Genomic DNA, 199,900 nt, shown 5'->3' with positions numbered 1-199,900 from the left:
GCCGCCGACCTGACCGACGGATTTGGAGGGAAATCGAATGCGTTTGATTAAAATTGACCAAACCAAAAAGTCTGAACTGCTCGCCACACAGGCCCGCGCCGAGCGGGACCGTCTCATGCGCGAGGAGTACGACCCCGCCGTGATGCAGCTCTTGCGCAAGCGGCGCGTTGTCGTGGCCGCCTCGGGCGACACGGCGGGCATCGATGCGCAGCTTGCGGCGTGGGATGCCTACGCCAATGCGCTGGAGGCTGTGCCGGATCAAGTAGGTTTTCCCCGTGACATCATTTGGCCGCAAGCGCCTGCCGAGCCATCTTTAGCTGGGGGCGCAGGCGCCTCTGGTGCGTCCGCCTCTGAACCTGCAACCAGTGAGGTCTAAGCAATGCCTGAACAGTTTCTGCATGGCGTGGAAGTCGTCGAGATTGATGGTGGTCCGCGCCCCATTCGTACCGTGAAAAGCTCCGTCATCGGCATTGTGGGCACGGCTCCGGACGCCGACGCCAGCGCCTTTCCTCTGAACACTCCGGTCCTTGTTGCGGGCAACCGCCGCGAGGCCGCCAAGCTGGATACCGTGGGCGATGGCGCGGGTACGCTGCCTGCCGCGCTGGACGGCATTCTGGATCAGTCCGGGGCCATGGTTGTCGTGGTGCGTGTGGATGAGGGCGCGGATGATACCGCGACCATGACCAACGTTGTCGGCGGCGTGGATGAGACATCCGGGCAGTACATGGGCGTGCAGGCCCTGCGCGCCAGCGCGTCTGTCCTTGGCTTTACCCCGCGCGTTCTGCTGGCTCCCGGCTTTACGCATCAGCGCGCCGAGGATGCGGACAATCCCGGCACCTTCCTCAAAAATCCCGTCGCCGCCGAACTGGAAGGCATTGCCGAGCGTTTGCGCGCTGTGGTCATCGTGGATGGCCCGAACACCAACGACACCGACGCCATCGCCGCCATGGGCGACTTTGGCACCGCCCGCGTGTTCATGGTGGACCCGTGGGTGAAGGTCTACCGCGACGGCGAATACGTTGCCGAGCCTGCATCCGCGCGTGTGGCCGGCATGATTGCCCGTTCCGACAACGACCGGGGCTTTTGGTGGTCGCCCTCCAACCAGCAGGTGATGGGCATTTCCGGCACCGCGCGCCCTGTGGACTTCACCCTGGGTGACGTCAACTGCCGCGCCAACATGCTGAATGAGAAGAACGTCGCCACCATCATCAACGAAGGCGGCTACCGCCTGTGGGGCAACCGCACTGGCTGCACCGACCCGAAGTGGTCCTTCCTGTCCGTGCGCCGCACGGCGGACATGATCAACGAGTCCATCCTTGCCGCGCACCTGTGGGCCGTGGACCGGAACATCACCAAAACTTACGTGGACGACGTGGTGGAAGGCGTGAACGCCTACCTGCGTCACCTCGAAGCCGTGGGCGCGATCCTTGGCGGCGAGTGCTGGGCGGACCCGGAACTGAATACGCCCGACCAAGTCCAGCAGGGCAAGGTCTATTTCGACTTTGACTTCACGCCCCCGTACCCGGCGGAGCACGTCACGTTCCGCAGCCACTTGGTCAATGACTACATCGAGGAGGTCTTCAAGTAATGCCCGCAGAGAACATCCTGAAAAACTTTGCCCTGTTCGTGGACGGACGCGGCTACGTTGGCGAATGCAAGGAACTCCAGCTCCCGGCGCTGAGTCTCGTGACCGAGGACTTCCGCGCGGGCGGTATGGATACGTCCATCGCCATTGATATGGGCATGGAAAAAATGGAGGCCACGTTCACGCTGTCCAAGCAGTGCGAGCATATCCTCGGCAGCTTTGGCGTCATTCAGAACAACGGCATTCAGCTTACGGCGCGCGGCGGTCTGCAAAGCCTCGACGGGGTGGTGACGCCCGTGGTGGTGAAGATGCGCGGCACCGTGACCAAGATCGAGGACGGCGCGTGGAAACCTGGCGAAGCGGCCTCGCTGTCCGTGACTGTGGCGCTGACCTATTTCAAACGCGAACAGGGCGGCAAAACGCTGCACGAAATCGACGCCCTGAACATGAAGCGCGTCATCGGCGGTACCGATCAACTCAAAGAACTGCGCGACGCCTGCGGCATCTAAAGGAGGACACAGTGGAACGGATTACGCTTGAGTACCCGGTTCAATACAAGGGCCAGAAGCTGGAGACGTTGAACATGCGTCGCCCCAAAGTGCGCGACCAGATCGCCGTCCAGAGCGCCGGGACCGACGTGGAGCAGGAGCTTCGTCTGTTCGCCAACCTGTGCGAGGTGTCGCCCGAGGTGCTCGAAGGGATGGACCTCAAGGACTACACCAAGCTTCAGGAGGTGTACCGTGATTTTTTGTCCTAACGCCGCGAGAGGCGCGGCGGTGCGTGCTGCTTCTTGCGCGCTACACGGGGTGGTCGTGCGCGGAGCTGACGGGCATGGCCGTGGAGGACATGCTTGATTGGATAGCTGAACTACCGCAGGAGAACGCGAGCTGATGCGCAAGAAAATGTCCGCCGTGGTCGAGATTGGCGCGGCGGTATCCGATTCCTTCCGCACGACGACCAAGGCCGTGAAGGGCGACTTCTCCGGCATTGGGGAGTCCATTCGTAGCGTGAAGGAGCAGCAGGACAAGCTGCAAAAGTTCAACCCGCAAGGGGTGCGCGAGGCGGGCCGCGAGTACCGGACATTGAAACGGGAGGCGGCCCGCCTCCGTCGTGAGTATGAGCGCTCCAAAAAGCCGACCAAGCGGGCACGGCAGCAGGTGGAGCGCGCCGAGAAAGCCGCGCGCAAGGCTGGCCGCGCCTATCAGTCCCAGCGCGAGAAGTTGAAGGGGCTGGAGAAGCAGCTTGAAGCCGTGGGCGTGGACACCAGCGCGGCGGCGCAGGAAACGAACCGCCTTGGCCGCGAAATGGACCGCCTGCAAACGAAGTACAAGCGGATGCAGGACGTGCAGGAGCGCGCCGCCCGTCTCAAGAGCATGATTGGGACCACGGCCCGCTATACCGCTGTGGTTGGCGGGACCATCGGCGTCGCTGGCGCGGCCATGACCATGACGAACCAGCTCACGGCCAAGCAGACTGCGCTTGCCAAGTCCCTCAACGTTAGCGCCGACACCTTCGCCGCGTGGGGCGGCATTGCCAAGGAAGCCGGGTTCGAGGCCGACCACGTCGGCGACCTTATGGAGGAGATGAACAACAAGCTCGGCGAATCCGCTGGGCTTGAGGAAATCACTCCTGTTAAGGAGTCCCTGCAAATCCTTGGCCTCGGCTTTGAGGATTTGCAGAACCTTGCGCCGGAGGAGCAGTTCCTGCGTCTTGCCGAAGCCATTAAGGGTGTGGACGACCACGCGCAGGCCGTGAGCGCCGCTGATATCCTGATGGGCGGCGAGGCGAATAAGTTCTTTGGCTATCTGCGCACCCGTGAGGAAAGCGTAGAGACGCTGCTTGCCCAGCAGCAGGCGTTGAACCAGCTTTCCGACGAGGGCCGCGCCGGGGCGGAGCAGTACAACCGCGCCTTTGGACGGCTGAGTACGGTGGTCGGCAGTACAGCGGGCGAGTTCGCGGGGCTGATCGGCGGCGCGCTTGCGCCGTTGGTGAACGGTATAGGCATCCGGATGGCGGCGTGGGTGCAGGACTTGCGCGACGGGTTGTTTGGCGTGGGCGATGCCGTGAGCATGGCCGGACGTGTGGCCGCGTGGGGGACGCTGACGGCGGCCATTGGCGGCGTAGCGTTTGTGGGCGCTAAGGCGGCGATGGGAATGGCGCGCCTTGGCCGTGGCATTGTCGGCACCGTGGGCGCGATGGGCAAGCTTGGCCGCGCGGCCAGCGGCAAGGGCGGCGGGCGCGGTGGAGCCATCCCCGTGCGCGTGGTGAACGGCGGTGGCGGTTATGGCTCCGATGATTTTGGCGGCTCGGGCAGCAAGGGTAAGGGGCGGCGCTCGCGCCGTTTGGGCAAGCTGGGCAGGCTGGGGAAACTTGGCAAGCTTGGACGCGTGGGGAAGCTCCTGCGCGGCGGCGGACGGCTCCTTGGAAAGTTCGCCAAGCCCCTCGGCGTGATGATGGCGGGCGCTGGCCTGTACAGCGCAGTGCGCTCCGGCGACAAGGAGGGCGTGGGCAAGAACCTTGGCAGCCTTGGCGGCTCCGCAGGGGGCGCGCTGGCCGGGGCCGCTATTGGTTCTGTGGTGCCGGTTGTCGGTACGGCTGTTGGTGGCCTGATCGGGGGGATCCTTGGCGGCTTTGGCGGCGAGGCGTTGGGCGGCAAAGTGGGCAGCATGCTGGCTGAGAAGGAGAAGAGCGCGGCCAGTGGTACGCGCGCCGCGTTGAACGTGCCGGAGTCCCTGCCCAAGGCGGGCGGTGCGGGCGTGGCTATGGAGGTCGGCGGCATCACCATCAATGCCGCGCCGGGGCAGGACGAGGAAGCCCTTGCGTCGGCGGTTATCCGGAAATTGAACGGCATGCAGCGCACCGCAAAGCGGCAGGCGCTGTATGATTGGTAGGCGATATGTCGGACATCATGATGAAGCTGGGGCGGTATGCCTTCGGACTGAATTCCGCCGCGTATGATCAGGTGCAGCGAAGCACCGCGTACCGCTGGGCCGCGCAGGAGCGGCACGGGCGCGAGGCGGCGCTTCAGTTCCTTGGGCCGGGTGAGGAATCCATCAGCCTGTCCGGCGTGGTGTATCCACATTTCCGGGGCGGACTGTCGCAAGTGGAGGACATGCGGCGCGAGGCGGGGCAGGGCAAGCCGCTGCTCTTGGTTGATGGCCTTGGCCGTATCCATGGCAGGTGGGTTGTGCTGAACGTGGACGAAACACGGGGCACCGCCTTTGCCGACGGCGTGCCGCGTAAGATCGAATTTACGTTGAAGCTCAAATATTACGGAGAGGCCGATGCGGTATCGCACCAAGGATGGTGACATGGTGGACGCCATTTGCCAGCGCCATTACGGGCGTACGGCGGGCGTGGTGGAATCGGTGCTAGAGGCGAATCCCGGCCTTGCTGATTTCGGCCCTGTGCTGGATGCGGGCGTGGTGATCGTCCTGCCGGAGTTGCCCGCGCCGGAGCCTGATGAAGGGGTGAGCCTGTGGGATTAGACCGCAAACTCTACGCGCCCGCCTTCCGCGTGGTGGCGAACGGGAGCGACATCACCAGCGCGATCCGCGAGCGGTTGGCGTCGCTCTCCATCACAGACGAAGCCGGGATGCAGTCCGACGCGCTGAGCATCACCCTTGCCGATACAGCGCCACACATCCGCCTTCCGGCCACGGGCGCGGAACTGCGTGTGTGGCTGGGGTACGGCGATCGCGCGCGGTATATGGGGCTGTATGTTGTGGATGGCCTCACCCTGTCTGGCCCACCGGGACAATTGGCCATCACGGCTAGCGGCGCACCGTTCGAGAAGAGCGGAACCTATTCGCAGCTCCAGACGCAGCGCACGCGCTCATGGACGCCGGGGACTGTGGGCGACGTGGTGCGGACCATAGCGGCGGAGCATGGCCTTGCCCCCGCCATTGCCGAAGACGTGGCGGGCGAGCCGCTGGGGCACCTTGATCAAATCGGGGAAAGCGACATGAATCTTCTTACACGCGTCGCCGCCGACATGGGTATGGTCGCCAAGGCCAACGGCGGAGCGCTGGTGTTCGTGAAGAAGGGCGAAGGCAAAACCGCCAGCGGCAAGCCCCTGCACACCGTCACGCTAACGCCTGAGGATGTGACCAACTGGAGCGTGGATATCACCGAGCGCGCTGCCTACCGCCGCGTCATAGCGACATGGCGCGACAAGGACGCCGCGCAGGACGTGGACGAAACCGTGGGCGAAGGCGAACCAGCCTTCCGCATACGCCACACCTACCCTTCCCGAAAGGCCGCAACCAAGGCCGCCCGCGCCAAGCTGGAAGCCTTCCAGAAAGGCAAGCAAACGGTAACCCTAACACTCCCCGGAAGGCCAGACCTGCAGGCAGAGTGTAAAATGGAACTGAGAGGCTTCCGCCACGGCATAGCCGGAACGTGGAGCGCCACCAAAGTCGCACATCGACTCGGTGGCGCTGGGTTTGTGTCGGAGGTGGAGGGGGAAGTTTGTGCGTAAACTCTTTACGCAAACTTTACGCATCGGTGCGTAAAATTCGGCCTAAAATTGCCTAATCTTTCCTAGTACGAAAAAAGGCCCGACAGGGATAAATCCTTGTCGGGCCTTGTATTCTCTGGAGCCAGCGATGTGAATTGAACACACGACCTGCTGATTACGAATCAGCTGCTCTACCGACTGAGCTACGCTGGCTAAGTGCGAGAACGGAAATAAAGCATGACCCTGTGGGGGTCAAGGGAAAAATTGGTGTTTGGTGAACTTTTTTGATTTTAGCCTACTTGGGTGGTTTCGGGAAGGGGTTTTGTTGGGGGAGGCGGTGGCGTTAGGTGGTGGCGGTGAGGGCTGTTGGGGGGAGGTTTGAGGCGGTGAGGGTGAGTGTAGAGTGTGCGGCGGTGAGGAGGTGGCAGTGGGTGTGCTTGGGGCGGAAGGTGAAGAGGTGCTCCAGCGGCAGGCTTGTGGCCGTGCACAGGGCGACGCGGATGACTCCGGCGTGCGTGACGGCGAAGGTGATTTCTTTGGCCTCTGCCAAGCGGAGGATGGTGGGGAGGCAGCGGGCGGCGAGGTCCTCGAAGCTCTCGCCCTGCGGGGGGCGGAAGCCTGCGATGTTGCGCCCCCGCGCGGCGTAGTCTGCGGGAAAGCGGGTGCGGATGTCGTCGAATGCAAGGCCATCCCACGTGCCGAGGTTGATTTCGGCGAGTTCGGGGATGGTGGTGATGGACAGGCCGCATGCGTCCGCCACAGCCTGCGCCGTGTGCTGCGTCCGCTGAAGTGGGCTGGCCGCGAGGGTGGCGATACTCCCCTGTGGGACATGCTGCGCCAGCCACTGCGCCTGACGTCTCCCGGCCTCAGACAGCGGGAGATTCGTTTGTCCAATGGCGCGTCCGCGAGCGTTTTGTGCTTCTCCATGGCGGCAGAGGATCAACATGATGATGCTCCATATGCCGCGGGCGCGGGGTGTGGCATTGGCCTTGGCGCGGTGGGCCGTGGCGCCGAAGGTGCCAGCAGGGCGCGGCCACAATGACGCAGTCTCACTGTGCTTCCCGTGTGTGCGTCGCGCACTGCCCCGCGCTGGGAGAGCGTCAGCATGCTGTTGTCCGGTTTGCGCCGTTCTTTCCCGCCACTTCGCCAAAGGGCTCCGCAACAGCGGAGGTGGCTCGTCCGTGTCTTTGCCTTGAAGTACGGCAGGTGACCATCATCATAGATCTCAAAAGCCTTCCAGCCTGCCGTGGTCCTTGCGGGGAGATGGAGCGCCTGCCCGTGTCGGCGACGAATCAGCATGTCGGTGCTTTACTCATGGCGTCCGCGAGCAGGTCCGGCAGGTGGGTGCGGGCTTCGGTTTCGTAGCGGGTTTGCAGGGCCTTGGCGCGGTCAAGGCGGCCCTTGATGGCTTTGACGGCGTCTGGGTCGTGCATCCATTGGCGCAGGCGCTGACCGTAGCGCTCTTCTAGCGCCACGATGTGGGTGCCCCGAACGTATTTGTCTGCGAGAAAGACCATTTCCCGTTCGCTGAGGGGGGCGTCGGGCGTGATGTCGGTGTCGCGGTGCGATGCCACGATGTCGGCGATGTCCGAAAAGCCGTAGCCTGCAAGCAGGCTGCCGCCTGTGGCCTCGTGGTTGCGGCTGCCCTTGGCGACATCATGCAGCAGGCCAGCGGCGCGGATGATGGCGGTGTCCAGCCGCAGGGCGGGATTCACGGTGGTGAGGCGCTCGGCAAGGATGCAGGCGGCATCGGCCACACAGCGGCAGTGCGCGCGGGTGTCCTCGGGCGTATCCGCGAGGTCCCACAGCGCCTGGCATTCCTCGGGAAGCGGCGTGTTGTGCAGGCGCAGGAGGTCCTTGGCGCGCTCGTACTCCGTGGGGATGTCCATATCATTAAGGATATGGCTGTCGGGCATGTCCTTGTCGCAGGCGTCGCTTTCAAAGCGGGCGAGGACGCCACGCATGCCGTCGTGCCCATCGTCGCCAAGAATTGCCGGGATGAGGCTGGCGTTGATGAGCGGCGGATGCCCGCGTTCGCCATTGAAGCGCGGGTAGATAATGGCGGGCTGGCGCTTGAGGAACGTGAGCATCAGCGAGCGGACCGTTGTGGAGCGCACAAGGGGGATGTCCACAGGCAAGAGGAAAAAGCCCTCCGCGTCGCGGGGCAGGGCCTGTACGCCTTGGCGGATGGAGGTGAACATGCCTTGTTTGTAGTCGGGATTCATCACGGCGCGGGCGCCGCAGCGCGCGGCTTCGGCGCTGACGTCCTCACTGCGGTGGCCGGTGACGACGGTGACGTCCATGGCGCCGCCATCGAGGAGGGTATGCACGCACCGCGAGAGCACGCTCTCGTCCCTAAGGGGCAGCAGCGCCTTGAGGCACCCCATACGCGAGGAGAGTCCCGCCGCGAGGACGATGCCGTGGAGCTTCATGCTAAGGCTCCTGAGCGGATGGCGATGAGTTCGGCAACGATGCTGACGGCGATCTCCTCGGGAGTCTGCGCGCCAATGCTGAGGCCGATGGGCGAGTGGCAGCGGTCGATATCCTGCTGGGTAAAGCCGTCGGCCAGCAGGGCGTCGTAGATGGCGTTTCGCTTGCGGGTGCTGCCTATCATGCCGATGTAGCGGGCCGGAGTGCGCAGGGCCTGCGCCAGCACGGTTTTGTCGTGAATATGCCCGCGCGTGACGATGACGATGTAGGCGTCCTCGTCCACATCTGCGCCGGTGAGGGCGGTGTCGAAGTCGGACAGGATGCGGAGTTCGTCGGCGTGGGGAAAGCGGAGGTCGCTGGCGAATTCCGGTCTGTCGTCAAGGACGATGGTGCGGAAGTCCACCATGGACGCCAGCTGCGCCGTGGGGCGGGAGACGTGCCCCGCGCCGTAGATGAACAGGCTGGGCATGGGGGAGAAGCTTTCGGCCACAAGGCGTGCGCCGTCCATGGTGTGGATAAGGGGCTTGCCCGAAGAAAGGGCCGTGGCGCAGAGGGATTTTGCGTCTTCTGGCTGGAGGCCGGACCATGCCGGGACGGGCTGGTTTGCCGTGAGGACGGCGCGGCTGCTGACGCGGGGCGAGGGGCCATCCTGCAGCAGGGTGAGCAGAACGGTTTTTTGGCCGTGGCGGAGCCTGTCGTCCAGCGTGGCATAGGCGGCGCTGGCCCAGCTGGTGGCGGGCAGATGCTCCAGCATAACGCGGACGTGCCCGCCGCAAATCATGTCCGCATTGGCGGCGAGTTCGTTGGAGAGGTCAAAGTCCTGAAAGGACGCCGCGCCCTCGCCAGCGGTAAACAGGTCTGCGGCAGCGCGCTGGACCAGTGCTTCCACAATGCCGCCGCCGACGCTGCCGTCAATGCAGCCGTCGCGGTGGATGGCCATCTTACTGCCGGATGAGCGGGGCGTTGAGCCGTCGTGGTCCACGATGGTGGCGAGGACAAGGTCGTGGCCGGATTCCAGTTGCTGGCGGATGCTGTGAACGAGTTTTTTCATGGGAGTGCAACCTCTTTATGGCGGTAGGCGATGGTCCGCTTTGCAAATGCTGTAGCGATGGTGCCATCCGACGCTTCGACACTGGCGCAGAGGCGCATGCCGCCTGCGTCCATGGCGGTGTTGATTGCGGGCAGGGCGCTGAGCGCCGTGGTGAGGGTGGAGCAGCGCGGCGGTACGGCGTGCTCCCCCGTGGTGTACAGATGAACGGCAAGGGTCGCCGAAGGCGGGTCGTAGGTGGCCGTAACGTCAAGGACGCCGGGCTGGGCGAGGGCCACGCGGTCGATGTCGCCCATGGTGAGGCGGGCATTGCCCGGAAGGGGAATGCCGCCGCCCAGGCGTCCTGAGAGGGCCTCTAGGCGCGGAAGCGGCGAGCCGCAGGGACAGACCCCCGGAGCGATGCGGGCGACGTCGCCGGTGCGGTAACGGATAAGCGGCATGGCGCGGCGCGAGAGCGTCGTCAGCACAAGCTCGCCGTCCACGCCGTCCGGGACGGGAGCGCCTGTGACGGGGTCCGTCACTTCGCAGAAGAGGTCCGGGGCGCGCAGGTGCATGCCGGTGCCCAGCAGGCAGTCCACCCCGCCGCCAAGGCAGGTTTCGGTCATGCCCCAGTGGCGGAAGGTGACGCAGCCGAGGGCTTCGGTGATGGCTGAAGCCACGGCGTCGTGCACGGTGTCCCAGCACAGCAGGGCGGCGCGTACGGGGGAATCCGTTTTCCACGCGCGAAGAAGCCGACCAAGAGCCAGCACATGCACCGGCGGCCCGACAAGGCACCGGACCTTGGCGTCCAGCACTGTGCGGCAGAGGTCTGGAATGTCCGTAGGGTCGGCGGCGGTATGCACGGCCCCGCCGCACCGCGTGACAGCGTCCGCAAGAATATGGCTGACGCCGCCCGGGCGTGACGCCGGAAGAATGGCCAGCACACTGTCGCCGGGCGCAATGAACTGCGCCATGCCGTGCCGGAAAAAGTCTGTGGTGCGCTCCAAATCTCCCGCCGTGAAGAACAGCCGCTTTGGGGGACCGCTGGACCCGGAACTGGAGAGCGTGACGGCGCGCGCGACGTCGTCCTGCGAGGAACACAGCAGGTCCTGCGGCCTTTCGCGCAGGATGTGCGGTTCCAGCCGGGGGACGCGCTCCATGTGCCCGGGGGCGCGCAGCGATTCCGGGGCGATATGCGCAAGCTGGCGGCGGTAGAAGGGGCTGTGCTCCCTAGCATGGGCAAGAGTGCGGCGCAGACGCTCCATCTGCCAGCGGCGAAGCTCATCCGGGGAGGGCGGCGGTCCATCTGCTGGCCGCCCGAGACGCTGGTTGACCCAGCGGTCAAGAGGCCGGAGTGGCATCGGTTGTCTCCCGGTAGAGGGTGGCGCCGTCATCGGCCGTCAGGTTGTAGGCGCAGAAGGGCACAAGGCGCCCGTCCGGTGCGGCGACATGAATGCAGCATCCGCGCAGGCGCTCAAGGTCAAGGGTCCACGCGTCCTGAAAGGCCATGCCCGAAACCGCCAGAATATGCGTTTTGGCGCGCTGGATAAAGGCGTCGAGGTCGTCCTGCGGTGCGTCGGGCTGGTCGGCGGCTGCGGCCTCCGGCGCGGCCCACTGACGTTTGACGAAGGCGCGGGAGTTTTCCGCACCTTCGGCGGCGGGCTGTGGCGTACAGCAGCAGGCCTCGCGCCCGGCAGACAAGCGTTTGAGGCTGCCGTCCTCCATGACAAGGTAGTTGCCGTGGAAGGAGCACCGCGCATGTTCGCAGCCGGGGGGGAGAAAATCGTCCACCTTCACAGCGCCGCTGGTTTGCGCCTCCAGCCCGGCCATGATTTCCGGCAGGGTGATGCGCATGCTGTCCGCGGGGTGTTGCGGGTAACGCCCAAAGTAGCTGACGGGCTGAAAGTGCACGCCACGCACGCCCGGCGAGAGCGAGGCCGCCAAGTGCAGAATTTCGCCGAGGTTATCGTCATTGACGCCGGGGACCACCGTGGGCACCAGCACAACGCCAATGCCCGCGCCGACAAGGTTGTCTATGGCGCGGAGCTTGGTTTCCACCAGCGCGCGGCCCCGGATGGTGCGGAAAATATCGTCCCGGGTGCCGTCGAATTGCAAAAAGGCGGAATCTACGCCGGCGTTAGCCAGTCGGTGGGCGAACTCCGGATGCCGAGCTATGCGCAGGCCATTGGTGTTGATTTGGATAAAGCCGAAGCCGCGGCGTTTGGCGAGGGCGGCAATTTCCGGCAGGTCGTCGCGTACGGCTGGTTCGCCGCCGGAGAGTTGCAGATTGCAGGTTGGGGCGGCGCTGTGCACCGTGGCAAGGAGAGTGTCCAACTCGGCAAGGGTCGGGTCCGGCCGTGTGGGACCGCCGGCTGAGGCAAAGCAAAATTCGCAGCCAAGGTCGCAGCGCCACGTGACTTCGACAAGGGTGGTGCAGGTGTGCTGGTTGTGGTCCGGGCACAGGCCGCAGTCAAAGGGGCAGCCCTTGGCGGCGTCGGTGGCGGTGACGGGCGGACAGGATGGCGTTTTGGGGCGCGACCACGCCTTGAACGCAGGCGTGCCGCGCCAGACCGGTGTGGAAAACTCCCCGTGCTCCGGACAGGTTTTGACAAGGCGCGTTTCGCCGTCCTGCGTGACGTTGCGCGCCGGGATGCGGCGCAGGCACACGGGGCAGACGCTGGCCGTCGCGGCGGTGAGGTCAAATTCACGAGGCATCGGCGTCATCCCGGCTGAGGGTGGGGTCGATGCCGTTGTCGGCAAGGATGCGCAGCACTTCGTCCGCGGCCTCGGCAAGCAGGGTTCCGCAGCGGTCCGGCGAGGGCGTGGGACAGTCCGTGCCCGCAATGTCGCCGCAGGTGATGCCGCCAAAGCGCTCTACCGCGCGGGCGGCAAACCAGTCCCGGAAGGTCTCCAGCAGCAGGGGCTGTTTGTCGTCCGGGGTTTCGGTGTCTTCGCCCTTGCCTGCGTACAGGGACAGGGCGCATGCGCCGCCGGTGAGGATGCCGCAGGTCCCGGCGCAGTCTCCGCCCCCGACGCACAGGCCGCTAACGGCGCGAAGCAGGTCGGGGTTATCGCGCTGCATGGTGTCGAGACACAGTTTGACCATGATTTGGGCGCAGCAGTAGCCCTGCCCGGTCAAGGTCATGATGTGCAGGGAAGTATCGGTCAGCATGGCATGTCTCCGCATGATGTTGGCGATGTCGCGATGAAAAGCATGTATCCGGGCGCGCCACAGCCGCCACCGGGCAGCGCCTGCGCCGGAAGCCCGGCAAAGATGAGCCGCGCCGCCAATTCCGCCAACTGGCGGGAGCGGTCTTGCTCCTGCGTGATGGCGTAGCCGAGGTGTGTGAGGCTGGCGCGTAGGGCTGCGGGGTCCAGAGCGTTGGTGGCGCAGGAGGGCGCGGCGTCTGTGTCCGTACACTGCGGCGCGGCGTCCGGGGCTGTGTGATGCGTTGTGGTGCTCGCGGACGGGCGGGCGCCCGGGCAGGATGGGGCGCGCCGCCGCTGCACAAGGTCCGCGATGATGAGGTGACCACCGGGCCTGAGAATATGGGCTATTTGGCGGAGCACGGTTTCCGGGTCCGGCATGAGGGAAAGAACGCATTCGCAGAAGACCGCGTCAAACCTGCCGTGGCGGTAGGGCAGGTGCATGGCGTCGGCGCAGACAAGGGCAGGGGCGCCTCCGCCGGCAGCGGAGGCGGGGTGTGCGCCGCTGCGCAGTTGCCGGAAGGAGAGGTCGCATCCGGTGGCGCGCAGGCCGTGGACGTCACGCAGGTGGCGTACTGTCGCGCCGAGGCCGCAGCCAATGTCGAGGACGCGCGCCCCGCGGGGCACTGCGGCAAGGCGTACGGCTGTGTCGGTAAGGGCAAGCCCGCCGGGGCGGAGGGTCTCTCCGGCAACGCGCCGCAAAATGGGCTGTTCCCAGAGGGGGCGGGCAGCGGTTTGCGTCACTTGTCCTCCAGCAGTCGCTCTACTTCGGCCATTTTGCCGAGGGCGATGTTTTCGGGAATGAGCACAAAGCCGCAGTCCGGGCAGGCCGGCAGTTCCACATTGAACCGGCTGTCCAGATACACAAGCTCCACGGGGCTGGGCGTGAGGTGCGCGCCGCAGTGGATGCACTCCCAGTTGGAAAAGTCGTCGTCCAGTATCTTTAATGTACTCACAGTGTGCCTCCGGCGATGCGCATGCGGTGGCTCCACAGATTGTGGACCACGGCGGTGTCGCCATCCATTTCGTATTCCACCCAATAGGTCACCACGGCAGGGCGGTGCGCGGCCAGCAGGCGTCCGTTTGTGGTATTGCGCAGGCCCTTGCCCGAGGCGTGCGCGGCAAACAGCGTTTTTTGCACGTCGGAGAGCAGGATGCGCCGCTCTTCCATGCGCTGTGCGGCCTCTTCCGTGAAGCGGACGGCAACGGACTCGTGGGCAGGGCGGGGCGCGGCGTCGGTGTCCCACAGCTCGCGGAGGAGGGATTCGCGCAGGCGGACGCGGTTTTCGCGGCGCGTGGAGTGGGTGGGCGCAGGGCGCGCCGCCGGGTCGTCGTCCCCGCCGGGGAGGAGAAGGTCAAAGACGTGCAGGCAGCGCTTTCCTGCCTTGGCCAGCAGGTCGCGGCACATGGCGCAGTAGGTGACGGCGTCGCCGTCAAGGCGCTGGGCGCGCTCCGCCGCGACGGTGGCGGCCAGCGGGGCGTTGGCATCGGCCAGCAGGCCGCCAAACCCGCAGCATTCCGTCAGCAGGCCCGAGAGTTTCGGCTGGGTTACGGTCACGCCAAGGCGCTCCAGAAGTTGCCGCACGCTTTCTTGCATGGCGCTGTTGTGCCGCGCGGTGCAGGGGTCGTGCAGGGCGAAGGTGCCCCGCGCAGGTGCGGGGAGGGCGTCTGGGCGCTCTGCCAGCACGTCCCACAGGGAGCGGATGTCCGCGCCGTCGAGGGCGGCTGTGAGCATGGCGGTGCAGGTGGGGCAGGCGGTGATGATGACCGGTTGCCCCAGTTCCTCCCACTGCCTGCGGATGGTGGCGATGACCTCGGCAAAGCGCTCCGGGCGTCCGCCCCATTCGGCGGGCGCGCCGCAACAGCGCAGCATAAGGCCCACGCCGCCGTCCAGCGTGTCCTGCAAGAGCCGGTAGGACTGGCGGACGGCATCCGGCATGGACGCGGTGAGCTGACAGCCCGGAAAATACAGAAACGCGCTGGTCTGCGTGCCGGGCTGGTGCGCGGTAAGGGCGCAGGATTCGCTGCCCGCAAAGTCCATGTCCCGCAGGGCGAATTCGTGGGCCGAGGGCGGCATTTTGTCGCGCTGGACCATGTCGCGCCGGGCGTCCAGACACAGGTCCGTCATGGAGAAGTCTTCGGGGCACAGTTCGGTACACAGGCCGCAGAGCATGCAGGAGTTGATGAGGGTGTTGGCCTGCCGCGTGCCCATGACGATGGAGGCGTTGTTGTAGACCTGCCGCGCGTAGACTTTGGGATAGCTGCCGAACTCGCGCAGGTAGGCGCAGTTTTTGACGCATTCCATACACTCGCATTGCAGGCAGCGGCGGGCCTCCTGCGTGGCGGCGTCCGCGCTGTAGCCTTTGGCCGGGACGGGGACGGCGGGCGCTGGCGCGACGCCCTCGGTGTTGGTGTACAGGGGCGAGGTATACGGGGCTTCGCGGTCGCGGCCTTCGCTGATGGAGGCCTTTTGCGCGGTGCGCTCAATGCTGAGGGCGGCCGTGCGCCCAATGGCGGCGAGGGCGGCGGCGGAGAGCGGCGCGCCGTTTTCATCCGGGCGCGTGGCCGCAAACAGGCCCGGCGTGGCCGTTGTCAGGGTCGCCGGGTCCGGCGCGGGGATGCCCAGACAGTCCGCCGGGCACACCAGCGGGTCTGCAAAAATAAAGTCCACATCGCCGGAGATGGCGGCCACGGTGTCCGGCGTTGGCTGCGCGCCCTTGTGGAAAGTCACGCCCATCTTGGCGAGGGTGGCGATTTCGCGGTGGAGGATGTCCGGGTCAATCTGCGGCAGGTGTGGATGCGCGGAGAGCATGTCGTCCGGGGACTGGCAGTGGATGACCACCGTAAAGCCCTTGCGCCCAAGGTCCCACGCGGCGGCAAGGCCGGGGAGCGTGGCCCCAAGGATGCCGACGCGCACACCGCGCGCTGGCATGGGCCGAAGCGGCGGCGACTTGCGCGCATTTTCGGCGCAGAAGCGTTCTAGCGCGCCCATTTCGATGCCGCCGCCAAGGGGGGCGCGCAAACAGGCGGCGCGGCAGGGGGCGCTGCATGTGCGGGCAAGAACGCCCGGCAGGGGCATGGTGCGGCAGAGGGCGGCCCATGCGGCGTCCACCTTGCCTGCGGCGATGTTGCCGCATACGGCGCGTGCATCCACATGCAGGGGGCACGCGGCGCGGCATTGGGGCGGCTCTTCCTGAATACAGCGTGCTTCCAAACGGCGCAGTTCGGCCTGATCCATAGTGCTGGTGCTCGAATAAATGCGGCCTGACCGCATGCCGCAGAGGGCGCGCGGTCAGGCCGGTTTGGGTGCTTAGTTGGCGTCAGAGGACGCGCCGAGTGCGGCGAGGACCTTTTCCGGACGTGCCGGGAGCTTGGTCACGCGGGCGCCGCATGCATTGTAGATGGCGTTGATGATGGCTGCGTGAGGTGTGGTCAGCGGCAGCTCGCCGACGCCGGAGGCGCCGTGGGGGCCTTCGGGACGGGCGGTTTCAACGTAGATGATCTCCATGTCGTCGGGGATCTGCTTGATGTAGGGGAAGCCTGCGCCCACCATGGTGGAGTGCTTCTTGATGTCCTCGTAGTCCTCATAAAGGGCGAGGCCAACACCCTGCGCCAGACCGCCGTACATCTGGCCGTCAACAACCAGCTGGTTGTTGATTTTGCCGACGTCGGCAACGGCCACAAGGCGTTCCACAGTGGTTTTGCCGGTGGCGATTTCCACCGCCACTTCGGCGAGGAACAGGCCGTACATGTAGCAGGCAAAGGGGCTACCCTGACCGTTTTCGTCGCAGTCGGTGGCCGGGGCGGTCCACTTGCCGTTGTAGCGCACGGCGATGTTTTCCTTCAGCATATCATCGTAGGTGCGGTAGGAGCCGTCACTCTTGCGCATGCCGCCAAGGAGCAGCTCGCACGCGGCCTTGATGGACCGGCCAACCACAACCTGCGAGCGGCTGCCGCCGGCGGGGCCGCCGTTGGGGCAGTAACGGGTGTCGTTCATGACCAGCTTAATCTGCTCCGGCGTCAGGCCGAGGGGACGCAGGGTTTCGTGGGCCGTGCCCAGAACGCCCATGTCCGCGCCCTGACCATGGTCGTGCCAGCAGGCGTAGACCGTGACGGTGCCGTCGGCGTTGAGTTCCACTTCGGATTCGGCGGTGTCCGGGCCGTCGAGGCCGGAGCCGTACACGCCAAGGGCGATGCCCACGCCGCGCTTCACGTCGTCCGTGGAGTTTGCGGCTGCGCGCTTTTTGGCTTCCTCGTACTTGGGACGCATCGCCTCGAAGATCTCAGGCAGGCTGAGGACTTCCGGCGTCTGGCCTGTGGGCGTGGTGGAGCCTTCGCGGTAGATGTTCTTGAACCGCAGTTCAAAGGGATCCATGCCCAGCTTTTCGGCCAGTTCGTCCATGAGCACTTCGGACGGGAACTCGCTTTCCGGCGCGCCGTAGCCGCGGAAGGCGGAGCCCCATGCGTGGTTGGTGCACACGGTGCGGCCTTCGCCGCGGATGGCCGGGATGTCGTAGCCCGCGCCGATGAACTGCGCGCCGCGCAGGGTCAGCAGGTCGCCGAACTCGGAGTAGGGGCCATGGTCGCAGGTCCAGTCCGTTTCCATGCCAAGGAGCTTGCCGTCCTTGGTGGCGGCCATGCGCACGTTGGTGAAGAAGGGCGAGCGCTTACCGGTGTAGGTCTGCTGCTGGTACCAGCTGTATTTCAGGAAGACCGGACGGCCGGTGGCAAGGCTGGCCGCACCAACGAGAGCCTCCATGGTGGGGCTGAACTTGTAGCCAAAGGTGCCGCCCGTGGGGTTCTGCACCATGATGAGCTTGGCCGGGTCCACGCCAAGGCCGGGGGCAATCATCAGACCGTGCAGGTGCAGGCCGATGGACTTGGAGTGGATGCACAGGTTGCCTTCGTCGTCGGTGTAGGCAAAGCCAACGTCCGGCTCGATGGGCATGTGCGGCTGACGGCCGACGTAGAAGTCGTCTTCCACGACAACGTCGGCCTTGTCGAAGATGGGCGTGGTTTCCTCGCCCTTGGCAATCTTCTGGGTGAAGTAGATGTTGGGGGTGCCGGGGTGGATTTCCAGCGCGTCCTCTTCCATGGCGGCGTAGGCGTTCATGTATTCGGGCAGCTGTTCCAGCTTCACCTTGACCTTTGCCGCGGCGGCCTGCGCGTTCTTTTCCGAGTCCGCACAGACGATGGCGATGGCGTCGCCGTACTGGAAGACCTTTTCATCGCAGAGGATGGGACGGTCCCAGCCGTCGCCCTTGTTGGACGGGAAGGTAATCAGGCCGGTGATGCGGTTTTTGCCCTGAATGTCCTTGTGGGTGACCACTTTGAATACGCCGGGCATCTTTTCGGCTTCGCTGGTGTCGATGGAGACAATCTTCGCGTGGGAGATTTCCGCCTGCACCAAGGCGCACTTGAGGGTGTTGTCGGGCATCTTTAGGCCAAGGTCCGCGCCGTAGTCCAGCGTGCCGGTCACCTTGGCGACGGCGGTGGGGCGGGGGTACTTGGAGCCCCAGATGCGGCCGTCCTCGGGCATCTTAAAGAGCAGGTCGTCCAGCTTCATGTCGCCACGCATAACGGCGGCGGCGTCCATAACCGCGTCCACCAGCTGCTTGTAGCCGGTGCAGCGGCAGGCGTTGCGGTGCTTCTGGAACCAGTCGCGGATGTCTTCGCGGCTGGGTGAGGGGTTGCCCATGATGAGGGCGTAGGTGGACACGATAAAGCCCGGAGTGCAGAAACCGCACTGCGCGCCGCCGTGTGCCATCCACGAAACCTGAATGGGGTGCAGCTGATTCGGGGTGCCGATGCCCTCCAGCGTGACGATTTGCGTGCTGTCGGCCACGCGTTTCATCTTCAGGGAGCAGGAGCGCTTGAGCTTGCCGTCCACAATGACGGTGCAGCTGCCGCACTGGCCGGTCCCGCAGCCAACCTTGACGCTTGTCAGGCCAAGGTTTTCGCGCAGGACGGTGGCGAGGGATGTATCGTTTTCAACGATGACCATCCGCTCTACGCCGTTGACGTTGAGGGTCCTTTTGATCATGAAATGATCCTCCTTCTGATTACTGCTGTTGCCTCATATGGAAAGGGTGTCCGTACAGGGCACCGGACCATCACTATTTGCCAAAGGAGCAGAGCGGATAACGGCAGGTTTCGCATCCTGCACAGAAGCCGCCATGTCCCAGTTCCACGATGTCCTCGCGGGTGGGCGTTTCGCCCGCCACAATGCGCGGGACGACGAGGTCGAAGATGCTGGCGCGGTAATACATTACGCAGCCGGGAAGCCCGACGATGGGCACGTCGCCAAGGTAGGCGAGCAGGAACATCACGCCGGGAAATGTGGGGGAGCCGTAGGTGACCACCTCCGCGCCCGTGGCGCGGATGCTGGCGGGGGTCTGGTCGTCGGGGTCCACGCTCATGCCGCCGGTAACCACCACCATCTGCGCTCCGGCGCGGACCTGAGCCAGAATGGCGTCGCGGGTCATGTCCGGGTCGTCGCTGACGAAGGTTTGGTCCATGACTTCGCTGTTGAGTGCGGCAAACTTTTTGCGGATGACGGGGCCGAATTTGTCCTTGATGCGCCCTGTGTAGACCTCGCTGCCGGTGGTGACCACGCCAACCTTGAGCTGGCGGAAGGGCTTCACGCTGACCACGGGGCCGGTTTCGGCGCAGATGGCTTCCACCTGTTCAATTTTCGCCTCGTCTATAACCAGCGGCACCACGCGGGTTCCGGCCACGGCGCGCGGGGCGCTGACCTGCAGGCCGTTGTGCATGGTGGCGAGGACGACTTCTTCGATGGAGTTGATGCGGCGCAGGGCATCCACATTGATGGACAAAAGTCCGGGGGCGGCGGTCATGTTGATGCGGCCTTCGCACACATCGGAGAGGGAAATGCCGGGACCTGCGGCGGCAGCGGCAATGCGGGCGGCGGCGTCGTCCTCATGGAGTTGACCGTCTTCAAGGGACAGCACGTAGACGTGCTCCTTGCCAATTTCGAGGAGTGTGGGGATGTCTTCCGGGCTTATGACGTGGCCCTTGCGGAAGGCGGGACCCTTAAATTCGCCGGGGACGATACGGGTCATGTCGTGGCAGAGGACACTGCCAATGGACTCGTGGACTGGGACGGCTTTCATCATTTCTGGTCGACTCCGAGATTTTTCGCTCGCAGTGCGCACCTGCGGGCGACCTGTCGCTATCTGTCGGAAAAAGGCCTTTTTTGTCCGCTGTTTCCATGTATTGGGAATTTTATATGTTCGGCAAAACATAATAAGTCAATCCCTTTCCCGAAAAAATCTGTGACATAGCGCTTGGGTAGGGTACGGATGAAATGCTAGAAATCCCCGGCAGTCCTGATTTATGACTTTTTTAGGGGGGAATTAAATTGTCGATGAAAATGCGGATGAAATTGTGGCTGGAGAAGGACGGCGAAATGGCCTTCGGTCCCGGACCGGCCGCTATCCTGCGCGAGGTGGAGCGCACGGGGTCGTTGGCCGGTGCGGCGCGGGCGCTTGGCATGTCGTACCGCACGGCGTGGGGACGGATGAAAAAGCTGGAAAATGCTCTTGGTACGGCGCTTGTCGCCAAAAAGGGCGGCAACAAGGCAGGCAGTACACTTACGGCGTACGGGCAGGTGCTTCTTGAGGCCTACGAGGCGTGGGAGGCTTCAGTTCGGGCCGAGGCCGCGAAAAAGGCCGAGGAGCTGTTCCCCTTCCCTGTAGAGGCGAAACGCTGAGGCAGGCGCACTCGCAAAGCTCTTTATGGTAAAGGGCCGGGCGGAAACTGAAGGGGAAATTGCCAAGGGGGCGAAGGCGCACGGTGCCTCTTCGCCCCCTTGGCCGTGAAGGAGGACGGTGGAAAGAAACTGGTCCAGCCAGTTGGCTACATGCTTTCGCAGCAGAAGCGGTCCCAGCCCATAAGGTCGGCGGCCGCGGCGATGGTGGTGCCAAAGAACAGCACGGGCTTATCGCCCAGGAAGGTATCTACAGTGCCGTTGACCAAAGTTGACCCCGTGACCAAGAGCAGGTCTGCCCACTGCATGGCGGCGTCCGTATCGTCCGGGCCAAGGACCGTCAGCCCACACTTGTGCGCGCCGATATTGTCCGGGTCGAGGTCCACAATGCGCATGGAAAAGCGCGGGGCGAGGGTTTCCAGCATTTTGGGCTGGTAGCCGATTTGCGTGATGCGGACGTGAGCGCCGTAGGTTTCCGTGATGTATTCGGCCAGCTTGGGCGCGCAGTGGCTGGGGCCTTTGTCGCGGCAGTGGATGGTGTGGTCCGTTTGGGCAAGGCGGCGCTGGACGGCATTGAGGGCGGCAACGAAGAGGGCGCGGCGGAAGTTGTTTTCAAGGGGCATCTCGCAGATGTCGCGCAGGGAGGCGTCAAAGTCGCCGTAGCGGTCCGTAAAGGCCTGCCCGCGCGCGTCGCCAAAGGCGGCTTCCATGAGCCGCTCCTTGCCGCGCTGGAGGGGAAAGTCGTCGCCCTCGGGGTCGCCGATGGCTTCCTCGACGCTGAGGGTGCGGGCGTGGACGCTGACGCGTTCGTCGAGGATGCCGTTTTTGTGCCAGATGTCGCGGGCCTTGGTGCGGACGGATTCCAGAATGGGAGTGTGCATGTGATGGGCCTCCTTACGCCGCGTTTAGACGGCGGACCATTTTTTGAGCAAGGTGAAGATGCCGACGGATGCCACGCCGATGATGACGGACAGGACGGCGGCGCGTTCGAATTCGCCGTTGTAGACGGCGTTGTAGATTTCAAGGGACAGCGTGTTGGTGCGGCCTATGACGTTGCCGCCGAGCATGAGGGTCATGCCCACTTCCCCAAGGGCGCGGCCAAGGGCGAGGAGCATCCCCGCCGCGATGCTCCGCTTGGCGCAGGGGATGAGCACGCGCAGAAAGATGGTATGCGGGGCCTTGCCCAGCACGGCGGCAACCTCCGCCAGCCGTGCGGCCTCCGCCGAACGTAGCGCCGCCTGAATAGGCTTTACCGCAAGGGGAAGCCCTGCCACAAACGCGGCCACAACAAGGCCGGGAAAACCAAAGATGACGCCCTCGCCCAGCATGCCGCCCAGCGGTCCGCTCCGGCCAAGGAGGAGGAGCAGCACAAACCCCGTGGCCACGGGCGGAAACACCAACGGCAGGGTGACGAGGGTATCCACAGCCTCACGCAGGGGGCCGCGCGCATGCGCCAGCCAGCAGGCCAGCGGCACACCAAGAATGAGCAGGAGGCACCCTGCCACGCCAATCACGCGCAGGGAGAGCGTGAGCGGGTGGATGGTGGCGGCGTCCGTGAGGATGTGCAGAACCGGCATGAATTTGCCCTACAGACCGTGGCTGGCGACAATGGCCCGTGCCTGCTCTGTTGCGAGGAAGGCGGCAAATTCCGCACACTGTTTGGGGTGCGGCGCGTCCTGCATGTGGGCGATGATAATGGCGATGGGGTCGTAGGTGGACTGGTCCAGTACGGTGTAGCCGCCAATGGCGTCGCCAAGGCGCCGCGCGTGGGTGAGGTTGATGAACGCGTAGTCCACCTCGCCGCTGGCGACGTAGGACGCGGCTTGCGGCACGGTGGAGACGATGAGCAATTTGCCGTCTACGGCGTCCGCGACGTTTGTATTGCGCAGGTACTGCGTGGCGGCGTTGCCGTAGATGGCGCGCACCGGGTCGGGAATGGCGATGCGGGTGACTGTGTCCGTCCGCAGGTCGTCAGGACCGGAGTAGGCGCCGCCCTTGGGGTAAGCCGCTACCAGACGCCCCATGCCTACGGGGGTGACGCCTGCAAAGCTTAGGTTGGCGGAATCCAGATACGCCTTGTCGCCAAGGACGAGGTCCACAGCGCCCGTCAGGCGCGCCTGCGCGGTGACGCGGGCCATGTTGCCGTAGATGCGGTCCACGGCGCAGCCTGTTGTGGCGGTGTAGGCGTCGGCAAGGTCGTCCACGAGGGAGCGGTAGCCCGCACCGGCGGCAAGGACCGTGGCGGCGTGGGCCAGAGCGGGAGAGGCGAGAAGCGCGGCGATGGTTACAGCGAAGAGGAAACGGCGCATTGCTGTGGCTCCTTGTGGGGCATGTCGGTACCGGGGATGGGGGCGCGGCGCGAGGTCTGGCGCGCCAGCCATTCGGGCGAGGCGTGCCCGTCCTCCACGGCGACGATGTGGTCCGCGAGGTAGAAGGCTTCGTCAAGGTCGTGGGTGACGTGCACCACCGGGATGTCGAGGTCCTTCTTGAGGGTTTTCAGCTCCCGGCGCAGGGCGTCGCGCGTGGCAACGTCCAGCGCGGAGAAAGGCTCGTCCAGAAGCAGCAGGGTGGGCTTTCGGGCCAGCGCCTGACAAAACGCCGCGCGCTGGCGCTCGCCGCCGGAGATCGTGGAGGGCTTGCTACTGGCGATATGCGTGATGCGAAAGCGCTCCAGCAGGTCATCCACACAGCTGTCATCCTCGGCGGCGAAGGCGACGTTCTTGCGCACCGTCAGGTGCGGAAAGAGGGTGTAATCCTGAAAAACAAGCCCCAGACCGCGTTTTTGCGGCGGCAGAAAGGCGCGGGCGGCGGTGTCGTTCCACACGGCGCCGTTGAGGGTGATGGAGCCGTGGTCCGGGCGGGCCAGTCCGGCGATAATGCGCACCAGCGTACTTTTGCCCGCACCAGAGGGACCGACAAGGGCCGTCAGGGTGCCGGGCGCGCAGGTGAGGCGCATCTCCAGCGTAAAGCTGGCCAGCGCCTTGGTGACGTTGACGCACAGGGTCATGAGTTCCTCCCGTTGACGCGGTTGATGGCGAGCAGCGCCACGAAGCTGACCGGAATAAGCGCCAGCGACATGTACATGGCGTCCGTGTAGCGCAGGGCTTCCACGGCCTCGTAGATGGCGATGGAGGCGACCTTGGTGGAGCCGGGGATGCTGCCGCCAACCATGAGGATAACGCCGAATTCGCCAAGGCTGTGGGCAAAGACCAGCATGGCCGCTGCCGCGATGCCGGGCAGGCTGTTAGGCAGCACCACACGCAGAAACGTTGCCGAAGGGGACAGGCCAAGGACGGCGGCGCTTTCCAGCAGGCGCACATCCAGCTTTTCAAAGGCGGCGCGCATGGGCTGGACGGCAAAGGGCAGGTTGTACACCAGCGACGCGATGACAATGCCGGTGAAGCTGAATACCAGCCTGTCGCCTGTGGCGGACTCCCAAAGGCCGCCCAGCGGTCCTTCGGGGCCCATAGCGATGAGCAGGGCAAAACCGAGGACCGTGGGCGGCAGGACCATGGGAAGTGAGACAACAGCGTCAATCAGACTTTTGCCGCGAAAGCGGCAAAAAGCGAGAATATAGGCGGCTGGCGCGGCCACAATGGGGATGAGCACCGTGGTGACCAGCGCCAGCTTGGCGGAAAGCAGAAGCGGAGTCAGGTCCATGCTATTTGTAACCGTACCTGCTCTTGATGGCCTGCACTTCGGGGCTGGCAAGGAACTCCACAAAGCGCTTTGCGGCGTCCTTGTGCTGGGCATTTTTCAGGATGCAGGCGGCCTGTACCACGCTCGGCGCGTTGTCCACGACAACGTAGGAGCCAGCGCGGCCCTGATCCGAGAACATGGACGAATAGGCGCAAAAGCCCGCGTCAGCCGCGCCGGTTTCGGCGTACTGAAACACCTGCGCAATGGTTTGGGCGTAGACAAGGCGCGGGGCCAGCGCGTCCCACAGCCCGGCGTCCTTGAGGGCGTTCATGGCGGAGGTGCCGTAGGGCGCGGTCTCAATATTGGCGATGGCGATTTTGCTCAGCTTCGGGTCGGTGACGGCCTTTTGCCACGTGGTGGCAGAGAAGTCGGCGGACTTGGACCAGAACACAATCTGGCCCTTGGCGTAGACAAAGGGCTTCTCGGCCTTGCCGGCGGCAAACAGCAGGTCCGGGCGGCGCTGGTCGGCGGCGAGGAAGACGTCAAAGGGCGCGCCGTGGGTAATCTGGCCATACAGTTTGCCGGTGGAGGTGTAGGTGGCCTGCACCTCAAGGCCGGTCTCCGCCTTGAAGGCGGGGATGATTTCCTGCATGGCGGGCATAAAGTTGGCGGCCTGCGCAACAAGCAGGTCCGCGGCCAGCGCCGACGAGGCCGGAAGGCTCAGTAGCGCGGCAAGGGCAAGGGCGAAAAGGCGTTTCACGGTGAATCTCCTGAAATGTAAAAGGATTCAGCGGTTGACAGAACCGTCAGCGCAAGGACAATACGGTCAGAACACGGAGAAGAACAACCCGGTCACGCGAATGCGTGAAAGCGTGACTGTGAAGGAGAAAACGGCATGACGCAGGATTCACCGCGCGGCACCAACGCGGACAGGCTGACGCCTTCGGACGTATTTGAAGTGCCCGAGGGCGTGGAGCATCTGGACGCAGGCGCATTGGCGCGGCTGGAGCAGGCCTTTCGCCGTTGGCGCGATGGCGCGCGGCGGGTGGACCACCAGCGTTCGCGCACGCGGGTGCTCTTGCTGTTTCTTGTTCTGCGCCACAGCGGTGCCAAGCTGGGCGAAGTGCTGGACCTTGATGAACGGGAACATGTGGACGGCGGGCGCGATATGGTCCTGCTGGGCAAGGGCGAAGGCCGGCGCGAGGTGCCTTTGCCGCGCGCTGTCTGCCGCGAAATTCGGGCCTTTATGGAAAGTCCGCTTGCCGCGGGGCTGGACGGGCAGGTGTTCCACTTGGACCCTGGCTACGTGCGCCGGATGTTCTATTCCCGCGCCGAGGACTGCGGCATACCCCGGCGGCTTGGCGCGCCCAGCGCCCTACGCCGGTCCCGCGCGGTGGAAATGCTGCGCAGCGGCGTGCCTCTTGGCGTGGTGCGCGAGGTGCTGGGGCAGTCGTCCGCAAACCTTGCTGAGGTGTACCAGCAATGGTCGCGGCAGGATGTGCGCAGTATTGTGCGGCGGCTTGCCATTGGCGATGGACCGGTGAAGTCCAGCGCGCGAAACTCCTTTGCAGGGCATGTACGGCACGTCCGGCGCGATGTGGTCATGGCGGAAGTGGAGCTGGAGACGGCTTCGGGCCAGCGGCTGTGTGCGGTCATCACGGTGGAGAGTTTGGACGCGCTGGGCATTGAGCCGGGCGTGGGCCTTGCCGCCACGGTGAAGGCGCCGCATGTGGAGGTGCGCCCCGCACCGGACGGGAGCGTGCAGAGTACGCGCAACTGCCTGCTGGCAACGGTGTCCAGCGTACGCTCCACCGATGTGCTGGCCGAGGTGTCGGGTGTGACGCCGGATGGCTTTGAGGTCTGCGCCCTTGTTTCCACCAGCTGCTTGAACGATGCGCCGCTGCGGCCTGGCGATACGGCGGAGTTTCGGTTTAAGGCGTTGTCCGTCGTGCTTGCCGCGCTGTAGCGTGGCGGCGGGGTGCGGCGGTCACCTCTGTTGTTGCGGCGGCGCGCGGGGCAGGCCGGGGCGCATGTGGCGCGCCGGGAGAACGAGGGGCGTCTGCCAGCGCAGCACCGTGAAGACCCCGCTCACGGGAAGCATCCTGGTACACAAACGAAGAAGGGCGGCGTCCCCTCCCTCTGCTTAGAATTCCTCAAAACGGGAGAATCAGCCCGCCACGTCGGTTGGTGGGTGCCTCTCGGAGAATGTGTTCGTCCTGCGGTTTTTCATACCGCAGTCATGGCGCGTCCGCGCCGAATTCTCTCTATAATCCGTATTGATATTTGATAGTGAACCGCGCAGTGACGGGCATGGTGCCGGTGGCGCTTGGGCGCGTGATGCGTCCGCTGGTGGCGCGGATGGCTTCGCGCGCGGCGGCGTCAAGGGCCGCGTCCCCGGAGGAGCGCACAAGGCGGATGGCTGTAAAGCTGCCGTCTGCCGCGATGGTCAGGGCAAAGCGCGCCTTGCCGATGAGGCGCTCGCGCGTTGCGCCAGCTGCGCGGAATTTGGCGTGTTCCACCTCTTTGCGCACGGTTTCGAGGTACTGCCGCAACAGGCGCTGTTGCCGCGCGCGGTCCGATTCCTCGCCGCCGTCGCCTTCGCCGGACGGTGCGGCCATGTGCTGGCTCAGGGACATGCCGCGCGGGGCCGCGGACGCGCTGACGTCAAGATTCACCGGAATGGCCGTCACCGCCGCGCCTGTGGACACTGTTGGCGCGTAGCCGCCGTGCAGAAGGAGAAAGTGGACGAATACCGACGCCGCGAGGCAGGCGGTCCAGAGGTTTTTGGACATTACGAGGCCGCGTCCTTGGCCGAGCCTGTGGCGATGACCATATTGTCCACACCACACCCGCGCGCCACGTCCATGGTGGCGATAAACGCGCCGACATTGGCCTGTGGCGAGGCCTTGAACAGCACCTGCGCCGGACGCTGGGCAGGCGGGGCCTGCATGGCGTCGCGCAGGATGAAGCCGAGGTCGTGCAGGGTGATGTGCTCGGCGTTGCAGGTGAGGGTGCCGTCGGCGGCGAGGGTGATTTCCAGCGACTGCCCCGTCACCGGGCGCGAGGTCTCGGCGGGCGGCAGGTCAACGTCCATGCCTTTGGCCGTGAAGACGGCGGACACCACAAAGAAAATGAGCAGGATGAACACCACGTCCAGAAGCGGCGTCATATCTGGCCGCGCCGGACGGACCGTGCGTTTGACCAGTTCAACCATTGCCGCGCTCCATGGCGTCGATAAGGGCATTGGCCGTGCGCTGCATGGCAAAGGCCGCCTTTTCCTGCTGACGGCGGAACCACGCATGGGCCAAGAGGGCCGGGATGGCGACGGCCAGCCCTGCGGCAGTGGTCAGCAGGGCCTGCCAAATGCCGCCGGTAAGAGTGGTGATGTCCACCGCATTGCCCGCCGAGGACAGGCGCGAAAAGGCGTCAATCATGCCCAGGACGGTGCCCAGAAGTCCCAGCAGCGGCGCGGCGCTGGCCGTGGTCGCCAGAAAGTCCAGCCGTCGCCCCAGCGTAAAGAGAATCCCCTCGCCGGCCCGTGTCGCGGCGGCTTCGCGCTGGTCGCGCCCTGTGCTGGTGAGGATGGAGCGAAACAGCGGCGCGTAGGCCGGCGCGGCTTCCTCGGCGCTGCGCAGGGCCGCGTCGGTGTTGCCGTCAGCGGCGGCTGCGGTGATGTCCTGCACGGCGTCGTCACCGGGAAAGCGTGACGTGGTGAAAAGGATGAGCCGTTCAATGATGACGGCAAGGGCGAGGACGGACAGGATGATGATGGGCCAGAGCATCACTCCGCCCTGTTCGAGGTAGGTCATTGCGCGGTGTCCTGTCGTATGGCTCCGAGCAGGCGGTCCAGTCCGGAGGCTTGGGGATTGCGGCCGATGGCAACGAGGAAGGAGGTGTCGTCAAATCCATCGCCCAGTGGGGTTATGTCGTAGCGGCCCGCCACATACTGCACCACAAGCGGCTCCTGCGCGTCCGAGCAGCGGACAATGCCCTTGATGCGGAAAATATCCGCCGGGCAGACGCTGAGAGCCTGCGTGAGTGCGGCGCGCGGCAGGGGCGCGTCGTAGGTGAACCGCGCGGCGCTGAAGCCTTCGTCCGCATGGGAGCCGTGGGAGTGCTCCGGGACAGAGGGCATCAGGCCGGGCGCGGCTTGGGTAGGGTCGTCATTGTAGAGCAGGCCGGGGTTCATCTGCGCGTGGGTGGTCTCCACCAGTGGCGCGCGGGAGTTGAGGTCCCGGATGCGCTGTTTCAGTGTGGCAAGGGCTTCCGTGCTGACAAGGTCGCACTTGTTCACAAGGATGATGTCCGCCGCGCGCACCTGATTGCGCGCGATGTCCGTATCGTCAAGAACGGCGGCATTAGCGGCGTCCACAAGGGTGGTGACGGAGTCGAACCGCACCAGATGGCGCAGCTGGCCGATTTCATCAAGTAAATTGAAGGGATTGGCGAGGCCTGTGGCCTCAAGGACGATGGTCTCGGGGCTGTAGCTGGCCATCAGGCGCTCAATGCCGCGGGCAAGGCTTCCGGCAAGGGTGCAGCATACGCAGCCTTCATCAAGCTCCACAATGGAGTCGTCGCCCTGCAGGAGCTTGCCATCTACGCCGGTTTCGCCAATTTCGTTCTGGATGATGGCGACCATCTCGTCACGCGCGGCGTGGTACTCCAGAAGCTGGTTCAAAAATGTCGTCTTGCCCGCGCCCAGAAAGCCGCTGAGCACGATGAGGCGGGGGCGCATGTCAAAGGCGGCGGCGTGCTCGCCCTGCGCGCCAAGGGCGGCGAGGTCGTGGGTGCGCCACCACAGGGCGGCGCGGATGTCCTCTGGCTGGTCGGCCCCGGCAAGGGCCGTGTTGTCTCCTCCGGGAAGGAGGACCGCCAATGCTTCGCTTGAGGGGCGGTCCCCCCATCCGAGGCTGTCGATGAGGGTGGAGGAGGCGACAGCCCGGAAAGATTCTTCCCGTCCGGGGATGCTGGGCGTCTGCGGCGCGGTGATGGTGCGTCCGTAGCGGCAGGGAGCCTCGCCAAGGCTCAGGGACATGGCCGCGCCCATGGCGGTGAACAGCGGCAGAGCCAACTGGCGCTCCGGCAGGTCCTCTTCGGCTTCGCCCGGGGCCACAAGCCAGCCGCCGTCTGGCAGGGGGACGCCGTCTTCACTGATGACGCGGCGGCGCTCGCTGGCGCTGAGGGCGAGGAGCAGGGCGCTTTCGTCATCCTTGAGCATGAGGGTGACGGCGCCGATGCGGAAGGCGCACAGCGCGTCCCCCCAGTTTTCAAAGGCGCGTACGCCGTCGTCGTAGCCCGGCTGGGCCGCGATGTAGGAGGCGACAAGGGCCATGGATTCCAAAATCTCTTCATCCTGCGCGGGGAAATAGTACAGATGCAACGTGGCCTGCGGGCCGCTGGGCGTGGCGGTCACGCCCGCTGTGGCAACGCCGTAGACGCCGGGGCGGGCGTCCAGCTTGCAGGTCCACGCCCGTCCGCCGCCGATGCATGGGGCCATGCCGCGCCAGCCGGTCAGGCGTTTAAAGGGGCGCTCCTGACAGGCCACAAGCAGACTGTTGACGATCATGCCGGGAAGGCTGGCGGCGCTGACAGTGCCGCGGGACGGGGGCAGGATGGAGGAAAGGTTCATGGTGCGTGTGCCTCGCGCTGGAAATATGGGCCCCGGCCCGCGTGTGCGGGCCGGGGAGGATGGGGACGAGCGGAGTCCCCACTAGGGTACTTGGCTAAACGCCAAAGGTTATCTTGTCACCGTTGCCGAGGTAGTCCTTGGACGCTGAGCGGAAGCGCGCAGTGCCGCGGACCACGGGGTATCCGGCCTCGATGAACTTTTTGGCGGTGAGGTGACCGGTGCAGTGGTTGCAACCAATGCGGTCAAAGCCCCAGTCGCCAAGGGAGATGACGAGGTCGTCGTATTTGGGGTCCCAGTCCTCGAAGGGCGAGATGTGCAGGCCGCCGTAGATGCCGTAGAACTTGTCCTTGTCGTACTTCAGCTGGGTGTAGGCGAAGTCCGCAAACTTGAGGATGCCCTGATGGCAGCAGCCGGAGATGAGCACAAGGCCCTTGCCCTTGACGTTGAACGCAAGGGAGGTCTCGCCAAACACGCGGTTGATGATGGGGACGTCGAACTTGAGGAGCGCCATGCCCGGCGTGATGTTCGTCACGGGCTGGTCGGCAATGTGCAGATTGCCGGTGTGGCCGCAGTCTTTGATGTACTGCAGGCCTTCCTCGTAGAAGCCGTCGTGCACGTAGAGTTCAATGTTCGGGTCGTACTTGGTGGTGACGGGCAGGCCCCAGAAGTGGTCCCAGTGCTCATGCGAGATGAACAGGCCCTCGATTTCACCGGCCTGCAAGAGCTTGTCGATGCCCTCGCGCTTAAAGGCGGCGTCCATCCAGGTGTAGGACCAGCCGGTATCCAGCAGGTACTTGTGGATGGTGCCGTCCATGGCTTCCACCTCGATGAGGCAGGAGTAGCCGCCGGCGTTTTCGGGGTGCAGGGTCAGGCCCTGCTGGATTTCCCACGCCTTTTCGAGGTCGTGCGGGAGCAGGTGCTTGATGGAATCAATACCTTCCTTATACGAGCCCTTGGCCGAGCCTTTGCCGTTGCCAAAGGGGGGCCAGTTCAGGGTGTACTGGTTCACCAGCAGGCCGCCGGCCTTATGGATGTCGCCGATGAGGTGGGCGTTGTTGAACCAGCTGGTCTCGGAGATATTGGTTACGCGCACGCTGCGGCATTCGCCGAAGTCCTGCATTTTGCGCTTGGGGTCGGGCATGCGGTCGTATGCGGAGGGGGTGTAGGAATACAGTCCCATTCCGGCAAAAGCGCCCACGCACAGGCCTGTGGCCGCGCCTTTCATGAAGTCGCGTCTGTTGACGCCGTTTTCGTTCTTGCTCATTGTCGTGCTCCTTTGGCCTTCGCGCCTACTTGATGATGGTGATGTTTTCGCCGACCCAAGGCAGGACGGTGATCATCAGCCAGTACAGCCCGACGCCGCAGGCGAGGCCCACGGCCAGACCCTTGGCCAGCGTGGACGTCCACTTCACGTCGCTGGCGACGATTTCCTCTTCTACTTCGCGCAGTTCGGCTTCGGTCTTGCGTTCGGCCTTCCAGCCGGGCCAGCCGTCCATGAACCACACGTTGATGAGGAAGATGTTGATGAGCCAGATCATCGGGATCATCGGGAACTGCTGCGGATGCGAGAAGCCCTTCTGCGTGCCGAGGAACAGGTGCGAGGTCTTGTAGTAGATAACGTAGACCACAACGGCCATCACGGCGGTGAGCAGGGTGCGCAGGCACACGTTCACCGGGCGGCTGAATTTGTTGGGCCAGTTGCCGCAATAGAAGTTGAGGTACAGGGTGGGCACCAGCCAGAAGATGGCCATTTCGCCCACATGCAGCCAGCGCCAGTCCGGTGCCATCAGGCGGCGGGTGCCGCGGATGGTCTCGCCCCAGACGAGGTCCTGCGCGTAGAAGAGGAAGTAGCACAGCGCCAGCGCCACGCCGATGATGCCGAAGAACGACGCCGTGCGGCGCAGCCAGTCCGTCTTGATGAGGTTGAAGGGATAGCGCTCCCAAATGGTTTCATACAGCCACACCACCACGGTGCAGCACATAATCCACGCAATGTGGAAGTTGCCGGACACGGTGTTGGCAAAGCTCTCCCAGTAGGGCGGGCAAATGGCGGTGAACTTCTGCCAGGGGTAGAAGAGAATCGCCATGTGCGAGTGCATGGTCAGGAAGTAGACAATCATGCTGAAGAAGAACGTCACCAGCACGATGGTGATGCCGCGCGCGGGCTGCTTCAGCTTGCCCCACGGGGCGTTTTCGCAGGCCACCACCCAACTGGGGGACAGCCACGAGGCGATGGCGGCAAACATCATAATGGCCTCGGCCGCGTACTCAATGGCGTAGAAGTCCGAAATGCCCATGTCGATGAGGCGGTCCGGGTCAAAGTAGGCGATGCCGAAGTTGCCGAGGATGTCGACGAAGAAGCCCTTAATCAGCAGCACCATGGCGGCCACGCTAAACAGCGTAAGCACGGAGCCTTTGATAAGCGGGTGCGTCTTTTCAAGCCATGAGCGCTTGAAGGGCCAATAGTCGAAAATGTAGGCCACCCAGATGAACAGGATGAGGAGCCAGCGGCACACCATGTAGCCCACGTACGGGGTGTACATGCGCATCATGCCGCGCGGGTCCTGGAATATCCACCAGGTCACGTAGAAGAACACGGCAATAAGCAGCGTGTTCACAAGGGCCGGGATGGGCCCGTTCCAGCGTTTGACCAGCTTGCGACTCTCCAGATAGCTGAAACTGCTGTGGTCCATGCTATTCTTTCTCCTTTGCCGAACGGTTGGACGGGGCGATGCCGTCACTGTGTTGCCGTTCGTCAGCTCTCGTTGATTGTGGTTCCGCGTCCGGAACCAGTTCACGCAATTGCCCGGGCGTGACCGTAGCCGGATCGATGCCCATCGCCATGGCGCGCATAAAGAGTTCCCGTTCGCTCAGGGGCTGTGGGGTGTCCTCGTCCTGCGCCGCGGCGAATCCACCAAGGATGCGGCTGAAGAATTCTCGTCGTTTCATGAAATCGTATGTGAATCGTCCGTGCGGCTAGTCCGCCAGCACAAGACGGCTGAATGTATCAATGCAGCTTTCCGCAAGGCTTGCGGCTTCCTTCATATTGCCGGTGCGGATGGCGTTGATGAGTTCCACATGGCTGGCGAACAGCGCGTCCACCACCACTTCCGACAGGCCCGTGCCGCCGATGGACAGCCCCTCGGCGGCGGTGGCCAGCTCGCGCAGGAGCAGGGTCAGAAAGTCGTTGCCCGTGGTCTCCGCCACAGAAAGGAAGAACCCGATGTACTGGCGCGCCACGTTTTCCATATCGCGGTTGACGATGGCGCGGCCAAGGCGCGCGGTGGCGTGCTCCAGCTTGTCGATGTCCGACGCGGTGTGGTGTGCGGCGGCGCGCCGGACCAAACCGGGAACAGTGACGGAGAAGGCCTCCAGCAGTTGCCCCGCCATACGCGAGTTTGCGCCGGTACGCAGGGCCTCCCAGCTCAGGCGGCCTTGGGGATTTTTGACGTAGCATCCACTGCGGCGGCGGATTTCCACGTAGCCCATGGTTTCAAGATTGCAGAGCGCCTCGCGGATGGTATTGCGGCTGGTGCCGAACAGTTCCGCAAGCCGTCGTTCTCCGGGGAGTCTGTCCCCTTTGGAAAAACGGTCGCTTTGAATCATGGCCGCGATTTTTTCGCAGACGGAGTTTTTTTGCGCGAGCTGCATAGTCTGGTCCAACCAGTTTAAGGTGAATCACCATGTGTAATGTGCACTGCTCACTGGATTATAAAGAGGCCACCAGTGCGGCAAGGATTTTGTGAAAAACATGGCACAAACTGGTTGGGCCAGTAGGCCTGTGGAAGTGGCGAGCGGCGCGGTGAAAAAGGCGAAAAGGCTGGAGTGACGGGGGTTTTGTGCGGGCAGGGCATGCGGGCGCTTCACGTCGGGCAGGTCAAAAAAACGCGGCGACCCGCGCAACAATGTGCAGGAATCGCCGCGTTATGCAGGCTCTGGATGGACCAGTTGGGCGGAACTGGTCAGGAGGTGGATAAACAGCGTTGCAGTTCGCGCTGGAAGTCCGTGAAAATGGGGCTGAACAGGGCGGGGGAGTCCTCGTCGTAGTTGCCGACTGTTGTGGAACAGAAGATGAGCACAAAGCAGATTTTGCCGTCCTTGAAAAAGGGCTGTGCGTAGTAGGAGCGGATGCCGCGGGGGATGAACAGCGCCCAGTCGATGGGCTTGATGCTGCGGGAGGTGTCGTTCACCACAAGGTGGGTGAGGCCGAATTGGACGATGTTTTCAGCTATGGACCCGGTGTAGGAGTGGGTGTCGTTTTCCCGCACGCCCTCAAAGGGAAGCCCCGCACCGGTCACCTGTATGGTGTCGTTGTCCGGAAAAATGCGCGAGAGCATCACCGCGTCCGTCCCCGTGCCCGAGGGCAGGTTGTGCAGGATGGCGGCCAGCAGGTCGCGCAGGCTGGTGCTGGCGTGCATGGCGCCGGCGATGTCCGGCACGGACAGGCCTGTTTGGGGCTCCGGCGTTTTGCGGTGGGCCACGGGGGCGGAGGCTGGGTTCAGGGCCAGCCACAGCAGGTTCTGCCCGTCGCGGGCAATGGCCCGGATACGCGCGTCGGCCACATGCACTGCGCCGGATTTGTCCGTGATGCTGACCTCGCCGTTCCAGCTGTCCGAAAAGATGAGGCTTTCGTAGGCCGCATGCAGGGTGGCGCTGGTTGTTGCGCCCAGCAGGGCTTTAACGTCCAGCGTGCGCAGTTCCTGCTCCGTGTAGCCGAGCATGGCGCGCGCGGCGGCGTTGGCCATGGCGACCCGGCGGTCATGGAAGCGCAGCAGGATGACGGGCGTGTCAAAAAGATCAATTTTGGTGGCTAGGCCGGGGCGTTCGGACAGGATATGAAGGCTGTTCATCTGCCGGGTGAAGTCCATCAGAAAGCCCACGGAACAGCACGAGAACACCGGGTCCGGCATGCCCGCCATCTTAATCCATTGGAGGGTGCCGTCGCTGTTGGTGATGCGGAAGATGCCGCTCATGGGGCGGCGGCTGCGGATGCTGTCGAAACACTCGCGAAAGCGGGGCCAGTCTTCGGTCAGGACCAGCTCGCGGGCAAAGGTCATGTTTTTGATGAGCAGGTCGGACTTTTCCGCCAGTCCGGGCAGGCGATGGGTATTGAGCAGGGTTATCTCGTTTTTAATGATGTCGATTCGCCAAAACAGGGCGGGCACGGCGTTGAGATAGGCGGGAAGCGTGTCCCGAAGCTGCTCTATGGCTTCGGACGGGGTTTGCCGTGAGGTCATGATGGTTTCCTTCGCTCTAGAAAATGCGTTGCTGTGCGGCGCTTCCGTCGTGGTGCCCCTGACGGCGCGGTCCGCGTGGCGCATCCGCCGGCAGGGCCGCGGTGCGCAGATGTCGCCGGGACGGCCATCGTCCGGGCGGGTGGTGGGGATAGACCGCTTCCTTCACGTGCGCAAGCAGGAGGAGGTGTGGTCCAACCAGCCGTGGACGCAAGCTTTACGGGGTCTCCACTGTGGCAGGGATACGCCATGGTGATTCCCCTGTCCAGTGGAGCAGGGGCCGCGCGGGAGGGGGTGGGCTATCTCCCGGTGGACTGAAAATGAGGAGAGATATGACTTGACGTCATGCGCTGTGTGCGTGAGAGTCCTGCCATGCCACTTGCCGATGTGAATCTGAATCTTCTTGTTTCCCTCAAGGCCCTGTTGGACGAGCGTCACGTCAGCCGTGCGGCGGCGCAGTGCAACGTCACCCAATCCGCCATGAGCAAAAACCTTGCGCGGCTGCGCGATATGTTTGGCGACCAGCTTCTGGTGCGCAGCGGCAACCGCCTTGTGCGCACGCCCCTTGCGGAGCGCATTCTGCCGCAGCTTGACAGCGTTCTGCGCGATGTGAGCGCTGTGGTGGAAGCTGGTGGATTTAATCCCGCCATCAGTCGCCGCAGCTTTACGGTGTCCATCACGGACTATCTGGCCCAGCATGCCTTTCCGCAGGCGCTGGCTACGGCTTTTTCCGAGGCTCCGGGCGTTTCCGTGGACCTGCGTATCTGGGACGTGAATGCCGAGGACGCCCTGCGCGACGGACGCGTGGATGTGGCCTCGTGCATGCTGTACGGGCAGACCGCGCCGGACATCGTTTACCACACCCATGGCGAGGACGGCTTCCAGTGCCTGATGCGCGAGGGACACCCCGCCGCAGATGGCGTGCTGACCCTTGCCGATTATATCTCCCAGCCGCATGTGGTCATCACTTCCGGCACGGACAAGCAGCGCGTTATCGACACGGCCCTTGCTCACACGGGCAAACGCCGCCGCGTCGCCCTGCGCGTGCCGCTTTATGCCGCCGCCATGCGCACCGTGGCCATGACGGACCTTCTTCTGACCCTGCCGGGGCACATTGCGCGGCATCTGGCCAGCCACCATGGGCTGGTGGTGCGGGATTTACCCTTCCCCTCGCCGCGTTTCAAGTATGGCCTCATGTGGCATCGCCGCACCGACGCGGACCCGGCCAATGTGTGGTTGCGCGGTCACCTGTGGCATAACTTGCAGGCCTTCGGCGTCATGCCCTGACGCGGCGGTATTCCTTTTGGGCATGAGAATCGTGCCTATTAATCATTTCCAAACATGTTTTCGGAGCGTTATCCCCCTCATCGGCGCAATGGCGCCAATCAGGAGGATTGTGAGAATATGTTTGAAACGCTTGCTACGCTGCTGACTGTGGCCTTTGTGGCCCAAATCAGCCCCGGACCGGACATGATGATGCTGGTGCGGCATTCCACGGGCGGAACGCGCGTTCCCGCCGTGGCATGCGCGCTGGGCGTGACCGCAGGATTCTGCGTGCACGTGAGTTTGTCCGTGCTGGGGCTGGCCGTGTTGTTGCAGCAGAATGTGATGGTGTTCAACGCAGTACGCTATGCCGGTGCGGCATACTTGCTGTGGATAGGCGTCAGTTGCTTGCGAAGCCGCTCCGGGCTGGACCTTTCCGGGACCGACGGGTGCGCGGCGGCCAGCTGGCGTATGGGCTTTCGTGACGGGCTGTTCTGCAACCTGCTGAACCCCAAGGTGACGCTGTTCGTCCTGAGTGTGTTTACGCAGGTGGTCAGCCCGGAGACGCCCATGCCGCAGAAGCTGGTCTGCGGCGCGGCCCTTGTGGCGGAGTGCTTCGCCGTGTGGCTGCTGTTTGTGCTTTTCCTGCACACTCCGGCCCTGCGGCGCATTCTGGAGCGCAGGCAGGGCGCGCTCAACGCCTTTGCCGGGGTGGTGCTGTGCGGCCTTGGCGGGGCGATTCTTATCGCCTAGTCCCCGCGCCACATAAGAGTCTTTTGAAAAAGGCGGTCTTCCTGAGGGAAGGCCGCCTTTTTGCGTGCTATGCGCCGTATTCGGCGTCCAGCAGGACGAGGGATTCGTCCGGGACGGTGATGGCGATGGGGTCGCCCACCGGGGGCGGCGTGGGCGCGAGAGGGAGCAGAACGCGTACCAGCGTTTGCGCCCTGGCTTCCAGCGTTATCTGGATGCTGTGGCCGAGGAAGGTTCGCTCGCGCACGGTGCCGGAAATGATGGATCCGCAGTCCGGGTGCTTCGCCATGGCGGCGTGGATGTCCTTTGACGTGGCGATACGCGCTCCCTCGGGCCGGATGAGCAGGTGTGTTGGCTCCTCAGCGGCCTGCGGCGCGCGCAGGGTGCCAAGGGCCGTCCGCACCGTGCGTCCTTCGGCCCCAAGCACGGGGTAGATATTACGAAAGCCCAGAAAGCGGGCCACGGTTTCGCTTGCCGGGCGGGTGTAGACATCCTCCGGCGCGCCCATTTGCAGCAGTTTGCCGTCGTCAAACACCGCCACCTTGTCCGCGATGGCAAAGGCTTCGGATTGGTCATGCGTCACAAAAATAGCCGTGACGCCGACGGTTTTAAGGATGTTTCGCAGGTCGCGGGCGAGGCGTTCGCGCAGGGCGCGGTCCAGGGCGGCCAGTGGTTCGTCCAGCATCAGCAGGCGCGGCTGGGGCGCAAGGCTACGCGCAAGGGCCACGCGCTGGCGCTCACCGCCGGACAGGTCCGCGATGTTGCTGTCCTCCCGTCCTTTAAGGCCCACCAGCTGGAGCATCTCCGTCACGCGCGCCGCGCGCTGCGAGGGGCTGTCGCCGCGCATGCGCAGGCCAAAGGCCACGTTCTGCGCCACATTCAGGTGCGGAAACAGCGCGTATTCCTGAAACATCATGCCGAATCCGCGCTGGTGGGGCGGGATGGCGTGCAGCGGCGCGCCGCCAAGATGCACCGCGCCGGAGTCCGCGCGCTCCAGCCCGGCAATGATGCGCAGCAGGGTGGTTTTGCCACAGCCGGATGGTCCCAAAAAGCACAGCACCTCGCCCTCATCAAGGCCGAAGGAGATGTCGCTGAGGGAGTAGCGCGCGTCGAAGCGCTTGGTGATGGCGGAAACGTGAAGTAAAGACATGCTAGAACTCCCCCCGGTCGCGGGGCGTGCATTTTTCAAGGATAAGGAAGCCGATGGCCGTCACCAGCATGAGCAGGGAACTCATGGCCATGGCTTGTGTGTAATTTACCGCGCCGGGCTGGCCCAAAAAGCGATAGATGGCCAGCGGCATGGTGGGCGTCTGCGGGCGCGCCACAAAGACCGTCGCCCCGAATTCCCCAAGGCTGATGGTAAAGGCGAATACGGCCGCCGCCGCCACGGTGCGGCTGATGATGGGCAGGTCGATGCACCGCCACACCCGCCAGGGCGACGCGCCAAGCAGGGCGGCGGATTCCCGCAGGTTATTCGGAATGGAGCGCATAACGGGCAGAACCGTGCGTACCACAAAAGGAAACGCCACAAGGCTGTGCGCCAGCGGCACCAGCAGTAGCGAGGACCGCAGGTCCAGCGGCGGTTCATCCAGCGCGATGATAAATCCAAAGCCCAGCGTCACCGCGGAGGTGGACAGCGGCAACATAAACAGCGGATCAAGTACCGCATTCAGCCGCCGCGAATCGCGCGACAGGCCATGCGCCGCGCACAGCCCAACCACCAGCGCAATGCCCAGCGTGGCAAGGCCATAGCCCACGGAGGTCGCAATCGCCTGCCCCGGCGGCACAAAGAAAATGGAGTCGCTGGTGGCGGTAAACAGGCGGGTGTAGGCGTCGAAACTCAGCCCCCGCGCCGAGCGCAGCGATTGCAGCACAAGGGCGGCCAGCGGCAATCCACTCAGCAGCGCGATGCCGCCGCAGACGCACCCGACCAGCACGCGTTGCCGGGAGCCAGCGCAGGTGCGCGGCGTGCGCCGGGCCGCGCTGGTGGAGCGCGGTGCGCGGCGTTGCAGGCGGGTATAGACCCACATCAGCGCAAAGGTGAACAGAATTTGAATCAGCGACAGCGCCGCCGCCATGGGCAGGTTGAAGACGTGCACCGCCTGCCGATAAATCGCCACCTCCAGCGTGGCAAAGTGCGGCCCGCCAAGGACGAGGATGACGCCAAAGGAGCAGAAGCAGAAGATAAATACCAGCACGCCCGCTGCCGTGAGCGCAGGCATAAGCAGCGGCAGCGTCACAGTGCGAAACGCCCGCAGGGGCGACGCGCCAAGCATCCGCGCGGCGTCCTCCAGCGCTGGGTCCAGCGTCTCCCAAAAGCCGCCCACAATGCGCAGGACCACGGTGAAATTATAAAACACGTGCGCCAGCAGGATAATCCAGATGGTGTTTTCCAGATGTATCGGCGGCGCGTTGAGGGAGAAAACGCGCATGAGGGCGCCATTGACAAGGCCGCAGGGGCCAAGCAGGGCGCTAAACGCCGCCGCCACAACAATGGTGGGCAGAACAAACGGAATGCCCGTCACCGTGCGCAGCAGGCGTTTGCCCGGAAAGGCATAGTGCGAAAAGACATACGCCGCAGGGATGCCCGCCAGCATGGTCAGCGCCGTGCTGGCTGCCGCCTGCCATGTGGTGAACCACAGCGTGCGCAGGTAGTAGTCCGAAGCCACAAGCCCACTCAGCCGCGCCGGGTCAAACGTTCCATCCGGAAAGAAGCTCAGGCCAAAGATGGAGAGCAGCGGATAGAAGTACAGCACGGCCAGAAAGAAAACCGGCACACTTATAATGATATGAACGGCGCGTAGGCGGATGACCGATGCCTCCGTTGGAGTGCGGTGAATGCGTGCAAGGGGCCGCCAGTGCGGAACAACCGCCATGACAGCCCCCACGCGTGAATGTGCTTGATGACTCGCCTTAGCGCAGGACGGTGGTGGTCCAGCGCTGGATGAAGCGCTCGCGCCCTTCGTCGATGGCCTTTGGGCTTAGCGTGGCCGGAGCGTCCAGCGTGGCGGCGTAGGCGCGGAAGACCTCGGGAAGTTCGGCCTTGGCGTTTGCCGGGTATACCCACATTTGCAGCGGAATATCCTGCTGGACTTCGGCGGAGAGCAGGAAGTCCACAAAGCGTTCGGCCAGTTCGCGCTGCTTCGTGCCCTTGAGGATGCCGGCGAACTCCACCTGACGGAAGCCGGACCCGGCCGTCAGCACGGCGGCGGTGGGGGCGTCGTCTGGCTTTTCCTCGGCGTAGTAGACCTCGGCCGCGGGGCTGGAGGCATAGCTGACCACAATGGGGCGCGTGCCGTCAGAGGCGGCGGAGAATTCGCCCCAGTAGGCGTTCTTCCAGCTATCGGTGATTTTGACGTCGTTCTGCGCGAGTTGCTGCCAAAATGCAAACGCGCCCTCTTCGCCAAAGTGCCCCACCGTTGCCAGCAGGAAGGACAGACCGGGAGATGACGTGGCGGGGTTCTGCACCACGGTCAGCCCCTTGTATTCCGGGCGCGTCAGGTCTTCCAGCGAGGTGGGGGCGGGCAGGCCCTTGGCCGCGAACCACGCCTTGTCGTAATTCAGGCACACATCGCCAAAGCTGACGGGCAGCAGCCTGTGGGCGCTGTCCAGCTTCAGGCTTTCCGGGATGTCCGCAAGAGCCGGGGCGTTGTAGGCTTCAAAGATGTCTGCGTCTATGGCGCGGCTCAGAAATGTGGTATCCACACCGATGAAGATGTCCGCCAGCGGATTGCCCTTGGCAAGGATGCACTGGTTCAGTCCCGCGCCTGCGCCGCTGGTTTTCAGGAACGCGACCTTGGCCCCGTGTTCCTCCTCAAAGCGCTGCACAAGCTCTTTGCTGATGCTGAAACTATCGTGGGACATGACTGTCAGCGTTGGCATTTCGGCTGGCTTGTCCTTGGCGGACTGCGCCGTGGTGGCGCTGTCGTCGCCGCACGCCGCAAGGGCGAGGGTCAGGCACAGGGCGGCGAGGGTGAGGAATCTGGACATGGTGGAGTCTCCTTTACTGGTGACGGAATTGGCCTGAGGCGGGGCCGGGCCTTCCCCGCCGCGCTTTTGAGCCGCGTTGCGCGAGCTTTCGGGCTACGCGCAAACTGGGCGAAAAGCCCCGGACGAAGCGCGCTGGCAGGGCGCGCGCAGTGGTCGTATGGTGCACGTACATCAATAGGAAAAGGGCGGTGTTGTCAACGTCCGTGCGTCAGACAACGGTTTCGCGATTTGCTTTTTTCCCGTATTCAGGTGAGAAACCCTTGACGAAAGCGCCCTAAAGATGGTTACACCCTCCGCCCCGGAGTCCGTGGTTTCGGCATAAATAAACGGTTCTTTCAACAATCACAAAGAAGAGATGAAGCGAAACACCCCTCAAAGACAAGCCATCGTTCAAGTGTTGAGTGCTGCCCGTCGTCCTCTGAAGCCGGAGGAGATACTCAGTCGCGCGCAGGCCATAGTCCCGCGTCTGGGCATTGCCACGGTCTACAGAAACCTTGCCAAACTCACCGAGCTTGGCGAAATTGATCAAATTCTCCTCCCCAACCAAAAGGCGCACTACGAGAAGCGCCGCCGCAAACGCCATCACTTTTTCCAGTGCCTCCGGTGCCACAGGGTTTTTGACCTGGAGCCCGCAGAGGAGGACTTCAGTGAGCTGTTGCCCACAGGCTTCACGCTGGAAGGATACGAAGTTGTTTTGCAAGGGATTTGCGAGGGTTGTCAGGATTCCGGAGACGACGCTCCGGCCTAGCCGCCGTTTCGTTCCGTCCTGCCGTCGCTCAGACAACACATCTCGTGCGGGTGGCGGCCTGCGTCTGCCGGGAAACCGGTGCGCCCTTAGCCCCGCCGCATCGGCGTAGACCGACGTTCCCCGGTCATCCCGCGCCCCGGTCATTCTTCAACCGTATCGCCCACGCCTCAGGCAGCCCCGTCGTGCCGTTTTGTGCGGCGGAGCAATATCAGCGTAACTCATGGAATCGACACTTCTTCTCGGCCTCGCCGCCGGGTATCATTATGGCGATGTGCGGCCCTTTGCCGCGTCTCTGGAGCAGTCCGGCTTTCGCGGCGACTGCGTTCTTTTTATTACGCCCACCACCCGCGGCGCAGATCGCATTGCCGCCCACGGCGTGACGACCGTGCCCTTTGAGCGGCCCGCCGAAAAGGCGCACATACCCTATAATGCGTGGCGGTACGTGCTCTATCGCGATTGGCTCGCAAACGCCCCGCTCCGTTACTCCCGCATTCTGCTCACAGACGTGCGCGACGTCATCTTTCAGGCCGACCCCATGGCCTACGCGTGGGGCCCCGGCGTCAACGTCACTCTTGAGGACGCCTGCACCAGCGTTGGCACCTGCCCCTACATGACCAAGTGGGTCACCGGGCATCTTGGCGACGCCGCGTGGCGCGCCATGGCACAGTGCCGCGTCTCCTGCTCCGGGACCACCGTGGCCGCGCATGGCCCCATGCTCGATTATCTGGACCGCATGATTGCCCATCTCAAGGGCTACGTGCCCCAGAAGGGTATGGCGGGCTACGATCAAGGCGTACACAATCATCTTCTGCACACCGGGCAACTGCCCGAGGTGACCTGCCACGACAACTCCGGCCCCATTCTCACCCTCGCCATGAAGCCCACCACCCCGGCCATCGACGCCGAAGAGCGCATTCTCAACGACAACGGCGACCCCGCCGTCATCGTCCATCAATACGACCGCAAACCCGACCTCTTCGCCACCCTGCGCCAGCGTTACGCCTAAGAGGCGGCGCTGTGGCCTGCCGTGTGGTTGCGCCATGCTGTTGTTACCTCCGGTGGGTTAAGGATTTCATCCTTAACGATCCTCTTATGGGGGATGGGAGTGGGGCGTGTGGCGCGGTGTTTGTGAGCGCCCTCCACGGCCTCGCCCTCCATATGGGGATCCATAAGGGAGTCAGTCCTTTATGCCGTCGGAGACAAAAACGCGAGGTGTTGACGCGCGGTAGGCTGTGGCGTGCCGTGTGGTAGCGCCCTGCTTGTGTTACCTCCGGTGGGTTAAGGATTTCATCCTTAACAATCCTCTCGTGGGGGGATGGGAGTGGGGCGTGTGGCGCGGTGTTTGTGACCGCCCTCCACGGCCTCGCCCTCCATATGGGGATCCATAAGGGAGTCACTCCCTTATGCCGTCGGAGACACAAAACGTGTGGCGTTGGCGCGCGGTAGGCTGTGTGCTGGGGGCTGGAAATGGGGTGTGTGGTCGTAGTTTTGGGGCGCGGGGATTTGGTGGTGTCAGGGTGCGGACAGCCGTATTGTCGGCTTGGTGACGCTTTCTGGTGGCGATTTTGGAAGGATTTTCGCGAAAAAATTAAAAAAGAGCCGCCCGGTCAAGGACGGGACCGGGCGGCATTCGGTAGGCATCACGCGCAGTACGGGGTGCGTGGTGTCTTTTTTCCCTCCGCGCCGGGAGTTTCACAAGGAGGAAAGCGCGGAGGCGCGGAGGGAAAGTGAACGATGTGGGCTAGGCGTGCAGTGCTCCGGAGCCGGCCGTGGTGGCCGGTGCGGGGATGAGTTCCACGCGTTCTGCGGCGGTGGCACCCTTGTCGCTGCGCAGGAAGCCCTTGCGGATGGTCTCCAGCAGGTCATTTTGCTGGTAGGGCATGGCGAGGTAGCCTTCGGCGCCCTTGAGGCCCTGCAGCATGGTGACCTTCTCTTGCCCGGCGAGAACAACCACGGCGGTGCGCGGTGCGCGCTGCTTCAGGTTTTCGAGGGAGCGGCGGGTGCAAAGGTTCGGCGTGGTGGAGTCGATAACCACGGCATCCAGATATTCCGGCATCTTGTCGAGTGCCTGGGAGCAGCTCTCGGCGGTCAGCACGTAGCAGCCTGCCTGGCGCAGAAGGGTGGAAGCCTTTTCACTGCTGTACGGATCTTCGATAACGAGAACGGAAAACATCGTTTGCATTTTGGTACCCTCCGGGGAGGTTTTGTGAAAAAATTAACGCTGTGTTGGACGTTTTGTATATCGTTTCAGAGCAAGCCTGTGGGGCGCAAAGACTGTCTTCTCCCTGACATAGAGCTTGCTTAAGAGAGTTTTGCAATGCAACTGCAGTGGACAGTGTGTGTTGTGCGTGATGTTGCATTGATGTAATTGAAAAAATTTTCAATGAACTTGCTTTCTCTTAAAGAGACTCATGCGTCAGTTTTGCGTTGGTGTCAAAAGTGTCGCGTTCATGACAATTCGTTATGCAGTCATGATAGCTTGGTATTTATATTTTGGAAAAGAGTAATGCGTAGAAGATTTAACGATGTACTGTGAAAGATAATATTGGGAAGAACTCAGTTGTGTGAAAGATGAAATTTGTGAGGACAACTGTGAATATGAATGGTGTCCAGTTTCTTAAAAATACGCGTTGTTGTGTTGTGTGTTGGATAAGCTTTTAAATAGCGAGACAAAAATAGTTGATGCATGGCTATAAAGTCCCATGCTGGTTTGGCGTTACAGGGAAATTTTTTGAAAATTCTTGTCTTTTTCGCGTGGCAGAGTGCGGCACGTCTTGCTTGCGAAGTTTTTCCCAATCGGATAAGAAGCTCCTCGCAACGAATCGAGGCGATGAGGGGAAAGTTGGGAATGCTGCCGGTACCCCCAGTCAGAAATCAGAGCAAATCTCTGTTCGGAACTGGAAAATCCGGCAAAATCGCCCAAAATCGGGATTGATAACTTGGGCATGGTTTGGCACCATCGGAACCCGTAGACTTGATCAGCATTTGACACCACATCCTGGTTGGCTGCCCGGAAACTGGCGCAAAGGCTGACACCCAATACGCGGGAAACCCGAGCCGAGGAAGGCATGACTATGATTACACACACGAGTCTGGCACCCATGAATATGCTGGAAGTTCTGGAAAGCCCCGAACATGCGGAATTCTCCGAGCTGTTTCGCGAACGGCGCTACCTGAAGAACAACATGATTCTCACCCCGTCCGAGGCCGGGAACCAGATCTTTGTGGTCAAGCGCGGCCGCGTGCGAGTGTTCCTCGCCGATGATGACAAGGAATTCAACCTTGCCATCTTGAAGGAAGGCGATGCGTACACCACGCATACCCGTGCCTGCCTGCAGGCCTTGACGGATACGACCATTCTCGTGTCCGAGATGCAGACGTTCGGGCGTCAGGCTGCGGATAGCCCGTGCTTCTCCATGGCGACCCTGACCCTCTTGGGCGAGCACCTGCACAACACGCTCAACATCATCAACCGCCTTGCCTTCAAGGACATCAAGATGCGCCTGTGCGACTTCCTGCTGCAGGAGGCCAATGACAGAGGCGAAGAAAACCGCGCTGGCGTGGTGGTCTCCACGGGGCTGTCCGTGAAGCAGATTGCCGATTTTGTCGGCTCCACGCGCCAAACCGTGTCCACCCTGCTTAATGAGATGCAGAAGGACGGCGTGCTCACCAGACTGAGCCGCGGCAAGTATGTGGTGCATGATGTGACATCGCTGGAAGCAGGAGCTTCGTCGCAGCAGCGCCCGTCAATGTTGCGCCAGCAATCCGCATAGGCTTTGCAGGCGTGAAGGCGCGAATTCACTGGTATCCGGGAGGATAAGACGTCGTAGAGACGACAAAATATTGCGAAGTGTCAGCCAGATTACGGTTTTTTACCTAGACGTAATGTAGGTTGCCCTTGTCTTTGTGCGTACCTTAAGGGGGGTATTTTGACATGGACACTGTGCAACCTATCTACTCGATTTCGTTTGCAGTCTGTCTTGGCGCTATCATCAGCCTGATAGCGCAGGTCGGCGCGTTGAAACGATACCGGAATGTCCTGCAACTCATCGCGCTGTCGTGCGTGGCTGAGGTTGGGGTCGCTCTGGTTGGTTTTGGCGCTGGGTCTTTTTCCGGCATTGCCGGTGGTGCGTTGCACCTGTTCTATCAACTTGCAACCCGTGCACTGGCGCTTGTAACCTTATATGCGCTGTCCCGCAGGGCTGGGTCCTTCTCGCTGGACCGGCTGCGCGGTGTGCACGCCAAAAGCCCGCTTATGGCTCTGGGCTTCGGCTTTGCCATGTTCGCCGCCCTCGGCTTTACGCCGTTTAAGGGTGCCGTGAGCAAGCTTGCCGTGGTCTATAGCGCCATTGAGACCGGGCACCTCGTCAGCGCAATTCTTGTGCTGGCTGGCAGCATTCTTGCTGTTTGGTACACTCTCAAAATCGTACAGGCCGTGTGCTTTGAGAAGAGCGGTGACTGGGACGCAGACGATGCGCCCGCGCCGCAGACCCCGTCGTGGGTGCCGTTTGCCGCCGGCGGCCTTGCCGTGTTGGTGGCGTACATGCACGCACTGCCCGATGGTATGATCCATATGGTGCAGGACTGGGTCGCTTCCGGCTACAACGTGCCGCACAACATGCCGCATTTTGAATCCCCGTGGCCCATGGCCGCCGTGGTTCCTTATGTCGGTGCTTTTGTGCTTTTGCTTGTCGCCCGCTTTGCTCCTCGCGAGATTGCGGGCGTTCGTGTACGTGAGGGTGGGGCTGTTCTTCTTTCCGTCATCACTTTGGTGATGGTGCTGGCTGCGGATGGTCTGGCTCCGCTGTCCAGCCTGTTCGCGACGATTATGGCGTTCATCGGTCTGGCGGTGACGGCATACTCTGTCGGGTACATGGATGAGACGAAGAACGGCGACCGCTATTGGTTCTTCCTGCTGCTTATGCAGGGCTCGCTGGTCGGGCTGTGTATGGCGGGGGACCTTGGCTCCGTGTACTGTTTCTGGGAGCTGATGACCTTTACGTCCTACTTCCTGGTCATCCATGCGCAGACTGATGCCGCCATCAAGGCCGGCTTCAAGTACTTCTTCATGTGTGCTTCCGGCGCGTACGTCATGCTCTTTGGCATGCTGCTTCTGCATGCGAACCTCGGCACCTTTGAGCTTGCGGCTTTGTCTGGGGCCGCCAGTTCCCTGACGCCGGGCGCCGCTGCGGGCATCCTGCTGGCGTGCTGCGTTGGATTTGCCGTTAAGGCCGGTCTGATGCCTATGCACAGCTGGCTTCCCGAAGCGCACCCCGTGGCTCCGTCGTCCATCTCCGCGCCGCTTTCCGGCATCCTGACCAAGACCGGCATCTACGGCATTGTGCTTGTCGGTTTCAGTATCATGGGTGCGGGAGTGATGCAGGGGCATGGCGGGGCGTTCCATGTGGGTTCGCTCCTGTCCTTCGTCGGTGCTGTGACCCTGCTGTACGCAGAGGTTATGGCGTACCGGCAGACCAATGTGAAACGCCTGCTGGCGTACTCCACCATGGCGCAGGTTGGTGAAATTACCATCACCCTCGGCATGGGCACGTACCTCAGCGTTGTGGGCGGTTTGGCGCATGTGTTCAACCACGCCATCATGAAGAACCTTCTCTTCCTGTGTATTGGCGTGATCATCATGCGTGCTGGAACCTACTCCATTGACAGACTCAAGGGCATGGGACGCGTAATGCCCGTGACCGGCGTGTGCTTTTTGATGGCCACGTTGTCGATATTGGGTCTTCCCCCCTTTGGAGGCTTTGCGAGTAAGTTCCTCATGGTCTACGCCGCGCTCGACGCCGGACATTGGATTCTGGCTGCGGCCATACTGGGCGGTGGGCTGATTGCCGTCCTGTATTACATGCGCCTGGTCCGCGTTTTGTTCTTTGAGCAGTATGAAGGCCCCGCGGTCAAGGAAGCCTCGGCGTTCTGCCTTGCTCCTATGGCTGTGCTGGCGTTCTTTACGCTCTACATGGGCATCAATCCGCAGGCTCTGCTTGGTTTTGTTGTCCCGGTGGCGGATTCTTTGGTTTCTGCCGGCAAGCTGGCTTCCCAGCCCATGCCGAACCTTGGAATCGCTTGGCCTGCCTTCGCGCTCATCCCCATGATCTGCGGCATCGTGCCGTATTTCCTGCGCAAAGACCCCCAAAAATGTGGATGGGCTTCCGTTGGCGTTTTGGCCGTCACCTTCTTTGTGGTGCTCCTGTACTGGGGCAGCCTTGACACCATCTCTCTGTGCTACGCCCTGCTTGTGGCGCTGATGGGCATTTTGAACACGGTGTACTCCGTGAGCTACATGGACCACAGCCATACGCAGTGGCGGTACTACAGCTTCCTGCTTCTGATGATTGGCGGACTTCTCGGCGTGGCCGGAAGCACCAATCTCTTCAGCTTCTTCCTCTTCTGGGAGGTTATGAGTAGCTGGACGCTGTACTTCGTTATCAGTCATGAAGAGACTCCCGATTCGCTCCGGGAGGGCTTTAAGTATTTCATCTTCAACGTGCTGGGCGCGACGTTCATGTTCTTTGGCATCGTCCTGCTCAGCTCCTCTGCCGGAACCTTTGAGATTGGCGAACTGGCCAAGTCCATCGGGCAGCTGCCCGGTTGGGTGGGCTTCACGTCCATTGGTCTCATCGCCCTTGGCTTTGCCATGAAGGCCGCCATGCTGCCGCTGCGCATCGACATCTGGATGCACCCATCCACGGCGCCGACGCCTGTCAGTGGCTACATCTCTTCCGTTCTCCTGAAGTCCGGTCCCTTTGGCCTGATGAAGCTCTTCTTCATCCTTGGCGGGGCAGGGTTCTTTGCCGGCAAGTCCGGCATCTGGGGACAGCCCGCCATCATGTACGTGCTGGCGTGGATTTCCGGCATCACGATCTTCTATGCAGCGGCCATGGCTGTCATTCAGTCCGGGCTGAAGCGGATGCTCATCTACTCCACGGTGTCCCAGCTTGGGTACATCCTGCTTGGCATCTGCGCCGGAACGTCCCTGACGGTCGCCGCCGGTCTGCTGCATTTCGTGAACCACATGTTCTTCAAGAACCTCGCCTTCCTGTGCGCAGGCGCCATTATGTACCGCACGCATGCCGACTCGCTCTCGCAGCTGTCGGGCATTGGCAAGAAAATGCCGGTGACGCTTGCGGTGTTCACCATTGCGGCGTTCTCCGCCGTTGGCGTACCGCCCTTTAACGGCTTCACCTCCAAGTGGATGCTCTACCACGGTCTCATGGCCGAGAATGAGATTCTGCTGGCGCTGTTGTCCCTGACGGGCAGTGTGCTGACGATGGCTTACTTCGTGAAGTTCCTGCATTCGGCCTTCTTCGGACAGCCGTCCGAGGATTTGGCTCACGTGACGGAAGTTGCGAGGCCCATGCGCGTACCCATGCTGATCCTTGCCGGCGGCTGTGTGCTGTTCGGCGTGTTCCCGGGTCTGCTGCTTGGTCCCATCAACTCCATCATTGCCGACACCGGCTTTGCGCCCCTCGACATCTCGCTGGGCGGCGTGGTTTCCGGTGCCGGGTCCTGGGATGCGTTCGCCACGGCTGTGCTGATGGCACTGGCCTATGGCTTCGCGCGGCTTATCCTGCGCTTTATGAGCAAGAACGAGAGAACCAGCGCCATCCATACCTGCGGTGTGGACGACCTGAGCTCCCGTCAACTGAACATTGGCGCTGACAACCTGTACGAGCCGGCCATCACCGTGCTGCGGCAGTGGATACGCATTCCCGCTTCACTCCTTGCAAACAGGAAGGGTTAGTCATGGAAAACATCTTCTCCTACGCCTTCCATATGCTGGTGTTCCCCGGCGGCGTTTTCGCCCTGTGCCTTGGGCTGCTGCTCAAGGGTATTGATAGGAAGGCTCTGGCGCGCTTGCAGCGGAGGGTTGGCCCTCCCATTGCGCAGCCGTTCTTCGATATCGTCAAGCTCGGCCGGAAGGAGACCATCCTTCCGGCCACGGGCCACACCCTGATGTTCCGCTTTGCGCCCATTCTTGGGTTCATGGGAATGATGGTTGCGGCCATGGTCATGCCGGTTCCCGGCGTGTGGAATGGAGCAGAGGGCCTCGGCGACATGCTGATGATGCTCTATCTGCTGCCCATGCCCGCGCTGGCGCTGATGCTGGCCGGTTCTTCGTCCAGTTCGCCTTATGGCGCCATTGGCGGCTCCCGCGAGATGATTCTCATGTTCGCGTACGAGATTCCGCTTTTGGTGGTTCTGCTGACCGTGGCCTTCAAGGTCGGTCTGGCAACGGGCGGCGTTGCGGAGTTCTCCTTCGCCAAGATTGTGGACTACCAGCTGCAGAACGGTTCGTTCCTGTTTGACTGGACCATGTTCCCGGCGTTTGTGGCTTTTCTGCTCTTCATCCCCGGCACCCTTGGTACGGTGCCCTTCGACCTCGCCGAGGCCGAGACGGAAGTGCTGGAAGGACCGCTGCTTGAGTACTCCGGCCCCAGCCTTGCCATGTTCCAGCTTGGCGGTGCGCTGAAGCTGGTGGTGGTTATGGCCCTTGGGGTGGTGCTGTTCTTCCCGGGCACCATTGCCGGCGGCTGGATTGTGAACCTGGTCTGGTTTGCGGTGAAGTGCATGCTGCTCATGCTGTTCTCCGTCACGCTGGTGCGGGCGTCCATGGGGCGTCTGCGCACGGACCAGACCTTTAAGTTCTACCTGAAATATCCCGCGACTCTCGCCTATGTCAGCCTCGGGTTAACCTACTTCATCAGATAGGCAGGTGAGTGACATGCAGATTGAAGAAAAACTGCAAAGCATGGCGGCTCGCTCGCCTTGGCTGTACCGCATTAATGCGGGTTCCTGTAACGGGTGCGACGTGGAGCTTGCGACCACGGCGCTTATTCCCCGCTACGACGTGGAGCGCCTGGGCTGCAAGTATTGCGGCAGTCCCAAGCATGCCGACATCGTGCTCATCACCGGTCCGGTGACGGCGCAGGTGAAGGACAAGGTGCTGCGCGTCTACAACGAGATTCCGGAGCCGAAGGTTACCGTGGCTGTGGGCATTTGCCCCGTGTCCGGCGGCGTGTTCCGCGAGAGCTATTCCATCCCCGGGCCGCTGGATTCCATCCTGCCCGTGGACGTGAATGTGCCGGGGTGTCCGCCCCGGCCGCAGGCCATCATTGAAGGCGTCGCCAAGGCCCTCGAACTCTGGAAGACCCGGATATAGGAGGTGCCGATATGCTGACCTTTCTGAAAGTACTGTGGAACAACCTCCTGCAGGGGCCGGCAACCGAGCCGTTCCCCTTTGGGGAGACGCATACGCCAAAACGCCTGCGCGGCCTTGTCCGCGTGGACGCGGACAAGTGCGCCTGTTGCAGCATGTGTATTAACGTCTGCGCCGGCGGCGCCATCCGGCAGGAGGAGCGCGAGGACGGTTCGGGCAAGGACTTCTACGTGTGGCACAACACCTGTACGTTCTGCGGCATGTGCGAGAAGTATTGCCCCACCGGAGCCATCAAGCTCTCCAATGACTGGTCCACCGCGCACTTTAATAGCGAGAAGTACTCCTTCCGCGAGCAGGTGTTCATTCCCTTCGAGAAGTGTGAGGAGTGCAATACGCGCATGCCCCGCGTGCCGTATGCCATGCTGGAAAAAATATACGGTGAACCCACAGACGACATTGTGCAGCTGTACACGCTTTGCCCCGAGTGCAGGCGTCAGAAGGCTGCGCAGCAGTTGGGAGCGTAACCAATGAAAGTAGAACGCAAAAAGTCCATCGAGGCCTTGGCGCAGAGCATTGCGCCAAGCCTTGAAGTCACATGGACCACTGACGACAAGAATAACGACTACGGCTGGGTGGAGCTGCCGAAGGCCGATGATCTTGTGCCGTTTGCCAAGGGGCTGGTTCCCCTTGAGGCGCGGATTATGACCATCACGGCCCATGCGCCGGAGAATCCCTCCGAAAAGGGGTTCTTTGAGGTGTGTTACCACTTCATCATCAAGGGCACCGCGCTGACCGTCCGCGTCATCCCCGAGGGCACCACGCCCACGGTGCCGTCCATCACGCCGTGGCACAAGGCCGCGGACTGGGCGGAGCGCGAAGTGCACGAGCTGTACTGCATTGAAGTGGCGAACCACCCCAATCCCAAACCGCTGTTCCTGAACAACGAGACGCAGCCGCTCGCTATGGAGCGCCTTGTCCCGCTGTCCACCATGGGCAACGGTGCCTGTACCAATACCCTTTGGGAAAAGATCATGGGCGATAAGTCCGGGGAGGCCGTACACTAATGGCGAATTACACCATTCCTGTCGGTCCGCTGCACGTTGCGCTGGAAGAGCCTATGTACTTCCAGGTGGACGTGGAGGGCGAGGTCGTCAAAAACATCGAGATGTACGCGGGCAACGCCCACCGCGGCATGGAAGCCCTCGCGCGGGAGCGCAACCTCTTCCAGAACGTGGTGCTTACCGAGCGCGTGTGCTCTCTGTGCTCCAACAACCATCCGCTGACCTACTGCATGTCCGTCGAGCACGTGGCAGGCATTGAGGTGCCGGAGCGCGGGCAGTACCTGCGCACCATCGCCGACGAGGTCAAGCGTATCTCCTCCCACATGTTCAACGTGGGCATCGGCATTCATGTGAACGGCTTTATGTCGCTGTTCATGCACGCCATGGAGCTGCGCGAGAAGATGCAGGACCTCAAGGAAACCGTGTGGGGCAACCGCATGGACATCTGCGCCAACATTATCGGCGGCGCGAAGTATGACCTTGACGACGAACTCATCGCGTACATGAAGCGGACCCTTGAAGAGCTGAAAAAGCCCTGCGAGGAGTTCCTGCATATCTACACCACGCACCCGCAGATTAAGGCCCGTACCGAGGGCGTCGGCATGTTCCCGTACGAGGACGCCGTCCGCTACGGTGCCAACGGCCCGGTGGCGCGTGCTTCCGGTCTGGACAACGACGTGCGTAAGGAATCCCCCTACGCCGCGTACGACCGCGTGAAGTTTGACGTTGTGCTGGAGGACGGATGCGACGTCCGCGCCCGCGCCGTTGTGCGCCTGCGCGAGATTTTCGAGTCCATCTCCATTCTGGAGCAGTGCCTGCGGGATATGCCCGAAGGTCCCATCGTCTGTGATCCGCTGCCCGAGATTCCCGAGGGCGAAGCCATTGCGCGCTCCGAAGCGCCGCGTGGCGAGCTGATCTACTACCTGCGGACCAACGGCACCCTGAAGCCGGAGCGCCTGAAGTGGCGTGTTCCCACCTATGTGAACTGGGAAGCACTGCGCGTGATGTTGAAGGACTGCAAGGTCGCCGACATCGCGCTCATCGTGAACAGCATCGACCCGTGCCTCTCCTGCACGGAACGATAGCCAGACCGGATCTGCCAAGGCCGGAGTAGAACGAAGCGCATATGCATGAACTTGCGATTGTGACCAGCATTCTAGAGATTGCAAAACAAGAGGCGTCGAAGTATGACGCGAAACGCATTACGCGGGTGCGCCTGAAAGTCGGGGAAATGTCCTGCCTGGAGGCGAGAACGCTCACGTCGTGCTTTGAGATTTGCGCAGAGGGGACTCCGGCCCAAGGGGCCGAGCTGATCGTCAACACGGTCCCCGTCACCTGGAAATGCAAAAACTGTCAAAACGAGTTCGAGGAGCCCGTCGATTACGCTTGCCCATCGTGCGGCAGCAAGACGCTCGATATGATGACTGGCCGCGAGCTTCTCGTCGAAAGTCTTGACGTTGAAACATGAATCGAGAGGTGCGGAACATGGATAAGCAGGAAAAGCAGCAATATATCATTCATGCGGACCCTTCAAAGTGCAAGGGATGCAAGAAATGCGAAATCGCCTGTGCGCAGGCGCATTATAATCTGACCAAGAAAGAGATCATCAAGAACCGCTCCAAGCTGGAGCCGCGCATCAAGGTCTACAAGGCCAACGATCTCAAGATGCCCATCCAGTGCAGGCACTGCCAGAACGCGCCGTGCTCCAAGGTGTGCCCCACCGGCGCCATTGTGCAGGACGGCAACATCGTGCGTGTGCGTCACCAGTACTGCGTTGGCTGCCGCATGTGCGTTATGGCATGCCCCTTCGGCGCCATCGTGGTGGCGGACAAGGACCCCGTGTTCGGCGATAATGCCCCCGTGCAGACCAGCCGCGCCGTGGCCCTCAAGTGCGACCAGTGCGAGGAGTGGCGCGCCGAGAATGGCAAGGACGTCAGCGCCTGTGTTGAGGCCTGCAAGTTCGGCGCGCTCCAGTTCCTGACCATTGAGGAATACCGCGCCATGAAGATGGCTGAGGCCGCGCAGAACATCGCTGCGGAAAACGGCCTGTGCGACTGCGCCGAAGAGGAGCAGAAGCAGGACGAGGAGCCCGCTGCCAAAGAGCAACCCCGCGTTCAGGCCTAAGAGCCAAATGACAGACCGCAGGCCGCTCCGCGAGGGCGCGCCGCGCGGCGCGGGCAGAGTGCACGGCCACCGCGCCACTCTCCGACGGGAGAGCCGCACCGCACGCCGCGCCGGCGTTGGCCGCCACAGCCGGGCCGCTTGCATTCCGCGCAGCCAGACAGGCCGCGTGGACGCGCAAATGATCCTCGCTCCCCTCCCACAATGGGAGCGACGACCATAGCGAGTACGCACGTAGTACTCACAGATTGGACATGACCCCCGCCTTTCATCCCACACCGGAAGGCGGGGGTCCCTGTGTCTGGCGGGCAGGATTGCCAACGCCCGCACAGGAAAAAAGGCCCGCAACACTGATGTTGCGGGCCTTTTTTCGTGGCAATGGACAGGGCGTGGAAGTGTCTACTCGACCTTCTTCCCGGTTTCTTCTTCGCGGATTTCCACGATGCCGGGACGCTGACCACGCAGATGCTTTTCGCGCTCAAGGCGGGCAATCTGGTAGTTGTCGGTGTTGTAGATGACGTCTTCCTTGCCGTTGTCGATAAGGACGAGATTGTACATGCGGATAACTCCTTCTGGATTCTGCCATCCGGGGAACGCGGACCGGTGGGCTGCGGCGTTGCCGTGCACCTTCCGGCGTGTTCACATTCCAGGCGACGGGTAGCAAGAATTAGTGTTCCTGCCGCTCAAGTCAAGCGCTTGTTGCACCATGGGGGCAAGGTTTTTCTGCGAAGGGGATGTTCAGCGCCCCGGCAGATGGCTCATGATGGGCGGAAGTGACGTGGAGAGTGTTCCTTTGGCTGTGAATCTGATAGTATTGCGTGTGGATTGTCATCGTTTGACAGGGCGCCCCGAGCGCCCGGCATGTGAGGGACGCATGAGACGCCGCAGTACACAGCCAGCTTGCACCGCACGCCCTGCCCAGCGGGGACGCGCCGCCACGGCCTCTGCGCGTGTGAGAGCGTCCGCACGCTGCGGGGGGCGGGCATGAGGCGTCGCGCTATCCCCATATTCCGCGCCGCGCTGCTTTTCCACCTGTTGGCGGGAGCCATCTTGATTGCCACGGTGGGGCTTGGCACCACAACGCAGGTGCGCCGCGTTGTTGAGGACTATCAGGACCGCCTCATCGACAGCCGCGTGCAGTATGTGCAGCACGCCATAGGCGCTTTTTTGATGCACAACTTTTCCGAGCTTCAAGGCCACGCCGCGTTTCCATTTCTGATTGAGGGGCTGGCTGCGCCGCAGCGCGACCAGCGCGTCGCCTTCCGGGAATTCCTTAATGAACTGTCATTGCTTGGCTACACGCCGCAGTTCGTCTTGCTGAGCCGAAGCGGGGCGGTTGCCCATGCTACGCGGGAGTGGCCCCGCTTTGATTACAGCCAGGACGAAAGCATCCGGCGCATCCTGCAAGGCATGGCGGATTCCGCCTTTTCTTTGAATTTCTTTCAGGATGATGCGTATTGGCGCATTGCTGTGCCTGTGTATTCCCTTGTGGGGGTAGAGGGCGTGCTGCTGACGGAGCTTCCATTTTCCGCGCTGGAGGACGAGGGAGGGCTGACGGACCTTGCGCAGGGCGTGTCGTTGCGGCTGGTGAAGGACGGCACGGTGCTTGCGCAGTATGGCCCACCGGGCGAAGGGCAGCCGCGTGTGGAGGTGCTGGAGAATATCCCGTCCGTGCAATTGCAGTTCTTTTGGGACAAGGCCGCCCTGCTGCACGAGCGGAACATCCTTGTGGCGCGCATTGTGGTGGGACCGGTTATTGTGATTATGGGCGTTTTGGCCCTTGTGCTGTTTTTGGTGCGCCGGGTGTTTACGTCGCCGCTGCGCGAGTTTCGCGTGGTGGCGCACTCCGTGGCCGAAGGCGGGAATGAAGTGCTGGTGCCGGAGCGGCAGATTACCGAGGAATTGGCCGTTCTCGCCCGCGATTTTAATACCATGACCGCCCGTGTGGCCGCGCGTGAAGATGCCCTGCAGCGTACGCGGGACGTGCTGGAGGTACGCGTGCGGGAGCGCACGCGCGAACTGCACTCCGCGCTGGAGTCCGTGAGTGAGCGGGAATCCGTGGTCCGCGCCATGAATGACGCCGCGCTGGACGCCATGGTCATGATAGATGCGAAGGGCGTCATACTGTTCTGGAACAAAGCGGCCGAGGAGCTGTTTGGCTACACGACGGAGGAAGCGCTTGGGCGGGATGTGCATGAGATTATCGCCCCTGCTGATGCGCGCGCCGAGGCCCGCGCAGGCATGGAGCAGTTTGCCCACAGCGGGACGGGCCGCGTTGTTGGTTCCGTGCTGGAGTTTGAAGCCATCCGTAAAGACGGCTCGCGCTTTTTGGTGGAGCGGGCGGTGGCGTCCTTTGAGCATCAGGGCGAGTGGTACGCCATTGGCAGCATTCGCGATGCATCCATGCGCCGCGAGACCGAGGAGGAGCTGCGCAGGTTGTCCCTTGTGGCGCGGCAGACGGATAACGCCGTTATCATCACAAATTCCCAAGGGCGTGTGGAATGGGTCAATGAAGCCTTTACCCGTATGACGGGCTATACCATTGAGGACATGGCGGGGAAAAAGCCCGGCAGTGTCCTGCAGGGGCCGGAGACGAACGAGGACACGGTCCGCTTCATGTCCCAGCGGCTCAAAAAGCGCAAGGGCTTCAAGACGGAGCTTATAAACTACACCAAAACGGGGCAGCGCATTTGGCTGGCCATAGAGGTGACCCCCGTGCGCAATGCCGAGGGCGCGGTAACGCATTTTATCGCGGTGGAAAGCGACGTGACCGAACGCAAGGCCATGGAGGCGGAACTTGTGCGTTCCAAGCTGGAAGCCGATGCCGCCAACGCCGCCAAAGGCGATTTTCTTGCCCGTATGAGTCATGAAATCCGCACGCCGCTCAATGCCGTCATCGGCCTTGGGCATTTGCTGCGCAAGTCGGACCTCAGCGGCACGCAGGCGGATTATGTGGAGAAAATCAGCGTTGCGGCGCAGTCGCTGTTAGGCGTCATTAACGACATTTTGGATTTTTCGCGCATTGAGTCTGGGCGGCTGGAGATTGAGACCGTTCCGTTTTCCGTGAGGACCATGGTCAAAAATGTGGTCAGCATCATGGGCCTGCTGGCTGAGGAAAAGGGGCTGGAGCTCCGCGTGCGGGTGGCGGAGGACGTGCCGGAGTGGCTGGAGGGCGATCCTTTGCGGCTTCGCCAAATCGTGACCAATTTCCTCAGCAATGCCATTAAGTTCACGGAGCGAGGCGAGGTGCGGCTCAGTGTGGGGCTTGTGCATACGACGTCCTCCCACGCCGTTGTGGAATTCGTTGTAGCCGACACAGGCATAGGCATGAGCAAGGAGCAACAGCGGCGGCTGTTCACGGCGTTTTGGCAGGCGGAGGCGTCCACCTCGCGCCGCTTTGGCGGGTCTGGCCTTGGGCTGGTCATTTCCAAGCACCTTGCGGAGCTTATGGACGGAACTATCACCGTGGAGTCCGCCGTGGACGAGGGGAGCACCTTTACCTTTACCGTGCGTCTGCCCATCAATGAAACGCAGGAGCAGCACATAGGCGACGAGGCGCTGGAGGGCAAGCGGGTGCTGGTGGTGGACAACAGCGAAACCTCGCGCGAGCTGCTGCTTGCCGTCGTGCAGAATCTGCATATGGCGCCGATGGTCGCCGATTCCGGCGCGTCGTGCCTTGCTTCGCTGCGGCAGGCGGCGGAGCAGGGCCAGCCTGTGGATGTGGTGGTCATGACGTGGCGCATGCCTGGGATGGACGGCGTGGAAACGGCCCGCGCCATTGCCGGGGACGCGACCATTTCGCCAAAGCCCGGCATTGTCCTCATGACGGCCTTTGGCAAGGAAAACCTGAAGAAGTACAGCGCCGGCGTCGCCATTGATGCGATTGTGGATAAGCCCGTGGACCCGGAGGAGCTTGCAGAGGCGCTGCGCGAGGTCTTTGCGCCGGGTGTTGGCCTTGGCACGCAGGTGCAGGCCCCGCCGCCATCCCCGCGCGACACACAGGCGCCACTCGAGGGCATCCATCTGCTGGTGGTGGAGGACAATAGCATTAACCAGCAGGTGGCGCAGGAAATATTGCAGGACATGGGCGCGGAGGTGACCCTTGCGGCCAACGGCAAGCTGGCGCTTGAGGAGCTGGAGAAGCAGACGTTTGATGGCGTGCTTATGGACATCCAGATGCCCGTCATGGACGGATACGAGGCCGCGCGGCATATCCTGGAGGATACACGCTTTTCGGAGCTTCCCATTGTGGCCATGACGGCGCACGCCATGGCGGGTGACCGCAAAACCAGCTTGGATGCCGGAATGAATGAGCACGTCACCAAGCCTATTGACCCGTCTGTGCTCCTTGAGGTGTTGGAGCGCATTCTCCTTGGGAAGGAGTCCACCGGGAAGGCTGGCGATTCCAGAGGGGCCGCTCCCGCGCCGTCTGTAGCGGCGCAAGAGGCGCGGCCTGAGGAACGGCCCGCACTGCCGAACCTTGTGGGGGTGGACGTGGTGAAAGCGCTGGGCGCTCTGGGCGGTAAGGTTGGGCTGCTCCGCTCGCTGCTTATGCAGTTTGGCGAGCAGTATGCCTTTGCGCATGAGGAGGTGCGGCGGCTGCTTGAGGCCGGGGACGCTGAACAGGCGCGGGTGTATGCGCATACGATGAAGGGCGTGTCCGCCAATTTGGGGATGGATTCCCTCAGCGCCGTCAGTAAGGAGCTGGAGGCCGCAATTGTGGCGTCTGGCACCGATGTGGCGCAGGACCTGATGGAACGCTTTGAGCGCGAGCTTTTTGCCGTTGTGCAGAGCCTGCACGTTCTTGAAAACACGCCAGAGGCCGGGAACGCCCCGCAGTCCGCTGCAGAACGCTTGGATGACGCCGCAATTCGCGCTACCCTGCGCGAATTGAACCGGGAGGTGAGCTCCCGCAGCTTTACGGCAGGCCGGGTGGCCGCGCGGCTTGTTTCGGCACTCGGGGACCAGACGGGCGCGCAGGATGCCGAAGCCATTGTAACGGCGCTGAAGGCCTTTGATTACGTCCGCGCCGCAGAAGTGCTGGCCGCTTTGGCCCAGCGGCTTGATGTGCCGCTGGTGGATGAAGATGACGACGCCCCGGAAGAACCATAAAAACACCCCGGAAGAGCTCTGACAAAGCCGGCATGGCTGGTGTGAGGTCTTGGGCGCGCCCTGATACAAGGAAAGGAGTTGACCGTGGACGAGATGATACGGCGGGTTGCCGACGAGGTGGCCCGCTGGCTGGGCGAGGCGCATGACCCCGCCCCGGCGCTGACCCATTACGCTGAGGTGACGCTGGGGACCAGCGAGGCCGCCGCCCTGCGCGGCGCCTTGGCCGACCCGGACCACCCCGAGAGGGAGGTCCTGCTGGAGCTTCTCTTTTTCCCCGACTACGCCCTGAAGGTGCAGGTTGAACCGCACGTGGCCGAGGGAGGCGCCACCGGGCTGGATGATGCCGTCACGCGCGAGGTACTCGCCCGCGTGCAGGAAGGGCGCTTTGTGCTTGCAGGTGGCGAGGTGCTGACCGTACCCCTGAGCGAAGAGGCCGTCTTTGGATTAGTGCGCCGCCTTCGCACAGGGGCGACGCCGCCACAGGATGTGCGCCGCGCCGCCTCGCAGCGGCTGGACGCGCAGATGGCCGTCCGGGCGGGGGTGCTGTTTCGCCATGCACGCCTTGAGTGGAGCTTGGAGCAGACGAACTTCGTTGTGGACGCTCTGCGCAATCTGCCGCAGGCGGGCGAGGAGATGCTGGATATGCTCGGCTGGACGGCGGCCTTCCTTGGCGCGCTGGGTGCTGGGCAGGACATCTTGGACGGCTTGCGCGTGCGGTGGCGGGAGGCCTACCGCAATTTGGGCCGTGCGGAGCGCTTTGCCAAGGCGCTTGCCTCGTCCAACTACGAGACCATGATTATGCAGGGCATCCGGGAGCCGCATTTTGATACCGAAACCCTGCGCGAGGATATGTACCGCGCGGATGAGTTGGCCCGCGCCGTGTTTCGGGAGTCTGTGGTGGAAGTGCAGGGCGAAGGCCTCCGCGATGTGGGCTCCATCGAAACCGCAGACGATATGCACCGCGTCTTGGGCCTGATGGGGATGTAGGCGCGACCGCTTTTGCCTCCCCGTGGCCGGACAGGCCGCAACGTTTTTGCGCCCCCGCATGATTGTGCGGGGGCGTTGTCTTTTGGGTTGGCGCGGTGGCTATGGGCAGTGTGGCTGGTAGGACTCTCCGGTGGCGCTTCCGTTTGCTGTTTTGCCCTGAACGGCGGCGTCTATGGCCCGGCGCAAGGTATTGGGGCGCAGCGGCTTGGCAACAAACCCGTTCATCCCCACATGAAGAAGGCGCTCCATGGTGCCCTTCATGTTGTTGGCGGTCATGGCAACAATGGGTGTTGGCGTGGTGGTCTTCGTTGCGTCCTCGTGCTGGCGGATGAGGGCCGTGGCCTCAATGCCGTCAAGCTCGGGCATTTGGATGTCCATGAACACAAGGTCGAAGGGTTCGCGTTTGAAGGCCTCCACAGCCTCGCTGCCATTGGGGGCGATGGTGACGGTGTGGCCAAAGTTTTCCAGCATGCTCCGGGCGACGTTTTGGTTGATTGGGGTATCCTCGGCCAGCAGGATGCGCAAGGCCGGAGTCGTGGCGCTTGTAGGCGGGCCTTCGCTACTGGGCAGGCCGTCCAGACAAGGGGGCGTGTCGTTTTCCACCCCAAAGGCGACGGCGAGCGCCTTCATGAGCACAAGCGTTTCTACGGGTTTGGGGATGCAGATAATGTTTTTCTTTTGCGCTGTGGCGTAGGCGACAAGCCGCCCTGTGGCGTTGAGCATGATGGCGCTGAGGTCTGGCTGGCCGGTTGCGCCGCGCACGTCTTCCGCCATGGCGATGCCGTCTAGCCGGGGCGGGCGGTGGTCCGTGATGAGTGCAACACGTTTGGGCGCTCTTTGTGTGATGATGGCGGCGGCCTCGTCGGCGGACTCCGCCAAGTGGACATCCACGTCCCAGAGCCGGAGCTTGGTATGCAGCAGCTGCCTGCTTGTGGGGTTGTCGTCCACCACAACGGCCAGTGTGTCCCGGAAGAGGGCAGGGGCAGGGTAGTCCGTTGCTTGCAGGGCGTCCTCTTCGGCAAAGTCCAGCAGGATATTGAAGGAAAACGTGCTGCCCTTGCCCTGTGTGCTGGTAACACCGATGCTACCGCCCATAAGTTTCGTCAGCTGGGCGGTAATGGCAAGCCCCAGTCCGGACCCGCCATAGTGGCGCGAGGTGGACGTATTCTCCTGCTCGAAGGATTCAAAAATATGGGCGATGCGGTCCGGGGCAATGCCAATGCCCGTATCCGACACCGAGACGTCGATCCGCAGCCGATCGTTGTGCATTGTGTGGCGGACGCGCAGGAGAATGTCGCCATGCGCGGTGAATTTGATGGCATTGCTGACAAGGTTCAGCAGAATCTGCCGCAGGCGTGTGTCGTCACCCACCACATGGTCCGGCACGTCGTGGGCGAAGTCGATGAGCAGTTCCACATCCTTGTCCGCCACCAGTGGCGCTTGGAGGGTGATGACCTCCTGCAGGCACTGCCGCAGGCTAAAGGGTTGCACGTCCAGCGTCAGCTTGCCCGCCTCCACCTTGGAAAAGTCCAGAATATCCCCCAGCAGATTCAGGAGCGTATTGCCGGAGTTGCGGATGGTGCGCACGAATTCATATTGGTGCGGCGTCAGGGACATTTGCATCAGCAGTTCCGCCATGCCGATGACCCCGTTGAGGGGGGTGCGGATTTCGTGGCTCATATTGGCGAGGAATCTGCTCTTGGCTTGACTGGCCTGTTCTGCGGCCTTTTCCGCCTCCTTCAGCCGGGTGACGTCCGTTTGCGTGCCCACGGCGCGCAGGGCTGTGCCGTCCTCCGCCCGGCTGACAATGCGCCCGCGCGAGAGCACCCAGCGGTAGCCGCCAAGGCTGGTGCGCATGCGGAATTCAAGATTCCAGATGCCGTCCTGCGAGGAGAGGAAAGTGTTGAGCTGTTTTTCAACAAACTCCCGGTCCTCGGGGTGAATGAGGCTCACTGCCGCTTCCGGCGTGGCAGGGAGTGAGCCGGGACCGTAGCCCAACATTCTGAACCAGCCCGGGCTGTAGTAGACCTCGCCCGTCTCAAGGTCCCAGTCCCAAATGCCATCGGCGTTGGCGTCCATGGCGAGGGCGAAGCGTTCCTGACTTTTGCGGAGGGCAAGCTCTGCTGCCTTGCGCGCTGTAATGTCCGTCTGTGTGCCCATAACGCGGTAGGGCGCGCCCTTCACGTCGCGGTCCGTACCAATGCCCTTGAGCTGTATCCACCGCGTGTTCTTGTCGCGGTCCAGCAGGGGGATTTCCAGTTCAAAGCCATTGGTTTCGTTGTGGGCCAGCTCCACAATGCTGGCGGAGAGGCGGGCGCGCTCCTCGGCGGGGATATGTGTCAGCCACTCCTTCATGGTCTGCGGCCCTTGCGGCGGCGTGTAGCCCAATATGCCCAGCGAGCGCCTGCTCAGGTACAAATCGTCCGTTGTGATGTTCCAGTCCCATATGCCCTCGGAGGCGGCGTTAATGGCGATGGAGTAGCGCTCCTCGCTCTTTTGCTGCGCCTCGCGTGCGTCGCTGTAGGCGCGCCCCGTGGCCAGCAGCATGGCTGCGTGCTCCAGCGTTTCTCCATCGTCGGGGCTCCACGGCGGGGGGCAGTGAGTGCTGTCCGCTGTGATGAAACCAAAGGAAAGCCCCCCCGCGTGTAGTGGTGCGGTGATGAGGGCGGCTGGGTTCCAGCCCGGCGGCAAAAGGCCGGTGCCCATAGGCCCCTGCGTGTCGCAGGGGAAGGCCCTAGGCTTTCCTGCCAGTGGCGCTTTGGTGAAGTCCTTGTAGCTGTGCACCGGAATGTTGCGGATGATATCCGCGATGGGGCGTACCCCTTCGGCCGTCCATTCCTGAGTGATGTCAAAGCGCGTTCCCTCGCGCGTGAAGACGAGCAGGCAGACCCTGTCCGCTCCCAAAAATTCTCCCAGCAGACCAAGGGCCTGCTCCTGCGCGCTTGGTCCCGGATTGGCGATGAAGGTGCTGGCAATGTCCGCAAGGGCTTTGTTTCGCTCGCGCACGCGTGTGGAGCGGGCCTTGATGGACTCGTTCTCCCGCCGCATCGCATGCAACCGCAGCATAAGCCACGTGATGCAGGCGCACAGGATAATCCCCGCGCCGACGGTGGTGAGCAGAAGAGGGTCCATCAGCATGTTTGCTCCACTTTGGTCAGAGATGCCAAGCAGTATACACCATGCGCCGCATCAATGTCATGAGTCTGTGAGTTTGTTTGCCGAATTTCGCTAGAGGGAACTTGATTTTCCTAAACACGTCTTGCGTTTTTTCGGGCGGATGACATACTAGCCGATAGTAGGTGTGCCCTCGCTGTCTTTTCGCGCGAAAAGACGGAGTGGCAAGAATTTTCGGAGATTACAGTGACATGTGTACGTGGCGGTGGACGCGGCCGCCCATGGCGGAGCTTCGGATGTGACGGCTTATCGATATGAGCGCGTCCGGCGCGACGCCCTCTGACGCCAAAAGGGAGGAACCAGCCCCGTGCGTATTCTCATAGCCGAAGATGAGACCATACCACGCAATGTGTTGCGCAAGACCCTTGAATCATGGGGGCATACCGTTATTGAGGCCGCCAACGGAAGGGAGGCGTACGACCTGTATGCCGGGGTGCAGACGCCGGTGGATATGCTGGTGACGGACTGGATGATGCCGGAAATGGATGGGCTGGAACTAGCGCGGCGCGTGCGCCGGGCCAGTAATGAGACGCTGTATACCTATATCATCCTGCTGACTGCGAAGTCGGACATTGACGACATGGTCAGAGGGTTCAGGGAGGGCGAAGTGGACGACTATGTGGTCAAGCCGTTTGATGCCTCGGAACTCGAAGTGCGGCTGCAAGTGGGTGAGCGGTTGTTGTCTCTGGAGCGGACGCAGAGGGAGATAAACCGCTCGTTGCAGGAGTCGCTGGACGAGCTGCACCGCACGCAGCAAAAGCTGGTGCAGTCCGAGAAAATGGCGTCCCTTGGTGGACTGGTGGCCGGAGTCGCCCATGAAATCAATACCCCAGTCGGCCTGGGGCTTACAGCGGCCTCGTTTCTGGGGCGCAAGGTGCACGACCTGCGCGGCATGCTGCAGGAGGAGGCGCTGACGCGGTCCAAGCTGGAGGCGTTTTTGGATAACGTTGATGAGGCGTCACAATCCATTCTGACCAACCTCGGCCGTGCTGGGGAACTCATTCAGGGCTTCAAGAAAGTGGCCGTGGACCAGACCACCGGCGAAAAGCGCGCCTTTGGCGTGGCGGAGTACATCAGCGAGGTGCTCCTGAGCCTGCGGCATGAGTACCGCCGCGGCGGGCATGAAGTGGTTGTGGACTGTCCGGATGATTTGACCATTGAAAGCTATCCCGGCGCGTTTGTGCAGGTGCTGACCAATCTGGTCATGAACTCCCTGATGCACGGCTTTGAGAACCGCGAGAACGGCCAGATTACGATTGCCGCCCGCGAGGACGGCGACGACGTTGTGGTGGAATACACCGATGATGGCGCGGGTATGGACGCCAAAACCCTGCGGAACATGTACGAGCCGTTTTTTACCACCAAGCGCGCCCGTGGCGGAACCGGGCTGGGCATGCAGATTGTCTTTAACCTTGTGACGCAGAAACTGGGTGGGGACATCCGGTGCGAGAGCAGCCCCGGCGAGGGGACCCGCTTTTTCATAACCGTACCAAAGCTGGTGGGGAAGTAGCATGGGCAGACAAGGCTGGCCGCCAGACGATGAGCCTCGCGACGAGCGCCCCTTTGCCTTTGCCAGTGAAGGGCAGCAGCCCGAGGCGGATTCCGGCGCATGGAAGCTGCTTGTCGTGGACGATGAGCGGGAAGTGCACGCGCTGACCCGCCTTGTGTTGGGCGATTTTCGGTTTTTGGGACACCGGCTTCAGTTTTTGCACGCCTATTCCGCGCAGGAGGCGCAGGACATCCTGCGGCGGCACGATGACATCGCGGCCATCCTGCTGGACGTCGTTATGGAGACCTCCACGGCGGGGCTGGACCTTGCGCGCTGGGTGCGTGAGGACCTGAAAAATACCCTCGTGCGTATTGTCCTGCGGACGGGACAGCCCGGCGAAGCCCCGGAAAAGGCCGTTATCGAGCAGTACGAAATCAACGACTATAAGTACAAAACCGAGCTGACCGACGACAGGCTGTTTACGTCGATAACCACAGCCGTACGGTCCTACAGGCATTTGCAGGATCTTGAGGACAGCCGCAGGGAGCTTGAAGTGGCGCGGGACAAGGCAGAGGTGGCAAACCTCGCCAAGGATCAATTCCTCGCCAATATGAGCCACGAACTGCGCACCCCCCTCAACGGCATCCTTGGGCTGACCAATCTTCTGCTGGACGCCTCCCTCACCGGGCAGAACCTTGAATACTGCAAGATGATCAAAAAGTCCGGCGAAGGGCTGCTTGCCATCATCAACAATGCTCTTGAGCTCTCCAGCCTGCGCGAGGGCAGCCTTGAGCTTAATGAGCGTCCGTTCAACCTGCGGGCGGAGCTGCGCAAGGTCATTGAGGTGATGGAAATTCAGGCCGGGTGGAAGGAACTGGAACTGCGCTGGAGCGTTGACCACATGGTGCCCGAGCGCCTGCTGGGTGACCCGGCGCGGCTGCGGCAGGTTGTGGTGAACCTGCTCGTCAATGCCATTCGGTACACGGACAAGGGCGCGGTGAGCCTTGCTGTGCAGGAACTCACGCCGGACCTTGCCGAAAGCCTTGAAGGCAAGGCCCCCATGCCGCGCTGCGCGGACGGGGTGGCGCTGTTTTTTGTGGTGAGTGATACGGGGGTGGGTATTCCTGCGGATAAGCGCGAGCATATTTTTGAGCCCTTCGCGCTTGCCGAGGACTACATGACCAAGCGTTTATCCGGGGCGGGGCTTGGCCTTGCCATCACGCGGGACATTATCCAGCGGATGAACGGCGGGATTTGGGTCGAAAGCGACGAGCACAGTGGCAGCCAGTTCTATTTTTCCCTGTGCCTTCGCAGAACCGAGTAACGCAGACCGTGGGGTACGTTGCGTATGAGCCAAAGCAGGCAGAATGATCTCTTTGCTGCCGAGCATGAAGAAGAGCATGCGGTCCATGAGCCGGATTGGAAGCTCATGATCGTTGATGATGAAGAGGAAGTGCACACCGTCACGCGGATGGTGGTCCGGGACTTCACCTTCGATGGCCGCGGGTTTGAATGCATCAGTGCCTACACCGCCCGGGAAGGGCGGGAGCTGATCCGCCAGCATCCGGATACCGCGCTCATCTTGCTCGACGTCGTTATGGAGACGAATCAGGCGGGGCTTGAATACGTCAAATTCATCCGTGAGGAGTTGGACAACCAACTCGTGCGCATCATCCTGCGCACCGGGCAGCCGGGACACGCTCCGGAGCGGCAGGTCGTGGTGCAGTACGACATCAACGACTACAAGCAAAAGACGGAGCTCACGGAAGAGCGGCTGTATACGACCATCATCGGCGCGGTGCGGTCCTACAAGGACCTTGTGACCATTGAGCGCAGCATGCACGGGCTGGAGCGTGTTATTGAATCCTCGGGGCATCTTTTGGCGCAGCGGTCGTCGGACGAGTTCTGTCAGGAGTGGCTGCACGCGTTCAGGGACCTTGTGCGGCAGGAGTGCCGAAAGCATGCCCCGTGCGAGGCCGACGGCTTTGCCGTGATGGAACGTCATGGCGAAATGCCCATTGTGGCGGGCATCGGTCAATACCGCGAGCGCATTGGCCGTGATGCGCGCGAGATTGCGCCAGACGCCGTAAAGGCCATGCACAGCGCCACCCAAAATGGCGGTATCCAGCGCGACGGGCGGGCCTTTGCGGTGAGTTTTCAGGGAAAAAGCGACATCCCAAGCCATGTGTATTTGGAGTGCTGCCGTCCGCTGGAGGACCTTGAGCATCGGCTTCTGAGCATCCTTGGCACCAATGCGGGGATGGCCCTCGACAACCTCACCCTGAATCACGAACTGATCAACACCCAAAAAGAGCTTATTTTTACCCTTGGCGATGTGGTGGAGAGCCGCTCGCACGAAACGGCAAACCACGTGCGGCGCGTGGCGGAGTATTCATACTATCTCGCCATGGAATATGGCCTGGAGGAGCCCGAGGCCGGGCTGCTTCGCCTTGCCTCGCCAATGCACGACGTGGGGAAAATTGGCATTCCGGACTCCATCCTGCTCAAGCCGGGGCGGCTGACCAAGGAGGAGTTCGAGGTCATGAAGACCCACACCACCATCGGCTATAAAATCCTCAGCACCTCCGGACGCAAGATTATCCGTTCTGCGGCGGTGGTGGCCCTACAGCACCATGAGCGCTGGGATGGCGGGGGCTATCCCAATGGATTGCAGGGCGAGGAAATTCATATTTTTGGACGCATTACCGCGCTTGCGGATGTGTTCGACGCGTTGTCCTCACCCCGTGTGTACAAGGAAGCGTGGGAGACACAGCGCATTCTTGATCTGCTTCGCAAGGAGCGTGGCGGCTTATTTGAACCTGCACTTGTGGACCTTTTGCTGAGCAACCTTGATGCAATACACGCCATCCAAAAGGCCTATCCCGACGAAGGGTGAGGCCGGATTCTTTGCGCCGCACCGGGGCGGCCCACGCACCTGTATGGGGGCAAGGCTGTGTGCCGCCCTCGTCCTTGCGCTGGTGCTGTGCTGCGCTGTGGGCCGCGCGGCGTCGCAAGATGTGGAGGGCGCGGGAGGACCGCTCCGGGTGGTGTTTATGGATACCCGGCCCGTATACTTCCCGGGGCCGGATGGCGAGGCCCGCGGCATTGCCGTGGATTATTGGCAGATGCTGGCCGCACGCAGCGGCTTTGAGCTGACTTTTGCGTTTACGTCCATGGCCGAGGGACTCCGGCGCGTGGAGAATGGCGAAGCGGACATCCTTGCCGCGTATTTTCGCGTTCCGGGCATGGGGGAAAAGCTGGAGCCGGTTGGCCCGTATGCCCAGACCGGGCTGTACCTGTATTACGTCAAGGACGCCTTTGGGAATATGCCGCCCCAGCGCATCGCGGACCTCAATGGCTACGACATCGGCGTCATAGCCGGTAACGCCAACGAGGACATCATCCGCAGGGCGAACCTCGACAGCGACGTGACCGCCTTTAATGACTACCGCGAGCTGTGCCTTGCCCTTGCGGAGGGGCGGGTGGACGCCGCTGTGATGGCGCGCGAGGTGGCCTCGGCCTTTTTGGCGGAGGCAGGCGCGACCGGGCGTGTGAAGTTTGTCTCCCCGCCCGTGGTCAGCGGCAAGGTTTTCGCTGGCGTCAAAAAGGGCCGGACCGAGTTGGCAAGGCGGCTGAATGCCGCCATGGAGGCGGTGACGGATGAGGAAGTGGCCGCCGTCATCAGCGAATGGGTTGGGCATAACGCGGAGGCGCTTGTTGGCGAGCGCCAATTTGAGGAGCTGGGCGAGGTCAACGTGGCCCTGCCCGAGGCGTTGCCGCCGTATTCCATGAAGCGTGCGGGCAGAACGGCGCAAGGACTGCTGCCGGACCTGTGGCGGGCATGGAGTGTGCGCACGGGGGTGCCGGTCAACTTTGTCTATACCGAAGGCTGGGGCGAGACGGACCTGCGCGCGGGCACGGTGGATGTCATGCATATATTCCGGCAGGCGGACGAAGAGCCGTTGACCGGAGCCATGGATTTGCGGCTTCCGCTGTGCGTGGAGGAGAACTTTTTCTTTAGCCGCCAGCTCTACGGCGTCAAGACCATGGGGGACCTGCACGGGTTGCCTGTAGGATACTCTTGGCCTGTGCAAGAGGCCGTTGTGAGCGGACTTTCGCCGGAGATGCGCACCCTTTATCCGTCCATCAAGGAACTGGAAAAGGCGCTGACGCAGGATAATCTGTTGGCGTTTGTCCTGCCGGTGGAGACGGGCCTCAGCCTTTTGCGCGGTGCGGGGAAGCTGGAGGAGTTTAGTTACCATCAGGACCGCCCCCTATGGACGGGCGGCATCCATGCTGCCGTGCGCGGGGACGACGCGCTGCTCTTTCAGGCGCTGCGCGAGGGCATGGCGGCTATTGGGTCCGATGAACTGCGCTACATGCGCCGCAAATGGCACCCGAGGCAGAGCGTGGTGAGCGGCGGCTCCCTTTTGGTCGCGATGGACAGGTACAATCCACCCTTGAGCTTTGCCACGGACGACGGCCAGCCAGCGGGCTTGCTGGTGGACATCTGGCGGCTGTGGGCCGAGCGCAGCGGCCATGATGTCCGCTTCATCCTGAATGACCGGCACGACGTTATCCGCGATGTGCAGACCCGGATGGCCGACGTGGCCGCAGGGCTACCGAACGAGCCGGGCCAGTCGCAAAAGCTGGCCTTTGCCTCGCCCGTGTATGGCGAACAGTGGGCGCTGTTTTACCGTTCTGACAAATATGCCCCGCAGGCCCTGGACGACATGCTGGGGACAACCGCCGCCGTGGTGGACGACCCCGACGTTATCAAGGCGCTGGAGTGGGAAGCCCCGTACATCCGTCAGGTGCTGTTTCAGGACGTGCAGGGCGCGGTGGAAGCCGCCCTTGCTGATGGATTGGACGCCGTGGTCGGCCCGACCTTGGAGGTCCGCAAGGCGCTTTTGAAGCATGATTCGCAGGCGCTGTTTCAGAAGCTGGCCACATGGGAACATACGGATGAATTGCGCCCCGGCGTCGCCAAGAACAGTTCCAGCCTGCTTGCCGCCGTCAACGAAGGCTTTGCCAATATTTCGGACAACGAACTGCTGGAGCTGGAAAAGCGTTGGATTACCAACCCTGAGGACTACGTATACAGGCCGCGGGCCAAGGTGTTTCGGCTGACGGCGTGGGAGCGCGGCTGGCTGGCGCGGCATCCGTCGGTGACCCTTGGCGTGCCCCGCGACTATCCGCCCTTTGTGCTGGAGGACGAATCCGGCCGGCCTACGGGCATGGCGGTGGAGGTGGTGCGGCGGGTGGCGCAGCGCGCGGGACTGAGCGTGCGCATCGTCATGGTGGATGGCTGGGATGAGCTGATGCGGCAGGTACGCGGCGGCGTTCTTGATGGCATAGCCTGCGACGTGCCGACCTATGAGCGCGGCCACGGGCTGACCTTCTCCAAGGACTATGTGAAGACGCCGTGGGTCATTGTTGCGCGCGATGACGCGGACTACATGTCCGGGCTGGAGGACCTCATTGGCCGCAAGGTGGCCGCTGTGCGCAATGGTGCGGCGCACGATATCCTTGCGCGGTATCCTGAGATTGACGTCTTGGCCGTGGATTCTCCCGAGGCGATGTGGGCGGCGGTATCCTTTGGTGAGGCCGATGCCTGCCTCAGTAATTTTGCCACGGCCAGCTACTCCATCAGACAGCAGGGCATCACCAACCTGCGCGTTGCCAGCGTGCTGCAGCATGAGCTGCGTCTTGCCGTTGGCGTGCGCGAGGATTGGCCGGAGCTTGCGGGTATTGTGAACAAGGCGCTGGACTCCATCCCCCACGCCGAGCGTGAAGCCATCTTCCGCCACTGGGTGGGCGTGAAGGTACAGACCGGCATGGCGATGGGGCAGGTGTGGCGCATTGCTTTGCAGGCTGGGGGCGGCGTGCTCGTCGTATTGGTCCTTATCCTGTACTGGAACCGCCGTCTCGCGCGCGAGGTGCGCGAACGGCAACGCGCCGAGGCGGACCTGATGCGCAGCTTTGGCTTTATGCAGGTACTCCTCGACTGCTTGCCGATTCCGGTTTTCTTCAAGAACGAGGCGGGACGTTATGTCACCGTTAACGCAGCGTTTCTCGAGCTTGTGGCTAAGGAGCGCGAGGATGTTCTTGGCCGCAAGGAAGGCGAATGTGTGCCCCGCGACTTTGCAGAGCAGGGCATGCATGCCGATGGCGCCATCTTTGCGGGAGAGCACGCGGGGTTGACCTATGAGGCGGAGTACCTGCGCGAGGACGGGGCGCGCTTCGTCTTTATTGTGTCGCGGTCCATGGTGGAGCAGATAGACGGCGAGGTGGGCGTTGTGGGGGTGATGCAGAATATCACCGAACGCAAGGACACCGAGGACGCGCTTATGCGCAGCCAGCAGCGCTTTAAGATGGCGATGTCCGCCACAAGCGATGGCCTGTGGGACTGGAAGGTCGGCGAGTCTGCGGTCTATTTCAGCCCCGGCTTCTTGCATATGTTTGGGTATGAGGAAGGCGAGCTGCCCGCCAGTGTCGAAACGTGGACGCGCCTGCTGCATCCCGAGGACCGCGAGCGGGTGCTGGAGTCCTACCGGCGTCAGCTTGAGCGGGTGGAGCCCTTCCGCAACGACTACCGCATGCTCCATAAGGATGGATCCGTGGTTTGGGTGATGGGCCGCGCGCAGATTGTGGACGAAACCGGCAGCGGCACCGCCACGCGTGTGGTCGGGACGCATACGGACATCACCCACCGCAAGACCATTGAGGCGGAACTGCAAATCGCCAAGGAAGCCGCCGAAGGCGCCAACCGGGCCAAGAGCCAGTTCCTTGCCAACATGAGCCACGAGATACGCACGCCTATGAACGGTGTGATCGGTATGTCCGAACTGCTCCTTGGCACCGAACTTAGCCATATGCAGCGCGGGTATGTGGACTCCATCCGCGTTTCGGGCGAGGCGCTCCTTACCGTTATCAACGACATTTTGGACTTTTCCAAGATAGAGGCGGGCAAGCTGGAAATCGACGTTGTGCCCTTCAGCCTGCGCGACTCCCTGTACAACGACCTGCAGACCCTTGGCCCCCGCGCGGCGGAAAAGGGGCTGGAACTGATGATGCACATCGCCCCCGAGGTGCCGGACAGCCTTATGGGCGATCCCAAGCGCCTGCGGCAAATCCTTATCAACCTTGTGGGCAACTCCCTCAAATTCACCGAAAGCGGCGAAATCGTCATCAGCGTCGATTTCCGCGGCTTTGTGGACGACAAGGTCGACGTGCACTTCAAGGTGTCGGACACCGGCATTGGCATCAATCACGAGGACCAGCGCCGCATCTTTGATTTGTTCGTGCAGGCCGATGGCACCATTACGCGGCGCTACGGCGGCACCGGACTGGGGCTGGCCATCTGTACCCAGCTTGTCAGTCTGATGGGCGGCGAAATTTCCGTACAGAGCGAGCCGGGCAAGGGCAGCACCTTTAGCTTCAACGTGCTTATGGAAGAGGCGGACGTTGTTGTGCCCAGCCGTGCGGCCATTCCGGACGTGAGCGTGCTGGAGGGCGTGCGGGTGCTCATCGTGGACGACAGCGAGATGAACCGCCGCATACTGGCCGAAAGCCTCAAGCAGTGGAAGATGGTGCCGGTGCAGGCGTCCAGCGTGTCCGAGGCCGTGGGGCTGATGGAGGGCGCCGTGGTGCGCGGTCAGCCCTATGAGCTTGCCCTTGTGGACCGCGTCATGCCCGAGGCCGATGGGCTGGCGCTGATGGATACCGTGCGGCGGCGGCCCGAGTTCGCGGGGATGAAGATTATTATGCTCACATCGTCCGCCACGCAGGAGGAGGAGCGCAGGGCCCGCGCCCTTGGTGCGGTGGCGTGCCTTGTGAAGCCGGTGGGCCCGGCGGAGCTGCTGCGCAGTGTGGCACAGGCCCTTGGGAGCTGGGAGAACGTTGGGCTGGCGCGGCAGGCCAAAAAGCCCGAAGAGCTTGTGGCCTCGCGTGAGCTGCGCGTGCTTCTGGCCGAGGATACGCCCATCAACCAGAACGTGGCCAAGGCCATGTTGGCGACCTTTGGGCACACAGTGGCCATTGCCAATAACGGCGTAGAGGCGCTCAGCGCGCTGGATGAAGAGGAGTTCGACGTTATCCTTATGGACGTGCAGATGCCGGAGATGGACGGCGTGGAGGCCACGCGCATCATCCGTGAGCGGGAGCGGGAAACCGGGGAGCATATCCCCATCATTGCCATGACGGCCCACGCGATGAAGGGCGACCGCGAGCGCTTTGAGGCCGCGGGGATGGATGGTTTTGTCCCTAAGCCCGTGACGCCGAAGGAGATGTTTGACGCTATGGAAATGGTCGCCGCCGGGGACTACGCGGGAGCAACGCCTGCCAGCGATGCGGCGCAGGAAGCGGAGAACGGTATGCATACAGACGCGCCGGAACAGGACGCGCCCATTTTGGACGCGCGCCGAATGAAGGAGAGCTTTGGCGGTGAGCAGGACTTCCTGCGCGAAAACGCCAAGATATTCATCGACGAAGTGCCCCAGCGTCTTGATGAGCTTGAGACGGCGCTTCGGGACGGCGACACCAAGACCCTTGGCGAACGCGCCCACGCCCTGAAGGGGACGGTGGGGTGCTTTACCATGGGCATGCCCTTTGAGGTGTCGCAGCAACTGGAGCAGGCCGGAAAGAACGGAGATATCGCGGAAATACCGCGCCTGCTTGGCGAGCTTCGGCGCGGGCTGGATGCCATGGTTCGGGAATTACAGGATATCTGATTTTTGGGTGTGTGGCGCCATCGTAAAAGCTGTTTTTCGGTGGAATGATGCGGTGAAATCATGCTATTTTGACACGTGGGGGAAGTAGCCATGGCACGAATACTGATCGCGGAAGACGACTATGTGGCGCAGTTGACCGTATCAAAGATGGTCACCAAGCTTGGGCACACGCCGTTTGTCAGCCCCAACGGGCGACATGCGTACGAGGCGCTCAAGGCCGCCAATAATTTTGATCTGCTCATCACGGACATCATGATGCCTGAAATGGACGGCCAACAGCTCATCAAAACCCTTCGTGGGGATAGCGAGTTCATGAAGTTGCCGGTCATCATCATGTCGGCTGTGGTGGGGGTGAAGGACATCAGTTCCCTGTTGGAGCTTGGGGCGACGTTCTTCCTTGCCAAGCCGATGCAGGAAGAGGAATTGGTGCATTACATTGACCGTTGTCTGGAGTGAAGGGCGCAGAGCAGGTGCGGCCCTGTGAAGCCCGGCCATATGGCCGGGGCCTGATGGGGCGATGAGGAGAGCGCCACGTACGGACGACGCGAAGAACCGGAGGAATGCATGAGAGCGCTTGTGGTCGAGGACGATTTCATTTCGCGGGAAGTCTTGCGCAAGAATCTGGCTCCGTTCTTCGAGATCAACATCGTGGTCAATGGAGAGGAAGCCGTTTCGGCGTTCAAGATTGCCCATGATGAGCACCGGCCCTATTCGCTTATCATTATGGACATCATGATGCCGGTTCTCGATGGTCTGAGCGCTGTGCGGCAGATTCGGGCCTATGAGGAAGAAAACGGCATCACCGAAGCGGCGCGGGTTATTATGGCCACGGCGCTGTCGGACCCGAAGACCGTTATGCAGTCCTTTGACGACTGCGGGGTCGAGGGCTACATCGTCAAACCCTATGACGGCGATAAGCTGCGTAAGGAACTGGAAAAGCTGGGCCTGATGATCGATTGATGCGCAACGGACCATCCTTCTGGGGGACGATATGAGTGAAAGCGATGAGATGGTCACAGAGTTTTACTCGCAGGTGAACGATGACTTCTATCCCCTCATCATGGAGGGGACGGACCTCTTGGGACAGGGTAAGGTACAGGAAGGCATCGAGGTTCTCGCGCGGCCGCTGCATACCATCAAGGGCGTAACCGGCTTCATGGGCGGGTTTGAGGTTGCGTCCACATTCACCCACAAGGTCGAGAGCTTTTTGAAGAAGCTCCAAAGCGGCGAGCTGGACCACAGCGACGACAACGTCACTGCGGCGCGGCAAGCCGTGACGCACGTCTTTCAGCTGCTGGACCAGATTCGTGAGCTGGGCGAGCCGGACAAGGACGAAATGGACGCCGTGCTCGCGCGCTTGGACGAAGCCGCAGGTGCAGGCGACGCCGGAGCGGGCGAGGATGCGGGCAGCATTGAGATAGAGCCGGGAGACGGCTTTATGCTGGTGCGTGTGGCTATGCCCCGCCTGCATTTGCAGCCCCACCGCGACGCCCTGCGGAAAACGCTGACGCAAATTGAGCAGGGGACCGCTGTGCGGGTGGACCTCTCCGGCGTGCGCTCGGTCAATTCCGCCACCTTTGAGCTGCTGGAGGAGATGGCCGCACGCCTTGACCTGCGCCTGACCGGTATGGGGCCTTCCTGCAAGGGAACCTTTTACGCATGGGGGTTTGATGGGTCGCTCCGCATGGCGTCCGAGGGACAGAGCCGTGATGCACAATGCGCCGAAGCAGGTGGACAAGGCTGATGAAGAGCAGCATTGAACAATGCATCGAAGCGCTGGAAGAGCGCATCCTCATTCTGGAGCAGGGGAAAACCTCGCCAGAGGCCTTGCACGACGCCCTTGTGCGCTTGGGCCTGACGAATGTGCGCTACCCCTCGGCCAACGTTGCAACGCTCATGGATATGCTCACCGACGGCATCGCTCCGGTAACGCCGGAGATGGTGACCGCGTTTTTGCAGATTGCCGACGGCCAGCGCCAGCTGTTGTACTCCATGGCAGGCATCGTGGAGGACCGTGCGGACAAAATTCGCGAACTGCGCGAGTCCGGCGAGTATGAGGAGCCACAGGAAGACGGCGAGGATGCCCCTGAAGGCGGCGCCACGGCCAAGGACGCCGCGCCAGACGCCCAAACCACGGCAGAGGACACCGAGGACGCGGACCGTCAAAGCCCGCCCGCAGACGCTCCGGGCGCGTCAAAGCCCAGCCCCAAAGCCCCTGCGCCCAAGGCGCCGCAAAAGGGCGGCTCCGAAATTTCCTCCATCCGCGTCAATACGGACAAGCTGGATACCCTCATTGACTACATCGGCAAGCTGATGACGCAATACGCCGTCATTGCCCAAAATCCCTCTTTGGACTCGAAAGCCGTTGCCGGAATGAAGGACCTTGAAGTCGTCATCAGCAACATCAAGGACGAGGTGGAGAAAATCCGCCTTGTGCCGCTGAAACAGATTTTTACCCCCATGCACCGCCTTGTGAGCAGTCTGTCCATGAAAATGGGTAAAAAGCTGCGCTTTGAGGTGGTGGGCGACGACCTGCAACTGGACAAGACCATTGTGGAGCATATCAACGAGCCGCTGGTCCATCTGCTGCGCAATGCCGTGGACCACGGCCTGGAGATGCCCGAAGAACGCGCGAAGGCCGGAAAGGAAGAGACCGCGCTCCTGCGTCTGTCGGCCCGGCGGCGGGGGAGCAAGGCGTTTATCATTGTTGAGGACGACGGCCGCGGCATCGACCCGGAAAAAATCCGCAAGAAGGCCGTGGAGCGTGGCTTGCTGTCGGATGAGGAGAAGCTCACCCCTGAGGAAGTGTACCGCTTTATCCTCAAGTCCGGTTTTTCCACGGCGGAGAAAGTCACGGACGTTTCCGGGCGTGGCGTGGGCATGGATGCTGTGGCCCATTCCATCGAAGACCGCCTCGGCGGCGAAATCTCCATCACCAGCGATTTTGGCAGCGGCTCAACCTTTACCCTTGCCATACCTTTGGAGCGCTCCCTGTCCGAGGGCATTGTGGACGCGCTTATCGTGAACCTTGGCACCGAGGTTTTTGTGGTGCCCAGCCAGCCTGTGCTGGAGGTCTACGCCGTGCGTCCGGGCGACATCACCACCATGCCCGGCGGCGACGAGACCGTGGACGTGCGCGGGGAGTTGTATCCGCTCTTTCGGCTGGACAGATATTTCGGTTTGCGCATGACCACGGAGAGCGATGGTGCGGAGCAGGCTGTTGTCATCAAGGTTGGCCGCCGCAGGGCTGCATTTCTCGTGGACGAGGTGTTGCGGCAGCAGCAGGTGGTGGTTGCCAGTTTCACCATTCCGGTCAAGGACATCTACAATGTACCCATCCTCGGCTACGGCATGATTGGCGAGCGCGATGCGCTGGTGCTGGATGTGGAAAGCCTGATGGACCACATGCACGCCTGAGCCTGACGCCCTACGGGGACAAGGGAGGAGACGATGGGATTCTTCAGTAACCTGAGCATCCGGTGGAAGGCGCTGCTGACGGCGCTTTTGGGTCCGTTCCTCATTGCCGCTGTGATGGCCGTCATCCAAATGCGGACCATTGAGGAGGGGACCCACGATGCCCTGCTTGAGAAAAGCCGCGCCATAGTGCTGATGGCCGAGGCGGGACGCGTGGAGATGGCGCAGAAGATTGAGCATGGTCTTCTGAAGCCCTTTGACGAAATTCCGCGCGAGCACCTGCTGGAGGCTGTTCCGGTTATTACCGCCATCCGCATGGCGGCGGGCAATGCCGAGGAGGCGGGCTATGATTTCCGCGTCCCCAAAATCTCCCCGCGTAATCCTAAGAACACCCCAACGGAATTGGAAGAGCGCGTGCTTGCAAAGCTCAAGGCTGAGAATCTTGATGAATACATTCTCGTGCAGGGCGACGCCATACGGTATTTTCGGCCCATTCGTCTGACCAAGGATTGCCTCTATTGCCACGGCGACCCCAAGGGCGCAAAGGATCCGGTAGGCGGCATTAAGGAAGGCTGGCGTGCGGGTGATATTCACGGCGCGTTTGAGATTGTGACGTCCCTTGATGCGGCCAACCGCGAGATTGCGCAGGCCGGGATGAGCGTGGTGACGTGGACTGGGCTGTTCCTTGCCGTTATCGCGGTTGCGGTGTGGTGGGCGTTGCGGTCCGGTGTCATCCGGCCCATATCGCAGATTCACGGTGTGGCGGGCGCCATGGCCGAGGGCGACTTTAGCCGCGACATCACCGTCACGGGCGGTGACGAAATCGGCACCATGGCTTCGGCATTCCGGACTATGATGGACAATTTGCGCCGCGTGGTGCGCGACGTCGGCGAGGCCTCGGACAGCGTGACCAACGGCAGTGGCGAACTCAGCTCCGCATCGCAGGATCTGGCCTCCGGCGCAACACGGCAGGCCGCCAGCGTGCAGGAAGTGTCCGCGTCCGTTGAGCAGATGACCGCGAATATTGAGCAAAACGCGGACAATGCCAACCAGATGGAGGGCATTGCCCTTGCCTCGGCGGAAAAGGCCAAGGAAGGCGGCGAGGCCGTGGCCGGAACCGTACAGGCCATGCGCAATATTGTGGAGAAGATTACCATCGTGGAGGAGATAGCGCGGCAGACCAATCTGCTCGCCCTCAATGCCGCCATCGAAGCGGCGCGCGCCGGGGAGCATGGCAAGGGCTTTGCCGTGGTCGCGGCGGAAGTGCGCAAGCTGGCCGAGCGCAGCGGCGAGGCCGCGCGGGAGATTAGCGAGATTTCCTCCTCCAGCGCCCATGTGGCGGAAAAGGCCGGGGAAATCCTCAAGGACCTTGTTCCCAGCATTACCAGCACTGCCGACCTTGTGCAGGAGATTTCCGCCGCCACGCGTGAGCAGCACACCGGCGCCCAGCAGATTAATACGGCCCTGCAGGAGCTTGACCAGGTGATTCAGGGCAATGCCGCGGCCTCGGAACAGGTGGCGTCCACCTCCGCCCAACTGTCCCGGCAGGCACATGAACTGAAGCGGGCCATGTCGTTTTTCCGAATGGATGAAGCCTCGGTTCTCCCGTCGTTGTCACGGCATGGTCATGGCGAGGGGGGCGGCGAATAGCGCCCCTGTGAACGTGACCCCGCCTCTGGTTGGGGAGGGGGACGGGCGAGAGCGCCCCGCATTGGCAACGGCCCAGCATCCGGCTAGCATCCGGCCAGTACCCGGTTAGAGACGGTGCAGAACGCAAGAAATAACGCGGCCCACACGGAATATCCGTGTGGGCCGCGTTGCCGTATTGTGGTGAATGCGCCGGGCGCCGCTTCGCTTACGGCAGAGCGTGCAGGGCGGAGAGGAGGCCTTCAACGTTATGGGAGAGCGTTTTCAGGCCGCGCTCAATGGCGTCTGTATCCTTCGCGATGGCGGCTTGTTCCACATCGTAGGCCGCAGTAAAGGCTTCCCCTTCGTCAAAGTAGCCGAGAGTTCCCTTAAACGCGTGCGCCTGTTCCGCCAACGCGGCAAAGTCGCCCGTGTCGAAGGTTTGCCGCAGGATGGCAAGGCGGCTTGGCACCTCCGCCATAAGGATGGCGATGTTTTCCTTGAGGAAGGCAGTATTGCTGCCAAAACTCATGGCTAGGCGTTCCCGGTCCAGCGGGTAGGGGGGCTGTTCCGGCGCGGAGTCGCCGTTATCTGAGTCGGCGGGTTCCTTTGCGGGGGTATTGCGCTCAATGGCCGAAAAGAGGTCCTGTGGGCGGACGGGCTTGGACACAAGGTCGTCCATGCCTGCATGAAGAATGCTCTGGCGGTCGTCCGGGGAGAGGTGGGCGGTCATGGCGATGATGGGGGTGCGGGGGCGCTCTTCTTTCTTTTCCAGCGCGCGGATGTGACCCGCCGCGTCCATGCCGTTCATGATGGGCATCTGCACATCCATAATGACGAGGTCGAACTCGTGGGTGGAGAAGAGGTCCACGGCGCGTTTGCCGTCGTGCGCGACGGTGGTCTTGTGCCCAAACTGTTCCAGCATATTCAGCGCCACGTTGCGGTTAATCTCCGTATCCTCCGCCAGCAGAATGCGGCGGGGGGTTTGTGTGCGAAGCAGATGCCCTGTGCTTTGGTCCTCGTCGTCCTTGGCGGGCAGCAGCTTGGAAAGCGTCGCGTGGATGGCTTTGATGAGGAGCGGCTTGTGCAACGTTGCCGCCACCTGCGGGTGGCGCTCGTTTTCGTCGTGGGCGTTTTCGCGTGATTGCAGAAGCACAACGGGGATGTCCGCTGTGTCCGCGTTGGCCTTGAGTGTGGAAATCAGCTCGCTGCCGGGCATGTCCGGCAGCGATTCGTCCACGATGATGACCTCCACGTTCAGCCCTTTGGTCTTGGCTTGCTCCAGGGCTGTGGTGGCGTCCTTGCCGGTGGCGGCCACCATGGGGAAGAGGCCCATTTGCTCAAGGCTGGCGCGCAGGAAGCGCAGGGAGGTCGGGTTGCCGTCCACGATGATGCAGCGCCGGCCACGCATGCCCGCCGTGGCGTCATGGATGCCGCCGGGAATGGGCACGGGCGATGCGTCGAAGCTGATGGTGAAAAAGAAGCTGCTCCCCACGCCGGGCGTGGTCTGCATGGACAGCGTGCCCCCCATCAGCCGCACCAGCCGCGAGGCCACAGTCAGGCCCATGCCCACGCCGCCTGAGTTGCGGGTGGCGGTCTGGTCGGCTTGCTCAAAGGCCTTGAACACCGCGGCTTGGCGTTCCTGCGGGATGCCGCGGCCCGTGTCGCTGACGGTGAAGGTGATTTCGTTTGGCGGGGTGTGCTCCGTGTTTTGCGCAATGTCCACACGCACCTCGCCTGCCTCGGTGAATTTGATGGCGTTGGAGACGAGGTTGGCCAGCACCTGCGTCAGCCGCTGCGCGTCGCCCAGCAGGGAGTCGTGGGCGTCTTCCGCAATAGTAATGATAAGGGTCAGCCCCTTGGTCTCCGCAAGGAAGGAATAGGGCTGGAGCGCCGCAACGACGGTATCGCGCAGGCTAAAGGGGCGCGCCGAGAGGTGGACGCGGCCTTCCTCTATTTGGGTGAACTCCAAAATGTCGTTGATGATGGACAGCAGTATTTCACCCGACTGCTTGATGCCCATAACATATTCATACTGGCGGCGGGAAAGCCCGGTCTGCGAAAGCAGGTCCGCCAGCCCCAGCACGCCGTTCATGGGCGTTCGAATCTCGTGGCTGATGTTGGACAGGAAAACGGATTTCGCCCGGTTGGCCGCGTCGGCTTCGTCCTTGGAGCGGCGCAGGTTGCGTTCCATGTTATGGGTCTCTGTGGTGTCGCGGACCATCATTTGGACGAGGTTGTACTCGGCAAGGCAGGTGCTGGTGTCCGCCGGGAAGGTGGAGCCGTCCTTGCGGATGAACGTCATATGCTGGGTCCATGTATGGCCATCCAGCACCGTTTGCATGGCCTCATTGAAGACGTGCGTATCGTCCGTGCCTAGAATCCGTCCGGGCGGCAGGCCGACAAGGTCTTCTTCCTCGTACTGGAGCAGTTGCAGGGCGCGCGGATTGGCCCCTTGCAGCATGCCGGACCCGTCAAAAAGGATGATGCCGATGGAGGCGCTTTCGTAAAGGGACTTGTAGCGCTTGCGGCTGTTCTCCAGTTGCTGCTGGTTCTTCTTTTGCAGCGATATGTCGCGGATGGTCAGGCTCAGGACGTCCTGATCCTCATAGTTGATGAAAAACGCCGTTACCTCTGCCGGGAACAGGATGCCGCTTTTGGCCCTGACAAGCGTTTCAAACGTTTGGGGCGAAGCCTCGTGCAGGCGCTGCCAGACGCTGGACCACGGCTCGTCGGCAAAGTCCGGGCAGATATCCTTGGGTGCAAGGGCCAGCAGTTCCCACCGGCTGTAGTCCAGCAGGGCAACGTTGGCGGTGTTGGAGTAGACAATGGCTCCGGCCTCGGTAATCCACAGTATGCCGTCCTTGGCGTTTTCCAGCGATATGCGTGCAAGGCGCAGGTCGCGTTCGGCCTTCTTTTGGGTGGTGACGTCCACGTGGATGCCCGTGGCGCGCAGCGGTTCCCCCTTTGGGGAGAGGTCCACAATCATCCCGCGCGACTGAATCCACCGTACGGAGCCGCCAACGGTCTTGATGCGGTAGGTGACGTCTATGGCGGTGTCCCCCGGTTGGCGGCCCTTTACGTGGTGCAGCACGTGTTTGCGGTCGTCCTCTGGCATGTGGGCGAGCCAGCTGCCAAGGTCGTGGGGCATGGTGGCTTCGTCGAAGCCCATTTTCTCCCAGAAGTCGTGGCTCATGTACGCCTGCTCGCTGACGAGGTCGATTTCCCAGAGGCCTTCGGCGGCGGCAAAGGTGGCGCGTTTGTACCGCTCGCGGCTTTCGTGCAGGTCGCGCTCGGCGTCGTTGCGGGCTTTGGCAATGGCGATAATTTCCGCCACCAGCTCCATCATGCCAGTCTCTTCGGTGTGCCATGGCATGTTCTTGCGGGAGGCATCAATGCACAGGCACCCCAGTGCGGGACCACTCAGCTTAATGGGCACATACAGCAGCGACTGGACACCAAAATCCGTGGCGAGCCGCGCCTGATGCTCAGGGCCGGTTTTCAGGCCCGTATTGTCGCGGATAAGGAGCGAGCGCCCGTCCTGAAGGGTCTTGAGGTACAGCGGAAACAGCGAAATATGCTTGCCGTCCACATGCTTTTTCAGGGGGGCGACGTCGGGGGCGCACCATTCGTGGCGCAGGGCAAGGCTTTCGCCGTCGGTCTTAAACTCCACAATGCGTGAGCGGTCGGCCTGCATGAACTGCCCAAGGATGGGCAGTATCTGCATGATGGCGGTTTCGTAGTCGTTTTCCACGAGCCGCATGGACACTTCCTTGATGAGCGAGTCCGTGGCGGCGCGGCGCGAGAGGGCATCGGCGGTTTGCTCATGGCGGGTTGCCTCGCGCGAGAGTTTGCGGTTCCAGTACAGGCTGAGGGCGAGCATGAGCAGAATGACGCCACCAAGGGACAGGCTGAGGGTGTCCGGACGCCATGTGGGAGTGCTGGCGGAAAGCCATTTTTGCTCCACGCTGCGCTGTTCCGCCTCGGAGATGGTGGTAATGGCCTTGCCCAGCACGGCGCGCAGTTCGGGCCAGTCCGGCCGCGTGCCAAAGCGGAAGTCCTGCGTATAGGGCGTTTTGAGGGCAATGTGCAGGTTGGGCGACCGGCGCAGGTCAAGGGCGTGGGTTACGCCGACAATGCTGCCGACATACGCATGGGCGGCTCCGGAGGCCACAAGATCAATGCCTGCCATGGGTGAGGTAACGTCGAGAAATTTGATTTTGGGATGCGCGGCCTTGAGCATATCCGTAAGGGCAGGGTCCCCGGTTGTGGCGACAAGGTGCCCTTCAAGGTCGCCAATGCTCTGCGGCGCGGGGGAGGACGTGTGTAAGACGCCAACAATGGGCAGGGAAAGGTAGGGCTGTGTGGGGATGAGGTTGCCGGACCCTGTGGCCGCGAGGTCCGGTGCGGTCAAAAGGTCCGCGCGGCCTTGATCAACGCTTCGCTCCGGCGCATCGCTGGGCACGGGCTGAAAGCGTATGCTGAGCCGCTGCGCGAGGATGTCGAGGATGTCCTTGGTGATGCCCTTGAATTCGCCGTCTATGTCAACAAATTCAAGGGGCGGGGTGTCGTTTCGTACCGCCACGCGCACCACGGGGTGCACGCCCAGCCATTTTTTTTCGAATTCGGTCAGGCCCAGCTGGTCGCCACGGTGGACGTAGTTGCGGGCGGCAGGCGAGGTTACCCAGCGCTGCTCCAGCTCACTGAGCTCGGCGGAGCTGATGTTCATAAAGCCCTTGCGCACAAGAGCGGAGAGCTCGGGAGTCCGCGACGGAATGGCCGGATGTAGCGTCAGGCGAAAGCTGCTGGAAGGAAAGGCTGTAAAGTCGCTGGTCAGCCCAAGGTTGGACAAGAGTTCTTCAATGATAATGCTGGGGCCGCAGACCGCGCCAAGGCGTCCTTCGTACGCGGCCAGAATCATGGCTTCCTGCGATGAGTAGGACACAAGGGGGACGCCGGGGAGGAGTTCCTTGAGGCGTCGCTGCGCGGCGGACGCGGTGCGCACGCCGACGCTGTGCTGGGCAAGGTCGTCCACATGGGCGTCCGGCCCGTGGGTTTTGGCCGTGTAGAGGCGGTAGCCAATGCTATAGACTGACGGGGCGTAGTCGAAGTCCGGCCAGATGTGCGGCTCCGCTGGCAGGGCGCCGTGCAGGTCGGCCCTGCCGCTTTGGATGGCGTCCACGGCGGCGGCAGGGGACGCGGGCAGAAAGCGCACCTCGCGCTGCACTTTGGTGCCCCACAGTTTCCAGAGATCGACAAAAAATCCCGACGCTTTGCCGCTGGCTCCAATGTAGGCCAGAGGCGGCGCATCGCTGTCGATGGCGATAACAAGGGGCTGGGATTCGCCCGCACGGCTTGGCAGCGGCAGGAGAATGACGCTGAAAAGCAGAGCTGCCAAGGCATATATCACGCGGGTCGTTTTCATAATTCGCCTGCGTTTGTGGGTGGTGGCGCGAAGCATAAGGCCCATGTGCCGCACTATATAGTGTTACATGAAGACATGTGGATGGGGCAAGAGACTTGCGGAAAAGGGCGGGGCACAAGGCCGCGAAAAGGAGTATGGATCAACGCTTGCTGGCGGGAAAAGAAAGGCGTAGGGTCTGCGCCGACCTCAGGGCGAGAGTGCGGGGCGGTGCCCAATGTTAAAATTAATCATTGCCAACGCAAATCCGTTTTGCTACAAACCCCCGTTCCGCGCAATAGCGCAAGGCCGTTGCCATCGGCACGGTCTCCCATCCAAAGCAGTATTTTTCCCGAACTAGGACAAAGAGATGCCCAAGAAAACCGCGCGCAACGAATCGTTGCGCAATATCGCCATCATTGCTCACGTTGACCACGGCAAAACGACGCTGGTCGACCAGATGTTTAAGCAGAGCGGAGTGTTCCGCGAGGGGCAAGACGTTGATGATCGTGTCATGGACTCCATGGATCTGGAGCGTGAGCGCGGCATTACCATCGCCGCGAAGAACTGTTCCATCCACTGGCGTGACAGGAAAATCAACATCATCGACACCCCCGGTCACGCCGACTTTGGTGGCGAGGTTGAACGCTCTTTGTCCATGTGCGACGGCGTTATCCTGTTGGTGGACGCCTCCGAAGGCCCGCTGCCGCAGACCCGCTTCGTGCTGGAAAAGGCGCTGAATGCCGGTCTGAAGCTGCTGGTTGTGGTCAATAAGATTGACCGTGCGGACGCCCGTCCCGACGAAGTGCTGAACGAGGTCTATGACCTGCTCATCGACCTTGGCGCAGATGACGACCAGCTGGAATTTCCGCTGTACTACGCCATCGGCCGCGACGGCATCGCCAAGAAGAACCTTGAGGACGAGGCCTCCAACCTGCACATCCTGCTGGATGCCGTGGTGGAGGAAGTCCCCGCGCCCAGCTACGACCCCGACGCACCCTTCCAGATGCTGGTGTCCGACCTCAGCTACTCCGACTATCTGGGCCGCCTTGCCATTGGCCGCGTAACCAACGGCACCGCCCATAGCAACGAGCAGCTGGTCTGCCTTGGTGAAAACGACTCCAAGAAGTCCCTGCGTGTGTCCCGCCTGCAGACCTACGGCGGTCTGAAGGTTGTGGATACCGACAGCGCCCAGCCCGGTGACATCATCGTGCTGTCCGGCATTGAGGACGTGACAATCGGCGACACTATCTGCACGGTGGACAACCCGCAGGCACTGCCCCGCATTACTGTGGACGAACCCACCGTCAGCATGCGCTTTGGCATCAATACCTCGCCGCTGGCCGGTCAGGAAGGCTCGCAGGTGACCTCCAGCAAGATTAAGGAGCGTCTGACCCGCGAAGCCCTCTCCAACGTGGCTATCCGCGTGGAAGAGACCGACGACCGCGACGCCTTCCTCGTGAAGGGCCGTGGCGAGTTCCAGATGGCCATCATCATCGAGACCATGCGCCGCGAAGGCTTTGAGCTGAACGTGGGCCGTCCCGAGGTTATCTACAAGCGCGACGAAAGCGGTAAGCTGCTGGAGCCCATTGAGCACCTGTACGTGGACTGCGACGAAGCCTCCATGGGCGTCGTTACCGAGAAGCTCGCCATGCGTAAGGGCCGCATGACCAATATGGTCAACAACGGCACCGGACGCGTGCGTATGGAATTCTCCATCCCCTCCCGTGGCCTCATCGGCTACCGCGACGAGTTCCTGACCGATACCAAGGGTACCGGCATCATGAACTCCTACCTTGAGGGCTATGGCGACCACCGCGGCGAGTTCCCCACGCGCTACTCCGGCTCCATCGTCTCCGACCGTGCGGGCAAGGCCGTGGCCTACGCCCTGTTCAACCTTGAGCCCCGCGGCAGCCTGTTCATCAATCCGGGCGACGCCGTGTACGAGGGCATGATCGTTGGCGAGCACAACCGCGAAAACGACATCGACGTGAACCCCACCAAGGGCAAGAAGCTCACCAACATGCGTGCGTCCGGCAAGGACGACGCCGTTGTGCTGACCAACGTGCTGCCCATGACGCTGGAGCGCGCCCTGCACTTCATCCGTGAGGACGAACTCGTCGAGATTACGCCGGAAGCCATCCGCCTGCGCAAGGTTGAACTTAACTCGCAGAAGCGTTATCAGATCGCGGGCCGCAAGAAGAAAGCCTAAAAATTTATCAAGTAACCCTTGCCAGAGTGCTTCGGAACGGAGGCGAGCCCGGTTTTTGAGCCGGACCCCTCGTGTCCGTGACGGCGCACTCTGGGCGTTGATTTCATGGGCGGGCCACGTCAAAAGACGGGGGCCCGCCTCTTTTTTGTCCGTGCTGCTCCAGTGGGGTGGCATGGGAAAGCGCAGCACCCCCGGTGGATATGTCTCCACCGGGGGTGCTGTTGTTGTATGTCGTGCGGTGTTGTGCCTTGTTGAGGTAGTGAGGCCCATAGTCCGCGTTGGCGGGGTGGCGGGGTGGCGGGAGCGTGAGGGGCCGCTTCGGGAGCTGGCGTGCTGGCTGCTAGGCGGCACCTGGCAGGGGGCGGAGAAGAATGAAGGCCGACGCGTAGGAGATACGCGTCGGCCTTGCATGGTTATGAGGGGGCGCTGTGGGGGACTGGTTGCGCAGGCTGTTAAGGCAGGGCTATCCAGTCCACGTAGGCCGTGGCGCTTGCGCCGGTGTTGTCGGTGTCCGTCATAATGGCCAGCGCTGCGGTGTGGGGCGGGTCTTCGCCAAAGGTGCGGCGGTAGTCCTCCACAATGTTCACGCGCTCCACTTGCCATGTTCCTGCCTGCGACGGGCCGCGCCGCAAGGGGATGATCATGGCTTGGTCCGTATAGGGGCTGACGAAAAAGTCCGGCGTATCCGTCACGCTGGCCCACACGTAGGTGAGGGTGGAGTGGGGCGGATAGTCGCCGGACACCAGTTTGGCAAGGGCGTACTTGAAGCGCGTCAGGCCTGTGGCGGCGTCCGGGTCGTAGGTGAAGACCACATACACGCGCAGGGGGTAGTCGTCTCCGGCTTTGGTGGTGCCGTCGGCCTCGGGGATGATGGTGTTGACCTTCCACCGCCACGCCAGCGTGGGATGCTCGTACACATCAAAGGGCGCGGTAGTGGTGATGCCGGAGGCACCGGCGCGGCTGGTGGCGCGCAGGGCCGTGCCGCCGTCCACAGGCGCAATGTCGTACGCCGTGGGCGTGTCGATGTTGTCAAAGGTCCGGTGGGTCCAGTTGTCAAGGGACGTAAAGTCGTCCCGCCACCAGTCGTCTGCGTGCGCTGAAAGTGGCACGGCGGCAACGAACAGGGTGAGGATGAGAAGAAGAAAGACATGTCGCATATCTGTACGTAGCACCATGAGGCGGTTTCGTCCAAGGGGGCGCTGCGGTCCGGGCATGTTGGTTCGCCAAAGTGTCGGGTGGCGGACGCTTGAAGGGCGCGATGAAGGTGGTTTCTACCTATTGGGAATGTTTCATTTTTTATCGTATCCGTGTAGTCTTGTTCGCAAGGGAGATGTTGTAGGTGGCGCGGCGGCGATTGGCCGCGCCGGAAGCCTTCGCATCGGGATGTTTGAAAAAGGGGAAACATATGGGGACCATTCTCGTTCTTGGCGGAACGGGCATGTTTGGTACCGCCCTCGCGGAATGTCTGCGAAAGACGGGGACCGACTATGTGCTGGGCGTGCCCACGCGGCAGACCCTGTGCGAAATGCAGGACCAAGGCCACCGCGCCGTGCTTGCCGACTTTGAGCGGCCGGAGACGTTGGAGTCGGCCCTGTGTGGCATTGAGGGGCTGTTTTTGCGTACACCGCTGGTTCCGGATATTGCCAACTGGACGGTCCGCGCCATTACGGCGGCGCGGCGGGCTGGAGTGCGGTTTATTGTGCGGGCCTCCGGCTGCGGTGTGGAGGCAGAGGGCAGCTGCGGCATGACCCGCCTGCATGGCGCGCTGGACGCCGCCGTGCGCGAGAGCGGCATTCCCTGTTGCCTTGTGCGTAGTGCGCCGCTGATGCAGGACTACGCCACGCATTATGCGCCCATGATTCGCGATACCGGGCGGATTTTCCTGCCCATGGGCATGGCCGCCACCGCGCTGGTGGATGCCCGCGACGTGGCCGAGGGGCTGTGCCGCATCCTTGCCACGCCCGAGGGCTTCCTTGGCCGCAGCTTCATGTTCACCGGCCCGTATGCACTGGATAATGTGGAGATAGCGGTCATCCTGTCGGAAATCGTGGGACGGCGCATCGCCTATGTTCCGGTGGACGACGCCACGGCGGAGTATGCCATGGTCCGCGCGGGCATGGCGCACTGGACCATTGACCTGCAACACGGCCTCAACGCCGCCATCCGCAGCGGCGCGGCCACGCAGGTGACGCCGGACCTTGCGGCCATACTGGACCGCCAGCCGGTGGATTTCAGAACCTTTGCCAATGCGTACCGCCAGGCGTGGGAGCCCGCCTACGCCTGACCCACGCGGCCCCGCGCCTCACCTTCTGCATGCTGTGCCCGCACCGCCACCCTGTGGCGGCGCGGGTGTTTTTGTCTGGTGGGGCCGTTTTGCGCTGATGTTGTGTTCTGAGGCAGGCCCCGACGCAAGTTCCTGCTCCACAAGGCATGGAAAACGGCGGGTCCCACGCGAGGCTCTGTGGCAGGGGGGCGCTCCTCTGGCCCAATGTGCGCGCCCTGCGCCGCGGCCCGGCCCTGCTGCGCGGCGGTAAAGATTGGTGTTGAGTGCCTGCGCCAGTCGTGGCAGTGTACCGCTCCCCGCGGGGGATGGGCAGGCGCGCTGTGCGTTCCCTTGCCCGCCCCGTCCCGCAGGGAAAAGACTGAACGACGTGGAGACGCCAATGCATGGAAATGACATATACCGCGACCTTCTCTCGCGCTTTGGGGTGGCGTACCGCCGCACCCGGCGCGATATCCCCTTGGCCGGCAGTCCGGAGCGCTGCGGTTGGCGCAGTGTTGTCGAGGGCGATGACGGCAGACTGTGGGTGCTGGAGCGCCTCAGTCCGGGCCAGCACGTCTGGCGCGAGTCCGTTGGTACGCTCCTCAGCGCCTTGACCCGCAGCGGCTGCGATGGCGCTGTGGCGTACCTGCCGTGCGGCGAGGGCTTTACCTGCGCCCACGGCGGTGAGCACTGGCAGCTTGCGCCCTTTGTCCCCGGCGACGAGTTGCCGCGTCCGGACTATATTCACGACGCGGAGCGCGGACAGGCCTTGGCGGCTTTTCTGGGGCGCCTTCGCCGCGCCGGGCAGCAGGTGACCCCGCCCCGCGAGGCCGCGCCTTTTTGCCTGCCGGAGTATATTCAGGACATTGTGCACACCGCGCGGCGCCTGCGCCCGGATGTGGCGGACGCCGTGGAACCGGTGGTGGCGGATATGGCCGTCATGGGGCTGGAATTCGCCGGCGCGCCCACAGCGCTGTGCCACGGCGACTATCATCCCCTCAATGTTATTTGGGCGGGGCAGGGTGTGCGCGCCGTTATCGACTGGGAGTTTACGGGCATCAAGCCCGACCTGTACGATGCGGCCAACTGTATTGGCTGTGTCGGCAGTGAGCACCCGGACTACCTTGTTCGCGGTCTGGTCCCCGCGTTTGTGACGGGCCTGCGCGAAGAGGGCGTTTTGCGGGCGGACAACGAGCGCTGGCTGCATCCTCTTGTTCTTGGTCTGCGCATGGCGTGGCTGTCCGAATGGCTGCGGCGGCGCGATGAGGAGATGCTGGACATGGAGCTGGAATATATGCGCATCCTCACCGCCTATGCGCCGCAGATACAGCGCGGCTGGGGCATCGCGAACCCGGCCTAGACGCGGGAACCAACACGATATGTATGCGCGCCGCGCCGCAATACCGCGCGGAAGGAAGTGACTGGATATGCAGGACGTTGACGCTCTTATTGTAGGAGCCGGGGCCTCGGGGCTGATGTGCGCCATTCGCGCCGGACGGCGCGGGCGGCGGGTTGCTGTGCTGGACAAGGGCGGCAAGACCGCCCGCAAGGTGCGCATTGCCGGTGGTGGCCGGTGTAATTTTACCAACCTCGACTGCGAGGCGCGGCACTACCTTGGCGAGAACCCGCACTTTTGCAAGTCTGCCCTTGCGCGCTTTTCGCCCTATGACATTCTGAGCCTGCTGGCCGAGAATGGCCTTGGGTATGAGGAAAAGGCCGAGGGGCAGCTGTTTTGCGAGCAGGGCGGCGCGGCTGTTGCGGGCGTGCTGGAGCGCCTCGCCGGTGAGGCCGGGGCGTCGGTTCGCCTTGGCATGGACGTGCAGACAGTGGAGCGCGAGGGCGACGGCTTTGTGGTGCGCACGGACCAAGGCGACATGCGCGCCCCAGCGGTTGTGGTGGCGACTGGCGGGCGCTCGTGGCCCGGCGTTGGCGCAACGACCTTTGGCTATGAGGTGGCGAAGCACTTTGGCCTGCGGGTTGTGCCGCCGCGTCCGGCGCTGACGCCGCTGGTGGTGCCTAACTGGCGCTACAGCGACCTCTCCGGCGTGGCCCTGCCCGCGCGGGTGACATGCGGGGACGCGAGCTTTGCCGATGACGTGCTGTTCACCCACAAGGGGCTGTCTGGCCCTGCCATTTTGCAGATTTCCAGCTACTGGCGCAAAGGCGAAGCCCTGAGCATTGACCTGCTACCGGGGCAGAGCATTGTGGACACCGTAGAACAGGCGCGCCATGAGCGGGGCAAGACCCTGCTGCGCAACGTTTTGGGCGCGCACTTTCCCGAGCGTTTGGCGCGGCGCGTTGCCGGCGCTGACGGCGATACGCAGGTGGCGGACCTGCGCCGCAAGGCCATGGACCGCCTTGCCGAGGCCGTGCACGCGTGGACGGTGCAGCCCTCGCGCGCCGAGGGCTGGGACAAGGCCGAGGTGACGGCGGGCGGCGTGGACACGGCGGCGCTGTCGTCCAAGACCATGGTGGCGCGCAGCGTTCCGGGCCTGTATTTTACGGGCGAGGTTGTGGACGTGACGGGCTGGCTTGGCGGGTACAACCTGCACTGGGCGTGGGCCAGCGGTTTTGCGGCCGGCGAGGCCGTTTAACAGCCTGCACGGCCGCGCGGCGTCAATGGCAAAGGGCGGGATGCTGTGAAGCATCCCGCCCTTTGTTGTGCCCTTTGGGCGAAAAGTGCGGCTGGCGGGCGCGGGCCCGGTCGACGCGGCTAGTCTTCCACGCGGCTGGTGCTGATGATGGTAATGGGGTCCACCGGCACGTCCTGATGGTAGCCGTAGTTCTTGGTGCGGACCTTGGCAATGGCATCAACGGCCTCCATGCCTTCCACAACCTGACCAAACGCGCAGTAGCCCCAACCGTCGGGGGTTTCATTGCGGTGGTTCAAAAAGCCGTTGTCCACAAGGTTCACAAAGAACTGCGCCGTGGCGCTGTGCGGGTCCATGGTGCGGGCCATGGCCACGGTGCCGCGCACGTTGGCAACGCCGTTGTTTGCTTCGTTCTGGATGGGGTCGTGGGTGGGCTTTTCGCGCATCATCATGTCCAGACCGCCGCCCTGCACCATAAAGTTGGGGATAACGCGGTGGAAGATGGTGCCGTTGTAGAATTCCTCATCCACGTAGGTCAGGAAGTTCTTTACGGTTTCGGGGGCCTTATCTTCGAACAGTTCAATGATGATATCGCCGTGGGGCGTCTCAATGCGCACTTTGGGATTGGACATATGTGGATTCTCCTTGGGAATGTGTGGTTGCCGGACTGCGGGGTCCGAGCCAAGGCCTATAGTGGAAAACGGCGTGGAGGTCATCCCCTGCGGTGGGTCCCCATCCTGAGATACTCCTCACGAAGCCTTGACGGCGGGGTGGTTTCGGCGAAATGCAGGTACAGAAGTTTGAGCATGTTTTTGAGGGCCGGGGCGTAGAGCCGCCGTTCGGCCACAAGTGTTGGTGCGGGAAAGGAAAAAAGCCACGACGCAAAGGCCTGCGCCCGGTGGCTTGCGCGGTGGGCGGCGTTGACGGCGCGCAGACCGCGTGCGCCGATGGCTTCGCGCCGCTGCTTGTCCGCAAGGGCGTCGTTGATGCGCGCCACAAGGCCGCGCACGTCGCCTAAGTCATAAAGAAGCAGGTGTTCGCCGTCGGTGAACAGGTCGTCCTGTCCGTGTCCGATGCGCGGGGTGAGCAGGCAACTGCCCGTGGCGAGGGCTTCAAAGACACGGAAATTCAGGTCGCCGCCCTCGCAGTAATTGAGCACCACTCTCGCCTTGGGGTACAGCTTGCGAAAGTCGCCGCGCTGGGCCACAAGCCCCGGAATGTGCATGGCGAGGCGGTCCAGAAACCGCTTGCGGCGGGGCGTGGTGCGCGCACTGACCGTGCCGATGAAGGCGACGTCCCACTCCTTGCGCGCCGCAGCGGGCTGGATGTCGTCAAAGGCGAAGTTGGGCAGCCACAGCACTTGCTGGGGGGTGAAGGCGCCTTCCAGAAAGGCGGGGATGACGTCGCGCAGGGCCACGGAGCACAGGTCAAAGCACTGGGCGTAGGCCGGGTACCAGCTGTGGATGTGCGCGTCGACGCAGTGAAATGCCGTCAGGCAGGGCCAGTCTTCCACGCTGTCGAGGGGCGGGCTTTGGCTCATGTCGCCGTAGACGGCGGCGTCTGGAACGCCGCCGCATGCCGCGCAGACTTCGTCAAAGGTGAGCAGGCGGCCTTGCGGCATGGGCACGCGCACCACGGCGTAGCCAAGGCGGGAAAGCGCCGCACTAAAAAAAGGATTGCCCATCCAGGCGATGATGGAGGTGCGCATTATCTCCGTACAATGCGCCCCCAGACTGCCCTGCGTCAAGTTTCGGCCCCATTTCGGACAAAACCCCGGCGGGTTGGGGCTATCGGCGTGGGTTGAGAACACGGCGTAAAGAGTATACACACACCGGGCGGGCGTCACATGGCGGCCCGAGTACCATAGCTCGAAGGAGTCTGACATGAGTGAACTGAAAGTGACGCCGGTTCAGCCCAAGCCGGAATTCGATGTGATGTATTTTCTTGAGGTCTGCGGAGAAACACGCCTGAGCCAGGAGCTGCTGGAGCAGCTGGAAGCCGCATGGAACGACTGGAAGGACCGCATGGCGGCCTTTAAGCTCGTGCCGTCCATGGCCAAGAATGACGACGGCTTTCTCTTCATCTACCTGAACGAGAGCGTCGAGGACGCCGTGGAGAAGGCGTGGCAGCAGTCCCCGGAAAACGGGATGTTCTTCCATAATCTTGCCATCACGCTGGTGATGTCTAGCGCCCAGAGCCTCGTTCCCGAACTGCTTGAAAGCTGTACGCCGCTTCCGCGTCCCATGTCCGAAGTGCTGGACTTCTTCGAGACCAGCGGGCTGGAGTGGAATGAGCAGATTGGCTCCCTGAACCGCCAGTACGCCGTGTACACGCCCATGCCGTACCGTGGCGGCTGTGAAATCTGCATGCAGAGCGACACCTGCCCCAACTCCACACTGCGGGGGAACGCCTAGCCATGTCCATGGACCCCCAGACCATGCGGGCGCATATCCGGACCGTCCTGCATCAGAAGCTGGACCAGAGTCCCGAGCGCAGAAAAGAGGCCCTGCAGGAATTCTTTGGCGTGACCATGGGGGCCGAAGTGGACCCCCGCGCTACGGAAAAACTGGCGGATTGCGTGCCGCCCATCCTGCCCGACCTCTACGAGAAGTGGATTGGCATGTTTATGGACCGTCTGTTCGAGACGGTGCCGCAGGACCACCTGGACATGCTGTGCGACGGCAAGGAAGAAAATAACGCCGCGCTGACCCTTATCTATTTGATGTTCCTTGAGTCCGAACGCATGGAAAAGCAGATTGATGAGGATTTGCGCTCCTACGGGCTGGAGCATACCGGCGACCACGACCTTGGCGACTTGGCCTCGTCGTACATCCGGGCAAAGATGACCCAGCTTGGCAAGTCCATCAAAGGGCTGGAGGAGTAATCCTCCGCTGCCTCCCCGTCTTGCAATGAGAACGGCCCGCTTCGCAGTCTGCGAGGCGGGCCGTATTGTATGTAGGGGGTAGAGTCAGCTGCAGCGCAGCGGTGTTACCACCTTCTGGGCTGGCGGGGTCGTGCTTCATTGATGCGCAGGGCGCGTCCACCAAGGGAGGCCTCCTGCAGGCTGTCGATGGCGGCCAGCGCTTCGTTGGCGCTCATCTCGACGAAACCGAAACCGCGAGAGCGCCCCGTGTCGCGGTCTTCGATAATCTTGACGGAGTGCACTTCGCCGTAACTTTCAAAAAGTTCACGGATTTCGTCCTCAGTGCTGCTCCAGGGCAGGTTCCCTACGTAAATCGACTTGACCATTTCCAAAACTCCTTAAAAAAATCGTGAAACACAACCCGCAGAACCCATGTCGAGGGTGGGTACAAAACTGCGAGACATTTAATAGTACTCCGCGTTATAGGGTATAAAGTCAAGTGGAAATGCATTTTTCAGTCGTTAGTGCATGATTTCCGGTTCTTTTGTTTGCTGAAATAGGTCCGTGGTTGGCGGATAAACACATATGGCTGGTGATATGCTTCGTTGTGTGGATGCTTCTTGGCGCTGTGGCGTGGTCTTGCTCGTTTGTGGAGTGGTTGCCCTGTTGTGTGTCGTGCTGACACATGCGGATGGCGTTGCTGATACAGACGCCGTGCCGCGCGTTGCATGCGTGGTGCGTGAGCGTATTCCCCATGATTCACGGGCCTTTACGCAGGGGCTGTTTTTCGCCGGCGACGCTCTGTATGAAACAACGGGGCGCTACGGGCGTTCCGGCCTGCGGCAGGTGGACGCGCGCAGTGGCCGTGTTGTGAAGGTGTGGCCCCTGAGCCCAACAGTGTTTGGCGAGGGCGCAACAGCGGCGGCGGAGCGCATTGTGATGCTGACGTGGAAGGCAGGGCGGGCACTGGTCTTCGACCCCGCCACGGAGCGCGTAACGGCGACGTTTGTCTACGACGGCGAGGGCTGGGGGCTGACGTGGGACGGGCAGCGGCTGTGGCAGAGTGACGGCTCGCAGTACCTGACCGTGCGCGACGCGCGCACCTTTGCCCCTGTGCGGCGTGTGGAAGTGACGGACGCAGGGCGGCCCGTGCGCGCCCTGAACGAGCTGGAGTGGGTGGACGGCGAGATATGGGCCAATGTGTGGCACAGCGACAGCATCGCCGTGATTGACCCTGCGGCAGGCGCTGTGACGCGGTGGGTGGATTGCGCATCCATTGCCAGACAGGAGCGCGCCCGTGGCGGCGGGGTGCTGAACGGCATTGCGTGGGACGCCGCGGGCGAGAGGTTGTATGTGACCGGGAAAAACTGGGGCAATATGTACGTGATAGACGCACAGTAGGTGTTGTGGGGCGGTCCTTCATGTCGTGACGGTTGGTCAGTGGCGCGCGAGGATGCAGTGTTGGCCGGAGTTTTGAGAAAATCAAGACGGCGTCATGTATTTTGCGTGGGAACTGCCTGGGGCTGTCTAGAAAAAGTCTTGATGAAAAGCATGGGCGCGTGTATATACTTGTCTGTAGAAGTGTTTGAACCTTGTATGGCGCTTTCCTGAAAGGGAGGAGGCATGGCACAGGTTGCGGCGCGGGTATCCCCCGAGCATGAACAGTGGCTCAAGGAATATTTCCGGACCAAGAGCGCTGGAGCGGAGTTCGTCGTCCCGTGGGCTGTGGATACCTTTTTCCGGTCCATCAATCAGGTGAAGGGCATGTTTTCCACACCGGAACTCATGACCATCCTTGAAGCGCACAAGGAAGTGAAACTCCTTCCGGACCAGTCCCGCCTTGCCTATCTGCAACTCCGGCTTCAGGACGCCTGCGACATCAGCCTGCTGCATACGAGGCACGGCGCCAGCAAGGCGAATCTGGAAGCCAAGCTCAAACGCCTTAATGACACACAGGCCGCATCGCTCATGATTTGGGCCGCAGCCTATTGGGTCAGCAAGCGCTGGAAGGAAGTGAACATGGAGGACTATGTTCGCGCCGTAAGCTGACAGCGCGCTTTTTTTCGCCCCCTTGCGCGCCAGAGCCGCCCGGAGCATTCCGGGCGGCTCTGGCGCGTTTTGCGTCCTGCCGCGCTGCCGCCCACATGGCTGGGAGGGTAAAGAACCGGGGGATGCCGCCGATAGGACAAATGTGGCGGTGTGGTGTGCGAGGGGTCTGTTGCCGTCCGCGCGCCAAGGACAGCAGCCTCAAGCGGGAGTACCCGAATGATGCAGCGATGTGGACTATTCATGATGACCGTGCTGGTTGTCGGCCTGCTTGCCGGGTGCCAGTCGCAGCTTCCTGTGGCGTCGTCCTATCCAATGGAGACGCAGCACAAGATGCAGGCGGCGCGGCACTGGGACATCTTGGCCGAGGACGTGGCAAAGCAGAGCAAAAAAGCGCTGGACGACCGCGTGGAACTGCGCCTGTTGGCCATTGATGTCATCCCCGACGCGCAGGGCCCGTTTGCGGAGGTGTTTCGCGAGCTGCTGCGCTCGCACCTTGTGCACGAGGGGCTGCAGGTGTCGGACAAGGATGAAGGCCAGCTGGAACTGCGCTTTAAGGTGCAGATGGTGAAGCACGGCAAGCGCTTTCAGCGTACGCCGCCGGGGCTTTTGTCGGTACTTGGCGCGGGCATTGCCGTCAGCCGCGACCTTGGCGCGGACGCTGTCTATGCGGCCAGCGTAGCGGGCATTTTGGCGGACGTGGCCATCGGCACCTTGCCGGGCTACAGCTCGCACGAGGTCATCATCACGTCCAGCATGGTCTGGCGCAACCGTTTCGTGACGCACTCGTCCAGCATTTATTACATTAACGACGGGGATAACCGCCACTATGGCAAGCCGATTCCGCCCGTTGGGGGCGACGGTCTTCCCGCCTACACCACCAAAAGTATGTCTGTGACCAATAACTAGCGAGGCAGTGAAAGTGTCCATCCGTTCTCTCGTGAAATCCGTTCTCCTGTTCCTGTTCTGCTGCGCCGCTGTGGGATGCACGGTGCGGGACACAAGCCAGCAGGGGGCCACCGGGCCCTACCGCCAGACCGTTGGCGGCTCCTTTGAGGGCGACGCCCTTGTCGCCGGCAGTTTTGTGGCCGCCGACGGGCTGGCCGCTAACCTGAAAAACCGCGTCCCCGAGGGCACGCGCATCCTTGCCGCCACTTTTGTGGACCGTGAGAATTTTGAATCGTCCTCGCCCTTTGGGCGGCTGGTGTCCTCGCAGGTGGTTTCGCGTCTTGTGCAGGCGGGGTATGATGTGATGGAAATCCGGCTGCGCAAGGAAATTGGCGTCCGCGCCGGCGAGGGCGAGTTTGCTCTCACCCGCGAGACCGCGCGCCTGATGCAGCAGAAGTTCGACGCCGAGGCCATCCTTGCCGGGTGCTATACCGTGGACGCGCACAATGTGTTTGTGGCCGCGCAGGTGGTGCGCCTTGATGACGGCGTTATTGTCTCCGCCTACGATTGGGCGCTGCCCAACCGCGGCGTGGTGTCGCGTCTGCTGTCGCCCAAGGCCCCGCAGGAAGACTTTGAGCGCTTGGTGCGGGCGCCCCTTGGCGAAGCGCGCCCCATGGCGCCCGTCAAGCGCGTAGCCGCCCCGGCTGCGCCCATGCGGCAGGAGAACATCACCGACGAGGCGCCTGCCAAGGCCGCCCCGGCCACGCCCAAGACGCAGGGCGAAATATTCCGTTTGTTCCCACCACAGCGCGTGCAGTAGCGCGGGCAGAAGGCAAAGAAAAAGCCCGGAGCGGTGTAGACCGTTCCGGGCTTTTTGTGTGTTGTGTCGGTGTGCGCCTTAGCTGGCCGCGCCGAGACCGCCATCAAAGGCGAGGTTGATGGTCTGGCTGACCTGTACAATAACCTGATTGTCCTTCTCCACGTAGCGGACGTTACGCTCCGGGTAGAGGGCCATGTCTTCGGCCACAAATTCCCAGCGCTGAACCTCGCGGGCTACTTCTTCATTCAGGACGGGAAAGACGGCGACTGTCACCCATTCGTTATCCATTGCAATCCTCCTAGATGCGCCATCTGGCTAGTTGCCTGCCGCGCCGCCAAGGGCGGGCGTCCACAGGTGGTAAAAGCCGGTGCGGGGCGTGGAGAGGACATCCGGCAGGACAAGGGTTGTCCCGCCCGTGAGGGGTCCAGACCACGAACCGGTGGCGGTGTTGTACAGGTTGTCATCAGGGAAGCGGGTGCGGCGGTAGACCACCACGCGCGCATCCTCAGAAAGTTCGGCAAGGTCGCGGGCCTTGGCAAGGGCGTCTTCGGTATATCCCGTGGCGTCCACCAGTCCCAGCCGTACGGCCTCGTTTGCCATGAGCACACGTGCATCGGCTACCGCGTCTAGCGCCTTCTGGTCAAGTCTTCTCCGCGCCTTCACCGCCTGAAGAAAGCGCGAATTCATGTCGTCTATCATGTTTTGCAGCAGCTTCCGCTCCTTTTCGGGGCTGGCGCGGAAGGGGGACCCCATGTCCTTAAGCTCTCCGGATTTGATGACCATGGTCGACACGCCCACCTTTTCCATCAGCCCGTGCAGCTTGGGAACGATGAGCACAGTGCCGATGGACCCCGTCACCGTGGTGGGGTGCGCCACAATGTGGTCCGCCGCAATGCTGACATAATAGCCGCCACTGGCCGCCACATTGTGCATCAGCGCCACCACGGGCCGCCCTGTGCGCTGCCGAAAGGCCATAACTTCATGATACAGCGTGTCCGACGCGACAACCGTGCCGCCCGGAGAGTCCACCATCAGCACCACGGCGCGGATGTCCGGGTCCGCCTCAGCCCGGCGCAGGTGCGAGACCACCTCTTGCACCAGGCTGGGCCGCGTGCTCAGCGATGGGCCAAATTCGCGCGGCGGCGCCGTGGAGATGGTCCCCGTGACGGGAATGACCAGCACTTTTTCCGGCGCAGTGCCGGAGATGACGCTTTCTGCCAGTGGCTGGCCCGACCCGTCGCCAAACAGGGAAATCTTGGGCGCGCAGGCGGCAAGGCTGATGACAGTGAAGAGCATGACGCAAAGACACAGACGACGGCGGAACATGGCGGCCTCCTTGAGGGTATGGCGCAATACAAGCAATGCAATGGAGACGCGAGGATAGCACAGGTGCAGGGAGGGGAACAGCGCAGGGCTGGAGGAAGGGGAAGAGGGCGGAGCCTTGCGGCGGAGAGTGCGCAGGCCGCGTAGTGGGCCGTTCGTGTGTGGGGATCGGAAGCGTTGGTGTTGGCGCAACGTGGCTACTCATTTTCGATCCCTCAGAAAATCGCTACATAGCCTCGCACACAAACAGCGCACAAAAAAACCGGCCGAAGGCAAAGCGCCTTCGGCCGGGTGTAGGGCAGGGTGGTGCGGACTAGTGGTCGCAGATATTCTGGCCCACGGTCAGCTTGCCGTCGAGGTAGGTCTTGACGATTTCCTCGGGGTCGCCGGGCTGTGCGCCGACAACGACCTTGATGCCGTTTTCGGTGAACAGGCTCTGGGCGCGTGCGCCCATGCCGCCGGCGATGATGACGTTGGCGCCCTTTTCGGCCAGCCAGCGGGGCAGGACGCCCGGCTCGTGCGGCGGAGGCGTGAGCAGTTCACCCTTGGTGATGGTTTTGCTCTTGTTGTCCACGTCCATCACGGCGAATTTGTCGCAGTGGCCGAAGTGCATGCACAGCTGGCCATTGGCCACGGGCACGGCAAAGCGGGTGGTGCCGTTGTCGCTGGCGAGAATGGCTTCCACGGGCTGGGTGGTGTCTGCCTGTTCCTGCAGCTTGCCGGCAAGGCCCAGCAGGGGCTTGATGATGTGGTTGAAGGCTTCGCCAACCGGGCTGTGATCGCCCAGCTTCAGCACGGGGAAGCCTTCGTCGCCGGCGCGGGCGACATCGGCGTTCATGGGAATGCTGCCGAGGAACGGCACGCCGGTCTGCTGGGCGAGTTCTTCGCCGCCGCCGGAACCGAACACATTTTCCACGTTGCCGCACTTGGAGCAGACAAAGCCGCTCATGTTTTCCACGATGCCGACGATTTCGTTGCCGACCTGATTGCAGAAGGTCACGGAGCGGCGCACGTCGTCAATGGCCACACCCTGCGGGGTGGTGACGATGACGGCCTTGGCGTCGGAGCCGAGCTCCTGCAGGGCGGAGAGGGGTTCGTCGCCGGTTCCGGGAGGGCAGTCTACGATCAGGAAGTCGAGGTCGCCCCACGTGACGTCGGAGATGAACTGGCGGATGAGGCCAATCTTCACCGGGCCACGCCAGATGACGGCGTCGTCCTTGGAGGGCAGCAGGAAGCCGAGGGACATAACGCCCAGATTCTGGCTCCAGGAGACAGGCTCCATGCAGTCGCGCTCCATGTGGGGCTTTTCGTCCTGCAGGGAGAGCAGGCGCGGGACGCTGGGGCCGTGGACGTCAACGTCCAGCAGGCCAACCTTCATGCCCGCCATGGACAGCGCCACGGCAATGTTGGTGGCGACGGTGGACTTGCCCACACCGCCCTTGCCGGACATGACGACAATCTTATTCTTGATCCGGCCCAGGGCTTTCTTGATTTTCTGGTCCTGAGGGTTCTCCTGGCAGGAGCCGCAGGATTCGCTGCCGCTGGAGCAGTTTCCGCATTCGCTCATAGTGTTCCTCCTAATCTATGCCTTATCGGCAAACAGGCGACGGGACACGTTGTCCCAGATAGTGCGCATGGTAAGGCCAAGGCCGTCGGGGTCGTACTCGACGATGCTTTTGCCGTGAATTTGCGCAGTTGTGACCACCTGGTCATACGGGAGCACGCCCGCGATTTCAACGTCGTACTCCTCACACCAGCATTTGATCTCTTCAACGATGGCGGCGTTGATGTCCGCCTTGTTGATGATGACCATCATGGGCACCTTGAAGTGCCGTGAAAGTTTATACACGCGCTTGAGGTCGTGCAGGGCGGAGAGCGTCGGCTCCGCAACGGCCAGCGTCAGGTCCGTGCCGCCAAGGGAGGCGATGACCGGGCAGCCCACACCGGGAGGGCCATCGGTCAGGATAAGTTCCGCGCTCAGCTTTTCCGCCGTGGCGCGGGCTTCCTTGCGCACGGTGGTGACCAGCTTGCCGGAGTTCTCCTCGCCTATGCCAAGGTTGGCGTGCACCATGTGCCCAAAGCGCGTTGTGGAGTCGTACCAGTAGCCGCACATGCGTTCCTGCATGGTGGCGGCCTGAACCGGGCAGACAAAGGCGCAGACGCCGCAGCCCTCGCAGTGTTCCTTCTGCACCGTGAAGTCTTCGGTAATGGCGTCGTAGCGGCAGTGCTCCGCGCACAGCCCGCACTGGGTGCAGGCGTCCGGGTCAATGGTCGCTATCTCGCCGCTGTAGAAGTCCACAGTGCGGCCCACGGTGGGGTCCAGGATGAGGTGCAGGTCCGCCGCGTCCACGTCGCAGTCCGCAAGGACTTTGTTGGGCGTCAGGGCGGCCAGCGCGGCCGTGACGGTGGTTTTGCCCGTGCCGCCCTTGCCGCTGATGACTACAAGTTCCTTCATGCCGCGCCCTCCTGTGCCGCCATGCTCTGGATATTCGCCCAGATGGCGGCGTAGGCCTGCGAGAAATCGGGCAGGGCTTCAATGTGCAGGCGTCCCTCGGAGTAGCAGTGCGCCGCCTCGGTGGAGTGGGGCAGGCTGCCCAGCAGGGGGATGCCTTCGCGTTCAAGGTATTTGTGTGTGCGGTCGTCGCCCATGCCGTCGCGGTTGATGACCACGCCAAAGGGGATGTTCATCTTGCGCAGCACGCCTACGGCCAGTTCAAGGTCATGCAGGCCAAAGGGCGTGGGTTCGGTGACCAGCACGGCAAGGTCGCTGCTGCCAAGGGACGCAATGACCGGGCAGCTGGTTCCGGGCGGGCTGTCGATAATGCGCACGTCCGCCTCGGGCGAGTCCTTTTTGACGGCCTGAATGAGCGGCGGAGCCATGGCTTCGCCGATGCGGAGTTCACCGCCGGTGACGATGAGCCCCTTGGCGCCGGAAACCGTGGCCGGGCCTTGCCTGACGATGCCGATTTCGCGCTCGCCCTCGGTGATGGCGTTTGCTGGGCATGCAAGGTTGCACAGGCCGCATCCGTGACAGAGTTCGGGAAAGACCATGACCGAACCGCCCATCATGATGAGCGCCTTAAAGCGGCAGAGGTCCACGCATTTGCGGCACTCCTCGCCGAGGCAGGCGTCCTCGTCCACGACGGGGACGGGCACGCTCTCGGTGCGGGTTTCGGTCCAATCCGGCTTGAGGAAAAGGTGCAGGTTGGGCTCCTCCACGTCGCAATCCAGCGCCGTGACATGGGTGCCCCGCGAGGCAAGCCATGCGGCGAGGTTTGCGGAGACTGTGGTTTTGCCCGTGCCGCCCTTTCCGCTGGCAACGGCTATATTCAGCATCGTGGTATCCATTCTCCCCGGCCTACCAGTGGCCTTCCTTGTCGGCGGCGTCGGCTGCGCTCAGCTTGCCGGACTTGAAGGCGTCCAGCGCTTCCTGCACGGTGCCCGCCGCGCCAAGGTAAATGTCAATCTTGCCCTTGTTCAGTGCAGTGAAGGCCTTGGGGCCAACGTGGCCGGTGATGACGGCCTGTGCGCCCGTGCGGGCCACATTCTGCGCGGCCTGAATGCCCGCGCCCTGCGCCAGGGTAAGGTTCTGCGTGTTGTCTGCGTAGTCGATGTCGCCGCTTTCGGTATCCACAAGGACGAATCCGGCGGCGCGGCCGAAGCGGGGGTCGATGGAGCTGTCCAGAGTCTGGCCCTGACTGGTGATGGCGATTTTCATCTATGCGCCTCCCTTTTTCGGAGTATTTCCCGTGCCTCGTCCGTGACCCATGCCGTGCCCCTGTCCGCAGCCCTGACGGCGTTCGCGGCAACCGGGAGCGATAAGGTCGCTCTCCATGCGGCCTCTGCCGCAGCGTCTGCCGCCGCATCCGGGCATGGCGAGATGTTCGAGACTATCGTCCAGCACGGCGCTGAGCACGTCTTCAATGGTGCCCCGCACCCATGGGCGAACGTCCAGCCCGGCCTGAAGCAGCATCCGGCGCGTACAGCCGGTGACGCCACCACAGACGAGGGAGTCCACCTTATAGGAGGTGAGGGCGCTTACAAGGCGCGCGGTATCGTTCTGGGCGATGTCGAAGCCCCCGGCGGGGGTCGCCGTGCCGTCCTCTACGCGGTAGAGGCGGAAGCTCGTTGTGTTTTCGAGCAGAGAGGCCAGCCGGTCTTCGAAGCATGCCAAACAGAGGTTCATGCGTGGTCCTCGGCAACGGGATTGTGGGCGTGGCGAAATGCCATGGCCCGTGTTCGGGAGGAGATGAGCATAGATGGTGCCAAAATGTGCTTTTGGTTGAAAAGTGTTGAAATTCAGCATGTTGCGCTATGTGCGCTGTGCCCCGTAATCGTAAAACAGGCGAAAAAAAAGCCCGCGCTATGGCGGGCAGGGCTTAAAATTCGCCCATATCCTGACAGCGGCGTATCATGCGCCGGAGTGTGTCCTTGGAGATTTCCAGCTCGCGGCAGGTCTTCATACGTTTGCCGCCGTTACGGGCCAGCGCGCGGGCCACGGCGCGGCATTTGATGCGCTCCAGCGACATGGGCTGGTCGTCACCGGCTGCGATGGGCGCGGCGTCCTCTTCGGGCTGGAGGTGCTCGGGCAGGTGCTCCACCTGCACAAAGCCGGAGGGGCAGAGGATGAACGCGAATTCAAGGACGTTTTCCAGCTCGCGAACGTTGCCGGGGAAGGGGTGGCGCATGAGGATGGACAGCACGTCCTCGGACACGCCTTCCACGTCCTTGCCCTGCAGGGCGTTGAGCTTGCGCACAAAGTAGTCCACCAGCAGGGGGATGTCCTCGCGGCGTTCGCGCAGGGCGGGCAGGTGCATCTGCGCGACGTTCAGGCGGTAATAGAGGTCTTGGCGGAAGGTGCCTTCATCCACGAGGGCCTGCAGGTCGCGGTTGGTGGCGGCGATGACGCGGACATCGGCCTTCACGGGCGTTTCGGACCCCAGCGGCTCAAAGACTTTTTCCTGCAAAACGCGCAGGAGCTTCACTTGCAGGTTCTGCGGCATATCGCCGATTTCGTCGAGGAACAGCGTGCCGCCGCGCGCGGTTTGAAAGCGTCCGGCCTTGTCGCGTTTGGCGTCGGTGAAGGCTCCGGCCTTGTAGCCAAACAGCTCCGACTCCAGCAGGGTGTCCGGCAGTGCGCCGCAGTTGACGGCGACAAAGGGCCCGCCCTTGCGGCTGCTGAGGTTGTGGATGGCGCGGGCGAACAGCTCCTTGCCGGTGCCGGACTCGCCAAGCAGCAGCACCGTGGCCTGACTTTTGGCGATGTGCGGCAATATGCGGAAGGTGCGCGACAGGGCCTCGGATTTGCCCACGATGTCCTCAAAGGTGTAGGACTCCTGCATTTCCTTGCGGATGAGGTGGATGTCCGTGAGGTCGCGGAAGGTCTCCACGCCGCCTACGACGTTGCCGTCGCAGTCGTACAGGGGCGAGGCGGAGATGGAGATGGGCACCTTCTCCCCGTCCGGGCGGACGATGAAGATGGACTTGTTGGAGATGGAGCCAGTTTCGCGCAGGCAGGTGCGCAGGGCGCAGTCGCCGTCGCAGATGCTGGAGTGGAAGACCTCCCAGCATTTTTGGCCGATGGCTTCCTCCGCGGGCACGCCCGTGATGCGCGAGGCCGCCTGATTAAAGGACGTAATGGTCCAGTCCAAGTCCACGGTGAACACACCGTCGGCAATGGAATTGAGGATGGCTTCTCCGGGGAGATTGTCCGGGAACGGCATTGGCTCCTGTCTCCTTACGTAGCCCGCTTGCCCACAGGGGGGAGAAGCGGACAAGGAGCATGCGCCGCGCGGCGCATGCTCCTTGATGATGTCGTCTTTGGCGCGGCGTTGTGCGCGGGGGACGGCGCAGCGGTGCTGGCCGTGCGGCGCGCTATTCGGCCTGCTTCTTTTCCTTCACCTTCTGGCGCAGCCATGCGTACCAGCCGTCGAGGCCTTCGCAGGTCTTGCAGGAGACGGGGTAGATGCTGATGTCCTTGTTCAGGCCGGTGGCGAAGCGGCGGGCCTTTTCCATGTCAAAGTCCACGTAGGGCAGCAGGTCGATCTTGTTCAGGACCATGACGGCGGATTCGGCAAAGAGCAGTGGGTACTTCTCCGGCTTGTCGTCGCCTTCGGTCACGGACAGCAGGGCGACCTTGAAGTCTTCGCCCACTTCAAATTCGGCAGGGCACACAAGGTTGCCCACGTTTTCCACGAACAGGATGTCCAGTCCCTCAAGGTCGATGGACTCAAGGGCTTCCAGAATCATGGAGCCGTCGAGGTGGCATGCGCCGTCGGTATTAATCTGCACGGCCTGCGCGCCAGTGGCGGCAACGCGCTTGGCGTCGTTGTCCGTGAGGATGTCGCCCTCGATGACGGCCATTTTGAACTCGTTGCGCAGGTCTTCCAGCGTACGCTCCAGCGTGGAGGTCTTGCCGGACCCGGGGGAGCTGATGAGGTTCAGCACCAGCACCTTGTTCTGCGCAAATCTCTTTCGCAACTGGGCGGAGATGCGGTCGTTTGCCTCAAGGATGTTTCGTACAACTGGGATTTCCATGTCCTGTCTCCTTGGAATCATGTTGCGGGTCCGCCTGTGGCGGAGTGGGCCTTATTCGGCCTCCATGTTGTCAAGGTAGAGTTCTTTGCCCTGCAGCACCTTGTGCCCTATTCCCTCGCCGCAGTCGGGGCAGGGGACGAACAGGGCGTCCGGCTCTTCCGGCGAGAAGCGAAGGCCGCACTCGCCGCATTCGAGGATGAGGGGGATGACCTCCATGTCCAGTTCTGCGCCTTCCAGCGGCGTACCGAGGGTGCACGCCTCAAAGGCGAAGTGCAACGACTCCGGCACAATGGCCGCCAGCTTGCCATGCTTTACCCGGACCCGCCGAAGCGTGGTCAGGCCGTGCTTTTCCATTTCCTCTTTAATGATGCTGATAAGGCTCTGGGCTATGGACATCTCGTGCATTGGCTTGCTCTCTTCGGGAAAGGCGGTTCTGGTCGAAAGTGGCCTTCGTTTGAACTCGGTTTCTTCATACATCTCCGCGCCGTGAATGAAAAGGCGTATTTCTGAGAATGGTGGGCACTTTGGCGGGAAGGCGCGTGAAATGGCGGGTTTCGGGGCGTTTGCGGGCGCATGTTTTGCCCTGCGAGGTGGGCGCAGAATTCGCCCGACGGGAGAGCCGCGCAACAAAAAACGCGGCGCCCGTGGGAGGTGCGCCGCGTTTTGAGGTCGTCATAGTGCGTGAGCGTACTAGCTGCAGCAGCTCCCGGAGGAGCCGCAACCGCCGCAGCCACCACCGCTGGTGCCGCAACCGCCGCCGCCAAGCTCCAGAGAAGACTCAATGGTGAAGCCGGTGTAGGTCAGGTCCACTTTGATGGGCTGGGCGCTGGCGAGCAGCTTGGATTCCACCACGAAGGTGAGGTCGTCGCCGAGGTCAAAGCTCTCATCGCCTTCACCGGGGGCGTCCAGTGCCAGAGACAGACGCGGTCCGGAGCAGCCGCCCGGAGCCAGGTACACGCGGATGGGAGAAACTTCCTTGTCGCTGAAGAAAGCCACCAGCTCCTTGCGGGCGGCTTCGGTGATTTCAATCATTGATTACTCCTATTCTATCGATTGGGTATCTGGATGGAGAGTAGTGCTCTGCCTGCTGATGTCAATAGTACGGATAGGAAAAACCTATCATAAGTCCGCCTCGGACTGCCCGGAAGCCGCGTGGTTGTGCGGCAGACGGATGATGAAGCGTGTGCCCTCGCCGGGGACGGAGTCCACTTCTATTTCGCCGCCGTGGTTTTGGGTGACGATGTAATACGCCACGGACATGCTGAGTCCTGTGCCCTGTCCGGGGTCGCGGGTGGTGTAGAACGGCTCGAAAATGCGGCTCTGCGTGCCTTCCGGCAGGCCGGGGCCGTTGTCCGTTACCTCGATGACGGCAAACTCGTCGGTTTCGGACAGGCGCAGGGTGAGGGTGGGCTGTGGCGTTTCCGGGTCGTCGTGCAGGGCCTGCGCGGCGTTGCGGAGAATGGAGAGCAGCACCTGCTGCATCTCCGCCGGAGCGCAAATGGCGTGCGGCGTTTCCGGTGGATATTCGCGCCGGATGGAGATGTTCATGAAGTCAAAGCCGCGCGAGCTGTCGTAATCCGTGGCCGCCAATTCGACGGCGTCGTCAATGAGGGCCGCAAGGTCGACCTCGCGCCTGCTGGTGCCGTGGCGGCTGTTGAATTCCAGCATGCTGGCCACGATGGATGCGGCGCGTTCGCCAGCCGTACGTATGCCCGACAGCATGCGGAAGATGCTGCGCTCTTCAAGGTAGGCGCGCACGGAATCGAGGGAGCAGGCGGTTTTTTCCGCGGCGACGGCATTGGCGGGAATATCCGGCGACAGGCGGCGCTCGATGTTTTGCACGCCTTGCAGAATGCCGCCGAGGGGATTGTTGATTTCATGGGCGAGGCCTGCGGCCAGCCCGCCGATGGAGAGCATTTTTTCGGTCTGCACCATCATATTTTCCATGCGGGTGCGCTCGGTGACGTCGTCCAGCCGGATGACCGCTCCGGGCACGTCGTGGGCGGCAAGGGGGTAGACCATCATGTCTTCAAAAACGCGGTGCCCGTCGTAGTAGCGCTCCAGCCGCAGGAGCTCCTGCGGGTGCGCTGAGGCGAGCGCCTCTTTGACCGTGGCGGTTTCCTTGTCGCCAAGGGGAAGCACCGTGGACAGCGGACTGCCTATGGCGTCCTGCGCGGCGATGCCGGTGCGCTGGGCCGCGGTGCTGTTCCACTGGGTTACGCGCAGGTCCGCGTCCACACCAATGAGCAGCGAGGGCATGGAATCCACAATGCTGACCAGCAGCGCGCGCAGGCGCGACATCTCCTGCTGCGTCCGCATGCGTTCGGTGGTGTCGAAGGTGAACAGGCAGACGAGTTTTTCGCCTTCCAGTTCCAGCAGGTGCGCCGTGGTGTCAATGCTCAGGAGTGTGCCGTCCGCGCGGCGCAGGGTGTCCTGAAACGAATCCGCCCCCTTTTCCACGAGTCCGGCAACAAAGCTCTTCCACCCGGATGAGGTCAGGGAGGGCGAGAGGTCGGTGATGAGGCTGTCCGTCAGTTCGGGCCGCGTTTTACCGTAGAGGGCGCAGGCTGCGTCGTTGACGTAGCTGATGCGCCCTTGGGTGGTCAGCCATGTGATGGCGACGGCGGCGTTGTCCACGGCAAACTGGGTGCGCAGCAGGGCGTCCTCGGCCTGTTTGCGGTCCGTGACATCGCGCGTGACGGCGTAGAGGCGTTGGCTGTCCTCGTCCACATAGGCGTTGGAGGACATCCACCGGGTGGAGCCGTCCTTGCACAGGTAGCGGCTCTCAAACCCGTAGATGCGGTTTGTTCCCTTCAGGTCATCCACGAGGGCGCGGGTGCGCACCCTGTCCTCCGGGTGGACATAGTCAAAGGGCGCAAAGGCCTTGAGTTCGTGCTCGTCCCAGCCAAGGGTGCTGGTCCACGCGGGATTGACGCGCAGCAGCTTGCCCGACAGGTCCGAGACGCTCAGCAGGTCCTGCGACGTATCAAAGATGCGGTCGCGGTCCATTTCCACTTCGCGGCGGTCGGAGATGTCCTCGTGGGTGATGGCGGCGAATTCGATGGAGTTGTCCTTGTCCCGCAGGGGGTAGGCGCGCGAGAGGATATGCCGCGTGCGCTGCTTGTGCCCGTCCTTTTCGGGGGTGAACTCGATGCTGGGCATAAAGACGGTTTCTCCGGCCAGTGCGCGGCGCAGGGCCTCCGCCAGACCGAGTTCCCGCGCGGTGGGGTCCGTGAGGATGGAGTAGTTGCCCGGAGCCTGTTCCGGCTCGTCTACATCCCACAGCGCGGCCCAGGCGCGGTTGGCGCGCAGCAGCACGCCGTTGGAGTCGTAGATTTCAATGGCAAAGGGGGACTGCTCCATGAGCATGGTGAAGCGCTGTTCACTGCGCTGCAACTCCGTGATGGTGCGCAGACGGGCGTCCAGCATGCCGTTGGCGGCAACGGCTATCTCGTGGAAATCCAGCAATGTGAGGCGCTTTGGGTCCACGTGAGTGAGGTGTTCTGCCGCGTCGTTAAAAAAGTCCGTAAACGAGGCGACATCGCGCCGGATGGAGGCCGTGAGGCGGCGGGAGAGAATCAGCCCCAAGAGGGTGACAAGGGCAAGAAGCCCGCCGATGATGCTGGCGTTGAACACCATGCGCGCGGCAAGCTCTTCTTTCTTTTGGATGACAAGGGCGTCGATGTCGTCGGTGAAGACGCCCGCGCCGACAAACCATTGCCATTCCGGAACGCCCTTGGCGTAGCTGATTTTTTGGGAGACGGGCAGATCGTCCGCCGCGGGCATGACGTATTCCACAAAGCCCCCGCCGCTTTTGGCCGTTGCGATAAGCTCGCGCACAATCTGTACGCCGTTCACATCCACAAGGTGGATCATGTTTTCGCCCGTGGAAGGGCCAAGGAGCACGGTGCCGTCCCATTTCCCGGCAAAAATGTAGCCGTAGTCCCCAAACCGGCGCGAGGCGAGGATGGAGAGCGCTTGGCGTTGGATGTCCGCCTCCATGTCCTCAATGTATTCGCCGGTGCCAATCACCCAGCCAAAGGGTGAAAAGTCGCGGATGTAGGAGAGTTTGCGTCCGGGCGTGTCCGAATCCGGTCGCGACCAGACGTACTCGTAGAATCCTGTTTGCCGCTGGGTGACGATGGAGATCATCTCTCGAATAACAAAGCGTCCGTCTTCGTCGCGCAGGTCGATGGCTGGCGTGCCCTCAAGGTCCGGGTGCATGGGGTTGAGCAGGATTTTTCCGTCCGGCCCAAGGATGAAGTAGTAGCCCTTGCCCTGATTGTAGCGCGAGGCGCGAAATGCCTCGATGATGCGGGCCTTGACCTCATCCTCCGGCAGGGTTTTGGAGAGCGTTTCATAGAGCTGGCCGGCCATCAGTCGGATGCTCTCTACGTGGTTGCGCAGGGCGGTCTTAAGGCGGGCGCGGGCGTTGACGCGGATTTGCCGGATGAAGTCAACGGCGTTTTCCACCTCGGTCCGGGCGATGCGCTTTTGCGTTTGGAGGTAGCGTTCCTGCAGGGCGGCGGAGTCGTTCGTAAACTGGAGGTAGTCCGTCACGCACCACACAGTGCCAAGCACAAGGATGCTCAGATAGGCAAGGAGCAGCACCCCTTGCAGGAAACGGCGGCTCATGGATGTTTTGAGCGGAGTCGTCGGCACGGATTCTCCCGGGGTTTGCGCTCCGCCCGTGGGTGAAGGGCACAGGGAGGAACGTATCTTCCAAGATGATATTTTTTGGGCGCAAGGTCAAAGCATCCGTGCGGTGAGTGGGCGCGGGCGCGGGCGGGGATGGCCGCGGATGGTGCGTGTGGTGGGCTGAAAAACGAACAGGGCGGCATTCCCGAAGGAACGCCGCCCTGTAAAGTGCGGTGCAATGGGGGCTAGCTGCAGCAGCTCCCGCTGGTTCCGCAACCGCTGCTGGAGCAGCCGCCGCTGGAGCAGCTACCGCCACTGATGGGCAGGTTGGAGTCGACAACAAAGCCCGTGTAGGACAGGTCGACTTTAACGGGAGCAGCGCTCGAAAGCAGCTGCTTGTCTATGACGAACTTGAGGCCGCCTTCAAAATCGAAGACCTCGTCGGATTCTTTTGGCTCATCCAGAGCCAATGACAGGCGTGGGCCAGCTCAACCACCGGGGGCGAGATAGACACGCACCGGGGTGATTTCCTTATCACTGAAGTAGGAAATCAGCTCCTGACGAGCCTTGTCTGAGAGTTCAAGCATTATTACCTCCAGAATTTGCTGATGCTGGAGAGGTAAGGTGGCTGGTGCTCTTTGTCAACTATATTGATAGGAATTATAGATTGCCATAGGTTTTGTCTATAGAATTCAGCCCCCGTCGCGGGCGGCGGCCCTGCGGTATTGCAATGCCGCTGGTGATGCCGTATCCTCCGTGAATCACGGTATAAAGGGCATCACGGCCCAACAGACACGCAACCGGATACGTCTGGAGACGCATAGCATGAGCAACAGCAAAGTGATTCTCAACGCCGAAGAGATAAGCCGCACCATGGAACGCCTTGCCATGGAGATTAACGAACGCCACGGCGACTGCAAGGACGTCGCCATCCTTGGCATTCAGCGCCGCGGCGTGGACCTTGCCGCGCGCCTGCGCGCAGCGCTGGAAAAGCGCCTTGGCCGCACCATCTCTTCCGGTCTTCTGGATATTAATCTGTACCGGGACGACTGGACGACCCTTGACGTGCAGCCCCAAATCAACAAGACCGAAATCCTGTTCGACATCGACGGCAAGGAAATCATCCTTGTGGACGACGTGCTGTTCACCGGGCGGACCATACGCTCCGCGCTGGAGGCCATTTTGGACTTTGGCCGCCCCAAGCAGGTGGAACTGATGGTTCTGGTGGACCGTGGTCACCGCGAGCTGCCCATTCAGGCCGATTACGTGGGCAAAGTGGTGGAAACCCGCCGCGGCGAGCACGTGGACGTCTATCTGGACGAACGCGATGGCAAGGAAATGGTGTGCCTCGTCGAGTAGGCGCGCATTTTCGCACCAGCGAACATGAAAAGGCCGGAGCATCCGTGTGGATGCTCCGGCCTTTTTTGCGTTTGGGACCGATGGGGGCTTAGGCGACGATTTCCGTGCCGATGCCTTCCTCGGTAAACAGCTCAAGGAGCACGGAGTTGGGCAGGCGGCCATCGATAATCTGCGCCTTGCCAACGCCGCCTTCCACGGCTTCGATGCAGCATTTGACCTTGGGAATCATGCCCCCCTGCACAGTGCCGTCCTCGATGAGGCCGAGGGCGTCCGCGCGGTTGACGGAGGAGATAAGGTTCTTGTCCGCATCAAGGATGCCCGCCACGTCCGTGAGCAGGACAAAGCGGCGCGCGCCCACCGCCGTTGCCACGGCAGAGGCCACGGTGTCGGCGTTGATGTTGTAGGTTTCGCCGGTTTCGTCCACGCCCACCGGCGCAATGACGGGGATGAAGCCGTCGCGCAGCAGCGAGTTGATCAGGGTGGGGTCAATGGCCGACACTTCGCCCACGTGCCCAAGGTCGATAATCTCGGGCGTGAGGTTGTCGCGGTCCACGGCGATTTCCAGCTTGGTGCAGGAGATGGTGCCGCCGTCCTTGCCGGAAAGGCCTACGGCCTTGCCGCCCGCAAGGTTCAGCAGGTTCACGATTTGTTTGTTCACCGTGCCGGCCAGGACCATTTCAACCACGTTCATGGTGGCGTCGTCCGTCACGCGCAGGCCTTCGCGGAATTCGCTGGGAATGCTGAGCTGGTCGAGCATCTGACCAATCTGCGGGCCGCCGCCATGGACGATGACCGGGTTGACCCCGATGTACTTGAGCAGGACCACGCACTTGGCAAAGGCCTGCTTGAGTTCCTCGTCCTTCATGGCGTGGCCGCCGTACTTGATGACGATGGTCTGACCGTAAAACTGCCTGATGTAGGGCAGCGATTCCAGCAGCACATCCGCTGTGTGCATGACGTCCTGATCCACTGTCGGCTCCTTGGTGGGCTGGGCCGGACCCCGCAGGGCCCGGCGATTTGGCTGAATTAGAGTATGTACCGGGAGAGGTCGCGGTCTTCCACCACGTCTTCAAGGTGCTGTCGAACGTACTCCCGGTCGATAACGATGTTCTGGCCGCTCTTGTCCGGGGCGTCGAAGGACAGGTCCTGCACCACGCGCTCAAGAATGGTGTACAGGCGGCGGGCACCGATGTTTTCGGACTCGGTGTTGATGCGCTCGGCGTAGGCGGCCAGCTCCTCGATGGCGTCGTCGGCGAACTCCAGCTTGAGGCCTTCGGTCTCCAAAAGCGCCTTGTACTGCGTGGTGAGGGCGTTCTTCGGCTCCTTGAGGATGCGCAGGAACTCGTCCTTGCCAAGGCTGGAAAGCTCCACCCGCAGGGGGAAGCGGCCCTGAAGCTCGGGGATAAGGTCCGAGGGCTTGGAGAGGTGGAACGCGCCGGCGGCGATGAACAGGATGTGGTCCGTGTGCACCATGCCGTATTTGGTGTTTACCACGCTGCCTTCAACGATGGGCAGCAGGTCGCGCTGCACGCCCTCGCGCGAGACGTCGGCGTTGCCGCCCTTGGCGGAGGAGGCGCAAATCTTGTCGATTTCGTCGATGAAGATGATGCCGCCCTGTTCCACGCGCTCGCGGGCGATGTCCGTCACGCGGTCGTGGTCGATGAGCTTTTCGCTTTCTTCCTGCAGCAGCACTTCGTACGCGTCGCGTACGTTCATGCGCTTGGGCTTCTTCTGCTGGGGCATGAAGCGGCCCATCATGTCGCGGATTTGGTTCTCCATGTCTTCCATGCCGGGCATGGACATGACGCCGATGTTCTGGCCGGAGGAGGACGCTACTTCCACTTCCACCTGCCTGTCGTCCAGCTTGCCCTGACGCCACAGCTTGCGCAGCTTGTCGCGCGTGGAGGAGCCGGACTCCTGCGTGGAGATCTGCCCGTCAGCGCCGGCGGCGTAGACCGGCGTGGCGGCGGAGGAGCCGGAACCGGCGGGAGAGTTGGGGAGCAAGAGGTCCAGCAGGCGCTCTTCGGCGTGTTTTTCGGCCTTCACGCGGACGCGTTCGCCTTCTTCCTTGTGGACGAGGTTGATGGAGATTTCCATCAGGTCGCGGACCATGGACTCCACGTCGCGGCCCACGTAGCCCACTTCCGTGAACTTGGAGGCCTCGACCTTGAAGAAGGGCGCGCCGGCCAGATTGGCGAGGCGGCGGGCGATTTCCGTCTTACCCACGCCGGTGGGGCCAATCATGATGATGTTCTTGGGCGCGATTTCGTCGCGCAGTTCCGGGGCCACCTGCTGTCTGCGCCAGCGGTTGCGCATGGCGATGGCCACCATACGTTTGGCGTCCTGCTGGCCGATGATGTAGCGGTCCAGTTCGGAAACAATCTCTCTGGGGGTCAAGGTATGCACTGTGTATGCTCCCTGCGGCAAAGCGGAGCCTGCCGCGTGAATGCTTATTTCTTCTGAGTTTCCACGATGATGTGGTCGTTGGTGTACACGCAGATTTCCGCGGCGATGCCAAGGGCCTTTTCGGCGATGACTTCGGCGGGCAGGTCCGTATTGCGCTTCATGGCGCGGGCGGCGGACAGCGCGTAGGGGCCACCGGAACCAATGGCAACCACGCCGTCGTCCGGCTCGATAACGTCGCCGGTGCCGGTGAGGATGAGGACGTTTTCGGCGTCTGCCACAATCATCATGGCTTCCAGCTTGCGCAGGTACTTGTCCATGCGCCATTCCTTGGCGAGCTCGACGCTGGCGCGCACGAGGTTGCCGCCGAATTCCTCCAGCTTGGCCTCAAAGCGTTCAAACAGCGTAAAGGCGTCGGCCGTGGAGCCGGCAAAACCGGCGATGACCTTGTCTTTATACAGGCGGCGCACCTTGCGCGCACCGTGCTTGAGGGCCACATTCTGGCCGAAGGTGACCTGTCCGTCTCCTGCGATGGCTACGCCGTTCTCATCCAGAACGGCAAGGATGGTAGTGCCTCGTATGTCCATTGAATCCTCGTTGTCGCGTTGTGGAGGCCGGGTATGGGCTCCACGTCATGTTTGACGTTGCTGTGGGCCGCGCGCCGCCGGAAACCGGGGTGAAATGGGGATGCGGGCTTTGCCGCACCCTCGCGGCCAGAGGGCTCAAGCGGGCGGACCGAAAAGCTCGGAGCCGCGGGCGAGCCACGTTTTTGCTGCGTTGTCGGAAAATATAACCATGGAAACGGCGTTGACCAGACCCTGCTCCAGAGTTTTTGCAAGGGTTTGCAGCGCGATGGGGGCGGCGCGTTCTGCGGGAAAGCCGTAAACGCCGCAGCTGATGGCGGGAAAGTCCACGCTCTGGGCGCCATGCTCGGCGGCAAGGCGGACGCTTTCGCGGTAGGCGGAGGCGAGGGTTTCGGGTTCGCCGTCCGCTCCGCCGCGCCAGATGGGGCCAACGGTATGCACGATGTGGCGCGCGGCAAGGGCAAAGCCCGGGGTAATGGCCGCTTGTCCGGGCGGCAGGGTGCCGCGCTCGGCAATGATGCGTTTACAGGCGCGGGGGAGGTCCGGTCCTGCGGCGCGGTGGATGGCGCCGTCCACGCCGCCGCCTCCGGCAAGGCGCGAGTTGGCGGCGTTGACAATGGCGTCCGAGGTGGACGCCGTAATATCGCCGGTGCGGATGGAGAGGGTGCCGGACCCGATGGTCCACGAGCCGAGGGTTGTGATCATGGTGCCTCCTGCGCGGGTTTGCCGTGGCGTGTGCGGCCCCTTCAGCCCTAGCGCGAAACATGAAAAAAGGCCATGCCGCGATGTGCGGCATGGCCTGAGGCGCTGTGGTGGACGGGACTACCAGAATTCGGCGCGCTCGGCGTAGACTTTCTTGAGCTGTTCGAAAAGCTCCTTGCGTGATTCGTCGTCGTTGACGAGGGATTCCGCCTTTTCCAGATGGAAGCGCGATTTCTTTTTATTCAGGCCGTAGATGGCGGAATAGGCGAGGTGCAGGTGCCCCTCGAAAAGGTTGCCGGATTCACCCAGCACGCGCCCAAGGTGGTAGTGGACCTCGCTATCCTCGGGCAAGTGGGCCAGCACGCGGCGGTACATGTCGATGGCGCGGCTGGTGTCGCCATTGTCCCCCAGCAGGCGGGCAAAGTAGAACAGCGCCATCAGGTCCTTGGAATTGAGGAGGACGGCCTTTTGCAGCAGGCTGGCGGCGAGCTTGGGGTCGCCCTTGAGGTAGTGGAAGCGTCCGGCCTCGCGCAGGACAAGGGGGTCGTTGGGCGCAAGGTCTACGGCGCTGGCGAATGCTTCGCGTGCGGGGCCGATTTTGTTCTCGCGCGAGTAGACGATGCCTTGGCCCATGGCGCTGAGCGCGCCGTTTTCGCCGCGCGGCGTCTCCAGCCGGCTGATGGCCAGCTGCGGGTCAAGGTAGCGGGCGGTGATGAGCGTTTTGATGCGCTGGAACTTGCTGTCGTCAAGCGGGCGGTTTTGGATGTCGCTTGGCATGGAGCCGATGCGGCTACTCAGGAAGGTGATGCGGTCCTCAACGGCGGGGTGGGTGCTGAGGTACTTGGGCAGGTTCCCCGCACCGGCCAGCCACGCCTTTTTCTTAATCTTCTTGAATGCCGACACCATGCCCGTGGGGTTGTAGCCTGCCGCGACAAGGTATTTCAGTCCGGACTGGTCAGCCTCGCGCTCGTCCACGCGGCTGTAGTTGAGCATGGTCTGTACGCCGCCAGCCAGCGAGCCGATGGCGAGAGCGTTGCCTGCGGCCGCGCCGCTGTCGCCGCCAGCGGCCGCGCCCATGAACATTCCGGCCAGCATTCCGGCCAGCATGCCAAGCTGCGTCACCTGCTGCTGTTTGATGCGTCCGGCGATGTGGCGGTGGGACACGTGCGCCAGTTCGTGCGCAATGACGCCCGCAAGCTCGGCCTCATGCTCAAAGTTGGTGATGAGGCCGGTGAAGACGTAGACGTATCCGGCGGGCGCGGCAAAGGCGTTGATGTGGTGGTTCAGCACCACGGAGGTCTTGAGCTCGAAGGGCATGTGCGGCACCTGCGCGTTGATGCGCTCCACAATGCCGCGGATATAGCCGGAGATTTCCGGATCCTCGATGATGGGCAGGCGTGCCCGCATGAGGGTATTGTACTTTTTGCCGAGTTCCTTTTCCTTTTCAATGGGAAAGTCGCCAAACAGGTCGGCGCGCGCTGGGCGCGGCGCGAGCAGTGGCCCGGCAGCAATAAACAGAGCGAGGAGCAGGCACAGTGCGTGACGCATCGGGGCAAGAAGGCCGGTGTGCGTTCGGGACATGGATGTTCCTTATACGGAAGGCCCGCGCGGGCGGGCGGTTGATGACGGAAACGGACAGCGCGAGCGTGCAGGGGCTTTCCCTGCCGCGCGGCGGGTCCGGCGTCGTCTGGTGACGGCGCTCACTTCGCGTTCCGTGATACCGCACCTTGGCCGGTTCGCCAAGGATGTGCAAGATGATGCCCTGCACGCGCCGGACGCTCAGATGCAAAAAAAGCGGGCCGAAGCAACTGCTTCGGCCCGCTGGAGAGACACTGAGCGCGATGAACTTATTTGTTCATCATGTCCAGGAACTGCTTGTTGTTCTTGGAGTTCTTCATGCGTTTGATGAGGAATTCCATGGAATCAATGGAGTTCATGGGCGCGAGGACTTTGCGGAGTATCCACACGCGGTTCAGCACATCGTCGGAGAGCAGGAGCTCTTCCTTACGGGTGCCGGAGCGGTTGATATCCAGTGCCGGGAAGACGCGCTTCTCGGACAGGTGGCGGTCGAGGTAGACCTCACAGTTGCCGGTGCCCTTGAACTCTTCGAAGATGACTTCGTCCATGCGGGAGCCGGTGTCGATGAGGGCGGTGGCGATGATGGTCAGGCTGCCGCCTTCCTCCACGTTGCGCGCCGCGCCGAAGAAGCGCTTGGGGCGCTGCAGGGCGTTGGCGTCCAGACCACCGGACAGCACGCGGCCGGACGACGGCGTCACGGCATTGTAGGCGCGGCCAAGGCGGGTGATGGAGTCCAGCAGGATAACCACGTCCTTGTTGCGTTCCACAAGGCGCTTGGCTTTTTCCATAACCATTTCGGCAACCTGCACGTGGCGCTGCGGCGGCTCGTCAAAGGTGGAGCTGACAACTTCCGCGTTAACGGTGCGCTCCATGTCCGTGACTTCCTCGGGGCGTTCGTCAATGAGCAGAACGATGGTGTAGGTATCCGGGAAGTTGGCTTTGATGGAGTTGGCAACCGTCTGCAGCAGCACGGTCTTACCCGTGCGGGGCGGAGCAACGAACAGCGCGCGCTGACCCTTGCCGATGGGGGCAAGCAGGTCGATGATGCGGGCAGAGAGGTTTTCTTTGCCGTTTTCAAGGCGGAAATGTTCGTCGGGATAGATGGGGGTGAGGTTGTCAAAGAGGATGAGACTTTTGGTGGCCTCGGGTTTCTCGAACCCGATTTCATTCACCCGCAGCAGGGCGAAGTAGCGTTCGCCTTCTTTTGGGGGGCGAATCTGGCCGGAGATGACGTCGCCCTTTCGCAGGCCGAATCGGCGGATCTGGGAAGGGGAGACATAGATATCGTCAGGGCCGGGCATGTAGCTGTACATGGGGGAGCGCAGGAAGCCGAAACCGTCGGGCAGGATTTCCAGAACGCCCTCACCAAAGATGGAGCCGTTTTGCGAGGCGCATGCCTTAAGCAGAGCAAAGATAAGCTCCTGCTTGCGCATGCCACTCGGGTTTTCGATTTCGTATTCCTTGGCGAGCTCCATCAGCTCGGACATGCTTTTGGCTTTCAGTTCGGATTGATGCATGACCTTCTCCGTGGCGCAGTATGGTACGCGGGGGGTACTAGCTTTGGTCGTGTAAGATACGTCTTTAGTGGGACGAGGCAAAAAACAGTAGCGGATATAGACTGAGCGACATTACTCGATACAGCCCGTACCGCAGTGGAGAACCCACAGAAAAATTCTAGCATAAGCCCATAGGACGGAGCCGGTAATGTATCGGCTCCGTTCCGCACGACAAGAATCCGGTGCGCGGAAAGTAATAGGCTTTACGAGCTAATTAATGAGAAATTAATGCAAGGGATGCTGCCGAAGTTTGCTTGGCAATGAAGAAAAAATAGTGCTCTTTTCACTAGAACAATTTTTAGCGCACCGGATGCGCAATGGCAAGGGATTTCTAGTCCTCTTCTTCCTTCTTTTCAAGAACGTCGGAGAAAAGCGCTTCGATTTCGGTACGGACGGTGTCCTGTTCCTTGTCCAGAGCGTGGGCGAGTTCAAGCGTCAACAGGCCCATGGCTTGCTCCAGCAGGCGGTGTTCGCCAAAGGAGAGTTCCTTGTCCTTACCGATGAGCAGCAGCTCTTTGAGGACGTAGGCGACATCGGCCAGGTCGCCACTTTTGAGGTTTTCGGAATATTCGCGGTAGCGGCGGTTCCAATTCTGTCCGGAGTATCCGGTGAAGTCGGAACGGTCCTTAAGCGAATCTATGATCGCATCCGCCTTTTCCTTGGACGAGACATGTCGCAGACCGACATTCTCCGCATTGAAGACCGGTACCATAAGCGTCACATTGTTGCTCAGGATACGGACGATGTAGAACTCGGCTTTTGCACCGCCGACTTCTTGTTCCTCAATACGTTCAACAACCCCAACACCTTGGGCGGGGTAGACGACAATTTCGTTTTCTGAAAACACGTTACCTTATCTCCATTACTCTCAGTGAAGCACGCAACCCGAGAAACGTATCTTAAAAGACTCTGTTAGTCTAGGTTTTCAGTATTCTCTGCGGTGGGTACTGCGTCAAAGCTGTTGATGTGCTGTATGGCGAGGGGCAGGCCCCGGCGCAGCAGAATGCCAATGCCTTTGATGGCGGCATCCACAACCGCTTGGGCGGTGTCCATTTCCTGCTCGGAAAATTCGCCAAGCACATAATCGCGCGTTCCGCCACGGACAGTGGGGCGTCCGACTCCAAGGCGAAGACGCAGAAATTCTCGCGTGCCCAGCTCGTCGACGATGGAGTTCAGGCCGTTGTGGCCGGCGGTTCCGCCACCCTTTTTCAGTTTCATCTTGCCAAGGGGCAGGTCCATATCGTCGTGGGCGACGATGATGTGTTCTGCCGCGATGGCATATTTGCCGCTAATGCGCTTTACGGCGATACCGCTCAGGTTCATATAGGTCAGCGGCTTGGCCACGACCCAATGCGCCTTGGACCGGATGATGGGGCAGTCCCATGCAAGGCAGTCATCCCAGTTGCCAACGCGCGGGCACTTTTCCGTGCCGCCCGCCTTTTCCAGAATGCGGTCCGCCAGCATGAAACCAAAGTTGTGGCGGGTGTTTTCGTAGTCGGGCCCGGGATTGCCGAGGCCAACGATGAGTCCTGCGAAATTTTTCATATGCACTACCAATATGCCTATCGAGGCGTCAGCGGCCACACAGGGGCTACACAACGACCTAAAGCGATGGAGCTATAACAACAAGGAGGCCGGCTGGCCAAGACGATAGGAGAAGGGAGGCACCGATGCTGCGCACCGGAAAAACGCAAGGCCCCAGGCGGGGCCTTGCGGAAACGGCGTGAGTTTATTCCTCGTCGCCCTCAGCGCTGTCATCAGCGCCCTTGAGAGCCAGGTGCAGGATGGCAAAGTTGTCATCGCTGAGAACCTTCACACCCTCGGGCAGGGCGATGGACTCAATCTGCATGGTCTCGTTGGGCTGGAGGTTGTTGATGTCAACATCAACAGCTTCCGGAATGGCGCCGGGCAGGCACTCAATCACGCAGGAAGCGCGGTACACTTCGAGCTTAGCGCCCATGGCCATGGCCGGAGCCTGACCAACGATGCGCAGGGGAACCCGCACACGGACGGGCTTGTCCATGTCTACGCCGTAGATGTCGACGTGGGTGATCTCCCGCTTGCAGGGATGCCAGATCAGCTCTTTGATCAGCGCCGGACGGGCGCCCTTGCCATCGATGTCGATGGAGAAGATCTGGGAGGTACCAACGATGGCGTTGGTCTTGTCCAGATCGATCTGAGGAACCTGGATGAGGATGTTTTCGTCCTTAGCGTAGAAAACGCCGGGCGTCATTTTTTTAGCGCGCAGGGCACGGCAGGAGCCCTTGCCGGTTTCCTCTCGCACGGCGGCTTTGAGCATAACCTGTTCAGACATGAGTATCTCCTTCAAGCTGTTCCCGCTCGGCTCCACGGCGGGCCCGGCGGTGGTCGTCAATAAAAAAAGAGTTAGACAAACAATACGCTCACGGAAGATTCCGTGTGGATGTTGTGGATTGCCTTGCCCAGCAGGCTGGCCAGCGACATTACCTGAATCTTGGAGCTCTGCTTGGCCTTTTCGCCAAGCGGAATGGAATTCGTAACGATGACCTTGGAGTAGGAGGACTTTTCAAGTCGCTCCACAGCCGGGCCGGACAGCACGGGATGCGTGGCGCAGGCCATCACTTCCTTGGCGCCATTTTCCATGAGCACTTCGGCACCGGCACAGATGGTGCCTGCGGTGTCGATCATATCATCAAGGACAATGGCGGTCTTGCCTTTCACGTCACCGATGACGTTCATGGCTTTGGCCTGGTTGGGGGCATCGCGGCGCTTGTCGATGATGGCGAGGCCGGCACCGAGTCGCTTGGCGTAGGCGCGTGCACGCTCAACACCGCCAGCGTCGGGAGAGACGATGACGAGGTCTTCGTCGTACTGGCGCAGGTAATCCAGAAGGGCCGGGGCGGCATACAGGTTATCCACGGGCAGGTTGAAGAAGCCCTGAATCTGTCCTGCGTGCAGGTCAACGGTAACGAGCCTGTCAATGCCGGCCACGGTAAGGAAATCAGACACGAGCTTGGCGGAGATGGGGGCGCGGGGAGCGACCTTGCGGTCCTGGCGAGCGTAGCCGTAGTAGGGCACGACGGCAGTCACACGGCCAACGCTGGCGCGCTTGAGTGCATCAAGGATGATACACAGTTCCATCAGGTGAAAGTTCACGGGGGCACAGGTCGGCTGGACCACGAAAACATCGGCGCCACGAACGTTGGAGCCGATTTCTACGCGGATTTCACCGTCGCTGAAAGTGTCGGTAAGACACGGGGTGAGTTCGCAGCCGAGGTGGTTGCAAATCTCGGAGGCAAGCTCGGGGTTGGCCGAGCCGGTCATGATCTTCAATTCGCCAATTGCCATCGTGATTGTTCCTTAAAAATAAAATATGGCTGGGGTGGAAGGACTTGAACCCTCGAATGACGGGACCAAAACCCGTTGCCTTATCCACCTTGGCGACACCCCAGCATCAAAAACTGTGAAAGAAAGCGGGAACCTGTTCCTGTCGGAACGTAAGAACCGCGCGCTCTGCATCCTGTCGGTTGCGAAAGAGGGCGCACAGACTGGAACCGCTGCCGCTCATAACTGCCCCTGCTGCCCCTTGGCGGAGCAGTGCTTCCTTGAGCTGGCGAAGCTTTGGGAAGGCCCCAAAGACCACGTGCTCAAAGCTGTTGTGGAGCAGGAACGCGGAGCAGGGGAAGCACTTACCCGCACTCGCTGCGCATGTCAAGCATTCGGGGCGTTTTTCGTTCTTCTGCGTGGCCGGATGTGCCGCGTCCCAAGCCGCGTACGCCCATGGTGTGGAGACGTGGATGTCGGGGCACAACACTACCAGAGTGAAACCGGCTAAATCAAGCTCGGCAGGCACAAGCTCTTCGCCAATGCCTGTGGCCCAGGCTGGGCCGCCTAGCAGAAAGAACGGAACGTCCGCCCCGATGCGCGTGGCAAGCGCCGAAAGGGCTGTGTGCTCCAGTGCCGCTTCGCCCGCGCTGTCATTCAGATAGCGCAGTATGGCGGCGGCGTCGGAACTTCCGCCGCCGAGTCCTGCACCGAAGGGGATGCGTTTGTCAAGGTGTACGCGAAGACTGGGGCGAAAACCCGTGGCCTCGGCAAACGCTTCATACGCCTTGATAATGATATTATCCGACCCTTCCAGCTCCGGGCGGGAGCAGGTAAGGCGCAGGCCGCTTCCCTCCGCAGGTGTAACGGTCAGCGTATCCGCCGGTTCGGCCAGTGGCACGAACAGGGTGTGCAGTTCGTGGTAGCCGTTTGGGCGCACGCCGGTGATATCGAGGTACAGGTTCACCTTGCACCCTGCCGTGAGGGTGCGCTGTTGTGGCAATGTGGATGTCATGACGCGGGATTCTTTCGTAAAAGCCACCGGGTTTCAAGTGGTTGTGTGCCCGGCAGGGCAAAAAAAGGGCCTCCCGTTTGGAAGGCCCTTATATGGTTAATGATATAGGCGGCTGTTACTCGTCGGGAAGGGTGAGCGTGCGGAACACACTCTGGCCCTGCCGCTGGATGAGCAGGAGCAGCACTCCTTTGTCCTTGGCGTCGCCTTCGAGGATGTCCTTAAAGTCGTCCACGGAGTTCACCAACTGCTGGTTGGCCTGCAGGATGACGTCGCCGGGGCGGATTTCGCTTTCCTGCGCCGGGGAGCCCTGTGCCACGCTGGTCACCAGCAGGCCCTGCGCCACGTCCATGCCAAGGGCGCGGGCTTCGCGCGGGTCCACAGGCCGCAGGGAGAGGCCAAGGGCCTCTGCGGGCTGCGTCTGCTCGGGGCGGCCCTGCTGGGCGAGCTTGTCTGTCTTGCGTTCGCCAAGGGTGACGCGAAGGGTCTTGTCGTCGCCGTTGCGCCAGACGGTGATCTTGGCCTTTTCGCCGGGGGCGATGCCCGCAATCTGGCGCAGCAGGTCGTTGGCGTCGTCCACGTCCTCGCCGTTGACGCCGATGATGACGTCGCCGGCCTTGATGCCGCCTTCGTCGGCGGGTTCACCGGGCAGGACCGAGGCGATAAGCGCGCCGCGCGGTTCGTCCATTTCCAGCGCCTTGGCGGTGTTGTCGTCAACGTTCTGGATGGTGACGCCCAGCCAGCCGCGGGAGACCTTCTTGTTCTCCTTCAGCTGGGTGATGACCTTGCGGGCCATGTCGGACGGGATGGCAAAGCCGATACCCTGACCCGAGGCGATGATGGCGGTATTGATGCCGATGACCTCGCCGTGGAGGTTCAGCAGGGGGCCGCCGGAGTTGCCGGGGTTGATGGAGGCATCGGTCTGGATGAAGTCGTCAAAGGGGCCGGAGTTCAGGAAGCGGCCCTTGGCGCTGACGATGCCCGCGGTGACGGTATGGTCAAGGCCGAAGGGGTTGCCGATGGCCATGACCCACTGGCCGACCTTGGTCTCGTCCGAGTCGCCGAAGGTGAGCACCGGCAGGTCGTGGTCGGCGTCAATCTTCAGCAGGGCGAGGTCCGTTTCCGGGTCGCGGCCGATGATGGTGGCGGGCAGGGGCTCGTCCACACCTTGCAGGTTCACCGAGATTTCGTCGGCGTTGGCGATGACGTGGTTGTTGGTGACGATGAACCCGTCCTTGGAAATGATGAAGCCGGAGCCGAGGGAGCGCTCCTTGCGGGGGCGCTGGTCCGGGCGCATGCGGAAAAACGGCTCGAACTGGTTAAAGAAATCCTCAAAGGGGTTGCCCCGCTGGTGAAAGCGGAAAAACTCCTTCATTTGGTTGTTGCCCCGCTCAACGATTTTGACGGTGCTTATGTTGACCACCGCACCACCTGCTTTCTCGGCAAGGGCCGTGAACTCGGGCAATGCAGCCATGGCAGCCTGCGACGTGACAAAGACGAGCAGGGCGGCGAGGGCGATCGTGCGTTTCATGCGGTGAGTGATATCCATTCTTTCCTCCGTTTCACGGTTCTGCTTGAGGCCCCTCCTCGGTCCTGAAGCAGGAGTCATTTCGATACTATAACCTCTTTTCATAGCATGTAAATACGAAAGGGCGGGATTTCCTCTGGTGCCTTGTATTACGGGGCTTTTGGCCTGTGTGGCGGGCTGTTGAAGAGCGTATTTTTCTGCGTTTTTTCTGTATCCGCAGGCAAATAGTTTCAGCCGTGTGACAGTTTTTTCACAGGGTGACGGGTTTCCTCCTGTTGATGTCTGGAATTTCAGACGCAGGTGTACTGTCATCTGGACGACGGTTTGGCCTGTCGGCCAGGTGACGTTGCGTGCAGTGGGTTCCCAGCTTTGCATGCAAAGTGTGCAGGGCAGTATGAAAAATCAGACACGATGGTTGATTGGTTAACCAATCACAAGAAATTGAAAAAAATAGGCGATATACGGATATGAATTGCAATTTCGTGTTACCGGGTGTAGTCGGCTACTAACAGGTTGGTATTGCGGTGGATTTGTCGCTGTGGCGGCATAATGTCGGCTGTGTGACGAACCAATCAGTCCACCGCAATCGGTAAGTGGAAGCTGGCACGGACTGTGCTCTGCGCGTTAGCGTTGTACGATCAGTTCGGTGAAAGAGGCCGTCGCGTGCGGGATTTCCTGTGCCTTGCATGCAGGCCTCGTGGCCGGAGCCGCTTCTAGGGCGGGTCCGGCCACTCACCCCCCTTTCTTTCTTTGGCAGCCGGGGCCCTGGCGTTTCGGCTGCCACCATGTTTCAGGCCACGCACAAAGGGGCTTGATGACACGGAGGGACTCCTGTGGCTGACGGAGTCCTCATGATGAGGCAGCCCCTCCCCCGCGGAGGGGCTGTTTTTGGAGTGGTTGAGGAGTGTGGACGCCGGAGCGATTCGGCAGGTCCGCAAACAGTAGCGCAAAGTTGAGAGGTTCTTTCATTGCACAAAAGATATGTACCCATAGCAGTGGTTGTGGCGGTGTGCATCGTCGTTGCCGCTGTGGGCTATCTGCTTCCCCAGGACTCTCCGGACGCCCCGACGCGGGTGGTGATGGAGAACAGCGGCGGGCGGGTGTTCTTTACCCATCAGCTGCATGCCGAGGACTTGGGACTGGCGTGTGAGGACTGTCACCATGACGGTCTGGTCGAGGAGGGCGCAAAGCCGCTGCCCTGCGCCACGTGCCACCCCAAGGAATTCAATGACGAGTTCCGCCTGAAGCATCAGAAATCCTTCCCTTCCAACGACTACTGCGAACGGTGCCACTACACCGAGCCGTCTGCCGATATGCCCGACGAGGACCGTCCGGACACAGACATGCTGCCCCTGACGGGCGATGCCTTCCACTGGCAGTGCATGGGATGTCACGAGTCCATGGGCGCCGGACCTTACGGCGACGAAAGCTGCACCGAGTGCCATGCGAAGTAGGAACGTCATGAAAAAGTACGACCTTTCATTGAATCCCCTCCCCGGAAGCATCCACGAGATGCCCGTTCCGGGCGAGTTGAACATTCCGGTCAAGGGCATGCTGCTCAAGGCCGCGCGCGGCAAAAGCATTGCGCAGGGCACGCTTGTGGCCCAGTGCGCCGAAGCCGGGTGCGGCGACATGCACGCCCCTGTGGCGGGCAAGGTCAGCAAGGTGTCTTACGCCTTTGTGACCCTGAAACCCGCAGACGAACCCGAAACCGTGGAGCCGGTGGATCTTGCCGCCATAACCGATGCCAAGGAGCGCCTGCGCGCCTTGCGCGGTCTGGGCATTGATACCCGGCGCTACGCGGCGGCAGAACATCTTATCATCAATGCCATGGACCCGGAGCCGGAAGTGGGTGTCGCCACCGCGCTTTTGGAATCCGAGGCCAAGACCGTCCGCGCTGGCGTGGACTACGCGAAGCTGCTTGTTGGGGCGGTGAAGACCACTGTCGTTGCCGCAGATTCGGCGGCGTCTGTATCCTTTGACGGTGCGCAGACGGTGCGCGCTCCCGGCGTGTATCCCGCCAGCGTTGACCCCCTTGTGGTGAAGGCCGCCACCGGCAAGGAAAATCCCGCCGGTGTCTGCGTTATCGACGTTGCCGCGCTGTGGCAGCTGGGCCGCGTTGTCGAAACAGGCCTGCCTGTTGCCGAAACGGTGCTGACCGCCGGTGGCAAGCATTGGCGCGTGCGCATCGGGACGCCGGTGCAGGCCGTGCTGGAAGCGGCAGGGCTGGAGGTTCACGCAGGCGATGTGGTCCGCCTTGGCGGTCCCATGCGCGGAGCGGCGGCGTTCAGTACGGACCAAGGCATTGGCCGCGACTGCCGCGCCGTGGGCATTGTCCCGGCGGAAAGCGCCGCGCCTGTTGAAGACCGCCCGTGCATCAACTGCGGCGAATGCGTGCAGCACTGCCCGGCGCGCCTGCAGCCGAACATGCTTACCCGCTATGCGGAGTACGACATGTTCGAGAAGGCGGCGGCCAGCGGCCTTGGGGTGTGCTTTGAGTGCGGCCTGTGCGCCATGCACTGCATGGCCCGCCGTCCGATGCTGCATATGCTGCGCTTTGCCAAGGAGCAGCTGCGCCTCTCGCGCGAAGGATAAGGCCCAATATCTTCCCGGCGGAACGTGGCGGCATGCCGCGTGACCGTCAGGGTGAAGGATGCATAGAACGGCCCGCCTGCCGCCCACGCGGCGCGGGGCGTGAACTTTCGGAACAAGGATTGAGCAAATGACTCCTCCGGTTATCAAACCGCTTGCGCAGAGCGCAGGAGCACTGAGCGTCACCCCGGCCCCGCATTGGCGGCTGGGTATGGGCGTGAAGAATCTGTCGCTCACCAGCCTGGCGGCGTTGGCGCCTGCCGCGGTCATGGCCGTTATGACCTACGGCATTGACGCCGCGCGCATCATGGCCCTTGCCGGCGCTGTGGCCGTGCTGGTGGAAGCGTTGTGCCTTCGTCTCATGGCTCGTGATGTGGATGTGGACAACTTCAGCGCCCTGTACGCAGGGGTGCTGTTCGCCTTTTTGTTGCCTGCCGGCGCGCCGTGGTGGCTGGTTGCCGCTGGCGCGGCCATGACTGTGGCCCTTGGCCGTGCAGTGTTTGGCGGCTACGGCGTGAACCCGCTGTGCGCCCCCCTTGTGGCCTGGGCAATGTGCCGCGTGTCGTGGCCCGCGTTTATGGACATCGACATGACCATGCCCATGAGCGTGCTCAATGAGCCGTTGGCGCAGCTGAAGTACTTCGGCCTTGATGCCGTGCAGTACCAGTACAACCTGACGGACTTCCTCTTTGGCAACGCCCTTGGCGCCCTTGGCGCATCGCAGGTGCTGGCGCTGGCTATCGGCGGCGCATTCCTGCTGTGGCGCGGCGTCATCCGCTGGCACATTCCCGCCGCCTTCATCGTGGGCGTTATGGCCATGGCGCAGGTCTTTCATATGGTGCACCCGGATATGGCCGCCGGCCCGCTGTTCCACGTGTTGACGGGCAGTGTGGTCTTTGGCGCGTTCTTCCTCGCTACGGACCATGCGTCCAGCCCGGCAGGGCGCGTGCCCCAGTTGCTGTATGGCTTCATTGGCGGCGCGCTGGTCATGGTCATCCGCGAGTACGGCGTCTATCCGGACGGCGTGCCCTTCGCCATCCTGCTGGCGAACCTGCTCAGCCCGCTGCTGGACCGCGTTCGTCCCAAACCTTTCGGAGGCTAGAGGCATCATGAAAGAGATACTGAGCATGATACTCGTCCTGTCGCTCATCTGCGGCGTGTCCGGCTTTTCGCTGGCCACCCTCAAGGCCGCAACGCGCGACAAGATTGAAGAGCAGGTGCTGACCTATGTGCAGGGCCCGGCCCTGATGCACGTGGTTGGCCCGCACGAGAACGACCCTATCGTGGAACGTGTGACCATTACCGCCCCGGATGTGGGCGAGGTGGTCGTCTTTCCGGTTGTGCGTGAAGGCGAGCTGACCGGCGTTGCCCTTGAATCGGCGGCTCCGGGCTATTCCGGCGACATCGGTGTGATGGTGGGCTTTGACATTGCCGAGGATACGCTCCTTGGCATTGGCATCACCACCCAGACCGAAACTCCCGGCCTTGGCACCCGCGTGACCGAGCCGAGCTTTACCGGCCAGTTCCGCGCGCATGCGCCCTCGAACCTCGACCTTGGCTCCGACATCGACGGCGTCTCCGGCGCGACGTTCTCCTCCAAGGGAACTGTGGACGCGGTGAAGAAGGCCGTGGCCCTGTATACCGCCCATAAGGATGAGATGATTACCGCCCTGCAGCAGAGTGGAGGCCAGTCATGAACCGAAGCATGAAGGAATTCGTCAAGGGACTGTGGGCGGAGCTGCCGCCGTTTCGTGTGCTGCTCGGCCTGTGCCCGACGCTGGCGGTAACCTCGTCCGCGGAGAACGGCCTCGGCATGGGCCTTGCCGTTGTGTTCGTGCTGACGATGTCCAACATCATCATTTCGCTGTTGCGCAACGTCATCCCCACCAAGGTCCGCATCGCGTGCTTTATCGTTATTGCGGCCTCGCTGGTTGTGACGGTGGAGCTGCTCATGCAGGCGTACACGTATCCGCTGTACCAGCAGCTGGGCATCTTTGTGCCGCTCATTGTCGTAAACTGCCTGATTCTGGGCCGCGCTGAGGCTTTCGCCTCCAAAAACAGCGTGTGGTACTCCATCATGGACGCACTGGGCATGGGCATTGGCTTTACGCTGTCCCTGACCTTCCTCGGCACCGTGCGCGAGCTGTTTGGCAGCGGCACGGTGTTTGGCGCACCTGTCATGTGGGAGAGCTTCGAGCCGTTCGCCATTATGGTGAAGGCTCCCGGAGCGTTCATCTGTCTGGGCCTCATCCTTGCCGGGATGAACGCCTTCAACGTCTGGCACGCCAAGAAGAACAAGCTGCCCGCGCCGAAGCCCATCACCGGGTGCGGCGATGGCTGCGGCTCCTGCGGCGCGTGCAAGATGGACTAGGGGAGAGGTGCAATGGACTACTTTCTGCTGATTATCTCGGCCATCTTCATCAATAACATCGTGCTGGTGCAGTACCTTGGCGCGTGCCCGTTTATGGGAACGTCCAAGAGCATCGACGTGGCCCTTGGCATGGGCGGGGCGGTTATGTTCGTTCTGGTCATGGCTACAGCCATCACATGGCCCATCCATGTGTACGCTCTGGTGCCAAACGGGCTGGAGTATCTGCAAACCATCGCGTTCATCCTTATTATCGCCTCGCTTGTGCAATTTGTGGAAATGTTTTTGAAGAAAGTGATTCCGCCACTTTACAAGTCGCTGGGTCTTTTTCTTCCACTCATCACTACCAACTGCGCGGTGCTTGGTGTCGCCATTATGGTGCAGCGTAAGGAGTTTGATTTCTTAACTTCTGTAGTGTTTGCACTGGCGTCTGGCATCGGATTTACGATTGCTTTGGTGATCCTGTCTTCCATTCGTGAAAGACTGGACATGGCCCCCGTTCCTCATGTATTCCGCGGCGTCCCCATCGCGCTGGTCATGGCCGGCCTGATGTCCCTGGCGTTCTTTGCGTTTCAGGGCATGGCCGCGTAGGCCGCGCTGAATAACCAAAAGGAATACAAAGGAATATCCGCAATGCTGAATACTGTCGTTTTCATACTCATGGGTCTTGGCCTTGCCGTTGGCTCCGTGCTGCACGGGATGCTGTTCATCCTGCTGGTGGCAGGTGGCGTGCACTTTGGCGGTGTGCTCATCCGCCGCAGTGCCACGGGCGGCGCCTTTCCCGGTGGCTGTGTGGTGCGCCACGCCAAGCTGGCTTTGCCTGCTCTTGGCGTTTTGGCCGCCGACGCCGCCGTTGCCTATGTCGCCGTGCACAGCATCGGCGCATAGCAGTGGACCCACGGGGAATCCGGCAGAATATCAATAAGGTGACGAAATGGTAAGCACTTCGATATTCTTGCTTTCGGGCCTCGGTTTTGCCGCGGCCTCCGTTTTGGCAGTGGCCTCCAAGGTGCTGCATGTGAAGGAGGACCCGCGCGTCGCGGCGGTGGAAAACTGCTTCCCCGGCGCAAACTGCGGTGGCTGCGGCTACCCCGGTTGCAGCGCGGCCGCCGCCGCAGTGGTGGCCGGCGAAGCGCCGCCGGAGGTCTGCGTGGCCGGCGGCATGGACATCGCTACGTCGGTTGCGTCCGTCATGGGCATGTCCGTGAGCTTCAAGGAGCCTAAGGTCGCATCCCTCATCTGCACCGGCGGTGAACGCGCCAAGCAGATTTATGACTACTCCGGCGTTGAGGACTGCCGCGCCATGTCCATGCTTTACGGCGGCGACAAGATGTGCGGCCTTGCCTGCCTTGGCAAAGGCTCCTGCGTGAAGGCCTGCGGCTTTGGCGCCATTGAGCTGTCCGAGGAAGGCCTGCCCGTGGTCAACGAGGCGCTGTGCCGCTCCTGCGGCAAGTGCGCCGAGGTGTGCCCCACGGGCGCCATCCGCATCAAGGGCCTCTCCTCTGACCTGCTGCATCTGAACAAGCTGGACGACTGCCTTGCCCCGTGCATGCAGAAATGCCCGGCCCAGCTGGACGTGCGCACCATGATCCAGCAGATCAAGGCCGGCGATATGGGCAGCGCGCTTCTGACGCTCAAGGAGCGTTTGCCGCTGCCGTCCGTTGTGGGCCGCATTTGTCCGCACGGCTGCGAAACCATTTGCCGCCGCCAGATCGTGGACGAAGGCATCGCCATCAATTCCCTTGAACGCTACGTCTCCGACTGGGAGATGGCCTCCGGCGGACGCGTGCCCATGCAGTGCAATCCGTCTAACGGCCGCAAGGTCGCCATCATCGGCGGCGGCGCGGCGGGTATGAGCTGCGCGTTCTACCTGCGCCGCGTTGGGTACGAGGTGCATGTCTTTGACCGCCGCGAGTCCCTTGGCGGCATGGTGCGCCATGCCATCCCCGAATACCGCGTGCCCCACCGCGTGGCGGACTGGGACGTGCAGGGCATCCTTGAGCTGGGCGTTACGCCCCGCACCGGACTGGAGTTCGGCAAGGACTTTACCATCACGACCCTGAATGACGAAGGCTTTGAGGCCATCTTCGTGGCAACAGGCGCATGGAAGACGCCGCAGTTGGGCATCCCCGGCGACACCGCGCCCGGCGTGGTGGATGGCGTCAGCTTCCTCACCAGCCTGAAGCACGAGACGGTGGACCTCGCCGGCAAGCGTCTTGTCATCATCGGCGACACCAACACCGCCATGGACGTGGCGCGCAGCGCAGGCCGCCTGAACGCCGCCCGCATCGTTGTGTTGTCCCAGCACATCAAGCGCAAGATGTCCGCCAACAAGCTGGAAGTGGAGCGCGCCGAGGAAATCGGTGCGGAAATCCTCTACAAGACGAAGCCCACCGCGGTGAAGTCCGCTGACGGCGGCGTCATCAGCGTGGAATATATCGCCACCGAGTACAAGGACCCCAAGAAGGCTACTGGGACCCCGGCGCCCGTCGAGGGCACCGAGGCCGTCGTGGACTGCGACCTTGTCATCAACTGCGTGGACCGTGTGCCCGACATGACGCCCTTTGTGGGCGAGGACGGCGAGTCCGAATTCGCCGTGACCAAGAAGGGCACCATCGACGCAGACAAGGTGACGCTTCAGACGTCTGTCTCCAACGTGTTTGTTGGCGGCGAGGTCTACTCCGGGCGCGCGACTGTGGTTGAGGCCGTTGCCGATGGCCGCACCGCCGCACGCTCCATCCATATGCTCCTGACGGAAGGCGAGGCGAAAAAGCCCGAGGACCAACAGCTTCGAGTGATTCCCGAGACCATCCTCAAGGGCATGAAGGTCAAGTACACCATCCCCCGCGTGGCCGTGCAGGAGATTCCTGTGGCCGAGCGCCGCACGACCTTTAAGGAAGAGGTTAGCCAGCCGCTGGATCCCTCTCTGGCGCGCAAGGAAGCCTCGCGCTGCCTGCGCTGCGGCCTGACCTGTTACGACGGCGAGGCTGGCGCGGAATACGCCGCCGACCCGGACGTGAAGCCTCTGGACGCGGAGGACTAGCATCATGGATATGAAGGCAGTGACCAGACGGGCGTTCATGCGCCTTGGCGCTGTTGTCGGACTGGGAGCCCTTGCGGCTCCCACCCGTGCACTGGCCGACATCGGCTTTAGCTCTGCCACCCGCGAGGGGGGCAGGCACAAGGTCGTCAGCACGCAGTTCCTGATGGGCACCTTTGTGACCATCACGGTTGTGGACGACTCCAAACACCGCGCGGAGCAGGGCATTGGTGAGGCGTACGCCGCCATCAAGCTTCTGTGCACGGTGCTGGACCGCCACGCCGCAGGGACCGAGGCCTCGCACCTCAACGCCGCAGGCCGCATTACCGGAGCGCATCCGGACATGGTGGCCGTGGTGCGCGGTGCCCGCGATATGGCCACGCTTACCGGCGGGGCCTTTGACCCTACGGTGCTCCCCGTTGTGGATTACCTGCGCGAGCAGGGCAAGGCCGTCAGCGCAGGCGACATTCCGCGCTCGGAACTTGCCGAGGTGCTGCGCCTTGTGGACGCCAACGCGCTGGAATGCACCGGACGGGATATCCGCTTTGCCCGTGAGGGCATGCAGGCCACGCTGGACGGCATCGGCAAGGGCTACATCGTGGACCGCGCCGCCGAAGCGCTGGCCGGTGCCGGCGTTGGTTCCTATATGGTCAACGCAGGCGGCGACATCCGCGTCGGCGGCGACAAAACGTGGACCGTGGCCATTGAAGACCCGGCAGGGCAGGGGCGCTATCCCGCCGTGCTGAATCTGCGCGACTGCGCCGTGGCGACCTCCGGCGGCTATGAGCAGCCCTTTGACGCAAAGGGAACCCTGCACCATGTGGTGAACCCGGCAACGGGCATCTCGCCGGTGCAGTCCGTGAGCGTCAGCGTTGTGGGCCGTACCGTCATGGAGGCCGACGCCTTGGCGACCGCCGCGTTTGTTATGGATGCGAAGCACGGCGTGCGGAGCATCGAGAGCCTTCCCGGTCGCGAGTGCATGGTGCTTGCCGCCAGCGGCGCCAAGCTGCAAAGCTCCGGCTGGGCACGCCTTGAGCGCCGGAGCGCCTAGCGCCTTCTGGATGCGCCTTTATATAATGATATTGTAATAGCGCGGGCGCGGCGGCGAAGGCTTGCCGCGCCTGCGTCTTTTTTGCCATACGGCGGGGCGGGACGTACTCTGCCGTGTGGGCGGCGCTTTTCACCGCCTTCCTCGTCCCGAAATGCCGCACAGGGGCGAAAAGGACTTGCGTTCCTCGCGTAAGTCGGTTAGTTCAAACGCCCTCAGCGGTTGAATTTCCTTTCACCCGCTAGCCATATGGCCCCGTAGCTCAGCTGGATAGAGCGACCGCCTCCTAAGCGGTAGGCCGCAGGTTCGACTCCTGCCGGGGCCACCATCAAAAAATATTCGCCGGTTTCAGGCTTTACTGAGACCGGCTTTCTTTTTGCCCAATTCGCAGCGCCCTCCCAGAAGGGGGGAGACAGCGCTCTCTGCGATACCCGGGGGCTTCACACCGGTCCTCTGACTGGCCCGAGGTCGCGTTTCGGCGCCCTCAGCCCCAGAGAGCTGTTCTCCATGCTGCCGACAAGGCTGTTTTTAACATTTTTGTGTATTGGGCCTTTTGTCACAAGAAGGGCGCCATACTTTCCAACCCGAAAATACAGCGCCTGCTGTTTTCTCGATTTTGCGCAAAATTGGGGTGGGGGGGGCTCTGTCTGTGTGTTGTGGTGCCTGATTCGAGCATATGGATGCGGATGGCGGCCACAAAGCCTTTCGGGGCACTTTTGCCGTGAAATTTGGCGGAAATGGCGCGTCTGGCGAATTGTACCCGGCGCTGCGGCCTGCGGATTGTACATGTGCGCTCCTCGTGGCGAAATTGCGTCTTTTTGAGGGGAAAAGTGAGCCATGGCGGGCAAATGCTGGGGCCTTGCCGTCGGTGACTGTCCTGAACTGAGAAGGGCGGTGTTCGTGCGGCACGAGCCTGTGTTTTGTGCTACGTCCGGGGCAGTTTTGGCCGCATTTTGGAAAGCATTTGCCAAGATTGGAACAGGACCTCACAAAGTGGGTATTTTGAAAAAAAAGACCCCAATTCTCCAAAATTGACAAAAATTCCCTTGCCTCAGTCCGTGTTTTATTGCATGTAAGGCAGGTCATTTTGAGGCGGACCGCATACGGACATCCCGTCGGTCCCGGGCGTAGTGCCACACGGTTCTCCACCTTGGTTGGATAACCTCGGATTCCATACATACGGAGGAAGCATGAAACGCGTACTGGTCACTCTTTGTGCCATGGCTCTCGTTTTCGTCATGGGCTCTGTCTCCTTTGCTGGTGACAAGCTTGTAATCGGAACGGACACCAATTTCCCTCCCTTTGAGTTCAAGGACCCCGAAACGGGTAAGCATACCGGATTCGACGTGGAACTCTGGGACGCCATCGCCAAGGAAATCGGCGTGGAGTACGACCTTCAGCCCATGGATTTCAATGGCATCATCCCCGGCCTGCAGACGGGCCAGCTTGATGTGGGCATCGCCGGCATAACCATCAAGCCCGAGCGCGCCAAGGTCATCGACTTCTCCGATGGCTACTACAATTCCGGCCTCGTTATCCTCGTCCGCAAGGACAACAACGACGTCCAGAAGATTGAAGACCTCAAGGGCAAAGTGGTCGCCACCAAGCTGGGTACCACCAGCGCCGACCTCGCCAAGGAGCGCTCCGGCGCCGAGGACGTCAAACTCTTCCCCAACAACGACGCCATGTTCATGGAGCTGATGTCCGGCGGCGCAGACGCCGTCATCTTCGACTCCCCCGTCGTTGGCGACTTCATCCGCAAGGCTGGTCACGGTCAGGTTAAGGTCGTTGGTCCCCTGTACCACGGTCAGGCCTACGGCATGGGCTTCCCCAAGGGCAGCGCCCTCGTGAAGAAGGTCAACGCCGCCCTGGCTTCCCTCAAGGAAAGGGGCGCCTACCGCGATCTGTACGTGAAGTGGTTCGGCTCCGAGCCTCGCTAGTCCCCCACTTCCCTTTTGAAACATTGATATCGGGGGCGGTTCACACTGCCCCCGGTATTTTTTGAAAAACGCAAAAAGTGGTGCTATATGGCTTTTAATTTCGATCCCTCCGTCATGGTCACAACCCTTCCGCAGCTTATGCGCGGCGTGCACCTGACAATTATCCTGACGCTCGGAGGCCTGTTCTTCGGCTTCGTTATTGGTGTCTTCTTCGGCCTCATGAAGATTTCCAAGAGTTCCCCTCTGCGCAAGCTCGCAGGGTTCTATATAGAAATCATTCGCGGCACGCCTATGCTCGTACAGGCCATGTTTCTGTACTTTGGCCTGCCTATGGCCGTCGGTATGCGCATCCCCCCCGTTGTTGCGGGCGTCATCGTCATTGCCATCAACTCCGGCGCGTACATCGCGGAAATCGTCCGCGGCGCCGTGCAGTCCATCGACTCCGGCCAGTTTGAAGCAGGCCGCTCCATCGGCCTCACGCGCGGACAGACCATGCGCTACATCATTTGGCCGCAGGCCTTTAAGCGCATGATTCCGCCGCTGGGCAACCAGTTCATCATCAGCCTGAAGGATACCTCGCTGCTTATGGTCATCGGCGTGTCCGAACTGATGCGGACCGGTCAGGAGATTACGGCTGTGAACTTCCGCGCCTTTGAGGTGTACCTGACTGTTGGCCTTGTGTATTTGGCAATGACCCTGACGATCGCCCGTGTTCTGCGTATTGTTGAAAAACGCCTCGCCTACCGATAGGCGATTGGGGGAAAGAATATATGATCAAGATTAAAAATTTGCGGAAGTCCTTCGGGGACTTTGAAGTCATCAAAGGCATCGACCTGCACGTTGATTCCGGCGAAGTGGTCGTCATCATCGGCCCGTCCGGTTCCGGCAAGTCCACGGTGCTGCGCTGTATCAATAAACTGGAAGAGCCGACCTCCGGCACCATTGAGGTGGACGGCTTTGACATCATGGACCCGGCAACGGACATCAACTACGTCCGCTCCGAGGCCTCCATGGTCTTCCAGCAGTTCAACCTGTTCCCGCACATGACCGTGTTGGAAAATGTCACCCTCGGCCCCATCAAGGTCCGCCAGACTTCCAAGGCTGACGCCGTGACTCTCGGCATGAAACTGCTGGACAAGGTTGGCCTCAAGAAAAAGGCCCACGCCTACCCGGACCAGCTTTCCGGCGGCCAGAAGCAGCGCGTTGCCATCGCCCGTTCGCTGGCCCTGCAGCCCAAGGTCCTCCTCTTCGACGAACCCACCTCCGCCCTCGACCCCGAACTGGTCGGCGAAGTGCTGGAAGTTATGAAGAAGCTGGCGCAGGAAGGCATGACCATGGTCGTTGTCACCCACGAAATGGGCTTCGCCAAAGAAGTGGCCGACCGCGTCATCTTCTTCGACCAAGGCCAGATTCAGGAAGAAAACGAACCCCACGAATTCTTCGCCAACCCGCAGAACGAACGCCTGCGAGACTTCCTCGGCAAGGTCGTCGGCCACGACTAGACCACGCCAGAGCCAGAAAGAAACACACACGGCCAGCCCCGAAAGGGGCTGGCCGTTTTTTGTTGGCGGGAGATGGGGATGGCGATTGTGAACGGTTAGGGCTTTTGGTATGGAACCTTTCCCCAAGAGAGCGAAGTCCGCGGCGTGTTGCGCGGAAGTCATAGTACAAGGAGTATCCCGTGTCCCCCAAGCTCAGCATCGTTATCCCGACATATAATATGGAAAAATGGCTCCCCGTCGCCGTCGAATCGTGTTTGGCGCAAACTGAGCCGGATATCGAAGTGATTATCGTTAATGACGGTTCATCGGATGCGTCTCCGCAGATTGCGGATGCCTACGCGGCCAGCGATGATCGGGTGCGGGTGGTGCATCAGGAGAATAAGGGGGCAGGCCCTACGCGTGAAGTGGGACAACGTGAGGCTCGCGGGGAATTTGTGACATGGCTCGACGCTGATGATTTTCTCCATGAACGCGCTGCTGAGGATATGCTTGGGGTGGCCTACCGTGATGGTGTTGATATGGTTTGCGGCAACGCTGTTGTTTTTTCTGACAAAACATTTAATACCCGTCGGTATTTTTATAATTCTCCCATTTCAAAAACGACTTTTGCCAACCCCTCGTACTGGAAATGTAAGGTTCTGTGGCGCTGGGTGTTTCGAACGGAGTTCATACGCAAGATTGAACTGCGACACCTTCCTTTTCAGTTGGGGCAAGACGTGTGCAGCATGTACGAAGCGCTGACACAGGTTGGTGAGTTTTCCCAGTGCGGGAGTTTTTTCTACTATTTTCGGCAGGACCATAAGTCCCCGGGAAATGAGCTTTCGCGGGAAGTTGAGCATCAGCTTGCTCATTTTTGCGAAGTGAAGCGTATTTTGGTGGAGGCAGAAACCATTAAGCCGCTTATCAAGTACCTGATGGAAAACTACTTTCGCGACATTAAGAAAATTGCTCCCCGTCTTGTGGGGGATGATGCGCACTGGCGTGAGCGGTGCATCGACATTAGTCTGGAGATTTTTGATGGGCTGCAGCCGGAGTGGTTCCGGGATGAGTATCTTGCTCCTGAATTAAAGAGTACGCCAGCAATGTTGCCATTGGTTGATGCACTCATTGCGCGCGACATTCAGGCCATTCATGCCGAGTTTGACGTATGGCGAGACAAGGGGCGCATAGCCTCTGCGCCGGATAAGGATAACGCGTTCCACACCATGCGCCGCCGCATTAAAGCCATGTTTAAGCCGCTGTCTCGCGATGCCCGAAGCCACTTGCGTGGGTATGAGGCGTGTGCGTCCAAACGGCTTGGGGCGTTGTGGTCCCCTAAAATGTAAGCACGGCAGTATATGAAAACACATACGGCCAGTCCCGAAAGGGGCTGGCCGTTTTTTGTTGGTGTTGGAGACGTGAGGGGGGGCGCTTTGGGCGCGTGTTGCGTCAGGTCGTGAGCGGGTGTGTGGGGAGTTGTGGGTTTATGGGGCGATGGGGTTTTCGCCGAACCACGTCGTGTGGATGCGCCGCAGGGTGCCGTTTTTCCGGAGTGTTTCGAGGGCGGCGTCGATGGTGGGTTTAAGGCCGAGGTCTTTGCGCATGGCGATGGCGTAGTGTTGGGGATTGAGGAGGGGGCCGACCACTTTGACGCGTCCTTTGCCTTCCTGCAGGGCGTAGTGTTCCATGATGGGCGCGTCAAAGAGTACGGCGTCCACTTGCTGGAAGAGGAGGGCTTGGAAGGCGTCCTCGATTTCCCGGAAGAGGCTGACCATGGTTGCGGGGAGGTTGCGGTAGGCATAGGTGACGCTTGTGGTCCCCAGCTTACAGGCGATGGTGCGCCCCTTGAGGTCGTCTGGGCCGGCGATGGTTGTTTCGCCCGTGCGCACGAGCAGGCGCAGGCCGCTTTCGTAGTACGGCGTGGAAAATTCAAGGTCCTTCGGAATTGTGTGTGGCCGGGTTATGCTGGCAATGCCAACGTGCGCTGTTCTTCGTTTGAGCGCGGGTATGATAGCCGAGAAGTCTTGTGGCAAAAATTGGAAGGAGAGTCCGGCTTCTTTGGCGATGGCCTTCCAGAGGTCAATATCGTATCCGGCGATGCTGTCGCGCTGTATGAACGAGAAGGGGACCATGTCGTAGGCTGTAGCGACGACAAGGGATTGGGCGTGGGTGACGTGGGGGGATGCGAGAGCCGCCGCAAAAAGCATGAGGAGTGCGGCGTGACGTATTTTGCGCAGGATATGGCCCAAAAAGCACAGCGTGGGGGTGTGTTGCGAGGTCATCTTCATACGTGCAGTATGGGAAAAAAGCCTTCTTCCATCAAGGAAAGAAGAGGTTGCCGAGAACAGCGCGCATCACGGGCGAGTCTTCTCTCTTTGCTCTATTCTTCCTGTTTTTGCTGAGGTGGCAAGGCGCCTGCTTCGCGCAGCAGCGCTTCAACGCGTGTGGCGAGCAGGGCGTATCCCTTGGCGTTTGGGTGAAATGGATCGGATTTGAGGTCCGCGTCCGAAAGAATGGTGGACAGCGTTTTTTCCTCAAGAGGCAGGCGATATTCGCGCGCGATGTCCTCATAGAACGATGGCGGGCTCAGAAGGATGCCGGGGCGCGGCACCGCAATAAGGACGACTTGTGCTCCGGCGTCGCGGCACAGCGTGACCATAGCGCGGAGGTTGGCGGCGGTTTGTTCCATGGGGAAGCGGCGGATGAGGTCGTTGCCGCCGTGGCAGAGCAGGACAAGGTCCGGTGAGAACCGCTGTAGAACCTGCGGCAGCCGCGCAAGGCCCCTTGCCGTAACCTCGCCGGGGACAGCGGCGACCTCCACCCGCTGGGGGATACGCGCCGCAAGACGAGCCGGGTAGCTCTTCTCCCGGTCAAGGGACCCAAAGCCTCCGGCGCCGACCCCTGCGGTGAGGCTGTCGCCAAAGGCAAGGATGGTCGCATTTGTCCCGAGGGGCGTAAGCGTCGGCGGCGCGTCTGAACAGGCGACAGCGAAAAACATGGCGCCAAACAGAAGAACAGCCCACGCGCGCCAAACGCGGCAGAAAGGGCGGCGAAAGACGCGCCGGGGCGGATGCGGCATGCAGGCCTCCTGAAATGGTCGGGGCGGTGTGCGCCCAGTGTTTGTGCGGACGGATGCAGAACGACTCTATCAGATGTTACGCCCTGTTGGCGATGGGGCATCAGTTAGGTCAGCAGGGAATGTAATGCCAAGCGTTATGAAATGTGGGTGTTGGTTGCGCCGCTGAGTTGTTTGAGTGAGCGAAAGTATGGTATAGAATTAATCTTCGTATTATTCGTGATCTACTTTGATTGGTGGCCTCTATTTTCCGTCGCCCAGTGTTGGTTAAGCCTTGGGTGCGCAGTCATTGTTGCTGGCGGTATCCTCGGTGCTGGGGTTATTCTTCTGTCTTCCCGGGGGGATATATGGAGACTGAGTTTTACAGCGAATTGCATCCTCTTCATTCGGATAGTGTGAAAACAGATGTCTCTGTGCCTTTGCATGCCGCTTGGGGTATTTCACCCCAGTGCATAGAAGGACGGGTGGTACTTGAGGCTGGATGTGGTGGTATGGGCGCACAGGCCATTCAGTTGATGAGCTATAGACCTCGGCGTATGGTCGTTATTGACATCTCCCAAAAGAATATAGAAAGCGCTCAAGCAAATTTCCAGGATGTATATGGCGAGGTGCAAGAGTGTAAGTTTGAAACTCTTGATCTTTGCACCCAACGCTTGCCGCAGAATGAATTTGACACAATTCACCACCGGGGTGTGTTCCAGCATTTACCGGATAAAGACTTCGCTCTTGATAATCTGTACAATGCGTTGAAGCCAGGCGGAACCCTGCTCATCGCGGCGTATGGGCGGGGGGGGCTACTGAGCATGGTGAGCGAGGGCTTGCGCCCGCTTTTTCGTTTTTTGCCCATGACATCTGTTCGCAGGGCTTTGTTAGGGTGCCGTGTGAATCCTGATATGGTTTCAGGCATCCTTGATCATCTGTATGTCTCTGTTCAGACGAGGTTTACTCGGGCTCAGATAATAAATCTTGTTACATCCCAAGGATTTAGTGTTGTGAAGGATGCCTCGGACAACACATTTGATATTGATACAAGCGAGTGTACAGGCTCCTTCTTTGCCTTTTGGGCGAAGTACGTTTATCCGAATTCTACAAAGAAAATTGGCTGGTTGAGTCGTTTGCTTTTTGGGGATTCGGGCAACGCTCTTGTGGCTGTGAAGTCGAAGGAAGTGCCTGAAGTGGCATAGTTTTATTGTTTTCTCGCGGGGATTTTGCCTTTGTGAGCTGTGAATCCATCTTGTAGAATCGCCGTTGGAAACTGCCATTCCTCTGTGCTACTGTTGAGGCAGTATGGATGGTTTGCCTTGCGCTGAGCGGTTTTTCTGCTGATGGCGGTGGGAGAGACCTCATGGCGAGAGGATGTGCTTTTTTTGATGAATGACGGAGACGACTATGGGTGTGCCAACGAATTATGTGAATCTGGTGTCCAACAGCGGTCCAAAAATCGCGTCGCGTATGTTGGTGAGCAAGGTGCAGGCCAACGTTCCGCTGACGCACGCCGACGCCAGCGCGGCGTCCGTGCTGTGGTCGCGCAAGATATCCAACCAGTATCCGGACTTCATTGATTCGCCAAAAATGAGTATCATTGCCTCGGAACATCTGATTGGTCTGGTTCGGGATTTATCGACGTAACAAGGCGTCTTATATAACGGAAACCAAACGGGATGTGCCGCACGCATCCCGTTTTTCTTTTGAGCACAATTGGAGATTCGCCACATGCTGACACAGACGGAGATTGAAAAGTACGCTGAGGTTTTGCTCTGGGCTCTCGATGTTTCGCGCGCGGAGCCGCTGCGCGCCGGGAACACCGTGGCCGTATGGTGGGACATGCCTGCGCTTTCGCTGGCAGAGGCCGTGTATGCCAGCCTGCATGAGCGCGGCGTGCACGTGGCCCAGCGCATGAAGCCGACATCCACCATGGAAAAGACGTTTTACTCCTCGGCCAGCCGGGCGCAGTTGGAGCACCAGTTGCCGGGCGAGATGGAACTTACCCGCGCGCTGGATGGGTCGGTGTATCTGCTGGCCCCGCAGTCACTAACGCATCTGGCCGATGTGGACCCTGAGAATTTGAGTACCGCCGCCCGTGGACGCAAGCCCCTGCGTGATGTGCTTGAGGAGCGCGAACAGGCGGGACTGTTTGGCTGGACCCTGTGCATGTGGCCCACCGAAGCCCTCGCCAAAAGCGCAGGTATGAGCGTAGATGACTACGCCCGCGAGATTGCCCGTGCCTGCTACTTGAACAAGGCGGATCCGGTTGCCGAGTGGCGCGGCGTGCACGCCCGTGTTAAGGAGCTGCGCGCATGGCTGGACGGGCTTGGGGCCGAAAGCTTCCGCGTGGAGTCGGAGCATGTGGACCTGACGGTGCGCCTTGGCGAACTCCGCCGCTGGCTTGGCGTAACGGGGCACAATATCCCCAGCTTTGAGATTTATGTATCGCCGGATTGGCGGGGCACGCAGGGCGTGTATTACGCGGACCAGCCGTCGTTTCGTAGTGGCAACTATGTGCGCGGCGTGCGGCTGGAATTCAAGGACGGCAGAGTGGTGGACGCCGAGGCGGAACAGGGCGGCGAATTCCTGCGCAAGCAGGTGGCCATGGACCCCGGAGCAAGCCGCATTGGCGAATTTTCACTGACGGATTCGCGTTTTTCGCCCATTGACCGCTTTATGGCCACCACGCTGTTTGATGAAAACTATGGCGGCACGCACGGCAACTGCCACCTTGCCCTTGGCGCGTCCTATCCCGGAACGTATGCCGGGCAGCAGTCGGAGTTGTCCACACTGCTCAAGGACGAACTGGGCTTTAATTCCTCGGCCCTGCACTGGGACCTTGTGAACACGGAGGCCAAGACCGTCACCGCGCACCTGCGCGGCGGTGAAACCCGCGTGATTTACGAGAACGGGCAGTTTCGGATGTAACTGGTCCCCCTTATGCCCCGTACCATTACGCCCCCGCATGGCATGCCATGCGGGGGCGTTTTTCACTGGTGCGCCGCCGGTGTTCACACAGGATAGGCGGAGGACTCTGGCGGTGTGGCGGCGCGCAGCTGGCTACTCGGCGCGAAGGCGCGCCGTGAGCAAATAGCCAAGTTCGTCGTCGTGAAAGGCCTCAATGGCGCAGTCCACGTCGTCGAGCATGGCGCGAATATCGGCAAGCGGGGGCATGCTGTCGTCAGCCACGGCGGACCCTGCCTTGCGGTGGTGGTCGTTGATGGTGGCGGAGTTGATGAAATGGCTGATGATGAACAGCCGCCCCGGCCTCAGGGCGGAGGTCATGCGGCGCAGCGCGCCGGGCTTGTCGTCAATGTGCGGAAACACTTGATGGCACAGCACAATGTCAAAGGCGTCGCTCTCAAGGGGCATATCCTCTACGGCGGCGGTGCAGACCATGGCGTTTGGCGTGTCGGCAAGGCGTTTTTGCGCCGCGCGCACCATGCCGGGGCTGACGTCCATGGCCACAAGGCGGCCCTGTGGCCCAACCATCTGGGCAAGGTGGCGCGTCAGGCGGCCGGTGCCGCAGCCCGGTTCTAGGATGTGCGCGCCGGTGATGTCGCCAAGGTGCGCCAGCAGGCGGTCCAGCTTGGGCTGTTCTTTGTCGCCGTATTCGCCCGAGGCCCACGGCGCGGTAACTTGATTGTCGAAAAAGGCAGCCTTTGCGTCATACATTGGTTTTTCTCCTTGTAAGCTCGCTGGTGGTGGCGTCCACCTGCCGGGAAAAGGTGAGGGAGCGGCGTTCGCGCCGGGAGAGGCCGCGCCGTTTGGGAGACAGCGCCGTGCAGACAATAAAAATGAGTGTGGACAGCATGACGATGACCGCTCCGGACGGCACGTCGAACATGGCGGAAAGCACCAGTCCGCCCCAGCACGACACCACGCCAAACACCGCCGCAAGGCAGAAGATATGGCGCAGGGTGTAGGACAGTTGATAGGCCGCCGCCGCTGGGTTGATGATGAGGCTGAAGATGAGCAACCCCCCAATGCTTTTGAGCGACGCCGTCACCGTAGCCCCTGTGGCGAAAAGCAGGGCGTAGTAGATGGCGGTAGCGGGGACCCCGGCGGCAAGGGCGATGCTGCGGTGGCACAGTGTTGCCAGAATCTCCTTGGAGAAGGCGAGCAGTCCGGCCAGCAGAAGCACGGCCACCACAGCCATGACGACAAGGTCGCGCTCGCCCACTGTGAGGATGCTGCCCCAAAAGAGGTTCAGCGCGGCGGAGCGCGGACCGGGAAGCAGGCCAATGAAGAGAAACGCCAGCCCCAGCATGGCCGAGAACACGATGCCCACCACCGTCTCCGGCGCAAAGTCCGCCCGGTCCGACAGGGGGCCGATGATGGCTGCCGCGCCAAGGCTGAACACAAAGGCGCAGACCTGCATGTCTACACCCGTCACAAGCCCAAGCAGGGCTCCGGCAAAGGCCGCATGCGCCATGCAGGTGCCAATGGCGGTGATGCGCATGGTGACCACCACCACACCAACCACGGAACAGGATATCCCGGCCAGCAAGCCAGCCAGCAGAGCCTTTTGCATGAAGGGATAGAACAGTATGGATGCGTCCACTGTGGCGTCCTCCCTACAGGTGCGGCGCTGCGGTATTAGTGACAGACATGGGGCGCTCCGTTGACAGTGGCGACCTTGACAGGGGTGCCGTAGAGTTCGCTCAGGCGCGCTTCATCCAGTGCGCCGCGCGGGGTGCCCTGCCAGACCATGCGTCCGTCCTTCATGAAGGCGATACGGTTGGTGACGTCGGGCAGGCTGTTGAGGTCATGGGTGACGATGAGGCTGGTAAGGCCGAAGCGGGTGTGGATGGTGCGGACCAGTTCCAGAATTTCGCGCTGGGCCTGCCAGTCGAGCGCGGCGGTGGGTTCGTCGAGAAGCAGCAGGTCCGGGCGCTGGACAAGGGCGCGGGCAATGGCCGCCCGTTGCTGCTCGCCGCCGGAGAGGTGTCCAAGGGGGCGCTGCGCCAGCGCGCCGATGCCCACCATGTCGAGGAGTTCCTCGGCGTATTCCACGACGGAATGCGGGACGCGCCGAAACAGGCCAATGCGGCCAAAGCTTCCGCTGACCACGGACTCGCGCACGCTGATGGGAAGCAGTGGATCGATGTCCTGCCGCTGGGCCACGTAGCCGATGCGCTTGCGCAGAAGGCGCGCCGAACGCGGCGTGACCTCGGTGCCAAAGACCTCAACCCGCCCGCCTGCAATGCGTCCCATGCCGTTGGTGACGGTGAGCATGGTGGTTTTGCCCGCGCCGTTGGGGCCGATGATGCCTAAAAAGTCGCCGCGCTGGACTGTGAGGCTAACGCCGTGCATGGCGACGTGGCGGCCATAGGCCGCGCTGACATTGTCCATGCGGATGATGGGGGCCGTCATTGTGCGTCCTCTGCATTAGTCATGGCGGGTGCGGCTTCAAGGAGCCTGCGGACGTTGTCGCGCATGGTGGCCCCCCACGTTGGGGTGTTTGCAAAGCCGCCCGGAAAGTTGGACAGGATGACGCGACGTGCGCCAAGGGCCTCGGCCAAGCCGTGCCCGCCGTCGCCGCTTTGCAGATTGTCCAGCACAAGGCGCACCCCTGCACCTCGCCCTGCGGCGATGACCTTCGCCATCTGCTGGGGCGTCATACTGGCTGGACGCGGAAAGGCTGTGACGACCTTGCACCCCGCCCAGTGGGCCAGCGGCTCTTGCATGGCGGCGCAGACCACCGGCACCCCCGCCACGCCCGAGGCCGCAAGGCGCGTTTTGAGAGCCTGCGCAGTGGTGTTCACGGCGCGGCGGCGTGCGGCGGCGCGGGCGCTGATGTCCCGTTTGTGCTGGGGAAACAGCTCTGCCACTTCCGCAGCGATGTGCCGCGTGAGGCGAAGGTTGTTCTCCGGGAGCAGGGCATTGCCGGCGTCCGGCAGGGCGACGGGCTGGCGCTGCGTCTGCGCCGCGTCCAGCAGTGTGGTGATGTGGGGCTGCGCTGTCTGCCATGCATGCAGATAGATGGCGTCCGCGTCGCGCAGCAGGCGCACGTCCCCGGGGCGGATGTCGTAGTGTCCGGGACAGGCGCCGCCGGGGATGAGTGTGCGTACCTCGGCCTGCGGGAGCAGATCATGGACGATGTCCGCAATAAGGGTTGTTCCCGCCACGATGCGCGGGGGCGCGTCCGCATCCGCGTGCGCCCGCGGGAGCAGCAGAAAAACGAGGGCAAAGCTCGCAAGAAGCGCGATGAGGCGTCTGGCCATGGCGTGTCCCGTCCTGAAAAAGGGTTATCCCCGGGCAAAGCCGCTTGATAGCTTTGCCCGGGGGGCGTGTATGGCAAGCCGTCCCCCATTGGGAGAGGACGCGCTCCGCCGCCACGGGTTGTCCGGCGGCGGAGGCGGGGAGAAGAGCGGACGGCGTCGCCGCTGTGCGCGTTAGAAGGTGATGCGCGCGCCAATCATGCCGTTGATTCCCGGCATGCGGTAATCCGGGCGGTACTCGTAGTCCTCGTCCGTGATGTTTTCCATGGCGAGGAAGACTTCGCCGCGGGCATCCCATGCGGGGATGTCGAAACTGCGGGTGAGCTTGGCGTTAAGCAAGGTGTGCTCGTCCACTTCTTTTTTGTTGGGTGCGTCTTTTCCGCGGAATTGCTTCATAGCGTACATGTCGGAGATGTATTCCGCGTCCACGGCGATACGCCAGTTTTTGGCAAAGTCCCAGTTGACGCCTGCGCTGGCCGAGGTGTTCGGCACGTAGGGCATGTCTCCGGGGTGGGATTCCTGTGTGGTCAGGCTGGCGAACATGGACAAGGTGTCCGTGGGGGTGACCGTTACCGTGGCTTCAATGCCCTGAATGCGGTAGCTTTCCACGTTGTCCCAGACGCTTTGCTTAATAACGACATACCTGTCGCGTCCGTCGTCGTTGAAGAAGGTCAGGTCCGCGCGGACCATGTCGGCAAAGGTATGGCGGATGCCGATTTCACCGTGCCAGACTTCCTCGGGCGAGAGGTCTTCCCACGTGTCGTTATTCAGGATGATGGTCACTTCCTGACCCGGGTAGACCACGCCCTTGGACGCCGAAGCGTGGATTTCCGTGTCGCCGTAGCCCGCGACAATGCCCGCATGCGGCGCGGCGGCGTCGTCAAAGCGGTTGTGGGAGTAGAAGCGAACGCCCGCCGACGGGATGACGTGCCAGCCGTACTGGTCGCCAATCAGCCAGTTGGCGCCAATGTAGGGCATGGTCAGCGAGAACTGGGGAACTGTTGCGGAATCGTCGGGCGTTGCGTCGTCAAACGTGTAACGGACGTTGCCGTCCCACCAGTGCTGGTCGATGCCTGCGGTGAGTTCCAGCCCGTCCGTGGGGACGAGGGTCTGCTTGGCCTTGAGGCCCCAGAACCAGAAGTCGTTCAGCGTGTCGTCGTCATTCTTGGCTTGGTCGTACCAGTAGCCCTCACCCGCGTTGGCAAAGAGTTTCACCTCGCCGTAGGTCTTGTCGTAGGTGTTGGCGAGGGTAACGGTGGTCAGGCGCAGGCCGGTATCGTAGGTGCCTGCGTTGGTGTCCGAGTCCTCTTCGCCGGGGTCGTTGGCCGTGCTGGAGGCGGCAAGGGCGAAAAGGCGCATGTCCCAGTTGTCATTCAGGTAGGCTTCAAGGGAGCCGTACAGGCTGCCCGTGGCGCCGTCAGAGTGCGTGCGGTGGCCGTCGGAGCGGCGGAATCCTTCGCCGAGGGCGTAGGCATAGTCGCCCTTATCGGCCTGATGCTCGATGGACTGGGAAAAGGTGCCGTAGCTGCCGCCTGCGGCCTGCACGGCGGTTTGCGTTTCTTGTCCGCGTCCGGTCTTGGGGATGATGTTGATGGCGGAGAAGACGTCGCCAAAGCGGTGGGGCTGGGGCCCTTTCACCACCTCGATGCGCGCTGCCGGGTCAAGGGGCAGCAGGTCCAGCAGGGGGTGGTTCCATAGCCCCATGTAGACGGGCACGCCGTCGATGAAGGTTTTGATTTCACTGCCGGGGCGGCTGGAGCCCATGCCGCGGATGAATACCGCGCCACCTTCGCCACCGCCAAACGCGCCAACGGGATTATAGCGCGTGATGGTGACGCCGGGGCTGCGGCGCAGGGCCGAGGACAGGTCCATGGCGTTGAGCTCGCGGATTTGCTCCTCGCCCACAACGGTGGTGGTGCCGCCGTAGTTGTCCACCTCGTTGCCGTGGATGATTGGATTGGCGACGACGTGCACCTCGTCCAGCGTGATGGCATTTTCCGGTGCGGCGCCGTCTGTGGCCTCCTGCGCCTGTGCTGCGACGCACAGCGCCAGCAGCTGACACAGGGCCAGCAAAATGGTGAAGAACCGTTTCATATATCCCCCCTCCTTACGGTACGGATTCATTGAGGAAACGTGCCGCATGCGTAGCACGACTCAAAAAGAGTGACAACTTCGTGCGAAAATGCTGAAAGACGTGTGCAGTGGGAGTGCATAAAATGAAAAACCGCGCAGGGTAAGGTTTCTTCGGGGCTTGCGTAGGCAATGGGTTGTACTGTCAACGGCCTAGCCCGCGCAAAGAGTGCACAGCCGCGAGGGCGCGCGCCTGCTTGATTTGCCGTCAGGTGATGAAAAAAATGCGTAAAGTATGCAAAAAGTTTGATTTGGGATGAAAACGTGGTTTCTGGGGATATGGGCGGCTGGTGGGGCGAGACGTCTGCGGGCTGCCGTTGCGGGGGGCGGCAGTTTCCTGTACTGCCTTGGCCCGAGGAGACTGACGACATGATTGAAAAATCCAACGTACTGAGGACCCTTCTGGAGCGCCTGAGCAAGCTGGAGATTGGTCACGCCGTTGACATCCGCACCTACAAGCGCGACCGCTCCGCCATTTTTGTCCGGCTGGAGGATGACCTCTATCGCGTGCTGGAGGACGGCTTTGAACAGCATGACGTGGAGGTGCCCTACAAGGGCCTGCGTAAGGAAATTAAGCGCATTCTGCGCGTGGAATTCCCCCGCAGCAACAAGGTGCGCATGTACGCGCTGGGCCGCTTCAAGGAGGCCCACCACACCGATCTTGGCCGCAAACGCATCTAGCGGGCGGCGTCAATCGGGAGCTCCGGCGTTGTCCCGCCACGTCCATGTCCTTATGCTGTTTTGAGGCGTGGAGGGTGTGATCTCGGCTTTGCTGGGCTGGTGCCGTGTTTTGTATCCGCCTGTATCGTTTTTGTCGTGCATACCAAGGCCGCTCCGTCCGGGGCGGTCTTCTTTTTCCCTCTGTATTTCAACATACCGTCTTGATTGATTCCCGTTTTCGTCCTAGTGATGGTGGAATAGGGTTTTCTCTATTGTTTCCTTGAAGGGGGTCGTATGGCGGAAGTGTCCATCCAGACAACGCAGGGCCGTCCCATCCTTACCATGACAGGGGAATGGACCTTTGATGTCCTTGCAGAGCACCGGGAGGCGGTCTGCGGCGCACTTGATGGCGCGCAGCAGTTGACGGTGGACCTGTCCGGCGTAACGCGTGTGGATGCGGCGTTCTTTCAGTTTTTGCACGCCCTTGGGCGCGAGGCCGAGGGGCGCGGGGCCGTGGTGGAGCTTGCCCCCGAGGTTCCGGAGGCGGTTCGCAATCTCGCACGTGTGTGCGGCTTTGCCGGGCCGGATGGGCTGGACTTTGGCGGCGCACGTGGCGGACTGACTTTGCCGCGCATCGGGGGCGCCGAAGCGGGAGGCACCCATGGCGGTTGATGAAGCAACCCGGCAGATGCTGCGCGATGAGGTGCACGAAAACCTCGCCGAGTTGGAGGCGGCCATCCTTGAAATGGAGGCGGGCTGTCCGGACGGGGATTGTGTGGACCGCATCTTCCGCGCCCTGCACACGGTGAAGGGCGTGGGCGCTATGTTTGGGCATGAGGGCATTGCGGGCTTTGCCCACAGTGTGGAGAGCATTTACTCCCAGGTGCGCGAGGGCGTGGTGCCCGTGACCCCGCGCCTTATGAATCTCACCCTTGCCGCGCGGGACCACCTGCTGGCTCTGTTTGACGAGCCGGATGACGCCCTGCCCGAAGACGGCGAAGACATTGTGCGGGATATGGAGGAGTGCGCCGGTGTGCCCGCCGCTGTTGTTGATGGGGCGGCTTCTGCCGCGTTGCCGGATATTCCTGTGGATGTTCTGGACGTGCCCGCTGGGGCGGGGGCGATGGCGTCCTACCGCATCCGTTTTGCGCCCCTTGCCTCGGTGTTTGCCTCGCTGGACCTTGCCGGGCTGTTTGGGGAGTTGGAGGAGCTTGGCGAGTATGAGGCCGTCGCCCATATGGGTGATGTGCCGCCGCTGTCTGAACTGGACCCCGAGGTCTGCCACGTGCGGTGGGATATCTTTCTCACCACGGACCGGGGCGAGGACGCCATCCACGATGTGTTCATCTTTGTGGAGGGCGACGGCGTGGTGGACGTGGAGGTGCTGGAGCGCGAGAACGACGACGGGGACGACGACACGCCGCCGCGCCTCGGGGATATCCTAGTGCGGCGCGGTGAGCTTGCCCCGCATGACTTGGAGATGGCCCTTGGGGAGCACCAGCGCCTTGGCGAATTGCTGACGCAGTCGGGCCGGGTGGCCCCGGAGGATGTGCGCTCCGCCCTTGCGGAGCAGAGCGCCGTGCGCAAGGTGAAGTCGCGCCGCCGCAAGGTGCAGGCGGAGTCCAGCATCCGCGTTCCGGCGGACAAACTGGACGATTTGGTCTCCCTTGTTGGCGAATTGGCCATTGTGCAGGCGCAGATAGCGCAGGCCGCCACCGACGGGAGCCGCCACCACTTGGCGCGCTTGTCCGAGGAATTGGAGCGCCTGTCCTCGCGCCTGCGCGAGCGCACGATGTCCGTACGGATGCTGCCCATTGGGCAGATGTTCTCGCGCTTTCGGCGCCTTGTGCATGATGTGGCGGCTGAGCAGGGCAAAAAGGTGGAGCTGGAAACCTTTGGCGCGGAGACGGAGGTGGACAAGACGGTGTTCGAGCGCATCGCGGACCCGCTGGTGCACCTTATCCGCAACTGTGTGGGGCATGGCATCGAATCCCCGGAGGAGCGCGAGGCCGCCGGAAAGCCGCCGGTGGGCACCATCCGCCTTGGCGCGGCGCACACGGGCGGCGAGGTGAGCATTACCGTGGAGGACGACGGCCGGGGCATGGCTCCGGAGAAGATTTTGGAACGCGCCCGCAGGCTGGGCGTTGTTGGTCCCGAGGCCGAAGTGAAGGCGTCCGAAGTGCTCCAGCTGATTTTCGAGGCCGGATTCTCCACCACGGAGGAGGTGACCAGCCTCTCCGGGCGCGGCGTGGGCATGGATGTGGTGCGCCGGGGCATCGACTCCTTGCGTGGGCGGGTGGATGTGGAGAGCACCCCCGGTCAGGGGACGAGCTTTGCCCTGCGCATTCCGCTGACCCTCGCCATTATTGAGGGCCTTCAGGTGCGGGTGAGCGGCGAGTTTTACGTCATTCCCCTTGCCGCCGTGCAGGAGTGCCTGGAGTTTCACCCCGAGGAAGCCAATGTGCTGGACATCCGCGGCGAGATTATTCCGTGGGTACGCCTGCGCGAGCTGTTTGGCCTCAATGGTGACAAGCCTGACGTGGAGCAGATTGTGGTGGCGGGCAGTGAAAACCGCCGCATCGGGCTGGTGGTGGACCGCGTGGTGGGCGAGCACCAGACCGTCATCCGCAGCCTTGGCAAGGTGTACCGCAACGTCCGCGCCTTTTCCGGCGCAACCGTGCGCGCGGACGGGAGCATGGCCCTGATTCTTGATGTGCAGGGCATCGTGCAGACCATGCGCGAGATTGACGCCGGACTTGTGCTTTAATCGCCACAATGTGCTAGAATGGGATGTCCCCGTGGAGCCTGTTGAGACTGCGTATGAGGCCGGATGGAGGTGCAGGTGGGCAGTGATTCGAGCGGAGGAAGCACGTACGTGAATGTTCCGAAGACCATGTCGGAAAAGGATTTTCTGCGCTTTGCGGAGTTCATCCACGAAACGTGCGGCATCAAGCTGCAACGGTCCAAAAAGACCATGCTGGAGGCGCGTCTGCAAAAGCGTTTGCGCGCCCTTGGGCACGACAGCTATTCCACCTATGCGTCCTTTATCTTCAGCCAGCGCGGCATGGAGATGGAGCTGCCGCATCTTATTGACGCCGTCACTACCAACACTACGGATTTTTTCCGCGAGGCCCGCCATTTTGACTATCTGCTGCAATCCGCGCTGCCGTATTGGTATGCGGAGCACGGCAACGCCCGCCGTTTTGCCGTGTGGAGCGCGGGGTGCTCCATCGGCGCGGAGCCGTACACCGTCGCCATGGTGATGGCGGAGTTCACCGTCCATCGCCCCAGCTTCCGGTACTCCATTTTGGCGACGGATATTTCCGGGCAGGCGCTGGCCGCCGCCGTCCGCGGCATCTACACCGAGGACCAAGCCCGCGGCGTGCCCAAGGGGATGCGCTCCAAATACCTTATGCGCAGCAAGGACCGCACGCGGCGGCTCGTACGCATTGTTCCGGAACTCAGGCGGTCCGTGACCTTCCAGCGCCTCAACTTTATGGAGGACTTCCGGCTGGATGAGCAAAAGGACGTGGTGTTCTGCCGCAACGTCATTATCTATTTTGACCGCCCAACGCAGGAGATGATTCTTGGTCGCCTGTGCCGCCAACTGCGTGTGGGCGGGCATCTGTTTATTGGGCACTCCGAGAGTATAACGGGCATGGACCTGCCTGTGCGGCAGGTGGAGCCGACCATCTATATCAAGACCGACTAGCGCCGGACTGCGGCGGAGAGGAGAGGGGATATGGGCAAGATTCGCGTCATGGTCGTCGATGATTCCGCCGTGGTCCGCAATACAATGACGGACATATTGATGTCCGATCCCGGCATAGACGTCATCGCTACGGCGGCGGACCCCTTTGCCGCCGCCAAAAAGATGCAGGAAGTCGCGCCGGACGTCATCACGCTGGATATTGAAATGCCGCGCATGGACGGGCTGACCTTTCTGCGCAAAATCATGAGCCAGCACCCCATACCGGTGGTGATTTGCTCCTCGCTGGCAACGCAGGGGTCGGACACTGTGCTGAAGTGTTTGGAGTATGGCGCGGTGGAAATCATCCAGAAGCCGCGTGTCGGCACGCGGCAGTTCCTTGAGGAATCGCGCATCCGCATCACAGACGCCGTACGCGCCGCCGCCCGTGCAAAGCTCAAGAAGGTGTCGGCGGAGCCGGTGGCCGTTCAGCCCAAGCTCTCCGCGGATGCGGTCATCCCCGCCGCGCCGCGCCGCAAGAGTAGCGCCATGCCCGCCACCACGGACAAAATCATCGCCGTTGGCGCGTCCACGGGCGGCACCGAAGCGCTGAAGGTCTTTTTGGAGGCACTGCCGCCGGATACGCCGGGTGTGGTCATTGTCCAGCACATGCCGGAAAAGTTCACCGCGGCCTTTGCCCAGCGCCTGAACGGCCTGTGCCGCATCACCGTGCGCGAGGCGCAAAATAACGATACTGTCCTGCGCGGGCAGGCGCTGATTGCTCCGGGCAACCGCCACATGCTGCTCAAGCGCAGTGGCGCGCGGTATTATGTGGAACTGCGCGACGGCCCGTTGGTGTCGCGCCACCGCCCGTCCGTGGACGTGCTGTTCCGCTCGGCGGCGCGCTATGGCGGGGCCAATGTCGTTGGCGTTATCATGACGGGCATGGGCGACGACGGCGCCAAGGGGATGAAGGAAATGAAGGAATCCGGCGCGTTTAACATTGCGCAGGACGAGGCCAGCTGTGTGGTCTTTGGCATGCCGCAGGAGGCCATCAAGGTCGGGGCTGTGGACTCTGTCATCAGCCTGACCAAGCTGGCGCAGGAGGCCTACCGCCGCGCCAAGTAACTGCGGGCTGTGACAGGCATGCACGCGAAAGCGGGGGCCATGGCCCCCGCGTTTATTTTTTGGCGCCGTTGTTGTGGCGGTAGACGAGGACGTCCACCTCTTCGCGCACCACGAGGCCTTCATGTACCAAGCCGTCCAGCGTGGGCAGGAAGGTTTCAATGCGCTCGGCTTTGTCCACGATGATGGTGACGATGGGCAGGTCCTCGGACAGGCGCAGAATTTTGGAGGTATGCACGCGGCTGTTGGCACCAAAGCCCATTATGGCGCGCAGGGTGGTAGCCCCGGCCAGCCCTTGCTTGCGGGCTTCCTCAACGATGACTTCATGAAGCGGGCGTCCGCCATGCTTGTCGCTTTCGCCTGTGTAGATGCTGAGCCGTACTGCGGTGTCTGGCAGATGCATAGAGCGTATCCTTGCGTGATGGGTGTGGGGGCTAGGGGACAAGGCGCGCCAGCGCCAAGCCTGTGAACATGAGCGCAAGGCCCACGGCGTTTTGCCCCGCAATGTTGAGGGCGGCGCTCAGCCACTGGCCGTCGCGCAGGAGGGTGGCGCTCTCGAACATAAAGGTGGAGAAGGTGGTAAACGCGCCCATAAAGCCCGTCAGCACCGCCACCCGCGCCGTGGGGCCAAGTACGCCGCGCTGGTCCAGTATGCCCCAAATCAGGCCGAAAAGCAGGCTGCCTATCATGTTCACCACAAAGGTGCCCGCGGGAAAGCTGCCCCCCGCTACACGGTGGACCAGCCCGCCAAGGCCGTAGCGCGACAGCGCGCCGCATCCGCCCGCAACGGCCAGCCATATGAATTTTTCCAAGTGAATCTCCTTGGTTGGCGTCCTTGTTGTTTGCGCCCGGAAAGGCTACTCATGCAGAAAAACGGACGGGATGCGTCCGACACGGGGAGTGTATGCCACTGGAAATTGAAATCAAGTATCTTGATGTGGACCTTGATGCCCTGCGCCAGCGCCTTGCGTCTGCCGGGGCGCATCGCCACGCCAGACGCTTTGAGGAAAACATGGTCCTTGACGACCCCTCGCGGAGCCTGCGGGGGCGGGACGTCCTCCTTCGCCTGCGCCGCGACGGGGACAGCCTCGTCACCCTCAAAACCCCCGCGCCGGGCGAGGACGGCCTCAAGGTTCGCCACGAGCATGAAACCACCGTCGGCGACGTGGACACCGCGTTGACCGTGTTTCAGGCTCTTGGGTACGATGTGGCCTTTTGCTACGAAAAGCTGCGCGAAACGTGGGACTGCGAGGGGTGCCACGTGTGTCTGGACCTGCTCCCGTTTGGCTCCTTTGTGGAGCTGGAGGGGGACCCGGATGCCATCCGCCGCGCCGAGGCGGCCCTTGGCCTTGATGCATACACGTCCTCGGATGAAAATTACCATCAGCTGAACATGCGCTACCGCGCCGCGGCGGGCCTGCCGCAAAGCGATGGGTTCGTCTTTTCAGCGGAAGAGCGCGCCCGGCTTCGCCACATGGCCGATGCCTAGGCCGATGGACAGAAACAAATCTGGTCTTATTGTATGGAATGAGCGGGGCCGCCTCTTTACGGGGCAGAGCAATTTGCGTAAGTTTTAGATAATGGGCAGAGCCTATTTCCCCGCATGACGCGCCCTCTCGGGGATTAACGCGTCAGATGGGCTTCCCGGAGATGTCAAGGGAGATAACGGTGGCCGATTCGTTTTCGCAGCCTGGAATGAGTCCAGACCAGATGGTCGAAGACGATGTGCGCGAGCCGCGCAAGTTCAAAGTGCTGCTTCACAATGACGACTACACCACCATGGATTTTGTGGTGTATGTTCTGGTCAGGGTGTTCCGAAAGACAGAGGCTCAGGCGACCGAAATCATGCTGAATATCCACAACCACGGCATGGGCGTGTGCGGCGTGTATACCGCGGAAGTGGCAGAGACAAAGGTTGTCCGCGTGCGGCATATGGCGCAGGAAGCGGGCTTTCCGTTAAAATGCACCATGGAAGAGGTCTAGATGCTCAGCAAACGACTTGAGAACGTCCTCAGTGCGGCCGTGAAGGAAGTTAAACGTCGTAGCCATGAGTACTTGACCCTCGAGCACCTGCTTTATGCGGTTCTGCTTGAGGAAACGGGGAGAGATATTCTTGTCAATTGCGGTGTGAATGTCATTCGTTTGAAGCACCAGCTGGAGCGGTTCTTCATCGACCACATGGAAATCCTGCCCGAGGACCACGAGGGCGAGGTGGTACAGACCCTTGGGGTGCAGCGCGTGTTGCAGCGGGCCATTCTTCACATCCAGAATGCTGGAAAGGAGAAGGTGGACGTTGGCGACGTGCTGGCCGCCCTGTTTGAGGAGGACGACTCCTACGCGGTGTACTTCCTGCGCTCGCACGGTGTGACGCGGCTGGATATTCTGGAGTACATTTCTCACGGTCTTGGCAGTGCCAACCCGTGGGGCGGGGCGCCGCCGGACGACCAGCCGTCGCCAGGCAAGCCCTACAGTGCTCCGCCCGATGACATGCGCAAGGAAAATGGCAGCATGCTGGAACAGTTTACGGTGGACCTCGTGGAAAAGGCGCGCGCCGGGGACATTGACCCCCTTATCGGCCGCGACGGCGAGATTGAACGCACCGTGCAGATTCTGGCGCGCCGCCGCAAGAACAACCCGCTGTTTGTGGGTGACCCCGGCGTCGGCAAAACCGCCCTTGCTGAGGGCCTTGCCCTGCGCATTGTGGATGGCGAGGTGCCCGAGGCGTTTGCGGACGTGCGCATCTTTGCCCTCGACATGGGGGCCATGCTTGCCGGAACCAAGTACCGCGGCGACTTTGAAGCCCGCATGAAAGGCGTGCTGGCGGAACTCGACCAGATCCCCGGCGCGATCCTCTTTGCGGACGAAATCCACACCATCGTGGGCGCGGGAGCCACCAGCGGCGGCACCATGGATGCCTCCAACATCCTCAAGCCCGTGCTGGCCTCGGGCAAGCTGCGCTGTATTGGCTCCACCACCTACGAGGAATTCAAAAACCATTTCGAAAAGGACCGCGCCCTGTCGCGCCGGTTCCAGAAAATTGACGTGGGCGAACCCACCGTGGACGAAACCGTGGACATCCTCAAGGGCCTGAAGCCCCACTATGAGGAGCACCACAACGTCCACTATACGCAGGGCGCGCTGCGCGCGGCGGCGGAGCTTTCCAGCCGCCACATCAACGACCGCTTCCTGCCGGACAAGGCCATTGACGTCATTGACGAAGCAGGGGCGCGGTACCGCCTGCGCAAACGCCTGCGCAAGGGCAACCCCATCCGGCCCAATGACATTGAAGAGGTCATCGCCCGTATGGCGCGCATTCCGGCGGAGCGCATCTCCACCAGCGACCGCGCGCGTTTGCAGCACCTTGAGGAGGAACTGAGGGGCCGCGTGTTTGGGCAGGACCCCGCCATTGAACTGCTGTCCAGCGCCATCAAGCGCTCCCGTGCGGGCATGTCCCAGCCCGGAAAGCCCACGGGCAGCTTCCTGTTCGTTGGTCCCACCGGCGTTGGCAAAACCGAACTGGCGCGCCAGCTGTCCCAGTGCCTGAACGTGAACTTCCTGCGCTTTGATATGTCGGAGTACATGGAAAAGCACGCCGTGGCGCGGCTTATTGGTGCGCCTCCCGGCTATGTGGGCTTTGATCAGGGCGGCCTGCTCACGGACGCCATCCGCAAGCATCCCTACACGGTGCTGCTCATGGACGAAATCGAAAAGGCCCACCCCGATGTGTTCAACATTCTGTTGCAGGTGATGGACTACGCCACGCTCACCGACAACACCGGACGCAAGGCGGACTTCTCCCACGTTGTTCTGCTGATGACCTCCAACGTCGGCGCGTGGGAGGCCGCAGGTTCGCCCATCGGCTTTGGCGATGCGCAGGGCGTGGACCGCTCCGACAAGTGCATGCAGGCCGTGGAAAAGGTGTTCTCGCCCGAGTTCCGCAACAGGCTGGACGGCGTGGTGCCGTTCCACTCCCTGACCACGGACATCATGGAACGCATTGTGGACAAGTTCGTTGGCGAGCTGAATGACAGGCTGGCCGAACGCCGCGTGAAGGTGACCCTCACGGACGCCGCACGGGCATGGCTGGCCAAGAATGGCTATGACGACACCTACGGCGCGCGCCCCATGGGCCGCCTCATCAAGAACGAGATTGAAGACAAGCTGGCGGATGCCGTGCTCTTTGGCGAATTGGCAAGCGGCGGCGAGGCCGTTGTTGACGCCCCGGCCAAGGGCAAGAAGGGCAAAAAGAAGGCCGAGAAGCAGGGCAATCTGGTTTTCAGTTTCCGTTAGCTTTTGCCGCTGTTTGGATGAATGTGGCGCGGGCGGGGACGTCCGCGCCTTTTTCTGTCCGAGATAAGGATATGCCAATGGATTATCTGCGCACGGCGCATGTATGGTTTCCGGACCCCGAGCATGCGGGACCGGATGGGCTGCTCGCCTTTGGGGGCGACTTGTCGCCGCAGCGGCTTGCCGCCGCGTATTCGCGGGGCATCTTCCCGTGGTATGGACCCGGGGAGCCTATTTTGTGGTGGTGCCCGGACCCGCGGCTGGTTCTGGAGCCGCCGGCGCTGCATATTCCCCGCTCCCTGCGGCGCGTCATTAATGCCGGGCGGTTTACCATCACCATCAACGCCGCCTTTGGCGATGTGATTCGCGCCTGCGGGGCCGTGTGCCGCAAGGGTGAGGACGGAACATGGATCGTGCCCGAGATGGTGGACGCCTACGAGCGTCTGCACGCCCTTGGGCTGGCGCACTCTGTGGAAGCATGGTGCGAGGGTGAGCTTGTGGGCGGGCTGTACGGCGTTGCCATTGGCCGCGCGTTTTTTGGCGAGTCCATGTTTTATGTGATGCCGGATGCGTCCAAGGTCGCCTTCGTCCACTTGGTGCGCCTGCTGGAGCGCTGGGACTACGCCATTGTTGATTGCCAGCAGACCACCAACCACCTGCTGCGCTTTGGCGCGGGCGAGATTTCACGCCGGGCGTTTTTGGAGCGCCTTCGCGCCCTGCGCGAGGAAGACCCCGCACCGGGTGCGTGGACCATACCGGAAGGGTTCAATCCGCTGTCGCCGCAGGGGTAGCGCTGCGGCGGCCCGGAAAGAAAAAAGGCACCAGCCACAACGTGTGGAAGGTGCCTTTTTTCATATGCGTGCGTGCAAAAATTTAGGAGGAGTGCCGCCCGATGCGCCGTTCGCGCATGAGGTCCGGGGGCACGTCGAACAGGGCGGGGTGCGTGGTGCCGAGGCTGGTTTCTTCTTCCCGCCGCAGGGCCGCGCCACACAGGGAGCCTGCCATGGCAAGGGCCTTGATGGTCAGCCCGCGCGCAAAGGCCAGTTTGGCCCCGCGCAGGGTGGTGCCGGAAAAGTCCGCACCTGTGAGGTCTGCGTCCGTGAAGTCCGTCTTGTCGCAGTCTGCGTTGGCAAACAGCGCTCCCGCGAGCTTGGCCCGGGTAAAGCGCGATCCGTCAAGGTCGGCCTGCGCAAAGTTGACAAGGGACAGGTCCGCGCCGGTCAGGTCCGCGTCGTCAAGGGCCGCTCCGGCGAGGCGCGCGCCGCGCAGGTCCTCCCCGGCAAGGCGGGCATGGGCCATGTAGGCTTCCTCTAAGTTGGCGCGGACAAAGATTGCTCCAGTCAGGATGGCGCCGTCAAGGTTGACGCCCACCAGCCGCGCGTCCGTAAAGTTGGCGTCGCGCAGGTCCGTACGGGCCATGTGCGCGTCCTCAAAGTCTGCCAGCTGGGCGTTTGCGCCAGACAGGTCCGCGCCCTTCAAGTCCGCGGCGATGAAGTTCGCCCCGGTGAGGTCCGCGCCGGACAGATTGGCCCCGCAAAGGCACACGCCGGAAAAGTCCGCACCGGCAAGGTCAAGACCAGCCAGACGGGCACCGGGGAAATCTATCCTGACGTGAGGAGTGGAATTTCGCCATGCATTCCAATGGGAAACACCTTTGTAGAGCAGTGTAAGTGCGTTCTGTGCGTTCATCGCTTTTGTGTCTTCGTTTAGTGGTGCAGAAACGAGAATGCACAGTACCTATTGTTTCGCTTTTGTGCCAGTAGAAAATGCTGTTTTATATGCTCTTCTATTTCGCAGTGTTGCATGATTTCTGATGCAGACGGTCCGGAAAAAGCGTGTGGGCGCTCACCCTTGGGGCAGGGCGCGTGGGGGCTGGTTCGGCGTTCTTTTTTTTCGCGTGCGCGGCGCTGAAAAGCGGCCGCGGTGGCGGCAAAACGGCGCAAAAAAGCGGCCCATATCCCTCGGGATGCGGGCCGCTGGAGAGGGCGGTTGTGAGCGTGGTTAGTCCTGCTCTTTGACCACGGGGCTGTGCTGGGCAAGGTCGTACAGGCCGTGGAAGGCGAAGGGCAGGTCGTAGTTGGGAATGCGGTCAAAGCGGATAAAGCCGATGGTTTCGCCCTCCGGAAAGGCGGAGAGCGGACACAGCCCGAGGGGGATGGGGAATTCCATCGGCTGGGCGGAGATTTCCGTCAGCCTGTCGGCGTAGCGCTTTTCAAGGTAGGCCAGAATCTGGTCGCGCTCGTTGGCGGTGAAGGCTTCCAGCAGCAGCTGGCGGCTGCCCTCGGCGTCGGTGTGCTGTGCGTCGAGGGGCTCCCCAAGCAGGTGTTCCCACGGGTAGCCCTGCGCTTCGGCCATGTCGTAGCCTGTGCGGAACAGGTGCACCTGCACATCGCGGCGGCCCTTGAAGCTTTTGATGGTCATGCTCAGGACGTAGGCGCGGTCCACGGGCAGGGGGGTATGGGACGTATGGCTGTGTATCTGCATGGCGTGCTCCTTTGCGTAGCGAAAGTGACGAATCGTCCGAAAGGGCAGTGGGTTGAACCACCACCCCGGGCATGGGTTCTACGCCATATCCCGGTGTTTGTGAAGGCTGTCACAAATCCCGGCGTTTTGGTGGGAAAGGGCGGGGGCGCTTTACCATCGGGCTTCTCCCGCGTATACAGGCGCGTATGCCATCACGCGAAAATGTCTCCTACGATAATCCGTTCAAGGTCGTGAGTCCTTATGAGCCAAAGGGCGACCAGCCACAGGCCATTGCGGACATCTCGCAGAACATTCTGCAAAACGTGCAGGATCAGGTGCTGCTGGGCGTCACCGGTTCGGGCAAAACCTACACCATGGCCAAGGTCGTGGAAGAGGTTCAGCGTCCGGCCCTTGTCCTTGCGCCCAATAAAACCCTTGCGGCCCAGCTGTATAACGAGTTCCGCCAGTTGTTCCCGAATAACGCGGTGGAATACTTCGTCAGCTATTACGACTACTATCAGCCGGAAGCCTATCTGCCGCACTCCGATACGTATATTGAAAAGGACTCGTCCATCAATGACGAGATAGACAAGCTCCGCCACGCGGCTACCCACGCCCTGCTCACCCGGCGCGACGTGCTCATTGTGGCATCCGTGAGCTGCATCTACGGCCTTGGTTCGCCGGAATACTACTCGCGCATGGTCATCCCCCTTGAAGTGGGGCAGGCCACCACGCGCGACAAGGTTGTGGAGCGCTTAGTGGAGGTGCACTACGAGCGCAACGACTACGACTTCCACCGCGGCACCTTCCGCATCCGGGGCGACGTGCTGGAGATTCTGCCCGCCTACTCCAACCAGCAGGCCCTGCGCGTGGAGTTCTTTGGCGACGAAATCGACTCCATCACCGAGACGGACCCGGTCACGGGCAAGGTGGTCTCCACCATCCACAAGACCGTTATCTTCCCCGCCAGCCACTATGTGTCCGACAGGCCGAACCTGCAACGCGCCATGGGCGACATCCGCGACGAGCTTGGCGAACGCCTGCGCGAGTTTGAGGACGGCAACAAGCTGGTGGAGCGCCAGCGCCTTGAGCAGCGCACACAGTTGGACCTTGAGATGATTGAGGAGCTTGGCTACTGCAACGGCATCGAGAACTATTCCCGCCATTTGGACGGGCGTGGTCCGGGCGACCCGCCGGCAACCTTGCTGGACTACTTCCCAGACGATTTCGTGATGTTCCTTGACGAATCTCACGTCACGGTGCCGCAGATTGGCGCCATGTACAACGGCGACCGCTCGCGCAAGAGCACGCTGGTGGACTTTGGCTTCCGTCTGCCGTCCGCGCTGGATAACCGCCCCCTTGCCTTTGATGAGTTTTTGGAGCGCAAGGGGCAGGCGGTGTACGTTTCCGCCACGCCCGGTCCGTGGGAGATGGAGCGCGCGCAGGGGCTTGTGGTGGAGCAGATTATCCGTCCCACCGGCCTTGTGGACCCGCAAATCGAGGTGCGTCCCGTGGACGGACAGGTGGACGACCTGTTGGCCGAATGCCGCCTGCGCCGCGACAGGGACGAGCGCGTGCTGGTGACCACCCTCACCAAGCGCATGGCCGAGGACCTGACGGAATACATCCGCAACATGGGCGTGGACACGCGCTATCTGCATTCGGACATCGATACGCTGGAGCGTGTGGCTATTTTGCAGGCGCTGCGCAAGGGCGAATTTGATGTGCTGGTGGGCATTAACCTGCTGCGTGAGGGGCTGGACATCCCCGAGGTGTCCCTTGTTGCCATCCTCGACGGCGACAAGGAGGGCTTCTTGCGCTCCACGCGTTCGCTCATCCAGACCGTTGGCCGCGCAGCGCGTAATGTGGACGGCAGGGTCATTGTCTACGCGGACACCATCACCCGCTCCATGAAGGAGACCATGGACGAGACGGAACGCCGCCGCGCCAAGCAGATTGCCTACAATGAAGAGCACGGTATCGTGCCCCAGACCATCCGGAAAAAAATGGATAATGTACTGGATTCATTGTACGGTGACAAAACATCGGACAAGAAGAAACGCGCTGGCGCAGGGGCACTGGATGACCTTGCGGCAGACGCCAAAGGCATCGCCAAGCAGATTAAGGCGCTGGAGCGCGACATGCGCGCCGCAGCCAAGGATCTTGAATTTGAGCGCGCCGCGGAACTGCGGGACAGAATCTCCGTCCTGCGCGGCGTTCTCCAGACCCTCGACTAACCTATGCGCAAACGCAAATTCCAGTCGCTGAAGCGGCGCAAGCTTATTCAGGCTTTGGGCGGTCAGGTGCGGCTTTCCAAGCTCCGCCGCCGCTATGGGAGCCTGTTCCCGCTCATCATGGGGCTGGTGACGCTGCTTATTGTGTTCTTTGGCGGCATCTACGCCTACATGGAAATCGAGGGCTGGAGCTACCTCGACAGTTTCTATATGGTGCTCATCGCGCTCTCCACCGTGGGGTTTGAGGAAGTTCATCCCCTGTCCGAGAGCGGCATGATTCTCACCAGCGTGCTCATCCTTCTGGGTGTGGGCAACTTCGCCTTCCTTGTCGGTTCGTTCACCCAGATTCTTGTGGAAGGCCGGCTCCAAACCGTTTGGGGGAGACTGAGAGTGCAAAAGACCATCGACAAGCTGTCCAACCATATCATCGTCTGCGGGTACGGCCGCATCGGCAGCATTGCCGTCAACGAGATACAGCGCGAGGGCATCCCCGTCGTGGCCGTTGAGAAAGACCCCGAGCTGATGGCCAAGATGGAGGAGGACGAAATCCTCTTCATCGCCGGCGACGCGACGGACGATGAGGTGTTGACCAAGGCGGGCATAGACCGCGCCAAGGCTCTTATCACCGCCGTCTCGCAGGAGGCCGCCAACGTGTATGTTTCCCTCACTGCGCGGCAGATGAGCCCGGACCTGTACATCGTGGCCCGCGCTGACCATGAAAAGCACATCCCCCGTCTGGAGCGCGCGGGCGCGGATAGGGTGATGCTGCCGCATATGCTGGGCGGGCTTCGTATGGCGCAGTCCGTGCTCCAGCCCACGGTGACCAGCTTCCTTGAGCTGACGCTGTCGAGGAGTGAAATGCAGCTCAATATGGAAGAGCTGGAGATCAGCGGGCGGAGCGACTTTAAGGGGAAGACCCTTGTTGAGTCCAAGCTCCGCCAGCGGTTCAACCTCATCGTTATCAGCATCAAAAAGGCCTGCGGCGACTTGATATTCAATCCGGAAGCCGACACCGTGCTGGAAGAGGGCGATATTCTCGTCATCGTTGGCGGCAAGGAGAACTTGCGCGACCTGTGGGAAATTATCTAGGCGGCGGGGCAACGCCTCGCTGCGGCCCCGGCGGAACGCGCCATCCTTGGGGCGTTGGCCGTGTGGCGGCTGTGCCGTGTACGCCGCGCCAGTGGCTGCGCAGGAGAGTGAAGACAGAAGGGCCGTTTCGCCAAGGCGGGGCGGCTTTGTTTTGTGAAGCGAAAGGGAAAACGCAGTGGAGCAGGTGGTGGAGCACAGCGACCAGCCGGTGGTAACGGCCATTGTTTCGGCCTACAAATGCGAACGGTTCATCCGGGGCTGTCTGGATGACCTCCTGGCACAGAGCCTTGGTGAGCGGCTGGAAATCATTGTCGTGGAGACCGGCTCGCCCGAGAACGAGCGCGACATTGTGCGCGAATACCAGCAGGCGCATGACAATCTGCGCCTGATCACCACGGACGAGCGCGAGACCATTTATAGCGCGTGGAACCGGGGCGCGCGGGCCGCGCGAGGACGCTATCTGACCAACGCCAATGCCGACGACCGCCACCGCCACGACGCCCTTGAGGTCATGGCCGCCGCGCTGGACGAAAACCCGCAGGTGGCGCTGGTCTACGCCAATGCTTATGTGACGGCCACGCCGTGTCAGGACTTTGCGACCTGTACGCCCATTGGGCGCAGCGACTGGCCCGCCTTCGACAGGCGGACGCTGTTTACCTACAACTTTGTCGGGCCACAGCCCATGTGGCGCGCCGCCCTGCACGAGCGCTACGGCTATTTCGACCGTGACTTCGAAGCCATCGGCGATTATGAATTCTGGCTCCGCATCGCGCGGACCGAGGATTTCCTCTTGATTCCCGATGTGCTGGGGCTCTATTTTATGGCCCCGGAGACGGCCGAGCGGCGCGACCCGCAGCTGTCCAGGCAAGAACGCCTGCTGGCCAGACGACGCTACAGAATCGGCGAATAATCCGCCGAAACATTACCAGAGAGATGAAACAGGAGACCGCGACGTGAGCGCTTCTGCCGAGATACGACGACAGGTCGAGGACCTGCGCCGACAGCTGGAATACCACAACAGGCGCTACTACGTCCTTGACGATCCCCAGATAACCGACGCCGAATACGACGCTCTGTTCCGCAACCTGCAGGACCTTGAGCGCCAATACCCCGAGCTGGACGACCCCAACTCGCCAACGCGGCGCGTTGGCGGCGAGCCTGCACCGGGTTTTGTGCAGCAGGACCACCGCCTGCGCATGTACAGCCTGGATAACGTGTTCAACGTGGAGGAGTGGTCCGAATACGCCGCGAGAGTGCGGCGCGGGCTGGACATTGACCACGACCTGCCCTTTTGGGTGGACCCCAAGCTGGACGGACTGGCGTGCGAAATCATCTATGAAAACGGTGTGCTGACCACGGCCCTGACGCGCGGCGACGGCATCACCGGCGAGGTGGTCACCGCCAATATGCGCACTGTGCGCAACCTGCCCCTGCAGCTGGACATGGACGACATGCCGGAGCGCTTTGAGGTGCGCGGCGAAGTCGTGATGCTCAAGGAGGACTTTGTCCGCCTGAACCGCCAGCAGGACGAGGAGGGCGGCAAGACCTTCGCCAACCCGCGCAACGCCGCTGCCGGTTCCTTGCGGCTTTTGGACTCGCGCATCACCGCGCGCCGCCGCCTGAGCTTTATGGCCTACGGCATTGGCGAGGTGTCCTTCCCCTCCGGCGAAGCGAAGTGGTCTACGCATCAGGGAATGATGGAATTTCTGGCCGGGGCGGGCTTTACCATTCCGCCGCTGGCCAAGCTGTGCGAGTCGCCGGACGAGGTGGCCGCCTACTACGAGCGCCTGATGGCCGAGCGCGACGACCTGCCCGTGGAAATTGACGGCGTGGTCGCCAAAATCAACGACATCGAGGCGCAGGACGCCCTTGGCTTTACTGCGCGTGCGCCGCGCTTTGCCATGGCGCTGAAGTTCCCGGCCATGCAGGCGCAGACTGTGCTGGAGAGCATAGAGGTGCAGGTGGGTCGCACTGGCGTGCTGACCCCGGTGGCGCATCTGCGCCCTGTGGTGGTGGGCGGTGTGACTGTCTCCCGCGCCACCCTGCATAACGAGGATGAAATCCGCGCCAAGGGCGTGCTGGAGGGCGATACCGTCATCGTCCAGCGCGCGGGCGACGTTATCCCCGAGGTTGTCGGCCCTGTTGTGGAAAAGCGCACCGGCGAGGAAAAGCCTTTTGTCTTCCCCACCGTCTGTCCGTCCTGCGGCTCCCCGGTGGACCGCCTGCCCGGCGAGGTGGCGATTCGCTGTCTGAACGTCTCGTGCCCCACGGTGCTGCGGCGGCGCATTGTCCACTTTGTGTCCAAGGCTGGGCTGGATATGTCCCGCGTTGGACAGCGCCTTGTGGAGCAGTTGGTGGACAAGGAACTGGTCAAGACGCCGGCGGATTTGTTCCGTTTGCGGCGCATGCACATCATGCACCTTGAGCGCATGGGGCCGAAGTCGGCGCAGAATGTCATTACGTCCATTGAGGCGGCCAAAGAAGCGCCGCTGGAGCGGCTTATCGCGGCTATGGGCATCCGGCACGTGGGCGAACAGACCGCCCGCACGCTGGCGCGCGCCTACCGCGACCTTGACGCCATTGCCGAAGCCTCGGTGGAGGCGCTGACCGAACTGCCGGACATTGGCCCGGAAGTGGCGGGAAGCGTGCACGCCTTTTTCCAGAATGACGACAACCGTCACCTTGTGGAGGAATTCCGCGAGGTGGGGCTGTGGCCCGTCGGCGGCGTGGACGAAACCGCCGAAGCCGGAGAGCAGCCCTTGGCGGGGAAAACGTTTATCTTCACCGGTTCCCTGCCCGGCATGTCGCGGCCCGATGCCGCCAAGCTGGCCGAGGGCGCTGGCGCGAAGGTGGTCAAAAGCATCTCCAAGAACGTGGATTACGTGGTGGCGGGCGAAAAGGCGGGCAGCAAGCTGACCAAGGCCGAAAAGCTGGGCCTTGCCGTCATTGACCTTGATGCCTTTATGGCGCTGCTTCAAGGCGGGGCTGGTGAGGGCGGAGAGGCGAATGCCTCCGGCGCCGCACACCCTGCCGCTGAAACAAGCGCAGAATCCGCCGCTGTGCAGGAGGCTCCGTCCGCGGACTCATCCGAAGAGGCTGAGGGTGCCCAGCCGGAAGCTGGCCAGACCAAAGCAGAGAAATCTGGCGTGGCCAAGACGGGTGCAGACGGGGCGAGCGCCGGAAAGCCGTCTGCTGACGCGGCAGGCGCGGAGCAGAGTGGCGCGGCTGTTTCCGATGCATCCAGCACCTCTCCAGATGCGCAGGTGAGCGCTGATTCGGACGCGGAAGCAGGGGAGTCTTCTGCTTCTGCGGGTGCCCCGGGTGAGGCGCCTGCGCCGTTGAAACCGCAGACGCAGGACGCGGCTGACGCGGGAGCGACTTCCCCTGAGGGCGAGGAAGCCCCCGCGCCGGAGGGCAGTGACGCCACAGATGGCGACGCAGACGCCACAGCCGAAGCCCCAAACACCGCCGCTGACACAGCCCCAGACGATGAAGCCGCCGCTGACGGCGAACGAAAGGCGGACGCCCCGGCAGGGCCCAAGCAGTACACACTTTTCTAATATCGCAACACGAATGGAACCGGAGGACGACATGAGTACCCCTATTATCGTCATGGGCGCCAAGGGCCGCATGGGCGCAACCATCTGCCGCATGGTGCAAAATGATGCTGGCGCGGAGCTTGCCGCCGTTGTGGAGCGCCCCGGCAGTACGGACGGTTTGGACTACCTTGGCTGCCCCGTGGGCACCGACCTTGCCACGGTTTTGCCGGAGCATCCCGGCGCTGTGGTCATCGATTTTACGGCCCCGCAGGCCAGCCTTGCCAACGCCCGCGTTTGCGCGGCCAACGGCAACCCCATTGTCATTGGCACCACGGGCCTCACCCCGGAGGAGCAGGACGAGCTGCGCACCATCGCCGCCACCAACGCGACATTCTGGGCGCCGAACATGAGCGTGGGCGTCAGCGTGCTGCAGCAGATTCTGCCGGAGCTGACCAAAAAGCTGGGGCTGGATTACGACATTGAGATGGTGGAACTGCACCACAATCAGAAAAAGGACGCCCCCAGCGGGACGGCCCTCAAGCTGGCCGAGTGCGTGGCCGAAGCCCGCGACTGGGACCTGCAGCAGGTCGGCACCTATTGCCGCGAGGGAATCATCGGCGCGCGCCCCAAGGAAGAAATCGGCGTGCAGACCATCCGCGGCGGCGACGTGGTTGGCGTGCATACCATGTACTTCATGGGTCCGGGTGAGCGCATTGAGGTGACGCATCAGGCGCACTCTCGCGATACCTTCGCCCAAGGCTCCGTCCGTGCGGCCAAATGGCTGTCCGGCAAGGCCGGTGGCAAGCTGTACGCCATGGCGGACGTTGTCGCGCTGTAGGCGCGCAGAGATTCAGAGTGGCTTTTCAAGGCGGCAGGGCATTGCGACCCTGCCGCCTTTTTGTATGCACGTTTTTCCCCGCGTGGCGGGCGTTTTGCACACTGGGGAGAAAAGGCTTGTACTATTCTTCACAAAAGGCGCGCTTTGGGGTACGTTTTCCCAGTGTGTTGGGAGTGTTTCTTTTTTCTGAACCTTTGAACCCAATTCAGGGTGAGCAAAGAAGGAGGACATGGCACCAATTGATATGAACGCCCTTGCGACTATTGCATTCGATATAACGTGGGAGAGCGCCGAAGCCCGGCACCGGGAGCGTTTTCTCGGCCGCAAGGTGAACCTGTGGCGGGACATCTTTCCCCCCGGCCTCAAGGAGGCGTTGATGGGGAAGGACATCGGCGAAAGCGCCCACATCCATTATGCCCCCGGTGAGGCCGTGGCGGACAGGACGGACAACTTGGTCTTTGACCTGCGCCCGGACGATTTTTGCCCGCGCATGTTTGGTGGGCGTACGGTGCAGGCGCGCTTTGGGCGTTTTTATCCCAGCGGATTGCTCCGCAACGTTCCCGGAGTGTTTCCGCAAACCGTCTCGCCGTTTCGCATTACCGCGCTGACGGAGGGACGTCTTGTGGCGGACCGCAATGCTCCCTTTGCGGGGCGCGAGTTTACACTGTCCGCAACCGTACTGAATGCCGCGGAAAAGGCGAGTGACACCGGCGGCCGTCTGACGGATTGGATTGAGGAGATATGCCTTTCCGGTCCGGGGATGCAGGTGCGGTGCGAGGGCGGCCCAACGGATTTTGCCGCCAGTGCATGCGGCGACTTCGACCGCGTGGACGCCGCGCCGGATGAGGAGTTTTACGAAACCACGCGCCTTGTGGGGCATGTGGATGCGCAGGCCTCGCTGTTTTTGCAGGAGGAGTATTCCCACCACCTGCGCCCGGGGATGCGTGTGTTGGACCTGATGAGCAGTGTGCAGTCGCACGTGCCGTCGTCCCTTGGACTGGACATGGTCGGCCTTGGCCTCAACAGCGAGGAAATGCGCGCGAATCCGGCTTTGGGCGACCATGTGGTGCACGATGTAAACCGTACGCCGTCGCTCCCCTTTGCAAGTGGCGAGTTTGACGCGGTGCTGCTGAGTCTGTCCTTTGAGTATGTCACCGAACCGGACAAAGTGGTGCGGGAGATTGCCCGTGTGCTGCGTCCGGGGGGCGTGGCGCTTCTTGGATGCTCCAACAGGTGGTTCCCCACCAAGGTTGTGGCTATCTGGCGCGAATTGCACGAGTTTGAACGCGTCGGCTACATTCTGCATTATCTGCAGAAGGCGGGCGTGTTTGCCGATATGCAAACCGTCAGCGTCCGGAATTGGTGGCGGCCCGAAGATGATCCGCACATCCGCGAAACATGGACCAGCGACCCCGTGTACGTGGTCAGCGCCATTCGCGTATAGCCCGAGTCCGCGATGGGCGCGGCGCATTCCGGCAGGTCCGTGCGCCCGTTGTCTCCCTGTAATGATAGGGCGATGCCTCCTGATGGAGGTGTCGCCCTTTTTATTGCCTGCGGTTTGGGGCGGAGGGGGCGGCGCTAGACGAAAAGGTTGGCGAGGGTCTCTTTGCGGAAGGCGAAGATGGCCCGAAGGCGAGGGCGCACAATCAGGCTGTTCACCGCGTCTCCCAGCCAGCCGAGCGGCAGGGCGTAGTTGACGATATCGCGCATGTGCACGCCGCCGTTTTTCTTTTCGAAAATGTGCTGGTGGTGCCAGAAGCGGTAGGGGCCAAGGCGCTGCTCGTCCACAAAGTAGTGCGGCTCGCGCACGTGGGTGATTTCCGTGACCCAGCGCATGGAAACGCCCGGAAACGGACGGATGGAGTAGGTGAGAATCTGGCCGGGGTACATGGGGTCCGGCTCGCGGCAGGTCATGTCAAAGCACAGCCACGACGGCGTGATGCGGCACAGGTTTGCCGGGTTGGAGAAATAGAGCCACGCCTCGCCAAGGGAGACGGGCAGCATCTGGTTGCGCACAAGGGTGTGGAGCATCGGTAAAGCATACCACAAACCGGTGCGCGGGAGGAACTCCGCCGCGCTTTTTCGCGCGCGGCGCGCGGCGAAATGGGCGAATGCGGCGCAAGCGGGCGACGCGGCAAAACTGCGCGGGGCTGGCCGCCGGTTACCCCTTCACGCAGACCAAGGGCCGCACACGCGCCACTGCCTTGGCGATGCCTGCGTCCGTCACCGCGCGCACCACGGCGTCGATGTCCTTATAGGCTCCCGGCGCCTCCTCTGCCGCGCCGCGCGTGGAGCCGCTGCGGATGACGATGCCGCGGCCCCGCAGGTCCGAGAGCACCTGACCGCCGCGAAAGGTTTTCTGCGCCTTTTTGCGGCTCATACTGCGGCCCGCGCCATGGCAGATGGACCCGAAGGCCACGCGCATGCCGTAGTCCGTTCCCGTGAGAATGAAGGACGCCGTGCCCATACTGCCGCCGATGAAGGCGGGCTGGCCTACGGCGGCGTAGGCGGACGGCAGGTCCGGGTGCCCCGGCGGCAAAGCGCGGGTTGCGCCCTTGCGGTGCACCAGCAGGGCGGCGCTGCCACCGCCCACGGTGTGGCGCTCCTCCTTGCAGGTGTTGTGCGCCACGTCGTAGATGAGGGACAGCCGCGCCTCGGGGAAGACGCGGGCAAAGGCCTCGCGCGTGAGGTGGCTGAGCACTTGCCGGTTGGCAAGGGCGCAATTGATGCCGCAGCGCATGGCCGCCAGATACGCCTGCCCAAGGGGCGAGGCCGCCGGGGCGCAGGCAAGCTGGCGGTCCGTGATGGGCAGACCATGGGCGGGCATTTCGTCCAGCATCCGCGCAAGGTAGTCGGTGCCGATTTGGTGCCCAAGCCCGCGCGAGCCGCAATGGATGCTGACAAGCACATCGCCCTCGGCAATGCCAAAGGCGTCGGCGGCGCGGGCGTCGTGCACGGTCTCGACGTATTGCACTTCCAGATAGTGGTTGCCGGAGCCAAGGGTGCCAATGGCGTCGCGCAGGCGCGTCATGGCTTTTTCCGACACGGCGTCCGGGTCGGCACCGGCCATGCGTCCACGCTCCTCGGTATGGTCAAGGTCCGCCTGCGAGCCGTAGCCGCGCTGGACGGCCCACTTGGCGCCGTCCCGCAGCAGGGCGGTGGCCTCCTGTTTCGACAGGCGGATGGAGCCGCCAGTGCCAAGACCGCTGGGGATGGCTGTATACAGCGTGTCCGCCAGCTCGTCCTGCGCGCGGAGAATATCGCTTTTGTGCAGGCCGGTGCGCAGGCAGCGTACGCCGCAGGCAATGTCGAACCCAACGCCGCCCGCGCTGACAATGCCGCCGAGCGCGGGGTCAAAAGCGCCTATGCCGCCGATGGGAAATCCATAGCCCACATGGGCGTCGGGCATGGCGATGGCCGCGCCCCGGATGCCGGGCAAGGACGCCACAGCGCACAGCTGGCGGCGCACGTCGTCCTCCATGGCGCGCAGCAGGTCGCTGGAGGCGAAAAAATCCGCGTCGGTCTGCATTGTCCCGCGGCGGGGCAATCGCCAGTGGTTGGCGCCGAGGTTGGTACAATTGGTCTGGTCCATGGTGGCTCCTGACGTCTTGGGGCGTCTTTTGGGCGTGGACTGCACGCCGCCTGAGGCGATCATAGCGGGAGAGCGGGCGCGGGGCCAGAGGCAAGGCGCGGTGGAGGCAAGGTGTTTTGTGGCTTTTCCTTGCGGGGTGCATACGCTATATCCTAAGGGATGATTCGCACAGAATGCTCACGCGAACGCGCCGAGAGTTGAAACGGAGGAAACAGAATGGATTTATCGACAATACTGCCTGTAGCTGAATTCAGCGAGTGGTCCACACTCGCCCTTGCTTGGCTGGTGAAAAATGGCCTGCGCCTGCCCGTAGCCATTATTATATTTTTGCTGGGCCGGTGGGTGGCCAAGCTCATTGGCGAAGGCGTGTCCCGCATTGCGGGGCGCGGCCATGCGGACCAACTGCTGGCCAACTTCCTAAGCGGCGTCACGTACTACACGCTGCTGACCGCCGTGGGCATCGCCGCGCTGGCGCATTTGGGCGTGAATGTGACGTCGCTTATCGCGGTCTTTGGCGCTGCCGGTCTTGCCGTCGGCCTTGCCCTCAAGGACTCGCTGTCGAACTTTGCTTCCGGCGTGATGCTGGTGGTGTTTCGGCCCTTTAAGGTGGGCGACTATGTCCTTGGCGCTGGCGTTGCCGGCACCGTGGAGCGCCTGACCATTTTCAACACCATCATGGTGACGCCGGACAACCAGCGCATCATTATCCCCAACTCCATGCTGATGGGCGACGTCATCACCAACGTGACCGCCAACCCCATCCGCCGCATAGACTTTACCTTTGGCATTGCCTACGACGATGACATCGACAAGGCCAAAGACGTGGTGTGGAAGACCCTCGCCAAGGAATCGCGCATTTTGGACGATCCGGAAACCGTTGTTGCCGTCCACACCCTTGGCGACTCCAGCGTGAACCTTGTGGTGCGTCCGTGGGTGAAGACCGAGGAATACTGGAGCATCTACTGGGCGCTGATGGAAGCCATCAAAAAGGCGTTCGACGCCGAAGGCATCACCATTCCCTTCCCCCAGCGCGATGTGCACCTGTACCCGCAGGGCGAGGCGCAGCCCGCCAAGCAGTAGCGCTGCTGCGGCGCGTTGCGGCGCGCCCGGCATACGGCCAGAACAAAAAGGGCGGCTTCCGTAAGGAGGCCGCCCTTGTATATGCTGTATGCTTTGTCGTCCGAAATCCGCCGGAGGCTACATCTTGTAGAGCTCAGCGCCGGGGATAATCTTCACGTTGTTGCGCTGCAAGGTCTCAATGGCCTTGTCCGTGCGGTCGAAACGGAAGATCATGGTGGCGTCCTCTCCGGACTGCTGGACGAAGGCGTACATGTATTCCACGTTAACGCCCTCAGCGGAGAGCATGTCGAGGATGGCATGCAGGCCGCCGGGCTGGTCCGTTACTTCGGCCGCCACAACGGTGGTGCGGCCCACGGTAAAGCCGTTGTCCTTGAGCACGGCCTTGGCCCTGTCAAAGTCGTCAACGATGAGGCGCAGGATGCCGAAGTCCGAGGTGTCGGCCAGAGACAGCGCCCGGATGTTCACCGAGTTTTCGCTTAGCACGCGCGTGACTTCGGCCAAGCGGCCTGCTCTGTTCTCCAGAAAGATGGAAATCTGTTCGGCTTTCATTGTATGGTGTCTCCCGTTTCAGCTTTCGTTTGCCGTCGCCGCTTCATGTAGAAACAACGATTTCTGTCTTGTACGCGATAACTGGTTCTTATGGCAAGCCATGTGGGGCGCGGCTGAGCATCTTTTGGCCCGCCGCGCCGGGCTGTGCTAGCGCTGGTCAATGATGCGCTTGGCCTTGCCCTCGGAGCGCTCGATGGTCTTTGGCTCCACCAGTTTGACCTTGGCGGTAACGCCGAGGAATTCCTTGATGCTTTTCTGAATTTTGCGTTCCAGAGCCTGCAGGCCCCGGATTTCGTCGCTGAGGAACTTCTCGTCCACTTCCACCTGAATTTCCAGCGTATCCAGAGAACCGTGACGGCCAACGATGATCTGGTAGTGCGGGGCGGTGCCCTCGGTTTCCAGAATGATGCTTTCGATCTGCGAGGGGAAGACGTTCACGCCGCGGATGATGAGCATATCGTCGCTGCGGCCCATGATGCGGTGCATGCGCACGAGGGTGCGGCCACACTTGCAGGGCACGTAGTCCAGCTTGGTGAGGTCGCGCGTGCGGTAGCGCAAGAGGGGCAGGGCTTCCTTGGTCAGCGTGGTGATGACCAGTTCGCCAACGGAGCCGGGGGGCAGGGTCTCGCCGGTTTTGGGGTCGATGATTTCGGGCAGGAAGTGGTCCTCGGCCAGGTGCAGGCCGTTCTGGGCGGCGCGGCACTCGCACGCCACGCCCGGGCCCATGATTTCGGACAGGCCGTAAATATCAATGGCGGTGATGCCAAGGCGCGCTTCAAGGTCGCGCCGCATCTCCTCGGTCCACGGTTCCGCGCCGAAGATGCCGACGCGCAGCGGCAGTTCGCGTATGTCCATGCCCGCATCGTTTGATGCCTCAATAAGATACTGCATGTAGGACGGCGTGCTACAGATAACCGTGGGGCCAAAGTCGCGCAGCAGCTGCACCTGACGCCTCGTCCCGCCGCCGGAGACGGGGACGATGGTCGCGCCCAGCTCTTCCGCGCCGTAGTGCACGCCAAGCCCGCCCGTGAACAGGCCGTAGCCGTAGGCGTTGTGGACAATATCCGCAGAGCTTGCGCCAGCCGCCATGAACGAGCGGGCCATCAGCGTGGCCCAGTTTTTTACATCGCGCTTGGTGTAGCCCACAACCGTGGCCTTGCCGGTGGTGCCGCTGGAGGAATGGATGCGCACCACGTTCTCGCGTGGGACGGCAAAAAGGCCAAAGGGGTAGTTGTTGCGAAGATCCTGCTTTTCGGTAAACGGGAGGTACTGGATGTCGGCGAGGCTGCGAATGTCGGCGGGTTTGACGCCTTTTTCATCAAGGCGCTTGCGGTAAAACGGAACGTTGGCGTACACACGTTCCACAAGGTTCTGCAGCCGCTTGAGTTGGAGTGTCTCCAGCTCTTCTCTTGGCATGGTTTCAGTTTCGACATCATAGATCATTGCCTGGTCTCCTCTCGAGTACATGTACCGTTTATGGTGTATGAAAAAGCAGGGGTGGGCACTGCACTGGTGCACAGCGCCGCGGCGCGCATCTGCGGGACTTCGCATTTCCCACAGTGCGTTGAAGTATCGGCAACCTTGCCCAATCCGCATGGAGCGCGTCAACCCTTTTTGCGCCCGCAGAAGCATGTTGTGGCGCAAAAATGGGATGAAACCGCCCCGCATGCAGACACGTGGTGACCTTCTACAGACAGGATGGAGTACAGCATGACGATGCACCCGGCATATACACAGCCCGATGACTACGCCGTCCCCGGCGCGCAGGCACTGGTCTTTGCCACGCGTGAGGCCATGGCGCGCGAGGCCGCGCGGCGTATTGCCGAGGCGTGCCGCGCCGCAGTGTCCCAGCGCGGCGTTGCCGCCCTGATGCTGGCCGGTGGGTCCACCCCGCGCCGCACCTATGAACTCCTTGCGCAGGAGGCGGACATGCCGTGGGCGGACATTCTTGTCTTTTATGGTGATGAACGCATGGTGCCGCCGGACGACCCCGCCAGCAACGCCCACATGGCGCACCAGACACTGCTGTCCCGCGTGCCTCTCCCCGCCGCCAACGTCATGCGCATAGCGGGCGAGAGTGGCGACGCCGCAGAGGCCGCCGCGCAGTACGAGGCCATCTTGCGCGGTGTGACGCAGGAGCGCGGCCTTGCCGCAACGCAGGGCGTTCCCGTGCTGGATGTGGTCCTGCTTGGCATGGGCGACGATGGCCACACCGCATCACTTTTTCCCTACAGCACGGCCCTTGATGAGCGGGCGCGGCTTGTGGTTCCGGCGCTTGCTCCGCCGGATGCGGCCGTATCGCAGCGGGTAACCATAACCCTGCCGCTGTGTGCGGCGGCGCGGCTGGTGGTTTTCCTCGCTACCGGGCCGCACAAGGCCGGCATCGTCCGGGAAATGGTCACCCAGCCCGCCGAGGCCGCGCGGCGCTATCCGGCGGCGCAGGTGGTTTCCGGCGGCGACCTGCTCTGGCTGTTGGCCGAGGTGGACGGCGGGGGCGGAGAGGGCGCATCTGCGTAGGCGCGTGGGCCTGAATTGGGCAGAAAAGTCCCGCCTGTTGCCGCGCGGCGAAGAAAATTCGCGCGGGCGGTGCGCTGTGTATCCGGTGTTTGGCTGCGGTTTTGGATGGGGGCGCCGTGCTATCCGTCTGAAATGGCGGGTGATTTTTCTCCCGTTGGCCGCTCGGGAGCCGCTGGCCGTGTTTTGGGGCGGCTTTTGCGCATTTGGCTATTATTGCGGGCAAGTGGGAAATGCTTTATGTGATGTCGCGCGGCGTACGCGCACACGCGCGTGACCGCGACTGGACATGCGCCACAGGGAGGGTATCCTGTCCGGGTGGTGCGTGGCGTCTTGCCGCGTCCAGAACATGTGTGCACCCCGCCGTCCGCCCGCCGGACGGCCAGAAATATTTCCGCGTTGACCGGGGCCGGAGGCCACTCCAGAGCCTTGGCGACGACACCAAAAGGAGCTTTTCCCAATTATGCAGAATTCCGAGAACACGACCCTTGGAACCGTTGAGACCATGAAGCGCGTGGCTGTGTGGCTTGACGAAAAGAAGGGACGCGACGTCGTGGCCCTTGATGTTGCCGGACTGTGCAGCATCACCGAAGGACTGGTGGTGGTGACCGCCGGCAGCGTGAAGCACGCCCAGGCCCTTGCCGACCACGTCCTTGACCGCAGCGGCGAGGAAGGCGTGGAGTACCTCGGTATGGAAGGCTACAAGACCGGCGGCTGGATCCTTGTGGACCTCAACGACGTGCTGGTTCACATCTTTCAGGACGACACCCGCGGCTTCTACAATCTGGAAGGCCTGTGGGCCGAAGCCGAAAAGGTCGAGCTGGACCTGCCGGAAGCTGACGCCTAGCGTCCCCACGCGGCCGATGAGCCGCTGCGCCACCGCGCCCGCCATGGGCGCGTGCGACACCCCGCTCCCACCACGGTAAATTGGTGGCCGACCCCAAGGAGGAACCATGTCTGAACCGAAACCCACTCTGCTTCTCATCCTCGACGGCTGGGGCATTGCCCCCGCGACGGACGGCAACGCCGTGTGTCTGGCCGGAACGCCGTACATCGACAGCCTCAAGGACGCCTACCCGGCAACGGTCCTCGACTGTTCCGGGCGCGCGGTGGGATTGCCGGACGGGTTTATGGGCAACTCCGAGGTCGGCCATATGAATATCGGTGCGGGCCGCGTTGTCTATCAGGACATGACGCGCATCGACATTGCCATGGAGGACGGCTCCCTCGCCACACGTCCTGCCATTGTGGACCTGCTGGATGCCATCAAGGCGTCCGGCGGGCGTCTGCATTTGATGGGGCTGTTGTCCGATGGCGGTGTGCATAGCCACATTAACCATCTGTATGCCCTCTTGGCCGTTGCCAAGGAGGCCGGGGTGGATGCTGTGGTGCACTGCTTTATGGATGGCCGCGACACTGCGCCGGATAGCGGCGCGGGCTACCTTGCCGCGTTGCAGGCGGAGATGGACCGCATCGGCCATGGCCGCATTGCCACGGTGACGGGCCGCTATTACGCCATGGACCGTGACAAGCGCTGGGAGCGCAACGCCCTTGCCTACGACGCGCTGACCCGTGCCAAAGGCAAAATGGTTGCCGACCCCGTTATTGCCGTACGCGAGGCCTACGAGGCCGGAGAGTACGACGAGTTCATAAAGCCCCTCATCGTCATGGATGGCAACGGTTCGCCCGTTGCCCGCCTTGAGGATGGCGACGGCGTGTTCTTCTTTAACTTCCGCGCCGACCGCGCGCGCCAGATTGTGCGCACGCTGTTTGACGACGACTTTGCGGAATTTGAGCGGGAGCGTCGGCCCAAGCTGGCGGCGCTGACCACCATGACCATGTACGAGTCCGCCTTTCCGTTGCCTGTGGCCTTTGCCCCCGAGGGCATTGCCGACGGCCTTGGCGAGGTGGTGTCGCGCATGGGGCTGAAGCAGCTGCGCATTGCGGAGACGGAGAAGTACGCCCACGTGACGTATTTCTTCAACGGCGGACGCGAGGAGCCCTTTGACGGGGAGGACCGCAAGCTGGTGCCGTCCCCGCGCGAGGTGGCAACCTACGACGAAAAGCCCGAAATGAGCGCCCGCGAGGTGACCGACGCCTTTGTGGACCTGTGGAAGAACAAGGGCTACGACTTTGCGGTGCTCAATTTTGCCAACTTGGACATGGTGGGGCACACCGGAATTATTCCGGCGGCGTGCAAGGCCGTTTCCGTGGTGGACGAATGCGTGGCGCGCGTTGTTCCCGCCGTTCTTGAACGCGGCGGACGGATTCTTTTGACGGCGGACCACGGCAATGCCGAGCAGATGCTCGACGCAGCCGGCGGCCCGCATACAGCACACAGTACGAATCAGGTTCCCCTCGTCCTCATTGAGGAGAGCGCATCCGGCACGCGCCTGCGTCCGGGCAAGCTGGGCGATCTTGCGCCCACCATCCTGTCCCTGTGGGGCGCGGATGTGCCGGAGGCCATGACGGGTGAGAATCTGGTGGAGGAAGCATAACAATGGATGAGCGGAACAAAAAACCGCTTGAGCCCGTACGCCCGCGCGGCGTGGAGCTGATATATTTCTACCCCTGCCCCTTTTGCGATCACGATGTCCCTCTTGTTGCGCCTGTGCAGGCCGGACGGGTGCGGTGCGAGGCCTGCGGCCAGCGCTTCCCCATCCTGCCCGTGGATGAGCGCACGCAACGGTTCGTGAAGATTATGACCCATATGGGCCGTGCGGGAATCAACCCGGACTTCCTTTAGTGGCGGGGCGGACCATGCCAAATGTCCTGTGTTTGACCCCGTGCGGGGCAACACATCCCAGTGTTCGGCTGCGGCTCTTTCCCTTTATTGAGGAAGCAAAGGCCCGCGGCGGTGATATCCAGTGGCTCCAGTGCCCGGATGCCGCGCTGAAGCGCTTGGCGTTTTGCGCGCGTTTGCCTCGGGTGCGGACCATTGTCCTGCACCGGATGCTGCCTTCGTCCATGGAGCTGCGCGTATTGCGCTCGCGCTGTCAGCGCCTTGTGGTGGACCTTGATGAAGCCTTGTGGACGGCGCACCCCTCGCAGGGAGATATTGCGCCCAAGCAGGCCGACGGACGCCTGCGGCGGCTGCTGAAAACTTGCGCCGCGGCCAAGCTGGTCATCGCAGGGACGCCCTTTCTTGCCGAAACGGTGGAAGGTGTGTCGTCCTCGTGCCTGATGCTGCCCACCCCGGTGGATACATCCGTCTACGTGCCCCCGGCGAAGCGTCAGCGCCGAGGCCGCCCGGTTGTGGGCTGGATGGGCACCACACGCAACCAGTACACCCTGCCGGATTTGTTTACGGACTTGACGCCCGCAGCGCCGCTTGTGCGCGTGCTGGTGGTCTCCGGCGATGAGTATGTGCCGCCGGAGGAGTTCGACGGCGAATTCGCGCCGTGGAGCGAGGAGCGCGAGGTGGAGCTGCTCCAGAGTATGGACATTGGCCTGATGCCCATGCCGAACAGCGAATACACACGCGGCAAGTGTCCTGTGCGGCTTATGCAGTACATGGCCTGCGGCGTGGTGCCTGTGGCGTCGGACGTGGGCTTTAACCGCGACGTTATCACCCATGGACGCGACGGCTTTCTGGCCCAGACGCCGGACGACTTTGCGGAGTTTGTGGGCCTGCTGGCGCGGGAAAACGACCTGCGTAGCGAGATGGCCCAGCGCGCCCGTGAAAAGGTGCAGCGCCGCTTTGATACCGCCATCGCGTCCCGCGAATTATGGCACGCCATGGATAATTTATAGCGCCGCATACACGGCGGCGCATGAAATGAAACCGGCCGCATCCACCTTGGTGGATGCGGCCGGTTTGTGTTTTTTGGGGGAGGGGCGCGTTAGCTGATGGCCGGGTAGCCGCGCCGCGTCAGCAGGCGGTTATAGACTTCAATGCTGCGCTCGACTTTCTTTTCCAGCGTATATTCGGCGGCGTGGCGCAGGCTGGCCTCGCCCCAGCGTTTGCGGGCGGTGTGGTCCTCGCAGATGCGGCGCAGGGCGCCAGCCAGCGGGTCCACCTTGGCCGGGGGCACCAGCAGGCCGTTGTCCGTTACAATTTCCGGTACGCCGCCCACGGCGGAGGCCACAATGGGCAGGCCAAAGCCGAACGCTTCAATGAGCACATTGGGCAGGCTTTCGGACAGGGACGGCAGGATGAAGGCGTCGAAGATTTGCAGGTAGTCCGCTACGTTTTCCACGCGTCCGGGCATGTGCAGGCGGCCAGTGAGGCCAAGGGCCGTGCTTTTGTCCTTCCACAGCTTTTCCAGCACGCCAACGGCCACAAGGTGGGCGTCTACGCCGGACTGGGCGAAGGCCTTGAGCAGGTAGTCCATGCCTTTGACGGGCTTGTTGCCTGCCACGGTGCCCAGCACAAGGGCGTCCTCAGGGATGCCGAGGCTTTTGCGCATCTCCTGCGGGGAGATGGTGGCCGTGGTGCGCTTGTCGGGGACGCCGTTGTAGATGACCTCGATTTTGCGCTTGGGACAGCCCACGGTGCGCAGTACGCGGCCACAGGCCTTGGAGTTGACCACATAACAGTCCATACCCGGCGACCAGTAGGGCAGGGGATTGTTTGGGCGGTAGATGACGCCGCGGTAGCCCACGCAGACCACGCCACGCTTTTTCCACTTAAGGCTCCACCATGTGAGGTGTTTTTGGGCCTTGTTGTGGAAGGCATGGGCAATGCAGGGCTCGCCTTCCGGCGGCAGGGCGGCTTCCACAAAGTCGCGCCACAGGGCGCGCTTTTCCGGCAGATTGCGCCAGCCAATGCGGTTGTCCAGCCCGGTGATTTGGGCATTGTGGGGGACGAAGAACGTCAGTTCGTGCCCACGGGCGATAAGGCCCTGCGCCAAGTACATAGCCTGACGCGTGCCGCCGGACAGCGACGAACTGGAGGTCATAAAGATGAAGCGCACGGTTTAGTTGTCTCCGCTGTATCGATTCACCCGCTTGATCAATTCCGGGAGCACCGTTTCCGGTGCAAGGTCGTGCAGACAGGCCGTGGTGCCGAGGGGGCAGGTGTTCTCGTTGCACGGCTGGCAGGACAGGCCTTTGGTGATGTGTTCATGCTCCGGCGCGGGGAAGGTCCATGCGCCGCTTGTGGAGCCAAGCACCACAAAAGTCGGCGTATCCACACCCACGGCGATGTGCCGGGGGGCGGAGCAGTTGCCGATGTGCAGTGTGGCGCTGGCGATAAGGGCGGCCATCTCGCGGATGGTGAACATGGCTTCCGGCAGGATGACGGCGTCCGTGCCCGCGGCGCGGGCTACGGCCTCGGCGTCGGGCTTTTCGCCCGGACCGTAGAAGAGCAGAAAGCGCAAGCGCTTGTCCTGCTGCGCGGCCAGCTTGCACAGGCGGCCGTACTGCTCGGCGGACCAGCGGCGGGTGGCGCGGCGGTGCGAGGGGTCCACGGTGATAAGGACGTGGTCCGGGGTGACGCCGTAGTCGTCGCGCAGGGTTGCCTTGGCCCATGCCATTTCGCCATGGGTCAGGTGTACGCGCGGGCGTTCGCCGTTCCATTCAATGCCAAGGGGGCGCAGCACGCTGGCCTTGGCCATGGCGGCGTAGCCCTTGAGCATGGGGCTGTGGTGCGTGTAAAACAGGCGGTTGTACCACGGCGGCGTGTAGCTGAGGCGTACCTGCTTCTTGCCGCGCGGCGTAAAGAAGCGCGACAGGGCCACCACGTTGCGGATACGCGGAAGCTGCTGAAAGTCCACAATGATGTCGAACCGCTCCCGCGCGACCTCAAGGTAGAACCCCACCTGTGTGGTCAGCTTGCTGTGGGCTTTTTTGTCGATGAGCCACAGGCGGTCAATGTCCGGGTTGCCGCGCAGGACGGCTTCGTTGACCTTCATGGTCAACATGTGGATTTCCGCGTGGGGGAATTTTTGCCGCAGCAGGCTTATGGCCGGGGTGGACAGCACCACGTCCCCAATCTGCCGCAGTTGGCAGACCAGAATCTTTTCCACGGCGTCCGCGTCAAGGTCAATGGTGGGGACGGCGGTCATCGCAGCATCCCCCGCACCATCTCAACAAACTGCCGCGAGCGGCGTTCCAGAGAATGGTTGGCCTTGAACCATGACCACACCGTGCCGCGCAGGTCAAACAGCCCCTCGTTATCCAGCGAGATAAGGGACTGGAGGGCGTCGGCAAAGGCGTCGGGGCCTTTGTCCTTGGCGATGAGCGTGGAGGACAGCGCCGGGATGTCCGAGGGCCACGCCTCGCTGATGCCGCCCACGTTGCGGGCGACAGGGGCAAGGCCCTGCGACATGGCTTCCAGCAGGGTGTTGGGCAGGCCTTCGGAGAAGGAGGGCAGCACAAAGATGTCCGCCTTGCGCAGCACCTGCCGCACGTCCGCCACAAAGCCGTACCACGTGATTTCTTCCGTGAGGCCGAGGGAATCGCTGAGGCTGCGCAGTTCCTTTTCCGCACTGCCGGTTCCGGCAACGTGCAGGTGGAACGAACAGCCCCGGTCCTTGAGGAGCTTGAGGGCGTGCAGAAGCTCGGCGTGGCCTTTGTCCGGATTTAGCTGGCTGGTGACGGCAAGCTGGCGCGGGGTACGCACCACGGCCGGGGATTCCGGGGCCGGAATCTTGCCCGTGGGGATAACGGCGACGTCCTTGTCCGCGATAAAGGACATGCCGTCCACCAGTCCGTCCTTGATGTATTCACAGGGCACAAGGATGCGCGGCGTGATGAAGCGGTGGGTGTTGCGGACCTTTGGCGTGTCGCGCATATCGCGCGGCAGGCCGACCCTGTGAATGACAGGGATGCCGCACAGGCGCGCGGCAACGCCCGCGGTACGCAGGTCTTTGCCCACGTTCACCACCACCACGTCCACGGCATGCTGCGTGAAGTAGCGGACGAAGCGGTAGACCGTCAGCGGATTGTAGTCGAAGCCAAAGCTGATGGCGTGCGCATCCAGCCCGGCCTTTTGGGCCTTGTCCAGAAACGCGCCACGGCGGCAGAAAATGGCGGCTTTGTGCCCCATTTCCTCAAGCTGGGCGGCGAGGTCGAGAGTCCAAGCCTTGACGCCGCCGAAGCGGCGGGTGGCGTTGACGAAGACTATGTTCATTCGAGTATAAAACCCGTTTGCGTTGTGGCGTTTATGGCCGGATGGTGCGGCCTGTGTTCGTCTGGCGGGGCGCGGCGCGATGCTGGCGTCCCGCAGACCCGGCCTGTGGTATCAGAAACCACGCACGCGGACAACGCCGCGCGGGGCGCAATTCGTGCTGCGCAGTCTGCGCGCTGTGCTGTGGTGGCGCTACGCTGTGCGCGTGCGGCGCGGGCGGTACTGTTGCAGGGCAATGCCTGCCATGATGAACACCAGCCCAACAATGGTGGAGGAGCGGATTTCCTCGCCCACCAGCAGATGGATGAGCACGAGCGACAGAAATGGTGAAATGAAAATAAGATTGCCTACCTTGGCCGCGGAGGAGGTTAGCTTAAGCGCCCTTAGCCACAGCACGAAGGTGATGCCCATTTCAAACACGCCCACATAGGCCGCGCCCAAAATGCCGCGCACGTCGCCCACCACGGGCGAGCTCAGTGCCAGCGTCGCCGCCGTTACATACACGGTGCCAAAGAGGAAATTTGCCGTCAGCCCGGCCACGGGGTCGCGGCCGTCGCGGGTGTTGTAAATCCAATACAGCGCCCAGACGATGGTGCTGCCAAGGGCCAGTGCCACGCCAAGCGGGTCGGAAAAGGTCATGTCCGTCAGCTTGCCGCGGGTGCTGATGACCACCACGCCCGAATAGCTCACAAGGATGGCGGCAAGGTCCTTGAGGCTCAGGCGCTGGCCCAGCAGCGGAATGGACAGGAGCGCCAGCGTCACCGCCCATGTATAGTTGAGGGGCTGGGCCTCCTGCGCTGGGAGCAGGTCGTAGGCCTTAAATAAAATAACGTAATAGAGGAACGGATTCAGCAGGCCGAACGCCGCCGAAACCGCCCACTCCCGCCGGGAAAAAGCCAGCAGCCTGCCAATGCCGCCCTGCGCGGCAAGCACGCCAAAAAGCGTGAGCGTGGAAAAGATGCAGGAGTAGAACAGCAGTTGCAGGTGGTCCATGTGCGCCAGCGACAGCTTGAATGCCGAGGCCACCGTGCTCCACAAGAGCACCGTCATGAGGCCGTAAGCGTAGGCCTTGCCTTGATTCGTCATCACGCGGCCCTCCGGCGCAGGGGAGCCAACGCGGTGTGGCGGAAAGGCAGGTGGGCACAAGGGATGGCGGTCGGCATGGCGGCGTCTCTATGGGCGTTTGGCGTGTGTGGCTGATTGGCGCGTGGTTGGAGCGGGCCGGGGCCGAAGCGGCCAGCCCTGCGCGAAATTCCGCATGGCGGCCCTGTGTGGACCGCCACGCGGGAGGATGTGCGAAATGCGCCCTTATTCGGGCTTGGAGCCGTTTACGGCAACGTGGGAGGTGATAAAGTCCACCACCTCGTCCGGTGTGTCGCATATGGTCATGAGTTCAAGGTCCTGTTCCTTGGCAAAGCCGCCCTCAACGAGGCGCGCCTTGAACCAATCCAGCAGGCCGTTCCAGTAGTCGGACTTGTACAGCACGATGGGGAAGCGCTTGATGCGCTGGGTCTGAATGAGGACAAGGGCCTCGGACAGCTCATCCAGCGTGCCAAAGCCGCCGGGCATGGCGATGTAGGCCGACGCGTATTTGATGAACATGAGCTTGCGCACGAAGAAGTAGCGGAAGTCCACGCGGGTGGTGCAGTAGGGGTTGGCTCCTTGCTCCATGGGCAGCTGGATGTGCAGGCCAACGGACTCGCCGTCGGCTTCCTTTGCGCCCTTGTTGGCGGCTTCCATCAGGCCGGGGCCGCCGCCGGAAATGATGCTGTAGCCATGTTTGGCGAGCTTTCCCGAGAGTTCTACGGTATCTTGATAGAGCGGGTCGTCGTGCTTGATGCGCGCCGAACCGAAGATGGAAATGCCGTTTTTGATATCGCTCATTGTGTCGAAGCCGTCTACGACCTCGGCCATGATGCGGAACAGTCGCCACGATTCGCGCATGGAAAGTTCGTCAATGAGGTATTGTCTTTGGTCAGTCACGTTAACTCCTTCAAATGACCGTTCTTTACATGACATGAGTGTGTCGGGTAACTCATGATGATGGCTCAAAGATGTGGATATATCGTTTCCCTTCGTTTTGAAACTAGAAATCATCCATGAATCTCCGCTGGGCGGAGACAACGCCGGGAGTACGCATGAAGGTTCAGTTCCTCGGGGCCGCGCAGACTGTTACGGGGTCGTGCCATATGATGGAGACCGCCGGCCACCGCTTTGCCGTGGATTGCGGCATGCATCAAGGCAACAAGGAAATCGACAAGCGCAACCTGAATACCGCCCCCTATGCCCCGCGCGATGTGGAGTTCTTTCTCATCACGCATGCGCATATTGACCACTCCGGCCTGCTGCCACGCATGGTTCGCGACGGCTTCTCCGGCACCATTTATTGCACGCCGCCCACCCGTGACCTTTTGGAGATTATGCTCCGCGACAGCGCGCACATTCAGCAGATGGAAGCCGAATGGAAAAGCCGCAAGCGCACCCGGCGCGGCGTTCAGACCGTAGACCCTCTGTATACCATGGCGCACGCGGAAAAGACACTCTCTCTGATCAAGACCGTGGAATACAACGAAACGTTTGTGCCGTTTCCCGAATTGTCCGTGCGCTACAGGGATGCGGGGCATATCCTTGGCTCTGCGTTTATTGAGCTGTGCGTCACCGAGGATGACGGCGAGTTCAAGGCTGTCTTTTCCGGCGACCTTGGCCGCCCGGACCAGCTGCTGGTCAAGGACCCGACCATCATTCAGGACGCGCATTATCTGTTCTTGGAGTCCACCTACGGCGACCGCAATCACAAGGATTCCAGCCAAAGCCGCGAGGAGCTGGCCGAGGCCATCGCGTGGAGCTACAAGCACGGCGAAAAGGTCATCATCCCCGCCTTTGCCGTGGAGCGCACGCAGGAGGTGCTCTATACCCTCTACCTGCTGGAGAAGGACGGCAGGCTTCCTTCGGATATGCCCGTGTATGTGGACAGCCCCATGGCCATCCGCGCGACGGAGGTCTTTCAAAAATATCCAAAGTATTACGACGAGGCGACGCGCGCCATCCTTGATGCCGGGGAGGACCCGCTCTCGCTCCCCAATCTGAAGCTGACGCCGGAGACCACGCAGTCTATGGCTATTAACCAGAGCGAAGGTCCGGCGGTGGTTATTTCCGCCAGCGGCATGTGCAACGCCGGGCGCATCAAGCACCATCTGCGCCACAATCTGTGGCGTCCGGGCGCGAGTGTTGTGTTCGTCGGCTTTCAGGGCAAGGGAACGCCGGGGCGTAAAATCGTTGACGGCGCGGAAAAGATTCGTATCCTCGGCGAGGAAATCGCCGTGCAGGCGAAGGTTTTTACCATTGGCGGCTTTTCCGCCCACGCGGGGCAGAGCCAAATTCTGGAGTGGCTGGAGCATTTCCGCACGCCGGAGATGAAGGTCTTCCTCGTGCACGGCGAGAATTCCGCCCAGAAGACGCTGGCGTCGCTCATTGAGGAGCGCTTTGGGCTGTCGGTGCACGTTCCCGGCTACTTGGAAACCTGCACCATGAAGCCCGGCCTGCCGCTGGAGGTGGAAGTGGACGAAGAGCGGGCGCATCCCAGCATCAACTGGGACTACCTGTTCTCGGACGCCGAATCCAAACTGCGCGACATGCGCGACAGGCTGGACACCATTCAGGAGAAATCATGGGTGGACCAGACGGACCTGCGCGACAGACTGCTTGCCATCAACAAGGAACTCATGGAGTTCATTTCGGAAGTGTAACGAATGCGAATCATTAGCGGAGAATTCAAGGGGCGCTCCATCCGCTCCGTGGAGGGGCCGGGGTACCGGCCCGCCACAGGCAAGGTGCGGGGCGCCATCTTTTCCATGCTGGAAGCGCGCGGCGTGGATTGGCAGGACCTGCGGGTTCTGGACCTGTTTGCGGGCAGTGGCTCGCTGGCGCTGGAGGCGCTTTCGCGCGGGGCGGAGTTTGCCATGCTTGTGGAGATGAACCGCAAGGCCGCCGCATGCATCAATGGCAACCTCAAGACCCTTGGCCTTGGCACAGGGCGCGCCAAGGTGCTGCCCAAGGACCTGTTCAAGGTGCTGGCGACTGCGCCGAATGCGCCGTTTGACCTCGTCTTCATCGACCCGCCCTACGGCAAGGACCTGCTCGTCCCCGCGCTGGAAAAGGCCCTGCGCAACCGGTGGATAGCAGACGACGCCTTTGTGCTGGCCGAGGTGGAAAGCGGCCTCGAACTGGACCCGGACACCGTAAGCCCCCGTCTGGAAACCGTGACGGACAGGCTCTACGGACAGACAAGGATAGTGGTATGGAAGAAGAACTGATGGAAGAAGAGGGCGTGAAAAAGGGCGAAGTTATCGCGGTATACCCCGGCACCTTTGACCCGCTCACCAACGGCCATGTCAGCCTCGTCAAGCGCGGGCTGACCATCTTTGACAAGGTGGTCGTCGCCGTGGCGCAGGATACGGGCAAGAATTCGCTCTTCACCTTGGAGGAGCGTGTGGAGATGGCGCAGGAGGTCTTTGCCGACAATCCGCGGGTGGAGGTGGAGAGCTTCTCCGGCCTGCTCGTGAACTATGTGCTCAAGCGCGGAGCGAGCGTGGTCCTTCGCGGCCTGCGCGCGGTGAGCGACTTTGAGTACGAGTTCCAGATGGCGCTCATGAACCGTCGCCTTGCCCGCAGCATCCAGACCGTGTTCCTGATGACGGACTACAAGTGGATGTACATCAGTTCGTCCATCATCCGGCAGGCCGCGTCTCTCGACGGCAATATTCAGGGGCTTATCCCCAACCTTATCGTTCCCCGCGTGTACAAGAAGTTTGCCGAAAAGGCGCGCGAGGAGAACGGACCATCAACTCTGTAACCACAGCTTCGGATTCCATGCCCACACCGCTTCTTTGCATTCCCGGCCCAACAGGCGCGGGCAAGACCAGCGCCGCCATTGCCGTGGCGCAGGCCCTTGACGGCGAGGTTATCAACTTTGATTCCCGTCAGGTGTACGAGGACTTTCCCATCATCACGGCCCAGCCCTCGCCAGAGGAGCGCGCCGCGTGCCCGCATTTGCTGTACGGCTTTTTGCCGACGCATGAAAAGCTGGGCGCGGCGGCCTATGCCGATATGGCCCTTGAAACCATTGCCGAGGTGCACTCGCGCGGCAAGCTGCCCATTATGGTGGGCGGAACGGGGCTGTATCTGCGGTCCCTTTTGCAGCCCCTTGCCCCGGTGCCGCCCATACCGGACGACATCCGCACAAGTGTGCAGGAGGACTGCGAAAAGCGCGGTCCCAACGCCCTGCACCGCGACCTTGCGGCAATGGACGCCGCGCTGGCAGATCGCCTGCATCCTAACGACCGCCAGCGCATCATGCGCGGGATTGAGGTCTACAAGGCCACGGGCAAGCCGCTGTCCCAGTGGCATAAGGAAACGGCGGACACCCGCGATTTTGCGGCGCTGAAGCTGGGCGTTGGTGTGTCCCTGACGGAACTGACGCCGCGCCTGTACACGCGCATTGAGGCCATGCTGGAGATGGGCGCGCTGGACGAGGCCCGCCGCGCCATGGAGCGCAACGCGGACCCCAAGGCCGCTGGCTGGTCCGGCATTGGCTGCGCGGAACTCCACGCGTATCTGAGCGGCGACCTTGACCTTGAAGCCGCCAAGGCGCTGTGGGGCAAGAACACCCGCGCTTACGCCAAGCGCCAGTTGACGTGGTTCAACGCGGACAAGGACATCCAATGGTTCCGCCCCGGCCAGCACGAGGTGATGATAGAGCGCGTCAAAGCGTTTTTTGCCTAGCCGGGCGTCTCCGGCGAAAGACAGAATAAACGGCGTCGGTCCTGAGGGATCGACGCCGTTTTTGTATGGGCGGGATAGGGCGGTGCGGCGCACGAGTTGTGCTTGAGTTTTTCGGGACTTTTTTGTGCCCCGCCGCCACCGTAGGAAAAATTGGCGCTAGATGCGGCGGCGCACGCCCTTGGCCATCAGCGCGATGTGTTTGGGCGTCAGGCTAAAGATGAGCGTGCCGTGGCGGGCGCGGGGGCCGGGTATTTCAATACAGATGAGGCCGGAATTCTGTACGGCGACACGCTGGCGGTCGTCGCCGGTGATGAGCAGGCTGGCCAGCTTGGCGAGGTTGGGCATGTGTCCGGCGATGAGCACGGAGTGTGCGTCCACCAGTGAGTCAATGCGCTCCACGGTTTGGTGGGCGGGCGTCATGGCTTTGACGTCCGGCGTGGTCATGATGCTTTGTTCGGGAAAGCCCGTGGCGCGGGCCATAATCTCCGCCGTTTCGCGGGCGCGGAGCTTGGGGCTGGTGAGGATGGTATCAAAGGCGATGCCGAGTTCGGCGGCCACCAGCGCGGTTTTACTCACCTGTTCCACGCCGATGGGGCTGAGGGGTTCGTCGGGCGCGGCCTCTTTGGGCAGGTTCGCGCCGTGCTGCATGAGGTAGAGAAGCATCTAGGCCTCCTCGGCGGGCGGGCCGCCGGTGTTTTCTTCCATGTATCCAAATGATTGCACGGGGAAGTTGCGCTCCCGGCGCAACCGTGTTTTCATCAATGATTATCAGACGGTAGGAAGTCGGGCAACCGCCTGTGCATGAGGTGGATGTTTCACGGCGCGTTTGGCGGCGTTTTTCACGGTTTTTGCACGTGTCGTCGCAGGTGGGCGGCTTATGCCGCCTTCAGCGGCGCAGGCGCGGCGTGGCGCCGCCATGTGGCGGCGGACGGGCGCTTCATCTGGTAGCGGGGCGCTTTTTGGACAACCCACCGGAACCACTGACGCCTGCCGCGTCTGCGGCGGCACAGGGAGTGGGCATGGTGTTTGGCATTTGGCGTGGTCGAAGACAGCTTTTGCGCATGCTTGGCGTTATGGCCTGCGGCGCGGCGGTGATGCCGTGGCGCGCCGTGGCGGCCGGGCCGGCGCTGGACCTTGGCCTTGCCGCGCAGCAGGCGCTGGATGCTGGCGAGGCTGGGCGCGCGGCGGAGCTGTTGACCCGGGCGGTGCGTCTGAATCCGGACGATGCATGGCTGTGGGGGCTCCTTGGCCGCGCCGAGTGGGCGCGGGAGCGGCGCGCCCCTGCGGCGCGCGCGTTTCGCCGCGCTCTTGGTCTGCGCCCGGACGATGCCTATTCCCGCATGATGCTCGATATGCTGGGGCAGCAGCCCCTTGCAGCGCCCCCACCTGCGCCCCCGCACGGGGAAACGCCCCTGGAACGCCGCGCCCGTGAGGAGCGCGAAGCCTATGCGGCGCAGCATGGCGGTGACGCCCCGCCCGGCGCGGGATACCGCATCCGGCGCGTTGTGCTGGACCCCGGCCACGGCGGTTTTGATCCCGGCGCGGTGGGGCCGAAGGGTCTGCGTGAAAAGGACGTCAATATGGCCGTCGCCCGCCACGCCGCGCAGGAACTCCGCCGCGTGGCCCCGCATTTGTCTGTGGCCCTGACACGCAGCGCGGATACGTATCTTCCTCTCTCCGCTCGCACCGCCGCGGCCAACCGCTTTGGCGCGGACCTTTTTCTCTCCTTGCACAGCAATGCCAGCACCCGCGCGGCGGCCCACGGCATCGAAACATATTCCTGCTCCGAAACGGCCTCCAGCCGCGAGGCGCGGCGCCTCGCGGACTATGAAAACGCCGTAGTGCGCTTTGATGGTCCGGTGCCGCGCAGGGAGCAGTTTTTGGACCTTGAGGGCATTGTGTTTCGCTTTGAGCGGCGGCGGTATTGGCGCGTTGGCGCGCAGGTTGCCCAGCGCATGCAGGCGCGGCTGGCCGAGGGCTTACCCTTTGCCGACCGGGGCGCCCAGCACGCGGACTTTTATGTGCTGCGCAAGGCGCGGATGCCGTCGGTTCTGCTAGAGACGGGATTCCTCTCCAATCCGGATGAGGAGCGCCTGCTTGCGGACGCCGCCATGCAGCGGCGCATTGGTGTGGCCGTGGCCGAGGCCGTGGTCGCCCTCAGCGCGCAGGAGGTGGCGGGATGACGCGGCAAGGCGCGCGGACGAACAGCCAAGGCCGTGTGCGGCGCGGTGTCGCCGTGCTTGCGGTGCTGTGCGCCGCACTGTGGTATACGCATGCGGCGTGGGCCGGGCCGGAGGTGGAAGCTCCGGCTGGTGTGGACGCGCTGGTTTTGGCCGGGTCGCAGGCGCTCTATGACGGCAATGTGCAGGAGGCGGAGCAGTATTTGCGCCGCGCAGTGGAGGCGGACCCGCACAGCGTGTTTGCCATGAACCAGCTTGGCGCGGCCCTCGCACGGCAAAAGCGCTTCACTGAGGCGGGGCGCATGTTCACCCGCGTGCTGGCGCTGGATGAAGGAAACCTGTTTGCGTTGATATGGCGGGGCGTTTTGGCCCTTGAGGCCGGGCGGCCCGGCGCGGCGCGGCGCGCGTTTGGCGCGGTGCTGGAGCGCGACGCCGCAAATCCGGACGCGCTGTATTTTCTGGGCGTGGTGCATGCCTCGGCGCGGGACCGGGACGGCGCGGTGCGCTATTTTACGCGGGCGGGGCAGGCGGCCATGCGTCTTGGCGGCGACCCGGAGGCGCAGTACCGCTTGGGGGTGGCCTACCGGGGGCTGGGTCTTGCCGCCAATGCGGAATTGGCGTTTGAACGCGCTCTGGCCCTTCGTCCGCGTTACGGCATGGCTCTTGTGGAGCTTGGCTGGGTGCGCCTGAACCGTGGCGACCGGGCCGGGGCCGAGGCCGCGTGGACGCGCGCCGCCGGCCTTGGCGGACGCGCCGCCGAGGAGGCGCGCACCAGCATGGCGGCAACGCTCACGCGAGACGCCATTGCCGCGCAGGAGGCGGGAAACACCGCTGAGGAGCGCAGATTGTGGGGCCGGGTGCTGGAATGGGACCCGGAGAATAGGGCGGCGCGGCACCACTTGCGCTGAACCCGGCCGCAAGGTATTTATTTTGTTGGAACCATGCGCCGCGCAGGAGAGGGTCCTACGGGGCGAACAGCAATCGAGGAGAGCATCGTATGAGACGGATGGCATGGGCCTTAACGATGGCGGCGCTGGTGGTGTGTCTCGTGGCTTCTGCGGCGATGGCGCAGACCACACAGACGACGCAGGGCGCGCCCTATGTGCAGGAAGCGGAACAAGGCTCCGTGAATTGGCAGACCGGCCTCATCACGGCAAAGGGTATTGGCGCGCCGCCGGAGAGCGGGGCGAATCAGGCGCAGCTGCGCGGCATGGCGCTGCGCGCGGCTACGGTCATTGCGCGGCGCAATCTGCTGGAACTCCTTAAGGGCGTGCAGATTGACTCCACCACCACGGTGGAGAACTTCATGGTCGCCAGCGACGTTGTGGTGGCGCATCTGCGCGGCTATTTGCAGAATTCCCAAATTTTGGACACGGCCTATATGTCTGACGGCTCCGTGGAGGTGACCGTGGGGCTGCGGCTGCGCGGCGGTGTGGCGGACGTTATTCTGCCCAAGGCGTCGGAGTTCAACATTCAGCGTCCCGCGCCCGCCGTGGCAGAGCCGCAGGTCCCTGCAGAGGCGGCCCAAGCGGAGAATGCCACAGCCGAGGGTGACCCCATGGCCGAGGCCAAGGCCGCAGCGGACGCGCGCCCCGTCACCGGGCTGGTGGTGGATGCGCGCGGGCTGGGCCTGCGTCCGGCCATGAGCCCCCGCATTTTGGACGAGGACGGGCGCGAGGTTTACGGCACTGCCGCCGTCAAGCGCGGCTACGCCATCAAGCAGGGCATGGCCGGGTACGCCAAGGAGCCGGAAGGCGGCGCCGTGGCCCGCCGTGCGGGCGACAATCCGCGCGTGGTGAAGGCGCTTCGCGTGTCCGGCAAGGCCGGGACCGATGTGGTCATCGCCAATGCCGCGGCCGAGGATATCCGCGCCACCAACAGCGAGTGGAAGTACCTTGCCCAGTGCCACGTGGTGCTCGTTCTCGACTAAACCGCTACTGCTCACCAAGTATACCGGGGAATCATTATGACGAAATATCGACGCGTTTTAGCCTGTCTTCTGGCGGTTGCCGCCCTTGCGCTGGCCGGTTGCGGCGGCAAGGATGCGCGCACGCCCTCGGGCATGTGGGACAGCCCTTTGCACCATTTCAACAACGGCATTGAACTGCTGGACGACGGTGATATCACCGGCGCCACCGTGCAGTTTGAGCTGGCGCTGCAGATTGACGATGAATATCCGCCCGCCCTCGCCGGGATGGGCTACCTTGCCGCGCTGTCCGGCGACGAGGACGCCGCCGAAGACTCTATCGACGACGCCTACGACGAAGTGGACGACGACATGCCCGTTGCGGTCCAGCTGTGGCCGTACATTCTGGACATCCGCTCCCGCGCCGCGCTCTACGCCGCAGGCCGGATGGACCGGGATGACTTTATCGAAGGCGTGGACGACGTGTTTGCCGACGCCTCGGAAATCGCCCCGGAGAATGCCGCTCTGTACTACTGGACGGGCGAGGCGTACGTGGACGCGCTGGAACTGCGCGCCGCCGAGGTGATGTTCCACCGCGTGCTGGAGATGAAGCACGGCTACGAGGAGCGCGCCCGCGCCCGTTGGGAAGTGGTGCAGGCGGCCAACCGCGCCGCGCCCGGCACCGTGGTGGGCAAGCGCATTGCCCTGCTGCGGACCATCACCCGCGCCGACCTTGCCGCGCTGCTGGTGGAGGAGCTTCGCGTGAAGCGCTTCTACTCCCGCACGCAGAGCGTTATGGACAAGTCCTTCCAGACGCCGGACCAGAGCCGCGCCGCCGTGGCCCTTGACGTTGAGGCCGCAGTGCGCGACATCGACGGCCACCCCCTGCGCGCGGACATCGAAAAGGTGCTCCATTACGGCGTGAAGGGGCTGGACCTGTATCCGGACCGCACCTTCCGCCCGCAGGCGACGGTGACCCGCGCGGAGGCGGCCATGGTGTTTGAGGACATTATCGTACGCGCCACGGGCGACAAGGCCCTCGCCACCCGCTACATCGGGCAAGAAAGCCATTTCCCGGATGTTCGCGGCGACCATTCGGCCTTTAACGCCATTATGCTGTGCACCACGCGTGGCGTGATGCAGGCCGATATCCGCACCGGCGCGTTCCGTCCCCTCGGGCGGCTGTCCGGCGTGGAGGCCCTTGGCGCGGTGCAGCGCCTGCGGCATGAACTGCGGCTCTTTGAATAGCGCTTTAGAGGCCCCGCAGTGCGGGGCAAGTCTTTCACAAAAATCATACGGCGCGGCTACGGAACCTTCCGCTGCCGCGCCGCTTTTCATTCAACACGAAAGGGTGTAATCGACATCGGTCATGAAGTATCATCGCACTTTACTTGGAATCCTGTTGTGTGCGGCCCTGTTCGCGGCCGCTATGTGGAGTGGCCCCGCCATGGCTGGCGAGGTCAGCGTCGCGTGGCGGCCAGATGCGGAGGACGCCGTCATCACCAGCCGCTCCGGCGCGTTGCAGGCCGGGCTTGGCCGCGCCGTGGTGCAGGATGCCCTGTCGCTCCTGCCCGGCGAGCTGGACGAGGAGCGTGTGAATATGCTCCGTCAGCGGCTTTTGGATAAGGCATGGGACTACGTGCTCAGCTACTCCGAACGCGGCCTTGATGTCACCGAGGACGAGCAGGGCACCATGAAGACCCTGCGCCTTGATGTGACGGTCAACCGCCCCGCCCTGAAAAAGGAACTCAAGCGCCTTGGCGTGTTCTACACCGTCGCCACGCCGCAGGCCTTTGACATTCACCTGACGGATGGCGCATCCGATGCGTGGGACGACCTTGGCCGCTTGCAGCGCTTTACCGGCGTTCGCGTGCGCAGCGGGGCGTCTCCGCTTTTGCAAATCAGCCGCGACGCCGAAGGCGTCTGGACCGGCCGCCTGAGTCAGGACGACGACTTCTGGATTGAGGCCGACAAGGGCCTGACCCTCATGTGGGACCGCCTGTGGGGCCATTTCTTTACCCGCCCCGGTGCCGACGCCGGGCTGGTCTCGTCCCTGACGCTCATCATTCAGGGCTGGTACGCTCCCGACGGTGCCAAGGCCTTTGATGCGGAGCTGCGCTCGTGGGACAAGGCGCTGGAATCCGCCGACCTCACCGAAGTGCATATGCTGCCAGACGGCATTGCCGCCACATGGCGCGTGGCTACACTCGACCGCGAGGCGCTGAAGGCACGTCTCGACGAATATCTCCCTCCCCGTGGGCTTTCCTATAGCTTTGACGCCTTGCCTTAATCTGATTCCCTGTATTATGAATGAGTTGTCGTATATGGGCGTCCGCGACGAAAGCGGGCGCCCGTATTCACCATTTCATAATCGGGGAAGGCTATGCCGTTTTACCAGAGCAACTGGACCATTCCCAATATACTCACCGTCCTGCGCATCCTGCTGACACCGGGATTCGTGATGGCCTTTTTGAACGGCCGTGTGGACGTGGCGTGCGCCTTTTTTACACTGGCGGGCGTGACGGATGCGGCGGACGGGCTGCTTGCGCGTGTGCTGCATCAACGCACCCACCTCGGGGCCATGCTGGACCCCTTGGCGGACAAAGTGCTGCTGACGGCGGCATTTTTGTGCATGGGCGTTGCGGAGTGGGTGCCCTCGTGGCTGGTGGTGCTGGTTATCAGCCGCGACCTTATTATCGTGGGCGGACTGGCCCTGCTGACGTTTTGGGGTGTGGACATCCATGACGAGATTCGTCCGTCATTCATGAGCAAGCTCAACACCACCGGGCAGATTCTCATCACCTTTATGGTGCTGGTGCAGCATGCGGGCTGGTACGCCATGCCCCTGCCGATTCTGATTCTGACCTATGCTGTGGGGATTTTGACCGTACTGACGGGTATAGATTACGTCCTGCGCGGCCTTTCCTTGTTCCCCGCCAATGGCGACGGAACAGAGTAGCGCGGCGCATTTGCGGCCGGGGAGGGCGACAGGGTGCTGAATCTGCGGCGTGGTGGAGCGCAAGGGCGAGGCGGGCAGTGTACGGCGGGGCGCTCGGGCGCGGTGCACGGAAGTGGCCGTACTCCGCGCCGGACGCGCTGGATGTGACGACGGAATGATTTTTTGCCCATCGAAGGGGCAGAGCCTGAGGCGCGGCGAACAATGCGCCATGCTTGGGAGGCATGCCGGGGCTGAATGCGGCGGACGCGGCGCGGCGGCGTGGGCAACTGCCCGGAGATATGCCTTGCGCCGGGCAGAGGCAGCGTGCGCGCGGAGGCTTTCGGCGGATTGTGGCCCGTCACAGCGCTCTGGACGGGAAAGAGCAGGCAGGATAAATAAAACCCGGACGGCGTGGAGTCGTCCGGGTTTTATTTATACGCGGAAAAAAGAGAGAAACGAAGACGACGACCTTAGGCCTTGTCCTTGTCTTCTTCCTTTTCCTCTTTTGGGGTTACGTCAATTTCGCTGGGTTCGGACGTGGCCTTCTTAAAGTTCTGAATGGCCTGACCAATACCACCGCCGATTTCCGGCAGTTTCTTGGCGCCGAAGATTACCAGCACGATTACGAGAATAATCAGGAGTTCCCAAATTCCTAATCCGCCGATCATGTGATGCCTCCGTGTGAGTATTGTCAGTGGCTATACACGCGCGGAAAACCAAGGTCAAGACGGGGGAGCCTCGCCCGGCTTTGGAATTTGCTTGATATTTCGCAGGATACCTGAAAGATTTTGAGGGACGCCAGCAATGGCTGGCGCGATTTTGCGATATTTTTGGCGAGAGGGGAGTGCAGCGTGGGAGATGATACCAAGGTCCGCAGATTGCCCGGAGACAAGTGTGTCTTCTTCCGTCTTGGGTGCTGCATGTATAAAGAGGTGTTGAATCCCGGCTACCACGATGAATTCCGGTGCAAGGCGCTTGTCGACCTTGAGGCCGAATACGATACGTTCCTTGATAGGGCCGAGGCCTTTCATCTGGATGAGGAAATGGCCTCGCGCATTTGGCATTCGCGCCTGACGCGCTACGCGCAGGGCGGGTGCGAGTGTCCGGACTTTCGCCCCGGCGAGGCCGACAGCGTGCCGGGATGCGCCTTTGCCTTGGGATTTCTGTGCCTGAAGGCCCTGCCGAAGTGTGGGGGCCAGTGTACGTACTTTCGCCTGCCGCCCAATGCCGCCCGAGATACCGCCCCCCATGACGACGAATCATGACCCGCAAGAGAGAGCACGAATGGAATTGACCCGCGATATTCTCTTTTTCCCGGAAATGCATGCCCCGGAAGGCGCGCAGTATCCCGCCACCATCAAGTTTTTTGATCCCGGCTTGGCCGACCCCGCAGACGGACGCTACCTCATGCCGCAGGGCCTGCCCCTGTCCCGGCAGGACGCCATGGGCTGGCTGGGGCAAACCACGGGCTACGCCGAACTGTTTCAAAAGCCCGGCGACCTGCGCGCCCACAGCGCCACGCACGAGGATTTCTTCACCGGTTCGACCATGGACATCGCCAGCGAACTGATGGCCATGGAGGCTCCCCGCGCGGAAAAGGCCGAGGCAGACGATGCGGCGGCTTCCGGCGCGGCCAAGGCGCAGGGCGTTTTGCTCCTTGCATGGCTGCGCGAGCAGCGCTACCGCGAGCTGTCGTCCCTTGATGCCGGTCTGGACAAGGTTTGGGAGATGTTCGACGAAACCGTTGGGCTGGACCCGGACGACCGCGACGAGATCGATCACCTTGATGCCGACGTGTTCGCCCCGCTTGGCGAGGTGGCTCCCTACGCCGAAAACGGTGTGTGGAAGCCCGTGCTGGAAGCTATGCTCCGCCTTTTGCCCGAACAGACGGTGCTTTTCGTCCGCGAACAGGCCGTCATTGACGAATGGGTGGACGCGGGGCTGACCTTTACCGACCCGACGCCGGAACTGGCCGAAGCCGTGCAGGATGTGCCCCTTGCTGAGGGCGAGCGGCTGGCTCAGCTGGTTGCGCCCGGCTATCAGCTGTCCCTACGCGCCAAGCTCCCCGAGGGCAGTGCGTGGCTTGCGGGCGACCGGACCATGCTTGTGGTCCTGCGCGGGTAGTTTTCACCACATCTGACAGAGCTCTGGCGGGCGGCGCACTTGCTGCCGCCACGGCACAACGTCGCGCCCCAGCGCGCGACAAGACGGACAAGGACGATTGTTCATGTTTATCTGCAATGATTTTTGTGGGCTGGACTTTTTGCGTGGTCTCAAGGGCGTCGTTTTTGATTGCGACGGCGTCATGTTTGATACGCGGGCCCTCAATATGCGCTTCTACAACCTGATTCTCGACCGGATGGGACTGCCGCCCATGGACAAGGGGCAGGAGGACTACGTCCACGCCCACGCCGTTCGTGAATCCATCGCCCACATCGCCCCGGAAGGGCGGCTGGATGAGGCGCTGACCGTGTGGAAGGGCATCGACTATACCGAGCTTATTCCCAGCATGGTGCCGGAGGACGGCCTGTATGAACTCCTCGGCACGCTGCGCGCCGCCGGGCTGAAGATGGGCGTGTATACCAACAGAACCAACACCATGGAACTGGTGCTGGAAAAGTTTGGCATGACGCAGTTCTTTGACCCGGTGATGACGGCCCGTATTGTTGCGCCCAAGCCGCATCCCGAGGGCATGCACCGCATTCTTGAGGCGTGGAACATAGCCCCGCACGAAATGGCGTATATTGGCGACACCGAGCTCGATGCACAAGTGGCTGGCGCTGTTGGCGTTCCCTTCTGGGCGTATGGTAATGAGTCGCTTCAGGCGCAGATGTATCTGCGCGATTTTTGGAGCCTGCGCCGCCGTATCGTGCATGCCGCACGCGAAGGCGGAGTGCTTGGTACGCGGTGCACCCGTCCGCACTGTGAGGCGTAGAAAAATAACCCTTGCTAGTTGAGGGTGGATGTGCCAACAATTCTTTAACCCGCAACTCCCCAGCATAGCTGAAATGCGGAAGGTTTTTTCGGAGGAAAGATGGGTCCGATAGTAAGCGGATTGATTTACATACTTCTCATGGTTCTGAACCTCTACAAGTGGATTGTCATCATTTCTGCACTCATCACGTGGGTGCGTCCCGATCCTTACAATCCCATTGTGCGTTTTCTGCGTTCCGCCACGGAGCCGGTGTTTTACCGCGTTCGCAAGTGGCTGCCGTTTGTCTTTGTTGGCGGTGTGGACCTTTCGCCGATTGTCGTGCTTTTTGCCATATTCTTCTTGGAGCACGTCGTCAGGGGCTATTTCCCCATGCTTATGATGTAGGCAAAGGAGTTCATGATGGCGGTTTCTAAAATCGATGTTCTCAACAAGACGTTTGGGCGTTCATTTCGTGGGTACACCTGCGCGGAGGTTGATGCCTTCCTGCAGGAGGTTGCGGACTCTCTGGGCGCACTGTCCGAGGCAAACAAGGCGCTGGATGCCCGTGTTGCCTCGCTGGAGCATGCGCTGGAGGAGCACAAGGGGCGCGAACAGACCCTGCGCGACACTCTGGTAACCACACAGCGCATGGTGGACGACATGAAAGCCACCGCGCAGAAGGAAGCCCAGCTTATCATCGACGCCGCCAACGCCAAGGGCGAAGTGCTCCTTAATCAGGCGCACAACCGCCTTGCGCAAATCCACGGCGACATCTCGGAACTGAAGAAACAGCGCACGCAGTTCGAGGTAAAGCTTCGGTCCATACTTGACGCGCACCTACGCATGTTGGAGCTCGACAAGGAGGAAGAAGAATCGCTCGACGCTGCTGAGCAGAAACTCAAGTTTATCAAAAAGGCGGGCGCTTAGTCCGCCTTTTTGCGTATCGGGGAACGGTTTGGAAGATTCGCTTCCGGTATATGTGCGTAAGGTCTCTGACGAAAGCTGGGCGCTGTCCATCTGGGTGCAGCCCGGGGCCAAAAAGAACACCGTGGAGGGCATCCACGACGGTTGCCTCAAGGTCCGCCTGATGGCCCCGGCCGTCGAGAACAAGGCCAACAAAGCCCTCACGGCGTTCATCGCCGCCGAGCTTGGCGTCAAAAAGGGCCGCGTACACATTGAAAAAGGCGAAAAAAGCCGACGGAAGACAGTGATTGTTGAAGCAGGATCCGAACCCCCTTGGCCACAGTAGGCCTCGGAGGAGACGATAGGAACCATAAGTCAAAAGGAGTAGGCTCATGGAAAGGAAGGATCATGAATTGATCACGAGGCTTGCTGAAAACAATTCTGAAGTCAAGATTCTCTGGGAAGAGCATCAGCTTTAT

General features: G+C 62.2%; 183 protein-coding genes and 3 tRNA genes (1 of these 186 only partly in view). 100 read left to right on the top strand and 86 right to left on the bottom strand.

What is annotated here, in order from left to right; translation table 11 throughout:
- The first annotated feature begins 37 nt into the window (after positions 1–37).
- The 8 genes from ACYQ2T_RS16590 to ACYQ2T_RS16555 all read left to right on the top strand — a co-directional run bounded on the left by ACYQ2T_RS16590 (position 38) and on the right by ACYQ2T_RS16555 (position 6,065).
- Positions 38–376, top strand: a complete 339-nt coding sequence (locus ACYQ2T_RS16590) for a phage tail assembly chaperone (protein ID WP_459901981.1) — start codon at positions 38–40, stop codon at positions 374–376.
- Positions 377–379: 3 nt separating this feature from the next.
- A complete protein-coding gene (locus tag ACYQ2T_RS16585; RefSeq protein ID WP_459901980.1) occupies positions 380–1,588 on the top strand; it encodes a phage tail sheath C-terminal domain-containing protein in 1,209 nt (402 codons plus the stop codon).
- The gene (locus ACYQ2T_RS16580; protein ID WP_459900064.1) at positions 1,588–2,094 is read left to right on the top strand and encodes a phage major tail tube protein; all 507 of its coding nucleotides are present in this window, start codon (positions 1,588–1,590) and stop codon (positions 2,092–2,094) included. Before ACYQ2T_RS16585 ends, ACYQ2T_RS16580 begins: the two co-directional genes overlap by 1 nt.
- Before the next feature lie 11 nt (positions 2,095–2,105).
- On the top strand, positions 2,106–2,342 hold the full coding sequence (locus ACYQ2T_RS16575; RefSeq protein ID WP_459901979.1) for a phage tail assembly protein: 237 nt from the start codon (positions 2,106–2,108) through the stop codon (positions 2,340–2,342).
- A 133-nt stretch (positions 2,343–2,475) separates the two neighbouring features.
- Positions 2,476–4,476: a coiled-coil domain-containing protein gene (locus ACYQ2T_RS16570; protein ID WP_459901978.1), complete on the top strand. Its 2,001-nt coding sequence runs from the start codon at positions 2,476–2,478 to the stop codon at positions 4,474–4,476.
- A 5-nt stretch (positions 4,477–4,481) separates the two neighbouring features.
- Positions 4,482–4,895: a phage tail protein gene (locus ACYQ2T_RS16565; RefSeq protein ID WP_459901977.1), complete on the top strand. Its 414-nt coding sequence runs from the start codon at positions 4,482–4,484 to the stop codon at positions 4,893–4,895.
- Entirely contained in the window at positions 4,870–5,073 is a 204-nt protein-coding gene (locus ACYQ2T_RS16560) for a tail protein X (protein ID WP_459901976.1), read from the top strand. Before ACYQ2T_RS16565 ends, ACYQ2T_RS16560 begins: the two co-directional genes overlap by 26 nt.
- Positions 5,064–6,065, top strand: coding sequence for a phage late control D family protein (locus ACYQ2T_RS16555; protein ID WP_459901975.1), 1,002 nt, complete (start codon positions 5,064–5,066; stop codon positions 6,063–6,065). Before ACYQ2T_RS16560 ends, ACYQ2T_RS16555 begins: the two co-directional genes overlap by 10 nt.
- 116 nt (positions 6,066–6,181) lie before the next feature.
- On the opposite strand, the gene ACYQ2T_RS16550 is transcribed toward ACYQ2T_RS16555, so the two are convergent.
- The 12 genes from ACYQ2T_RS16550 to ACYQ2T_RS16495 all read right to left on the bottom strand — a co-directional run bounded on the left by ACYQ2T_RS16550 (position 6,182) and on the right by ACYQ2T_RS16495 (position 19,841).
- Positions 6,182–6,257 (bottom strand) — tRNA-Thr (locus tag ACYQ2T_RS16550).
- Between the two features lie 130 nt (positions 6,258–6,387).
- Entirely contained in the window at positions 6,388–6,990 is a 603-nt protein-coding gene (locus ACYQ2T_RS16545; protein ID WP_459901974.1) for a histidine phosphatase family protein, read from the bottom strand.
- Positions 6,991–7,336: 346 nt separating this feature from the next.
- A complete protein-coding gene (locus ACYQ2T_RS16540; RefSeq protein ID WP_459901973.1) occupies positions 7,337–8,476 on the bottom strand; it encodes a DVU_1551 family NTP transferase in 1,140 nt (379 codons plus the stop codon).
- Positions 8,473–9,525, bottom strand: a complete 1,053-nt coding sequence (locus tag ACYQ2T_RS16535) for an XdhC family aldehyde oxidoreductase maturation factor (RefSeq protein ID WP_459901972.1) — start codon at positions 9,523–9,525, stop codon at positions 8,473–8,475. The genes ACYQ2T_RS16540 and ACYQ2T_RS16535 overlap by 4 nt, the downstream gene beginning before the upstream one ends.
- On the bottom strand, positions 9,522–10,862 hold the full coding sequence (locus tag ACYQ2T_RS16530; RefSeq protein ID WP_459901971.1) for a DVU_1553 family AMP-dependent CoA ligase: 1,341 nt from the start codon (positions 10,860–10,862) through the stop codon (positions 9,522–9,524). The genes ACYQ2T_RS16535 and ACYQ2T_RS16530 overlap by 4 nt, the downstream gene beginning before the upstream one ends.
- Positions 10,843–12,225 carry a radical SAM (seleno)protein TrsS gene (trsS, locus tag ACYQ2T_RS16525; protein WP_459901970.1) on the bottom strand — a complete coding sequence of 461 codons (1,383 nt, stop codon included), beginning with the start codon at positions 12,223–12,225 and terminating at the stop codon, positions 10,843–10,845. Before trsS ends, ACYQ2T_RS16530 begins: the two co-directional genes overlap by 20 nt.
- On the bottom strand, positions 12,206–12,673 hold the full coding sequence (locus ACYQ2T_RS16520; RefSeq protein WP_459901969.1) for a DVU_1555 family C-GCAxxG-C-C protein: 468 nt from the start codon (positions 12,671–12,673) through the stop codon (positions 12,206–12,208). Before ACYQ2T_RS16520 ends, trsS begins: the two co-directional genes overlap by 20 nt.
- Positions 12,667–13,452 (bottom strand): DVU_1556 family methyltransferase, encoded by a 786-nt coding sequence (gene trsM, locus ACYQ2T_RS16515; protein WP_459901968.1) that lies wholly within the window; start codon positions 13,450–13,452, stop codon positions 12,667–12,669. The genes ACYQ2T_RS16520 and trsM overlap by 7 nt, the downstream gene beginning before the upstream one ends.
- Complete coding sequence (locus ACYQ2T_RS16510; RefSeq protein ID WP_459901967.1) at positions 13,449–13,664, bottom strand: DVU_1557 family redox protein; 216 nt, start codon at positions 13,662–13,664, stop codon at positions 13,449–13,451. The genes trsM and ACYQ2T_RS16510 overlap by 4 nt, the downstream gene beginning before the upstream one ends.
- Positions 13,661–15,946: a pyridine nucleotide-disulfide oxidoreductase/dicluster-binding protein gene (locus ACYQ2T_RS16505; protein WP_459901966.1), complete on the bottom strand. Its 2,286-nt coding sequence runs from the start codon at positions 15,944–15,946 to the stop codon at positions 13,661–13,663. The genes ACYQ2T_RS16510 and ACYQ2T_RS16505 overlap by 4 nt, the downstream gene beginning before the upstream one ends.
- Positions 15,947–16,018: 72 nt before the next feature.
- Entirely contained in the window at positions 16,019–18,751 is a 2,733-nt protein-coding gene (locus ACYQ2T_RS16500; RefSeq protein ID WP_459901965.1) for a molybdopterin-dependent aldehyde oxidoreductase, read from the bottom strand.
- A 73-nt stretch (positions 18,752–18,824) separates the two neighbouring features.
- Positions 18,825–19,841, bottom strand: a complete 1,017-nt coding sequence (locus tag ACYQ2T_RS16495; RefSeq protein ID WP_459901985.1) for a molybdopterin-binding protein — start codon at positions 19,839–19,841, stop codon at positions 18,825–18,827.
- 266 nt (positions 19,842–20,107) lie between these two features.
- Here ACYQ2T_RS16495 and ACYQ2T_RS16490 point away from each other — a divergent pair, with 266 nt between their 5' ends.
- Positions 20,108–20,440 (top strand): winged helix-turn-helix domain-containing protein, encoded by a 333-nt coding sequence (locus ACYQ2T_RS16490; RefSeq protein ID WP_459901964.1) that lies wholly within the window; start codon positions 20,108–20,110, stop codon positions 20,438–20,440.
- A gap of 146 nt (positions 20,441–20,586) precedes the next feature.
- Here ACYQ2T_RS16490 and ACYQ2T_RS16485 read toward each other — a convergent pair whose 3' ends face one another.
- The 6 genes from ACYQ2T_RS16485 to modA (ACYQ2T_RS16460) are packed head-to-tail and all read right to left on the bottom strand — an operon-like array spanning position 20,587 to position 24,836.
- Positions 20,587–21,318, bottom strand: a complete 732-nt coding sequence (locus ACYQ2T_RS16485) for a Rossmann-like domain-containing protein (protein WP_459901963.1) — start codon at positions 21,316–21,318, stop codon at positions 20,587–20,589.
- A 24-nt stretch (positions 21,319–21,342) separates the two neighbouring features.
- On the bottom strand, positions 21,343–22,014 hold the full coding sequence (locus ACYQ2T_RS16480; RefSeq protein ID WP_459901962.1) for a molybdate ABC transporter permease subunit: 672 nt from the start codon (positions 22,012–22,014) through the stop codon (positions 21,343–21,345).
- A gap of 9 nt (positions 22,015–22,023) precedes the next feature.
- Positions 22,024–22,746 carry a molybdate ABC transporter substrate-binding protein gene (gene modA / locus ACYQ2T_RS16475; RefSeq protein ID WP_459901961.1) on the bottom strand — a complete coding sequence of 241 codons (723 nt, stop codon included), beginning with the start codon at positions 22,744–22,746 and terminating at the stop codon, positions 22,024–22,026.
- A complete protein-coding gene (locus ACYQ2T_RS16470; protein ID WP_459901960.1) occupies positions 22,722–23,444 on the bottom strand; it encodes an ATP-binding cassette domain-containing protein in 723 nt (240 codons plus the stop codon). Before ACYQ2T_RS16470 ends, modA (ACYQ2T_RS16475) begins: the two co-directional genes overlap by 25 nt.
- Positions 23,441–24,097: a molybdate ABC transporter permease subunit gene (gene modB, locus ACYQ2T_RS16465; protein ID WP_459901959.1), complete on the bottom strand. Its 657-nt coding sequence runs from the start codon at positions 24,095–24,097 to the stop codon at positions 23,441–23,443. Before modB ends, ACYQ2T_RS16470 begins: the two co-directional genes overlap by 4 nt.
- A 1-nt stretch (position 24,098) precedes the next feature.
- Positions 24,099–24,836, bottom strand: coding sequence for a molybdate ABC transporter substrate-binding protein (modA, locus tag ACYQ2T_RS16460; RefSeq protein ID WP_459901958.1), 738 nt, complete (start codon positions 24,834–24,836; stop codon positions 24,099–24,101).
- Between the two features lie 135 nt (positions 24,837–24,971).
- Here modA (ACYQ2T_RS16460) and ACYQ2T_RS16455 point away from each other — a divergent pair, with 135 nt between their 5' ends.
- On the top strand, positions 24,972–26,042 hold the full coding sequence (locus ACYQ2T_RS16455; RefSeq protein ID WP_459901957.1) for a TOBE domain-containing protein: 1,071 nt from the start codon (positions 24,972–24,974) through the stop codon (positions 26,040–26,042).
- A gap of 298 nt (positions 26,043–26,340) precedes the next feature.
- On the opposite strand, the gene ACYQ2T_RS16450 is transcribed toward ACYQ2T_RS16455, so the two are convergent.
- The 9 genes from ACYQ2T_RS16450 to ACYQ2T_RS16410 form a co-directional block, all read right to left on the bottom strand.
- Complete coding sequence (locus tag ACYQ2T_RS16450; RefSeq protein ID WP_459901956.1) at positions 26,341–26,868, bottom strand: TonB family protein; 528 nt, start codon at positions 26,866–26,868, stop codon at positions 26,341–26,343.
- Positions 26,868–27,290: an ExbD/TolR family protein gene (locus ACYQ2T_RS16445; RefSeq protein WP_459901955.1), complete on the bottom strand. Its 423-nt coding sequence runs from the start codon at positions 27,288–27,290 to the stop codon at positions 26,868–26,870. Before ACYQ2T_RS16445 ends, ACYQ2T_RS16450 begins: the two co-directional genes overlap by 1 nt.
- A complete protein-coding gene (locus ACYQ2T_RS16440) occupies positions 27,283–27,885 on the bottom strand; it encodes a MotA/TolQ/ExbB proton channel family protein (RefSeq protein WP_459901954.1) in 603 nt (200 codons plus the stop codon). Before ACYQ2T_RS16440 ends, ACYQ2T_RS16445 begins: the two co-directional genes overlap by 8 nt.
- Positions 27,882–29,705, bottom strand: a complete 1,824-nt coding sequence (locus ACYQ2T_RS16435) for a CobW family GTP-binding protein (protein WP_459901953.1) — start codon at positions 29,703–29,705, stop codon at positions 27,882–27,884. Before ACYQ2T_RS16435 ends, ACYQ2T_RS16440 begins: the two co-directional genes overlap by 4 nt.
- Before the next feature lie 94 nt (positions 29,706–29,799).
- Positions 29,800–30,969, bottom strand: a complete 1,170-nt coding sequence (locus ACYQ2T_RS16430) for an MBL fold metallo-hydrolase (RefSeq protein WP_404845394.1) — start codon at positions 30,967–30,969, stop codon at positions 29,800–29,802.
- A 25-nt stretch (positions 30,970–30,994) separates the two neighbouring features.
- The gene (locus tag ACYQ2T_RS16425; protein ID WP_459901952.1) at positions 30,995–32,398 is read right to left on the bottom strand and encodes a hypothetical protein; all 1,404 of its coding nucleotides are present in this window, start codon (positions 32,396–32,398) and stop codon (positions 30,995–30,997) included.
- A gap of 1 nt (position 32,399) precedes the next feature.
- Complete coding sequence (locus ACYQ2T_RS16420; RefSeq protein WP_459901951.1) at positions 32,400–32,654, bottom strand: hypothetical protein; 255 nt, start codon at positions 32,652–32,654, stop codon at positions 32,400–32,402.
- A 27-nt stretch (positions 32,655–32,681) separates the two neighbouring features.
- Entirely contained in the window at positions 32,682–33,356 is a 675-nt protein-coding gene (locus tag ACYQ2T_RS16415) for a FadR/GntR family transcriptional regulator (protein ID WP_459901950.1), read from the bottom strand.
- 311 nt (positions 33,357–33,667) lie between these two features.
- Positions 33,668–34,942, bottom strand: coding sequence for a PAS domain-containing protein (locus ACYQ2T_RS16410; protein WP_459901949.1), 1,275 nt, complete (start codon positions 34,940–34,942; stop codon positions 33,668–33,670).
- A gap of 369 nt (positions 34,943–35,311) precedes the next feature.
- Here ACYQ2T_RS16410 and ACYQ2T_RS16405 point away from each other — a divergent pair, with 369 nt between their 5' ends.
- Entirely contained in the window at positions 35,312–36,226 is a 915-nt protein-coding gene (locus ACYQ2T_RS16405; protein ID WP_404845399.1) for a LysR family transcriptional regulator, read from the top strand.
- Between the two features lie 117 nt (positions 36,227–36,343).
- A complete protein-coding gene (locus ACYQ2T_RS16400; protein WP_459901948.1) occupies positions 36,344–36,955 on the top strand; it encodes a LysE family translocator in 612 nt (203 codons plus the stop codon).
- 67 nt (positions 36,956–37,022) lie between these two features.
- Here ACYQ2T_RS16400 and ACYQ2T_RS16395 read toward each other — a convergent pair whose 3' ends face one another.
- The 3 genes from ACYQ2T_RS16395 to ACYQ2T_RS16385 are packed head-to-tail and all read right to left on the bottom strand — an operon-like array spanning position 37,023 to position 40,942.
- On the bottom strand, positions 37,023–38,102 hold the full coding sequence (locus ACYQ2T_RS16395) for an ABC transporter ATP-binding protein (protein WP_459901947.1): 1,080 nt from the start codon (positions 38,100–38,102) through the stop codon (positions 37,023–37,025).
- A 1-nt stretch (position 38,103) separates the two neighbouring features.
- Positions 38,104–39,828, bottom strand: coding sequence for an ABC transporter permease (locus ACYQ2T_RS16390; protein ID WP_459901946.1), 1,725 nt, complete (start codon positions 39,826–39,828; stop codon positions 38,104–38,106).
- A 37-nt stretch (positions 39,829–39,865) separates the two neighbouring features.
- The gene (locus ACYQ2T_RS16385) at positions 39,866–40,942 is read right to left on the bottom strand and encodes a thiamine ABC transporter substrate-binding protein (RefSeq protein ID WP_404845403.1); all 1,077 of its coding nucleotides are present in this window, start codon (positions 40,940–40,942) and stop codon (positions 39,866–39,868) included.
- 355 nt (positions 40,943–41,297) lie between these two features.
- On the opposite strand from ACYQ2T_RS16385, the gene ACYQ2T_RS16380 reads away from it, so the two are divergent.
- Both ACYQ2T_RS16380 and ACYQ2T_RS16375 read left to right on the top strand, forming a co-directional pair.
- Positions 41,298–41,690 carry a Fur family transcriptional regulator gene (locus tag ACYQ2T_RS16380; protein WP_404845404.1) on the top strand — a complete coding sequence of 131 codons (393 nt, stop codon included), beginning with the start codon at positions 41,298–41,300 and terminating at the stop codon, positions 41,688–41,690.
- Between the two features lie 220 nt (positions 41,691–41,910).
- Complete coding sequence (locus ACYQ2T_RS16375; RefSeq protein WP_459901945.1) at positions 41,911–42,696, top strand: hypothetical protein; 786 nt, start codon at positions 41,911–41,913, stop codon at positions 42,694–42,696.
- Positions 42,697–43,431: 735 nt separating this feature from the next.
- On the opposite strand, the gene ACYQ2T_RS16370 is transcribed toward ACYQ2T_RS16375, so the two are convergent.
- Complete coding sequence (locus ACYQ2T_RS16370; RefSeq protein ID WP_459901944.1) at positions 43,432–43,872, bottom strand: response regulator; 441 nt, start codon at positions 43,870–43,872, stop codon at positions 43,432–43,434.
- A gap of 892 nt (positions 43,873–44,764) precedes the next feature.
- Between ACYQ2T_RS16370 and ACYQ2T_RS16365 the strand changes: the two genes are divergently transcribed.
- The 9 genes from ACYQ2T_RS16365 (at position 44,765) to ACYQ2T_RS16325 (ending at position 54,047) form a co-directional block, all read left to right on the top strand.
- On the top strand, positions 44,765–45,463 hold the full coding sequence (locus ACYQ2T_RS16365; protein ID WP_459901943.1) for a Crp/Fnr family transcriptional regulator: 699 nt from the start codon (positions 44,765–44,767) through the stop codon (positions 45,461–45,463).
- A gap of 161 nt (positions 45,464–45,624) precedes the next feature.
- The gene (locus ACYQ2T_RS16360) at positions 45,625–49,446 is read left to right on the top strand and encodes a proton-conducting transporter transmembrane domain-containing protein (protein WP_459901942.1); all 3,822 of its coding nucleotides are present in this window, start codon (positions 45,625–45,627) and stop codon (positions 49,444–49,446) included.
- Positions 49,447–49,448: 2 nt separating this feature from the next.
- Entirely contained in the window at positions 49,449–50,414 is a 966-nt protein-coding gene (locus ACYQ2T_RS16355) for a respiratory chain complex I subunit 1 family protein (protein WP_404845409.1), read from the top strand.
- A gap of 13 nt (positions 50,415–50,427) precedes the next feature.
- Positions 50,428–50,865, top strand: a complete 438-nt coding sequence (locus ACYQ2T_RS16350; RefSeq protein ID WP_404845410.1) for an NADH-quinone oxidoreductase subunit B family protein — start codon at positions 50,428–50,430, stop codon at positions 50,863–50,865.
- An 11-nt stretch (positions 50,866–50,876) separates the two neighbouring features.
- A complete protein-coding gene (locus ACYQ2T_RS16345; protein WP_459901941.1) occupies positions 50,877–51,386 on the top strand; it encodes a 4Fe-4S dicluster domain-containing protein in 510 nt (169 codons plus the stop codon).
- Positions 51,387–51,389: 3 nt separating this feature from the next.
- The gene (locus ACYQ2T_RS16340) at positions 51,390–51,926 is read left to right on the top strand and encodes an NADH-quinone oxidoreductase subunit C (protein ID WP_404845412.1); all 537 of its coding nucleotides are present in this window, start codon (positions 51,390–51,392) and stop codon (positions 51,924–51,926) included.
- Entirely contained in the window at positions 51,926–53,008 is a 1,083-nt protein-coding gene (locus tag ACYQ2T_RS16335) for a hydrogenase large subunit (protein ID WP_459901940.1), read from the top strand. Before ACYQ2T_RS16340 ends, ACYQ2T_RS16335 begins: the two co-directional genes overlap by 1 nt.
- A 41-nt stretch (positions 53,009–53,049) precedes the next feature.
- Positions 53,050–53,391, top strand: coding sequence for a hydrogenase maturation nickel metallochaperone HypA (hypA, locus tag ACYQ2T_RS16330; RefSeq protein WP_404845414.1), 342 nt, complete (start codon positions 53,050–53,052; stop codon positions 53,389–53,391).
- Positions 53,392–53,408: 17 nt separating this feature from the next.
- Entirely contained in the window at positions 53,409–54,047 is a 639-nt protein-coding gene (locus ACYQ2T_RS16325; protein WP_404845415.1) for a 4Fe-4S dicluster domain-containing protein, read from the top strand.
- A 396-nt stretch (positions 54,048–54,443) separates the two neighbouring features.
- On the opposite strand, the gene ACYQ2T_RS16320 is transcribed toward ACYQ2T_RS16325, so the two are convergent.
- Positions 54,444–54,602, bottom strand: coding sequence for a hypothetical protein (locus ACYQ2T_RS16320; RefSeq protein WP_404845416.1), 159 nt, complete (start codon positions 54,600–54,602; stop codon positions 54,444–54,446).
- Between the two features lie 426 nt (positions 54,603–55,028).
- Between ACYQ2T_RS16320 and ACYQ2T_RS16315 the strand changes: the two genes are divergently transcribed.
- Entirely contained in the window at positions 55,029–59,156 is a 4,128-nt protein-coding gene (locus tag ACYQ2T_RS16315) for a hybrid sensor histidine kinase/response regulator (protein WP_459901939.1), read from the top strand.
- An 84-nt stretch (positions 59,157–59,240) separates the two neighbouring features.
- Entirely contained in the window at positions 59,241–60,143 is a 903-nt protein-coding gene (locus ACYQ2T_RS16310; RefSeq protein ID WP_459901938.1) for a hypothetical protein, read from the top strand.
- Positions 60,144–60,242: 99 nt separating this feature from the next.
- On the opposite strand, the gene ACYQ2T_RS16305 is transcribed toward ACYQ2T_RS16310, so the two are convergent.
- Complete coding sequence (locus tag ACYQ2T_RS16305) at positions 60,243–63,281, bottom strand: response regulator (RefSeq protein ID WP_459901937.1); 3,039 nt, start codon at positions 63,279–63,281, stop codon at positions 60,243–60,245.
- 343 nt (positions 63,282–63,624) lie between these two features.
- On the opposite strand from ACYQ2T_RS16305, the gene ACYQ2T_RS16300 reads away from it, so the two are divergent.
- The 9 genes from ACYQ2T_RS16300 to ACYQ2T_RS16260 all read left to right on the top strand — a co-directional run bounded on the left by ACYQ2T_RS16300 (position 63,625) and on the right by ACYQ2T_RS16260 (position 78,602).
- The gene (locus tag ACYQ2T_RS16300) at positions 63,625–64,827 is read left to right on the top strand and encodes a sensor histidine kinase (RefSeq protein WP_459901936.1); all 1,203 of its coding nucleotides are present in this window, start codon (positions 63,625–63,627) and stop codon (positions 64,825–64,827) included.
- 1 nt (position 64,828) lies between these two features.
- Positions 64,829–66,130 (top strand): response regulator, encoded by a 1,302-nt coding sequence (locus tag ACYQ2T_RS16295; protein WP_459901935.1) that lies wholly within the window; start codon positions 64,829–64,831, stop codon positions 66,128–66,130.
- Between the two features lie 24 nt (positions 66,131–66,154).
- Positions 66,155–67,702 (top strand): HD domain-containing phosphohydrolase, encoded by a 1,548-nt coding sequence (locus ACYQ2T_RS16290; RefSeq protein WP_459901934.1) that lies wholly within the window; start codon positions 66,155–66,157, stop codon positions 67,700–67,702.
- Positions 67,703–67,745: 43 nt separating this feature from the next.
- Positions 67,746–73,538, top strand: coding sequence for a transporter substrate-binding domain-containing protein (locus ACYQ2T_RS16285; RefSeq protein WP_459901933.1), 5,793 nt, complete (start codon positions 67,746–67,748; stop codon positions 73,536–73,538).
- Between the two features lie 90 nt (positions 73,539–73,628).
- The gene (locus ACYQ2T_RS16280) at positions 73,629–73,994 is read left to right on the top strand and encodes a response regulator (RefSeq protein ID WP_459901932.1); all 366 of its coding nucleotides are present in this window, start codon (positions 73,629–73,631) and stop codon (positions 73,992–73,994) included.
- Positions 73,995–74,102: 108 nt separating this feature from the next.
- Positions 74,103–74,498, top strand: coding sequence for a response regulator (locus ACYQ2T_RS16275; protein WP_459901931.1), 396 nt, complete (start codon positions 74,103–74,105; stop codon positions 74,496–74,498).
- Between the two features lie 31 nt (positions 74,499–74,529).
- Positions 74,530–75,282 carry a hypothetical protein gene (locus ACYQ2T_RS16270; protein WP_459901930.1) on the top strand — a complete coding sequence of 251 codons (753 nt, stop codon included), beginning with the start codon at positions 74,530–74,532 and terminating at the stop codon, positions 75,280–75,282.
- The gene (locus tag ACYQ2T_RS16265; RefSeq protein ID WP_459901929.1) at positions 75,282–76,955 is read left to right on the top strand and encodes a chemotaxis protein CheA; all 1,674 of its coding nucleotides are present in this window, start codon (positions 75,282–75,284) and stop codon (positions 76,953–76,955) included. The genes ACYQ2T_RS16270 and ACYQ2T_RS16265 overlap by 1 nt, the downstream gene beginning before the upstream one ends.
- Positions 76,956–76,988: 33 nt before the next feature.
- Positions 76,989–78,602 (top strand): methyl-accepting chemotaxis protein, encoded by a 1,614-nt coding sequence (locus tag ACYQ2T_RS16260; protein ID WP_459901928.1) that lies wholly within the window; start codon positions 76,989–76,991, stop codon positions 78,600–78,602.
- A gap of 205 nt (positions 78,603–78,807) precedes the next feature.
- Here ACYQ2T_RS16260 and ACYQ2T_RS16255 read toward each other — a convergent pair whose 3' ends face one another.
- Positions 78,808–83,976, bottom strand: coding sequence for a response regulator (locus tag ACYQ2T_RS16255; RefSeq protein WP_459901927.1), 5,169 nt, complete (start codon positions 83,974–83,976; stop codon positions 78,808–78,810).
- Between the two features lie 373 nt (positions 83,977–84,349).
- Between ACYQ2T_RS16255 and typA the strand changes: the two genes are divergently transcribed.
- Entirely contained in the window at positions 84,350–86,191 is a 1,842-nt protein-coding gene (typA, locus tag ACYQ2T_RS16250; protein ID WP_459901926.1) for a translational GTPase TypA, read from the top strand.
- 452 nt (positions 86,192–86,643) lie between these two features.
- On the opposite strand, the gene ACYQ2T_RS16245 is transcribed toward typA, so the two are convergent.
- Positions 86,644–87,348: a DUF3047 domain-containing protein gene (locus ACYQ2T_RS16245; protein WP_459901925.1), complete on the bottom strand. Its 705-nt coding sequence runs from the start codon at positions 87,346–87,348 to the stop codon at positions 86,644–86,646.
- A gap of 248 nt (positions 87,349–87,596) precedes the next feature.
- Between ACYQ2T_RS16245 and ACYQ2T_RS16240 the strand changes: the two genes are divergently transcribed.
- The 3 genes from ACYQ2T_RS16240 to ACYQ2T_RS16230 all read left to right on the top strand — a co-directional run bounded on the left by ACYQ2T_RS16240 (position 87,597) and on the right by ACYQ2T_RS16230 (position 91,048).
- A complete protein-coding gene (locus ACYQ2T_RS16240; protein ID WP_459901924.1) occupies positions 87,597–88,475 on the top strand; it encodes an NmrA family NAD(P)-binding protein in 879 nt (292 codons plus the stop codon).
- A gap of 379 nt (positions 88,476–88,854) precedes the next feature.
- Positions 88,855–89,814 (top strand): phosphotransferase enzyme family protein, encoded by a 960-nt coding sequence (locus tag ACYQ2T_RS16235; RefSeq protein ID WP_459901923.1) that lies wholly within the window; start codon positions 88,855–88,857, stop codon positions 89,812–89,814.
- A gap of 67 nt (positions 89,815–89,881) precedes the next feature.
- Complete coding sequence (locus ACYQ2T_RS16230; RefSeq protein ID WP_459901922.1) at positions 89,882–91,048, top strand: BaiN/RdsA family NAD(P)/FAD-dependent oxidoreductase; 1,167 nt, start codon at positions 89,882–89,884, stop codon at positions 91,046–91,048.
- A 119-nt stretch (positions 91,049–91,167) separates the two neighbouring features.
- Here ACYQ2T_RS16230 and ACYQ2T_RS16225 read toward each other — a convergent pair whose 3' ends face one another.
- Both ACYQ2T_RS16225 and ACYQ2T_RS16220 read right to left on the bottom strand, forming a co-directional pair.
- Positions 91,168–91,677: a peptidylprolyl isomerase gene (locus ACYQ2T_RS16225; protein ID WP_404845435.1), complete on the bottom strand. Its 510-nt coding sequence runs from the start codon at positions 91,675–91,677 to the stop codon at positions 91,168–91,170.
- An 80-nt stretch (positions 91,678–91,757) separates the two neighbouring features.
- Positions 91,758–92,753, bottom strand: coding sequence for a glycosyltransferase family protein (locus ACYQ2T_RS16220; RefSeq protein ID WP_459901921.1), 996 nt, complete (start codon positions 92,751–92,753; stop codon positions 91,758–91,760).
- 175 nt (positions 92,754–92,928) lie between these two features.
- On the opposite strand from ACYQ2T_RS16220, the gene ACYQ2T_RS16215 reads away from it, so the two are divergent.
- On the top strand, positions 92,929–93,459 hold the full coding sequence (locus ACYQ2T_RS16215; RefSeq protein ID WP_459901920.1) for a hypothetical protein: 531 nt from the start codon (positions 92,929–92,931) through the stop codon (positions 93,457–93,459).
- A 2-nt stretch (positions 93,460–93,461) separates the two neighbouring features.
- Positions 93,462–93,929, top strand: coding sequence for a hypothetical protein (locus tag ACYQ2T_RS16210; RefSeq protein ID WP_404845438.1), 468 nt, complete (start codon positions 93,462–93,464; stop codon positions 93,927–93,929).
- A 104-nt stretch (positions 93,930–94,033) separates the two neighbouring features.
- On the opposite strand, the gene ACYQ2T_RS16205 is transcribed toward ACYQ2T_RS16210, so the two are convergent.
- Positions 94,034–94,294 (bottom strand): RNA-binding regulator, encoded by a 261-nt coding sequence (locus ACYQ2T_RS16205; protein WP_404845439.1) that lies wholly within the window; start codon positions 94,292–94,294, stop codon positions 94,034–94,036.
- Between the two features lie 289 nt (positions 94,295–94,583).
- Between ACYQ2T_RS16205 and ACYQ2T_RS16200 the strand changes: the two genes are divergently transcribed.
- The 4 genes from ACYQ2T_RS16200 (at position 94,584) to ACYQ2T_RS16185 (ending at position 97,662) form a co-directional block, all read left to right on the top strand.
- Entirely contained in the window at positions 94,584–95,309 is a 726-nt protein-coding gene (locus ACYQ2T_RS16200) for a glutaminyl-peptide cyclotransferase (RefSeq protein WP_487247228.1), read from the top strand.
- A gap of 222 nt (positions 95,310–95,531) precedes the next feature.
- A complete protein-coding gene (locus ACYQ2T_RS16195; RefSeq protein WP_404845441.1) occupies positions 95,532–95,957 on the top strand; it encodes a hypothetical protein in 426 nt (141 codons plus the stop codon).
- A gap of 216 nt (positions 95,958–96,173) precedes the next feature.
- Positions 96,174–96,863 (top strand): hypothetical protein, encoded by a 690-nt coding sequence (locus tag ACYQ2T_RS16190; RefSeq protein ID WP_459901918.1) that lies wholly within the window; start codon positions 96,174–96,176, stop codon positions 96,861–96,863.
- A gap of 31 nt (positions 96,864–96,894) precedes the next feature.
- On the top strand, positions 96,895–97,662 hold the full coding sequence (locus ACYQ2T_RS16185; protein ID WP_459901917.1) for a FlgO family outer membrane protein: 768 nt from the start codon (positions 96,895–96,897) through the stop codon (positions 97,660–97,662).
- A 78-nt stretch (positions 97,663–97,740) separates the two neighbouring features.
- Here the strand turns inward: ACYQ2T_RS16185 and ACYQ2T_RS16180 are convergent, their stop codons facing one another.
- The 13 genes from ACYQ2T_RS16180 to ACYQ2T_RS16120 form a co-directional block, all read right to left on the bottom strand.
- Positions 97,741–97,950 carry a hypothetical protein gene (locus ACYQ2T_RS16180; RefSeq protein ID WP_404845444.1) on the bottom strand — a complete coding sequence of 70 codons (210 nt, stop codon included), beginning with the start codon at positions 97,948–97,950 and terminating at the stop codon, positions 97,741–97,743.
- Between the two features lie 27 nt (positions 97,951–97,977).
- Positions 97,978–98,988: a signal peptide peptidase SppA gene (gene sppA, locus ACYQ2T_RS16175; protein ID WP_459901916.1), complete on the bottom strand. Its 1,011-nt coding sequence runs from the start codon at positions 98,986–98,988 to the stop codon at positions 97,978–97,980.
- A gap of 310 nt (positions 98,989–99,298) precedes the next feature.
- Positions 99,299–100,552 (bottom strand): iron-sulfur cluster carrier protein MrpORP, encoded by a 1,254-nt coding sequence (locus ACYQ2T_RS16170; protein ID WP_459901915.1) that lies wholly within the window; start codon positions 100,550–100,552, stop codon positions 99,299–99,301.
- 15 nt (positions 100,553–100,567) lie between these two features.
- Positions 100,568–101,440, bottom strand: a complete 873-nt coding sequence (locus ACYQ2T_RS16165) for an ATP-binding protein (RefSeq protein WP_459901914.1) — start codon at positions 101,438–101,440, stop codon at positions 100,568–100,570.
- Positions 101,437–102,318, bottom strand: a complete 882-nt coding sequence (locus tag ACYQ2T_RS16160) for an ATP-binding protein (protein ID WP_459901984.1) — start codon at positions 102,316–102,318, stop codon at positions 101,437–101,439. Before ACYQ2T_RS16160 ends, ACYQ2T_RS16165 begins: the two co-directional genes overlap by 4 nt.
- Before the next feature lie 25 nt (positions 102,319–102,343).
- The gene (locus ACYQ2T_RS16155; protein ID WP_404845449.1) at positions 102,344–102,703 is read right to left on the bottom strand and encodes a NifB/NifX family molybdenum-iron cluster-binding protein; all 360 of its coding nucleotides are present in this window, start codon (positions 102,701–102,703) and stop codon (positions 102,344–102,346) included.
- Positions 102,704–103,171: a NifB/NifX family molybdenum-iron cluster-binding protein gene (locus tag ACYQ2T_RS16150; protein WP_459901913.1), complete on the bottom strand. Its 468-nt coding sequence runs from the start codon at positions 103,169–103,171 to the stop codon at positions 102,704–102,706.
- Between the two features lie 193 nt (positions 103,172–103,364).
- Positions 103,365–104,708, bottom strand: a complete 1,344-nt coding sequence (locus ACYQ2T_RS16145; protein ID WP_459901912.1) for a sigma-54 interaction domain-containing protein — start codon at positions 104,706–104,708, stop codon at positions 103,365–103,367.
- A gap of 151 nt (positions 104,709–104,859) precedes the next feature.
- Positions 104,860–105,522 (bottom strand): hydrogenase nickel incorporation protein HypB, encoded by a 663-nt coding sequence (gene hypB / locus ACYQ2T_RS16140; RefSeq protein ID WP_404845452.1) that lies wholly within the window; start codon positions 105,520–105,522, stop codon positions 104,860–104,862.
- Between the two features lie 51 nt (positions 105,523–105,573).
- Positions 105,574–105,927, bottom strand: coding sequence for a hydrogenase maturation nickel metallochaperone HypA/HybF (locus ACYQ2T_RS16135; protein WP_404845453.1), 354 nt, complete (start codon positions 105,925–105,927; stop codon positions 105,574–105,576).
- A gap of 285 nt (positions 105,928–106,212) precedes the next feature.
- Positions 106,213–106,554, bottom strand: coding sequence for an IscA/HesB family protein (locus tag ACYQ2T_RS16130; RefSeq protein ID WP_459901911.1), 342 nt, complete (start codon positions 106,552–106,554; stop codon positions 106,213–106,215).
- An 87-nt stretch (positions 106,555–106,641) separates the two neighbouring features.
- The gene (locus ACYQ2T_RS16125; protein WP_459901910.1) at positions 106,642–110,184 is read right to left on the bottom strand and encodes a cache domain-containing protein; all 3,543 of its coding nucleotides are present in this window, start codon (positions 110,182–110,184) and stop codon (positions 106,642–106,644) included.
- Positions 110,185–110,405: 221 nt separating this feature from the next.
- Positions 110,406–110,747: an IscA/HesB family protein gene (locus ACYQ2T_RS16120; protein WP_404845456.1), complete on the bottom strand. Its 342-nt coding sequence runs from the start codon at positions 110,745–110,747 to the stop codon at positions 110,406–110,408.
- A gap of 238 nt (positions 110,748–110,985) precedes the next feature.
- Between ACYQ2T_RS16120 and pyrR the strand changes: the two genes are divergently transcribed.
- Positions 110,986–111,519 (top strand): bifunctional pyr operon transcriptional regulator/uracil phosphoribosyltransferase PyrR, encoded by a 534-nt coding sequence (gene pyrR, locus ACYQ2T_RS16115; RefSeq protein WP_404845457.1) that lies wholly within the window; start codon positions 110,986–110,988, stop codon positions 111,517–111,519.
- Positions 111,520–111,607: 88 nt separating this feature from the next.
- Here the strand turns inward: pyrR and argB are convergent, their stop codons facing one another.
- From argB to ACYQ2T_RS16050, 13 genes are all read right to left on the bottom strand, one after another.
- Positions 111,608–112,474, bottom strand: a complete 867-nt coding sequence (gene argB / locus ACYQ2T_RS16110) for an acetylglutamate kinase (protein ID WP_404845588.1) — start codon at positions 112,472–112,474, stop codon at positions 111,608–111,610.
- A gap of 71 nt (positions 112,475–112,545) precedes the next feature.
- The gene (gene hslU, locus ACYQ2T_RS16105) at positions 112,546–113,925 is read right to left on the bottom strand and encodes an ATP-dependent protease ATPase subunit HslU (RefSeq protein ID WP_459901909.1); all 1,380 of its coding nucleotides are present in this window, start codon (positions 113,923–113,925) and stop codon (positions 112,546–112,548) included.
- A gap of 44 nt (positions 113,926–113,969) precedes the next feature.
- Entirely contained in the window at positions 113,970–114,509 is a 540-nt protein-coding gene (hslV, locus tag ACYQ2T_RS16100; RefSeq protein WP_459901908.1) for an ATP-dependent protease subunit HslV, read from the bottom strand.
- 135 nt (positions 114,510–114,644) lie between these two features.
- Positions 114,645–115,211: an O-acetyl-ADP-ribose deacetylase gene (locus ACYQ2T_RS16095; RefSeq protein ID WP_459901907.1), complete on the bottom strand. Its 567-nt coding sequence runs from the start codon at positions 115,209–115,211 to the stop codon at positions 114,645–114,647.
- A 117-nt stretch (positions 115,212–115,328) separates the two neighbouring features.
- Positions 115,329–116,789, bottom strand: coding sequence for a M48 family metalloprotease (locus ACYQ2T_RS16090; RefSeq protein WP_459901906.1), 1,461 nt, complete (start codon positions 116,787–116,789; stop codon positions 115,329–115,331).
- 266 nt (positions 116,790–117,055) lie between these two features.
- Entirely contained in the window at positions 117,056–118,303 is a 1,248-nt protein-coding gene (gene rho, locus ACYQ2T_RS16085) for a transcription termination factor Rho (protein WP_459901905.1), read from the bottom strand.
- A 370-nt stretch (positions 118,304–118,673) separates the two neighbouring features.
- A complete protein-coding gene (locus tag ACYQ2T_RS16080) occupies positions 118,674–119,189 on the bottom strand; it encodes a CarD family transcriptional regulator (RefSeq protein ID WP_404845463.1) in 516 nt (171 codons plus the stop codon).
- Positions 119,190–119,254: 65 nt separating this feature from the next.
- A complete protein-coding gene (gene pth, locus ACYQ2T_RS16075; RefSeq protein ID WP_459901904.1) occupies positions 119,255–119,887 on the bottom strand; it encodes an aminoacyl-tRNA hydrolase in 633 nt (210 codons plus the stop codon).
- A 184-nt stretch (positions 119,888–120,071) separates the two neighbouring features.
- Entirely contained in the window at positions 120,072–120,656 is a 585-nt protein-coding gene (locus tag ACYQ2T_RS16070; protein WP_459901903.1) for a 50S ribosomal protein L25, read from the bottom strand.
- Positions 120,657–120,727: 71 nt separating this feature from the next.
- The gene (locus ACYQ2T_RS16065; RefSeq protein WP_459901902.1) at positions 120,728–121,669 is read right to left on the bottom strand and encodes a ribose-phosphate diphosphokinase; all 942 of its coding nucleotides are present in this window, start codon (positions 121,667–121,669) and stop codon (positions 120,728–120,730) included.
- Between the two features lie 26 nt (positions 121,670–121,695).
- Positions 121,696–121,772: transfer RNA gene (locus ACYQ2T_RS16060), tRNA-Gln, on the bottom strand.
- 3 nt (positions 121,773–121,775) lie between these two features.
- The gene (gene ispE, locus ACYQ2T_RS16055; RefSeq protein ID WP_459901901.1) at positions 121,776–122,660 is read right to left on the bottom strand and encodes a 4-(cytidine 5'-diphospho)-2-C-methyl-D-erythritol kinase; all 885 of its coding nucleotides are present in this window, start codon (positions 122,658–122,660) and stop codon (positions 121,776–121,778) included.
- 115 nt (positions 122,661–122,775) lie between these two features.
- Entirely contained in the window at positions 122,776–124,206 is a 1,431-nt protein-coding gene (locus ACYQ2T_RS16050; RefSeq protein WP_459901900.1) for a DegQ family serine endoprotease, read from the bottom strand.
- Between the two features lie 947 nt (positions 124,207–125,153).
- Between ACYQ2T_RS16050 and ACYQ2T_RS16045 the strand changes: the two genes are divergently transcribed.
- From ACYQ2T_RS16045 to ACYQ2T_RS15980, 14 genes are all read left to right on the top strand, one after another.
- Positions 125,154–125,639, top strand: a complete 486-nt coding sequence (locus ACYQ2T_RS16045) for a cytochrome c3 family protein (RefSeq protein ID WP_404845469.1) — start codon at positions 125,154–125,156, stop codon at positions 125,637–125,639.
- A gap of 7 nt (positions 125,640–125,646) precedes the next feature.
- The gene (locus tag ACYQ2T_RS16040) at positions 125,647–126,780 is read left to right on the top strand and encodes a 4Fe-4S dicluster domain-containing protein (RefSeq protein ID WP_459901899.1); all 1,134 of its coding nucleotides are present in this window, start codon (positions 125,647–125,649) and stop codon (positions 126,778–126,780) included.
- 127 nt (positions 126,781–126,907) lie between these two features.
- Positions 126,908–127,879: an RnfABCDGE type electron transport complex subunit D gene (locus tag ACYQ2T_RS16035; RefSeq protein ID WP_459901898.1), complete on the top strand. Its 972-nt coding sequence runs from the start codon at positions 126,908–126,910 to the stop codon at positions 127,877–127,879.
- A 7-nt stretch (positions 127,880–127,886) separates the two neighbouring features.
- Positions 127,887–128,474, top strand: coding sequence for an RnfABCDGE type electron transport complex subunit G (gene rnfG, locus ACYQ2T_RS16030; RefSeq protein WP_459901897.1), 588 nt, complete (start codon positions 127,887–127,889; stop codon positions 128,472–128,474).
- Positions 128,471–129,148 carry an electron transport complex subunit RsxE gene (gene rsxE, locus ACYQ2T_RS16025; protein WP_404845473.1) on the top strand — a complete coding sequence of 226 codons (678 nt, stop codon included), beginning with the start codon at positions 128,471–128,473 and terminating at the stop codon, positions 129,146–129,148. Before rnfG ends, rsxE begins: the two co-directional genes overlap by 4 nt.
- 12 nt (positions 129,149–129,160) lie before the next feature.
- Positions 129,161–129,736, top strand: a complete 576-nt coding sequence (locus ACYQ2T_RS16020) for an electron transport complex protein RnfA (RefSeq protein ID WP_404845474.1) — start codon at positions 129,161–129,163, stop codon at positions 129,734–129,736.
- 42 nt (positions 129,737–129,778) lie between these two features.
- Entirely contained in the window at positions 129,779–130,033 is a 255-nt protein-coding gene (locus ACYQ2T_RS16015; protein WP_459901896.1) for a hypothetical protein, read from the top strand.
- Positions 130,034–130,079: 46 nt separating this feature from the next.
- Positions 130,080–132,188 carry an FAD-dependent oxidoreductase gene (locus ACYQ2T_RS16010; protein ID WP_459901895.1) on the top strand — a complete coding sequence of 703 codons (2,109 nt, stop codon included), beginning with the start codon at positions 130,080–130,082 and terminating at the stop codon, positions 132,186–132,188.
- Between the two features lie 4 nt (positions 132,189–132,192).
- Entirely contained in the window at positions 132,193–133,236 is a 1,044-nt protein-coding gene (locus ACYQ2T_RS16005; protein ID WP_459901894.1) for an FAD:protein FMN transferase, read from the top strand.
- Between the two features lie 248 nt (positions 133,237–133,484).
- Positions 133,485–133,561 (top strand) — tRNA-Arg (locus ACYQ2T_RS16000).
- 862 nt (positions 133,562–134,423) lie between these two features.
- A complete protein-coding gene (gene glnH, locus ACYQ2T_RS15995; protein ID WP_459901893.1) occupies positions 134,424–135,173 on the top strand; it encodes a glutamine ABC transporter substrate-binding protein GlnH in 750 nt (249 codons plus the stop codon).
- Positions 135,174–135,260: 87 nt separating this feature from the next.
- Complete coding sequence (locus tag ACYQ2T_RS15990; RefSeq protein ID WP_404845479.1) at positions 135,261–135,923, top strand: amino acid ABC transporter permease; 663 nt, start codon at positions 135,261–135,263, stop codon at positions 135,921–135,923.
- 20 nt (positions 135,924–135,943) lie between these two features.
- Positions 135,944–136,675: an amino acid ABC transporter ATP-binding protein gene (locus ACYQ2T_RS15985; protein WP_459901892.1), complete on the top strand. Its 732-nt coding sequence runs from the start codon at positions 135,944–135,946 to the stop codon at positions 136,673–136,675.
- Between the two features lie 179 nt (positions 136,676–136,854).
- Positions 136,855–138,000, top strand: a complete 1,146-nt coding sequence (locus tag ACYQ2T_RS15980; RefSeq protein WP_459901891.1) for a glycosyltransferase family 2 protein — start codon at positions 136,855–136,857, stop codon at positions 137,998–138,000.
- A gap of 138 nt (positions 138,001–138,138) precedes the next feature.
- Here ACYQ2T_RS15980 and ACYQ2T_RS15975 read toward each other — a convergent pair whose 3' ends face one another.
- Entirely contained in the window at positions 138,139–138,936 is a 798-nt protein-coding gene (locus tag ACYQ2T_RS15975) for a transporter substrate-binding domain-containing protein (protein WP_459901890.1), read from the bottom strand.
- Between the two features lie 98 nt (positions 138,937–139,034).
- Positions 139,035–139,733, bottom strand: coding sequence for an arylesterase (locus ACYQ2T_RS15970; RefSeq protein ID WP_459901889.1), 699 nt, complete (start codon positions 139,731–139,733; stop codon positions 139,035–139,037).
- A 344-nt stretch (positions 139,734–140,077) separates the two neighbouring features.
- Here ACYQ2T_RS15970 and ACYQ2T_RS15965 point away from each other — a divergent pair, with 344 nt between their 5' ends.
- From ACYQ2T_RS15965 to ACYQ2T_RS15955, 3 genes are all read left to right on the top strand, one after another.
- On the top strand, positions 140,078–140,914 hold the full coding sequence (locus tag ACYQ2T_RS15965) for a class I SAM-dependent methyltransferase (protein ID WP_459901888.1): 837 nt from the start codon (positions 140,078–140,080) through the stop codon (positions 140,912–140,914).
- A 205-nt stretch (positions 140,915–141,119) separates the two neighbouring features.
- Entirely contained in the window at positions 141,120–141,359 is a 240-nt protein-coding gene (locus tag ACYQ2T_RS15960; RefSeq protein WP_404845484.1) for a hypothetical protein, read from the top strand.
- Between the two features lie 84 nt (positions 141,360–141,443).
- Entirely contained in the window at positions 141,444–142,643 is a 1,200-nt protein-coding gene (locus ACYQ2T_RS15955) for an aminopeptidase (RefSeq protein ID WP_459901887.1), read from the top strand.
- 132 nt (positions 142,644–142,775) lie between these two features.
- Here the strand turns inward: ACYQ2T_RS15955 and ACYQ2T_RS15950 are convergent, their stop codons facing one another.
- The 5 genes from ACYQ2T_RS15950 to ACYQ2T_RS15930 all read right to left on the bottom strand — a co-directional run bounded on the left by ACYQ2T_RS15950 (position 142,776) and on the right by ACYQ2T_RS15930 (position 148,033).
- Positions 142,776–143,390, bottom strand: a complete 615-nt coding sequence (locus tag ACYQ2T_RS15950) for a class I SAM-dependent methyltransferase (RefSeq protein ID WP_459901886.1) — start codon at positions 143,388–143,390, stop codon at positions 142,776–142,778.
- The gene (locus ACYQ2T_RS15945) at positions 143,383–144,279 is read right to left on the bottom strand and encodes a metal ABC transporter permease (protein WP_459901885.1); all 897 of its coding nucleotides are present in this window, start codon (positions 144,277–144,279) and stop codon (positions 143,383–143,385) included. Before ACYQ2T_RS15945 ends, ACYQ2T_RS15950 begins: the two co-directional genes overlap by 8 nt.
- A 35-nt stretch (positions 144,280–144,314) precedes the next feature.
- Complete coding sequence (locus ACYQ2T_RS15940; protein ID WP_459901884.1) at positions 144,315–145,091, bottom strand: metal ABC transporter ATP-binding protein; 777 nt, start codon at positions 145,089–145,091, stop codon at positions 144,315–144,317.
- Positions 145,088–145,942: a metal ABC transporter substrate-binding protein gene (locus tag ACYQ2T_RS15935; RefSeq protein WP_459901883.1), complete on the bottom strand. Its 855-nt coding sequence runs from the start codon at positions 145,940–145,942 to the stop codon at positions 145,088–145,090. Before ACYQ2T_RS15935 ends, ACYQ2T_RS15940 begins: the two co-directional genes overlap by 4 nt.
- 171 nt (positions 145,943–146,113) lie before the next feature.
- Positions 146,114–148,033 carry a TonB-dependent receptor gene (locus tag ACYQ2T_RS15930; RefSeq protein WP_459901882.1) on the bottom strand — a complete coding sequence of 640 codons (1,920 nt, stop codon included), beginning with the start codon at positions 148,031–148,033 and terminating at the stop codon, positions 146,114–146,116.
- Between the two features lie 405 nt (positions 148,034–148,438).
- Here ACYQ2T_RS15930 and ACYQ2T_RS15925 point away from each other — a divergent pair, with 405 nt between their 5' ends.
- The 5 genes from ACYQ2T_RS15925 (at position 148,439) to ACYQ2T_RS15905 (ending at position 153,545) form a co-directional block, all read left to right on the top strand.
- On the top strand, positions 148,439–148,750 hold the full coding sequence (locus tag ACYQ2T_RS15925; protein ID WP_404845491.1) for a hypothetical protein: 312 nt from the start codon (positions 148,439–148,441) through the stop codon (positions 148,748–148,750).
- Positions 148,751–149,023: 273 nt separating this feature from the next.
- On the top strand, positions 149,024–149,401 hold the full coding sequence (locus ACYQ2T_RS15920) for an STAS domain-containing protein (RefSeq protein ID WP_459901881.1): 378 nt from the start codon (positions 149,024–149,026) through the stop codon (positions 149,399–149,401).
- Positions 149,391–151,496 carry a chemotaxis protein CheA gene (locus ACYQ2T_RS15915; protein WP_459901880.1) on the top strand — a complete coding sequence of 702 codons (2,106 nt, stop codon included), beginning with the start codon at positions 149,391–149,393 and terminating at the stop codon, positions 151,494–151,496. The genes ACYQ2T_RS15920 and ACYQ2T_RS15915 overlap by 11 nt, the downstream gene beginning before the upstream one ends.
- Before the next feature lie 126 nt (positions 151,497–151,622).
- Entirely contained in the window at positions 151,623–152,441 is an 819-nt protein-coding gene (locus ACYQ2T_RS15910) for a CheR family methyltransferase (protein ID WP_459901983.1), read from the top strand.
- A gap of 30 nt (positions 152,442–152,471) precedes the next feature.
- Positions 152,472–153,545: a protein-glutamate methylesterase/protein-glutamine glutaminase gene (locus ACYQ2T_RS15905; protein ID WP_459901879.1), complete on the top strand. Its 1,074-nt coding sequence runs from the start codon at positions 152,472–152,474 to the stop codon at positions 153,543–153,545.
- Positions 153,546–153,597: 52 nt separating this feature from the next.
- Here ACYQ2T_RS15905 and ACYQ2T_RS15900 read toward each other — a convergent pair whose 3' ends face one another.
- Both ACYQ2T_RS15900 and ACYQ2T_RS15895 read right to left on the bottom strand, forming a co-directional pair.
- Positions 153,598–153,945 carry a DUF190 domain-containing protein gene (locus tag ACYQ2T_RS15900; RefSeq protein ID WP_459901878.1) on the bottom strand — a complete coding sequence of 116 codons (348 nt, stop codon included), beginning with the start codon at positions 153,943–153,945 and terminating at the stop codon, positions 153,598–153,600.
- Positions 153,946–153,976: 31 nt separating this feature from the next.
- Positions 153,977–154,354, bottom strand: a complete 378-nt coding sequence (locus ACYQ2T_RS15895) for a fluoride efflux transporter FluC (RefSeq protein ID WP_459901877.1) — start codon at positions 154,352–154,354, stop codon at positions 153,977–153,979.
- A 92-nt stretch (positions 154,355–154,446) separates the two neighbouring features.
- Between ACYQ2T_RS15895 and ACYQ2T_RS15890 the strand changes: the two genes are divergently transcribed.
- The 4 genes from ACYQ2T_RS15890 (at position 154,447) to aat (ending at position 158,620) form a co-directional block, all read left to right on the top strand.
- Positions 154,447–155,031 carry a class IV adenylate cyclase gene (locus tag ACYQ2T_RS15890; RefSeq protein ID WP_459901876.1) on the top strand — a complete coding sequence of 195 codons (585 nt, stop codon included), beginning with the start codon at positions 154,447–154,449 and terminating at the stop codon, positions 155,029–155,031.
- A 206-nt stretch (positions 155,032–155,237) separates the two neighbouring features.
- Complete coding sequence (locus ACYQ2T_RS15885; RefSeq protein ID WP_404845498.1) at positions 155,238–155,525, top strand: ATP-dependent Clp protease adaptor ClpS; 288 nt, start codon at positions 155,238–155,240, stop codon at positions 155,523–155,525.
- Positions 155,526–157,832 (top strand): ATP-dependent Clp protease ATP-binding subunit ClpA, encoded by a 2,307-nt coding sequence (gene clpA / locus ACYQ2T_RS15880; protein ID WP_459901875.1) that lies wholly within the window; start codon positions 155,526–155,528, stop codon positions 157,830–157,832. It abuts the gene before it with no gap.
- Between the two features lie 77 nt (positions 157,833–157,909).
- Positions 157,910–158,620, top strand: a complete 711-nt coding sequence (gene aat, locus ACYQ2T_RS15875; RefSeq protein ID WP_459901874.1) for a leucyl/phenylalanyl-tRNA--protein transferase — start codon at positions 157,910–157,912, stop codon at positions 158,618–158,620.
- 82 nt (positions 158,621–158,702) lie between these two features.
- On the opposite strand, the gene ACYQ2T_RS15870 is transcribed toward aat, so the two are convergent.
- Positions 158,703–159,518, bottom strand: a complete 816-nt coding sequence (locus tag ACYQ2T_RS15870; RefSeq protein ID WP_459901873.1) for a pentapeptide repeat-containing protein — start codon at positions 159,516–159,518, stop codon at positions 158,703–158,705.
- Positions 159,519–159,830: 312 nt separating this feature from the next.
- Entirely contained in the window at positions 159,831–160,313 is a 483-nt protein-coding gene (locus ACYQ2T_RS15865; RefSeq protein WP_459901872.1) for a hypothetical protein, read from the bottom strand.
- Between the two features lie 71 nt (positions 160,314–160,384).
- Here ACYQ2T_RS15865 and uvrB point away from each other — a divergent pair, with 71 nt between their 5' ends.
- The 6 genes from uvrB (at position 160,385) to ACYQ2T_RS15835 (ending at position 169,436) form a co-directional block, all read left to right on the top strand.
- Positions 160,385–162,529, top strand: coding sequence for an excinuclease ABC subunit UvrB (uvrB, locus tag ACYQ2T_RS15860; RefSeq protein WP_459901871.1), 2,145 nt, complete (start codon positions 160,385–160,387; stop codon positions 162,527–162,529).
- A gap of 3 nt (positions 162,530–162,532) precedes the next feature.
- Positions 162,533–163,615, top strand: coding sequence for a potassium channel family protein (locus ACYQ2T_RS15855; protein WP_459901870.1), 1,083 nt, complete (start codon positions 162,533–162,535; stop codon positions 163,613–163,615).
- Between the two features lie 175 nt (positions 163,616–163,790).
- Positions 163,791–164,525, top strand: a complete 735-nt coding sequence (locus ACYQ2T_RS15850; protein WP_459901869.1) for a glycosyltransferase — start codon at positions 163,791–163,793, stop codon at positions 164,523–164,525.
- Positions 164,526–164,568: 43 nt separating this feature from the next.
- Positions 164,569–167,175, top strand: coding sequence for an NAD-dependent DNA ligase LigA (gene ligA, locus ACYQ2T_RS15845; protein WP_459901868.1), 2,607 nt, complete (start codon positions 164,569–164,571; stop codon positions 167,173–167,175).
- 31 nt (positions 167,176–167,206) lie between these two features.
- Positions 167,207–167,992, top strand: a complete 786-nt coding sequence (dapB, locus tag ACYQ2T_RS15840) for a 4-hydroxy-tetrahydrodipicolinate reductase (RefSeq protein ID WP_459901867.1) — start codon at positions 167,207–167,209, stop codon at positions 167,990–167,992.
- Between the two features lie 229 nt (positions 167,993–168,221).
- Entirely contained in the window at positions 168,222–169,436 is a 1,215-nt protein-coding gene (locus tag ACYQ2T_RS15835) for a methyltransferase domain-containing protein (RefSeq protein WP_459901866.1), read from the top strand.
- A 134-nt stretch (positions 169,437–169,570) separates the two neighbouring features.
- Here ACYQ2T_RS15835 and ACYQ2T_RS15830 read toward each other — a convergent pair whose 3' ends face one another.
- Positions 169,571–170,023, bottom strand: coding sequence for an SRPBCC family protein (locus ACYQ2T_RS15830; protein WP_459901865.1), 453 nt, complete (start codon positions 170,021–170,023; stop codon positions 169,571–169,573).
- Between the two features lie 130 nt (positions 170,024–170,153).
- Positions 170,154–171,584, bottom strand: coding sequence for an RtcB family protein (locus tag ACYQ2T_RS15825; protein WP_459901864.1), 1,431 nt, complete (start codon positions 171,582–171,584; stop codon positions 170,154–170,156).
- Between the two features lie 216 nt (positions 171,585–171,800).
- Between ACYQ2T_RS15825 and ACYQ2T_RS15820 the strand changes: the two genes are divergently transcribed.
- Positions 171,801–172,664 carry a mechanosensitive ion channel family protein gene (locus ACYQ2T_RS15820; protein ID WP_459901863.1) on the top strand — a complete coding sequence of 288 codons (864 nt, stop codon included), beginning with the start codon at positions 171,801–171,803 and terminating at the stop codon, positions 172,662–172,664.
- Between the two features lie 117 nt (positions 172,665–172,781).
- Here the strand turns inward: ACYQ2T_RS15820 and ACYQ2T_RS15815 are convergent, their stop codons facing one another.
- Positions 172,782–173,213, bottom strand: a complete 432-nt coding sequence (locus ACYQ2T_RS15815; protein WP_404845512.1) for an ACT domain-containing protein — start codon at positions 173,211–173,213, stop codon at positions 172,782–172,784.
- A gap of 147 nt (positions 173,214–173,360) precedes the next feature.
- Positions 173,361–174,656 carry a phenylacetate--CoA ligase family protein gene (locus ACYQ2T_RS15810; RefSeq protein ID WP_459901862.1) on the bottom strand — a complete coding sequence of 432 codons (1,296 nt, stop codon included), beginning with the start codon at positions 174,654–174,656 and terminating at the stop codon, positions 173,361–173,363.
- 267 nt (positions 174,657–174,923) lie between these two features.
- Here ACYQ2T_RS15810 and pgl point away from each other — a divergent pair, with 267 nt between their 5' ends.
- From pgl to ACYQ2T_RS15785, 5 genes are all read left to right on the top strand, one after another.
- Complete coding sequence (gene pgl, locus ACYQ2T_RS15805; RefSeq protein WP_459901861.1) at positions 174,924–175,730, top strand: 6-phosphogluconolactonase; 807 nt, start codon at positions 174,924–174,926, stop codon at positions 175,728–175,730.
- Positions 175,731–176,190: 460 nt separating this feature from the next.
- A complete protein-coding gene (rsfS, locus tag ACYQ2T_RS15800; protein ID WP_404845515.1) occupies positions 176,191–176,574 on the top strand; it encodes a ribosome silencing factor in 384 nt (127 codons plus the stop codon).
- 106 nt (positions 176,575–176,680) lie between these two features.
- Positions 176,681–178,225 (top strand): 2,3-bisphosphoglycerate-independent phosphoglycerate mutase, encoded by a 1,545-nt coding sequence (gene gpmI / locus ACYQ2T_RS15795; protein WP_459901860.1) that lies wholly within the window; start codon positions 176,681–176,683, stop codon positions 178,223–178,225.
- Between the two features lie 2 nt (positions 178,226–178,227).
- A complete protein-coding gene (locus ACYQ2T_RS15790; protein WP_404845517.1) occupies positions 178,228–178,473 on the top strand; it encodes a hypothetical protein in 246 nt (81 codons plus the stop codon).
- Between the two features lie 14 nt (positions 178,474–178,487).
- Positions 178,488–179,480 (top strand): glycosyltransferase family 4 protein, encoded by a 993-nt coding sequence (locus ACYQ2T_RS15785; protein WP_459901859.1) that lies wholly within the window; start codon positions 178,488–178,490, stop codon positions 179,478–179,480.
- Positions 179,481–179,569: 89 nt separating this feature from the next.
- Here the strand turns inward: ACYQ2T_RS15785 and ACYQ2T_RS15780 are convergent, their stop codons facing one another.
- The 5 genes from ACYQ2T_RS15780 to ACYQ2T_RS15760 all read right to left on the bottom strand — a co-directional run bounded on the left by ACYQ2T_RS15780 (position 179,570) and on the right by ACYQ2T_RS15760 (position 184,782).
- Positions 179,570–180,643, bottom strand: coding sequence for a glycosyltransferase family 4 protein (locus tag ACYQ2T_RS15780; protein WP_459901858.1), 1,074 nt, complete (start codon positions 180,641–180,643; stop codon positions 179,570–179,572).
- 3 nt (positions 180,644–180,646) lie between these two features.
- The gene (locus tag ACYQ2T_RS15775) at positions 180,647–181,735 is read right to left on the bottom strand and encodes a glycosyltransferase family 9 protein (RefSeq protein ID WP_459901857.1); all 1,089 of its coding nucleotides are present in this window, start codon (positions 181,733–181,735) and stop codon (positions 180,647–180,649) included.
- Positions 181,732–182,802, bottom strand: coding sequence for a glycosyltransferase (locus ACYQ2T_RS15770; RefSeq protein ID WP_459901856.1), 1,071 nt, complete (start codon positions 182,800–182,802; stop codon positions 181,732–181,734). Before ACYQ2T_RS15770 ends, ACYQ2T_RS15775 begins: the two co-directional genes overlap by 4 nt.
- Before the next feature lie 189 nt (positions 182,803–182,991).
- Positions 182,992–183,885 carry a DMT family transporter gene (locus tag ACYQ2T_RS15765; protein WP_459901982.1) on the bottom strand — a complete coding sequence of 298 codons (894 nt, stop codon included), beginning with the start codon at positions 183,883–183,885 and terminating at the stop codon, positions 182,992–182,994.
- A 222-nt stretch (positions 183,886–184,107) separates the two neighbouring features.
- On the bottom strand, positions 184,108–184,782 hold the full coding sequence (locus tag ACYQ2T_RS15760; RefSeq protein WP_404845523.1) for an LOG family protein: 675 nt from the start codon (positions 184,780–184,782) through the stop codon (positions 184,108–184,110).
- Positions 184,783–184,937: 155 nt separating this feature from the next.
- Here ACYQ2T_RS15760 and ACYQ2T_RS15755 point away from each other — a divergent pair, with 155 nt between their 5' ends.
- Genes ACYQ2T_RS15755 through miaA form a run of 4 tightly spaced genes read left to right on the top strand, consistent with a single transcriptional unit; the run spans position 184,938 to position 188,580 of the window.
- A complete protein-coding gene (locus ACYQ2T_RS15755) occupies positions 184,938–186,545 on the top strand; it encodes an MBL fold metallo-hydrolase RNA specificity domain-containing protein (protein WP_459901855.1) in 1,608 nt (535 codons plus the stop codon).
- Between the two features lie 3 nt (positions 186,546–186,548).
- The gene (rsmD, locus tag ACYQ2T_RS15750) at positions 186,549–187,112 is read left to right on the top strand and encodes a 16S rRNA (guanine(966)-N(2))-methyltransferase RsmD (protein WP_404845525.1); all 564 of its coding nucleotides are present in this window, start codon (positions 186,549–186,551) and stop codon (positions 187,110–187,112) included.
- Positions 187,097–187,651: a pantetheine-phosphate adenylyltransferase gene (coaD, locus tag ACYQ2T_RS15745; RefSeq protein WP_404845526.1), complete on the top strand. Its 555-nt coding sequence runs from the start codon at positions 187,097–187,099 to the stop codon at positions 187,649–187,651. Before rsmD ends, coaD begins: the two co-directional genes overlap by 16 nt.
- A gap of 17 nt (positions 187,652–187,668) precedes the next feature.
- Positions 187,669–188,580 carry a tRNA (adenosine(37)-N6)-dimethylallyltransferase MiaA gene (gene miaA, locus ACYQ2T_RS15740; RefSeq protein ID WP_459901854.1) on the top strand — a complete coding sequence of 304 codons (912 nt, stop codon included), beginning with the start codon at positions 187,669–187,671 and terminating at the stop codon, positions 188,578–188,580.
- 156 nt (positions 188,581–188,736) lie between these two features.
- On the opposite strand, the gene sixA is transcribed toward miaA, so the two are convergent.
- A complete protein-coding gene (gene sixA / locus ACYQ2T_RS15735; protein ID WP_404845528.1) occupies positions 188,737–189,243 on the bottom strand; it encodes a phosphohistidine phosphatase SixA in 507 nt (168 codons plus the stop codon).
- Positions 189,244–189,599: 356 nt separating this feature from the next.
- Between sixA and ACYQ2T_RS15730 the strand changes: the two genes are divergently transcribed.
- From ACYQ2T_RS15730 to ACYQ2T_RS15705, 6 genes are all read left to right on the top strand, one after another.
- The gene (locus ACYQ2T_RS15730) at positions 189,600–190,763 is read left to right on the top strand and encodes an N-acetylmuramoyl-L-alanine amidase family protein (protein ID WP_459901853.1); all 1,164 of its coding nucleotides are present in this window, start codon (positions 189,600–189,602) and stop codon (positions 190,761–190,763) included.
- Positions 190,760–191,668 carry a tetratricopeptide repeat protein gene (locus ACYQ2T_RS15725; RefSeq protein WP_459901852.1) on the top strand — a complete coding sequence of 303 codons (909 nt, stop codon included), beginning with the start codon at positions 190,760–190,762 and terminating at the stop codon, positions 191,666–191,668. The genes ACYQ2T_RS15730 and ACYQ2T_RS15725 overlap by 4 nt, the downstream gene beginning before the upstream one ends.
- 89 nt (positions 191,669–191,757) lie before the next feature.
- Positions 191,758–192,690, top strand: coding sequence for a hypothetical protein (locus ACYQ2T_RS15720; protein ID WP_459901851.1), 933 nt, complete (start codon positions 191,758–191,760; stop codon positions 192,688–192,690).
- A 36-nt stretch (positions 192,691–192,726) separates the two neighbouring features.
- Positions 192,727–193,914 carry an S-layer homology domain-containing protein gene (locus ACYQ2T_RS15715; protein ID WP_459901850.1) on the top strand — a complete coding sequence of 396 codons (1,188 nt, stop codon included), beginning with the start codon at positions 192,727–192,729 and terminating at the stop codon, positions 193,912–193,914.
- A gap of 199 nt (positions 193,915–194,113) precedes the next feature.
- On the top strand, positions 194,114–194,956 hold the full coding sequence (locus tag ACYQ2T_RS15710) for a hypothetical protein (protein ID WP_459901849.1): 843 nt from the start codon (positions 194,114–194,116) through the stop codon (positions 194,954–194,956).
- 93 nt (positions 194,957–195,049) lie between these two features.
- On the top strand, positions 195,050–195,625 hold the full coding sequence (locus ACYQ2T_RS15705; RefSeq protein WP_459901848.1) for a CDP-alcohol phosphatidyltransferase family protein: 576 nt from the start codon (positions 195,050–195,052) through the stop codon (positions 195,623–195,625).
- 449 nt (positions 195,626–196,074) lie between these two features.
- Here ACYQ2T_RS15705 and tatA read toward each other — a convergent pair whose 3' ends face one another.
- On the bottom strand, positions 196,075–196,272 hold the full coding sequence (gene tatA, locus ACYQ2T_RS15700) for a twin-arginine translocase TatA/TatE family subunit (protein ID WP_404845535.1): 198 nt from the start codon (positions 196,270–196,272) through the stop codon (positions 196,075–196,077).
- A 183-nt stretch (positions 196,273–196,455) separates the two neighbouring features.
- On the opposite strand from tatA, the gene ACYQ2T_RS15695 reads away from it, so the two are divergent.
- The 7 genes from ACYQ2T_RS15695 to ACYQ2T_RS15665 form a co-directional block, all read left to right on the top strand.
- Positions 196,456–196,869 (top strand): hypothetical protein, encoded by a 414-nt coding sequence (locus tag ACYQ2T_RS15695; protein WP_404845536.1) that lies wholly within the window; start codon positions 196,456–196,458, stop codon positions 196,867–196,869.
- A gap of 19 nt (positions 196,870–196,888) precedes the next feature.
- The gene (locus tag ACYQ2T_RS15690) at positions 196,889–197,728 is read left to right on the top strand and encodes a hypothetical protein (RefSeq protein WP_459901847.1); all 840 of its coding nucleotides are present in this window, start codon (positions 196,889–196,891) and stop codon (positions 197,726–197,728) included.
- Between the two features lie 103 nt (positions 197,729–197,831).
- Positions 197,832–198,539, top strand: a complete 708-nt coding sequence (locus tag ACYQ2T_RS15685; RefSeq protein WP_459901846.1) for an HAD family hydrolase — start codon at positions 197,832–197,834, stop codon at positions 198,537–198,539.
- Between the two features lie 99 nt (positions 198,540–198,638).
- Positions 198,639–198,923 carry a YggT family protein gene (locus ACYQ2T_RS15680; protein ID WP_404845539.1) on the top strand — a complete coding sequence of 95 codons (285 nt, stop codon included), beginning with the start codon at positions 198,639–198,641 and terminating at the stop codon, positions 198,921–198,923.
- A 15-nt stretch (positions 198,924–198,938) separates the two neighbouring features.
- Positions 198,939–199,445, top strand: a complete 507-nt coding sequence (locus ACYQ2T_RS15675; RefSeq protein WP_404845590.1) for a DivIVA domain-containing protein — start codon at positions 198,939–198,941, stop codon at positions 199,443–199,445.
- 28 nt (positions 199,446–199,473) lie between these two features.
- Entirely contained in the window at positions 199,474–199,767 is a 294-nt protein-coding gene (locus ACYQ2T_RS15670; protein WP_459901845.1) for a DUF167 domain-containing protein, read from the top strand.
- Between the two features lie 46 nt (positions 199,768–199,813).
- Positions 199,814–199,900 carry the 5' end (the start) of a DUF465 domain-containing protein gene (locus ACYQ2T_RS15665; protein ID WP_459901844.1) on the top strand. 141 nt of this gene lie beyond the right edge of the window, so the window shows 87 of its 228 coding nt (coding positions 1–87); the start codon lies at positions 199,814–199,816; the stop codon falls past the right edge of the window.

This window comes from Desulfobaculum senezii (assembly GCF_054657395.1).
Note: the sequence above shows the minus strand (reverse complement) of the source record. Positions and strands in the feature narration are given on the sequence as shown.

Excerpts from the sequence above, each read along its gene's own strand:
- ACYQ2T_RS15905 (WP_459901879.1), top strand. The coding sequence starts at position 152,472 with ATGGGCAAGATTCGCGTCATGGTCGTCGATGATTCCGCCGTGGTCCGC.
- ispE (WP_459901901.1), bottom strand. The coding sequence starts at position 122,660 with ATGACATCCACATTGCCACAACAGCGCACCCTCACGGCAGGGTGCAAG.
- ACYQ2T_RS16340 (WP_404845412.1), top strand. The coding sequence starts at position 51,390 with ATGAAAGTAGAACGCAAAAAGTCCATCGAGGCCTTGGCGCAGAGCATT.
- ACYQ2T_RS16535 (WP_459901972.1), bottom strand. The coding sequence starts at position 9,525 with ATGAAAAAACTCGTTCACAGCATCCGCCAGCAACTGGAATCCGGCCAC.
- ACYQ2T_RS15835 (WP_459901866.1), top strand. The coding sequence starts at position 168,222 with ATGGCACCAATTGATATGAACGCCCTTGCGACTATTGCATTCGATATA.
- ACYQ2T_RS16520 (WP_459901969.1), bottom strand. The coding sequence starts at position 12,673 with ATGCTGACCGATACTTCCCTGCACATCATGACCTTGACCGGGCAGGGC.
- ACYQ2T_RS16070 (WP_459901903.1), bottom strand. The coding sequence starts at position 120,656 with ATGTCTGAACAGGTTATGCTCAAAGCCGCCGTGCGAGAGGAAACCGGC.
- ACYQ2T_RS16380 (WP_404845404.1), top strand. The coding sequence starts at position 41,298 with ATGAAGCGAAACACCCCTCAAAGACAAGCCATCGTTCAAGTGTTGAGT.
- ACYQ2T_RS16040 (WP_459901899.1), top strand. The coding sequence starts at position 125,647 with ATGAAAAAGTACGACCTTTCATTGAATCCCCTCCCCGGAAGCATCCAC.
- ACYQ2T_RS16020 (WP_404845474.1), top strand. The coding sequence starts at position 129,161 with ATGGACTACTTTCTGCTGATTATCTCGGCCATCTTCATCAATAACATC.
- ACYQ2T_RS16450 (WP_459901956.1), bottom strand. The coding sequence starts at position 26,868 with ATGTCCAAAAACCTCTGGACCGCCTGCCTCGCGGCGTCGGTATTCGTC.
- ACYQ2T_RS15925 (WP_404845491.1), top strand. The coding sequence starts at position 148,439 with ATGATTGAAAAATCCAACGTACTGAGGACCCTTCTGGAGCGCCTGAGC.
- ACYQ2T_RS15775 (WP_459901857.1), bottom strand. The coding sequence starts at position 181,735 with ATGACCGCCGTCCCCACCATTGACCTTGACGCGGACGCCGTGGAAAAG.
- pgl (WP_459901861.1), top strand. The coding sequence starts at position 174,924 with ATGACGATGCACCCGGCATATACACAGCCCGATGACTACGCCGTCCCC.
- rnfG (WP_459901897.1), top strand. The coding sequence starts at position 127,887 with ATGAAAGAGATACTGAGCATGATACTCGTCCTGTCGCTCATCTGCGGC.
- ACYQ2T_RS16430 (WP_404845394.1), bottom strand. The coding sequence starts at position 30,969 with ATGAGCAAGAACGAAAACGGCGTCAACAGACGCGACTTCATGAAAGGC.
- ACYQ2T_RS16490 (WP_459901964.1), top strand. The coding sequence starts at position 20,108 with ATGAAATTGTGGCTGGAGAAGGACGGCGAAATGGCCTTCGGTCCCGGA.
- ACYQ2T_RS16455 (WP_459901957.1), top strand. The coding sequence starts at position 24,972 with ATGACGCAGGATTCACCGCGCGGCACCAACGCGGACAGGCTGACGCCT.
- ACYQ2T_RS16420 (WP_459901951.1), bottom strand. The coding sequence starts at position 32,654 with ATGAAACGACGAGAATTCTTCAGCCGCATCCTTGGTGGATTCGCCGCG.
- ACYQ2T_RS15815 (WP_404845512.1), bottom strand. The coding sequence starts at position 173,213 with ATGAAAGCCGAACAGATTTCCATCTTTCTGGAGAACAGAGCAGGCCGC.
- ACYQ2T_RS16370 (WP_459901944.1), bottom strand. The coding sequence starts at position 43,872 with ATGCAAACGATGTTTTCCGTTCTCGTTATCGAAGATCCGTACAGCAGT.
- ACYQ2T_RS16165 (WP_459901914.1), bottom strand. The coding sequence starts at position 101,440 with ATGAAGGAACTTGTAGTCATCAGCGGCAAGGGCGGCACGGGCAAAACC.
- ACYQ2T_RS16365 (WP_459901943.1), top strand. The coding sequence starts at position 44,765 with ATGATTACACACACGAGTCTGGCACCCATGAATATGCTGGAAGTTCTG.
- ACYQ2T_RS16505 (WP_459901966.1), bottom strand. The coding sequence starts at position 15,946 with ATGGATCAGGCCGAACTGCGCCGTTTGGAAGCACGCTGTATTCAGGAA.
- ACYQ2T_RS16145 (WP_459901912.1), bottom strand. The coding sequence starts at position 104,708 with ATGCCGTTCCCGGACAATCTCCCCGGAGAAGCCATCCTCAATTCCATT.
- ACYQ2T_RS15765 (WP_459901982.1), bottom strand. The coding sequence starts at position 183,885 with ATGACGAATCAAGGCAAGGCCTACGCTTACGGCCTCATGACGGTGCTC.
- ACYQ2T_RS15965 (WP_459901888.1), top strand. The coding sequence starts at position 140,078 with ATGGAGACTGAGTTTTACAGCGAATTGCATCCTCTTCATTCGGATAGT.
- ACYQ2T_RS15705 (WP_459901848.1), top strand. The coding sequence starts at position 195,050 with ATGCCGTTTTACCAGAGCAACTGGACCATTCCCAATATACTCACCGTC.
- ACYQ2T_RS16210 (WP_404845438.1), top strand. The coding sequence starts at position 93,462 with ATGTCCATGGACCCCCAGACCATGCGGGCGCATATCCGGACCGTCCTG.
- aat (WP_459901874.1), top strand. The coding sequence starts at position 157,910 with ATGGATTATCTGCGCACGGCGCATGTATGGTTTCCGGACCCCGAGCAT.
- ACYQ2T_RS16190 (WP_459901918.1), top strand. The coding sequence starts at position 96,174 with ATGATGCAGCGATGTGGACTATTCATGATGACCGTGCTGGTTGTCGGC.
- ACYQ2T_RS16590 (WP_459901981.1), top strand. The coding sequence starts at position 38 with ATGCGTTTGATTAAAATTGACCAAACCAAAAAGTCTGAACTGCTCGCC.
- ACYQ2T_RS15790 (WP_404845517.1), top strand. The coding sequence starts at position 178,228 with ATGGATGAGCGGAACAAAAAACCGCTTGAGCCCGTACGCCCGCGCGGC.
- ACYQ2T_RS16010 (WP_459901895.1), top strand. The coding sequence starts at position 130,080 with ATGGTAAGCACTTCGATATTCTTGCTTTCGGGCCTCGGTTTTGCCGCG.
- hypA (WP_404845414.1), top strand. The coding sequence starts at position 53,050 with ATGCATGAACTTGCGATTGTGACCAGCATTCTAGAGATTGCAAAACAA.
- ACYQ2T_RS16585 (WP_459901980.1), top strand. The coding sequence starts at position 380 with ATGCCTGAACAGTTTCTGCATGGCGTGGAAGTCGTCGAGATTGATGGT.
- pyrR (WP_404845457.1), top strand. The coding sequence starts at position 110,986 with ATGAGCAACAGCAAAGTGATTCTCAACGCCGAAGAGATAAGCCGCACC.
- ACYQ2T_RS16565 (WP_459901977.1), top strand. The coding sequence starts at position 4,482 with ATGTCGGACATCATGATGAAGCTGGGGCGGTATGCCTTCGGACTGAAT.
- ACYQ2T_RS16325 (WP_404845415.1), top strand. The coding sequence starts at position 53,409 with ATGGATAAGCAGGAAAAGCAGCAATATATCATTCATGCGGACCCTTCA.
- ACYQ2T_RS16345 (WP_459901941.1), top strand. The coding sequence starts at position 50,877 with ATGCTGACCTTTCTGAAAGTACTGTGGAACAACCTCCTGCAGGGGCCG.
- ACYQ2T_RS16240 (WP_459901924.1), top strand. The coding sequence starts at position 87,597 with ATGGGGACCATTCTCGTTCTTGGCGGAACGGGCATGTTTGGTACCGCC.
- ACYQ2T_RS15730 (WP_459901853.1), top strand. The coding sequence starts at position 189,600 with ATGGTGTTTGGCATTTGGCGTGGTCGAAGACAGCTTTTGCGCATGCTT.
- ACYQ2T_RS15710 (WP_459901849.1), top strand. The coding sequence starts at position 194,114 with ATGGCTGGCGAGGTCAGCGTCGCGTGGCGGCCAGATGCGGAGGACGCC.
- ACYQ2T_RS16405 (WP_404845399.1), top strand. The coding sequence starts at position 35,312 with ATGCCACTTGCCGATGTGAATCTGAATCTTCTTGTTTCCCTCAAGGCC.
- ACYQ2T_RS16415 (WP_459901950.1), bottom strand. The coding sequence starts at position 33,356 with ATGCAGCTCGCGCAAAAAAACTCCGTCTGCGAAAAAATCGCGGCCATG.
- ACYQ2T_RS15715 (WP_459901850.1), top strand. The coding sequence starts at position 192,727 with ATGACGAAATATCGACGCGTTTTAGCCTGTCTTCTGGCGGTTGCCGCC.
- ACYQ2T_RS16500 (WP_459901965.1), bottom strand. The coding sequence starts at position 18,751 with ATGATCAAAAGGACCCTCAACGTCAACGGCGTAGAGCGGATGGTCATC.
- ACYQ2T_RS15720 (WP_459901851.1), top strand. The coding sequence starts at position 191,758 with ATGAGACGGATGGCATGGGCCTTAACGATGGCGGCGCTGGTGGTGTGT.
- modB (WP_459901959.1), bottom strand. The coding sequence starts at position 24,097 with ATGGACCTGACTCCGCTTCTGCTTTCCGCCAAGCTGGCGCTGGTCACC.
- hslV (WP_459901908.1), bottom strand. The coding sequence starts at position 114,509 with ATGGACATACGAGGCACTACCATCCTTGCCGTTCTGGATGAGAACGGC.
- ACYQ2T_RS15680 (WP_404845539.1), top strand. The coding sequence starts at position 198,639 with ATGGGTCCGATAGTAAGCGGATTGATTTACATACTTCTCATGGTTCTG.
- ACYQ2T_RS16285 (WP_459901933.1), top strand. The coding sequence starts at position 67,746 with ATGGGGGCAAGGCTGTGTGCCGCCCTCGTCCTTGCGCTGGTGCTGTGC.
- modA (WP_459901961.1), bottom strand. The coding sequence starts at position 22,746 with ATGCGCCGTTTCCTCTTCGCTGTAACCATCGCCGCGCTTCTCGCCTCT.
- ACYQ2T_RS16315 (WP_459901939.1), top strand. The coding sequence starts at position 55,029 with ATGAGGCGTCGCGCTATCCCCATATTCCGCGCCGCGCTGCTTTTCCAC.
- ACYQ2T_RS16050 (WP_459901900.1), bottom strand. The coding sequence starts at position 124,206 with ATGGATATCACTCACCGCATGAAACGCACGATCGCCCTCGCCGCCCTG.
- ACYQ2T_RS15900 (WP_459901878.1), bottom strand. The coding sequence starts at position 153,945 with ATGCATCTGCCAGACACCGCAGTACGGCTCAGCATCTACACAGGCGAA.
- ACYQ2T_RS15935 (WP_459901883.1), bottom strand. The coding sequence starts at position 145,942 with ATGGCCAGACGCCTCATCGCGCTTCTTGCGAGCTTTGCCCTCGTTTTT.
- ACYQ2T_RS16005 (WP_459901894.1), top strand. The coding sequence starts at position 132,193 with ATGGATATGAAGGCAGTGACCAGACGGGCGTTCATGCGCCTTGGCGCT.
- ACYQ2T_RS15930 (WP_459901882.1), bottom strand. The coding sequence starts at position 148,033 with ATGAAACGGTTCTTCACCATTTTGCTGGCCCTGTGTCAGCTGCTGGCG.
- ACYQ2T_RS16270 (WP_459901930.1), top strand. The coding sequence starts at position 74,530 with ATGAGTGAAAGCGATGAGATGGTCACAGAGTTTTACTCGCAGGTGAAC.
- ACYQ2T_RS15890 (WP_459901876.1), top strand. The coding sequence starts at position 154,447 with ATGCCACTGGAAATTGAAATCAAGTATCTTGATGTGGACCTTGATGCC.
- ACYQ2T_RS16215 (WP_459901920.1), top strand. The coding sequence starts at position 92,929 with ATGAGTGAACTGAAAGTGACGCCGGTTCAGCCCAAGCCGGAATTCGAT.
- ACYQ2T_RS15810 (WP_459901862.1), bottom strand. The coding sequence starts at position 174,656 with ATGATCTATGATGTCGAAACTGAAACCATGCCAAGAGAAGAGCTGGAG.
- ACYQ2T_RS15820 (WP_459901863.1), top strand. The coding sequence starts at position 171,801 with ATGGATTTATCGACAATACTGCCTGTAGCTGAATTCAGCGAGTGGTCC.
- ACYQ2T_RS16135 (WP_404845453.1), bottom strand. The coding sequence starts at position 105,927 with ATGCACGAGATGTCCATAGCCCAGAGCCTTATCAGCATCATTAAAGAG.
- ACYQ2T_RS16470 (WP_459901960.1), bottom strand. The coding sequence starts at position 23,444 with ATGACCCTGTGCGTCAACGTCACCAAGGCGCTGGCCAGCTTTACGCTG.
- ACYQ2T_RS16155 (WP_404845449.1), bottom strand. The coding sequence starts at position 102,703 with ATGAAAATCGCCATCACCAGTCAGGGCCAGACTCTGGACAGCTCCATC.
- ACYQ2T_RS15950 (WP_459901886.1), bottom strand. The coding sequence starts at position 143,390 with ATGTATGACGCAAAGGCTGCCTTTTTCGACAATCAAGTTACCGCGCCG.
- ACYQ2T_RS16545 (WP_459901974.1), bottom strand. The coding sequence starts at position 6,990 with ATGTTGATCCTCTGCCGCCATGGAGAAGCACAAAACGCTCGCGGACGC.
- ACYQ2T_RS15755 (WP_459901855.1), top strand. The coding sequence starts at position 184,938 with ATGAAGGTTCAGTTCCTCGGGGCCGCGCAGACTGTTACGGGGTCGTGC.
- ACYQ2T_RS16170 (WP_459901915.1), bottom strand. The coding sequence starts at position 100,552 with ATGAGCGAATGCGGAAACTGCTCCAGCGGCAGCGAATCCTGCGGCTCC.
- ACYQ2T_RS16245 (WP_459901925.1), bottom strand. The coding sequence starts at position 87,348 with ATGCGACATGTCTTTCTTCTTCTCATCCTCACCCTGTTCGTTGCCGCC.
- ACYQ2T_RS16335 (WP_459901940.1), top strand. The coding sequence starts at position 51,926 with ATGGCGAATTACACCATTCCTGTCGGTCCGCTGCACGTTGCGCTGGAA.
- ACYQ2T_RS16320 (WP_404845416.1), bottom strand. The coding sequence starts at position 54,602 with ATGTACAATCTCGTCCTTATCGACAACGGCAAGGAAGACGTCATCTAC.
- ACYQ2T_RS16480 (WP_459901962.1), bottom strand. The coding sequence starts at position 22,014 with ATGCCGGTTCTGCACATCCTCACGGACGCCGCCACCATCCACCCGCTC.
- ACYQ2T_RS15915 (WP_459901880.1), top strand. The coding sequence starts at position 149,391 with ATGGCGGTTGATGAAGCAACCCGGCAGATGCTGCGCGATGAGGTGCAC.
- ACYQ2T_RS16205 (WP_404845439.1), bottom strand. The coding sequence starts at position 94,294 with ATGGTCAAGTCGATTTACGTAGGGAACCTGCCCTGGAGCAGCACTGAG.
- ACYQ2T_RS16570 (WP_459901978.1), top strand. The coding sequence starts at position 2,476 with ATGCGCAAGAAAATGTCCGCCGTGGTCGAGATTGGCGCGGCGGTATCC.
- ACYQ2T_RS15825 (WP_459901864.1), bottom strand. The coding sequence starts at position 171,584 with ATGGACCAGACCAATTGTACCAACCTCGGCGCCAACCACTGGCGATTG.
- ACYQ2T_RS15955 (WP_459901887.1), top strand. The coding sequence starts at position 141,444 with ATGCTGACACAGACGGAGATTGAAAAGTACGCTGAGGTTTTGCTCTGG.
- ACYQ2T_RS15960 (WP_404845484.1), top strand. The coding sequence starts at position 141,120 with ATGGGTGTGCCAACGAATTATGTGAATCTGGTGTCCAACAGCGGTCCA.
- ACYQ2T_RS16230 (WP_459901922.1), top strand. The coding sequence starts at position 89,882 with ATGCAGGACGTTGACGCTCTTATTGTAGGAGCCGGGGCCTCGGGGCTG.
- ACYQ2T_RS15910 (WP_459901983.1), top strand. The coding sequence starts at position 151,623 with ATGTCGGAAAAGGATTTTCTGCGCTTTGCGGAGTTCATCCACGAAACG.
- ACYQ2T_RS16560 (WP_459901976.1), top strand. The coding sequence starts at position 4,870 with ATGCGGTATCGCACCAAGGATGGTGACATGGTGGACGCCATTTGCCAG.
- sppA (WP_459901916.1), bottom strand. The coding sequence starts at position 98,988 with ATGTTCCGCCGTCGTCTGTGTCTTTGCGTCATGCTCTTCACTGTCATC.
- ACYQ2T_RS16265 (WP_459901929.1), top strand. The coding sequence starts at position 75,282 with ATGAAGAGCAGCATTGAACAATGCATCGAAGCGCTGGAAGAGCGCATC.
- ACYQ2T_RS16130 (WP_459901911.1), bottom strand. The coding sequence starts at position 106,554 with ATGATTGAAATCACCGAAGCCGCCCGCAAGGAGCTGGTGGCTTTCTTC.
- glnH (WP_459901893.1), top strand. The coding sequence starts at position 134,424 with ATGAAACGCGTACTGGTCACTCTTTGTGCCATGGCTCTCGTTTTCGTC.
- ACYQ2T_RS15725 (WP_459901852.1), top strand. The coding sequence starts at position 190,760 with ATGACGCGGCAAGGCGCGCGGACGAACAGCCAAGGCCGTGTGCGGCGC.
- ACYQ2T_RS15865 (WP_459901872.1), bottom strand. The coding sequence starts at position 160,313 with ATGCAGATACACAGCCATACGTCCCATACCCCCCTGCCCGTGGACCGC.
- ACYQ2T_RS16225 (WP_404845435.1), bottom strand. The coding sequence starts at position 91,677 with ATGTCCAATCCCAAAGTGCGCATTGAGACGCCCCACGGCGATATCATC.
- ACYQ2T_RS16395 (WP_459901947.1), bottom strand. The coding sequence starts at position 38,102 with ATGTCTTTACTTCACGTTTCCGCCATCACCAAGCGCTTCGACGCGCGC.
- typA (WP_459901926.1), top strand. The coding sequence starts at position 84,350 with ATGCCCAAGAAAACCGCGCGCAACGAATCGTTGCGCAATATCGCCATC.
- ACYQ2T_RS15970 (WP_459901889.1), bottom strand. The coding sequence starts at position 139,733 with ATGCCGCATCCGCCCCGGCGCGTCTTTCGCCGCCCTTTCTGCCGCGTT.
- ACYQ2T_RS16090 (WP_459901906.1), bottom strand. The coding sequence starts at position 116,789 with ATGTCCCGAACGCACACCGGCCTTCTTGCCCCGATGCGTCACGCACTG.
- coaD (WP_404845526.1), top strand. The coding sequence starts at position 187,097 with ATGGAAGAAGAACTGATGGAAGAAGAGGGCGTGAAAAAGGGCGAAGTT.
- ACYQ2T_RS15830 (WP_459901865.1), bottom strand. The coding sequence starts at position 170,023 with ATGCTCCACACCCTTGTGCGCAACCAGATGCTGCCCGTCTCCCTTGGC.
- ACYQ2T_RS15785 (WP_459901859.1), top strand. The coding sequence starts at position 178,488 with ATGCCAAATGTCCTGTGTTTGACCCCGTGCGGGGCAACACATCCCAGT.
- trsS (WP_459901970.1), bottom strand. The coding sequence starts at position 12,225 with ATGACGCCGATGCCTCGTGAATTTGACCTCACCGCCGCGACGGCCAGC.
- rsmD (WP_404845525.1), top strand. The coding sequence starts at position 186,549 with ATGCGAATCATTAGCGGAGAATTCAAGGGGCGCTCCATCCGCTCCGTG.
- ACYQ2T_RS16360 (WP_459901942.1), top strand. The coding sequence starts at position 45,625 with ATGGACACTGTGCAACCTATCTACTCGATTTCGTTTGCAGTCTGTCTT.
- clpA (WP_459901875.1), top strand. The coding sequence starts at position 155,526 with ATGCTCAGCAAACGACTTGAGAACGTCCTCAGTGCGGCCGTGAAGGAA.
- ACYQ2T_RS16305 (WP_459901937.1), bottom strand. The coding sequence starts at position 63,281 with ATGCTGATGGACCCTCTTCTGCTCACCACCGTCGGCGCGGGGATTATC.
- ACYQ2T_RS15920 (WP_459901881.1), top strand. The coding sequence starts at position 149,024 with ATGGCGGAAGTGTCCATCCAGACAACGCAGGGCCGTCCCATCCTTACC.
- ACYQ2T_RS16195 (WP_404845441.1), top strand. The coding sequence starts at position 95,532 with ATGGCACAGGTTGCGGCGCGGGTATCCCCCGAGCATGAACAGTGGCTC.
- ACYQ2T_RS16350 (WP_404845410.1), top strand. The coding sequence starts at position 50,428 with ATGCAGATTGAAGAAAAACTGCAAAGCATGGCGGCTCGCTCGCCTTGG.
- ACYQ2T_RS15770 (WP_459901856.1), bottom strand. The coding sequence starts at position 182,802 with ATGAACATAGTCTTCGTCAACGCCACCCGCCGCTTCGGCGGCGTCAAG.
- ACYQ2T_RS16355 (WP_404845409.1), top strand. The coding sequence starts at position 49,449 with ATGGAAAACATCTTCTCCTACGCCTTCCATATGCTGGTGTTCCCCGGC.
- ACYQ2T_RS16410 (WP_459901949.1), bottom strand. The coding sequence starts at position 34,942 with ATGACCTCACGGCAAACCCCGTCCGAAGCCATAGAGCAGCTTCGGGAC.
- ACYQ2T_RS15940 (WP_459901884.1), bottom strand. The coding sequence starts at position 145,091 with ATGACGGCCCCCATCATCCGCATGGACAATGTCAGCGCGGCCTATGGC.
- ACYQ2T_RS15885 (WP_404845498.1), top strand. The coding sequence starts at position 155,238 with ATGAGTCCAGACCAGATGGTCGAAGACGATGTGCGCGAGCCGCGCAAG.
- ACYQ2T_RS16540 (WP_459901973.1), bottom strand. The coding sequence starts at position 8,476 with ATGAAGCTCCACGGCATCGTCCTCGCGGCGGGACTCTCCTCGCGTATG.
- ACYQ2T_RS16295 (WP_459901935.1), top strand. The coding sequence starts at position 64,829 with ATGGGCAGACAAGGCTGGCCGCCAGACGATGAGCCTCGCGACGAGCGC.
- rho (WP_459901905.1), bottom strand. The coding sequence starts at position 118,303 with ATGCATCAATCCGAACTGAAAGCCAAAAGCATGTCCGAGCTGATGGAG.
- ACYQ2T_RS16385 (WP_404845403.1), bottom strand. The coding sequence starts at position 40,942 with ATGTCCAGATTCCTCACCCTCGCCGCCCTGTGCCTGACCCTCGCCCTT.
- pth (WP_459901904.1), bottom strand. The coding sequence starts at position 119,887 with ATGAAAAATTTCGCAGGACTCATCGTTGGCCTCGGCAATCCCGGGCCC.
- ACYQ2T_RS16400 (WP_459901948.1), top strand. The coding sequence starts at position 36,344 with ATGTTTGAAACGCTTGCTACGCTGCTGACTGTGGCCTTTGTGGCCCAA.
- ACYQ2T_RS16260 (WP_459901928.1), top strand. The coding sequence starts at position 76,989 with ATGGGATTCTTCAGTAACCTGAGCATCCGGTGGAAGGCGCTGCTGACG.
- rsfS (WP_404845515.1), top strand. The coding sequence starts at position 176,191 with ATGCAGAATTCCGAGAACACGACCCTTGGAACCGTTGAGACCATGAAG.
- ACYQ2T_RS16180 (WP_404845444.1), bottom strand. The coding sequence starts at position 97,950 with ATGGATAACGAATGGGTGACAGTCGCCGTCTTTCCCGTCCTGAATGAA.
- ACYQ2T_RS16495 (WP_459901985.1), bottom strand. The coding sequence starts at position 19,841 with ATGAAAGCCGTCCCAGTCCACGAGTCCATTGGCAGTGTCCTCTGCCAC.
- ACYQ2T_RS16275 (WP_459901931.1), top strand. The coding sequence starts at position 74,103 with ATGAGAGCGCTTGTGGTCGAGGACGATTTCATTTCGCGGGAAGTCTTG.
- ACYQ2T_RS16015 (WP_459901896.1), top strand. The coding sequence starts at position 129,779 with ATGCTGAATACTGTCGTTTTCATACTCATGGGTCTTGGCCTTGCCGTT.
- miaA (WP_459901854.1), top strand. The coding sequence starts at position 187,669 with ATGCCCACACCGCTTCTTTGCATTCCCGGCCCAACAGGCGCGGGCAAG.
- sixA (WP_404845528.1), bottom strand. The coding sequence starts at position 189,243 with ATGCTTCTCTACCTCATGCAGCACGGCGCGAACCTGCCCAAAGAGGCC.
- hypB (WP_404845452.1), bottom strand. The coding sequence starts at position 105,522 with ATGGAAATCCCAGTTGTACGAAACATCCTTGAGGCAAACGACCGCATC.
- ACYQ2T_RS15690 (WP_459901847.1), top strand. The coding sequence starts at position 196,889 with ATGGAATTGACCCGCGATATTCTCTTTTTCCCGGAAATGCATGCCCCG.
- ACYQ2T_RS16150 (WP_459901913.1), bottom strand. The coding sequence starts at position 103,171 with ATGAACCTCTGTTTGGCATGCTTCGAAGACCGGCTGGCCTCTCTGCTC.
- ACYQ2T_RS15685 (WP_459901846.1), top strand. The coding sequence starts at position 197,832 with ATGTTTATCTGCAATGATTTTTGTGGGCTGGACTTTTTGCGTGGTCTC.
- ACYQ2T_RS16035 (WP_459901898.1), top strand. The coding sequence starts at position 126,908 with ATGACTCCTCCGGTTATCAAACCGCTTGCGCAGAGCGCAGGAGCACTG.
- ACYQ2T_RS15675 (WP_404845590.1), top strand. The coding sequence starts at position 198,939 with ATGGCGGTTTCTAAAATCGATGTTCTCAACAAGACGTTTGGGCGTTCA.
- ACYQ2T_RS15985 (WP_459901892.1), top strand. The coding sequence starts at position 135,944 with ATGATCAAGATTAAAAATTTGCGGAAGTCCTTCGGGGACTTTGAAGTC.
- ACYQ2T_RS15990 (WP_404845479.1), top strand. The coding sequence starts at position 135,261 with ATGGCTTTTAATTTCGATCCCTCCGTCATGGTCACAACCCTTCCGCAG.
- ACYQ2T_RS15975 (WP_459901890.1), bottom strand. The coding sequence starts at position 138,936 with ATGACCTCGCAACACACCCCCACGCTGTGCTTTTTGGGCCATATCCTG.
- ACYQ2T_RS16485 (WP_459901963.1), bottom strand. The coding sequence starts at position 21,318 with ATGCACACTCCCATTCTGGAATCCGTCCGCACCAAGGCCCGCGACATC.
- ACYQ2T_RS16095 (WP_459901907.1), bottom strand. The coding sequence starts at position 115,211 with ATGATCACAACCCTCGGCTCGTGGACCATCGGGTCCGGCACCCTCTCC.
- ACYQ2T_RS16530 (WP_459901971.1), bottom strand. The coding sequence starts at position 10,862 with ATGCCACTCCGGCCTCTTGACCGCTGGGTCAACCAGCGTCTCGGGCGG.
- argB (WP_404845588.1), bottom strand. The coding sequence starts at position 112,474 with ATGCACACAGCGGATGTGCTGCTGGAATCGCTGCCCTACATCAGGCAG.
- ACYQ2T_RS16445 (WP_459901955.1), bottom strand. The coding sequence starts at position 27,290 with ATGGTTGAACTGGTCAAACGCACGGTCCGTCCGGCGCGGCCAGATATG.
- dapB (WP_459901867.1), top strand. The coding sequence starts at position 167,207 with ATGAGTACCCCTATTATCGTCATGGGCGCCAAGGGCCGCATGGGCGCA.
- ACYQ2T_RS15855 (WP_459901870.1), top strand. The coding sequence starts at position 162,533 with ATGCGCAAACGCAAATTCCAGTCGCTGAAGCGGCGCAAGCTTATTCAG.
- ACYQ2T_RS16390 (WP_459901946.1), bottom strand. The coding sequence starts at position 39,828 with ATGGCGGTTGTTCCGCACTGGCGGCCCCTTGCACGCATTCACCGCACT.
- ACYQ2T_RS16065 (WP_459901902.1), bottom strand. The coding sequence starts at position 121,669 with ATGGCAATTGGCGAATTGAAGATCATGACCGGCTCGGCCAACCCCGAG.
- uvrB (WP_459901871.1), top strand. The coding sequence starts at position 160,385 with ATGGGTTCTACGCCATATCCCGGTGTTTGTGAAGGCTGTCACAAATCC.
- ACYQ2T_RS16235 (WP_459901923.1), top strand. The coding sequence starts at position 88,855 with ATGCATGGAAATGACATATACCGCGACCTTCTCTCGCGCTTTGGGGTG.
- ACYQ2T_RS16580 (WP_459900064.1), top strand. The coding sequence starts at position 1,588 with ATGCCCGCAGAGAACATCCTGAAAAACTTTGCCCTGTTCGTGGACGGA.
- ACYQ2T_RS16435 (WP_459901953.1), bottom strand. The coding sequence starts at position 29,705 with ATGAACCTTTCCTCCATCCTGCCCCCGTCCCGCGGCACTGTCAGCGCC.
- tatA (WP_404845535.1), bottom strand. The coding sequence starts at position 196,272 with ATGATCGGCGGATTAGGAATTTGGGAACTCCTGATTATTCTCGTAATC.
- ACYQ2T_RS16220 (WP_459901921.1), bottom strand. The coding sequence starts at position 92,753 with ATGCGCACCTCCATCATCGCCTGGATGGGCAATCCTTTTTTTAGTGCG.
- gpmI (WP_459901860.1), top strand. The coding sequence starts at position 176,681 with ATGTCTGAACCGAAACCCACTCTGCTTCTCATCCTCGACGGCTGGGGC.
- ACYQ2T_RS16375 (WP_459901945.1), top strand. The coding sequence starts at position 41,911 with ATGGAATCGACACTTCTTCTCGGCCTCGCCGCCGGGTATCATTATGGC.
- ACYQ2T_RS16290 (WP_459901934.1), top strand. The coding sequence starts at position 66,155 with ATGAGCCAAAGCAGGCAGAATGATCTCTTTGCTGCCGAGCATGAAGAA.
- ACYQ2T_RS16280 (WP_459901932.1), top strand. The coding sequence starts at position 73,629 with ATGGCACGAATACTGATCGCGGAAGACGACTATGTGGCGCAGTTGACC.
- ACYQ2T_RS16440 (WP_459901954.1), bottom strand. The coding sequence starts at position 27,885 with ATGACCTACCTCGAACAGGGCGGAGTGATGCTCTGGCCCATCATCATC.
- rsxE (WP_404845473.1), top strand. The coding sequence starts at position 128,471 with ATGAACCGAAGCATGAAGGAATTCGTCAAGGGACTGTGGGCGGAGCTG.
- ACYQ2T_RS15870 (WP_459901873.1), bottom strand. The coding sequence starts at position 159,518 with ATGAACGCACAGAACGCACTTACACTGCTCTACAAAGGTGTTTCCCAT.
- ACYQ2T_RS16425 (WP_459901952.1), bottom strand. The coding sequence starts at position 32,398 with ATGGACCACAGCAGTTTCAGCTATCTGGAGAGTCGCAAGCTGGTCAAA.